This is a genomic window from Halogeometricum sp. S3BR5-2 (assembly GCF_031624635.1).
GTDB classification, from domain to species: domain Archaea; phylum Halobacteriota; class Halobacteria; order Halobacteriales; family Haloferacaceae; genus Halogeometricum; species Halogeometricum luteum.
Map to the genome: position 1 here is coordinate 719,456 of NZ_JAMQOQ010000001.1, position 220,930 is coordinate 940,385.

The following is a 220,930-nucleotide window of genomic DNA, read 5'->3' on the forward strand; positions in this document are numbered from 1 at the left end:
TCGACGACGTCGACGTCGAACGCACGGACGAGAACACGCGGGCGCACGACGAGGTACTCAGAGAGGTGATGATGGAGGGCGAGGGTCGGACCGTCGTCCCGATGCAGTTCGGGATGGCGTTCAAGAGTGCGCGGACGCTGAAGAGCGTCATGCGCGGGGGGCGACGCGCCTTCCGGAAGGCGCTGATGGACGTCGACGGGAAGGTGGAACTCGGCGTCAAAATCGTCGGCTCCGAGGACGGGGCGCTGACCCGCGAGGACGTGGCGGCCGACGTCTCCGAGCGACTCGTCGCCGTCAGCGACGAGGAGGCCGAGAACGACCTCTACTCCGAGCGCCTGCTGTTCAACCGGTCGTACCTCGTCGACCGCGACGCTCAGGAGGCCTTCGGCGAGGTCGTCTCCGAACTCGAAGACGACTACCCCGACGCGACCGTACAGTACACGGGGCCGTGGGCGCCCTACAACTTCGTCGACGTCGAAATCGAGGCGCAGTAACCGTGTTCCTCCTCGACGACATCCTCCTGTGGCCCATCACGAACGTGGTGGACGTGCTCCACTCGCTGGCGGTCCAGGAGATGTACGACACCGAGTCAATCCAGAGCGACCTCAAGGAGAACCAACTGCTCTACGAGATAGGCGAACGCGACGAAGCGGAGTACGAACGCGAGCGCGCCCGGTTGGAGTCCGAACTCGACGCCGCCGAACGCGCCCGCGAGCGACTCAGCGACAAGGTGGTGGTGCAGCGATGAGCGACGAAGAGCGTGCGGAGGGCGCGGAGCGCGACGCGGCGGTCGAAGGAGAGAGCGAGATGGACGTCTCCTCGCTCGTTATTCGGGCGTTGGAGCTGAGCGAGGCCGCGATGGACGCCGACGGCGAGGACGACTCCGAAGTGGCGGAGATTCTGCGCGACCTGCAGGTCGTCGTCGACGAGGCGGACGAACTGCTCGACGCCATCGACCTGACGGACCTCCCCGACGCCGTCGACGCCGAGGACGCCGACGAGGTGATACACGAGGAGAACCTCTCGGAGGCGATAACGAACGCCGACCCCGAGGAGGCGATTCGCCTCCGGAAACTGCTCGCCGTCATCGACATCGGCGAACTGTGGGACTCCGTCGACGTGCGCGACGTCTGGCGGAACAAACGCGAGTTCGAGGAGGCCCTCGAAGAACTCGACGAGACCGACGAGGACGATACCCTCCCGTTCGTCGACGACCTCACCGACGAGAGCGCGGACGAGGACGACGAACTGATCGACGTCGACGCCGGAGACGCCAAGGACGCGATAACGGGCGACGACGAGAAAGACGACGTCGAACTGCCCGACGAAGCGTACCAGACCGCGATACAGTCGAAGCTCTCCGACAGCGTCGACGAGTTCCGAGACGGCCTCGTCCGCACGCACGACCGCATCGAGCGACTGCGCGAGGAGAACCGCGAACGCGTCGAGCGAACCGGTCAACCCGACTCGCGGAACCCGACGGCGTACTCGACGCTCGCCGCCTCGCGCGGCGTCGCCGACGCCGACACGAAGTACTCGACCGTGCCGGCCGAGTCGAAGTACTCCAACGCGCCGAACCGAAAGCGGGTGTACGGGTCGCGGTTCGACCAGTTCGCCGAGGGGACGGAGGAGGAGGAGGACGATGCCTGATCCGGTCCGTCCGGGGCGCGACTCCGACAGCCTCGCGGACGTGGTCGAACTCCTCCTCGACAAGGGCGTCGTGCTCAACGCCGACATCGTCGTCTCCGTCGGCGAGACGGAACTGCTCGGCATCCGCCTCCGGGCGGCGCTGGCGTCGTTCGAGACGGCCTCGGAGTTCGGCCTGGAGTTCCCTTCGGGGACCGACATGGAGGCCGTCGAGGCGGCGAGCGAGCGCCGACGGCGGGCCAAGATGTCGCCGTCCGGTCGCCCCGGACTCGAAGGGGAGCGAGGCGACGACGAGGGTGAGACCGGCAGGAGCCGCGAGGACCGCTCCGTCGACGTGATGAACGCGAAGATAGGCGAGGAGGCGAGCGAGCGCTCCGTCGAGGCCGACGAGAACGGAGATGAGACGAGCGGCGGCGAGGACGAGTCGGACGACGAGAGCGAAGATGAGACCCGCGGCGGCGGCGGGAACGAGGAGGACGACGGGAACGGCGGAGACGATGGAGACGACGAGAACGACGAGAACGAGGAGGACGACGGAGAATGACGACGGTCGAAGTCGACGAGGACGGCGCGAACGGACTGACGGCCGTCGTCGTCGCCGTCGTGGAGATACTGGTCGACGCGCTCGAACGCGAGGCCATCCGCCGCATGGAGTCGGGGCGCCTCACCGACGAGGAGATAGAGCGCCTCGGGAGCCACCTCGCCCGGTTGGAAGAGGACCTCGAACGGTTGAAGGAGGACCAAGGGGTGGACCAGCAGGTCGACCAACTGCGCGGCGACCTGGACTCGCTCGTCGCCGACGCCGTCCACCAGGTCCGCACGGAAGAGCGTCGAAGAGGCGACAACGGCGGCGCGGCGCCGCCCGACGCGGGAGGGTCGCGTGAGCGACGCTGACGGGGCGCCCGACGGGGGCGATGGCTCCGAGGGCCGCTACCTCTACTGCGTCGTCCGCCGGGACGACGACGCCGCCGCGGGACTCGACGCCCGCGGCGTCGGCGGTGCGCCGCTCTCCGTGGTCTCGACCGAGCGACTCTCGGCGGTCGTCCACGAGCGCAGCGAACCGTACGAGTCGGACGCGCCCGACGAGGTGCGCGAGTGGTTGTACGACCACCAGGACGCCGTCGAGGACGTCGGCGAGGCGTTCGGGACGCCGGTGCCGTTCCGCTTCGACACCATCGTCCGCGGCGGCGACGGGACGATACGCGAGTGGTTACGGGCGAACGAGGAGACGCTCTCGGAGGCGCTGGACTCGCTGGCCGGCCGGTGGGAGTACCGCGTGGAGGTCGAGTGGGACCGCGAGGACCTCGCCGAACGGGTCGGCGGCGACGACGAGCGACTCGCGGAGCTATCGGAGAAGCTCTCGAACGCCTCCGAGGGGACGGCGTTTCTCGTACAGAAGCAGTACGACAAGCGGCTCTCAGAGCTCGTGAAACGCAGGCGGCGGGCGCGCGCGGACGAACTCGTCGCGGAACTGGAGTCGCGGACCGACGAGGTGCGCGAACTCGGCGACGCGCCGCAGACGCCGCTGACCGAGGCGCCGACGGGGCCGACGGCCCGATTCGCCGTCCTCGCCGACGAGGGGGAGTGCGACGCCGTCGGGGAGTACCTCGACACCGTCGCCGACGAGGACGGGGCGTCGGTTCGGTTCACCGGGCCGTGGCCGCCGTACACGTTCGCGCCGGACGCGCTCGAACCCGCGGAGGGAGGAACGAAAGAGGAGGAGACGAATGGAACCGGACCCGCCGAGTGACGACGACGCGGTGGTCGACCTCGTGGACGTGCTCCTGCGCGACGGCGCCGTCCTCGACGCCGACGTGGTCGTCACCGTCGCGGAGATTCCGCTCGTCGGTATCAAACTCCGGGCGGCCGTCGCGGGGATGACGAAGATGACGGAGTACGGACTGTTCGAGGAGTGGGACGAACGGATACGAGAAGAACAGCGTCGGCGCGAAGCGCGGTTCGAATCCGAGTCCGACCTCGACATCGACCCCGAACGCTGACGGGGGGGACCGAACGCCTGCCGGAAGCCGATTCCGGCGACACCCCACTCGGACGCGTCGGTCGCCCGCCGCCCGAACGCGCTCGGACCGTGGCACCGACCCGACGTCGACACCCCTCGAACCCCGTCGGCGAGAGTCGTGTGGATAACTCCCGGTCGGCGGCGCGTCGGCCGAACGGTTCCGCCGGCCGGTCCCACCCCGAGAGAGCGTCGCCGCCGTACCGTCGTTAGTGTATCCGACGGGCGCCGTGCAGGGGGTGCACGGCGTGCGGGGTCCGCACGGCCGCTCGACGGACCGGACCCAACGACCCGCTCAGCGGAGCGGTTCCGCGCCCGTCCGGTGGGCGTCGTACGTCTCCTCGGCCCACCGGCGAACGCGTTCGTCCGCCGTCTCGACCATCGCCCGCGGCACCCCGTCGCCGTCGCCGACGCCCAGTTGCACGTCGCCCTCGAACAGACCGACGTAGAGGGGGACGGCGCGATCGCTGACGTAGAACTCGATCCGTCCCCGTTCGCGGAGTTCGTCTATCGCGTCGAGGTACTTCCGCTCGTTCCGTATCGTCTCGGCGACCGACGGCGAGACGACGAGTTCGTGCTCGAAGCTCTCCAGTCTCCGACCGAGAGAGCGCATCGGACGCAGCCCCGTCGCCGGGAGGAGACCGCGGAACTCCGCCGCGACTTCGAGGCGTTCGACGTGTCTGTCTATCGGGGCGTACGGGTCCGCGGGCGTCGACGGGTAGACGTCCGCGTCCGCCAGCCACTCCGAGGGGAGGTCGAGGCCGTCGGCCGGGAACCACTCGAAGAACGGGGCGAGGCGGTCGACAGTCTCGACCGTCGAGAGAAACGACTCCAACCCGGCGGCGAGGAGTTCGCCGCCCGGCGCGGCGCGGTAGTCGCCGTCGGACTCCTCGACCCACCCCCGGTCGACCAGGGCGTCGAGGTTGCGGGAGACGGTCGTCCGCGAGGCGTCGACGCCCGCGCGCAGTTCGCATCTGTTCATCGGCCCCCCCTCGACGAGGAGCGACAGGAGGCGGACGCGCGCCGGCGACTGCGAGACGAACCGCACGTCGTCGAGCGCGTCGGGCGAAAACTCGGACACCATCGGGATGTACTGACAGTCCACATATATATTAACGTCCGCCCTCGACGCACCGCGGTGCGGGGAGGCGGAGACGAACGGCGCGACGACTCGCGCGTCGGGATGGGCGGCAAAAAAACGGCGGGGACGACTCCTCTCAGAAGTACGTGCTGACGGCGGCGTGACCCAGGTACATCCCGCAGAGAGTGAACGCGCCGGCGACGACGCCGAGCGACTCTTCGGGGGCCGGACTGGGCAGTTCCGCGACCGACAGTACGGCGCCGATGCACGATCCCGCGAGGAGAGCGACGACCGCGGCTTTGATCCACTCCACGGCGTCCGCCAGACACTCAGGAAATAAATGAATGACGACCGACTGGTCAGTGTTCGTGGTACATAGGGGAAAACGGACGGAGGCGCGGCCGGATCTGAGGCCGGGCCGGGACCGCAGTCGCTGCCGCGCCGCGCGGGTCACCCCTCGGCCGACGGCCCGATTCGACCGCCGAGCACCGCGTTGACGACGGCGCCGCCGAGGAGCAGGAGGCCGGCGAGGTAGAGCCACAACGCGAGCAGGAGGAATCCGCCAAAGACGCCGTAGGTTCGGTACTCGCCCGTGAGCGAGAGGTAGACGGTGAACAGGCGCTGGAGGGCGGCCCACCCGACGCCGGCGAGCACCGCGCCAGGGACGGCCTCGAACAGACCCATCTCCACGTCCGGAAAGAGCCGGTAGAGCGGAAAGAAGGCCACCGAGGCGCCGAGCGAGACGGAGAGCGCGCGGGCGTAGCCGACCAGCGGCGCGCCCCGGAACCCGTCGTACGCCACCTCCGCTCCGTAGAAGACGAGCACCGCGAACGCGACGGCGAGCAGCGCCGCCGCTCCGTCGCGTATCTGGTCGCCGACAGAGGTGTCGACGGTCGTCCCGTACACCGCGGAGAACGCCGCGTCGAGCTGTCTGAACACTTTGAGCGCGCTCCACGCCAGGACGCCGACGCTCAGGAGCGACGCTCGGACGCGGTTCTGGTCGTCGGTGACGACGTCCGCGACGAGGACGCTCTGGCCGGGCGTGAGGTAGCGTTCGGTGCTCTCGACGACGAAGACGGCCATCGGTTCGTCCAACAGCGCGCCGGTCACGACGAACAGCAAGAAGAGGAGCGGGAGGAGCGACACGAGCGCGTGGTAGGCGAAGCTCCCGGCGAGGAGCGCGACGTTCTGCCGTTTGACCTCCACGCGGACGGTCCGGAGCGCGACCACGACTCGGTTCTCCCGAACCGTTTGGAGGAGTCGGTCTTTCCCGCTCACGCCTCACGTCACGGGAGGCCCCGGCTTGAACGCCGCGGCCGCTCGGTCGGTCATTCGGTCGCTCGGCGGGCGAGTCCGGGACGCGCCTCCGAATCTCCGCTTACAGCTCCTGACTGGTGGGTCGGATCAGGAGTTCGTTCACGTCGACGTGGGTGGGCTGGCCGACGGCGAACGCGATGGAGCGGGCGATGTCCTCGGGTTGGAGCACGTCCATCTGCTCGTACATCTCCTTGGTCTGTTCCTGCTGTTCGTCGTCGGGGATGTGCTCTGCGAGTTCCGTCTCGACGAACCCGGGTTCGATGAGCGTCGTCCGGATGTCGTTCTCGCCGGTGACCTCCTGTCGCAGCGCCTCGGTGAAGCCGTTGACGCCGAACTTCGTCGCGTTGTAGCCGGCGCCGCCGGCCATCGCCTTCCGCCCCGCGACGGAGGAGATGTTCACGATGTGACCCTCGCCCTGCTTCTGCATGTAGGGCAGCACCTCGTGGGTGACGTCCATCAGGCCGAGCAGGTTCACCTCGACCATCTGCCGGAAGTTGTCGGTGTCGGCGTCCTCGACGTGCTCCAACAGCATCACGCCCGCGTTGTTGACGAGCACGTCGACGCTGCCGAACTCCTCGTGGGTCCGGTCGACCATCTCGGCGACCTCGTCCTCGTCGGTGACGTCCGTGGGGACGACGAGCGTCTCGCCGCCGTCGGACTCTATCTCGTCGGCGAGCTGCTGGAGTTCGTCCTCGCGTCGGGCGGCCAGCGCGACGCTCGCGCCCGACTCGGCCAGCGCTTTCGCCGTCTGCTCGCCGATACCGGAGGACGCGCCCGTGACCAGTGCGGCCTTCCCGTCGAGATTCTCGGTGATGGCTTCCATCGTATCTCAACTGTGGGTCGTGACGCGAAAGAGGGGTCCGCTCGAAGCCACACTGACCGGTACTGTCGGTGTCGGGGGGTTCCGCTGATACCGGTGGGTTTAGACGGGACGAGAGACGGTTCTTGTCGGCTCGGGCACGCTCTCGACGCGAGAACGACCGACTGGTCGACGTCGATTCCTCGAAGCGTCCGATGCGGCCGCTGTGGGTGGCGTTCTGGGTCCTAATAGTAGTAGTCGCGGCGGCGTTCTGGCTCGCCGTGTTCCTGTAAGGTCGATAGAATCCGAATCCGGAACCGCCGGATCGAGTTACCGCGCGACGATTCGGGCCAGCCACACGATGGGGATGACCGGTATCGCCAGTCCGGTGACGATGAGGATGATCGCGATGATGATTTTCTCCGCCGTGCTCGAATCGCCCCACACCGACCGCCACATGTCGTCGATAGCCTGTGCGGTTCGCTGTACGAGTCCAGCCATAGTCGGTGGGAGAGTGCGAAGGGACGTAGGCTTCGTGGCCGAGGAGGAACTGGCGCCGGTCAGAGCGGGCGCGTATGCCTCGCTATCGACATGTCGGGCGAGGTGGCCGGACAGAACTATCGAGTCACGGCCCCTCCGCTGGTTTCGAGCGCTCCGATTCACAGGATACGGAACCCGCTATGCGACGTTCGCCTCACTCCGTTCGGCAGAGAATGCGCCGGCCGGGATGGTGAACCACGGTCACTCGCTACGCTCGCTCCCTGATTCAAATCGCCGGCAGGGCGATTACGTCTCTCACGTTCGTTCGAGACAGTAATGCGCCGGCCGGGATTTGAACCCGGGCCATGAGCTTGGAAGGCTCAGGTCCTACCACTAGACCACCGGCGCTCACTCGCTTTGCTCGTTCGCGCCGTGCATCGACGGACTCCGTCCGTCTCAACACCGGCGCGCTCGGCTCACTCGCTCCGCTCGTTCGCGCCGAGCCGTCACCTCACTTCGTTCGGTGACGACACCGGCGCTCACCCGGCGCGGAGGCCGGGACGAACGAGGCTCACTCCCCTCTTTTCGACGCCGGGATAAGGATGTTACTCTTCGAATCCGTCGACGGGGGCCGACCTCACCCGCGACACTCGTGGCGCAGGAGTTCGACGCGGCGGGTCGGCTCCGGCCCGTCGAGTCGGGTCGGCTGTTCGACGTACGACACCGTGAGACGCTCCAAATCGTCCTCGTGCGTCCGGTTCCAGCGCGCACACAGGTACGACGCGAACGCACGCCGACGCGCCTCGTCGCCCGAGTAGCGCAGTTCGACGAGGTACTTTCGCCAGCGCACGCTCGGGTACATCGCCCGCGTCTCCGGTCGCTCGCCCGCGAGCGGCGCCGACCGGTAGAACGCGTCCACCCGCTCGCCGGATTCGAGTTCGCCGGGGGCGACGTACCAGCCGTCCACCGCGGCCGGCGTCGGCGCGAACATGCTCCACGGACTCCGCGTGAGGTCCAGCCCCCCGGGCTCCTCCTCCGGCGGCGGCACCGCGCCGAGGGCGACGGCGTTCCAGACGAGCGCGAGAGTCAGGAGCGTCGCGGCGACGACGGGGACGAGGCGTCGACCCGCGCGGCGGACCGCGGAGAGCGACCGGCGGACGGTCGGCGGCGGCCGACGAACTCCGGCGCCGACGGCCCGAAATCGGTCGCCGGCCCGGGCCGCCGCGCGCGTCAGCGACGCCGGAATCGCGGCTTCGACCCGGTCCCACGCCGGGGACGGGAGGAAGACGAGGAGCGCCGCCAGCGAGATGAGCGGGAACAGACCGAGGCGCAGCGTGGCGAGCATCCCGACGTGCGCCGCCGCGAACGCCAGCGTCAGCCCCGTCCGAAAACGGCCGCGCGAGAGCACCAACAGCGGGGCGAGCGAGACCAGAGCGAGCCAGACCCAATCGAACGCGCGGAGCAGCGCCGGGAACGCCGTCAGGGCGTCGCCGAGGCCGAGGGAGAACTGCTGGAGGCTGAACACGTAGCGGACCGCGTCGCCGCGGAGCCAGAGCTCTCCGCGGTGTTTGAGCGCGGCGTTGACGGCGTAGACGAGGACTACCTGCGTCAGCAGTCCGGCGGACGCGAGGCCGGCTACCCATCGTCGGGGCGCGCCCTCCCGACGGCGGGCGTCGAACGACCAGCGCTCGCCCAACGGGAGCAGCGTCCCCCACAGGAGCAGTCGCCGGAGGAGGGCGTCGCCGCCGTTCATCGCGGCGGGGTTGCGCAGGTGCAGCGAGACGAGGAGAATCAGCGAGAGCGCCGTCGCCGTTCGCGTTCGGTAGCCGACGAGGAGCGTTAGCGCGAGGAGGCCGGCGAGGAGGAACAGCAGCACCTGGAACCAGGCCGCCCCGGAGAGGGCGTGTATCGAGTAACGAATCGCCGGATACTGCCCCGCTAGCGCCGCGCGGGGGGCCAGCCCGGCGTCCGTGTAGAGCGCGCGGAGGTGGCGGGCGCGCAACAGCAGGTCCGCGAGCAGGAGGAGTCCGAGCGAGATTCGGAGCGCGGCCAGCGCCCGGGCGTCGACGCCGAAGCGAGCGCCGAGCGCGTCCGCCAACCGCGCGCGGCGGGGTCGTCCGGCCGAAGCGCGGTCCGTCTGACTCATCGGAGAGTACACGACGGCTCGCGCGCTTGAATCGTTCGGTCGTTCAGTCGTCGTCGGCCGCGGGTTCCGCTTCGGAGGATTCGGATTCGGACTCGATGGGCGGCGCGCGCGCCTCCTCGTACTCGTCGGCGGCGGCGTGGATTCTCTCCCCGAGTCCGGGCACCTCGTCGGGCGAGACGTCGCCGCCCTCGCGTATCTCGTCGAGGCTCCGGGGGAACTCGCGGAGTTCGTAGTGGATGGCGAGGCCGGCCTGCGCGCCCTTGCCCATCGCGACGGGAATCTGGTTGTGGCCGGGCGTGAGGTCGCCGACGGCGTAGACGCCCTCGGCGCTCGTCTCGCCGTCGTCGTCGACGGCGACGGTGCCGTCGTCGTTCACCTCGCAGCCGAGTTGCTCGGCGAGGTCCGTGTTGTACTTCGACCCGTACATCGGGAAGCCGCCGCGGTACTTTCTGACCTCCCCATCCTCGAACTCGAACGACTCCAGCCAGCCGTTCTCCGATTTCGTCATCGAGGCGATGTCCTCGTGGACGACGTCGACGGGGTGCGCGCGGAGTCGCTCGTCGGTCTCCTCGCTCCACTGCGGCTCCTCGCCGCGCAGCAGCAGGTCCACCTCGTCGGTGAAGTTGAGCATGATCATGGCGACGTGGGCCGCGGACTCGCCCGCGCCCATCACGAACACGGGTCGGTCGACGAACATGTAGGCGTCGCAGTGCAGACAGTAGTGCAGGCCCTTGCCCGTCCGCGGGAGCGGCGGGTCCGGTCGCTCGTCGTTGAACCCCATCCCGAGGACGACCCGGTCGGCGACGAACGTCCCCTCGTTGCCGTCGAGGCGGAACCGGCCGTCGTCCAGTCGCGTCGCCTCGGTGACGAGGTCCTTGACGTAGTCCGCGCCGTACGATTGAATCTGCTCGCGCCCCGTCTGGAGGAACTCGTTGCCCGAGACGTCCTCCGTGACGCCGACGACGTTGTGCGTGTCGAGCATCATCGCGGCGCGGCCGCCGCCGCGGTCCACGACGACGGTGTCGTGGCCCAGTCGGGCCGTGTACAGCGCCGCCTGCAGGCCCGCCGGACCGCCGCCGACCACCGCGACTTCGTACTCCTCCGCGTCGTCGATATCGGTCATGTGTCCCCCGATTGCCGCCGAACCTCCTTAAACGCAAAGCACCCGTGCAACCGGGACGACCAGCCGCCGCGCGCTAGCTCGCCACACGCCGCACGTCCGCGCGACGGGAGGCGAACGGCCCTCACGGCGCGACGACTGCGTAGCAGTTGCCGCTGGAGACGAACCGGTCGACGACGGAGAGCGCCGACGCCTCCAAGTCCGCGGCGAACTCCTCGGCGTCGTAGACGTGGTAGTACCGCGGCACGCGTTCGCCGCCGGGGAGCGTCCAGTCCACCGTCGTGTCGAATCCCCTCTCCCGACTGAACCGGTCGTGTTCGACCGACCACGCGCTGACGAGCGCTCGCCCGCCCGGCGCGAGGACGCGCGCGAGTTCCGAGAGGCTGGCGACGCGCGCCTCGCGCGGCCGGAGGTGGTGCAGCGTCGCCACGTAGACGCCCACGGCGACGCAGTCGTCGGCGAGGGGGAGCGACGCGGCGTCACCCTGCACGAGGTCGGCCGCGAACCCCCGCTCGGCGGCCCGTCTTCCGGCCTCCGAGAGCAGGCCGCGGCTCGCGTCGAGGGCGACGACGCGGTCCACGAACGCGGCCATCCCCTCGGCGTGCCGGCCGTTGCCGCACCCGAGGTCGAGTCCCCGCGTCGGTCCGTCGCGCCCGCTCTCGGGGGTCTCGGCCGCGTCCGCCGCCTCGGCCGCGCGGTCGTCGAGGAACGCCTCCACTTCCGGCCACGGGTACTCGCGCGTCGACGAGAAGTGCTCCGCGATGCGGTCGTACGTCTCGTGCGGCGCCTCGGCGTCCGCGGGGCGTTCCTCGTCGCCGCCCGCGGGCGACCCGTCGTCTCCGCTCATGGTCGGAGGTGACGGGCGGGGTACAAAGCGGCCGCGACTCGAATTCGAGGGCGGCTCAGAGGAAGAGGAACAGCGCGTACGACAGCGAGAGGAGGACGAGGGCGTGTTTCAGCCCGTCGAACACGCGACCCTCGCCGAGTTGGCCGGCGATGAGTCCGGAACAGACGGCCTGAATCGACGCCGTGTGGAAGAACAGCAGTTCGTACGCGCCCGTGTTCACGCTGCTGAGCCCGGAGAAGACGCCGGTGGAGACGCCCTGCACCTCCCCGCTGCCGATGGCCGACGACTGGCTCGCCGCCTCGACGGCCGGGATGAACGCGAGCGTCAGGGCGACGACGATGCCGAGGAAGACGAAAAACGAGATGTAGATGACGACGAGGTAGGTCAGCATCTCCTGTCGGCGCTCGCGGCGGAGGCGACGGCTGTCCTGCGCCTCGTTGGCGGCGATGCGGAGCACCGGCGCTATCTCGCCGCTGGCGGCGACGGCGTTCGTGATGAGCGTCACCGCGCGAGACACCGTCGGGGCGCGCGTCCGCCGGTCGAACCCGTACAGCGCCTCCCGGACGGAGGCGCCCCACTGCACGTCGCGCCACGTGCGCCGGAGTTCCCCCGTGAGCGGGCCGAGGTCGCTGTTCGCCAGGCGTTCGAGGCTCTTCACGATGGTCACGCCCGCCTCGTTGACGCTGGCCATCCGGTCGAGGAAGTCGGGCATCTCCCGCTCTATCGCCGTCAGGCGGCGCTTGCGGACCTCGTAGGCGACTGTGACGCCCGCCATCGTGAGGATGGCGAGTTCGACTATCGGCCCGTCGACGACGGCGGTGAACGCCGACCACGCCCCTTCGGCGCCCGGCGCGACGGCCGCGCGGAGCGACGCGGCGGCGGCGCCCGCGTCCAGCGTGAGGGCGACCCAGAGCAGTCCGAGCGGGACGGTGACGAACAGCGTGTAGAGCGGTTCCGCGAGCATCGTCCGCGCCGGCCGCGCGAGCAGTCGCGTCACCGACGAGACGCGGTCGTACACCGCCAGTCGCTCGCGGTTGGCCCGCCACCGGTCGCCGGCGACGACGTCGGCGCCGCCGTCGGTGGCCGCCGGGAGGGTCGCTTCGTTCCCCTCGCGCCCGGGGATGGCGTCCGACCCGGCGGCCGGGTTCGCGGACTTACCGTCGCCGGGCGTTTCGCCGTCCACGTCGGCGGACCCGCCCGGTCCGCGGAGCGACTCGGTGACGCTGTCGACGTAGACGACGAAGCCGGCGCTCGCCAGCGGGATGCCGAGGTAGCCGACGACGCGGATGAGCGGGAGCGTGTCCTGCATGACGAGGCCGATGACGACGAGGATGGTGATGAAGAAGAGCGGTCCCGCCACGAGGACGGTGACGTACGCCTCGGCGAACGTGGCCAGGAGTTCGAGGTACTGTTCCTGTCGGGCCTCGGACTCCTCCTGAAACCGGTCGTACTGCTCGCGGAGGAACGCCGAGAGGCTCTGTCCGCTGGCGAGCACGCTCGTGAGGTTCTGCGAGAAGTCGTCGAGCCGCTGGCTCGGCGTCCGCTCGGCCATCCGCTGGAGCGCCGTCGGCAGGTCCGTCCCGAACGTCTGCGCGTCGCGGACGGCGACGCCGAACTCCCGGGCCGCCTCGCCGTACACCCGCTGATTCTCCGTCAGCGTCGCCAGCACCGTCTGGAACGGCATCCCCGACCGGGAGAGCGCGTAGACGAAGGCGATGGTCTGCGGGAGCGTCGCGTCTATCTCGATGCGCCGGGCGCGCGCACGCTGGGAGAGGTACTGCCAGCGTGCGAGGTACGTCGCGAGCGCCATCGCCGCTCCGACGGTGGCGCTGGAGACGAGGAGCAGGGCGAACAGGTGCGCCCACGAGAGGTCCGGGACGGACGCGAGCGACGCCAGGAACGACAGCGGGCCGGGGACCGCCGCGCGGAGCGACGCCTCGGAGACGGCGAACGCCTGGACGAGGAGCGCGGCGAGGTAGACGCCGAAGACGCTCCCGGCGACGCCCGCCACGCCGGCCATCAGGAGCGTCTTCGAGGCGTAGGCGCGGTGGCTCTCGCCGACGAACGCCGCGCGGAGCGTCTCCTCCTGCCGCCTGCGCCGCGGGCTCTCTCCGGTCACGTACCGCCCGAACAGGGGGAGCGAGACGCGGGTGAGAAGCAGGCCCGCGCGGGCGCTCACCGGCGAGAGCGCCACCGGGAGGCAGAGCAGGACGGCGAGAATCAGGGGAAGGTAGCCGAGGACCATGCTACTCGTCCTCGCCTCTCGCGGCGACCGGAGCGTCCGCGTCGACGGCGTCCGCGCGGCCGCCGGCCTCCGATTCGAGCCGCGACATCGCGCGCTCGGGGTCGGCGTAGTACTCGTTGACGAGGGCGGTGAACCGCCGGTAGTCGTCGGTGTCCGTCTCGACGAGGAGGCGGAGGAACCGCTCCCGGCGGGCCACCTCCCGGCGAAGGCGTGCGCGGTTCCAGCCGCGGTCGTTCTGAATCTCCGTGAGCAGCGCGGAGTTGCGCTGTGCGAACGTGTCCGTCTCCGCGTCCCACGAGAACGCCCGCGAGTAGTCGAGTTCGCCGGTCCGCTGGTCGATGCCGCCGATCTCCCCGATGGCGCGGGAGCGTCTGACCCGTTCGCCGTCCGACCGGGTGAGCGTCTGGACGCACAGCAGGTCGAGCGACTGGACCATCGCGCGCGGGACGTTGATGGGTTCGTTCTCCAGTCGGTTGATGACCGTCTCGATGCTATCGGCGTGCATCGTCGAGAACGTCGTGTGCCCGGTGTTCATCGCCTGGAACAGCGTCACGGCCTCCTCGCCGCGTACCTCGCCGACGATGATGAACTCGGGGCGGTGTCGGAGCGCCGACCGCAGCAGGTCGTACATGTCGATGTCGGAGCCCTCGTGCGCCCGACTGCGCGTCACCGAGGAGAGCCAGTTGTCGTGGTGGAGGGAGAGTTCGCGCGTGTCCTCGATGGTCAGCACCTTCGAGCGCGGCGGGATGAACATCGACACCGCGTTCATCGCCGTCGTCTTCCCGGAGGCCGTCCCGCCGGCGAAGATGAGGCTCTTGTTGTGCTCGATGCAGAGCCACAGGTACGCCATCTGCTCGACGGAGAACGTGCCGAACCGCACGAGGTCGACGGGCGTGAACGGGTCGTCGGCGTACATCCGGATGGTGAACGCCGACCCGTGCGGCGTCACCTCCTCGCCGAGGGCGAGTTCCGCGCGCGACCCGTCCGGCAGCGTCGTGCCGACGACCGGGTCGCCGACGCTGACGTGCCGGCCCGACCGCTGGGCGAGGCGGACGACGAACCCGTCGAGTTCGGCCTTCCCGAAGGAGACGTTCGTCTCGATGTCGGTGTACTCGTCGTGGTAGGCGAAGATGGGCAGGTCGTAGCCGTCGCAGGAGATGTCCTCGATGTGCGGGTCGGCCATCAGCGGGTCGATGCGGCCGTAGCCGCGGAAGTCCCGGAGCAGGTAGTACGACAGGGTGTGGAACGTCGCCATGTCGACGTCGAGGCCGTACTGTTCGAGGAGGGCGCGCAGTTCGCGGCGGACCGTCGCCCCGTCTGCGGCTGCCTCCGACCCGTACAGCAGGGGGTCGCGGATGTCCTCGCGGACGCGTTCGAGCAGTTCCCGCTGGAACCCGTCTAACTCCGGTTCGACCGCGTAGTAGCGGTGCTTGCTCGCCTCGTCGTCGTACGTGAGCACGACGTGGGCGTACGGCGCGTTCACCCAGTAGCGGTCGACGACGCTCTCGCCCGGCGGCACCTCGAAGGAGGTGAGTTCGCCGTCGGCCGGCCGGTACGGCCGCACGTCGATGTCCGAACCGCGGAGCACCTCGGCGACGCGCGCGAGTCGGCGCCGCACGTCCGCGAAGGCGGCCGCGAACCCGGACCGCTCCGGTGAGTTCGACTCCTCGGCCGCCGACTCAGCGCCGTCCGGCGGCGGCGAACCGGTCGGACCGGTCGAACCCGCTCGCTCCTCGAACGCCGTCGCGCCGGCGTCGCCGGCCGCACCGGCGTCCTCGCCGGACGCGGCGTCCGTCTGTTCCCCCGTCTCCCCCGAGTCCAGTTCCCTCTCTGACATGGCGTCCACGTTCCGATACGTCACCGACTCTTTCTCTCGAAGTGACTTAACGTAATGGGTGACTTTCTCGGCTACCGGTGTCGCTCGGAGGCGGTCAAGTGCGGTCGACGGTCAGCAGCACTCCGGCGAACGCGAGGTAGAAGACGACGCCGATAGGGAGGGGAACGCCGGGGAACCCGCGGGTGGCGAGGAGGTAGGTGGCGACGGCGAGGACGACGCCGCCGAGTCCGAGGAGGCCGCCGAGGAGGCGGACCGGGTCGACGGGGCCGGACTCGAACGCCTCCTCGCGGGCGTAGTAGGCGACGGCGACGACGACGGCGACGGCCAGCACCGCCGCGCCGACGGCCCACGCCTCGTAGGCGACCCGAATCGAGTTGCCCGACTGGAAGGCGACGGCCGAGAGGGGGTCGAACAGCCGCACCGCGTCGGCGAACGGGACGCCGAAGGCGTACCGGACCTGAAAGAAGGGAAACCGGACGAACAGCACCGACCCCCCGGAGATGGCCGGGGAGTACGTCACGTTCCACGGCAGCAGCGCCGACAGCCACGTCAGGACGACGGCGAGCGGTCCCGCGTACTCCGAGCGGACCCAGACCATGGCGGATGGGTGCGAGCGACGCGGTAAAAGCTACCGGCTCCGCTCTCCTCCCCTCGCCGTCGGCGGATTCCCGGCGGAGCGTCTCGGTCGCACGCAGTGTGGCAGGGCGTTACGTTCATACGCCGTGACGCCCAAAATCGAGACACGGAATGAGGCGCGACTACTTCGAGTTGGACGTCAAACAAATCGACTGGGTCGAGACCGGCGGCTCCCCCGAGAAACCGCTGGTCCGTATCGACTTTCACGGTCCCGAGGAAACGCTCTCGGACCGACTCACCGACCCCGACGGGGAACTCCTCGACGACGCCGAGACGGACGTGGCGTTCCGTCTGCAGGGCAGCGTCGACGACCCCGGCGCGTCGGGCGTGGTGAGCGTCACGAACCGCATCACCGGCGACTTCGTCCTCGAACTGAACGAGGACGCGGACGACGTGCTCCGATTCATCCGCGCGGCGCGGGAGTACGGCAAGTCCGCCGACGAGGAGGACGGGCAGTATCGGGTCGAGATACGCCGGGACGGCGGCGAGACGGTCGTCTACGAGAAACGGACGTTCCTCGTCTACGACGCCGAGGGCAACCTGCTTCGCGGACACAGTCTCATCCCCTCGGGCGTCGAACTCTGAGCCGAACCGCGCGACGCCGCGCGCGGCGAACGCGAAACCGCACCGAATATATCCCTCTCCTCGCTACGTAGCCCCGTGGAGAACGTAACCGACCGCACGAGCAACCCCTTCGGGATGAAACCCCCGTGCGAACGGTTCGTTCCGGGGTACGGCGACGCCAACGCGGACTTCCACGTCATCGGCGACTACCCCGGCGTGCACGGCGGGGAGTCGACGGGCGTGCCGTTCACCGGCGAACCGTCCGTTCGCCTGCAGGCGGCCCTCGCGGAGGGCGGCCTCCTGGAGGCGACCGGCGACCGACCGGCCGTCTCGAAGACGTTCCTCTCGTATCTACACATGTGCGTCTCCGAGGACGTGCCGTCGCAGAGCGAGTACGACGACATGGAGCGCTTTTTCGACGCCGAACTGCGCGCCATCGCCGCGCACGTCCTCCTGCCGGTGGGGGCGCGCGCGACGAGATACGTCTTGGAGAACTACACGGCGCAGGCCCACAAGGTGACCGTGGACATGGAGGAACTGCACGGCACCGAGATACGCGGAAGCGGCTTTCTCGTCCTCCCCATCGCCGACCCGAGCGACTGGGACGAAACCCACCACGACCGACTCGTCGAGGCCATCGACGACCTCACGTCGACGGACTTCAGACGGGAGACGGACCTCGGACGGTTCACCGCCGGCAGCGACCCCTATCTCGTTCGGTAACGCGGCTCACGTTCGCTATTCTCACGGTACGGCCTATCACGCTTGCGGATTCAGTCGATTAGCGTCCGAAACGACGTTCGATTACGTAACAAAGACCATTACAATTGAACGTGTTTTTGGTTTTGTGTTCAAATAAGGGACGAATACCCATCATATGAGCGGTACTCGGAGCGGAGTTAGAAGGAATTGGCACCAGCGTAGCCTTTTTCACGACAACCGTCAAAACAGGTAGTGACGCGCGTGGTACTGAACCACCGGGCGCGTCAGGTAAGGAACTGCGAGACTGGTGCTCTTCGCAGTGGCTTGGTCAGTCCGGGGTCCGCGCTCGCCGCGGTCCCTGCTTCCTTCTCGGAACGACGCTCTCAGTCGAGACGCCGCACGTCGATACCGCCGTTACCCGCCCGGAGCGTCAGCGACGGGCCGCCGCCGCCGAGCGTTCCGGCGACGCGCGTCGGCGAGACGGTGGCGTCGGTGAGTTCGAGGCCGGAGACGTCGACGCCGCCGTTGGTCACGCGCGCCTCGAACGCCGCGTCGAGGTCCGGCGCGACGGCCGCCTCGATACCCCCGTTCGACGCGCTGACCTCCGTGTCGCCGCGTATCGCCGGAATCTCCACGTCGATGCTGCCGTTGCCGGCGGTGACACCGTCGATGCCGCCGACGTCCGCCGCGCTGATGCCGCCGTTGCCCGCCCGGAGCGTCAGGAATCCCGGCATCTCCGCGGCGTCGACGCCGCCGTTGCTCGCGCGGAGCGTCGCGTCCCCGGAGACGCCCTCCGCGTCGACGCCGCCGTTGGCCGTCTCCGCGAGCGCCAGCGCCACCGACGACGGGAGTTCGACGGTGAGGTCCGTCGTGATTCGGTTCACGCCCGGCGGGTAGACGGCTTCGAGCGTCAGGACGCCGTCGGTGACCGAGGGCTCCACCGTCACCCGGTCGAGGACTCCCTCGTCGACGTTGAACCCCCGCTTCACCACCTCGACGCGGACCGCGTCGCCCGCGGCGGGCCGGACGGTCACGCCGCCGTTGCGGTTCGACACGCGCGCCGCCGCGGCGCCGGACGGCGTCACCTCGAAGGACTCCTCGGCCCGCGTCGACAGTCCGGGAGCGGCGCATCCTGCGAGGGCGCCGACGGCGCCCGCGCCCGCCGCGGCCAGCAGTCGGCGGCGGCTCAGGGGTTCGGCTGGTTCGGGTTCGACCATATCCGGAAGTCGTCAGCGAGAGGATACAAAGCTTGGCGTCAGAGCCGGTCGGCCGCGCGTCGCAGGGCGTCGTAGCCGCCCGTTCGGACGGGGTCGCCGTGGCCGACGCAGGCGGCCTCGAAGGGGTCGATTCGGTCGGCGAGGTCGGCGAGGCTCTTCTCGTTGCGGTCCGTATCGTAGCACATCAGCCACGGCATCGGGTCCAGTTCACCGTCCGACTCACGGACGACGTCGCCGAGGAACGCCGCCCCGTGGCCCGCGTGGTGGTAGGCGACGTGTCCGGGCGTGTGGCCGGGCGTCCGGTAGGCGACGAAGCCGCCCACCTCGTCGCCGTCGGTGACGCGGACCACCTCGTTCTCCGGCGTATCGATGAACAGGCGGAACGCGCGCTGCATCGCGCCCTTGTGGTTACCGGCGGGCGGGTCGGCGTCGTCGAGGAGGAAGGAGGCGTCGGGTTCGGCCGCGTGTATGGGTACGTTCGCGTCGAGTCCGAGTGTGGCGAGCGTCCCGACGTGGTCGAGGTCGAAATGCGTGAGAAGCACGCGGTCGATGTCGCCGGGGCCTACTCCCGACGATGAGAGCATCTCGCGCATCCGCGCCCCGTCCCACGGCGTCCCCGCGTCGACGAGCGTCAGCGTCCCGTCGTCGTCGACGAGGTAGGCGTTCACGCCGCGACAGCGGAACCGACGCACTGCTCCGGCTTCGAGAGTCATACGGGCCGTTCGTTCCGGAGCGACAAAAGTGGTCTTCCCCGGCCCGGCGCGAGCGGCCGTCGGTCTCGCGAGAAGATTTTTGACAGTCAGCGGGAAAGGTTTCGTCATGGTCGAGAAGGGAGTCGTTGACCTCGTCGAAGAGTGGCAGAGCGGTGCGTTCATCGTCTTCGGCTGTGTGGCCGTGGCCGTCGTCCTCGGCGTCTCCCTCGCGCGGGTCTTCGGGTCGACCGCCCTGGGCGTGGTCGGCTTCTTCGGTGGCGGCGTCCTCTCGTTCTTCCTGTTCTCGTATCTCTCGTACGGTCGGACCAGCGCTCGACGAGAGCGTTAGAATACGGCGTTGCAGCGAGGTTAGAGTCCGAACGACACAACAACCGTCAGTTCGACGCGACCAGCGTCCGCCCCACGTCGGCGAGGAACGCGGTCACCGTCAGAACCGGCGCGGCGACGACGAGGGCAAGCGTGAGGCCCGCCGCCGGCGCGGCGACGACGGGTCCGAGCGCGAGCGACGCCAGCGGCGCCAGCGCCCCCAGCGGGTAGAGGTACAGCGAGAGGCCGGCCGTCCCGTGGCGGAACCGGACGGCGAAGGCGACGAAGACGGCCGCGAGGAACGCCGAGCCGAGGGGGAATGCGAGCGCCGGCCCCGGCGCGGACCCGACGGCGCCGAGGGCGAACGCGCCGGGGGCGACGAGGCCGGCGTCCGCGAGGAGCGCCGAGGCGGGCGACGCCTCGGCCGCCGCGGCGAACGACGACAGCGCGGCGGCGTTCACCCGGAGGTAGACCGCCAGTCCGCCGAGGTAGGCGACGCCGGCGAAGAGCGAGGCGACCCACGCGTACCACAGCGACCGAGGAGCGGCGGACGCCGAGGCGGCCGACCGGGAGGCGGACGAGGAGGAGGTGACCGACTCGGCGCCGGGGCCGGCCGCGGACGCCGACCCCGCGCGGGTCGAGCGGTTCGCGGCGCGCGCGGCGCCCGTCCGCGCGGCGTCGGCGCTCGAACGCGACCGGCGGGTCGAGTCGGCCCGCGACCGGTCGGTGCCGCGGGTGCGGGTTCGACCGGTGGTTCGGGCGCCCGCGCTCGCTCCAGAAGACCGGGTGCGGTTCGACGCGCCGCCCGACGCGGAGGCCGATTCGGTCGACTGGGCCGACGCGGACCGCCCGCCGGAGTCGGCGCCGGCCGCGGCAGTTCGCCTGCTCCACCGTCCGCCGGCGTCGGCGCCGTCGTCCCGGCGCTCCATGCCGGCCGTCGGGAGGCCGTCGAGTCGCTCGGCCACGTACCGCTCGTGGCCCATCCGGTCGTACGCCGCGCGCTTCGTCTCGTCGGAGAGCACCTCGTAGGCCGCGCGGAGCGTCTTGAACTGCACGCCCGCCCGCGCGTCGTCGTTCACGTCCGGGTGGTACTCCCGGGCCTTCCCGCGCCACGCCCGCTTGACGTCGGCCGGGGCGGCGTCCTCGGAGACCCCCAGCAGGTCGTAGAAATCCTCCATCCAATCACAAGCTGATACGAAATTCACCGATTTCAATGTATCGGGGAAGACACAGTCAACTCACGGACATGAGCGCGTCCATACCGAACAGGAGGAGCGTGCCGACGGCGGCGACGTAGAGGGCGCCGAGGAGGGCGCGTCGGCGCCGTTCGGCCTCGCCGATGTTGCACTCGCCGGGCCGGTACTCGACCGTGAGGAGGCGTCGGTCGTCGACGGCCGAAACCCTACCGTCCGAGGCGCGCCCCGCCGGTTTCGGGTCGCCGCGGCGCCTCTCTCGCTCTCCGGGATGCCAACCCTCAACACCGTACGCGCCGTCGCGCGTGGTATGGACCTCCGTCGCATCCGACTCGGAAACACGGTGTTCGAGGGGCGGAACAACGCGTACCTCCTGCCCGGCGAGGAGACGACGCTCGTGGACGCGGGCGCGTCGCTCGACGAGATTCGGGCCGACCTGGACGCCGGACTCGCCGAGGCGGGTCTGGACGCGAGCGACATCGACCAGATACTGCTCACCCACTGGCACGCCGACCACTCGGGCCTCGCCGGCGAACTCCAGGCCGAGAGCGGCGCCGTCGTCCGCGCGCACGAGGCGGACGCCCCCCTCGTCGCGGGCGACGAATCCGCGGTCTCGGCCGAACGCGACCTGCGAGTGCGCCGCTTCGAGGAGTGGGGAATCCCCGAGCGCAAGCGCGCGGAGTTGGCCGACTACCTCGACACCCACGAGGACTTAGAAGGCGACCCGGCGGATGTGGTCCCGATGACCGACGGCGACCGGGTTCCCGCCGGCGACGGCGAACTCGAAGTCGTCCACCTGCCCGGTCACGCCGCGGGTCTGGTCGCGTTCGCCTTCGACGCGGACGGCGCGGGCGGGACGGACGGAGGGGGCGAGCAGGCGTTCGTCGGCGACGCCATCCTCCCGAAGTACACCCCGAACGTCGGCGGCGCGGACCTCCGCGTCGAGCGACCCCTCGAAACGTACGTCGACAGCCTCCTCGAACTCGTCGACCGCGACCTCTCGCGCGCCCTCCCCGGACACCGCGACCCTATCGACGACCCCTCGGACCGCGCGCTGACCATCCTCGACCACCACCGCGACCGAACGGGGCGAGTCGTCGACGTCCTGGACGAACACGGACCGCTCGACGCGTGGACGGTCAGCGCCCACCTGTTCGGCGAGTTGGAGGACATCCACATCCTGCACGGCCCCGGCGAGGCGTGGGCGCACCTCGACCACCTCGTCCGCGCGGGCGTCGTCGAACGGGACGGCCGCGCGTACCGACTGGTCGAGTCCGACCCAGACGTGTCGGCGCTGTTCCCCGAGTAGCGCCCGGTCGCGGGCGACGCGCCGTCCGGTCGGCCGGGAGGACTATGGAAACGGCCGCCGGCTAGTCGACCGTGTCACGACACAGCGAGTGGACGGAGCGGCAGGACTCGACGACCGTCGCCGTCGACGGACACGACCTCGACGTGGCCTTCTACGACGAGGGATCCGGCGACCCCGTCGTGCTCCTGCACGGGATTCCGACGTGGTCGTTCCTCTGGCGCGACGTCGTCCCCGGCCTCGAAGACGAGCGCAGGGTGATCGTTCCCGACATGGTCGGCTACGGCAACTCGTCGATGGCGGACGGGTTCGACCGGTCGATTCGGGCGCAGGAGGAGATGATCGACGGCCTGCTCGACGAACTCGGGGTCGAGACGGTCTCGTTCGTCGGGCACGACCTCGGTGGCGGCGTCGGCCTCCGCTACGCGTCGCACCGACCGGACGCCGTCGACGAACTCGTCCTCTCGAACGCCGTCGCGTACGACTCCTGGCCCATCGAGGCCGTCAACGACATCGGTCTCCCGTCGACGGTCGAGGAGAACGACGTCGACGACCTGCAGGAGATGCTCGACGGTCTGTACCGGAAGACGCTCTTCGACGACGACCCGAGCGATGAGTTCGTCGAGGGGATGAAATCCCAGTGGCGGTCCGAGCGGGGAGCGGTCTCCCTGAGCCGAAACGCCGTCGCGACGAACACGAACCACACGACAGAAATCGACTACGGTGACATCGCCGCCGAGACGCTCCTGCTCTGGGGCGCGGACGACGAGTTCCAACCCGTCTCGTACGCCGAACGGTTGCGGGACGACCTGGACGACGCCGAGGTGCGAGGACTCGACGACGCGAGACACTGGGTGATGCAGGACCGCCCGGACGCCTACCGCGAGGAGTTGCGGTCGTTCCTCCTCGGATAAGACGAAATACTGAAACGCCGCCACCGGGAAGGGGAGTGCATGGAACTGCGGGTCATCAACAAGACGGACGAGGAACTCCGCCTCGAAATCGCGGGCGAGGACCACACCTTCATGAACGTCATCAAGGGCGCCCTGCTGGAGACGCCGGGCGTCGCCGCGGCGACGTACGACATGAACCCCGAGCAGTCAGGCGGTCAGACCGACCCCATCCTCTCGGTGCGGACCGAACCGGGTACGGACCCCCTGGACGCCCTCGGCGACGCCTCCCGGCGCGTGCAGGACCTCTCGGCGAACTTCACGAACGAGTTCGAAGCCGCGCTGTAGTCGGACCTACGACGGGCGGTACGTCTTCTCGCCGGCGCGAATCGGCACGTCGAGCCAGTTCTCCATCGGGACGAGCGGACACTCGTAGCGCTCGCTGTAGGCGCAGAAGGGGTTGTACGCCGCGTTGAAATCGAGCACCCACGCCTCGCCCTCACGGTCGTCGGGGTCCTCCAAGTCGAGATAGCGGCCCGCGCCGTACGTCTCCTCGCCGCTGGTCTCGTCGCGGAACGGCACCCACAGGCGACGCTCGTCGGGATTCGAGCGGTAGGCGTCGAGCGTCACTTCGTTTCCCTCCATCTCGAACGCGAACGACCCCCAGACGAGGTAGTCGCGTTCGCCCTCGGTCGTCGTGTCGACGGTGATGGTCTCTTTCGTCTCGTACTCGTCGAGTTCGACGACGAAGCGGTACGATTCGTCCGGTTCGAAGTAGGAGAGGCCGTCGAACGTCTCGCGCTGGTCGGCCGGAACCGGCGAGTTCGGGTCGCGCGCGAAGTACTCGTCCTTGTGCTCTCGGGTCGTCAGCAGCGCATCGCGCCACGCGTCGGTGTCGAGCGAACTCATGGGTGGCGGTACGCGCTCCGAGAACTTGAACGCGGCCGCGGTCCCGCGCCGACGCCGCACGACCGGCCGGGAGCGGCCGTACAACCGACCGCCCCGACTCAGAGCCGAACGGGCACGTCGCGTTCGTCGAGGTACTCCTTCACGTCGCGGATGGTGTACTCGTCGAAGTGGAAGATGGATGCCGCGAGGCCGGCGTCGGCGTTCGCCTCGGTGAACACCTCGTACATGTCCTCCGGCCCGCCGCACCCAGAGGAGGCGATGACGGGCGTCGACACCTCGTCGCAGACGGCCTTCGTGAGGGGGATGTCGTAGCCGTCTTTCGTCCCGTCGGCGTCGATGGAGTTGACGAACAACTCGCCCGCGCCGCGGGACTCGGCCTCCGCGGCCCACTCGACCACGTCGGTGCCGGTGCCCTCGCGGCCGCCCTTGACGGTGCACTCGAACCAGCAGGACTCGCCGTCGACTTCGACGTAGTGCTCGCCACCCTCGTCGTAGCGCCGTCGGGCGTCCACCGAGATGACGATGCACTGCGACCCGAACGCCCGCGCCCCCTCGCCGATCAGGTCGGGGTTCCGGAGCGCCGCGGTGTTGATGGACACCTTGTCGGCCCCCGCACGGAGCGTCTCTTTGATGTCCTCGCGGGTGCGGATGCCGCCGCCGACGGTCAGCGGGATGAACACCTCGTCGGCGACGCGCGAGACGGTGTCGAGCATCGTCGCCCGCCCCTCCGCGGAGGCGGTGATGTCGAGGAAGACGAACTCGTCGGCGCCGGCCTCGTTGTACCGCTTGGCCATCTCCACCGGGTCGCCGGTGTGCTTCAGGTCCTCGAAGTTGACGCCGGTGTAGACGGCTGGTTCGCCGTCGTCGTCCAGGTCGACGTCGATACAGGGGATGATGCGCTTCGTGAGCATTCCTTGCTATCGAGTTCGCGTATGGGCCGTTTGACCGTTTCGACTGTCGCCGTTCTCGCGCCGAACGCGGCGCGGACGCCACGAACGTTCATACGGGATGGCGCGGCCAGCGTCGCCGTGCGCTGACCGACGACCCGGCGCGTCCGCGACTGTGCGACACGCCGCGCCGGGAGCGGAGCGGTCCCCGTGTCGCCTGTTCGCCTGCCCTGACCCGTTCACTCGCACCGGTAGACGCGGGCCTCCCACGGGCGGAGGCGGAACTCGCCGGCGAGGAGTTCCGAGACGGCCCGGCCGCCGCCGTCGTAGTTCGAGAGCGCCAGCGTCGCCTCGTCGGCGTCGACGGGAACCTCGACGGTCGTCTCCCCGCTCGCGAAGTTGAGCGCGACGAACAGTCGCTCCTCGCCCAGCGTCCGTTCGTACGCCCACACCCGCTCGTGGTCCTGCACGAACGGTTCGTAGTCGCCGTAGACGACCACGTCGTTCTCGCCGCGGAACTCGACGAGTCGCCGGTAGTACTCGTACACCGACGCGTCGTCGGCGCGTTCTGCCTCGGCGTTCACCTCGTCGTAGTTGGGGTTGACCGCTATCCACGGTTCCGCCTCCGAGAAGCCGGCGTGCTCGTCGTCGGACCACTGCATCGGCGTCCGCGCGTTGTCGCGGCTGTTGGCGCGGAGGCCGTCGCGGACCGCGTCGAACGACGCCACCTCGCCGGCGTCGAGGGCGCTCTGGACGGGGTTGAGCGTCTCCACGTCGCGGAAGTCCTCGAGGGAGTCGAAGGGGTAGTTGGTCATCCCCAACTCCTCGCCCTGATAGACGTACGGCGTCCCCCGGAGCGTGTGGAGCAGGGTGCCGAGCAGTTTCGCCGACTCCTTGCGGTACTCCCCGTCGTCGCCGAACCGCGAGACCATCCGCGGTTGGTCGTGGTTGTTCAGGTACAGCGAGTTCCACCCCTCCCCTTCGAGGCCGTCCTGCCAGCGGTCGAAGACGGCCTTCAGGTCGGTGAGGTCCCAGTCGCTCGTCTCCCAGATGCGGTCGCCCTGGTCGAGGAGGACGTGCTCGAAGTGAAACAGCATCGAGAGACCGTCGCCGTCCTCGTCCGGGGAGACGTAGCGACGCGCGTGGTCCAGCGGCAGGGGGTCGCCGATCATCTCGCCGACCGTGAGGAGTCCGCGGTCGAGGACGCGGTCGCGCATCTCGCCGAGGTACTCGTGGATTCGGGGGCCGTTGATGGGGAGTTCGTCGTTCGGGAGGCCCTCGGGCTTGGAGATGAGGTTGATGACGTCCATCCGGAAGCCGTCGATGTCCTTCTCTATCCACCAGTTCATCATCTCGAAGACGTCGTCGCGGACGGCCGGGTTCTCCCAGTTCAGGTCCGGTTGCTTGCGGTCGAACAGGTGGAGATACCACTCGCCGGTGCCCTCGTGGTACTCCCAGGCAGGTCCGCCGAAGAACGACTCCCAGTCGTTCGGCGGCGCCTCGTCCGCGGGGCCGAGTTCGTACTCGCGGTCCGCCTCCGCGGCGTCGCGCCCCTCGCGCCAGAAGTAGTAGTCGCGGTACTCGGCGTCCTTCGATTCCAGCGCGTTCCGGAACCACTCGTGCTCGTCGGACGTGTGGTTCACCACGAGGTCCATGATGAGGCGGATGTCGCGGTCGTGGAGGGCGTCCCGGAGGTCCTCCCAGTCGGCCATCGTCCCGTACTCGGAGTCGATGGCGCGGTAGTCGGCGATGTCGTAGCCGTTGTCGGCCTGCGGCGACTCGTACACCGGGTTGAGCCACACGACGTCCACGCCCAGGTCGTCGAGGTGGTCGACTCGTTCGGTGATGCCGGGGATGTCCCCGACCCCATCCCCGTCCGAGTCGTTGAAGCTCCGCGGATATATCTGGTAGACGACCGCCTCCTTCCACCACCGCCGCCGCTCGCCGTTGGGTAGGCGTTCGACCGCGCCGTCGTCTCCGCTCGCGTCGTCCATGGGGTGTCGTCGTCGGAGGCGCACTTAGCATCCCTGCCCGTCGCGCGATTCGGATGTTCTTTTAGGCGGGGACCCGAACGACCGCGTATGAGCGACGACACCCGCGAGAACCCCGACGACGACTACCGGAACCCGAGCGAGGAGTACGAGAGCGACCACGACCAGTACCCCGAGGCGCACCACTCCTCGGACCCCGGCCGCGTCACCGCCCCGATGCAGGAGTTCTCGACCGGGAAGGCGGCGATGGGGTTCGTCGTCCTCGTCGTCGGCCTCGCGGTCATCTTCGGCCTGCCGTTCCTCCTGTAGGTCCGCTTCCGGCTTCCGGTCTCTTTTGAGCCGAGCGACCGAAGGACCGGTGTGAAATCCATCGTCGTCACCGAGTTCGGTTCCAGCGACGTGCTCGAAACGCGAGAGACCGACGTCCCGGAACCCGGTCCGGGCGAGGTCAGAATGGACGTCGCCGCCGCGGGTCTCAACTTCGCGGACGTGATGCAGCGCCGGGGCCACTACCGCGGCGGTCCCGAACCGCCGTTCGTCCCCGGCATGGAGGCCGCCGGCACCGTCGACGCCGTCGGCGACGGGGTCGACCGCGAGGTCGGCGACCGGGTCGTCGCCCTCGCGTCGGAGGCGTACGCCGAGTACGTCGTCGCGCCCGCGGCGTCGCTGTTCGAGGTGCCCGAGTCGATGTCGTTCCCGGAGGCGGCCGGCTTCCCCGTCCAGTTCCTCACCGCGCACAACTGCCTGCACAACTGGGGCGACCTGACCGCTCACGACCGCGTCCTGATACACGCCGCGGCGGGCGGCGTCGGCACGGCCGCCGTCCAGTTGGCCGACCACGCCGGCGCCGAGTCGTTCGGCACCGCGAGCACCGCGGAGAAACTCGAACTGGCCGCCGACCTCGGCCTCGACCACGGAATGAACTACGAGGAGGAGGACTTCCGCGAGACGGTCGACGCCGAGACCGACGGGGAAGGCGTCGACCTCGTGTTGGACGGCGTCAACGGCGAGACGTTCGAGCGGAGCCTCGACGCTCTCGCCTCCTTCGGGCGCATCGTCGTCTACGGCGCCGCCTCCGGGGACGTGGCGACGCCGGACACCACCGACCTCCTGTTCGAGAACAAGTCGGTGCTCGGCTTCCACCTCGGCAACGCCATCGAGGAGGAACCCTCGCGCGTCCTCGGCGCGGTCAGCGACCTCCAGCGACTGCTCGCGCAGGGGGAACTCGACGTCGTCGTCGGCGAGACGTTCTCCCTCGAAGACGCCGCCGAGGCGCAGGAGTATCTGGAGAGCCGTCGGAGCGTCGGGAAGGTCGTCCTCGAACCGTAGCGCCGCAGCGCGGAAGCGACGCGACGGTCGGAGCTTCGGCTACCAAGCTTTTCATCGGCGGGTCCGAAGCCGGGATGTGCCCACCGCCAAGTTCGAAATCGCGGACTACGACGTCGCGGTCGAGCCGTGGAGCCCCATCAAACGACGCATCGTTCTCCGGTCGCCGGCCGACGGCAGCGCCGGCGACGCCCGAGACGGGAACGAGGTGTCACGCGACGAGGCGACGCTGTTGTTCACGCCCGACCGGACGGAGACCGGAGAGACGGGGGTCGCTTCCGGCGTCGGCACCGACGAGGGCGTCGGCGTCTGGGCGTACTTCGATATGGCCGAGTTCGACGACGTGCTCCGCCTCCTGGAGTCGAAGCCGGAATCGGAGTCGGCGGCGTACCTCCACTTCGGCCACGTCGGCGGCTCCGGCGACGCGCGGTCGCTGTACTTCGTCTCGGTCGAGACGTCGTCGTCCGTCCCCGGCGACGACGAGGAGGGCCTCGGCGCCTCGCTCCCGTTCGGCGCGCAGAACGGCGAGGAGTCGCTGGAGCTACCGGTCGAGGAGGAGGCCCTCGAACGCGTCGAGGGGCGGAGAGAGCGGAACTGAACTGAACTGAGCCGAATCGAAACCGAACCGAGTCGGTCAGTCGAGTTCTCTCGCGATGGCGTCTCTGAGCTCTGAGACGGCCGCCGCGTCGTACTCCAGCGTCTCGTCGGCGACGGACAGCGACAGCGTCCCGTCCGTCGTCGCCGACCCGAGCGTCGTCACGGGGGCGACGCCGTCGAAGGCGTCGCGGACCGCGTCGGGGTCCGTCGTCTCCACGACGGCGCGCCCCGGCGTCTCGTCGAACAGGGTGAGCGCGCTTCCGAGCGCCACGTCCGCGCCCGCGTCGGCGGTGACCATCTCCGCGAGCGAGACGGCGAGGCCGCCGTGGCTCACGTCGTGGACGGCGAGCGTCTCCTCCATGTCGGCCACGCCGGCCAGCGCCGTCAGCACCTCGCTCGCGTTCTCGGGGAGGTCGGGGAACGCGTCGGACCCGCCGGTCCGCGCCAGATACTCCGACCCCCCGAGGGCGCCGCCGGAGGCGCCGACGAGGAGGAGTTCGCCCTCGCCCGCGAACGCGGCCGGCGGGGCGTCGTAACCGGCCTTCGTCCCGACGACGGCCAGCGTCGGCGTCGGCGGAATCGGCCCCGAGACGGAGTCGTTGTACAGCGAGACGTTGCCGCCGACGACGGGCACGGAGAGGTCCCGGCACATGTCGGCGAGGCCGTCGACGATGCCGCGGAAGCCGCCGTACACCTCGGGTTTCTCCGGGTTGCCGCCGTTGAGGCAGTCGACGGCGGCCAGCGGCGTCGCCCCCTTCGCCGCGAGGTTCGTCGCGTTCTCCAGGGCGACGGCGCGCGCGCCGTCGTACGGGGCGCACGTCGTCCAGTTCGGGTTGGCGCCCGAGGAGATAGCCAACCCCGTACCCGCTTCTCTGATGGCCATCACGGCCGCGTCGTCGCCCGGTCGGACCGCCGTCCGGAGGCCGACCTCGTGGTCGTACTGGCGGTACACCCACCGCTTGGAGGCCGTGGAGGGCGACCCGACGACGGCCTCGAACGCGTCTTCGACGTCGGCCTTGGGGAGATTTCGCTCGGGTTGTTCGGGTTCGACCGAGTCGAGGTCGTTCATCGGCGCGCCCTCGGCGAGGAACTCGGGGGGCACGTCGACGACCGTCTCGCCGCCCTTGGTGCAGACGTAGTTGCCCTCCGCGACTTCGCCGATGACCGAACAGCCGAGGTCGTACTTCTCGGCTATCTCGGCGACTCGGTCGACGTTCTCCGCGCGCACCTCGTAGCACATGCGCTCCTGCGATTCGGCGAGGAGAATCTCCAAGGCGCTCATGTTCGGTTCGCGCTGGTGGACACGGTCGAGGTCGATTTCGGCGCCGAAGTCGCCCTTGGCGACGAGTTCCGAGGAGGCGCCGCCGAGGCCCGCGGCGCCGAGGTCCCGCGCGGACTCCACGAGGCTCTCGTCGACGAGTTCCTCGTTCGCTTCTATCAGCAGTTTCTCCGAGTAGGGGTCGCCGACCTGCACCGCCGGCCGGTCCTCCGTCTCGGCGTCCTCCGCGAGGTCCTCGCTCGCGAAGGAGGCGCCGCCGAGGCCGTCTCGACCCGTCGCGTTGCCGACGAGGACGAGTTTGTTGCCCGCGGACTGCGCCTCCGCCGTCACGAGACGCTCCTCGTTCAGGAGGCCGACGCAGGCGACGTTGACGAGGGGGTTGCCCTCGTAGCCGTCGTGGAACTCGACGCTGCCGGCGACGGTGGGGACGCCGATGGCGTTGCCGTAGTCGGCGATGCCCTCCACGACTCCCTCGAGGAGATAGCGGGAGTGCTCGCGGTCGAAGCCGCCGAAGTAGAGGCTGTCCGCGAGGGCGATGGGGTAGGCGCCCATCGACAGCGTGTCGCGGACGATGCCGCCGACGCCCGTCGCCGCGCCGTCGTAGGGGTCGACGTACGAGGGGTGGTTGTGGCTCTCGATGCCCAGCGTGACGTACGTCTCGCCGGCGCTGTCGGTCGAATCGACCTCGGCCCCGCTCTCATCGTACGTCGGCAGGCGGACGACGGCGGCGTCGTCGCCGGGGCCGACGACCACCTGCTCGCCCTCCGAGGAGAACGCCGAGAGGAGGGGACGCGAGGAGCGGTAGGCGCAGTGTTCGCTCCAGAGGTTCTCGAAGAGCACCGTCTCCGCAGGCGTGGGGTCGCGTCCGAGTTCGGCCACGACGAGTTCGCGGTCCGCGTCGGAAAGACTCATTCATTGGTGTGGTCAGAACGCAGGCTATAAGGCCTTTCTATGTCCACAAACGTGCGTATCGTACGCCCTCGTCGGCGCGGCGAATCCCCGTCGGACCGACCGTCGAACCGCGACCGACCCGACGGTCGGTCGGCGCGTCGGACCGCGTCGCTTTTCTAACCGGAGCGGTAAGCTTCACCCGTGTTATCGGTCGAGTTGCACGCGCATTCGTCGCTGTCGTACGACGGCAACGACCCGATAGAGCTCCTCCTGGAACAGGCGCAAGCGGTCGGGTTGGACGCCCTCGCCGTCACCGACCACGACGAGATAGAGGAGAGCCTGCGCGCCGCGGAGATAGCCGAGGAGTACGGCCTCGTCGGCATCCCCGGCATGGAGGTGACCTCCGCGGCGGGCCACGTGCTCGGACTCGGAATCGACGAACTCGTCCCCGCCGGCCTCTCGTTCGACGAGACGCTGACCGAGATACGCGACCAGGGCGGCATCGCCGTCGTCCCGCATCCGTTCCAGTCCTCCCGGCACGGCGTCGCCCCGCATATCACTCGGACGCAACTCGCCGGCGCCGACGCCATCGAGGTGTACAACTCGCGGCTGTTCACCGGCCGCTCGAACCGCAAGGCCGAGAAGTTCGCCACCGCCCGCGACCTCCCGCGGACCGCCGGCAGCGACGCCCACATCAGCGAGATGGTCGGACAGGCCGTCACGCAGGTCGGAACCGACGACCGCTCGGTCGACGGAATCCTCGACGGCGTCGTCCGCGGAGAGACGAGGGTCGTCGGCAAGCGGACGCCGTGGCGCATCTCGCTCCGGCAGTTCGGGGGCGGCGTCACCCGCCGCGTGAGACGCGGCGTCGCCGACTTCTTCTGATGCTCCGCGGCGCCGACCCGGAGACGGTTCGCGCCGCCGTCGAGTCGGGCGACCCGCTCCCCGACACCGCCGGCTTCGCGGGCGAACTCGACGGCGCCCTCGTCCGCGACGTCCTCGGCCGGCAACCGCTCTTCTCCGAACGCGGAGCCGCCGACCCGAGTGCGCCCGACGCCTGGTCGTTCGACCGGCGTGACCTCGACGACCCCGTCCGCCTCCCGGCCGGCGTCCGGCGGAGGGCCGACGGCGACGAGGCGGTCTGGACGCTGCCGACGCCACCCGCCGAGGCGAATCGAGAGAGAGCGCTGTCGGCCGTCGAGTCGGCCGTCGCCGAGTCGGTGCGCGGCGTCGACGACGATGGATTGGCGGTTGCGTTCTCCGGCGGCGTCGACTCCGCCGTCGTCGCCGCGGGCGTCCCCGACGCCCCCTGCTACGTCGCCGGGTTCGAGGGGAGCCACGACGTATCCGCCGCGCGCGACGCCGCCGACGCGATGGACCGGGAGGCGGACCTGCGCGTGGTCGAACTGACGCACGAGGGAATCAGGGAGGCCGTCCCCGAACTCGTCTCGACTCTCGGACGGACGAACCCGATGGACCTCCAGATAGCCCTCCCCCTGTACCTCGTCGGAAAGCGCGCGGCCGCCGACGGCTTCGACCGACTCGCCGTCGGGCAGGGCGCGGACGAACTGTTCGGCGGGTACGCCAAGGTGGCGAAGGCGCCGGAGGACCCCCGCGTCGAGGCCGATACCGTTCGCGGCGCGGCCGCCGAGATGGTCCGGACGCTTCCCGACCAACTGGAGCGAGACGTGCTCGCCCTCCGCGCGGCGGGCGTCGAACCCGTCGCGCCCCTGCTCCACGACCGGGTCGTGGCGGCGGCGCTTCCCCTCCCCGACGAACTGCTCGTCGCCGACGGCCGCCGGAAGGTGGCGCTCCGGGAGGCGGCGCGCGGACTCGTCCCCGAGTCGGTCGCGGCGGCGGAGAAGAAGGCCGTCCAGTACGGGACCTACGCGTCGCGGGAGTTGGACCGACTCGCCCGCCGGGCGGGCTACAAGCGGCGGATGGACGACCACGTCGAGAAGTACGTCCGGTCGCTGGTCGACTCGTAGCTCAGTCCGCCCGCTCGGCGGCGTCGATGGCCTCCAAGGCGAACTGCACCGTGTCGGGGTCCACGTCGCTCTCTCGTAAATCTGCCTCGTCGTACCACGCCCATACCTCCGCGTTCGCCTCGCCGTCGCCCGCGGGGGCCACCTCGCGGGCGTCGACCGTCGCGTAGTAGACGTGGTCGACGTGTTGGTGGACGACGCGGCCGTCCTCGCGGGCGTCGACGTCGTACAGCATCTGGTGGCGGGGGTCGGGGAGCACCTCCCCGGCGGGGGCGTCCACCGGGTCCGTCTCGTCGAGCAACTCGGGGTCGAGTCCCGTCTCCTCGCGGACTTCCCTCAGACCGGCCTCGTGGGGGAGTTCGTCCCGGTCGACGTGGCCCCCGGGCGGGACGCGGATTCCGAGTCGGTCGTGGCGGTGCAGGGCGACGGCGCCGTCGTTGACGATGTACACCGTCGCGGTGAAGTGTCGCGTCGTCTCCATGGGCGCCGGTTCGCGGGCACCGGATTGGACCTTACGCTCTCCGTCGAGCACGCCGAACGGAGGCGTCGCTCGCCCGGGAGCGAAGAGCGAAAAGCGGGAAACAGAGAGGAAGAAGTCGAGCCGAGCGGAGCGGAGGGTCGCGTTAGGCGACCAGGTGCTCTTCGGCTTCGAGCAGTTCGTGATAGCGGTTTCTGATGGTCACTTCCGAGATGTTGGCCACCTCGCTCACCTCGCTCTGCGTCACCTTCTCGTTGGCGAGCAGCGAGGCGGCGTAGATGGCGGCGGCGGCGAGGCCGACGGGCGATTTGCCCGAGTGGATGCCCTGCTCTTTCGCCGTCTTCAGGAGCTGTCGGGCGTGCCGCTCGGACTCGTCCGAGAGGTCGAGTTCGGAGGCGAACCGCGGGACGTACTGCTCGGGGTCGGCGGGTTCGATCTCCAGGGAGAGTTCGCGGACGACGTAGCGGTACGTCCGGGATATCTCGTCTTTGCCGACGCGGGAGACGTTGGTTATCTCGTCGAGCGAACGCGGGGTGCCGGCCATCCGGGCGGCCGCGTACAGCGCCGAGGTGGCGACGCCCTCGATGGAGCGGCCGGGCAGCAGGTCGTCGTCAAGCGCGCGGCGGTAGATGACCGACGCCGTCTCGCGGACGTTGTCGGGGAGGCCGAGCGCCGACGCCATGCGGTCGATTTCACCGAGCGCCTGTTTCAGGTTGCGCTCTTTCGAGTCGCGGGTGCGGAAGCGCTCGTTCCACGTCCGCAGGCGCTGCATCTTCTGGCGCTGGTTCGACGACAGGGAGTTGCCGTAGGCGTCCTTGTCCTGCCAGCCGATGTTGGTCGACAGCCCCTTGTCGTGCATCATGTTCGTCGTCGGCGCGCCGACGCGGGACTTCGAGTCTCGCTCCGAGGAGTCGAACGCCCGCCACTCGGGGCCGCGGTCGACGGCGTCCTCCTCGACGACCAACCCGCACTCCTCGCACACCGTCTCGCCGTGTTCGCTGTCGTTCACGAGGTTCGTCGAACCGCACTCCGGACAGCGAAGCGTCTCGTCGTCCTCCTCTCGGGTCTCTTCTTCCTCTCCTTCGTTCTCGCGCGCGCGTGCGCTACGCGTACGAAAACTTCGGGTGCTTTCGGTCATTTTGATTGGGTGCAGAGAATGGGTCGGAGGGTTCTCCGTAGCACACACTACGCGCGCGTTGGGCATATATCTGATGGCTAGCGGACGACGAAATCGGCTCGCGGGGTCGCCGCGGCGGCGTCTCGGGCGTCTCGGCGCCGACACCGAAACCCTTACTCTTGGCCCCCGGTTCGTGACGAACATGAGCGATACGCCCGTGGACGCCGATGAGGTGCGTCACGTCGCGGAGTTGGCGCGGGTGAACCTCGACGAGGAGGAAGTCGAGGCGTTCGCCGCCCAGTTCGCAGACATCCTCGACTACTTCGACGCTCTCGACGAGGTTCCGGAAGTCGAGGCGGAATCCGACCTCGTGAACGTCATGCGGACCGACGAGGTGCGCGACGGTCTGAGCCAGGAGGAGGCCCTGCAGAACGCCCCCGAGTCGGAGGACGGCTTCTTCAAGGGTCCGCGGGTGTCGTAGATGGGGGCGAACATCTTCATCACCGAGGAGACGGTCGACGGCGCCGACGACGGCCCCCTCGCGGGGACCACCGTCGCCGTCAAGGACAACCTCAGCACCGAGGGCGTCCGCACGACGTGCGGGTCCGCGATGCTCGAAGACTACGTCCCGCCGTACGACGCCACCGTCGTCGAACGCCTGAAGGACGCCGGCGCGACCATCGTCGGCAAGACCAACATGGACGAGTTCGGGATGGGCGGCACCACCGAGACGTCGGCGTTCGGTCCGACCGAGAACCCCGTCGACGCGGAACGCGTCCCCGGCGGGTCGTCGGGCGGGTCGGCCGCCGCCGTCGCCGCCGGCGAGGCGGACGTCGCCCTCGGCACCGACACCGGCGGGTCGGTTCGCAACCCGGCCGCCTTCTGCGGCGTCGTCGGCATCAAGCCCACCTACGGGCTGGTCTCGCGCTACGGCCTCGTCGCCTACGCGAACTCCCTCGAACAGGTCGGTCCCATCGGGTCGACCGTTGAGGACGCCGCCGCCCTGTTGGACGTGATTTCGGGCGCCGACGAACGCGACGCGACGACGCGGTTCGACGAGTCGATGGGTACCCACCCGGCCGCCGACTCGGAGTACGCCGCCGCCGCGGACGGCGACGTGGAGGGCCTCACCGTCGGCGTCGTCGCGGACCTCCTCGACGGCGCGGACGACCGCGTCGTGGAGACCTTCGAACAGTCCGTCTCGGACCTCGAATCGCGGGGCGCCGAGGTGGTCGAAGTGAGCCTCGAATCGGTCGAACACGCCGTGCAGGCGTACTACGTCATCGCCATGTCGGAGGCCTCCTCCAACCTCGCGCGCTACGACGGCGTGCGCTACGGTCTCTCGACGGGCAAGGACGGCAACTGGAACGAGACGTACGCCGAGACGCGCGAGGAGGGTCTGGGGGAGGAGGTCAAGCGGCGCATCCTCCTCGGCACGTATGCCCTCTCGGCCGGCTACCACGACAAGTACTACAAGAAGGCTCAGGACGCCCGCGCGTGGATCAAACAGGACTTCGACGCGGCGTTCGAGGAGGCGGACGTCCTCGCCACGCCGACGATGCCCGTCCTCCCGCCGAAACTCGGCGAGAGCCTCTCGGACCCCCTCCAACTCTACTTGATGGACGCCAACACCGTCCCGGTGAACCTCGCGAACCTGCCGGCGATTTCGGTGCCGGCGGGCGAGGCGGACGGCCTCCCTGTCGGACTCCAACTCATCGGCCCGAAGTTCGGCGAGGAGACGATGATTCGGGCGGCCTCCGCGGTGGAGAACTGAGTTCCGCGAGTCTCTCCTTAGTCGGCGGACGCTTCGCGTCCACCGAACTTCGCTTCGCTCAGCGAGACGGGTTTTGTGAGTGCGAGGAAGTCGGGAACTGAGCGGCCGCCGAGGCCGCACCGACGGCTCACGAACGGGCGACCGAAAGAATCGAATCGCGAATCGGACGTTACTTGTTGGTCAGCGCCCGCAGCGCCACGCCCGCGAGGATGGTCACGACGCCGATGATGGTGGCGATGGGCGGGATGGGGATGAACAGGAATACGACACCGACGAGTATCACGATGGTCGAGAGCTTCATGTCCCGTTCGACGCACATCAGAGTGAAAAGCGTGGTTGCCACACGTCCCGCTCCGAGACTGTATCCGAATCGGACCATTCAGGGTCGGCTCTGCGCTCGGGGCCGGTGCGTGGTTCGTCGGCACGCCCGAGTGGCCGGGCGCGGGCGCGCTCCTCGGCCCCGCCGCGCCCGGTCGTCTGCGGGTTCGCCCCTCGAACGGACGTGTCACCTCGGCCCCGAAAAACTGTTTACGGCGACACCGAGACCCGCCCGTATGGACGATTCCTTCGCCGAGACGGTCCCCAGGTGGGCGCTGCGCTTCGCGGCCGGGAGCGCGGCGCTCGCGGTGCTCTCCTTCCTCTTCGGGGGGCCCGGAACGGAACTGCTGACCGGCGCGCTCGTCGCGGCGTTCCTCGCCGTCTCCGGCTACATCCTCTATCGGTCGAGACGCGAGGAGGGGCCGCCCGGAGGCGGAGGCGGAAGCGGGGGACAGGAACCGACGCGCCGGTCGGAGACGACGGCCGAGACGGGCACGAACGGGTACGGTGGCGACGGCGACCTGTAACGCGCGCTCCCCCTTCTCGCCTCCCCGCCGGACGCGTCACCGACGCCAGTACTCCGGCGTCAGGAGCACGAGCACGGGGAGAATCTCCAGCCGTCCGATCCACATCAGCGCGACCATGAACAGCTTCGCCGCGTTCGAGAAGCCGAGGTAGCTTCCCATCGGGCCGGCGACTCCGAACCCCGGACCGACGTTGCCGAGCGTGGATGCCGCCGCCGCCATCGTCTCCAAGAGCGTGAGCGTCTGGCCGTGACGCACGCCGTCGAGGAACAGGAGGCCCGTGGCGACGAAGAAGATGACCAAGTAGAGGAGCGTGAACGCGTAGATGCCGCGGATGGCGCGTTCGTCGAGGGCGCGACCCGCCAGCCGAACGGGGCGGACCGCCTCGGGGTGGGCCGTTGTGTACAGTTCCCGACGGACGGACTTGACGATGACGTACCAGCGGACGACCTTCACCGAACCGCCGGTCGACCCGGCGGAGCCGCCGATGAACATCGCGAACAGGAGCACGTACTTCGCCGGGGTGCTCCACGCGTTGAAGTCGATGCTGGCGTACCCCGTCGTCGTCACGATGGCGACGACTTGGAACGCCGCGTGGCGGAGCGTGGGCTCGACCTGTCCGACGATTATCCCGCTGACCTCGCCGAGGTAGGCCGCGTCGAACGTTCCGTCGGCCGGCGCCGAGGCGGTGAAGCCCGCGCCGGTGAACAGGAGCACCGAGAGCAGCGCGGTCAGCGCCGCCATCACGCCGACGTAGGAGCGGAACTCCGTGTCCTCGAAGACGTGCCGGGGGTCGCCCGTCAGCGCGTGCCAGAACAGCGCGAAGTTGACGCCGGCGGCGACCATGAACGGGATGATGATCCACTGCGCCGCCGCGGAGAGCGCCTCGATGCTGCGCGCCTCCGGGGAGAACCCGCCAGTCGGCATCGTCGTCAGCGCGTGCGCGACGGCGTTGTAGAGGGTCAGGTTCGGGTCGATTCCGAGTAGGAAGAGACCGTACAGCAGCGCCGCTTCGAGGACGGTGAAGCCGATGTACGCGCCCCAGAGCGCGCGCGCCGTCTCGGCGATGCGGGGGGTGAGCTTCTCGATGCCGGGGCCGGGCGCCTCGGCGTCCATCAACTGCGCGCCGCCGACGGAGAGTTCCGGCAGGATGGCGACGGCGAGGACGACGATGCCCATCCCGCCGAGCCACTGGGTCAACTGCCGCCACATCATGATGCCGCGGGTGTGGGCGTCGAACGATATCTCCCCGAGCACCGTCGCGCCCGTCGTCGTGAACCCGCTCATGCTCTCGAAGAGGGCGTTGGCCGGGTTGCCGAGCGTCGAGGCGGGGCGGACCGGGGCGACGGCCGGCGGGATGCCGTGCGCCTCGATGAGGTACGGGACGGCGCCGACGACGGCGACGGAGAGCCACGTCAGCCCGACCATGAGAAAGCCCTCGCGGGCGCGGATGTCCGGGTCGGGGTCCAGTCGCTCCAGTCCCGCCCCGAGGACGACGGTCAGGGGAATCGTGACCGCGAACGGGACCACCGTCTCGCCGTAGTACAGCGCCACGAGGAGCGGAAAGCAGAGCGGGACCGCGAGGTACTTGAGGATGCTCCCGACGAGACTGAGGCTGGCCCGGTAGTCGACGCGTAGCTTCATCGGCGAACCGTCTCGACTCTCTCGGGCCGGCGTGTATTAGTTTGCGATACCGTCCGCGGGTTCGTCGTCGGGGCGAACGGTGGACGGCTCACAGTTCGGGAGTCACCTCGCTGACGACGGCGGCGTCGACGAACAGGACGACGTGGTCGCCCGCCTCGACGACGGTGTCCCCGCGCGGCGTGATGAACTCCCGGTCGCGCGTGATGGCGCCGACGACGACGCCCTCGGGGAGTTGTTGGATGGATTCGCGTATCTCGCGGCCGGCGAGGACGCTCGCGTCGTCGACCTCGATTTCGAGCACCTCGGCCTTGTCCGACTCGATGAGCGCGACGTTCTCCGCGCCGCCCTCGCGGGTGAACCGCGTTATCTCCTCGGCGACCACCTCGCGCGGGTTCACCCCCACGTCGACGCCGACGGCCTCGAACAGGTCGACGTACTCCGTCGTGTCGATGACCGCGACGGTGCGCTCGACGCCGATGCGGGCGGCCAGAAGCGAGACGAGGAGGTTCTTCTCGTCGGACTCCAGGGCGGCGACGACGAGGTCGGCGTCGCCGACGTGCTCGCGTTCGAGGAACTCCGTGTCGGTCGCGTCCGATTCCATGACGACGGTGTCCGGCAGTTTCTCGGCCAGATTCCGCGCCCGTTCGGGGTCGCGTTCGATGAGGCGCGGGCGGAAGCCGCGCTCTTCGAGCAGTCGGGCGACGTGGAATCCGATCTCCGACCCGCCGACGACGACCACCTCCTCGGCGGTTCCCGGCGACTCGTCGGGGGCGACCGTCCGCGCGAACTCCTGGACGCTCTTGGGCGTGCCGATGACGACGACGCGGTCGTTGGGTTGGATGACCGTCTCCCCGCGCGGTATCTCGACGGTGCCGTTGCGCAGGATGGCGGCGAACGTCAGCGCCTCGAAGCGGTCGGCCTCGCGGATGGTGACGTTCGAGACGGGGCTGTTCTCGGCCACCTCGAACTCCGCCATCTGCACCCGCCCGCCGGCGAAGGGGTCGACGTCGCGCGCCGCCGGCAGGCCGATGATGCGCACGATGGACTCGGCGGCCAGCAGGTTCGTACACACCATGAAGTCGATGCCGAACGCCTTCTTCGAGCGCTGCCACGTCCGCAGGTACTCGGTGTTCTTCACGCGGGCGATAGTGAACGCGTCGCTGATGGCCTTCACCGTCGAGCAGACGACGATGTTCGTCTCGTCGTCGTCCGTCGAGGCGATGACCATCCCGGCGTCGTCGACGCCCGCCTCTTCGAGCGTCGAGACGGCCGTGCCGTCGCCGGCGATGGCCAACACGTCGTGCGAGTAGTTCATGTCCTCGACGCGTTCGGCGTCCGAGTCGATGACGACGACCTCGTGCACGTCGGCGAGGTCGGCCGCGATGCTCGACCCGACCTGTCCGGCACCGACGATAACTACGCGCATCTGTCGCCCCCTCCGAGTACCATTTCTGTGAGGGATTTCGACCCGACCGGTATTCTTCTTTCGACATCCACGCGGAACCGCACCGGCGCGCGTGGAGGGGCGTTCGCTAGTCCTTCCGGCGGTCGACGGTCAACTCGACCGGGCGCCGGCGGCCTTCGAGGTCCTCGACGATGCGCTCGACCACCTTCTCCGCCTCCTTCTCCAGGGCGGGTTTCAGTTTGTCGATGACCCACCCGAACGAGACGAACCGCGGGAGGTTGAGCGTGCTCTCGTCGGCGGAGTCGGCGTCGTAGGACACCTCGAAGACGACGCGACAACCCGTCTCGGCGTCCTCGGGGGCGTCGTCGGGGAGTTCCGGCAACTCCTCGACGTGCCAGTGCCCGTGCGCGCGGAAGTCCTTGACGATCCGCCAGTCGATTCGGTCCGGCGGGTGGAGTTCCGTCACCTCCGAGACGGCCGTGTAGTTGAGTTTCCACCACGAGAAGCGCATCGCGTACCGCGTCCCCGCCCCGCCGTCACCCGCCCGACGCGTCACGTCGGTGAGGTGGTCGGAGTAGTGTACGTATCGAGGGAAGTCGGCGAGAAAGTCGTACACCTCCTCGGGGGGCAGGTAGACGACGGTGCTGACGACGATTTCGTCCACGACTTCGGGGTTCGGAGGCTGCGAACAAAGCCTTGTGGGAAACGAGCGCGGCGGAACCACAACGTTGATAGCTCTGACAGCGAACTGTCGGGTCGAGATGGTGGGTGGGACCCTCAGAGACATTCGAGCGCACGTGAGCGGACTGGCCGCGCCGACGGGGCCGTACGCCGTGGTGTGTGCGCGCACGGCGCGCGAACCCGTTCCGCTGGCCGGCGAGCGCTTCGACAGCCGCGAGGACGCCGAACGCGCCGCCGACGTGGCCGACGAGTATCACTCCGCGCTCCGGCGGTACGACCCGGAGGCGCCGCGGCATCACCTCGTCGTCCGCGACGCCGCCGGCCCGCCGGCGCCTCGGTCGAACGCCGACTCCGACGTCCGACTGCGCTACGTCGCCCTCTGTCACGACGTCTCCGGCGCGGTGTTCGAGGCGCTCTCGGAGACGGGCTTTCGGACCGCCGAGTCGGCCGCGATGGAGACGTACCTGACGCTGGCGGAGGTGGTCGAAGACCGCGACGACTTCTGTCTCACGATGCTGTGGAGCGCGATGAACGAACTCGACGTCCGACTCGACGCGGCCGACCAGCGGACCGTCGTCGACGCCGCGGCCGGCCTGCTCGGAGGGGCTACCCCCGAGGGACGGACTGAACCGACGGTCGGGTCGGCCCTGGAGCGAACGCTCGCGCGACTCGACGAGGCCTCGTTCGTCGACGGCTACGACGTGGCCGCCTGTCCCGGCGGCGACGCGTGGGAGGCGACGTTCGCCGACTACGCCCTCGCCGAACGGACCGGTCGGCTCCCGACGCTTCCCATCGCGGTGGACCTCGTGCGCCGACTGCCCGACCGCCCCGTCGCGTTCACCGAGGCGACCCCGCTGGCGGACCGCCGCTGGCGGCTCCGCGTCGAGACGGTCGACTCCGAAGAGTCGAGCGACCGCTGCGGCCTCGTCAGCCTCGACGCGACGGACGAGGGGCGCCTGAACGAGACGGACTACCGGCTCTGAGCGCCGCCGAAACCGACGGACTCATCCTCACAAGCGCGGTACCCCGTCCATGGAGCGAGACGATGGCGAACACGCGCACGGCCCGACGGACGTACTCGTGGTGGGCGGCGGCGTCGCCGGCCTCACCGCCGCGACGTTCACCGCCCGCGCCGGCCTCGACACCCTCGTCGTCAACGACGGCGAGAGCATCCTGAACCGCAACGCCCACGTGGAGAACTTCCCCGGCTTCCCGGCCGGCGTGAACTCGCGGCTGTTCGGCGACCTACTCGCAGAACAGGCCGACCGCAACGACGTCCGGCGGCGCGAGGGACGCGTCGCGGACGTCGAACGCGTCGAGGAGGACGGCGAGACGGGCGTGCGGTTCGTCGCCAGCGTCGAGGCCGACGGGACCGTCGAGACGGTTCGCACCCGGTTCGTCGTCGCCGCCTCGTGGTCGGACGCCGACTACCTCGACGGCCTGAACGCGACCACCCGCGACGCCGGGAGCAAGCGCTACGTCGACGTGGACGAACGGGGCCGCACCTCCGTCGAGGGCGTCTACGCCGCGGGCCGACTGACGGAGAAGTACCACCAAGCGGTCGTCTCGGCCGGGCACGGCGCCGAAGTCGGTCTGACCGTCGTCCACGACAGCGACGTCTCCTACTACCACGACTGGGTCGCCCCGGAGGGTTACTTCACCGACCGCGGGCGCGAGGTGCCGCCGGGATGCGAGGAGATAGACGCCGAAGAGCGGAAGCGCCGCGAGGCCGAATCCCGCGAGGTGATGACCGAGTTCTTCGCCGACCCCCACGAGGAACCCCAGCGGACGCATCCGAGTCTGGTCGAGGACGAACGCGGGCGACTGGACGAGTAGGGCCACGAGGACGGTGCAACCGCGGCGACTTCTCCCGGGTCCGGCCGCGCGATTGCCGCCGGTCGGCCGCCGCGGGCGGGACTGGAAGGGGCCGCCGTCCGAGTTGTTCACGACACTCTTCTCGACGGCGCGACCGATAACCGAGAAACATCCCACGCGGAACACCGGACCGCTTTACTCCGCCCGCCTCGAACCCCACGACGATGTTGGAAGGCGTGAACGTCGCCCTCGGCGTCTCGGGCAGCATCGCCGCGGTGAAGGTGGTCGAGTTGGCCCACGAACTCCGGCGGCGGGGGGCGTCGGTCCGCGGCGTGATGACCGAGAGCGCCCGGGGTATCGTCCACCCGTGGGCCGTCGAGTTCGCCACCGGCGAGGAGGTTGTGACCGAGATAACGGGCCGCGTCGAACACGTCGAACTCTGCGGCCGCGACGGGTGGGCGGACGTGCTCCTCCTTGCGCCCGCGACGGCGAACACCGTCGGGAAGATAGCCGGCGCCGTGGACGACACGCCGGTGACGACGTGTGCGACGACGGCCCTCGGCGCGGACGTCCCCGTCGTCGTCGCCCCCGCGATGCACGAACCGATGTACGACCACCCCGGCGTGTTAGACGCTATCGACCGCGTGGAGTCGTGGGGCGTCCGGTTCGTGGCCCCCCGAGTCGAAGAGGGGAAGGCGAAGATAGCGACGGAGGAGGCCATCGTCACCGACGTGGCCCGCGCGACGACCGAACGGAGCCTCGCCGGGAAACACGTCGTCGTCACCGCGGGCGCCACCTCAGAACCCGTCGACCCGGTGCGCGTGCTGACGAACCGCTCCTCCGGTAAGACCGGACGGGAAGTCGCCCGCGCCTGCTACGTCCGTGGCGCAGACGTGACGCTGGTACAGGACGGCGAGGACGTGCCGTACGCCGAGACGGTCCGGGTGGAAACGGGCGCGGAGATGCTGGCGGCCGTCCTCGACGCGGCGGGGGACGCCGACGCCCTCGTCTCCGCGGCCGCCATCTCGGATTACACCGTCGACGCCGCCGCGGAGAAACTCCGCTCGGGCGAACCGCGGACGCTCGAACTCGAACCGACGCCGAAACTCATCGACCGAGTGCGCGAAGCCCACCCCGACCTGACCGTCGTCGGGTTCAAAGCCGAGACGTCGGGCGACGACGACGAGATGACGGCCGCGGCGCGGCGGATTCTCGACCGCGCCGGACTGGCGTTCGTCGTCGCCAACGACGCCTCGGTGATGGGCGAAGAAGAGACGCGGGCGCTTCTCGTCCGCGCCGACGAGGTGACCGAGTTCTCGGGGTCGAAAGCCGACCTCGGCGCGCGCGTCGCGGCGGAGTTGGCCGCGGTGCTCGCGTAGGTCGACAGGGTTCCCGACGCGCGAGTCCACCGCCGAGGCGCGACTCGGGTCCGGCCCGGATCGACGCCGAACGCCGCTCCGAGAGCCTTATACGACTCGCTCGGGAGGTTCACATGGGAGATGAGTGACGACCGAGACTCCGTATTTGACGACGTCTATCCCGACGAATACCGCGGTCCGAGAGCTCGGATTCCCAACGTCGACGTGCCGAAAGTCGACATCCCGACGACGGACTCGGACGCGATGTCGGACTCGTCGATCACCACGCTGTTCGTCCTCCACGTCGTCATCTGGAACGCCGTCCTGCTGTGTTTCAGTCTCGGACTGATGCTTATCTACTTCCGGCAGAACGGAGCCCTCGGCGGCCAACTGCTCAGCGTCAGCCTCATACTCGCGCTCTACGGGGTGTACCGGTGGCCGAGAGGCGAAGACGGTGACGGCGATAGCGACGACGACGGCAACGACGACAACTGACCGGAAACTCGGAGTCGAAGCGAACGTTCGGGTGCGCTCCGGTGTTTCGCGAGACGGCGCACCCGGAAGCCGGCCGGTCGGGTCGGTCGGGTCGCGTTCAGACGAACATCGCGACGAGGACGCTCAGGATGACGAGCGTCACGAGCGCGACGCTCGTGCCGATGTCCGCCCGCATCGAGACGTCGTCGTCTCGGTCCGCAGAGCGCGCGACGACCGCACGCGGGTCTCTCACCGCGGCGCCGAGAGAGCGCGTGAGGCGCACCGCCGCCCGGTCGACCGCGGCGTACAGTTCTGTGACGCCGACGACGACGGCGCGCGTTCCGTACAGCGCCGCTGGGTTGTAGAGTCTGTCGACGTCGGGAACGCGACCCACCTTCGACAGCGGCTTCTTGATGAGGACGAACCCGACGAGACCGATGACCGCCAGCGCGACGCCCTCGATGACGTGGTCGACGGTGTAGGTGACGTACTCGTGGGAGACGACCGCCTCGGTGGTCACGTCGTAGGGGAGCAGGGCGAACAGCGCCGAGTCGACGACGCCGAAGAACACGCAGAGCGCGGCGACGGCGACCATCGCGACGGTTTGTCCGCGGTTGGCGTCGTCGACGCTGCCCTCGTACTCGCCGTGGAAGAAGGCGTAGTAGCCGAACTTGATGAACGAGAGGAACGTCCCGACGCCCCCGACGAGCAACAGGAGCTCTAAGGTGTGGAAGTCGCCGACCGCGAACGGTCCGGCCGGGAAGTCGTAGTGGCTGGCCGAGATGATGATACCCTTGCTGACGAAGCCGTTGAACAGCGGGAAGCCGGCGATGGAGAGGGCGGCGACGGTGAAGGCGACGGCGGTTATCGGCATCTCGCGGCCGAGACCGCCGAGTTTCTTCAGGCTCTCCCTGTCGGTCCGGTAGATGACGACGCCGGCGGTCATGAACAGGAGCCCCTTGTAGAGGATGTGGTTGAACACGTGGGCCATCGCGCCGGACTGCGCGAGCGTCGTCCCGATGCCGACGCCGGCGACCATGTAGCCGACCTGCGACTGGATGTGATAGGAGAGCAGCCGCCGCATGTCGTTCTGGAACAGCGCGTAGGTCGCCCCGAACACCGCCATGATGCCGCCCATGTAAGCGATGGCGACGTTCCCCTCCGGGAACGCCCGGTACATCCCGTAGACGCCGGTCTTGGTCGTGAACACGCAGAGGAAGACGCTCGCGGCCACGTGCGGCCGCGGGTAGGTGTCGGGCAGCCACGCGTGGAGGCCGACGAACCCGACGTTGACGCCGATGCCGAGGGCCGCGAGCAGAGGCGCGACGGGGCCCGCCATCCCGCCGGCCGTGGCGGTGAACAGAAAGGAACCGACCTCGACGTAGTGCCACGCGACCGCGCCCAACAGGAGCGTGCCGCCGACACCGTGCAGGAGGGCGTACCGGTAGCCGGCGCGCACCGCCCGGCCGCCGTGGTGCCAGACGAGGAGCGTGCTGGTGACGGCCATCAGCTCCCAGAAGAAGATGAGCGACAGCCAGTCGCCGCCGAAGACGGCGCCGAGGCTCGTCCCGACGTACGAGAGGGCGAACGCGGTCTGGAGCGCCGACGCCTCGGAGTACCACGAGTAGAGGACGCCGACTGCGCCGATGAAGCCGAATATCAGCCCCATGAGCGTCGAGAAGGGGTCGACGTTGTACAGCACCGCGTCGAAGCCGAACAGCTGTACCGGGAGGTGCTGGCCCTCGGGGGTCAGCCAGACGTACGGCACGACGACGGCCGTCGCGAGGATGCCGAGGACGTGACCCGCGCGCCGGCCGACGAGCGGAAGCAGCACCGCCGCCAGCAGCACGGGCACGAACGGCGGGACGAGGGGGAGGAGAGAGTCGACCATCAGACCGCCACCCCCGTCACGCCCTCGACGATCAGTCTCACGATTCGCAGGAAGACGGCGGCGTCGGGGACGATACCGAGGAGTATCGACCCCGTCATCGCGAACAGAATCGGACCCAGCATGAACCACGTGGACTCGTCGCCGTTCCAGCGGCGGTGCTCCCACGCGGGGCTGGCGTCGGGGCCGTGTTCGGTGCGGATGTGCGCGGCGGCCTCGGCTCGGTCCGTCATCCCCTGTCCCTCGTGGTCGGACGCGTAGCCGTGGTCGTCGCTCTCGCCGTCAGCGGCCGCGGAGGCGTCGCCGCCGTCGGTCGCCTCCTCGTCGTCAACGGGGGCGTTCCCGCCGTCGGTGGCCGCGTCGGGGTCCGAGCCGGATTTCGACGCGCCGAACCGGCCGCCGAGCACGTGCTCGATGACGGGTTTCTCGTCGCTGTCGGCCGGCGCCTCGAAGAAAGCGGCGTAGACCACCGGCCAGAAGTACGCGATGTTGAGCACGCCCGAGACGAGCAGCGCGGCCGTGAACACGATATCGCCCGCCTGAATCGTCCCGATGAGCAGGAAGTACTTGCTGACGAACCCCGCGACGAGGGGAATCCCGGCCATCCCGAGCGCCGCCACGCCGAAGGCGGTCATCGTCAGCGGCATCCGCTTTCCGATGCCGGCCATGTTGCTGATGTCGTCGGTGTGCGTCTCGACGTGAATCGCGCCCGCACAGAGGAACAGGGTGAGCTTCATGAACGCGTGCGCGGGGATGTGCAGGAGGCCGCCGACGAGCGACAGCGGGTTGAGGACGGCCAACCCGAGAACGATGTAGGATAGCTGACTCACCGTCGAGAACGCCAGCCGCCGCTTGAGGTTGTCCTGCCGGAGCGCGATGATGCTGGAGACGACCAGGGTTATCGCCGCCACGGAGGCCAACAGCACGCCGAGACCGAGGTCGGAGAGCAGTCCGGGACCGTACACGTCGAGCACGAGGCGGGCGATGCCGAACACGCCGGACTTGACGACGGCGACCGCGTGCAGGAGTCCCGAGACGGGCGTCGGCGCGACCATCGCGTCGGGGAGCCACGAGTGAAGCGGCATGAGCGCGGCCTTCACCCCGAAGCCGGCGGCCAACAGCGCGAACGCGGCCCGCGCGAACGTGGGGTCGGCGCCGCTCAACCCGGCGATACCGCCGGGGGTGAACGCCGTCGTCCCCGTCGTCCAGAACACGAGCACCGTCCCGGCGAGGACGGCGACCCCGCCGCCGAACGTGTACGCGAGGTACTTTCGCCCGGCGGCGCGGGCCTCCGCCGTCTCGTCGTGCGCGACGAGCGGGTAGGTCGCCACCGTGAGCAGTTCGTAGAAGACGAACAGCACGATGAGGTTCGCCGAGAAGGCGATTCCGATGGCCGCCGAGATGCTGCCCGCGAACGCCGCGAAGTAGCGGGTCTGGTTGTGCTCGGACAGCCCGCGCATGTAGCCGACGCTGTAGAAACTCGTCACGAGCCACAGCATACTCGCCAGGAGGCCGAACAGGATGCCGAGCGGGTCGGCTCTGAGCGCGAACTGCACCCCGGGCAGGAAGGTCCCGAGGTTCGTCACGTACACCGTCCCGGCGAGGATGCCCGGGACCATGCTCGCGACGACGCCGAGTTTCGTCACGGCGGCGAGGAAGGTCCAACCTTCCCGGAGGTTCGGTCGCCCCGCCGAGGCGAGAATCGGGACGATGGCGATGGCCGAGACGAGCACTGCGACGATCGGTCTGAGTGAGGCGACTTCTGTCATGCGAGGAGACGCGCGATGGTTGGTTCAAGGAGCTGTCCGTACTCGAACGCGGCGACGCCGAGGACGACGGCGAGGACGGCGGCAAGCACCACCGTTGCTCGCATTCCGGTCGAGACGGGGGGGCGTCCGGCGTCGTCCGCCTCTCTCTCCCCTTCGCCGTCGGTGAACAGCGTCTCGTCGGGCGCCGTCTCGGCGCCCGCGTCGACGTCGGGCGACTCGCGGAAGAATATCCGCTCTATCACGCGCGCGAAGTACGCCAGCGTCAGCAGCGTGCTCAGGAGGAGGACTACGACGAGCGGCCAGGCCTGCGCCTCGACGGCGCCCAGGGCGATGTACCACTTGCCGACGAACCCGACCGCCGGCGGCACGCCGACCATGGCGAGCGCGAGGACACCGAACGCGGTCGACCCGACCGGGAAGCGTTCGGCGAGCCCCCGGTAGTCGTCGACCGTCCGAGCGTCGGTTTCGTCGGCGATGAGTCCGCTCGTCAGGAACAGCCCGCCTTTCATCACCGCGTGGCCGACGAGGTGGATCATCGCTCCCGTCAGCGCGGTCCCGTTGGCCACCGCGACGGCGCCGACGATGAGCCCGAACTGCGAGACCGACGAGTAGGCGAGCATGCGCTTTATCTCCCGCTGCGTGACCGCGAGGACGCTCCCGGCGACGATGCTCACGACGGCGGCGGCGACGAGGACGGTCTGCGCGAACGGGTTCGCGGCCAGGAACTCCACGGTGAAGACCGTGAAGACGATTCGAATCAGCGCGTACGCCGCGATGGTCGAGACGAGCGCCGAGATGAGGGCGCTCACGGAGTCCGGCGCGCCGGCGTAGGCGGCCGGCTGCCAGGTGTGTATCGGGAACACCGCTATCTTGACGAACAGACCGACGACGAGGAGGCCGAAGGCCGCCCGGACCAGCGGCGACTCGTAGCCCACCGCCGCGAGTTGCGCCGAGAGGTCGGCCATGTTGAGCGTGCCCGTGGCGACGTACGCGAACCCGATTCCGAGCAGGAACAGCGACGCGCCGACCGTCCCGACGAGGAGGTACTTGAGCGCGGCGCGGGCCGAGCGCCCGCCCTCCCCGCTGGCGACCAGCGCGTACGCGGCCAGCCCCGTTATCTCCAAGAAGACGTACATGTTGAACACGTCGCCGGTGATGCTCATCCCCGACAGCCCGGCGACGAGCAGCAGGTACGTCGCGTAGAACGCGTTCGACCGCGGCCCCGCGACCCGCGCGTACCCGAGGACGCCGAGGGCGACGACGGCCACGAGCACGGCCATCGTCGCGGAGAGGCCGTCGATGACGAGTTCGATGCCGAACGGCGCGGAGAACCCGCCGACGACGTACCGAACCGGCTGCCCGCTGAACGCGCGGCTCGCGAGGACGGCGGCCATTCCGGTCTGGACGAGCGCCGTACAGACGGCGACGGGCCACCCGCTCCGGGAGCGGACGAGTCCCGCGAGCAGCGCCAGGACCGAGCCGAGGAGCGGGACGGCGACGAGGAACGGCGGGAGGTCATTCATCGGAGGTCACTCTCCGAATGGCGTCCTCGTTCAGGGTGCCGTACTCCTCGTAGATGCGGACGATGAGTCCGAGGGCGACGGCGGTGAGGCTGACGCCGACGACGATGGCGGTCAGTATGAGCACGTGCGGCAGCGGACTGACGTACGGCTCCGGGGCCGTCAGGAGCGGCGGACTCGCCCCGTCGACGAACGCGGTCACGATGAAGAACAGGAAGATGCCCGTCTGGAAGACGTTCATCCCGATCACCTTCTTCACCAGGTTCGCGTTTCCGATCATCATGTAGGCGCCGAAACCCAGCAGGAGGAACGACACGAGGTAGTAGATCCGAGAGACCAGAAAGTCGATCACTGTGTATCACTCCAGTTGTTCCGTAGTCCGGAGGCGATGACGAAAAAGAGGCCGGTTACGATCCCCGAGACGACGAGACCGATGGCCAACTCGACGAACTCGATACCGTACTTCGTGGCGTGGTAGAAGCCGTACGCGCTGTACTCGAGGAACCCGCCGCCGAGCAGTACCGAGCCCATCCCGGTCAGCAGGAACGCGAGGACGCCGAGACAGATCATCGCGATGGGAAGTTTCGGTCCGATCCAGTCGCGGGTCGCCTCGATGCCGAAGGCGATGCCGAGCATGAGGACGACGGTCCCCACGATGACGCCGCCTTGGAAACCGCCGCCGGAGGAGTCCGCCCCGTGGAACATCACGAACAGTCCGAGCGTGAAGACGAACGGCATGATCACACGGACGGTCGTCATGATGAGCGGGCTCTCGACGTACGGTGAGCGCCGCTCGGTCGATTCGGTCTCGGACGTCTCGGTGTCTGTGCTCATTCGAACACCTCCTTTTTCAGGACGACGAGGAGGCTGACCCCCGCCGCGTAGACGACGGCGGCCTCCCCCATCGTGTCGAAGCCTCGGTACGCCGCGAGCACGGCCGTCACGGCGTTCTGCACCTCGGTCACCTCGTACGCGTTCGCCAGGTAGTACCTCGTCACGTCGTCGGTCACGACCGCCGTGTCGGCGGCCCCCACCGGCGGGAGCGCGACCAGCGTCGTCGAGAGGACGGCGACGAGAGAGATTGCGACCGCGGCCGCGCGGTAGTCGATGCGCTCTATGGTTCGCTCGTCGGTCGGTCGGGTCGTCTTCGCGATGGTCAACAGGAACAGTATCGTCATCACGCCGGCGCCGACCGCCGCCTCCGTGAGTCCGACGTCGGGCGCGCGGAGGTACACCCAGACGATGGCGATGCCCAGGCTGTACGCGCCGAACGCGATGATCGCTCCGAGCACGTCCCGGAGGAACGCCGTCGCGAACGCGCAACTCACGACGAACACGAGCAGGGCGACCTCTATCGGTTCGATCACTGCTCACCCCCCTCCGCGTCCTCGGTCCACGGTTCGATACCCTGTTCGGCCGCCGCCCGGACGATGGCGTGCGCGGCGGTCGGATTCGTGATGAACATGAACAGTAACAGCAGCGCCGTCTTGACCGTCGACATGCCGCCGTCGAACGCTATCGTCACGGCCGCGAGCGTCAGGACGGCCCCGAGCGTCTCGCTCTTCGAGGTGCTGTGCGCGCGCGTGTACAGGTCGGGGAGACGGACGAGTCCGACGGCGGCGACGATGGCGAAGAAGACGCCGCCGCCGACCAGCGCGACGATGGCGATCTCTCGCGGCGTCATCAGAGCACCCCTCCCCGCTCGACGGTGAACTTCGAGATGGCGATGCTCAACAGGAAGTTCAACAGCGCGTACACGAGGGCGATGTCGAGCGCCCCCGGTTCGCCGATGGCGGCAGCCAGCAGGGCGATGACGATCACCACGTTCGACCCGATGACGTTGACCGCGATGACGCGGTCGGGCATGGTGGGTCCCCGGACGATCCGGAAGACGCCGACCAACGAGGTGAGGACGAACACGGCGGCGGCGGTCAACAGCACGTTCTCGACGAACGTCATCGCTCTTCGTCCTCCGCTTGTCGACGTTCGAGGGGCGTCTGGATGCGCGCGGCCGCCCGCCCGTAGAAGACGAATCGGACCGCCCGCTCGAGAGCGCCGGAGAACAGGTCGTCGCGCGAGTCGCCGGTGAGCGTGTGCACCGTGAAGTGCTGCCGCGAGACGTCGACCGTCAGCGTCCCGGGGGTGAGCGTGATGCTGTTGGCGAGCGTCGTGACCGGCAGTGCGGACCAGACGGCCGCGTCGAACTCGACCACCTCGGGGTCGATCGGCAGGTCGGGATGGAGCACGACGTACGCGATGGACACGTTCGCCTTCACGATCTCCCACAGCAGGTACGGCACGTAGAGGGCGAACCGGCCGATCTGTTTCGCCGTCCGGACCGGTTTCAGCGGCGTGGTGAGCGAGATACCCCACAGCGCCACGGAGACGATGGCCGCGCTGATCGCACCCGTGACGAGTTCGAACACGGCGAACGACCCGGCGAGCAGGAGGTAGAAGCCGTAGGAGACGGCGAACAGGCTGAGAAACTGCGCGAGCGTCGCGCGCTGTACCAAGAGCGGGTTGCGCCGCTCCCGTTGGACCGGCGCCTCCTCCACCTCGATTCCGCTCCGGCGGACCTCGTTCTCCATCGGCGGGAGCAGCGGCGCCGTCCCGAGGGGGTTGAACCCGGGGTCGAACACGACGGTGTCGAGGTCGTTGCGCCGGGCGTACTGCACGAGCACGTCCGCGTAGTCGCCGGGGCTGAACAGGTACTGGCGGGTGCCGATGGTCGCCGTCTCGAAGGTCACGGCCTCGTCGTTGTCGCCGCGGTCCTCCTCGGCCCAGACGCTCACCCGTTCGAGGAGCGACTGGCCGGTCTGCGTCTCCTCGGTCTCCGAGCCGACCGTGATCCGTTCGGAGAGCGGGTAGACGAAGTGGACCGACGACTGCGAACCGGTTTCTTCGGCGCGTTCGATCGCTCGCCGGACGGCGAACTCGACCGTACTCCGGAGCGTCCCCGACTCCGAGACCGGAACGAGTACTCGCGAGCTGGTCAACGAAACCACCTCATCGGCGAGAAGTTCTGGTTCGAACGGGAACGAGATCGATAGTCCTTGAAACCAACATCTACTCTGAGTTGTTCGACCGAGGCCGTTAAGGGTTTCTTTTCCCCGGGCCCCTTGTCGCGGGTTCGTCCGGAAGAGCGGCTGTGAGGACGGTTGCGAGGCTGCGTGTCGGACCGCGGTCGTCGTTCGATTCGCCGAGCGACGGCGAGTCGCGGAATCGGTGTCGCGAGCATGCTCAGAACGTGAGGCGTTCGAGGAGCCGGCGCGCGAACCGGGGCCGACCCGACCGGCGCGGATAGACGGTGATCGTGGTGCATCCGGGGGTCGGGATGACCGGACGCTCGTCGAGCAACGCGTTCCGGAGTCGCTCGTCGGTCCCCCGGCGCACCACCAAGTCCGGCGCCGACGGGCGGCCGCCGTCGGCCCGAATGGACTCCGTGCGGACCGGAGCCGAGAGCATCTGTGAGAGTTCGGATTGGTAGTCCTCGATGGTGCGTTCGTACTGGTGGGAGTCCTTCCGGTCGGCGGGATACCACAGCGAGACGCCGCTGCCGTTCGCCGCGGCGAGGGCCTCCGTGACGTTCACCGCCAGCGGGAGGTACGGCCCCCCGTCTCCGGAGAGGGCGATGCGCTCCGGCGCGTCGTACCCGAGGTTGTCCACTAGGAGCACGTCGCAGGGGGCGTGGCGGACGACCCAGTCGATGGGGTCGCCGAACAGCCGGGACCGGAGCCGGAGCGGTTCGTGCTCGGCTACGACCGTGTCCACTCCTCGGTTCTCCGCGAAGTTGACGACGGCGTGCTTCGTATCGTGGCTCACTATCTCGTCGGCCTCGACGTCGACGCCCAGTTCCGCCGAGAGCCCCTCCATCCGCGTCTCGAAGGAGATATCGTCGGACGACTGCACCGTCACGTCGTCGGTGAGCGGGGCCTGGTCGGGGACCTCCTCGAAGCGGACGACGACCACGCGGCCGTCGTCGGGTCGGACCAGGTCCGCGGCGATGGCGACCAGCGAGCGCTCGCGGCCCTCGTCGAGGTTCTTCGTGAGCGCGACGAGCACTTCACGGGAGGGGTCCTCGATGCCCGTCTCGGTCTCCGCGAGCACGTCTCTGCCGACGCGCCGGCGGACCGCGTCCGTCGCGGCTCCCTCGCGGCTCACCCGCGGCCGGACGTAGAAGAGGTACCAGCCGACGCTCCCGACCGTGATGACGGCCGCCCCGACGAGGGCGACCGTCCCCATCTGGGTCAAGAGGAGCGCCCCGGTGACGGCGCCGAACACCTGCATCCACGGGTACAGCGGCGACGTGAACTCGGGCTCGTACTCGGCGCTGCCCTCGCGGAAGGCGACGACGGCGAGGTTGATGAGCCCGAACACGAGTATCTGGAAGGCGCTGGCGAGTTTCGCGATGTCGAGGATGGGGACGAACGCGATGAGCACCAACAGCACCGCACCGGTGAGCGTGATGGAGGTCACGGGGGTTCCGAACCGGTCGCTCACCGTCGAGAGCGAGGGCGGGGCGAGTTTGTCCCGGCTCATGGCGAACGGGTACCGCGACGAGGAGAGGATGCCGGCGTTCGCCGTCGAGATGAGCGCGAGGATGGCGGCGAGGATGACCGCGACGACGCCGGCCTGACCGAGCGTCGCCTCCGCGGCGACCGCGACCGGCGTCAGCGACCCGGCGACGCTTCCCGGCGTCGTCACGCCGACGAGCACCGCAACGATGCCCACGTACAGGACCGTCGTGAACGCGAGCGACCCGAGTATCCCGATAGGGATGTTCCGACCCGGGTCCTCGACCTCCTCGGCGACGCTCGCGACCTTGGTGACGCCGGCGTACGAGACGAACACCAGACCGGTCGCGGCGAGGAGGCCGCCGACGCCGGCGCCGAAGAAGTTGGCGTAGTTGGCCGACTGGACGCCGGGGGCGCTCCCGGCGGCGAACCAGCCGAGGGCGGCGAGCATGACGACGACGATGGCGACCTGGAGCCGCCCGGTCTGCTTCGCGCCGACCACGTTGATGAGTATCAGCACCGCCGCCAGCCCCAGCGCGACCGGTTTCAGCGGCAGGTCGAACAGCAGGAGGAGGTACGGGACGCCGCCGACCAGCGCGAGGGCGCCCTTGAACGACAGGGAGAACCACGTTCCGACGCCGGCGATGGTGCCGAGCAGCGGACCCATCCCCCGCTCGATGTAGATGTACGTCCCGCCGGCCTCGGGCATCGCGGTCGCCATCTCGGACTTCGAGAGGGCGGCCGGCACGACGAGCAGGCCCGCGAGCGCGTACGCGAGTATCACCATCGGCCCCGCGATTTCGAGCGCGAGAGCCGGGAGGATGAAGATGCCGCTGCCGATCATCGCCCCGATGCTGATGGCGAGGACGGACGGAAGCCCGAGGTCGCGTTCCAGTTCCTTCACACTACCTCACCCACGGCGTCGGACAGCGTCGTCGTCACGCAGAACGACTCGTGTCCCGCGTCCGTGAAGAGCGAGCGCCGCTCGGGGTCGTGCACGAACACGATGACCCGCGGCCCGTCGAACCGGGCCCGGACGAGTTGTGCGATGAGCAGGTTCCGGCGGTCCGACCGCGTCGCGACGATGACCGTCGAGTCGCTCGTCACTCCGGACTCCGAGAGGACGTCGACAGCCGTCGGGTCTCCGGTCACGCCGGGGACGTCCTGAGACTCGTAGGACTCGTCGATGACGGCGACTCGGTGGCCGCGGTCCCGCAACCGCTCGGCGATGGCGGTGCCGACGTGGGCGCCGCCGAGAACGTAGTGTGTGGGCTGTGCGGTCTCTTCCGCGCCGTTGGACGGCTGGGTGGTGTCTGATCTGGTCATGAGGATCGGTTGTGCGTTCGTCGGAGCAATCTCGTTCGTCCATCGTCGACGGAGAGCAATAAATTAGCGGGTTATTTTGACGAGTCAACGATTAGTATGTCATAAATATCGGGACCCGTCATAATACGCCGGGAGAACGCTCGCGTTTCGCGGGCGGCCGACGGAACAAGATTATACCGTTCGAGCGCGCGAACATCCATCATCGATGAAAGACGGCGAACTGGACTCCGTCGACCGGCACATCTTGTACTACCTCCAACAGGACGCGAGGGCGACGTCGTCCACGGATATCGCGGAGAAACTCGGCCTGTCGTCGAGCACCGTCCGAACGCGGCTCAACAAACTGGAGGACAGCGGAATCATCCGCGGCTATCACGTCGACATCGACTACGACCTCGCCGGCTACCCGCTGTACACCAAAATCATCTGCACGGCGCCGGTTCCTGACCGGGACGCACTCGCGAACAGGGCGAGGGACATCCGCGGCGTGACGGCCGTCCGCGAAATCATGACCGGGGAACGCAACGTCTACGTGAACGCCATCGGACGGAACCACGACGACCTCAACCGCATCAGTAAGGAACTGGACTCGATGGGGCTCAAAATCGCCGACGAACAGCTGATCCGCGACGAGTTTATCTGTCCCTATCAGGGGTTCTTGGACGAGGACGAGGAGGCGGGGCTGTCCGGTGCGGACGGCGACGCCTAACTCGGGCAACTGTGCCGAAACCGACCGTCGTCACGTCCGACGGCGTCGAACCGACGTTACGCTCGGGAGCTGTTTCCCTCACAGATGTAATTCTCACAAAGATTTATATTCGAGGGAGAGTATCTAGAAATACATGAATGTTCCAGGCGTGGACTCGGGGGATGGGAGACTCCCGCGTCGGAACGGAGGAGAAGCGGTATGATACACAACCCAGCTCAGATGAAGAGTGCGAACTGGCCGGGTCCGAACCGCGACGTGGCGATGGGGACGCTGCGTGAGGCGGCCGACGAACCGCTGGACCTCGTCGCCGTCTACGGCGCGACGTCGTTCGACCTGTTCCACGTGAGCGACGCGCTCTCGGAGTCGTGTAACGACCGCGCGTCGCTCGTCGAGATCATCACCGAGTTGGCCGAGGAGATGCGCGAGGAGTTCGTCCGCCACGGACTGTTCTCGGGCCTGCGTCCGACGCAGAAACGCGTCGAGTACAAGTCGAGCATGCTCAACGGCCGGAAACTGCTACAGGTGTACTGCGGCGGTCGCGGGATGGTTCTTCTCGTTCATCCCGACCAACGGGAGGAGCCGTTGGTCCGCGCCGCGATGGAACTGCTCGGCGTCTGAACGACCGCGGGAGGCGGTGGCACGACCCGTGCGGACGGCCCGTACGCGGGGGGACGAACCGCCAGCTTTTATTTCCGAACCGATGAACCGGCGACATGGACCAGTTGCGGCGGTCGCTCCTCGAAGCGCCGATAATCGAGAAAGGGGACTACGAGTACTTCGTCCACCCCATCAGCGACGGGGTGCCGATGCTCGAACCCGGCCTCCTCCGCGAGATAGTCATCCGGATCATCCGGAAGGCCGACCTCGAAGACGTCGACAAGATAGTGACGCCGGCGGCGATGGGCATCCACATCTCGACCGCCGTCTCGCTGATGACCGACATCCCCCTCGTCGTCATCCGCAAGCGCCAGTACGGCCTCGACGGCGAGGTATCTCTGAGCCAGCAGACGGGGTACTCGGAGAACGACATGTACATCAACGACGTGTCGGCGGGCGACCGCGTCCTCGTTCTCGACGACGTGCTCTCGACGGGCGGAACGATGTGCGCCGTGCTCGACGCCCTGAAGTCGACGGGCGCGGACGTCGTCGACACCGTCGCCGTCATCAAGAAGGCCGGCCCGAACGAACTCGACGACACCGACCACCACGTCAAGACGCTCATCAACGTCACCGTCGAGGACGGCGAAGTGGTCATCGTCGACGAGGACGGCGACGACTGACCGTCGGAGTCGGCGCTCCCGTTCCGGTACGACGGTCGTGAATGTTAGATAGTTACATACTCGGGTTCCTGAACCTCTTCTTCACACACTCGATCCGAATATTATCGACCGGACGTTCGACAACTCCCGGAATCGCCGAACGAGTTTCCACCGTATCGCTCCGGAAGAGTGATAACGCGCTGTCCATTCCGTCACACTGTGTCACGGATGTACGACCGACGCGGCGACGACGAGCGAAGGGGGATGAACCGTCGGGCCTGGCTCAAAGCGCTGGGCGTGGCGGGCGTGACCGGACTCGCCGGCTGTAGCGGCGACGACGGGAACGCGAGCACGGGGACCGAGTCTGCGACCGCGACCGACGGCTCCGAACTGGGGACGTCGGAGGGGACGAGCACCGGGATGGACGAACTCCCGGAAGTCAGCGGCACGTATCGGACGGACATCTCGGGGTCGCTGGCGACGCTGAACCCGCTCTACAACAACGAGCAGGGCGCGGCGGACGTCATGTCCTACGCGCTCGATTTGGGTTACGGTTTCCGCCCCGGCACGGAGTACTTTCCCCAACTGTACGACCTGACCACAGACGGCGGCGACGTGTGGGTCGCCAGCCTCCGCGAGGGACTGCAGTTCGGCGGCGACTACGGCGAGGTGACCGCCGAGGACTTCGTCTATCAGATAACCGAACTCCACCAGAGCGACTGGGCCGCGACGGCGGACGCCCCCTCGTGGCCGAGCGAACTGAACGTCGAGCGGACGGGCACCTACGAGTTCCAGATCGAACTGCCGAACCCGAACCCGCTGTACCCCGAGACGTACGACCCGCTGCTCTACCCGATTCCCAAGGCCCTCCTCGAACCGTTCGTCGGCGAACAGGACGCCCAAGGACTGGAGAACAACGCGGAACTCACCGAACTCCAGTTCGTGGAGGGGGGGAACCTCGGCGCGTACTCGCTGGAGTCGTGGAACCGGTCGAGCAACATCACGTTCACCCGAAACGAGAACTACTACCTCAGGGAGGCCGAGGACGTGCCGGACCGCTTCGGCAACGCGCCCTACTTCGAGGAACTCGAAGTGCAGGTTACCCAGGAGCAGGCGGCCCGTCTGGGTGCGCTGGAAGCGGGACAGACCGACAGCGTCGCGGTGCCGCCGAACCGGGTCACCGAGTTCGACGGGATGGACGGCGTCGACGTCTATCAGATCCCGCAACCGTTCAACGAAGTCTGCGTCTACAACATGCGCGACAACGGCTGGACCGCGGGTCCCGGCAACCTCTTTCAGAAGAAGAAGTTCCGACAGGGACTCGGCTGTGCGGTCAACAAGCAGGCGCTCGTTCAGGGCGTGTTCCGCGACTACGCGCAGGTGCAGTACACCTGGCAGCCCCAGTGGTCGCAGTGGTACCCCGACGAGAGCGAAATCATGCAGTTCGGCACCGGGGACCTGTACGGCCCGGAGGCGACGCGGAGCCGGATTCGAGAGGCCATCTCCGACACCGACTACAGCTACGGTAACGACGGGCAACTGCTCACCCCGAGCGGCGACCAGGTCGAACTGAGCCTCTACCACAGCGCCGGGCAGAACACCGAGCGCAACATGGCCCAGTACATCGCACAGGAGTTCGGCGACAACGCCGGGATTCAGGTGAACGTGCAGGCCATCGACGGCACGCAGTTCACCAACAACTACTGGCAGCAGCAGGTGCCCGACGACCCGAGCCAGTACGAGTGGTCCAACGGGCCGTACAACGCCGGCCCCCGCGAAGTGACGAGCGCGAACCCGTGGGACATGAGCGTCGTGTTCGGCCTCAACACCTACCCGCTGAACCCGACGACGGCGAGCGTGTTCTTCTCGCGTGACTCCTCGTACAATCCGTACGGCTACTACCCCTCTTGGGACGCCGAGGAACTGTTCCAGCGGGCGAACAGCGCGGCCAGCGAGGAGGAACTCCAGCCCATCTTCACGGAGATATTCAAGAACGTCGCCGAGGACCAGCCGATGGGAATGCTCGCGTTCCCCGCCGACACCGTCGGCTACTCCGCCGGCATCGTCGGCCCCGCGGAGAACTTCTTCAGCGGCTGGAACTTCCCGACGTGGTACCGCAACGAGTGACTTCGCTCCGCGCTCGGTAGACGCATCGCAGACGACCGCCCTTTCGGACAACTTACAGAGACAACAACATGGGACTCGGATGGTACATCGCTCGTCGGGTCGCGTGGTCGTTCGTCGTCACGTTCATCATCGTCTCGGTGACGTGGGGACTGCTCACCGCCGCGCCGAACCCCGAGGTACAGCAGGCGGCCCAACAGGCCGCGCTCGCGGGCGACGACCCCGCAGAGGCACAGGACAGGGTACGACAACTCCGCGGACTGGACAGGCCGTTGCACGAACAGTACATCGGCTACATGACCAACATCTACACGCTGAATTGGGGGTGGTCCGACTCCCGGGCGCAACCGGTGACGGAGGCGGTGACCGAGGCGCTGTACTACACCGTCCAGTACTCCGTCCCGTGGACGCTGCTCGTCGTCACGCTGGGACCGCTGGTCGGACTGTACTCCTCGGCCAACCAGTACTCCTGGAAGGACCACCTCGCGACGGGGTTCGCCTTCTTCGGCTACGCGATACCGAACTTCTTCTTCGGTATCATCCTCCTCCTCATCTTCGGGGTGGAGTTGGGCTGGATTCCCATCACGTACAACACGGACGTCCCGGTGTTCAGCGTCGAGAACGCGATTCAGCTCGCGATACCGGTGTTCGTGTTGGTGACGGGGTCCATCGGGGGCATCATGCGCGTCTCGCGCAACGAGTCCTCGGAGTTCATGAACGCCGACTTCGTGAAGACGGCGCGCGCGAAGGGCGTCTCGACGTACCGCATCTACGCGCGACACGTCCTTCGACCGACGATGGTCCCCCTCTCGACGACGATGGTCGCGCAGTTGCTCGCGCTCTTCACGGGGTCGTCGATACTCGTGGAGGTGGTGTTTTCGATACCCGGCCTCGGTCGGTTGCTGTTCCGCGCCATCGTCGCGCAGGACACGAGCGTCGTGCTCGGCACGTCGCTGTTCTTCGTGTTCGTCGCGACCATCGGAAACCTCCTGCAGGACCTCGTGTACACCGTACTGGACCCGCGAATCAGCTTCGACGATAGATAATGGCCACGCAAGACTCACCGCGGTTCGACACGGTCGATTGGGACGAGATAGCGAGCGGCGGCGGCCGGGAGGTGACGAAGAGCCTCGCCGCCCTCGGCGCGATACTCGCGGGACTCGCCGCGTTGTTCCTCTACGACCTCCTCGCCGTCCCCGACCGCACGGCGACGTTCGCCGCCGTCGGGTGGGGCTACGACGTGACGCGACTCGACTGGCTGCTCGCGCTCTCGCTGCTGTTCGTCGGGTTCTACGGCGTCCTCCCCCTGTACCGGAACAGGCGGATGACGCGCTACTACTGGGCGGAGTTCAAGAAGAACCGCCCGGCGGTCGTCAGCCTCGCCTTCCTCGCCGTCGTCTTCGTCGGCGGCATCCTCGGACCGGTCGTCGTCAGCCCCCCCGAGTCGGAACTGCTCCGGCAGTTCCAGCCGCCCGTGTTCATGGAGATTCAGCGCAACTACGTCATCGAGTGCGTCGGCGAGGCCGCCGGCGGCGTCTGTCAGGGGACGTGGCAGCACCCGCTCGGAACCACGCCCGACGGGCGCGACATCTTCTCGATGATCGTGTACGGGATGCAGATATCGATGAAAGTCGGACTCATCGCGACGCTCATGGCCGTCGTCATCGGCGCGAGCGTCGGCACCGTCAGCGCGTACGCCGGCGGGATGGTCGACGAGGTGCTGATGCGCTACGTCGACATCCAGCAGTCGTTCCCGACGCTCGTGCTCTACTTGCTCATCATCTACACGTGGGACGCCGACCTGTTCACCATGGTCATCCTGTTCGGCCTGTTCTCCTGGGAGGGGACCGCCCGGTACGTGCGGAGCAACGCGCTCGCGAAGACCGAAGAGGAGTACATGAAGGCCAGTCGTCTCAGCGGCGCCGGGACGTACCACACCATCCGGCGACACCTCGTTCCGAACACCGCGAGCAGCATCATCACCGACGCGACGCTCCTGATTCCGGCGTTCCTCCTCGCCGAGGCGCAGTTGTCGTTCCTCGGACTGGGCGACACGAGCGTCGCCTCGTGGGGCCAACTCATCAGCATCGGACGGGACCACCTCTCGTACGCGCCGTGGATCACGCTGGCGCCGGGACTGGTCCTCTTCTTGACCATCCTCGCGTTCAACTTCCTCGGCGACGCGCTGTTGGACGCGCTGAATCCCGAGGCGCGGGCGGAGGCGGAGTCGTGAACATGAATCCGAACACGAACGCAAACGCGAACGCGAACACGAGCGTGACCGCGAACGCACGGACGGACAGACCGCTGCTGTCGGTCGAGGGCCTGCGGACGACGTTCGACACCGACGCCGGCCTCCTCACCGCCGTCGACGGCGTCGACTTCGACGTCCGCCGGGGTGAGACCGTCTGCATCGTCGGCGAGTCGGGGAGCGGGAAGACCGTCGCCAGCGAGTCGGTGACCCGGCTGATTCCCTCGCCGCCGGGAACGGTCGAGGGGTCGGTTCGGTTCGGCGAAGTGGAGACCGTCCGCGAGTTCGCCGAGCGGTTCCCGAAGCGGGTGGTCGACGCGGCCGGCGCGACCGGACGCGGCGGGGCCGGCCGGACCGACGACCCCGACGACGACAACGACGACCGGTTCGTCGTCGTCGAGGAGCGGACGAACGGAGAGATAACCCGCGGCTACGTGGACCTCGCGCGCGCGCCGGAGTCGGCGCTGCGGCGCGTCCGCGGGGCCAACATCAGCCACGTGTTCCAGAACCCGCAGGACGCCCTCAACCACTGCTACACGGTGGGCTGGCAGATCGTCGAGGCGATTCAGGTCCACGAGGACGTCGGGAAGACGGCGGCCAGAGAGCGGGCGGTCGACCTCTTAGAGCGGGTCGGCATCGCCAACGCCGCGGCGCGGTTCGACGACTACCCGCACGAGTTCTCCGGCGGGCAGAAACAGCGCGTGATGATCGCGATGGCGCTGGCCACGAACCCGGACCTGCTCGTCGCCGACGAACCGACGACGGCGCTGGACGTGACCGTCCAGAGCCAGATTCTGGACCTCGTCGCCGACCTCCAACGGGAGTACGGGATGGGCATCCTGTTCATCACGCACGACCTCGGCGTCGTCGCGGAGATAGCCGACCGCGTCGTCGTCATGTACGCCGGGAAGGTGATGGAGCGCGGCGACGTCTACGAGATATTCGAGACCCCCTCGCACCCGTACACGCGCGCGCTCATCGACTGTCTCCCCGGCGGCGACCGGGCCGCCGGCGGCATCGAGGGGACGCTCCCGAATCCGGTCGACCCGCCGGACGGCTGTCGGTTCGCCCCCCGCTGTCCGCACGCGGTCGAGGAGTGCACCGTCGGCGAGCAACCGCCCGAACACGTCCTCTCGGAGAGCCACCGCGTCTCCTGCGTGTACTACGGCGAGGGGTTCGACGAGTCGGTCATCGTCGGGTCGGCCGACGACGAATCGGCGGCCGGGGAGGCCGGAGGGACCGCCGATGACTGACGGACCGCTCCTCTCGGTCCGGAACTTGGAGAAGCACTACCCCATCACCGAGGGTATCCTCTCGCGGCAGGTCGGCGCGGCGCGGGCCGTCGACGGCATCAGCTTCGACATCGCGCGCGGGGAGACGCTCGGCCTCGTCGGCGAGTCCGGGTGCGGGAAGTCGACGGCGGCGTCGTCCATCGTCCGGTTGGAGGAGCCGACGGGGGGACAGGTGCTGTTCGACGACGGCCGCGAGGAGGGCCCGCGGGACGTCACGCGGTTCGACGAGGCGGAACTGAAGGCGTTCCGCCGGGACGCCCAGATGATATTCCAGGACCCCTCCTCCAGCCTCGACCCGCGGATGACGGTCGGAAGCTCCGTCGCCGAGTCGCTCGCGGTCCACGGGATGGCGGACAGAGAGCGACGCCGGACGATAGTCGAGAACCTCCTCGAAGACGTCGGCCTCTCGGCGTCCGACTACGACCGCTACCCCCACGAGTTCTCCGGCGGGCAGAAACAGCGCATCGGCCTCGCCCGAGCGCTCGTGCTCAACCCGGAACTCATCATCGCCGACGAACCCGTGAGCGCCCTCGACGTCTCCGTTCGCGCGGAGATACTCTCGCTCGTCGACCGGCTACAGGAGCGCTACGGGCTATCGATGCTGTTCATCAGCCACGACATGTCCGTCGTCAGAGACGTCTGCGACCGCGTCGCCGTCATGTACCTCGGGAAAATCGTCGAAATCGGGGAAACCGAGGAGGTGTTCTCGGACCCCCAGCACCCCTACACCGAGGCGCTGCTCTCGGCGATTCCGACGCCCGACCCGAGACAGCGACGGAAGGGTATCGACCTGACGGGGAAGGTGCCGAGTCCCGTCGACCCGCCGTCCGGGTGTCGGTTCCACACGCGCTGTCACCGCGTGATACAGTCCGACGAGTACGACCTCGAACAGGCCAACTGGCGCTCGCTCCTGAACCTCCGCGACGAGGTGGTCGCCGGCGCCGTCGACGTGGAGGCGGTCCGCGAGTCCGTCGGCGGCGAGGGGACCGACGCGGCGGGCGGCGTCGAGACGGCGTCGGATGACGCCGTCGAACGGGAGATTCGGGACGACTTCGGCCTCCCCGAGCGACTGTCCGACGAGGCGGCCGAGCGACGCCTCGGGGACGCGTTCGACCGACTGCTGGACGGGAACGAGACGGCGGCCGCGGAGGCCCTCGCCTCGGCGTTCGTCACCCCCTGCGAGGAGTCGACCCCCGAGTTCACCGACCACGGCGGCGGTCACCGCTCGGCCTGCTTTCTCACCGCCCGCGACGACCGCGCGCTGGAGCGACCCGCGAACGCAGAGCGGTAGGCCGGGCGGAGGCGCGAGGTCCGCACCGGGCTTCCGGTGCCGGGTCGCTTTTTCCTCGCGCGTCCCTAGGGAGAAACACCATGTCCGATACGACAGCGCTGTTCGTCGTCAGCGAGGCGGGGTATTGGGGCGAAGAGTGCACCGAACCGCTGACCACGCTCTCGGACGCCGGCGTCGACGTCACCGTGGCGACGCCGACGGGCGAGAAACCGGTCGTCGACGAGCGCTCCGTCGACCCCGACGAGGTCGGCGAGGAGACCTCCGAGGAGGTCTTGGAGGTCCACGAGAACGACGAGCGACTGGCGAACCCCGAGCCGATAGCGACGGTGGACGCCGCGGACTACGACGTCGTCGTGTTCCCCGGCGGGCACGGCACCGCGTGGGACATCAACCAGGACCGCCACGCCCGGCAGGCCCTCCTGAGCGCCGTCGGCGGCGACGACGGGAAGGCGCTGGTCGTCTGTCACGCCGTCGGACTGCTCGGTTTCACCCGCGAGGCCGACGGGAGTTTCCTCGTCGAGGACCGCGAGGTCACCGGCTTCCCCAACGAGTGGGAGGAGGGAATCGTCGACGAGAACGACCTGATGCCCGACGGCCGGAAACTCCCCTACTGGGTCGAGGACGAGGTGAAGGCCGCCGGCGGCGTCTGGGACGCCGAACTCGACGCGGACGAGAGCGTCACCGTCGACGGCGACCTGATCACCGCGCGCGGCCCCGGGTCCTCGCACGCCGCGGCCGAGACGCTGCTCGACGAACTCGGTATCGAGGCGTAGAGAAAGGGGAGAACGCCCCGGAACCGTTCCGGTCACCAACACTTTTTGCGGCGGGAGGCGACCGGGGGACGTGCGACTCGCGGACCTCGAACTCGAACCCGGCGCCGCCTACGACGCCTCGGACCTGCGCGAGGCGTTCGACCGCGGGATGACCGGCCGGGGCATCGAAATCTGTTACGACGCGGACGAGCAGCGCTACCTCCGACTGTTCTCCGCCGACACCGGCCCCTACGCCGACGAGGTGACCGGCGGCCAGTTCACCTACGTGGGCGAGGGGCAGACGGGCGACCAGACGCTCACGGCCGGCAACCGCTATCTGGCGAACGCCGCGGACGCGCCGCTCCCGATATTCTTCTTCCATCGGCGAAGCGACGGCGCCGCGTGGGAGTACCAGGGACAGGTGGACGTCGTGGATTGCGAGGCCGTCGAGGAGGACGGGCGCCGAGTCTATCGGTTCACCCTCCAGCGACGCGGCGAGGGGAGGGAGCGAATCGACCGCGCGGAGGCCGCCGCGGACCTCGACGCGCCGGAGCGAGTCGAGACGAGTCGGACCCGAGTCGTCCGAAACACGCCGCTGGCGACGGCGTTGAAGCGGCGGTACGACTTCGCGTGTCAGGTCTGCGGCGCGCGCCGGCGACGAGAAGCCGAGGAGGGGTACTCCGAGGCCCACCACGTCAGACCGCTCGGACGCCCGCACGACGGCCCCGACGCGGAGGCGAACCTCCTCGTCCTCTGTCCGAACCACCACGCCGACTTCGACTACGGCCTCGTCACCGTCGACCCGGATTCGCACCGCATCGCGCACGCCTACGACGCCGTCGTCGACGGCGGGACGCTGTTCGTCCGCGGGGACCACGCGCTCGACGCGCGGTTTCTGGAGTATCACAACCGCGAAATCGCGGAGTTTTAGCCTACTCTATCTTGAACACGGCCTCCTCGATGCGCTCGGAACGGCAGTCCGGGCACCGTGAGGGGTAGTTCACGGGGTCGTCGAACGCGGAGAAGCCGCACTCGCGGCACTCCGGCGGCGCGACGAGAAACCGCTCCTCGCCGCTCGAGTCGACCGACTGGGCGACGTGTCTCAGGTGGCGGTACGCCGACGACTGCGGGACGCCGACCGTCTCCGAGAGTTCGCTCGCCGTCCGCGGCGCCTCCCGCAGGGCGTCGGCGATGCGCTGGCGCGTCGTCGCGTCCGAATCCTGATCCCGATTCCGGTCTCGGTCCGGGTCCGACTCCGACATGCCCTCGCGTAGGCGCCGAGCGGTGGTTAGTCCTTCCGCCCGCCTCCCGGTTCGACCCGCCGCAGTGGTTCGAAGTTAGTATCACGAAACGGGCAAGATGGGAAAAGAACTTGACAGAGCGGTAAGTCCATTCGAGCATGAAGGCAGTCGTCCTTGCAGGAGGGTACGCGACGCGAATGTGGCCCATCACGAAACACCGCCCCAAGATGTTTCTCCCGGTGGGCGAGGAGACGGTGATAGACGTCATCTTCGAGGACTTAGAGGAGGACGACCGCGTCTCGGAGGTGTTCGTCAGCACGAACGAGCGCTTCGAGGAGGTGTTCGAGGAGTACCTCGCGGACTCGCCGTTCGAGAAGCCGACCCTCTCCGTCGAGGAGACGGTCGAGGAGGACGAGAAGTTCGGCGTCGTCGGCGCGCTCGAACAGCTCATCGACCGCGAGAACGTCGAGGAGGACCTCGTCGTCATCGCCGGCGACAACCTGCTGTCGTTCGACGTGAGCGAGTTCGTCGACTTCTTCGAGGAGAAGAACACCCCCTCTATCGCCGCCTACGACGTGGGTTCGAAGGAGCGGGCGAAGTCGTACGGCCTCGTCGAACTGGAGGGCGACAAGGTGGTCAACTTCCAGGAGAAGCCCGACGAGCCGAACAGCACGCTCGTCTCCATCGCCTGCTACGCGTTCCCGGCGGAGACGCTGCCGAAGTTCGACGAGTACCTGACGGGCGGCAACAACCCCGACGAACCCGGCTGGTTCATCCAGTGGCTCCAGGGCAAGGGCGACGTGCACGCGTTCACGTTCGACGGCGCCTGGTTCGACATCGGAACGCCCGAGAGCTACCTCGACGCGGTGTCGTGGTATCTCGGCGGCGAGAACTTCATCCACGAGACGGCGAGCGTCGAGAACAGCGACCTCGGCGAGAACGTCCACGTCATGGCCAACAGCGTCGTCGAGGACTCGACGCTGGAGAAGACGGTCATCTTCAAGGACTCGATCATCCGCAACGCCGACATCCGCAACACCATCGTCGACGAGGACACCCACATCGAGAACCTCGACCTCTCGAACGCCCTCATCGGCGCGCACTCGCACCTCGAATAGCGGTCGGCGCGGAGGCCTGACGGCCCCGATTACTCCGCTTTTTCCCGCTCGCCGAGGCGCGCGTCCGTCACGTCGATTCGACCGCGCGTCCCCTCCCACACCGTCTCGTACTCCAGTTCGATGGGTCGGGCCATGTGCGGGCCGTCGGTGACGAACGTCTCGAACTCGCCGCCCTCGCCGAGGGGGTGGACGCCGTACCGCTCCTGTAATTCTACCAGTTCCTCCAGCGCCTCCCGGTCGAGCGTCCGGCCGAGCCACGACTCGTCGAGGCCGTGCGCCGCCACCTGCACGATTGTTATCTCGAAGCCGGCGTCGAGCATGGCTTCGCCGAGTTCGCGGGGGTCCTCCCGCCAGAGCGGCGCGAACAGGTCGATGCCGAGGCGGTCGCACATCGCCTGGATGCGGTTCGTCTGGAACTCGCTCTCTATCGCGCCGGCGGTGACGCCCGCGAGGTCGAGGTCCGAAGCGAGGTCCCGGAGCGCCGCTTCGAGCGGTTCGAGTTCGGCGTCGCCCTGCGCGCCGGAGTCCGTCGCGTCCGCCGCCCCGAGGTCGTCGGGCGTCACCTCCACGAGGTCGATACCGACGCTCTCGGCCGCCAGCGACGCGAGGTGCGTCGCCGGAACGTGGTACATGTAGGAGTCGGAGCCCTCGCCGGGGTGGACGGTCAGCAGTCGGGTGACGTTCAGTCCCGCCTCGAGCGCGCGGTAGAGCGCCCACGAGGAGTCCTTGCCGCCGGAGAAGAGGCCGACCCAGTCGCCGGATTCGGTCATTGGAGGCGGTAGAGCGGAGCGTCGTATACCTCCTCCGGTTCCGCGGACCGCGGCCGAGAGAGCGCCGAACTACGCGTGGATTACATGTAGCCGAGGTCGCGCAGGCGGCCCATCAGGTCCTCTTTGTCCTGCGCGCGGCCCGCCCGCTCCTTGCTCGCGCCGAGGTCCTGCACCCACGCCGGGCGGTCGTCGGACTTCGCGGACCCCGACTCGGTGCCGAGCGAGCGGAACCCCTCGAAGTACTTCGGCGAGACGGGGATATCCGTCGCCTCGATTCCCTCCGGGAAGTCCTCGGAGTGTTCGGGAACGCGGCCCGTCGGGTAGCCGTCGGTCGCGTCGGGGACGATGTAGTCCCAGAACGCCGCCCAGATGTCGGCCTCCTCGAACTGGAGGATGGAGTGGACGCGGTCGTGCGGCGGGTACTTCTCGGAGTCGTGTCGCGGCGAGAAGAACGTCTCGCCGGCGCGGGACTCCTGTTCGTCCCAGCGGACGCCGGAGAAGATGCCGTCGAACTCGCGTTCGGTTATCACGTCGTTCAGCGCCACCGTCTTCAGCAGGTGGTTCCCCTCGAAGGAGTCGGCGTCGAGGGTGAGCGTCTCGCCCTCGTGCTCCAGTCGTTCGAGTTCGCGGCGGTTCCCCGCCGAGAGGTCCGAGAGGGGAATCTCGTCGCCGGGGGTGGCCCCGAGACGGACGAAGTCGTCGTTCTTCGCGACCACGAGGTCGAGGTCCCAGGCGTCGGTCCAGCGTTCGACGAACGCGACGGTCTCGGGGAAGTGCTCGAAGTGGTCGATGAACACGACGGGCGGGACGTCGACGCCCATCTCGGCGGCGACTTCGCGGACGACGTAGAGGACGACGGTGGAGTCCTTCCCGCCGGTCCACATGACCGCGGGTCGCTCGTACTGTTCGAGGGCCGCGCGCGTCACCTCGACGGCTTTGCCCATCTTGTCTTCGAGCGTCGGGTAGTCGGCGGCGCTCTCGCCGCGGCCGGCGTCGTAATCGAGCGTCACGTACGAGGGGAAGGAGGAAGTCATTCGATACGACCTATCGCGCGGCGAGGATATCACTGTTGCGTGGCTACTCGTTCGCACGGCGCGTACGCGTCGCTCAGGAGTCGAACGCTCGAAAGAATGGTCCGCGTGGTTCGCCGGACGGGCGCGCGCGTTCAGGTGCGTCCCGACTTCACATGTAGCCGAGGTCGCGCAGGCGCTCCATCAGGTCCTCTTTGTCCTGTGCGCGGCCCGCGCGCTCGGTCGTGTTCTCCATGTCCTGCAGCCACGCCGGTTCCTCGGTGGTCTTGTCGGTGGACACCTCGCTGCCCAGCGAGCGGAAGCCGGCGAAGTACTTCGGCGAGACGGGGATGTCGTCCTGCGTTAGACCGTTCGGCAGGTCGTCGGCCGACTGCGGGACGTAGCCGTCGTCGGGGTAGCCCTCGACCGTATCCGGAACGACGAAGTTCCAGAACGCGTCCCAGACGGACGCCTCGTCGAACTGGAGGATGGGTTGGATGCGGTCGTGCGGCGGGTAGATGTCGGGGTCGTGCCGCGGCGAGAAGAACGTCTCGTCGGCGCGGGCCTCCTGTTCGTCCCAGCGGACGCCGGAGATGACGCCGTCGACGTCGTACTCCTCGAGGGCGTCGTTCAGCGCCACCGTCTTCAGCAGGTGGTTGCCGACGTAGGTGTCGAGCAGGAACGGGAACGTGTCCTCCTCGTACTCCAGTAGGTTCCGGATGTGGTGCTGGTTGTGCTCCGACAGCGCGTCGACTTCGATGTCGTCGCCGGGTTCGAGGTCGTGTTCGTCGACGTACTGGCCGACGTCCTCGTTGCGGGCGTAGATGACTTCGAGGTCCCACTCGTCGGCCCACTTGTCGACGAAGTCGTGAATCTCGTCGAAGTGCTGGTAGTGGTCGATGAAGACGGCCGGCGGCACCTCGTAGCCGTGCTTCTCTGCCACCTCCTTGATGAAGTACAGACAGAGCGTGGAGTCCTTGCCGCCCGTCCACATCACGACGGGGTTCTCGTACTGTTCGAGGCCGTCCTTCGTGACTTCGATGGCCTTCTCTATCTTGTCCTGGATGGACGGATAGTCGTCGGGGGTCTCTCCTTCGCCGTCCGTGTAGTCGACGTCGAGGTAGTCGGGGAAGCCTTCCGGCATACAGTAATTACATCTAATTACAGCCCTAAAGCGTCTTTCATCCTGTTCAGGCCGTGGGAACGACTTCCGTGCGGCGATAGCGCTCTCGCGGCGCGCGTGCGACCCCCAGCGCGCGGGAGCGGCGTGCGCGTTCTCCCTCGGTCGCGACTCGCTCCGCCTACGGCCGACGCGAGGAGACGCGCGCCGCCGCGGACGCGGCGGCCCAGAGCGCGCCGACGGCACCCGCTCCGAGGGCGAGCGTCACGTCGAGGGCCGAGACCCACGACGGGAGGACGTACAGGAGGCCGTGGAGGACGCGGGGCGGGACCACGGAGACGAGCGAGTAGCGGACGTACTCGACCGCGGGTCCGACCGCTCCGAGCGCTCGGGCGGCGACGGAGTTCTCCGTCTCCGAGGCGGCGTCCGCCGGGGGCGTCGCGTCGAGCGACGGGCCCACCGCCGCGCCCCGCATCGAGGTGTTCCCGTCCCCGACGAGCGAACTCGGCCGCCGGGACCGGAGGTCGAGTTTCGCCGCGCTACTCCCGCCGGCGCTCTCGTCGCCCGTGCCGAGGAGTTCCACGTCGTAGCTGCCGGTCGGGAACCGCTTCGACCACGCGACGGCGCCGCTCTCCTCGACACTCAGTATTCGCTGGCCGTGCGAGTCCGCGACGAGCGTCCGGCCGGACGGGAGTCGGTCCGCGTCCCGGGGCCACTGCAGCGTCGTGTCCCGCCACGTCCAACTCCGCGTCCACGACCCGTTTGCTCGTTGAAACTCGACGAGGCGGTTGTTCTCCGAGTCGGCGACGACGACGGCCGGCCCGCCCCTCGATTCGGGGATGTAGTCGGGGTTGTGCGCCTCGAAGAGGACGCCGTGCGCGCCGTCGGCGCCGAGCGTCCAGTTCGACTGCACCCCTTCACCGGGTTCGACGAACACGACCTGGTCCTGATTGCGGAGGTTCACCATGACGCGGCCGTCGGAGAGCATCTCCACGTCGTTGACGTGCGTCCAATCGGAGGGGTAGCTCCCGCCGCTCTCCGGCGCGAACGCCTCCGCGGCGCGCCACTCCCAGACGGTTTCGCCCGTCGTCACGTTCACCATGTACACCCGGTCGGGGTAGCTGATGTCGGCGACGAGGAACGTCGACTCGTTCACCCGGTCGACGTCGTGTATCTGCGTCGACCCGTTGCGCCGGTGGACGCGCTCGTACACCCGAGTCACCTCCCCGGTGGAGAGGTTCACCCGCTCGATGACGTTCCGCAGGCAGGCGTCGCCCGCGCAGGCGCTCTCGTCGGCCGCGTCCGAGGCGACGTACGTCACGGTGCGGTCCCTTCCGGGCGTCGGGTCGACGTCGTGGTACAGCGTCAGCGAGTCGTTCCGGTAGACGACCCGTCCGTCGGCATCGTAGGCGACTAGCTGTCCCGGTCCCACGCCGTCGATAGTGGCGACGACGCGGGCGGGGCCGACGCCGCCGTCGACGTCGGCCGGTTCGCCCGCCGCCGCGTCCCCGACGGGGTCGACGGGGTCGTACGTCAGAAACGAGACGCCGGCGGAGAGAAGCGCGAGGGCGAGGAAGCCGACGAAGGCGAAGCGGAGTCCCCGGACCGCGGCGGTCCGACTCGGAAGGCGGGAGCGCCGCTCGCCGGTCATTCGGCCCCCGGGTCGACGCGGCGGCGCTTCCCCTCGCTCTCCCCCCGTCCGCGTTCCGCCCGCCGGCGGTCGGCGGAGCGGGAGACTATCGTCTCGCGGAAACTGTCGTCCACCATCCGGTCTGCGAGACAGGCCGACGGCGGAAACCTCTGTCGCTCGGCGTCGCCGTCGCTCCGTTCTCGAACGCGGACGCTGTCGGGGCGAGGAGAGGACGAGGACGAGAAACGCGCCGTGAGGAACAGCCGTCGGCGACCGGACAGAACGAGGGAGTTAGCTGATGAACTTGTTGTCGCGCCAGTTGACGCCGCCGCCGCCGGACCCGCTCTTCGAGGGGTTCTCGACGACTTCGATGGTCGCGGGGCGCTCTTCGCCCTCGACGATGCGCGTGGCGTCGAGTTCGCCGTCGGACTCGGTGATGGCGGTGAGCGTCCCCTTCTCGGCTATCAGCGCGAGTTCGCGGAGGACGAGGAACATCGGGAACTGGAGGGCGGTGTTCTGGAGAACCGTCTCCCGGTCGCCCTTGAAACACGCGAACTCGACGAGTTCGGAGGGAATCTCCTCCTCTTCCTCGCCCCATCGCGGGGCGCCCGCGCGCGGCGGTTCCTCCTCGTACACCCGGTTCTCGGTGACGCTCGCTTTGAGTTGCGCCGTCGGGGTGTACTTGCTGAGGCTGTCGTCGGCCGCGACGGCCTTGAGGATGAGCGTGTTGTTCCGGCGGGTGACTTCCACGTCCTCGACTTCCGGCGGGAGGTCGGGGTCGTTCTCGAAGAACTCCATGACGTCTTCGAGTGGCAGTTCGAGCGTTGAGTGAAGTCGGAATACGCGGCCTGACATTGTTGGAGCAGTATCGGTTGGTGCTGGCGCGCGGCGGCGCGACGTCGATACCTGTGTTGATGTACGGTCTGCGAACTTATTAGGCCTACTCTTTGATTCGTCCGTGCGAACTGAAATACAACTCTCGCGGGCGGTCAGGCCGACACCGTCTCGCCGAGTTCGCCGCGCTCGTCGAGTTCCGAGAGGATGTCGCTCCCCCCGACGAACTCGCCCTTCACGTACGCCTGCGGGATGGTCTCCCAGCCGCTGTGTTCGTTCAGGGCGGCGCGGTAGGCGTCGAGGGCGGGGAGGACGTCCACCGTCTCGAACTCCTCGCGGTGCTTGCCGAGGAGTTCGACGGCGCGGGCGGAGTAGCCGCACTGCGGCATCAGGCGGTTGCCCTTCATGAACAGCACCACCTCGTTCGACTCGATGAGGTCGTCGACGCGCTCTCGAATCTCCTCTTCGGACAGGTCGCTCCCGGGTTGAAACGTCATGCGCCGAGATAGGGGACGGCGCGTCAAATGGGTTGCGTCGTCGGCGTCCCGTGTTCGGTGTCCCGCGGCGGACGACGGACGGTGGCCGGCGGGCAGCGAACGGCGAACGGCGAACGGCGAGTGACGCGGGACGCGGGACGCCGAGAGGCGCCGTGCCTACTCCCGACCGACGCCGACCACGTCGATGAGCGAGTAGACCGGGACGTCGTCTATCTCTTCGAGGCCCTGCTTGTCGACGATGACGACGCAGGCGACGGGCCGGCCGCCCTCCTCGCGGATGGCGTCGATGGTCTCTCGCATCGTCGTCCCCGAGGTGACGGTGTCGTCGACGACGTAGCACTGCCGGTCGCGTATCTGCGAGAAGTTCCGCGAGAACGACCCGCCGAGTTCGTCGATGTCGCCCTCCTCCCACTGGTGCTTCGCGGGCGCGTACGTCCCGAGGTCCGTGTCGAGTTCCTGCGCGACGACGGTGGCCAACGGCGCCCCCGCCTTCTCGATGCCGATGGTGAGGTCGACGTCGTCGCCCTCCCCCTCCAGCAGGTCCGACATCGCGCGCGCGACGTACCCCATGCGCTTGGAGTCGCGGCCGATGGCGCTCCAGTCGACGTGAATGTCCTGCGGTCCGCTCGCCTCGGGGGCGGTGGCCGCCGTCCGCTCGGGGCTCGACGCGCCGCTTCGGTCGACGAGCCAACTGGCCGTCTCGCGGGAGACGTTCAGTTCGTCGGCGATTTCCCCCTTCGACAACCCGCGGTCCGCGAGTTCTGCCGCGCTCTCGATGAGATCATCGACGTTCTTCATACGTATCGAATTGAACGGCTGTTTTTATAGTGGTATCGTCGTCGTCGAACGCCGACGCGAAGTCGTCGAGGCCGTACACGTTCGTGACCAACGCGTCCGTGAACCACGGGGGGAGTTCGGCCAGCGTGTCGACGGCCGACTCGAAGTGGCTGACGTGGGAGTTGACGCTCCCGACGAGCGCCTTGTTCTGCATGACGAGTTCGTTGTGCAGCGACCCGCCGTCTATCTCGAACTCCCACGGGCCGGGGACGCCGAGCAGCGCCGCGACGCCGTTCGGCGCGAGGGCGTGGACGCTCTCGAAGGCGTGTTTCGCGTAGCCCGTCGCCTCGAAGACGAAGTCCATCGGCTCGAACGCCTCCGGCATCGCATCGGCGGGCGTCTTCCGGGAGTCGACGTACGTCGCTTCCAGTTCCTCGATGATGTCGATTGTCGCGTCGGGCCGGTCCCGGCGGCCGAGACAGTACAGACGTTCGTAGCCGAACTTGTCCCGCAGGAGCGCGAGCGTCAACAGTCCGAGGCTCCCGTTGCCGAGGACGGCCCCCGCTTCCGGTTCCCACGTGAAACTCGACCGGGAGGCGTACGCGAGTTCGACCGCCTTCTCGGCGATGGATATCGGTTCGACGAGGAAGCCGAGGTCCGCGAGCGACGCCGGAACCTCCACGAGGAACTCCTCGTCGCTGACGAAGTACTCCGCCATGAACCCGTGCGCGCCGAGGATGCCGCGCTCGTGGTACATCCCCTCGGGTGCCATGTCGGGTTCGCCGCGCTCGAAGTACTCGTTCTCGCCGTTCGGCGGCCGTCGGACCGTCGGGACGACCACGTCGCCCGCCTCGAACCGGGTGCCGTTCGGGTCCTCGACGACGCCGACCGCCTCGTGGCCGAGGACGAGGTGGTCCTCCCCGTCGGGGAACCCGCCGTGCCCGCCCGCGATGACCTCGTGGTCGGTACCGTCGACGCCGACGGAGAGGGTGCGAACGAGGGCCTCACCCGTCGACGGCGTCGGGCGCGGCTTGTCCACGAGGACCGGCCGGTTCTCGCCCTGTTTCACTGCGATTGCTCTCATGTCGCACGCTACGACCCCAGCCACCAAAAGATTTATTCTATGATGAGTAAAGGGAGGCGAGCGGTGAGGGCCGCGCCGCGCCGGCCCGTGGCGTCACAGGAATTCTAGCCCGAGTCGGCGCTCGCCGGACGTGTCGCATCTCCGCCCGCTCCCGTCTCCGCTGTTCGGGGCTCCGCGCGTTTCGAACTATCCTACAGTTCGTCCACGAGTTCCTCGCCGAGACCGACGTACGTCGCCGGCGACAGCGTCCGCAACTCCTCCCGCACCGACTCGTCGACGTCGAGTTCGTCGAACAGGTCGCGGAAGTCTCCGAGCGTCACCGCGCGCCCGCGCGTGAGTTCCTTCACCCGTTCGTACGCCTCGGTGTCGCCCTCGCGCCGGAGGATGGTCTGGACCGCCTCGCCGATGAGTTCGGGGTGCGCCTCCAGTTCCTCGCGCATGACGCGCTCGTTCGGGACGACCTTCTCCAGACCCGCCGCCGTCTTCCCGTAACCGATGAGGCAGTGCGCGAACGCCGACCCGACGTTCCGCTTGACCGTCGAGTCCGAGAGGTCACGCTGGAGGCGGGAGTTCGTCACGTAGTCCGCGAGGAAGGTGAGGTCGGAGTTGGCCTTCGAGAGGTTTCCTTCGCTGTTTTCGAAGTCGATGGGGTTCACCTTGTGCGGCATCGTCGAGGACCCCGTCTCGCCCTCGGTGGTCTCCTGTCCCAGATACTTCTGCGAGACGTACAGCCACACGTCGCGGTCCAAATCGAGGAGGACGTTGTCGACGCCGCGGAGGGCGTCGAACACGGTGGCGAGGTCGTCGCAGGGGTTCACCTGCGTCGTCAGCGCGGCGTGTTCGAGGCCGAGGCTCTCGACGAACTGCTTCGAGAACGCCCGCCAGTCCACCTCGGGGTAGGCGGCGACGTGCGCCGCGTACGTCCCCGACGCGCCCGCGAGTTTCCCCGAGAGCGCGTCCGTCGCCTCCTTCACCCGGCCGAGTTGCGTGCCGAGTCGGGCGGCGTAGACGGCCATCTCTTTCCCGAACGTCGTCGGCGTCGCGGGCTGACCGTGCGTCCGCGCGAGCATCGGCGTCGCGCGGTGCTCCCGCGCGAGGTCCGCGAGTTCGTCGCGCACCTCCTCCACCGCAGGGACGAGCACCTTCTCCACGGCCGGCTTGGCGAGCAGACGCTGCGCGAGGTTGTTCACGTCCTCCGAGGTGAGCCCGAAGTGAATCCACGGGTGGACCCGGTCGTCCGTCTCCGTCCGGACGAAGTACTCGACGGCTTTCACGTCGTGATTCGTGGCCGAGTACCCCGCCGCGCCCTCGGTTTCGAGGCGCTTGACGAGGCGGGCGTCCTCGCCGTCGAACTCCTCGTAGAGGCCGCGAACCGCCTCGCGCTCCGACTCGGAGAGCGACAGCGGCGTCGCGTCGAGGTCCGCGAGGGCGAGGAGGTACTCGGCCTCGACGCGGACGCGGGCGCGCATGAGGGCCGCCTCGCTGGCGTACGGGACGAGCGGTTCGGTTCGGCCGGCGTATCGACCGTCCAACGGCGACACGGCGGCGAGCGGGTCCGAGCGGGAGAGGTCGTCCATGCGCGAGGATGCCGCCGGACGCCGCAAAAGCGTGTCGATGGACTATCCCACTCCCGTGCATACATTTCGGGTGTCCGCGCGCTCACAGCGCCGTTTGTGTACTCGAACGTGTACACTTCGGCGCTGAAGACCGCAACTGTTTTTCTCCCGGCCCGAGGCACTCCAGACATGACCAAGATCGCCGGTCTGGCGAGCAATCGCGGGCGGAACCTCCTGCACATCGACGAGCGAGCGCCCGGCGGGGCGGAACTCGCCGTCGTCCTCGCGAACGAGGAGGGGGCGCCCGTCCTCGACGCCGCCTCCGAGCGGGGGGTTCCCACGGAGGTCGTCGAACGCGACGCCGAGGAGTCCCGCGAGGCCCACGAGCGCCGCGTTCTCGAACGCCTCTCGGGGTACGACTTCGACCTCGTCTGCCTCGACGGCTACATGCGCATCCTCACCGAGGCGTTCGTCGAGGAGGCGCCGACGACGCTCAACGTCCACCCCTCCCTGCTCCCCTCGTTCCCCGGCATGGACGCCCACGAACAGGTGCTCGACGCCGGCGTCCGCACCACCGGCTGTACGGTACACGTCGTCACCGAGGAGGTCGACGCCGGCCCCATCGTCACGCAGGAGGCCGTCCCCGTCTACGAGGACGACGACGAGGACTCCCTCAAGGCGCGCGTCCTCCGCGAGGGGGAGTTCACGGCGTACCCGCGCGCGGTCCGTTGGTTCGCCGAGGGCCGCGTCGACGTCGAGGACGGGACGGTGACCGTCGACGGCGACCGCGGCGGCGACTTCCCCGAGCGTCGCCTCGTCTCCGACGACAAGGCCGCCGAACTCCGCTACGGGGAGAACCCCCACCAGGACGCCGCCGTCTACGCCGACGACGCCTGCGAGGAGGCCTCCGTCGTCCGCGCCGCCCAACTGAACGAGGGCGCGAAGGCGCTGTCGTACAACAACTACAACGACGCCGACGGCGCCCTCAACCTCATCAAGGAGTTCGACGAACCCGCCGCGGCGGTCATCAAACACACCAACCCCGCCGGGTGCGCCACCGCGGACTCGCTGGCGGAAGCGTACGAGGACGCCCTCTCGACGGACGCGATGAGCGCCTTCGGCGGCATCGTCGCCCTCAACCGCGAGTGCGACGCCGAGACGGCCGAACTCGTCGTCGACTCGTTCAAGGAGGTCGTCGTCGCGCCGGGCTACACCGACGCCGCCCTCGACGTGCTGACCGGCAAGGAGAACCTCCGCGTCCTCGACGTGGGCGAACTCGGCGAACGGACGGATCGACTCACCGAGAAACCGCTCGTCGGCGGTCGACTCGTGCAGGAGCGAGACCTGTGGGCGCCGACCGTCGACGACTTGGAGGTCGTCACCGAGACCGAACCCACGGACGAGCAACTGGAGACGATGCTGTTCGCGTGGAAGGTGCTCAAACACGTGAAGTCCAACGGCATCCTGTTCGCCGACGGGACGGAAACCGTCGGTATCGGCATGGGACAGGTCTCTCGCGTCGACGCCGTCCGCCTCGCGGCGATGAAGGCCGAAGAGCACGCCGAGGGCAAGGGTCCCGAAGGGACCGTAATGGCCTCGGACGCGTTCTTCCCGTTCCCGGACGGCATCGAGGAGGCCGCCGACGCCGGCGTCGAGGCCGTCATCCAACCCGGCGGCTCCGTGAACGACGAGGACGTCATCGCCGCCGCGGACGAACGCGGCGTCGCGATGGCGTTCACAGGCCGGCGGTCGTTCAGACACGACTGAACGTGGTGATGGAGCGTCTGAGTCTCGAAAGACGAGGCCGGCGAGTCTTTCGGTCGTTCAGACACGACTGAGCGCAGGCGAGGGAACCCGAGTCACTCCTCGCCGATGCTCACCACGAGGATGGGCCGGTCGGTGTTCTCGACCACCCGCTCCGTGACGCTGCCGAGACTCGCCAGTTTGTCCCGACCCGTTCGGCCGTGCGTCCCCATCACCACGAGGTCCACGTCCGCCTCCTCGGCGTAGTCGAGGATGCATTTGTACGGGACGCCGTCGCGGACGGCGGTGACGCACTCCGCGTCCGCCCCTCGGACCGTCTCGGCCACGTCGTCGACGGCGGCCTCGGCGTCCTCGTGCAGCGACTCCCGCAGTTCGTCCTTCTGGTCGTCGCTCGCCGCCAGGTAGAGCCGTCGGTCCACGACCGAGAGCACGTGGACCGTCGCCCCCGAGAGGGAGGCGACTTCGAGAGCGTGTTCGAGCGCTTTCTCCGTCCCCTCGCTGCCGTCCGTCGGAACCAGAATCGAGTCGTACATCGAGGGGGACTTAGTCGCCCTCGATAATTAATATCCGTCCGGAGTTCCCCGCAGAAGTGGGCCGGTTCGACACTCCTAAGCGAGACGCTCGTGACGTGCGCGTATGCAGTACCACGAGGCGGTGGGCTTTCTCTTCGACCTCCGCCGGTTCCAGGTCAAACCGGGGACGGCGTCGGTTCGGGCGCTCCTCGCCGAGTTCGACGACCCGCAGGAGGACGTGGCGTTCGTGCAGGTGGCGGGGTCGAACGGCAAGGGGAGCACGGCCCGGATGACCGAGTCGGCCCTCCGGGAGGCCGGACTGAGCGCGGGTCTCTACACGTCGCCGCACTTCGAGACGCTGCGCGAGCGAATCCAGGTCGACGGGCGGAAGATACCCGAGGCGGCGGTCTGTGAGTTCGTCGAACGCGCGAAACCGTGGCTGGTCGGACGGGCCGCCGACGGCGACCCGCTCACGTTCTTCGAGGTGATGACGGCGCTGTCGGTCTGGTACTTCGCCGAGGCCGACGTTGACGTGGCCGTCCTCGAAGTCGGCATGGGCGGGAAGATGGACGCGACGAGCGTCGTCGACCCCGTCGCCGCCGCGGTGACGAACGTCTCGCTCGAACACACGGCCGTCCTCGGCGATACGGTGGAAGCGATAGCCGAGAAGAAGGCCGCCGTCGCCCCCGCGGGCCGACCGCTCGTGACCGGCGCGACGGGCGCCGCGCTCTCGACTATCCGCGAACGGGTCGGGAACGTCGTCACCGTCGGCGCGGAGGGGACGAGAGAGTCCTCCGGGGCCGACGCCGAGGCGCCGGACGTGACCGTGCGCTCGAAGGGACGCGTGAACCACCAGGAGTCCGCCGTCAGCGTCGCCGGCGGCGACTGGCGCGTCGAGGGACGGGTCCCGCTGCTCGGCGCCTATCAGGCGGAGAACGCCGGCATCGCCTGCGTGCTCGCTCGACAGGTGGCCGACGAACTCGGCGTCGGAGCCGAACTCGACGCCGGGACGCTCGAACGCGGCCTGCGGACCGCCCACTGGCCCGGTCGCTTCGAGGTGATGGAGACCGACCCCTACGTCGTCCTCGACGGCGCGCACAACCCCGGCGCCTGCGAGTCCCTCGCCACCGTCTTCGACGACTTCGACGCCGAAGACCTGCACCTCGTCTTCGGCGCGATGCACGACAAGGACCACCGCGAGATGGTCGAGGCCCTTCCCGACCCGGACTCCGTCGTCACCTGCCGGCCGAACAACCCCCGCTCGGAGGACCCCGAGGTGCTCGCCCGCGTGTTCGAGGACGCCGGCGTCGGGGAGGTGACCGTCGGGAACGACGTGGCCTCGGCGCTCGCGTCGGCCCGCGAACGCGCCGACGAGGGCGACTGCGTGCTCGCCCTCGGGTCGCTCTTCCTCGTCGCGGAGGCGCGCGCGACGTGGACGCGCGTCGTGACGCCGGTGGACGTCCGCGACCGCTCGGACGCCGACCGGGTGCTCGAACGCGCGCACGTCGAACGCGCGGAGGCCGCCGCGGCGGGCGAGGACGTCGTCCACCGCACCGTCACGCTCCCCCTCCAGCGCCGGCAGGCGCGCACCGCGGAGATGGCGATGCTGGAGGCCGGCGGCGACTGCGCCGTCTCGGCGGACGCCGGCGACGGCGAACTCGCTCGGGCGGTGTTGTCGGGAACGCGCTCGGAGTTCGAGGGGCTGACCGAGCGACTCGCCGACGCGCCGTACGGGTTGCCCGACGTCGCCGCGGACGTACGGGCGCGGGTCGGCCTCGACGCCGAAGAGGGAGGCAGCGCGACCGACTCGGAGTACCCGTGGAACGACGGCACGGCGGTGATGGGCATCCTGAACGTCACGCCGGACAGTTTCCACGACGGCGGCGAGTTCTACGACACGACCGCCGCCCTCGAACGCGCCGAGGCGATGGTGGAAGCGGGAGCGGATATCATCGACATCGGCGGGGAATCCACCCGACCCGGCGCGGAGGAGGTGCCCGTCGACGAGGAGATTCGCCGCATCGTCCCCGTCATCGAAGCCTTGGCCGACGTGGACGCGCTTCTCTCCGTGGACACCAGGAAGGCGACCGTCGGCGAGGCGGCCCTCGACGCGGGCGCCGACATCCTCAACGACGTGACCGGTCTCGAAGACCCGGAGATGCGCTTTCTCGCCGCCGAACGCGACGTGCCGGTCATCGTGATGCACAGCATCGACGCGCCCGTCGTGCCCGGCAAAGACGTCGACTACGACGACGTGGTCGACGACGTCATCGACGAACTCGGAGAGCGCATCCTCCTCGCGGAGAAGGCGGGCGTCCCGCGCGAGAACGTCATCGTCGACCCCGGCATCGGCTTCGGCAAGTCGAAGGCGGAGAACTTCAAGATACTCGACAGATTAGGGGAGTTCGACGCCCTCGGCTGTCCGCTGCTGTTCGGCCACTCGCACAAGTCGATGTTCGAACTCGTGGGAGCGGACGCGGGCGACAACCCCGTCGCCACCGCCGCGGCGTCGGCCCTCGCGGCGGACCGCGGCGCCGACATCGTCCGCGTCCACGACGTCCCCGAGAACGTCACCGCCGTGAACGTGGCGCTGGCGACGCGGGACTCCGGACAGTTCGAGGAGTAGTCCTACGACTTTCATAGGATTTAATTCAATCCCCAATCAGTCTGAATTCACTCACGGCAAATCCAAATGTTTGTGTCTTTGTTCAATAGACTCTCCCTGGTTAGTAAGCTCATTCAGCTCGGTCTGAAACCTATTTCTAATCTCAGTACTTAGCCAATCTAATAATTCCACGAGTAGCTCATGGTAATTTGCACAGCTATCGGAGATACTCATGTCACTCCTCTGGATGTTGTAGAGATAGTATTGAGACGGACTATCCCACCAATTCTGATTCTCTGGTTGTAACCTATCGCGTTTTATTATAACGTCTTTTTCTGGAGTATCTTCTGGGTGTAATTGGAATGTGTGTTTTGAACGGGGAGGAAGATAAGCCTCGTGTAAATAAATATCTCGTAAGTTGTTGAAGAATGATCTATAGTAGTGAAGTTCTAGATTTTCCTCTTTTGCCTCAAAGTCACTGATTATCCCACTACCAGATTCTAATTTCTCAAGTTGGCATAGTAGTGGCTCTTGATTCCTCATATTCATATTACCACCAACAAGATGTTCGGAAAGCGCTTTTGTTACAGCTACAAAATTAATCAGATATCTGACAACGTCCCACGCTAAACGCTTAGACTGATCACTAGTAATTGATTCGTTGCTATTTTTGAAATCACTAAGTGCCTCTTCTAGGTCTTCGTAATTGGCCGTAACCATGTACCGAAGCTTATCTAAATCACCAATAATTCTATCAACCTCCCATCCATCGGTATCTTTTAACTCTGAAATCTGCTCGATGAGAGAGTCAATATCCTCATCACTGGCATTGTTCTGCGGGTGATTTTTGGCTCTTTCAAGGTCGTCGATGTAGGGTATATTCGGAACCTTGCCCATACAGTGCCTTTTCGCAAAACTACTTCAGATTGCATGCAAGGCCGCCGAACCGTTTTCTCGCCGCCGCCCCTAGACGAGTCCCGTGTGCACTCTGACCATCGCGTGGCAGGCGTTCGACGCGGCGCCCGTCGTCGTCGCCGCCAACCGCGACGAGGCGCTGGACCGACCCTCGACGCCGCCGGGCGTCGTCGACGGCGACCCGGCGTTCGTCGCCCCCGGAGATAGCGAGGCGGGCGGGACGTGGGTCGGCTACAACGACCGCGGCGTCTTCGTCGGAATCACCAACCGGTGGGTCGACGTCGCGGGCGGCGGCGAGCGCTCTCGCGGTCAGTTGGTCGTCGACGCCCTCCGCGCCGAGAGCGCAGCGGCCGCCCGCGAGACGGTCGAATCCGCCGTCGAGGCGGACGTCTACGACGGCTTCAACCTCGTCGTCGCCGACGCCGCCGACGCGTTCGTCTTCGAGTGGGACGGGTCGCTCCGGACGACGCGACTCGACCCGGGCGTCCACGTCGTCGTCAACGTCGGCTACGACGGCGACTTCTTCGAACCCGCGGCGCGACCCGAAGCGGGGCGGAAGCAGGCCGACAACGCTCGGCGCGTGCGCGAGGCGTTGCTTCCGAAGGCGGAGTCCCCCGAGGCGTGGCGCGACCGGGCGGCGTCGGTGCTCGGCGACCACGAGTACGGCGTCTGCGTCCACGACCCGGAGGGCCGCTACGGCACTCGCTCGTCGTCGCTCATCACGCTGTGGGCCGACGGCGGCGCCGACTACGACTTCGCCCCCGGGCCGCCCTGCGAGACGCCCTACGAGCGGGTCGAAAGTCAGGTTTAAACGGGTCGCGGGCGACCCCTCGTACATGAGCGCAGGCGAGGCCGAGGCCAATCTCTCGGAGGACGAACGCGCGGGACTCGAACTCATCCGGGAGAGCGGCGGCATCCATCAGAGCGACTTCTGGAAGGAACTGGACATCACCTCCCGGAAGGGGAGCCGAATCGCCGAGCGTCTGTTCGAACTCGACCTCATCGAACGCGAGGACACGGTGTACAACGGACACAACACCTACTACCTCGAACCCACGGCCCGCGACCTCGACTTCGCGATGCTGATGGCCGGCGACATGCTGTCGCCGTTCATCGGCGAGGAGGAGGTCAACCCCAACAGCAACGCGTTCTCGCAGTGGCTGATGAACCTCGCGTACGAGGAGTACTGAGGCGACGCGCTCGGTCGTTTTCTCGCGGAGCGAAAGGAGACCGGAAGTCGCATCGCTCGCGGTCGGTCGGGTCCGGTGCGATGCGCGGACGGTACAGACGGCTCTGAGCGGTCTACGAAGTCCGAAAAGGGAGCCCGAAACCGCGGGACGCGGCGGGTGGTCGTCGCTCCGCGGCGCGTCGGCGGGGCGTTACTCCGCCGTCTCGTCGCCGTCGCCGTCCTCGCCGTCGTCTTCCGCGGGTTCGAGGTCGTTCTCGGCGATGTACTCCGAAATCTCGTCGTTCGTCAGTTCGACGAACTTCTCGGTTTCGCCGGAGACGGTGCCGACGTCGACGCCGCCGGCGTCGAGTTCGTCGTCGTTCGTCGAGGCGATGGCGCGGAGGGCGAGGCCGATGCCCTCGTCGAGGGTGAGGTCCTCGCGGTAGTTCTCCTCGAGGTAGTCCTGAAGGTCGCCGCGGTCGGCGCCGATGGAGACGGCCTTCCACTCGTACGGCGTCCCGGAGGGGTCCGTCTCGTACAGGCGCGGCGTGCCGTTCTCGATGCCGCCGATGAGGAGGGCGACTCCGAACGGGCGGGCGCCGCCGACCTGCGTGTACTGCTGGATGTGGTCGGTGACGTTCTTCGTCAGCGTCTCGATGCCGATGGGTTCGCCGTAGCGGAGGCGGTTGACCTGCGCCTGCCGCCGGGCGAAGTCGATGAGTTGGCGCGCGTCGGCGACGTGGCCGGCCGAGGCGATGCCGATGTGGTCGTCGGCCTTGTGGATCTTCTCGACGCTCGTCGGTTCCATGAGCGGCGAGCGCGACCGCTTGTCCGCGGCGAGAACGACGCCCTCGGAGGTGCGGACGCCGATGCTCGCCGTGCCTCGCTTGACTGCTTCACGCGCGTACTCTACTTGGTAGAGACGACCGTCGGGCGAGAAGATGGTGATCCCGCGGTCGTATGCCTGCTGTTGGGCTTGTCCCTGCATAAGTTATCACTCGAAATCGAGTTGCGTCGCGCCGACGAAGCCGCCCGTCCCGCGAACGTCGACCCGTGAACCACGGACGACGGCGGACCGCGACTCGTTCTCGAACGCGACGTCTCTCTGTTCCGAGTTTCCGGCCCGGCGTCCTAAATACCTTTCTTCACAGGCGCGCACCGTCCCGGAGACGCCGGCGACCCGGACGCCGACGGGCGACCCGTTCACCTCGGAGATGCAGGCCAAGGCCGCCCGCGCCCGGCCTTCCGTCCCGCGGTACGCCCGGACCACCGTCTCGCCGTCGCCGTCGGCGAACGAGAAGGAGAGCACCGTCAGGTCGGCCGCGGCGCTCCCCGCGTCGCCGTAGAGGTTCTGCGCGGCGTACCACAGTTCGCGCTGGAAGTCCCCCCTGTCGATGCGGGCGTCGGGCCACGACTCCACCTCGACGGCGAGGTAGCGCCACCGCGGTTGGAGGTGCTTTGGGAGGTGTTTCATCGTTCTCTCAGCTCACTCTTCGACGGAGATGCGGTCGCCCGCGTCGCCGAATCGCTCGGCCACGAGGACGCCGACCTGGTCGTGGACGCGTTCGACGGCGGTGAGCACGAACCCCTCGTCGGTGAGGGCGTCCGCGAGTTCCCCGACCGTCGCCGGGTCGTCCACCTCGGGGCTGTAGAACGGTTCTTCGGGGTCCGGTTCCCCGAAGAACATCACGTCGCCCAGGACGAACCGGTCGGGGTCGAGGTCCGCGATGACCGCGATGGCCTCGCGTTTCTCCTCGTCGGAGAGGTGGTGCATCGCGAAGTTCGAGACGACCACGTCCACTTCGCCGTCGTAGTTCGGGTCGCGGAAGCGGCCCTCGCCGAACTCGACGTTCGTGATACCCTCCGCCTCAGCCTTCTCCCGCGCCCGTTCGAGCATCCCCTCGCTGATGTCGCGGCCGACGACGCGCTTGGCCTTCGGCGCGAGGGCCAAGGCGATAGCCCCCGTCCCCGTCCCGAGGTCCAAGACGACGTCCTCGGCGGTCGGCGCGGCGTGTTCGACCACGAGGCTCGCGCAGGCGCGGTACTCCTCGGAGTCCTGCGACTCGTCGTAGTCGGCGGCGATGGACGAGAAGCGGTCGGCGTGTTCCTCAATCGTCTTCTTCATACCGACCACGTTCGACACCCGGGGCTATGAACGACTCGGACAGTCGCTCGCGGTTCCGGGCGGCGATTCGTTTCCACTCCGCGAGGCCCTCCCGGACCCACTCGGCGCCGAGTCCGATTTCCTCCCCCACCGCCGCGAGTTCTCGCGGGGCGCGGAGTTCGAGATGCGACCGGGCGTTCGCGCTGACGACGTACGGCGCGTCGTAGTGGTCGAGGATGCGCTTCAGTTTCCGCAGGTCGTCGAGGTGCCGGACGCGGTGTCCGCCGGTCGCCCGGAGGGCGGGGCCGAGGTCGAACTCGATGCGGACGCCGTTTCGTTTCGCGGCCTTCGCCAGCACGTGATTCACGTCGCCGTCACCGGACCGTGTCTGATGGCCCGACGGACCGCGTCCGTCGACGTCGCCCGCGAACGGTCGGGAGAGGACGTCTACGCGGTCCTGCTCGACGGCGAAGCGGTTCAGCCGGTCGGTCCCGCCGCGGACGAGCACGACGGTCCGGTCGGGTCGGAAGTTCCCCACCGCGCCGCTGGCCTGTTCGGGGCCGTCGGCGACGATTTCGACGCCGTCGACCACGTCGCAGTCGGCTCCGTCCAACTCCCCGTACTCCGGTCGGGCGTCGTCGGCGCGGACGACCACGCCGTCGTACCCCTGCCTCGCGGCCGTCGCGGCGAACCGCGCCGCGGTGCTGTCGCCGTCGGGGTGGGCGTGGACCGCCTCGTACATACCCGACCCGACTCCGCCGACGGGTATGGCAGTTACGCTTCGCGAGGAGAGACTACTCGACGCCGACGAGTTCGGCCGTCGCGTCGGTCACCGCCTCGGCGGCGCGCCGGACGTCCGCGACGCGCACGTACTCGCGGTCGGCGTGGGCCACCGCGCCCTCGCCGTCGGCGAGGACGCCCGGCCCGAAGACGACGACGGGCGCCGGCGCGAAGTACGACGCCTCCGTCGCCGCCGCGAACGGCCGGACGGTCCCGGACCCGCCCGCGCGTTCGGACGCCGCGGCGAGCGCCGAGACGAGTTCGTGGTCCTCGTCGGTGGCGAACGCCTCCAGGAACGGCGTCGCGCGGTCGGTGAGGGAGAAGTCGACGCCCACGTCGTCGGGGACGGCCGCCCGGACGGTCGATTCGAGCGACTCGCGGAACCCCTCGGCCGTCTCCGGCGGGACGCTCCGCCGGTCGAGGACGAGGCGGCACGCCGCGGGCACCTGATTCGTCGAGTCGCCGCCGTCGACCATCGTCGGCGTGAGCGTCGCGCCGCCCAACTGCGGGTGTTCCTCGCGACCGTCGTCGAAGGCCCGAATCGCCGCGAGAGCCTGCTCTAAGGCGAACACGGCGTTGACGCCGGAGTCGGGTTCGGCGGCGTGGGAGGCGACGCCCGAGAGCGTCAGTGTCCCCTGAAATCTCCCTTTGGCAGCGGTACAGACGTCGAGCCCCGTGGGTTCGCCGACGACGTACATGTCGGCGTCCAAATCGAGCGCCGCCGCGCCCGTCGACAGCACCTCCTCGTCGGGGGTGACGGCCAGCGTCACGCGAGCGTCCGGAGCGGGGTCGACGGCGAGGAACGCTGCGAGGAGGGCGGCGAGCGGTCCCTTCGCGTCGCAGGAACCGCGGCCCCGGATATGGTCACCGTCCCGTTCGAAGGGGACGTGCGGCGAGACGGTGTCGACGTGCGTGTTGAAGACGAGATGGGTCTCGGGGTCCGTGGCGCCCTTCGAGGCGAGGGTGTTGCCCGCGTCGTCCACCGTCGCCTCGACGCCGTTCGATTCGAGCGTCTCGACGAGGAACGCACGCATCTCTTCGACGCTCTCGTTCGAGGCGATGGGGACGGCGTCCTCCAGAAAGGCTATCGGGTCGAAGCCGCCGGTCGCGTCGGCCGTCGCTCCGTCGGCGGCCGAATCGAACCCGACCATCTACCGCGAGCGGACGGCCACGTCGAGTTCGGTCTCGAACTCGTAGGCGGCCGGCCCGGACAGCGTCGCCGACCCGACGTCCGGGACGGTGATTTCGAGGTCGCCGCCCGGCGGCGAGACGGTCACGGGGTCGTCGCCCTCGACGAGGCCGAGGCGCTTGGCCGCGGCGACGACGGCGACGGCGCCCGTGCCGCACGACCGCGTCTCCCCCTCGACGCCGCGTTCGAAGGTGCGCTGGCTGAACGACCCGTCGTCGTTCCGCGAGGCGAGGACGACGTTCGCCCCCTGCGGGAAGACGTCGGCGTGGCGAACGGGCGGTGCGACGGCCTCTAGGTCCGCCTCGTCCACGTCGTCGACGAACGCCACGGCGTGCGGGACGCCGGTGTTCACGGCGGTGACCGTCAGGCCCTCTACGTCCGCTTCGACCAGTTCCTCGTCGCCGGCCAGGGGGACGTCGCGGGGGTGGAAAGAGGGGGTGCCCATCTCGATGGTCACCCGGCCGCCGTCGACGGCGGCGCGGCGGGTGCCGGCGGGCGTGTCTATCATCAGTTCGTCGCTGCCGGTTCGCTCGGCGGCCCACGCGGCGGCGCAGCGCGCGCCGTTGCCGCACATCGCCGCGACGGAGCCGTCCGGTTGGACCAATGTCATTACGACGCGCGGCGGCGAGTAGCGGCCTTCGAGGGCGAGAAAGAGGACGCCGTCCGCGCCGCGTCGGGGCGGGCCGTCGGCACCGGCCTCGGTCCCGGTGTCGGCATCGCCCTCCGTGTCTTCGATGCCGGACTCCCGGTTACAGTGCGTCTTCGCGAACGCCGGTCGGTCGGGGACCGACTCCTCGGCGTCGACGACGATGAAGTCGTTTCCGGTTCCGTGGTACTTTGCGACTGGGATTCGCTCTTCGAGTACGCTCATTGTTCTAGCTCCGTGAGGTCAGTCAGGGTCTCGCGCCGTCGCACGAGGCGGGCCTTCCCGCCGTCGAGCGCGACTTCGGCCGGTCTCGGCCGCGAATTGTAGGTGCTCGCCATCTCGTATCCGTACGCCCCCGCGTTTCCGACGGCGAGATACGCTCCCCGTCGGGGATTCGCAAGGGACCTGTTCTCACACAGGACGTCGGCCGACTCACAGATAGGGCCCGCGACGGTGGCAGATATCGCCTCTTCAGTATTTTCTGCTGACAGGTTCCGGATCTCGTGGTACGCGTCGTACATCGCCGGGCGGAGTAAGGTGGTCATCCCGGCGTCGACGCCGACGACGGTGGCGTCGGCCGCTTCCTTCACGGTGTTGACCCGCGCGAGGAGGACGCCCGCGTCCGCGACGACGTACCGGCCGGGTTCGACCGCGAGCGTCCCCGACACGTCGCCGAGGGCCTCGCGCGTCGCGTCGGCCACGCTCTCCAAGTCGAGCGGCGGTTCGTCTTCTCGGTAGGGAACGCCGAACCCGCCGCCCACGTCGACGAACTCCAGGGGACCGACGCGCGACTCCACCTCGCGGGCGAGTTCGCCCATTCTTCTCACTAGTTCGCGGTGGTTCGAGAGGTCCTCGCCGGAGATGCCGCTCCCGGCGTGGGCGTGTAGGCCGACGAAGTCGAACTCGTCGGCGACGGACGCCGCGAGGTCGGCCACCTCGTCGTACGGGACGCCGAACTTCGCGTTCGCGCCCGTCCGGACCTTCTCGTGGTGGCCCGCGCCGACGCCCGGATTCGCGCGGATGCAGAGGCGACCGTCGAACCCGCGGTCGCGCAGGCGGCCGACGGTGTCGGCGGCGCCGACGGTGACCGTCAGTTCGGGATTCTCGCGCCAGCGGTCGACGACGTGGTCCAAATCGCGGCCGGGCGGGTTCACCGCGGTGTACTGCACTTCCGAACCGTCGTAGCCGGCGGCGAGGGCGCGTTCGACCTCGCCCGCGGAGGCGCACTCGGCGGCGAGGCCGGACTCCCGGACCGCTTCGAGCACCGCGCGGCCCGTGTGCGCCTTCACCGCGTAGCGGACCTCCGCGTCGGGGAACGCCCCGCGGAGGCGCGCGCAGTTCTCCCGGACGCGGTCGCGGTCCATCACGTACAGCGGCGTGCCGTACTCCCCGGCGAGGGCGACGAGTTCGTCGGCATCCCACCCGGAGAGGCGCCGAACCGGCGGGTTTTCGGTGTCGCCCCCGTGCGCCGTCATTCCCGAAGCGCCTCCTCGCGGCGCGTGCTGTCGAGGGTGTCCTCCTCGATGTCGAGGGCGACGACGGCGGGCTTGTACGCCCCGCCCTCGAAGAGGTCGTGGTCGCCGAGCGAGGACTCGACGTAGCGCGTGAACGCCCGACGGTCGGAGGGCAGGTGTCCGTACAGCACCTCCTCTTCCACCAAGTCGTACACGGGGATGCGCGGCGACAGCAGCGTGTTCTCGCCGACGACGGTGTTCTCCCCGACGTGGAAGCCGGAAGTGACCCGACACCCTGCGCCGAGGGAGACGCCGTCTTCGATTATCACGGGCGCGTCCTCGACGGGTTCGAGCACGCCCCCGATGAGGGTGTTCGCGCCGAGTTTGACGTTCTTGCCGAGTTGGGCGCAGGAGCCGACGGTGTCGCAGGAGTCGACGAGGGTGCCGTCGTCGACGTGCGCGCCGACGTTGACGAACGACGGCGACATCATGATGCAGTCGGAGCCGAGGTACGCCCCCCGGCGGATGGTCGTCCCGTCCGGCGTGTTCCGCGTCCCGCGCTGGCCGAGGTCGGTCGTCTGGCGCAGGGGGAGCACGTCGTAGTACCGCACGCCGCCGTACTCGCGTGCGGTCGTCTCGCGCAGGCCGAAGTTCAGCAGGATTCCCCGCTTGACCCACTCGTTGACCGTCCAGCCGTCCGGGCCGGACCCGCCTACGGGTTCGGCCGCCCGCTCCTCGCCCTGTTCGAGGGCGACGAGGAACGCGTCGAGCGTCGCCAGCGTCTCGGAGCCGGCGGTGTCCGCGGAAAGTTCGTCGTCTTCGTATCGCTGCCACAGGTCGTCTATCTCGGTCTGGATGCTCATGCGTCGAGTACCTCCTCGAAGTCGTAGCCGCCGGCGTCCCGCCCAGAGAGCCACACCGCGGCGTCGAGGGCGCCCGCGGCGAAGACGCCGCGCGAGCCGGCGCGGTGCGTCAGGCTCAGCGTCTGGTGGTCGTCGGCGAGGAGCACCTCGTGCTCCCCGGTCACGCCCCCGGCGCGGCGGGCGTGAACGCCGATTTCGCCCTCGGTTCGGGGCTGGTCGCCCTCGCGACCGTACACGCGCTCCGCGTCGCCGCGCGCGTCGTCGATATCGTCCAACAGGGTGTTCGCGGTGCCGGAGGGAGCGTCGCGCTTCCCGTTGTGATGCGTCTCGGTCACCTCGATATCGTAGTCGGGGAGAGCGGCGACCGCCTCGCCGACGGCCCGCCGCAGGGCGGCGATGCCGCGCGAGAAGTTCGTCGCGTGCAGGAGGGGAACCGATTCGGCGGCGGCGTCGAGGGCCGCGCGGCCGTCCTCGTCGAAGCCGGTGGTGCCGACGACGACGGCGACGCCCATCTCGGCGCAGGCGGCGACGTAGTCGACGCTCGACTCGGGGCCGGTGAAGTCGACCAGCACGTCCGGCTCCGTCTCGCCGAGGTGGCCGGACAGGTCGTCGGCCGAGCGCACGTCGACGCCCGCCACCGAGTCGACCGGAGTCCGGTTGACGGCGAGGACCACCTCGACGTCGTCGCGACCGGCGGCCACGTCGAGCAGTTCCCGTCCCATCCGACCCGCGGCGCCCGTGACGGCGACGCGGACCGGTTCGCTCTCACCCTCGCGCCCGCTTCCGCTCATCTACGTTCCCTCCGCGGCTTCGAGTCCCAGCGACTCCGCGCGGCTCTCTTCGAGGTCCTCGAGGATGGCCTCCAACTCCGCGCGCGGCTCCGCCGAGAGGTCCGTGAGCGGCGAGCGGAGCCGTCCCGGCCCGTAGCCGCGAATCTCCGAGGCGGCCTTCACCGGGATGGGGTTCGTCTCGGCGAACAGTTGGCGGTTGAGCGGGCCGAGTTCGTGGTGGAGTTCGCGGGCGCGGGCGTAGTCGTCCGCGGCGGCCGCCTCGACCATCGCGACGGTCCGCTCGGGTTCGACGTTCGCGGAGACGGAGATGGTGCCGTCGCCGCCGACGGACATGACGGGGAGGGTGAGCGCGTCGTCGCCCGACAGCACCGAGAACTCCTCGTCTCGCGTCCGCTCAACGACCTCGGAAATCTGCCCGAGGTCGCCGCTGGCGGCCTTGTAGCCCGCGATGTTCTCGTGGCCGGCGAGCAGTTCGACCGTCGCCGGTTCGATATTGCGTCCCGTGCGCGAGGGGACGTTGTACACTATCTGCGGCGCGTCGACGGCGTCGGCGATGGTGCGGTAGTGCTCGACGAAGCCCGCCTGCTCGGGCTTGTTGTAGTACGGCGAGATGTGGAGCAGGCCGTCGGCGCCGACGTCGACGGAGCGCCGCGAGAGTTCGAGCGCCTCGCGGGTGGAGTTCGAACCCGCACCCGCGATGACGGGCACGTCGACGGCGTCGACCACCGTCTCCACCACCTCGACGTGTTCGTCGTGGGTGAGCGTCGCGCTCTCCCCCGTGGAGCCGACGGGAACCAGTCCGTCGACGCCGGCGCGTTCGAGCCGTCTGGCGTCTTCGGCGAGCGTCTCGTGGTCGATGCGTTCGTCCGGGGCGAACGGCGTCGTCATCGCCGGGAACACCCCTGTCAGGTCGAAGTCTGTCATGTGCTGTGTGTCGTGTCTGTGGGTCGGTCGGTCACCTGCGCGCCGCGCCGGTCGGGGGTCGCCAGAGACGGGGTCGCCACTCCCGCCCAGAGCGTCAGGGCGCGCGTTTTTTCGGGTCCAAAAGAGCCCCACGCGTCGCTACCGACCGGCGAGCGGCGGACGGGGACGGCGTGGTGTGCGTCACGTTCGACGGACGGCGCCACGCGGTCATATAGCTTACGTCGCTCGCAAGAACCGCCGTCCGAGCGGGGTCCGGGCGGAGTTCCCGCGAGGGTGCTTCGGTGCCCCCGGGCGGCCGCGTCCGGGTGCGGCGTCAGACACCCCCATTGATAAGGAACCACCACCGGGATTGTACTATGACCGACATCCACCCGGGGCAGCGCGTCGCCGTGCTGGCGGACGCGCAGAACCTCTATCACTCCGCGCAGAGCCTCTACTCGCGGAACATCGACTACTCGTCGCTGCTGAAGAAGAGCGTCGCCGACCGGAGTCTGACGCGCGCCATCGCCTACGTCGTCCGGGCGGACTCCCCCGACGAGGAGACGTTCTTCGACGCCCTCGTCGACATCGGCTTCGAGACGAAGATACGCGACATCAAGACGTTCGGCGACGGGTCGAAGAAGGCCGACTGGGACGTGGGGATGAGTCTCGACGCGGTGACGCTGGCGAACCACGTCGACACCGTCGTCCTCTGCACCGGCGACGGCGACTTCTCCCGCCTCTGCTCGCACCTCCGCCACGAGGGCGTGCGCGTGGAAGTCATCGCGTTCGAGGAGTCGACGGCCGACGAACTCGTCGAGGCGGCGGACAACTTCATCAACATGTCCGACCGGCAGGACACGTTCCTGCTGTAGGCCGAGTTAGAACCGGTCGTCCGAGCGGTCGTCGGAACGGTCGTTCTCGAATCGGTCGTCCGAGCGGTCGAACGCGTCGTCGTTCGCGTCTCTCGTCCACCCGGCGTCGTCCGTCGCGTCCGGTCTCCCGGCCGCGCCCGTCGCGGACCCGGGGTCCTCGGGTCCGAGCGGCGGGACGTGGTCCCGATAGAACGCCGTCGCGTACGCCTGCCGGAAGGTGAACACGAGCATCATCGACGCCAGCGAGATGACCGCGAGGAGGAGAATCTCCGCCGTGGAGAACTGGAACATCTCCATCCCGGTCGGCATCCCGCCGGGGCCGACGGCGGGCGCGGCGCCGCCCTGCTGCATCTCTTGGAACCGACTCAGCGTCTGTATCTGCTGGTAGTAGATGGGACCGGCGGTGACGAGGGAGACGGCGGCGGTGACGAGGAACGTGAGGACGGTGTAACCGAGCGTGCTGAGCAGGTTCTCGCGGACGAGGCGGAGGCTCACGCGGAAGCTATCGATGGCGTCCGCGTCGTCGAGGGCGACGGCGACGGGGAAGAACTGGATGAAGAACTGGAGCACCAGCGCCCCGAGGAAGAACAGCAGGAGGGCGAGAGCGGCCAGGAGCGGCACGCCGACGACGAACCCGATGACGGCGACGATGAGAGCGACGATACCGGCGGCGATGGCGTAGGCGATGTAGACGCCTATCTGGACGAACTTGGCGATGAGTAGCGGGACGAACCGGTCCTTGCCGACGCGGGTGAGCGTCGACAGCGACGTGTCGCCGTCCGTCGCCTCCGCGGCCATGCCGATGATGCCGGCGATGAGGAACGGCGTGACGAAGAACGTCAGGAACTGGAGCGCCGACCCGGCGAGTGACGTCCCGGCCAGCGGCAACACCGACTGTGGGAGGACGACGACGGCGTACGCGAGGCCGGCGAGGAACAACACGGGGTTGCTCGCGAGCGACCCGAACGCGGTTCGAAGCGACTGGAGAGCTGACATACTCGGCGGTTCGGAATACACCTTGTTAAAATCACACGTCTCCGAATCGACTCCGTCGCTCGATTAGCCCGGCCGCGTTCGGAGAGTCGGCGCTCACCCGGTCCGCGCTCAGGCGGCCCGGCCGTCGGCGTCGCCGAGGAGCCGGACGACGGCGAGGCCGAACGCGCAGACGGCGATTCCGACGAGGAGCGCCGAGACGCGGCCGTCGATGCCCGTCTCCAAGAAGAGGGCGCTGCTGGCCAACAGCAGCGAGGTTCCGAGCGCGACTTGCCGCACGTTCGTCGACATAGTCGTCTCCGAGAACCGTCGGTTACTTATCGCTTTCTTCGTGAACCGAGCGTGGTAGCAGTTCGCAACCGGGCGCCGCGGACCGCGAGTGACTTCACGGACCGACCGAAAGGGGCGGGTATGAGCGACGACACCGACGGGAGCGGCGACGGCGGCGACGCGACGCTGTCGGACCTCCGGACCGTCGCCGACTACCAGTTCGGCGCGGGCGCGGGGCGGGCGCTGTTCCCCGACGACGACCTGACCGTCAAGCGGTCGACCAGCGGTCGGCCGCGGCAGGTGCTCGGCGACGAGAGCCGCGTCGTCTCCTACGGGACGGACGGCCGGTTCACCCTCGGCGTGGAGGGCGGGCGACGACTCGTCGAGCAGTTCCCGGCGCCGGCGAACCGTGTCGCCGTCGGCGCGGAGAGCGAACCGTTCGTCCGCGACGGCAAGAACGCCTTCGCGAAGTTCGTCACCGAGGTGGACCCGGCGGTTCGTCCCGGCGACGAGGTGGCCGTCGTCACGACCGACGACGACGTCCTCGGCGTCGGCCGCGCGGAACTCTCCGCCGACGCGATGGACGACTTCCAGTCGGGGATGGCCGTGTTCGTCCGGCACGGGGCGGGCGAGAGGTAGCGCCGTCCGCGGTCCCCGAGGGGACGGCAAAAATGATATCTGCGTGAGTATTCTCTGACGCCCATGGACGCGAAGTGGTACGCCGTCGGGGCGGTCTCGATGCTCCTGTTCACCGCGGCCTCTATCGTTCACTATCTGGAAGCGCCGAACGCGGCGGACCCGGCGGCTCTCAGCGTCGTCTCCGGAGTGGTCGGAACCGTCGGTTTCGCTCAGTTGTACCGACAGCACCGACGGGACCGACGTGACCGCTCCGCTCGGTCGCTCTGATAACACGGCTCGACGTCGTTCGCCGCACCGATTCCGAACCTCCCTTCTCCGGACCGAGCGATTCGCGACGCCGCGATACGAAGCGGCTACTTCGGGCGTCTTCTCGGCGAAGAGATGCGTCAGAGGCCGCGATCACAGCCCCAGCGCCGTCAGCAGCGGCACGCCTGAGAGCAACGCGCCGACCAGATAGCCGCCGATGGTGCCGCCGTTGAGCAGGGGGAGGCCCGCGTGGGCGCGCCCCTTCAGCACCAACCAGAGGAGGACGAACAGGCCGGCGAACGTCCCTATCATCGCCGTCAGCGCGGGCAGCGTCAGCGCCGGGAGGAACCCGACGCCGAGCGACGGGGCGAGCGACCGCGGTAAGAAGAACGCGCCGCTGGCGACCATCACGGTCGGCATCACGGCGTCGCCGAGGCCGATGAAGAACGCGTCGCGCACGTCGTCGTCGGTCAGGTCCTCCTCGATTTCCGTTCCGGCGTCGCGGCCGCCGTCCGCGTCCGCGCCGGCACCGCCCGCGTCGGCGCTCCCCTCGCTCCCGTCCTCGTGGACGTCGTTCGCGTCGGAGAAGTCGTCGCCGAGCAGCGAGTACGACAGCGTCGTCGGAATGACGAGTACGACCGGGATGCGCAGGTCCATCACGCCCTCCGCGAGGTCCAGCATGTGCTTCGTGCCGTAGACGCTGACGGCGTCGTAGATGGCGAGGGCGACGAGGAGGACCACCGCGGGTAAGAGACCGAAGCTGATTCCGAACAGGGCGGCCGCGCCGGCGCCCATGAGGACGCCCGCGGCGTCGATGACGTACCACTCGGGGTACGCGAGCAGGGCGGCCGAGACGCCTACCGCGGCCGCGACGGCGACCGTTCCGGGGAGGAACACCGAGAAGACGTACCACGAGAGCATCCCGCTGGTGACGACGACCAGCGCGCGGACCGCCCAGTCGAAGTCGTACTTGAACGCCGCGAGCATCACGCCGGTGGCGACGAGGATGGCGGCGAGGTAGGCGAGGCTGTTCGTCGGGTCCGTCGGGTCCTCGACGGTCTGGTAGCCCGCGTCGTAGAACGTGGGGACCAGCGCCAGCGCCCCCAACTGGACGAGGAGGAAGACGAGTGCCGCGAGACCGACCGCGAAGGCGACGCGTTTGCGCATGTCCGCCCGTTTCGCGTCGGGGGCTATGGGGATTGTGTTCTCGAATCAGCGCGCGTACAGTTTCGTCCCGACGAGCGTCGCGGGCGCGACACGGTCGCCGGTCGCCACGGCCACGTACGGCCGCTCAACCGGTCCGAACACGTCGACGACGCGGCCGACCGAGGAGAGCGACTCGTCGACGACTTCGCGGCCGATGTCGGGGTGTTCGGCGCCCTCGCAGCGCGCGATGGCGAGGTTCTGCGCCGTCCGGGAGACGGTGCCGACTCGTTGCATCGCTGTCAGTCCCGCAGGATGCCGACGTAGGCGGCGACGGCCTGCACGAGGTCGTTCTTCGTCGAGTCCTCGGCGCCCTTGACGACGACGCGGCCGCGCGTCTCCCACTCTCTGGGGTGTCGCACGTCGCGTTCGATGACGGCGTCGTAGCCGATCTGTTGGACCGCCTCGGCTATCTCGTCTATCGTCGGTTCCACGACGGCGTCCTCGAGCGGCACGCGCCGGCCCGCGGACCGCGACTTCTCGGCGTCGAGGTAGCGGGGCCAGATGACGTTCTCCACAGCCATGCTCGAACGACCGCGACGCGCCCGTAATACGGTTGTGGTCCGCGATTATCAGACGGTTCGGTCGCTTCCGTCTGAACCGCTCCTGTCGCTGGAACCGCCCCGAAAGGGGCCGCCCGCGGCAGTTGCTCGGTCCGTCGTCGAGACGGCGGGTCGGACAGCCGTAGCCACGTCCGAGACGGCCGGGCGAAGGGAAGACACCGACTACCGTCGCGCCGCCAACAGCGCCGCGCCGACGAGGGCGACGAGGCCGGCCAGAACACCGAATCCGGGCGAGTCGGCGCCCGTCTCGGTTCCGGTCTCGGGTTCGGTCCCCGCCTCCGTCTCGGACTCCGGCGGCGTGTCGTCGACGACCACGGTGGTCGTCGTCTCGGCGGCCGTCGCGTCACTCGCCTCCGACCCGGTCGCGGTGCCGTTCCCGGTCTGTATCTGCTGATACTCCTCGTACGCCTCGGGGTGGACGGCCCGCATGATGGTCTCGGCGGCGTCGACGGACCGCGGCGCGGGCTGTTGGAGGTAGTTCGTGTTCACGCGGACCACGTTGCCCTCCCGAATCGCCGTCGTGCTGTTCCACGCCTCGTTCGCCGGAACGGGCGACTCCTCGGGCGCGACGACGTACTCGGGGTTCATCTCGACGACCGTCTCGTCGTTTATCTGCGCGAAGCCGCTGACGTTCGCCTCCGCCGCGCCGTTGCGCAGGCCGGCGGTGGTCATCACGTCGCCGATGAACGTGTTCGACCCGGAGGTGTAGCCGTAGAAGTAGTTGAGGCCGACCGGTTTCTCCTCGTCTTCGAGGACGCTACGCATCTGACTGACGGAGTCGCGGACGTCGTTCGCCACCTCGGCCCCCGCCTCGCAGTTGCCGGTGAGGCGGCCGATTCGCTCGGTCTTGTTCGCGACGTACGCGAGGGAGGTCCCCTCACCGAACACGAACACTGGGACGCCCTGCGCGCGGAGTTGGTCGACGCGGTCCTTCGAGGCGCCGTAGGAGGAACTCGGAACGAGGACGAGGTCCGGGTTCGCCGCGAGCACTCTTTCGACGCTCGCGCCGTTCGGCCCCGAGACGTTCTGCTTCTCCGCGGCTCCGTCGAGGTAGGCGGCGTACTGGGAGACGCCGACGACTTCGTCGCGGGCGCCTATCTCCCACATCGTCTGCGCGGCGCTGGGGTTCAGCGTCACGATTCGGTCGGGGTCCGAGTCGAGCGTCACCTCCGTTCCCGTCGCGTCCGTCGCCGAGTACGGGAACGAACAGGCCTGGGCCTGCGTGGTCGTCGTCTGCTGTTCGAACCCGTTCGAACCGACCGCCGCGGCGCCGGAGACGGGCGCGACGGCGGCGACGAGAAGAAGCGTCACGAGCGAGAGTGTCCTGAGTCGCATGTACGCCGCGTGCGGACTATCGCAACAAGTATTTACCTAAACCAACTGCGATTGCATAACGAATGACCGTCCGAACGCGGGCCCTCGCGTGGTCCGGGGGGTTGTGCGTCCTCCTCGTCGCCGTCGTCCTCGCCAGCGCCGGCGTCGGACCCGTCTCCATCCCGCCCGTGACGGTTGCGAAGGCGGTGCTCGGGGCGCTGGTCCCGTCGCTCGGCTACGCCGTCGAGCGGACCGTCCGCGTCATCGTCGTCGACGTGCGCCTGCCGCGCATCCTGCTGGCGGCGCTGGTCGGGTTCGCCCTCGCCACCGCGGGCGTCGTGATGCAGGGGTTCTTCCGCAACCCGATGGCCGACCCCTCCATCATCGGCATCTCCTCGGGGGCGGCCGTCGGCGCCGTCGCCAGCATCGTCTTCCCGTTCGTCCTCCCGTTCGGCCTCCAACTGCAGGGCGCGGCGTTCGTCACCTCCGTTCTCACCGGGTTCGGCGTCTACCTCCTCGCCACGCGCGACGGGCACACGCCGACGGCGACGCTGCTGCTGGCGGGCGTCGCCGTCCAGACGTTTCTCGGCGCCGTCATCTCCTTCATGATGCTCGAGAGCGGGTGGAGCCTCCAGCGCGTCGTCTTCTGGCTGATGGGACACCTGAGCGGGACGACGTGGCGCGAGGTGAGCGTCGTCGCCGCCGTTCTCCCGCCTCTCTTCCTCCTGCTCCTGTTCTACGCCTCCGACATGAACGTCCTCCTCCTCGGGGAGGCCGACGCCCACAGCCTCGGTATCGAAGTCGAGCGGACGAAGCGAATCCTCCTCGCCGTCTCCAGCGTCGTCACCGCGGCGGCCGTCGCCGTCTCCGGCGTCATCGGCTTCGTCGGCCTCATCGTCCCGCACGCGATGCGCCTGCTCGTCGGCCCGGACCACCGCATCCTCCTGCCGACCAGCGCCCTCGCCGGCGCGTCGTTCCTCGTGGCCACGGACACCCTCGCCCGTTCGGGCGCCGCGGAGGTGCCCGTCGGCATCGTCACCGCCGCCATCGGAGCCCCGTTCTTCCTCTACCTGCTCCGCACGCGGGAGGTGCACCGACTGTGAGCCGAGAGGGGGAGTCGGAATCCCGGCCCCGGCCGGTGGTCCGAACGACGGACCTCTCCGTCGAACTCGGCGGGGAAACCATCCTCGACGACGTGGACTTGACCGTCGGTCGGGGGACGTTCGTCGGCCTCATCGGGCCGAACGGCGCCGGAAAGACGACCCTGCTCGAAACCATCAACGGGTCGCTCGCGCCCTCCGGCGGCCGCGTCGACGTCGACGGCGAGAACGTCCACGCGCTCTCCTCGAAGGCGGCGAGCCGCCTCGTCGCCACGGTTCCCCAAGACACCTCGCTCACCTTCGACTTCGACGTGCGAGAGACCGTTCGCATGGGGCGAACGCCCCACCGCTCCCGATTCGGCGGTTGGCGCGAGGACGACGAGTCGGCGGTCGAACGCGCCCTCGAACGGACGCGGACGACCGAGTTCGTCGACCGGACGGTGAGCGACCTCTCGGGCGGCGAGCGCCAACGGGTGCTCATCGCCCGCGCGTTGGCGCAGGAGACGCCGCTTCTCCTCCTCGACGAACCGACGGCCAGCCTCGACATCAACCACCAAGTGCGAACGCTCGAACTGGTGCGGGAGTTGGTCGGCGAGGGGAAGACGGCCGTCGCCGCCATCCACGACCTGAACCTCGCCGCGCACTACTGCGACGAACTCCTCCTGCTGTCGGGCGGCCGCGTCGTCGCCGCCGGTCCGCCGGAGTCGGTGCTCACGGAAGAGAACCTCGAGGACGCCTTCGGCGCGAACGCAGTCGTCGCACGCCACCCCGTCACGGGGTCGGTGTACGTCACCGCCCTCCCGGACCGACGGGTCGGCGCCGGGGACGGGGCGCGCGGCCGCGTCCACGTCGTCGGCGGGGGCGGCGCCGCCTCGCGGCACCTGTATCTCCTCTCTGCGGCGGGGTACGACGTCTCCGTCGGCGCACTGAACGAGGGCGACACGGACACCGAGACGGCGCGGAGTCTGGGGTTGGAGGCGGTGACCGTCGACCCGTTCTCCCCCGTCGACGAGGCGGCCGAGTCGAGCGTGGCCGACCGCGTCGCCGCCGCGGACTGCGTCGTCGTCGCGGACGTGGAGGTGGGGTCGGGCAACCTCGCCAACCTCCGCGCCGCCGCGGGCGCCGAGCGCCTCGTCCTCGTCGAGGAACGACCGTTCTCCGAACGTAACTACGCGGGGGTGGCGGGCGAGGAGGCGTACCGAAGGCTCCGCGAACGCGGCGTCGTCGTCTCCCCCGAGGAGGTGCTCGCGGCCGTCTCGGACCGACTCGACGGAGGTAGGGGCCAACGGGAGAACGACGGAGACGACGGCGAGAGGGGGGACGACCGCGGAGAGACCGACGCGTCGGTGGACGCGCGCTCGTCGACGTAAGGCGGGAGACGGGCGTTACGACCTTCCCTCTCTTCTTCTCCTCCCGTTCAGTCGCCCGAGACCCTTCGAAATATCATGTTCTTTCCGAAGAGATGATTATCGGGAATAATGTCCTGTCGCTGCCGACGCATTTTTGTGCGCGCGGCCGTTACGTAGGTACGAGCGAGGGTCGGGGCTCCCGTTCTCCCCGACCTGCGACCCCATAATGAGTGACTCCGTCACCGAACGCGCCCGTCAGCGCGTCCCGACCGACTCCCAGGAGCGTCGAACGGAGAACACACGCGACGAGACGGAGGACGAACGCGAGCGACAGGACGACGAGACGCTTCGCTGTCCGGAGTGCGGTTCGACCGACCTCGCCACCGACGAGGGACGCGGCGAGACGGTGTGTGAGGACTGCGGCCTCGTCGTCGACGAGGACGCCGTCGACCGCGGCCCCGAGTGGCGCGCGTTCGACTCGAAGGAGAAAGACGAGAAGTCCCGCGTCGGCGCGCCGACGACGAACATGATGCACGACAAGGGGCTGTCGACCAACATCGGCTGGCAGGACAAGGACGCCTACGGCAACTCCCTGTCGTCGAACCAGCGTCAGAAGATGCAGCGCCTGCGAACGTGGAACGAGCGCTTCCGAACACGCGACTCCAAGGAGCGCAACCTGAAACAGGCGCTCGGCGAAATCGACCGCATGGCCTCCGCGCTCGGCCTGCCCGACAACGTCCGCGAGACGTCGTCGGTCATCTACCGCCGCGCGCTCGAAGACAGCCTGCTACCCGGTCGGTCCATCGAGGGCATCGCGACGGCTTCCCTGCACGCGGCCGCCCGGATGGCGCAGGTGCCCCGGTCGCTCGACGAGGTGGCTCGCGTCTCCCGCGTCGACGAGGACGAGTTCGAGCGAGCGTACCGCTACATCGTCCGCGAACTCTCCCTCGAAATCAAGCCCGCGGACCCGACCGAGTACCTCCCGCGGTTCGCCTCGGACGTGGAGGTGCCCAAGGAGACGGAGCGCACCGCGCGCGAACTGCTGGAGAACGCGAAGCGCGAGAACGTCCACTCCGGCAAATCGCCCGTCGGCCTCGCGGCCGCCGCGCTCTACGCCGCCGCGCAGTTGACCAACGAGGACGTGACACAACACCAGGTCAGCGAGGTCACGGACATCTCGGAAGTGACCATCAGAAACCGCTATCAGGAACTGCTCGAAGCGTGGGACGCGACGCCGTTCGTCGGCGGCGGCGGGTCCGGCGCAGAGGCCTGATCCGCAGAGTCGGTCGGTCGATCGGTGACGAGCGGCTTTCTTCTCTCCGTCGGTTCGTCGGACTAGTTGAGCCGGACGCGACCGCTTTTTGGTGACCGCCCGTCGAGAGGGAGGTATGACCGACATCCGCGAGGGGGTGGTCCTCTGCGGGGGGTACTCCACCCGCTTCGGCGACGGCGACAAGGCGCTCGCCGACCTCGCGGGAACGCCCCTCGTCCGCCGCGTCGCGGACCGCCTCGCGTCCGTCTGCGACCGACTCGTGCTGAACTGCCGGGAGGAACAGGTCGAGGCGCTCCGCGCGGCCGTCGAGGGCTGCGGCGTCCCCGTCGCCGTCGCCGCGGACCCCGTCCCGGACCGCGGGCCGACGGCCGGCATCGCGACGGGTCTCTCGGCCGTCGACTCGACGTACGCCGCCGTCGTCGCCTGCGACATGCCGTTCGTCGACCCCGCGTTCGTCGAATATCTCTTCTCGCGCGCGGAGGGACGCGACGCCGCGGTGCCGCGGCCGGACGAGTGGTACCAGACGACGCAGGCGGTCTACCGGGCCGACGCGATGGCCGCGGCGTGCGAACGCGTCCTGAGTCGAGGAGAGGCGCGCGTCGTCGCCGCCCTCGACGAACTGGACGACTGGGCGACGGTGACCGAAGAAGAGGTGCGGGCGCACGCGACGCCGGAGACGTTCGAGAACCTGAACACCGAGTCGGAGGTGCGCGAGGCGGCGCGGCGGTTCGAGTCGTTCTGACGGGTTCTCCCGACTAATCGCGTTCGACCACGTCGACGACCGGGTCGTCGTGAATGAGTCGCGTCACGAGGACGCGCGGGACCGACGGCGCTCGCTCGAGCACCCGTTCCGCGACTTCTCTCGCCGTCTCGACCGTCTCCTCCGTGTCGGCCATGTTCACGACGGGGACGGCGTCGGCGTCCTCGGGGACGTTCTTCAGGCCGCCGTCGGGGTGGGCGAGGACGTCCGCGACGTGTTTCGGGCGGATTTCGTTCCCCGCGGCGAGGTCGGTGAGTTCGGCGACGCGCTTGGGCCGGTGGACCGCCTCCTCGGTGAGGGGTTGACCGACGACGCGGACGGAGGCGAGGGGGACGACGACCGTGGCGGCGCTCGGAACCGGCGGTTCGCCCTCCTTGGGCGCCTTGAGCAGTCGCGTCCGGGCGCCGTCGCCCTTCACCAGCAGCGGGGTCGCGCCCGCCTCGGCCAGGTCGTCGACGACGTCCGGGTCGTAGCCGAGGTACCGGTCGCTCCGGTCGCCGTCGCGGGCGAGGCCGAGCGGTCGTTCTTCGGCCTCCCGCGCGGCCGAGACGGGGTCGTCGGTGAGGACGGTGCGCTCGACCTTCCCGCCGAACTTCGGCATCTTGACAGTCGCGGTGACGACGGCGTCGGGGAGTTCGTCGGCGAGGGAGTAGAGGAGCGACTTCTTCCCGCCCGCGCCGACGGCGACGAGCACGGAGTCGTCGCCGACGCCGAGGGCGTCGGAGAGCGTTGGCATGGTCGGGGTGACGGGTGGCGTCGGTTTCAACGCCACGGCCCGCCCGTTCGTCTTCGGGGCGGGCGGGGCGGACGGTCGGAGCGAGCGACCGGGCCGTCCAGGGACGCCGAAGCGTCACGCTTACTCGCTCGCGCGGTCAGCATCGGACATGAACGTCCCCTGCGTCCGCGTCCCGACGAGCGAGGGGGAGGCGACGCGGCGCGTCCTCGCGGAACGCGACCTCGTGGACCGCTCCCACGAGATAACCGTCCGCGACGGGTCGCTGTACATCCCCGTGACCGACGCCGCAGCCGCCCGCGCGGAGTTCGACGTAGTCGAGTTCGACGCGGCGGCCCGCGAGACGCAGACGATGCCCGCCGACGTCCTCGGGTTCGACCCGACCTACGAGCGACTCGGCGACGTGGTCATCCTCGACGAGGACGACCCCGACCGCGCCCGGGAGATAGCCGACGCCATCGCCGATTCGGCCCTCCGCGCCCGGACGGTGGTCAACCGCGCCTCGAAGGTGAAAGGCGAACTCCGCGTGCGCGAGTGGGACGTGCTGGTCGGAGAGAGCACGGAGACGGTCCACCGCGAGTACGGCTGTGAGTTCCTGCTGGACATCGCACAGGTGTATTTCTCCCCCCGTCTGGCGACCGAACGGCATCGCGTGGTCGAGCAGGTCGGTGAGGGCGAACGCGCCTTCGACATGTTCGCCGGCGTCGGCCCGTTCGCCGTTCCCATGGCGAAGCGCGGCGCCGAGGTGGTCGGCTGCGACCTGAACGACGCCGCCGTCGACTACCTCCGCGAGAACGCCCGCCGCAACGGCGTCGAAGAGCGCCTGACCGCGGTTCAGGGCGACGTGCGCGAGGCGGCCGCCGACTACGAGGACTGGGCCGACCGACTCGTGATGAACCTCCCGCACAGCGCCGACGAGTTCCTCGACGCCGCCGTCCGACTGGCGGGCGAGGAGTGCGTCCTCCACTACTACGACATCCAGCACGAGGACGACCCGTTCGGTCCCGGCATCGACGCCATCAGAGCGGCCGCGGAACCGGCGTACGACGTGCGGGTGGACACCGAACGCGTCGTGCGGTCGTACGCGCCCCACGAGTACAACGTGTGCCTCGACGTGACGCTCTTCGCGCGCTGATTCGGAAGCCTTTTCTTCGTCATGCGAATACGGTAAGATGCGTTCGATAGCACTCCGCGCCGGTGTAGCTCAGCTGGCAGAGCGATTCCTTCGTAAGGAATAGGCCGAGGGTTCAAATCCCTCCACCGGCTCTTTCTGACGCGAACTACGACGAGGAGCGAAGCGACGAGTCCGTGAGCGTCGAAAGAGACGACGAGGGATTTGAACTAGGGAGCGAACGTCAGTGAGCGACCGTAGTTCACAATCTCCTCCATCGGCGCTTACTTCTCCCGCGAACCTATCTTCGTACACGTACGCGGTGTTCGTGGCTCGTCCCTCATTCGCCGCCACTCAATCCGTACGCGAACGACTCACGGCACGTCGTAGTCGTACTCGAATCGGACGCTCGACTCGTCCACTTCCACGTGCCCGCCCTCGTAGGGAAAGCGGACGTCGACGTCGGTCCGAGAGTTGGTGAACAACGCTTCGAGCGATTCGGGGTCGACCACCTCCGAGACGGGGCGAAGCGACAGGGGGTCGCAGCCTTTCACCTCGGCGACGAGCGTGATAATCTCGTAGAGGACGTTCTCGCGGGACGGTTCTCCGAGCGAGCGTTCCGGCGTACCGGCGCGTGAAGTCTTCCCGGGCATGTGTTCCCATCCATCGTCCGTCGGTCGCGGCGGCGACCGACCGACGACCGTGCGTGGTAGTATCTGTCTCAGGGAGGTAAACATTTCGGCGGATTGAGACGATGGCGGCGGGAGTCGGGCGGTCCGCGTCCCGCCGCGGCAGGACACGGCACTTATCGGGCGGGCCGGCCGAGAGGTGGTATGCTCACCTTCATCGGACTCGGTCTGTACGACGAGCGGTCGATAACGGTCGAGGGGCGCGACGCCCTCGCCGACGCGGACCGCGCGTTCGCGGAGTTCTACACCAGCCATCTCGTCGGCGCGACGGTCGAAGACCTCGAATCGTACCACGACATCGATATCGAGGTGCGGGACCGCGCGGGCGTCGAACAGCATCCCGGGGATATCCTCGACGCCGCCGAGGAGGAGAACGTCGCCTTCCTCACCGCCGGCGATACGATGATATCCACGACGCACGTGGACCTGCGCCTCCGCGCCGTCGAACGGGAAATCGAGACGCGACTGATCCACGGCGTGACCGCGCAGTCGGCCGCCAGCGGCCTGACGGGGCTTCAGAACTACCGGTTCGGGAAGGCGGTGACGCTGCCGTTTCCGTACGCTCACGGCGCCGACGGCGTGCCGAAGAGCGTCACTGACTCCGTCGAAGCGAACCGCGAACGCGGCCTGCACACGCTGGTCTACCTCGACATCAAAGCCGACCGCGAGGAGTACATGACCGGCGACTACGCCGCGGAGATGCTCGCGGAGGACTGGAAGGACGTGTTGGGCGTCGTCGTCGCGCGGGCGGGAAGCGAGGACCCCGTCGTCGCCGCGGACCGACTGTCGGCGCTCGCGGAACGGGAGTTCGGCGACCCCCTGCACATGCTCGTGATTCCGGGCGACGTTCATCACGTCGAGGCCGACGCGCTCCGAGCGCTCGGCGGCGCGCCGGACGACGTCGTGGAAGAAAACGAAGTGTGAACGTGGGAGAGGGGGACGCGAGCGAGGCGTCAGACGCTCCCGCTCCCGCCGCGGCCCGCCTCCTCTAAGTCCAAGGCCTCGCGGAGGTCGTACTCGTCGCCGGTGACCATGTAGAGGACGTCCTCGATTATCGTCAGTAGTTCCGGCACCTCGCGGACGACGAGGTAGGTGATGCCGACCAGCGCGACGACTGCGAGGAACTGGCTGATGATGCGGTCGGAGATGAAGAACGAGACCATGTACGGGTCGCTCGACCCGAACAGCATGAGAATCTCGTCGACGAAGAAGTGCATGTACTGCTCGCCGAACGCGATGGTGATGAACGTCGTGCGGGCGAGGTTCAGCGCGTAGATGATGGGGATGGCGATGGCGAGGGCGCGGGCCTTCCGCCGGAGGGGGGCGTCGACAGCGGCGATGAGGCCGCCGAAGATGGCCATGCTGCCGAGTCCGGTGCAGGCGAGGACGACCGAGACGGTGATGCGGTGGGTACCTTCCATGAACACGAACATGTTGTGGTAGCCGAGGTCGCCGGCGGTCATCTCGGGGTGGTAGCCGAGGGCGTTCACGAAGAACTGGGTCTGAGCCGCGACGGTCTCTATCAGGACGGCCTGCGGGGCCGGGACGGTCAGACCGAAGAGCGTGAGCGCGGGAATCGTCTCGAACGGGAGGTAGATGACGCCCATGGCGGCGACGGCCTTCGAGAGGACGAACAGGCTGTCGCGTCCCGCGTAGAGGAGATAGCCGGCGTAGAGACACGCTGGAACCGCGGCAAGGGAGAGGAACCCCTCGATGTAGCTCTTGTGCTCGAAGGCGAAGTGCGGGACCAACCGGAGCCAAAAGAGGGCGAAGAGGCCCCACGCGGCGGCGGAGACGTACCGCGCCGCGCGGTCGTTCCGGCGGTACAGGAGGGCGCCGGCGACGAAGGTGAGGATCGACGCCCACGCGAGGAAGTCAGACAGCAGTCCGGGCATAGAGGATAGATAGGGATACCGGACTAAATCCCTTGTCATTCCGCGCGTCGGTCAGGTCGGAACGTCCGGACCATCGGGCGCGGCCTTCCGCCCCGACGACCCGACTGACTCGACTGACTCGACCGGCCCGCTATCGGTCGCGGCGGGCCGTCAGCACGGCGAACATCGCGCCGAGGAACAGCGCCGCGGCGGCGGCACCGACGCCGAATCCGGGAACGCCGGTCCCGGTGGCCGTCTCAGATTCCGTTCCAGAGGCAACGACGGGCGCCGCCTCGGTGGTCGTCGGCGACGCGGCGGCGTCCGTGGTCGCTCCCTCGGTCACCCCGTTCACGGGCGACGCCGCATCGACCGCCGTCTCCCGCTCTTCCGCGTTCTCGCCGAACTCGACGCCCGCCGCGTCCCTCCCGTCCGACGGCCCGGCGACCGGACCCGCATCGGCGGTCGACCGCTCCGTCGACGTCGGCGACAACGTCGTCTCGGTCGGGGTCGGCGTCGGGTCGCGGTAGTCGCCGTACTCGGAGTCGTCGTCACCGCCGTCGTCGCTATCGTCGCTCGGCGGGTCCGAGACGACCACCGGTTCGGATCGTTTCTCCGCGCCGGACGGACCGTCGACCGCGAGGACGGCGTAGTCGCCCGCTCCGAGACCGGACGCGTCGAACGCGTAGTCGTACTCCCCGCGACCGTCGAGGACGGCGGCGTCGGCCGCCACCGCGTTCCCGTCGGCGTCCCGGAGTTCGACCGCGACGGACCGCCCGCCCGCGTCGGCCGAGACGGTCGCGGCGACGGTCGCGCCGTCGTCGTTCGTGACCGTCGCGTCGGCCACGCCGACCGTGAGGCCGAGGCTCTCGACGCGGAACGTGGCGTTCCGATTCGCGTCGCCGCCGTAGACGACGTCGTACGCGCCGCGGTCGAGCGTCCCGGTGTCGAGGAGGTACGCCTTGCTGTTCGCCCCGGTCGACTCGGACCGACTAACCGAACCGTCCGCGGCGTCGACGGCGACGCTCGTGTTCGTCCGGTCGGTCAGGACGGCGAGCGTCGACCCCTCGTAGACCGTGTCGTCGTCGCCGGCGCCGGTCGTCACGGCCGCGGACCGGACCGTCGCCGCCTGTTCAGTCGCGTACCGATTCCCCGCGTCGTCGGCGACGTCGTACGCGACCGTCAACTCGTCCGGGGCGGTGCCGTCTACCGTCGCCACGACGCGCCCCCGCGAGACGCTGACGGACTCCGTGAGGTTCGCGTCGCCGTCGACCGTCGACACGTTCAGCGCCCGAACAGCCGAGACGTTCTCGTCGAAGGCGAGTTCCACTTCGGCGTCGGTCCCGTTGTCGTAGCGCACCGCCGACCGGAGTTGGGGTGCGGCGCCCGAGACGACCGTTAGTTGGTCTTGGACGGTTGTATTTGCTTCAATTCCAACGTAGATCGACTCCGATTCAGCAGCTGAAACGTTGTATGTTCCAGCCGAAATATCCGAGATACTCATGTATGGAATGTGGACTTCACTCCCGATACCTCCAGTCTGGTTGCTGTTCGGCTCTGATTTTTCCCAAACACCATTTCCGTTTTTGTCAATCCATACAACGAACTCACCTCTTGTGCTGTCACTATCATATGTCGTGATATCTGTGACCTCAGCAAGAGGACCCGCTTCGATGGTCACCTGCGTCCCGTTGCCCGCCCCGAGGTCGATGTCCGACGCGTCCGCGGCGGCGGTCCCCGTGAACGCGACGGTGCCGGCGACAGTCGAGAAAGTCACTAATACGGCGAACGTGACGGCCCGGAGCCGTTCTGATCTATGTATCATCTGTGATTTTGCACTACCGGCTACGACCGAATCGACTCGCAGAGACGTCTCTAAACCCCCACATGAGGTGTTCTCGAACGACCCCGGCCGCATCGTAGTGTAGTTGCACCGAATATCGGTTCTAATAAAAACTCTTTCTTTCCTGAATTGGAGTGCGGACGAATGCCGCGGTAACGGTTCTGTCGCTCCATTGCAGTCGGTGGAGTCGGTGAGAAGCCGTGGCTATCACGTCCGATAACGTTCCTCGGAACGGGGTCGACGACTCGGCTCGAAGAAAAGCGGGGTCGGACGCGTCCTCAGTCGTCGGTGACGATTTCGATTTCGTGGCCGTCCTGGTCCTTCGTGAACGCGTAGCGGTTGTCGCAGGACTCGGGGTCGCGGTAGTCCTCCGCCTCGCGTTCCATCAGCGTCTCCCACTCCTCGTCGAGGTCGTCGGTTCGGACGGCGAGGTGGCCCCACGCGTCGCCCATGTCGTACGTCTGACCGCCGTAGTTGTAGGTGAGTTCGACGGTCATCGCGTCCTCGGAGGCGTCCTGCGGCGCCATGAAGTAGTTCGCGAAGGAGTCCGACTCCCAGCGACTCGTGTGCTCGTACTCGAACTTGCGGGTCCAGAAGCCGAGGGCGTCGTCGGCGTCCTCGACGCGGATCATCGTGTGGTCGAGGCTCCACTTCGCGCCGTGGTCGCGCTTGACGATCTCTATCTCGTGGCCGTCGGGGTCCTTGACGAACGCGTAGCGGTTGTCGTTCGATTCGGGGTCGCGGTAGTCCTCGACGCCCTCCTCCATCAGTTGGTCGTACGAGGACTGCAGTTCGTCCTCGGGGACGCGCACGGCGATGTGCCCCCACGCGTCGCCCATCTCGTAGGTGCGGTCGTCGTGGTTGTACGTCAGTTCGAGCAGCGCGTCGTCCTCGCCGGCGTCCTCGGGGCCGAGGAAGACGTTCGTGAAGGTGTCGGCCTCCCAGCGACCCTTCTCCTCGTAGTCGAGGTGCGTGGTGTACCACTCCAGCGATTCGTCGAGGTCTTCGACGCGCATCATCACGTGGTCGAGTACTCCGGACATGTGCGAGCGATGGGCCGGGGCGTCGAAAAGCGTACCGACCGCGGAAGGGGCGGGACGCCGCGAACGGAGGGACGGGCGCTACTTCGATACGCACAAGGCGGTCGACTCGGAAGGAGGTATATCGAATCGAAATAGGTGTCCTCGCCCCCGTGTCAAGAGTCCCCAACCCAGTCAGACGCTGCATCCTCTCGGTCGGTCTCCTCCTCGCCCACTTCGGTCTGGTCGACCGCGACAGAGCGGTCAGAACCGCCGAACTCGCGTGGCCCCGCGTCGTCACGGGCATCGCCCGCATGTCGAAGAACGCCGTCGACGTGGCGATGGTCGGCAGCGCCGTCGGCGTCGCCGCCATCAACGGCGTCGGGTTCGCCGGCCCCTACTGGGGTCTCGCGTTCGCCCTCGGCGGCGGCGTCGCCGCCGGGACGCTGGCGCTGGTCTCCCAGCGCTACGGCGCCGGTCGGTCCGACGGCCTCGGCGTCGCCGTGCGTTCGAGCGCCGTCCTGACCGTCCTCGCGACGCTGCCGGTCACGGCGGCCTTCTGGCTCTTCTCGGAGCCGCTCATCTCGGTGCTGACGAACGACCCCGAATCGATAGCCCTCGGCGCGCGCTACCTCCGAATCGTCGGCCTCGGCGTCCCGTTCGCCGGATTGAATCTCGTCGGAAGCCGCACGCTCGTCGGCGCCGACGACGCCTACATCGCCATGGTGCTCCGCGCCGGCGGCGCGGCCGTCAACGTCGTCGTCAACGCCGCGCTCATCTTCGGTCTCGGACTGGGCGTCGAGGGGGCGGCCGTCGGCACCGTGCTCTCGAACGTCGTCGTCACGGGCGCGTTCGCCCTCGGACTCGCGCGCGGCGGCCTCCCCGGCGTCGGCGCGTTTCCCGTACAGATCGACCCGTTCGGCCGCTACGCCGCCCTCGAACCGATGCGAGACATCTTCTCCATCGGCCTGCCCGTCTTCGGCCGGTCGCTCGTCTGGACCGTCGCCGAGTTCCCGATGCTCTTCTTCGTGAGCGCCCTCGGACCGAACGTGACGGCCGCGTTCGTCATCGCGCGGCGCATCTGGGGCATCATGAACACGCCCGGATGGGGCTTCGGACTCGCCTCCTCGAGCCTCGTCGGCCAGTCGCTCGGGCGGAACGACGAGGAGACGGCGGAGGCGTACGGCCGCGAGATCATCCTCCACGCGGTGGCGACGTACGTCGTCTCCGCCGCACTCATCGCCGCCTTCGCCGAACCCATCGTGCGCCAGTTCGCCGAGAGTCCGTCCTCGCCCGCGGTTCCCATCGCGGTGTCGCTCGTCTACGCCGCCTGCGCCGCGGTGCTCATGCAGGGCGTCTCCGGAGCGTCCGCCGGGCCGCTGGACGCCAGCGGCGACACGCGCGTCCCCTTCCTCAGCCAACTGCTCGGCATGTTCGGCTGTTCGATTCCCCTGGCCTATCTCGCCGCGCAGACGAACCAGATAGAACTGCTGTATCTCTCCTTCCTCGCGGAGACGACGATTCCGGGCATCATCAACTACTACCGGTTCTCGACGGGCAAGTGGAAGTCCGTGAGCCAGCAGTACCGCCCCGGCGCGGCGTCGGACGACTAGCGCTCGGCCCGCGCGCTATCGGACCCGCCGAGGTAGACGTACGCGGCGACGGCGAGGAGGAGCACCGTCCCGACGGGCCACGCCGTCCGGCCCGGTTGCACCGAGAACCCCCGCGCCAGGGTGAGTTGCGCCACGGCCGCGGCGCCCAGCAGACCGGCGACGACCCGCCCGTCCTCGACGTCGAGGGCCGGACCGGCGACGGCGAATGCGAACGCCGCGAGGTAGAGCAGCACCGAGAGCGGCCACGCGTAGATGTAGTCGGGCAGGCCGGCGGTGTAGACGAACAGAAAATCAGAGACGGTCGTCACGCCGAACGGTTCGAGGTTGAGCAGGCCCCACGGGAAGACGAGCGTCGGGGTCCGACCGACGAACGTCTGCACCGACCACGGGAGGGCGAGGAGGCAGAGGAGAAGGGGAACGGTGAGCGCGGGGACCGACCGAGCGGGTCCGTCGTGAGAGTGGGACACGACCGCGCTACTTCCGCGCGATGACCCGGAGCACGTCCTCGTCGGCGAGTTCGTGGTCGCGGCCGACCTGCTGCTCGTCGTGTTTGGCGCTCGGGCCGGTGACGCGGGCGAACCGGAACCGCTCGTCGAGGGTGCCGCCGAGTCTGTGCAGGGCGTCGTCGACGGTGTTCTCGCCCTCCTGGAGGACGAGCGGTTCCTCGTAGTCGACGCCGCGGCCGGGTTTGTCCATGTAGACGCGGATGAGGCCCAGCCGTTCCCACATCGTCTCTTTGAGCCCTTCGAGGCCCTTCTCCGTCTCGGCGCTGATGAAAATGGCCTCGTCGGGGTCGATGTCGAACTCGCGGAGGTTCTCCTTCACCGTCGGGAGGTAGTCCTTCTCGATGAGGTCGGCCTTGTTCACCGTGACCATCGACGGCAGGTACACCCGGTTGTCCATGATGCCGTCGATGAGTTCGTCGATGGTCAGGTCGCCGCGGATGGTCACGTCGGCGTTGACGTAGCCGTACTCGCGGAGCACCTCCTTGATGGTGTTCTCGTCGAGGGAGACGTCGTCCGTCGTCGTGACCTGAATGCCGCCTTTGTGTTTCTTCGAGATGGTGACGCTGGGCGGCGTCGTGTCGAGGCGTATCTTGTTCTCGTACAGTTCCTCGCGCAGGCGCTCGTAGCGCTCTATCTCGAACACCGAGAGCATGAACACCACGAGGTCGGCGGTGCGGACGACCGACAGCACCTCCTTGCCGCCGCCGCGTCCGCTCGCGGCCCCTTCGATGAGGCCCGGTACGTCCAGAATCTGGATGTTCGCTCCGTTGTAGTGGAGCATGCCGGGGTTGACGTTCAGCGTCGTGAACTCGTACTCGCCGACCTCGCTGTCGGCGTTCGTGAGGGCGTTGATGAGCGTCGACTTGCCGACGCTGGGGAACCCGACGAGGGCCACGGTCACGTCGCCCGTCTTCTCGACGGCGTAGCCGTGGCCGCCACCGCTGGAGGATTGGTTCTCCAGTTTCTCTTTCTTCTCCGAGAGCTTCGCCTTCAGCCGACCGATGTGCGACTCCGTGGCCTTGTTGTACGGCGTGTTGGCTATCTCCTCTCGGAGGTCGTCTATCTCCTCCTCCAGTCCCATCGCCTAAGCCTCGGCCACGTACGTCGAAAAAGTTGTTCCTTCCGCGCCGCCGGACCGCGACGTGTCCCGCGACAAGCACTTCGATACCGTTATCAATCGAACTCGTGAGGGAACGCAGTGAGGAGATGCCCGACCCGTCCAACCTCCGGGACAGCACCCAAATCGTCGTTCCGTGCGCGTCGCTGGAAGACGTCCGCGAGGAGTTGAAACGGGAGTTCACCATCACCGTGTTTCCGAGCGACGGTATCTGTAAGATAATCGGGAGCCCCGTCGAGATAAAAGCGGTCAGCGACTTTCTCACCCGACACGGCGTCACGGTTCCCTGACTGGTCCTCGGCGGCGAGGGACGCCCGAATCCTTCCGAAGCGCTTTGTACGACGGAACACCAACGGTTCGTATGGACGATACGCCGGGACTCTCCGACCAGTACCGGACGGCAAGCCCGTGGCCGATATTCGTCGCACTCGGCATCCCCATCTCAGAGATCGGAATCCTGTTCGACCTCTTTCCCGTCGCCGTCGGCGGCCTCCTCCTGTTCTCGGGAAGCGTCGCCGGGATGACCAGAGAGTCCGGCTACGCGAAGACGCCGTGGGGACCGCTGGCCGTCCTCGGCGTCATCTTCCTCGCCCTCGGCGCCGCGTTCGTGTTCACGGGGCTGAACCTCCAGACGCGAGGGTACGCCATCGTCGCCGCCGCCGTCATCCTCCTGTTGGCGAGCGTCGCCGGCCACCTGTTCGGGTCGGGCGAGGAACCGTCGCTCTGAGGCGCGCCGGACGGACGAACCAACAACCTATTTGATTCCGCCCCGAAACTGGCGACCATGGCGAACGAGATATTCGACAGGGAGACGCTCCTCGACCTCACTGTCAACATGATCCCGCTGTTCATCATCGCCTTCTTCATCGTCGCGTTCGCGGCGTTCCCCCTGTTCGGCCGGGGGGACCTCCTCGCGATGGCGGTGCAGTACGGACTGTTGCTCGTCCCGTTCGTGGCGCTCGCGGCCCTGACGTACGTGTCCGGGAAGGCGATCGCGGGCGACGAGAAGCGCTCGGCCGTGTTCCTACAGGGACAGGCGACCGTCGACGAACCGACCGAACTCCACGAGTACGAAGAGCAGGCGGAGCAAGCGGCGGTCGACGACGGCAACGACGACGACGGCCCCGCGGAGTTGGAGAGCGGCGACGACGAGTCGACTCGGACGGACGACGAGACGGCCCAGACCGACGACGAGACGACCCAGAACTGAGACAGCGCGTACGCCCGACGGCGTTCGATTTCCGCACCCCGCGGAGCGTTCCCGAACCTTTCATTACCCTCCGTTCCTGATTCACGCCCATGCAGGTTACTGGACAGCTAGCACTGACGGTTCTGATGGGGGTTTTCCTCGTCGCCGTCGCCGCGTGGCTCGCGCGGGTCGAAAACTGGCGCACCTACACCCCGCTCGCGGGGGGTGGCGGTGCGTACGGGCAGGAGGGGTACGCCTCCGAAGAGAAGCCATCCGGAGTCATCCGATGGCTGACCACCGTCGACCACAAAGACATCGGGATTCTGTACGGCACCTTCGGTCTCATCTCGTTCGCCGTCGGCGGACTGATGGTGGTGCTGATGCGGGTGGAACTGGCCGACCCGGGCATGACGCTCATCTCGAACACGTTCTACAACTCGCTTCTCACCAGCCACGGAATCACGATGCTGTTCCTGTTCGGGACGCCCATCATCGCGGCGTTCTCGAACTACCTCATCCCGCTTCTCATCGACGCCGACGACATGGCGTTCCCGCGCATCAACGCCATCGCCTTCTGGCTCCTGCCGCCCGCGGCGCTGCTCATCTGGGCGGGCTTCTTCCCGATTCCGGACCTCATCCCCGCACAGACCGCGTGGACGATGTACACGCCGCTGTCGGCGGGTATCGGCAACGGGAATCAGGCGAACGCCGGCGTCGACATGATGCTGCTCGGCCTCCACCTCTCGGGCGTCTCGGCCACGATGGGCGCCATCAACTTCATCGCGACCATCTTCACCGAACGCGCCGAGGAGGTCACCTGGGCGAACCTCGACATCTTCTCGTGGACCATCCTCACGCAGTCGGGGCTCATCCTGTTCGCGTTCCCGCTTCTCGGGAGCGCGCTCATCATGCTGCTTCTCGACCGCAACTTCGGGACGGCGTTCTTCGTTAACGGCGGCGACCCCATCCTCTGGCAGCACCTGTTCTGGTTCTTCGGTCACCCCGAAGTGTACATCCTCGTGTTGCCGCCGATGGGCATCGTCAGCTACGTCCTCCCGCGGTTCTCCGGACGGCGGCTGTTCGGCTTCAAGTTCGTCGTCTACTCGACGCTCGCCATCGGCGTGCTCTCGTTCGGCGTGTGGGCCCACCACATGTTCGCGACGGGCATCGACCCGCGGCTCCGCGCCTCGTTCATGGCCGTCTCGTTGGCAATCGCCATACCGAGTGCGGTCAAGACGTTCAACTGGATCACGACGATGTGGAACGGGAGAGTCCGGCTGACGACGCCGATGCTGTACTGCATCGGGTTCGTCTCGAACTTCATCATCGGCGGCGTCACGGGCGTGTTCCTCGCGTCCGTTCCCGTCGACCTGGTGCTGCACGACACCTACTACGTCGTGGGCCACTTCCACTACATCGTCATGGGCGCCATCGCCTTCGCCGGGTTCGCGGGCCTGTACTACTGGTTCCCGCTCTACACGGGCCGGATGTACCAGCGCACCCTCGGGAAGGCCCACTTCTGGCTCTCGATGGTCGGGACGAACGTCACGTTCTTCGCGATGATTCTGATGGGCTACGGCGGGATGCCCCGGCGGTACGCGACGTACCTGCCGCAGTTCGCCACGCTCCACCAAGTTGCGACGCTCGGCGCGCTCATCCTCCTGGTCGGCCAGATAATCTTCGTCTGGAACTTCGTCCAGTCGTGGCTCGAAGGCCCCACGGTCGAGAACGGCGACCCGTGGAACCTCAAGGAGGACAACCTCTACACGGCCGAGTGGAACTGGTACGACCGGAAGCTCAAGACCGCAGTCGCCGACGGGGGCGAGGAAGGGGAGGCCCGCACCGACGGCGGACAGGCGGCCGACGCGGACGAGACGGCCGACGACGCGAACTGACGCAGCGACTTCGCTTCTATCCTCGCCGCCTGCGGATTTTCTCCGACGCCCCGCCCGACGAGCGACGGTGACGGCGACAGCGATTCACGGTCGGCCGACGGGTTCGGGGCGGAGTCGCGCGAACGGAGGAGCGTAGCGTACGAACCACGAACCACGAACGCAGTCGCTCGGCGGAAGAGGAGAGCGTCTCGCGGGCGGCGTTCAGATGGCGAGGAGGACGCCCGTGAGCGACATCAGCACCGCCACGGCGGCGAGCAGGAGGCCGAGCAAATCTCTGTCGGACATAGTCGTCGGTTACGGTCGCACGCTCAAAGAGCCGTCGGTGCGCTCTCTCGGCGACCGTGTCCCGGACGCGAGGTGAAGAGCGGAACGGCTAACCGCCCGGCCGCCCGACTCCGAATGTGAGCGACCACGCGGACGAAGACGCCGACGCGAGCGCCGAACCGGGACTCCGCGGCCCGCGGATGGTCGGTATCCTCTACGCCGCTCTCGTCGCCGTCACCAGCGTCGCCGGCTTCCTCGTCGGCGTTTTCGTCGACGGCCTGCGCGCCCCTCGATTCCTGTTTCTCGTCCCGTTCCCGCCGACGCCGCTCGGATTCGCCGCTTACGGGGCGTTGACCATCGCGCTGGTGTTGGGCGTCCCGTTGGCGCTCGTCGTCTACGTCTCGCGGAACCTCGACGACGAGGCGGTGTAGCCGGGCGTCCCGCGAGGCCGACGAGCGCCGCCCGAACGGCGGGCCACCCGGACGACGAGAACCCCGCCGTACCGGGGTTCGAGCGTCGAACACCGCCGCCGTCCCCCAAAGGACTAAGCTTCGCGACGCGGCACTTGTTAGTATGTATCACGTGGTAGTCGGCGTCGACGAGGAGGAGGAACACGCCCGCCGGTGCGTCGAGGAGGTGGTGAACCTGCCGGGCGAGTCGAGCGAGAAGCGGGTGACGCTCATCCACAGTTTCGTCGACAACCCGAGCGGCGCGTCGGCGACGCAGGTCCACTCGGTCCGGGAGGCGAGCGAGACGCTCGAAGCGGCGGGCATCGAGTACGACGTCGAGGAGTCGAGCGGCGACCCCGCCGACGCCATCGTCTCGGTCGCGGACGACGTCGACGCCGACCTCGTCGTCGTGGGCGGGCGGAAGCGCTCGCCCGCCGGGAAGGCGCTGTTCGGCAGCGTCACGCAGTCGGTCATCCTCGGCGCGGACCGTCCGGTGATGGTCACCGGCGTCGTGAAGTGAACGTCGGAAAAACCGGTCGAGAGATCGGCTACGCCGACGCCTCGTAGCCGGTCCCGAACGGCGTCGCGAGTTCCGCCGGCGGCTTTCTTTCCCTCTTCAGCGTCTCCAGCGTTCCGTCGCGGAAACACCGCACCGCGGGCGCGGCGTCGACGCCGAACGCGCGGCGGAACGCGTCCGCCCCGGCGCCGCGCGCGCCGCACCCGCAGAGACGGACGGTACGACACCGTCTCGGCGGGTACCGGGTCGACCGAGAGGCGAAAACTGTCGTCGGAGCACGACTGTCATGCGTGGTAGCACGAGCCACGAACGTGAAGTGGGCCAACGGCGTAACGGGTGGCATGGATCTTCGAGACGCCACGACGGACGACGCAGCGCAGATCCGGTCGGTCGCCGAGCGGTCGATGACCGCCTCCTACGGGCACGCCATCGATGAATCGACGATGGCCGACGCCGTCGAAGAGTGGTACGACGGCGAGACGGTGAGCGACGCCGTCGAGGACGAGGAGGCGGTGTTCGTCGTCGCCGTCGACGACGGCGAGGTGGTCGGCTTCGTGCAGGCGTACGTGTCGACGGGACAGGTCGTCGTCGGCGAGATAGACTGGCTTCACGTCGTCCCGGAGCACCGCGGCGAGGGAATCGGCACGCAACTGCTCAAGCGCGTCGAACAGGTGCTCAGCGACCGCGGGGTCGACCTCATCGAGGGGCGCGTGCTGACGGACAACGAAGCGGGCGGGGAGTTCTACGCCGAACAGGGGTACGAAGAGGCGAGCGAACGGACCGTCGGAATCGGCGGCGAGGAGTTCGAGGAGGTGGAGTACGTCAAGCGCCTCGGCGACGAAGGGGAAGGGGCACTCACCGAGGAGCGAACGACCGAGGACGGAACGACGGTGTACGTGGCGTACGACGACGCCGTCCGCGGGTCGCGTGCGCCGTTCTACGCCGTCTACACGGACGAGGAGCGCACGGAGCGCTACGGGTGGATGTGCGGACAGGACGAGAGCTTCGACGTGGCGATGGACACGATGGAGCGCATCGAGTGCAACACCTGCCGGAACCGCCGGAAGGCGGCCCGGTGGGACGCCGCCTACCTGTAACTTGTAACTCAGCCCTGGCCGACCATCCGGTCCTCGTCGGCCCACTCCTCCTCGCGGAGTTCGTACTTCTGTATCTTCCCGGTGGCCGTCTTCGGCAACTCGGCGACGAACGCGATTTCCTTCGGCGCCTTGTACGTCGCGATGCGTTCGCGCGTGAAGTCGATGAGTTCCTCGGCGGTCACGCCGGGGTCGGATACGTCGCCGTTGGCCGGCACGACGAACGCCTTCGGCGACTCGCCCCACTCCTCTGAGGGCATCGGAATCACGGCCACGTCGCCGACCGCCTCGTGGTCGAACAGCGTGTCTTCCAACTCGATGCTGGAGATGTTCTCCCCGCCCGAGATGATGATGTCCTTCTTCCTGTCCTGGATGGTGACGAAGCCGTCCTCGTCGACGACGGCCAAGTCGCCCATGTGGTAGTACCCCTCCAGTCGGTCCGTGAACGCCTCCTCGGTCTCTTCGGGCTTGTTCCAGTAGCGGTCCATCACCTGGTTGCCGCGCACGACTATTTCGCCGACGGTCTGTCCGTCCGGCGCCACGTCCTCGCCGTCCTCGTCGACGACGCGCACGTCGGTGCCGAGGTAGCCGATGCCCTGCTGTTTCTTCACCGCGAAGCGGTCGTCGCTGTCGTCCTCGAAGAAGCGGCGCGCGTCGGAGGTGGTGATGAGCGGTCCGGTCTCGGTCGCCCCGTAGACGTGCATGAGATACCAGCCGAACTCGTCCTCGACGGTCCGGATGGTCGCCTCCGGCGGGGCCGCCCCCGCCGTGGCCGCGCGGACGGGCGCGTCGCCCGCCGTCTCGACGCCGCCCCGGTCGTCGTAGTGGTCCATCAGCATGTTCAGCACCGTCGGCGCGGCGCACAGGTAGGAGACGTCCTCCTCGCGCACGGTGTCGAATATCCACTCGGCGTCGACGCCGCGGGTGCAGACGTGTTTGGCGCCCGCGCCCGTGACCGCGTAGAGGTGCCCCCAGCCGTTGACGTGGAACATCGGGAGCGTCCACAGGTAGACGTCGTCGTCGGAGATGTTCTGATGGGAGGTGACGAGGTACGCGTGCAGCGTCTCCGTCCGGTGGGTCCGGCAGACGCCCTTCGGGTCGCCCGTCGTCCCCGAGGTGTAGTTGATGGTGATGAGGTCGTCCTCGGCCATCTCCGGGCGGTCGTAATCGGTCGACTCCGCGACGAGGTCGTCGAACGAGAGCCACTCTCCCTCGACCTTCTCGGGGTCGTTCGTGACGAACGTCTCCGTCGGCACGTCCTCGCGCACCGCTTCGATCTTCTCGGCGTACGCGTGGTCGGCGTACACCACCTTCACGCCGGCGTCGTTCAGGATGTACTCGTAGTCCGCCGGGACGAGTCGGTAGTTCAGCGGCGTGTGCACCGCCCCGAGTTGCATCGCGCCGTAGGCCGCTTCCAGGTGGTAGTGGGTGTTCGGGTCCAGAACGGCCACCCTGTCGCCCTTCACGACGCCGCGCGCGGCGAGGGCCGCCGAGTAGCCGTCGGCGCGTTCGCCGAGTTCCTCGTACGTGTACCGCTCACCGGTCGTCGCGACGACCGCCTCCTGACCGCCGTAGTGCCGCCGCGCTCGGTCCAGAAAGTCCGTGACGAGCAGTGGTTTCTCCATTGCGTCCGTAGGTCATCAACGTCGATGATAAAATACGCGGGTCGACGCGAATCTATCGAGCGGTACCGATAGGTACCGAACGGCCCCGAACGCTCGATTCAGGTCCGTTCTCGTGGGGACGCGTCCGAAGCAAGTAACTTCACGCGGCGCGCCGTACCGCGTCGCGATGGCGCTCTCAGAGTACGCCGGACGGTCGCCGCGGGGCGAGGAGGACGCGACGGTGGTCCGCGTCGTCCCGCACCGACTGTGGCGTCCGGGGCGGACGCGGACCGAACCGTGCGCGAACTGCGGCGAGGAGATGGTCCTCTCGGAGGAACACCTCCTCGTGGTCGTCGACGAGAGGGGAACGCGGACCCGCCGGTACTTCCGCGAGGAGTCGTGCATCCGCGAGTGGTTGGACGGGGAGTGAGAGAGATGAGACGCGGCGGAACGGAAACGGACGCCCGGGTTAATTCAGGTCAGTTCCCGCCGACCTTCGTCTGGATGTCCTTGACGATTTCGGGGTTGCGCAGGGTGGTGGTGTCGCCGAGTTCCTCCTCGTTGGCTATCTCCTCGAGGAGGCGGCGCATGATCTTACCCGACCGCGTCTTCGGCAGTTCGGGCGTGAAGACCACCTGCTCGGGTCGGGCGATTGGACCGATGGCGTCCTCGACGCCCTCGGTTATCCTCTCGCGCATCTCCTCGCTCTCCTCGTAGCCGTCTTCGAGGATGACGTAGGCGTAGACGGCCTCGCCTTTCACCTCGTGGTCGCCGCCGACGACGGCCGCCTCCGCGACGCCCTCGACGCCGACGATGGCCGACTCTATCTCCATCGTGCCGAGGCGGTGTCCGGAGACGTTCAGCACGTCGTCGACGCGCCCGAGGATGGTGATGTAGCCGTCCTCGTCTATCTTCGCGCCGTCCTCCGGGAAGTACACCCACTCGTCGGCGTCGGGGTTGGAGTACTCCTGCCAGTACTCGGAGACGAAGCGGTCGTCGTTGTCGTACAGCGTCCGGAGCATCCCGGGCCACGGCTTGTTCACCGTGAGGTAGCCCGCGCGCCCGGGTTCGACTTCCTCGCCCTCGGTGTCGACGATGCGGGCGTCGATGCCCGGAAGCGGCGGCCCGGCGGACCCGGGTTTCATCGTGCCGACGCCGGGGAGGGTGGTGACCATCATTCCGCCCGTCTCCGTCTGCCACCACGTGTCGACGATGGGACACTCCTCGTCCCCGATGTGCTGGTAGTACCACTTCCACGCGCGCGGGTTGATGGGTTCGCCGACGGTCCCGAGCAGTCGCAGCGACGACAGGTCGTGGTCGTCCGGGAACTGCGAACCCCACTTCATGAACGCGCGGATGGCCGTCGGCGCGGTGTAGAACACGTCGACGGAGTACTCCTCGACCATCTCCCACAGGCGGTCCCGTTCGGGGAAGTCGGGCGTCCCCTCGTACATCACCGTCGTCGTGCCCAGGGCGAGGGGGCCGTAGACGATGTAGGAGTGGCCCGTAATCCACCCGATGTCCGCCGAGCACCAGTAGGTGTCCTCGGGTTTCAGGTCGAGGACCGAGTGCGACGTCCACGACGTGTACGCGAGGTAGCCGGCGGTGGTGTGTTTGACCCCCTTCGGTTCGCCCGTCGTCCCCGAGGTGTACATGAGGAACAGCATGTCCTCGGCGTCGCGTTCGACGGGGTCGACCTCCTCGCCCTCGTGTTCGTCCGTCAGTTCGTCCCAGTCGTGCTGGTTGCCCTTCAGGTCGTGCCCGAAGCCGTCCTCGCCGAGTCTGTCGACGACGACGGTGGCGTCGACGCCGTGGTCGACGCCGCCGAGGCCCTCGTTGGCCTTCTCCATGTGGTCGAGGGCGTCGCCGCGGCGGTAGTAGCCGTCGCAGGTAACGAGGAATCGGGAATCCGCGGAGTTCATCCGCGTGGCGAGGGCGTCCGCCGAGAACCCGGCGAACACCACGGAGTGGGGCGCGCCGATGCGGGCGCAGGCGAGCATGGCGATGGGGAGTTCCGGCACCATCGGCATGTAGAGCGTCACCACGTCGTCCTCCTCGACGCCGAGGTCGCGGAGCGCCGCCGCGAACTCGTTCACCTCGCGCTGGAGGTCCTCGTAGGTGTACGTGCGCGTCTCGCCGTGTTCGCCCTCCCAGTTGATGGCGGTGCGGTCGCCGTTGCCCTCCTCGACGTGTCGGTCGACGCAGTTGTACGACGCGTTCAGCGTCCCGCCCTGGAACCACTCGTAGAACGGGCCGTCGGAGTCGTCCAGCACCGTGTCGTAGTCGTCGTACCAGTCCAACATATCGGCCGCGCGCTCCCAGCACTGCGGCCAGTTCTCCTCGAACTCCTCGTAGATGTCCGGGTCGGAGACGTTCGCCTGCTCGACGAACTCGTCGGACGGTTCGAACTCCTCTTGCTCAACTAACCGAGCCTCTAGTTCTCCGTCTCCGTCTGACATAGGTCGTGCTATGCTACCGAATCCTCCATGATAAATCTATGCGAACGCACAATCGGGCTAATCGGGCGACCGCGACGGGATAACTAAGCTGTTGTGGCCGTCTCGGACCGCGCGAGCGACCGCGTAACGTTCGGCACTCAGCGAGAAGGGTCGCCGGGAACTCGGACGACGGGCGACCCGTCGAACCGCGCTCCGTTCAGTCGCTCGTCGACGCGTTCGAGGAGGACGACTCGCCGAACGGCGTCCCGCCGAGGGGCACCTTCGAGTCGGCGAACGTCCAGTTCGTCACCTCGGCGAAACTCGTGTACGCCGCCGCCAGCGACGTCACCATCGCGAGGTAGCCGCCGACGACGTTGCCCCACGAGAGGCCGAGCCACGTGCCGAACCCGACGAAGTAGAACGTCAGGGCCAGCGTCAGGAACACGAACCAGAGGGCCCAGTTCAGGTTGAACGTGCTGAACCAGAGGTAGGTGGTGATGACGCCGAACCCGACCAGCACGACGCCGTTAGCGGTGGCGCTCGGGTCGAGGACGCCGTTGGCCGCGAACAGTTCGGTGAGACCCCACCACCACCAGTACGCGCCGTACGTACAGAATCCGGTCGTCTCGAAGGTGTTGCCCGTCCGGAACGCGAGCAGTCCGGCGAACAGTTGGATGGTCCCCCCGTACGCCATCGCGAGGGGGATGAGCGTGTGGATGGCGCTCTCGGAGGTCAGCCACCCGGACTCGATGAGTCCGATGACGAACGTCGTGAGCGCGAAGCCGATGAGGCCGAGGGGCGCCGGGTTCGCGAGTTTCGTGTCCCGCGGCATCTCAGCGAACCTCCGCGCGCGCCGACGGCCGCCGTCGAGTCGGTTCCGACGCTCTCACGGTGTCCGAATCGACTGTCGTTGCAGACATAACACCGCGACTAGGGGCGAGCTCTCATTATCGACGATGGCTGTAAAAGCAAGGAACTTATCGGCGGTAAATAAGCTTCCAGCAAGCGGGCGCTCAGAGCGAGTCGACGACGGCGACGGCGACGAGACCGTGCGCCAGCGAGACGCCGCCCATGACCGCGAGCGAGAGGTGGTGTTCGCCTTCGGCGGAGGGGAGGGCGAGGCCGGCGTGCGGGAGGGTCCACCACAGGCCCGCGCCGACGAGGAGGAGGCCGACGGTCCGCATCGCCCACCGCCGGGTCGACGGCGGGCGCAACTCCGCGGGGAGCGTCTCGGAGGGGTCGGTGCGCATCTCGTGGGAGAGTATCCGTCCTCCTACTTACGTGTGCGGGGCCGGTTCTCACGCCCGAGAACCGCCGCGAGTCGGGTCAGACCACGCCGACCGTCTCCCGGTAGCTCCCGTGTTCCGCCTCGAAGACGTCCATTATCTCGCCCATCGTCGCGTACGCCTTCACCGCCGCGACGAGCGACGGCATGACGTTCTCGCCCGCCTCGACGGCCGCGCGCACGTCGTCCAGCGCCGCCGCGACGGCGTCGTCGTCTCGCTCCGCTTTCACCTCGGCGAGGCGCGCCAACTGCCGCTCTTGGGTGTCCTCGTCGACGGTGAGGATGTCCGGCCGGGAGTCCTCCTCGGAGGCGTACTTGTTGACGCCGACGACGACTTCCTCGCCGTCCTCGACGCGCTCTTGGTACTCGTAGGACGCCTCCTGAATCTCGCGGTGGAAGTAACCCTGCTCGATGCCCGCGAGGACGCCGTCGCGGACCGAACCCTCACCCATCTCGCGTATCTCCTCGACGTACGCCATCGCCTCCTCTTCCACCTCGTCGGTGAGCGACTCCACGAAGAAGCTTCCGCCGAGGGGGTCGATGACGTCCGCCGCGCCGGACTCCTCGGCGATTATCTGCTGGGTGCGGAGGGCCACTCTGACGGCCTCCTCGCCGGGCAGGGCGAGCGCCTCGTCGAAGCTGTTCGTGTGGAGGCTCTGGGTTCCCCCGAGCACGCCCGCCAGCGCCTGAATCGTCACGCGGACGACGTTGTTCAGCGGCTGCTGGGCCGTGAGCGACTGCCCCGCCGTCTGCGTGTGGAACTTCAGCCGCTTGGACTCCTCCGCCTCGGCGTCGTACCACTCCTCCATCACGCGCGCGTACATCCGCCTCGCGGCGCGGAACTTCGCCACCTCCTCGAAGATGGAGTTGTGCGAGTTGAAGAAAAAGGAGAGGAGCGGCGCCACCTCGTCGACGTCCATCCCGCGTTCGAGGGCGTCCTCGACGTAGGCGAACCCGTCCGTGAGGGTGAACGCGAGTTCCTGGACGGCTGTCGACCCGGCCTCCCGGATGTGGTAGCCCGACACCGAGATGGGGTGGAACTTCGGCGTCTCCGCGGCGGCGAACTCGACGGTGTCGGTCACGAGTCCGAGCGAGGGGCCGGGCGGGATGACCCACTCCTTCTGCGCGATGAACTCCTTGAGCATGTCGTTCTGGAGGGTGCCGCGCAACTCCTCGCGCGGGACGCCCTGCTGGTCGGCGAGGGCGACGTACATCGCGTATATCACGGGCGCGGAGGGGTTGATGGTGAAGGAGGTTGACACCTCGCCGACGTCGATTCCGTCGAACAGTATCTCCATGTCGCGGAGGGTGTCGACGGCGACGCCCTCCTTTCCCACCTCGCCGTCCGAGAGGGGGTCGTCGGAGTCTTTCCCCATCAGCGACGGCATGTCGAACGCCGTCGAGAGGCCGGTCTGGCCGTTCTCGACGAGGAAGTGGAAGCGCTCGTTCGTCTCTTCGGCGGTTCCGAAGCCGGCGAACTGCCGCATCGTCCACGTCCGCCCGCGGTACATCGTCGGGTACGGGCCGCGGGTGTAGGGGAACTCGCCGGGGAATCCGAGGTCCGAGTCGAAGTCGATGTCGGCGACGTCCGCCGGCGTGTAGAGGTCCTCGACGCCGAGGTTCGAGACGGTGGCGAACCGGTCTTTCCGTTCCCCGGACCGCTCTCGCGCCGGGTCGCGGGTCTCCGACTCCCACTCCTCGCGGGCCTCGCGTATCGCCGCGAGTTCGTCCTCGTCGTACATGTCGCGGATTTTGCCGGGCAAATGATTAAGGATTCGGGTGCCGGACGCGACGGGCGGGGCGGACCGCGACGGAGGCGGCGCGCGACGACGGCATCCGCGACGCCGGCTCAGCCGAAGTTCTCGACGCTCGCCGCGTCGGGGTCGCCGCCGGTCGCCACGATGGCCGACTCCGCCGCCTCGACGAAGTCCGCGAAGCCGTAGACGAAGACGTGTTCGTCCTCGGCGTTGGTCATCGCCTCGGCGACGGCCGGTCCGATGTCCCCGCCGGTGACGGTCACGGACGCGCCGGCCTCGCGGAGGGCGTCCAGTCGGTCCTCGTGGGCGGGCGCGTCCATCTGGTAGACGATGGCGACCTCGTTGCCGTCCGCGACGGCCGCCTCGCCGATGCCGACGGCGGGGCCGACGCCGGGGCCGCCGGCGAGGACGACGACGCGGGGCTCTCCGGCGTAGTAGCTCCGGCCGAAGGGACCGGAGACGCCGAGTTCGTCGCCCGCTTCGAGGTCCATGAGATGCAGAGAGAACGGGCCGGCCTCCTCGGGGTCGACGCCGACGGTGACCTCGAACGTGTCTTTCACGCCCGGCGACGATAGCGTGTAGAAGCGGTCGTACTCCTCGCCGTCGACGGTCCCGGAGAGCTTCACGAACTGGCCGGGGTCGGCCTCGAACCCGTCCGGGGTCTCGAACTCGATGGCGACGGTGTTCGGTCCGACCTCGCGGACCTCGGTGACGGCGACTGTGGCGTCCATATCTCCGGGTTCGTCGGCGCCGCCGAAGGGTCTTGCCATCCCGGCGGCGGGCGGGGACGACCGGCGTCCGGACGCCGACCCGCGACCCGGACGAAGGGCGGGGGAGGTCGGTCGCGCCGGAGTTGACGAACCGGAAGTGATAGCCGAGCGACGTGCGGAAACCGCCCTCGAGGCGAGCGAGAAATGGTTGCACGATTGAGTACAGACCGTGTTCCCGGGAATCAAGTTTTTCACTGTTTTCAGTGCCTTTCAGAAGGCTTTTCATCGGGCCATGGGTACCCCTCACCCACATGCCTGCGGACTTCAACTGGGCCATCGGCGGGGAAGCCGGCGATGGCATCGATTCGACGGGGAAGATCTTTGCCCAGGCACTCTCTCGGGCTGGACGACACGTCTTCACCTCGAAGGACTTCGCGTCTCGTATCCGCGGCGGGTACACGGCGTACAAAGTCCGGACGGCGGTGGACCCGGTGCAGAGCGTCGTCGACAGACTCGACGTGCTCATCGCGCTGACCCCCCGCACCATCGAGGAGAACCTCGACGAACTCCACGAGGGTTCCGTCATCATCTACGACGGTGAGCGGACCACGATGGAGGACGTCGAGATTCCCGAGGGGATGATTGGGCTGGAGGTCCCCCTCAAGCGACTCGCCGAGGAGGCCGGTGGGGCGATTATGCGCAACGTCGTCGCGCTCGGCGCGGCGTGCGAAGTCGCCGACTTCCCCATCGAGAACCTCGACAGCGCACTGGAGAAACGCTTCGGGTCGAAAGGACAGCAACTCGTCGACAACAACAAGGAGGCCGCCCGAAAGGGTCAGGACTACGTCGACGAGGAGTACGACCACGAGTTCGACTACGACCTCGAGACGACAGACGAGGACTACGTCCTCCTGAACGGCGACGAGGCCATCGGGATGGGCGCCATCGCCGCCGGCTGTAAGTTCTACGCCGGCTACCCCATCACGCCCGCGACGGACGTGATGGAGTACCTCACGGGCCGCATCGAGAACTTCGGCGGCCACGTCGTCCAAGCGGAGGACGAACTGTCGGCCATCAACCTCGCCCTCGGCGCCGCGCGCGCCGGCGCGCGGTCGATGACGGCCACCTCCGGGCCGGGCATCGACCTGATGACCGAGACGTTCGGGCTGGTCGCCACCTCGGAGACTCCCCTCGTCATCTGCGACGTGATGCGCTCGGGCCCCTCCACCGGGATGCCGACGAAGCAGGAGCAGGGCGACCTGAACATGCTGCTCTACGGCGGTCACGGCGAGGTGCCGCGGTTCGTCCTCGCGCCGACCACCATCTCCGAGTGCTTCTGGAAGACCGTCGAGGCGTTCAACCTCGCCGAGAAGTACCAGACGCCCGTCTACCTCACCGCCGACCTCTCGCTGGCGGTCACGGAGCAGACGTTCTCCCCCGAGGAGTTCGACATGGACGAGGTCGAAATCGACCGCGGGAAGGTCGTCGACGACGACACCATCGAGGAGTGGCAGAACGAGAAGGGGCAGTTCCAACCCCACGCCATCACCGACGACGGCGTCTCCCCGCGCGCGTTCCCCGGCACCGGCGAGGGTGCGCACATGACCACCGGTCTCGAACACGACGAACTCGGACGCCGGACCGAGGACACGGACCTGCGCATCGAACAGGTCGACAAGCGTAACCGCAAGGTCGAGACCGCAAAGGAGCAGGAGGACTGGAGTCCGCGCGAGTTCGGCGACGCCGACTCCGACAACCTCGTCGTCTCGTGGGGTTCGAACGAGGGCGCGATGGTCGAAGCCATCGCCCTCCTCGAGGAGGAAGACGTCGACGTGCGCTTCCTCTCCATCCCGTACATGTTCCCGCGCTTCGACCTGACCGAGGCGTTCGAGGACGCCGAGGAAGTCGTCGTCGTCGAGTGTAACGCCACGGGACAGTTCGCCGACGTCATCGAGCACGACACACTTACACGCGTCAAGCGTGTGAACAAATACAACGGTGTCCGGTTCAAGGCGGACGAACTCGCCGAGGACATCAAACAGACGCTGGAGGCCTGAACTATGAGCTCCGAAATTCGATTCACGGACTTCAAGTCCGACAAGCAACCGACGTGGTGTCCGGGATGCGGCGACTTCGGCACCATGAACGGCATGATGAAAGCCCTCGCGAACACCGGCAACGACCCCGACAACACGTTCGTCGTCGCCGGTATCGGCTGTTCCGGTAAGATCGGGACGTACATGCACTCGTACGCCCTCCACGGCGTCCACGGGCGCGCCCTGCCCGTCGGCGCGGGCGTCAAACTCGCCAACCCCGACCTCGAGGTGATGGTCGCGGGCGGCGACGGCGACGGCTACTCCATCGGCGCGGGCCACTTCGTCCACGCCGTCCGGCGGAACGTCGACATGACGTACGTCGTGATGGACAACCGCATCTACGGGCTGACGAAGGGGCAGGCCTCGCCCACCTCGCGCGAGGACTTCGAGACGTCCACGACGCCCGAGGGGCCGCAGCAACCCCCCGTCAACCCGATGGCCCTCGCTCTCGCGTCGGGTGCGACGTTCATCGCCCAGTCGTTCTCCACGGACGCGCAGCGACACGCCGAAATCGTCCAGAAGGCCATCGAGCACGACGGCTTCGGCTTCGTGAACGTGTTCAGCCCGTGCGTGACGTTCAACGACGTGGACACGTACGACTACTTCCGCGACTCGCTCGTGGACCTCGCCGAGGAGGACCACGACCCGACCGACTACGACGCCGCCAAGGACGCCATCCTCGACGCCGACAAGGAGTTCCAGGGCGTCGTCTGGCAGAACGAGGAGTCGGTGCCGTACGGCGAGAAGCACGGCGTCACCGAGGATATGTCGCAGGTCGACGAGGGCGCGCCGGAGGGCGCGATGGACCTCGTCCGCGAGTTCTACTGAACGCACGCCGCGGTGCGGACGCGGCGTTCGCGTCCGCTTCGCGTTCTCCGATTTCGGTTTTTTCGGTCGGTCGGTGTCCCGGAAGCGGCGGGACCGCGTCGCGTTAGTCGCTCGCCAACGCGTCGGCGCACTCTGCGGCGAGCGTCTCGGACATTCCGGAGAGTCGTGCGACCGCCGCCTCGTCCACGTCGACGACGGTCCGTTCGGCCGCGTCGTACGCGAGGACGCCGGCGGCGTCGAGTTTCGGGAGGTGCGTGTGGTGCAGGTGAAGTTCGAGGTTCGGCGTCGCCCGCGGAGCGTCGGGTGTCGCCGGTTCGGGGATCGACGCGAGGGCGTCCGTCACCGCGTCGGCCATTCGCGACAGGGAAATCGGCGCGCGGAGGGCGTCGGCGGCGACGAGAGCGCGTCTGAACGGGTGTCCCAAGAGCCCGTACATCACGTCTCGTTCCATAGACTGAGAAGTCACAATTTATCGCACGCGCTTCAGATATAAATAACGAATGTGTCCGCCAGTGACATGGTCGGAGCGCTCCCCGTCTCGGCGGGGCCGGGTGGAGGACTACCGCGTCGCCCGGTGTTCGGCCGCGGCGAGCATCCGTCCGACGGCGGCGCGTTCGTCCATCGACGCCGGGTGAACGGAGAGGGCCAGGACCACGTCCTCCTCGTACTCGACGACGGCGACGTGAACGCGGACGTCCGCCGAACCCGCCTCGGTGTCGACGACGCCGGCGTACGTCGTCAGCGCCGTCGCCTCGCCGAGCAGTTCGACCTCCTCGGAACCGAGTTCGCGGAGGTCGGTGACGTTCTCGACGTTTCCCGCCGTCCGAGCCCTGCCGACGAACTCCAACCCGGTGCGGACGAGCGTCGGGTCCGTCGCGCCGCGGAGGGGGTTGACCGAGACGCCGCCGACGCGAGCGTTCGGCGTCGTGAGCAGGAGGAGCGCCGCCGTCTCGTTCTCTTCGGCCGTCCGGGAGTACCCGGCGACGTGGCTCGTCACGGCCACCTCGCCGCCGACGCCCGCGACGCCGAGGGGAAAGCGGAGGGGGACGCTCGTCTCGTTGCCCGCGACGTAACCCTCGCGTTCGTACGCGGCCGTCGGAACCGACGCCGCGCCGGCGTCGGCGCTGGCGAGCGTTCCGAGACACCCCGCGAGGGCGACGACGAGGACGACGGCGAGAAGCGGTACCGTTCGACGAGACATACGGCCGTCACGCGGGGGACGGGCATGACCGTTTCCCCGCTCGAGACGGCCGAATCCCTTCGACCCTCAGCCGTCGACCCGTTCGACGTGGAGGCGGTACCGGGCGCCGCAGTCCAGACAGCGGGCGTCCTCGGACTCGATGAGGTCCGTCACTAACACCTCGCCGAACTCGCAGTCCGGGCAGTCGTAGACGAGCGAGTCGCCGGCGATTCGGTGCGCGAACGCGTTGGTGTTCCCGGCGGTCAGTCGTGACATATCTTGCCACCTCGGTGGACGTGTCACCGGGTGACGTGGTAAAGCTAGCGGCGGATTCGCGTCCCCTGAAAAGGGGCAAGATGGGCGTGCGAGCGGGTGATACGGTTTATTTTTATGACGGGCCGGGGAAAGATGGAACAACATGCCAGCGGAAGCCTACGACATGGTCGTCGTCGGGGGAGGGACGGCGGGTGCCTTCGCCGCGGCCACGGCGGCGTCGGAGGGACTCGACGTCGTCCTCCTCGAACGGAAGTCCGAGGAGGAGGCGGGCCACATCGCCTGTGGTGACGCCATCAAGGGCACGAGCACCTTTCCCGACGTCATCGACCTCGACTACCTGAAAGAGGAGTCGTTCACGAACCAGAACCTCACCCGCGCGGTGTTCGAGAACCCGGGCGGCGACGACCTGGACGTCCCGTTCCGCGCCCCCGGCGCCGTCCTCGACCGGAAGCGCTACGGCGAGATAATCCTCGAAGAGGCCGAACGCCTCGGCACCGAGATGCACTACGACACCGTGGTGCAGGACGTGACGCAGAACGACGACGGCCGGGTGACGGGCGTCCGCGCCAAGCGGAAGGGCGACGTCGTCGAGTACGAGGCCGAGGTGACCATCGACGGTGCGGGCGCGCTCTCCATCCTGCAGGACAAAGCCGACTTCTCCCAGAGCCGATTCGACACGAACGTCTCCTACTCGCAGTTCTGCTCTGCCTACCGCGAGGTCATCGACGTCCCCGACCCGGTCGACTACGACGACGCCATCGTGTTCAAACCGACCGAGGAACTCGGCTACCTCTGGTACTTCCCCCGGACCGCCACGGAGATAAACGTCGGTCTCGGCTTCCAGATGACCGAGGACCCGATGACGCTCGTCGACACGCTCAAGCGCGACATCCGGTCTCGACCCGAGTTGAAACGCGGGACCGTCGTCGACAAACTCGGCGCGGCCCTGCCGACGCGCCGCCCCTACGACTCCGCCGTCGCCGACGGCTTCATCGCCGCCGGCGACTCGGCGGGCCACGTCAACCCCACCACCGGCGGCGGCATCCCCGGCGCCGCGAAGTCGGCCCACTGGGCGGCCAAACACGCCGTGCGCGCCATCTCCGAGGGCGACGTGAGCGAGTCGAACCTCTGGGAGTACAACCGCGACGTGATGACCGACTTCGGCAAGCGCTTCGCCGCCGTCGACCTCTACAACATCTGGGGGACGTCCCACGACGTGGACGAACTGGTGGAGATGGTGTCGTCGGTTCCCGGCCAGCAGTTGATGGACTCGCTCAGCAGCGGTTCCTCGGACATGAGTCTCGGACTCAAACTGGAGACGCTGGTGAAGACGTTCGGCCACTGGGACTCGCTGTACGAACTGTACCGCGTCAGAAAGCGCGCCGCCGAGATAACGCGTCAGTACAACGCCTACCCCTCCTCCCCGCGCGGGTTCGACGCGTGGCAGGAGGCGCGCGACAGGGTGATGGACGACCTCTACGACCTCATCGACGCCGACCCGAAGTACTGACTCGGGCTAGTCCGACTCGACCGCCGCCGCGTTTGCGACACGCTGACGCGTCTGTCACAACGGCTTTTGGGCTGACAGCCCTCCGATAAATTGCTATGTCTGAGCAGTCTCTCACCGAAACGGACGTGCCACGAGCGAACGGAATGCCGATGCTCGGCCTCGGCACGTGGCAGAACGACGACCCGGAAGACTGCGCGAAGGCGGTCGAGACGGCCCTAAACATGGGGTACCGTCACATCGACACCGCCCAAGCCTACGACAACGAAGAACACGTCGGTGAGGGCATCGAGAACGCCGACGTGCCGCGAGAGGACGTCTTCCTCGCCACGAAGGTGTGGAAAGCGAACCTCGGGTACGACGACCTGCTCTCCTCGACGGAAGAGAGCCTCGACAAACTCGGCGTCGACTCCGTGGACCTGCTGTACATCCACTGGCCGGCCGGCGAGTACGACCCCGAGGAGACGTTCCGCGCGCTGAACGAACTGTACGACGACGGGAAGATAGACCGCATCGGAATCAGCAACTTCGAACCGGAGCACATCGAAGAGGCCGTCGAGCACTCCGCCGCCCCCATCTTCGCGAACCAGGTCGAACTGCACCCCCTCTTCCAGCAGGAGGAGATTCGGTCGGCCTGCGAGGAACACGACATCGAAGTCGTCGCGTACTCCCCGCTGGCCCGCGGGAACGTGTTCGACGACGACGTGCTCTCCGAGATAGCCGACGACCACGGCGTCAGCGCGGCGCAGGTGTCGCTGGCGTGGCTCCGCGAGAAGGGCGTCACCGCCATCCCGAAGGCCACCGGCGAGGACCACATCCAGGACAACTGGGAGTCGCTTCGCGTCGAACTCGACGACGAGGAGATAGAGCGCATCGACGAGATGGACCGGAACGACCGGCAGGTCGACCCCGACTTCGCCCCCTGGTAGACGGACGGGGACGACACGGCTATCGACGCTCGAACCGAGGAAACCGATTAGGGGACGGCGACCCTACGAGCGGCCATGGAGTTCAACGCAGCGGTGACGTACGGTGCGCTGGTCGGTCTCGTCGTCCTCGGAACGGTCGGACTGATCGCGATGGGCGCGATGGGAACCGGCACGATACTGATGATGGTGGCGCCGTCGATGCTCGTCTTCGGCGCCGTCTGTCTCGCCCTCGGTATCAAACACGGCGAGTACCGCGCGTGCGGCGCCCGCTAGCCGCGTACTCTTTTCGCGTCACTGTTCGACCGCCTCTTCGGGCGCCTCGCTCTCGCTCATCGTCGCCGCGGCCCGGACGCCGACGATGCTGACGACGATGCCGCCGACGATGAACAGCGCGAGTCGCTGCCGCGCCGACAGCGACCACCCCAGGAGGAGGGCGTCCTCGAGGATTCCCTCGCGCTGGAGGAACCACCCGGCGAAGCCGCGGACGACGAGTCCGAGGGCGACGACGCCGAACGGGAGGTTCATGTACTGCCGGCGCGCCCCGCCCGCGCCGATGAGTTCGTCGATGAGGCGCCCGGCGCTGGCGGTGAGCGCCGCGAGCGCCAGCCACGGGACGGCGTAGTAGACGAACAGCATCGAGGAGACGAGCGTCACGCCGGCGTCGCCGCCGGCGTGCTGGGTCGCCGAGAGCGCGCCGAGAAACGAGCCGACGAGGGTGAGACCGGCGCCGACGACGTAGGTGACGACGGACACCTGCCCGGAGTACAGCGCGTCGCGGACGCGGTCCGGCGACTCCGCGAGGAACTTGTCGACGGCCAACCCCTTGTAGAGGAGCGCCGCGCCCAAAACCGACGCGAGGCCGGCCAGCGCGACGGCCGGGGAGAAGCGCGTGAGGAGAAGCGGCATCAACAGGAGGGTGACGCCGAGGGGGACCAAAACCGTCGAGCGGAGTTCCTCGTCGGCGAGGAACTGTTTGAGGAGGTAGTAGGTCGACTCGATGTCGTGGGCCTGCCGGACGACCACCCGGTCGACCGAGTCCACCCGGAGCCGGCTCTCGATGACCGGAACGACCCGTTCGTCGCCGGCGCTGTCGACGACGACGATGGTCGAGTCGGGGTCGTACTCCGCGACGAGTTCGTCCACCTGCGCGGCCAGCGAGCGGTCCGCGCCCACCAAGGTCTCGCTGGCGCCGGAGACGACGGCCACGACCGACTCCTCGTGTTCGTCCCGCAGGTCGCGCGCCACGCGGAGGGCTTCGAGCAGGCAGTTCACGTTCGAGTCCTCCGGGTCGGCGAGGCCCACCTCGGTGACGAGCGACCGGACGGCCTCCCAGCCGACGACCGGCGTGGGCAGGCCCGCCTTCCGTCCGATGTCGTTCGAACGGTCCACACAGAGGACGAGCGTGGTCACACCCGTGCGAACGCCTCTCGGGGTTAAAGTATGCTCGGTAGACGGAGCCGATAACCGTCCGACGACGCCGCGTCGACGGCGGCTCGGAGGCCCGTTCGGAGGCCGCTCAGAGGTTCAGCTCTTCTTCCTGCTCCGGCGTCGTGAACGGGGTGATGGCGATGGTGCGCTGAGAGACCACGGCGAGCCTGATGGCGTAGGAGAACAGCACGGCCAGCGGCAGGAGGCCGACGGCGGCGACGAGGGGCGCCACCACCGGCGGGAGCACTTGAGGAAGGTTCGGTCCGCTGGCGGTCAGCGCCAGCAGCGTCGACACCAACACCAGTTCGGCGATGACGCCGGCGTAGAGCAGCACGCGCGAGATGTACGCCAGTTCGGTCTGGATGTACAGCGTCTTGAAGTACTGCCGCGCCACGTCCAACTGCTGCAGCGTCGAGACGATGTCGTCGACGTACTCCTCCGTCTCCTCGGAGAGCGACTCCTGATGTTTCGATTTCAGCCGCCGTATCTGGTAGATTCGGTCGGCGTAGTTCGTCGTCAACAGCGCCGACAGCGTGTCGAACGTCCCCGACCCGGACCCCTCGATGAGTCGGATGACCCGGTCGACGTGGTCGGTGATTCCGGACACGAGTTCGTCGGTGTCCTCGCGGAGTTCGTCGTCGTCCGCCCGCGCGGTGAGTCCGCCGAGTCGCTGCAGGTCGCGGCGGATGCTCTCGAGGAGCAGTTTCAGGAAATCGGAGGGCGTCACCGGCACCACGTCCACCTGCTCGGGGTCGAACACGCGCTCTCGGAACTCGTTGACGTTCTCGATGTCCTCGCGGAGTTCGCCCGGCGAGTTCAGCTGTCGGGAGATGATGACTTGGTTGATGGAGATGACGAGCGTCACGAGCGTGAGGTTCCCGCTGATGAGGCTGCTCAGGATGTACTGCATCGCCGTCTTGTTCTGCAGCGTCACGTAGCCGAAGACCCAGAGGGCGTAGAAGACGACCAAGAAGACGACGAACAGTCCGACGCCGACGACGGGTCTACTCCCGACGAGGAACACCCACCGGGCGGGGCTCTCGCGGACGTCTGAAAACTCTTCGCGGGCGATCGTGAGGGTCGAGGAGGTTTCGGAACTCATGGGGGACGGGGGCGGGCGAGGGACGCTCCGCCCTCTGCCCGGCCGTACACTCGTCCCGAACTTACACCTGATGGCTCGATGAAATTATGTCGCCGTCGGACCGCGGAACGCCGTCGCTCGCGGGCGGCGAAAAACGGAACAGAAGAGAGAGAACGGCCGGCGCTTAGAGGAGTCCGGTCTTCTGGAGCTTCATCAGGTCCTCGGTGTCGAGGGTCTCGCCCTCCTTGAACTTCTGGTAAATCTCCTCGGCCTCTTCCTTGGCGGCTTCGCGCTTCTCGGCGCGCTCGGCGTCGCGCTCCTGCTCTTCTTCCTTGTCGAGTTCGCGGAGACGCTTCTGGACGCGGACGAAGTCCTCGTGGTGACGGTCGGCGGACTCCTGGGCCTCGACGAACAGCTCGTGCATCGCGTCGGCCTTGTCTCGGATGTCGTCGGCCTCTCGGTAGGCCTCGATCATCTGGTTGTGGTGCTCCTGGGCCTTGTCGGCCAGCTCGGTCACCTTCTGGTGGTGCTGGGACGCCTCCGAGCGGACCTCCTCTGCCTCCTCGATGAGCTCTTCGAGTTCGCCGCTGTCATCGACTTTGTCCTTCTTCTGACGGAGCTCCTCGCGTTTGTTCTCGATCTTCTCGATGAGCTCTCGCTCGTCTTCCGTCGAGAGAACCTCCGTCTGCTGGCGGAACTCGAGCTGCTCGATCTCCTCTTTGAGCTCCTCGATGTCCTTGCCGTCGTCGAGCTCGAGGTCCTCTTTCATCTGCTCGACCTCGTCGAACAGCTCGTTGGCCTCGGCGTTGAGCTCGTTACGCTTGTTCTTGTGCTCTTGGACCTGCTCGTTGAGCTCGTCGCGCTGCTCGCGGTGCTCTTGGGCCTCGTCGACCTTCTCGCGAGTCTTCGCGTTCAGGTCGTCGCGCTTGGAGGCGCGCTCGGAGGCCATCTGGTTCAGGTCGTTTCGTCGGTCTCGGAGCTGACCGGCGAGCTTGATGAGCTGCCCTTTCGAGTCGTCTTCGAGCTGCTCGTCGCTTAGGTCGACGTTTGCCGATTCGTCGAGCTCTTGTACATCGTACTCCGTGAGAACGTCTTGCTGTGTCACCATTCGTAATCAAACCTCGATACCATTACCACTCCGTGCGTGGCGGCTGCTCGTGAGGGTGCGACCGGCCGTGGATAAGAATTCCCGATCATTCTGCGTGCGGTGCCGCCGGAACGCCGGAGGCGTTCTGGTAATAGCACATTGCGCGTGGTTGGTTATAAAGCCTTCGGTGGTCACGGCCTGTGAAAACGGCTACCACGGGCCGTGTAGCGGCGCAATATGCGTCCTGCGCATCCGTCTCGTCCCTTATAAATTGACTCGTGGTAACGTGGGGCATGAACCGGAGGGTTCGGCGCGGTCGTCTGACGCTCGTCTGCCAGTTTCGCCCGCCTCGGACCGAACCGTCGGGGACTTACCGTCGGACCGGCACCGAGGAGTATGCACGAAGAAGTCGTCCGCGCGCGCGGGCACGAAAACGTCTCAGCCGAGCACGCGAGCACGTTCGAGGTCACCTCGGACGACTGGCTCACGCCGGCCGGCGACTGCATCCTCGCCGTCGAGGCGGACCGGGTCCCGGCGGACTTCTCGACGGCGTTCGTCGACGCCTGTCGGGACGCCGAAGCGGCCATCACGGTCACCGTCGAGGTGGAGACGGCCGACGGGGAGACGCTCGGTGAGCGAGTCGAGGGACGCGGGCACCCGGACCTGACGTTCGAGGGCGACCGGAGCCACGTCGGCCGGACGAGCGACTACGTGGACGACCGCACGGTCCTCGTCGGCGCCGACGCCGCGGCCGCGGACTTCGACCGCGACTTCGTGGCGGCCCTCGCCGACGGCGGCGACGTGACGGTCACGTTCCGCGTGGAGTAGTCGGCGCCGGCGCCCGGCCGACCGCCGCTTCCCGACCGTTTTTCGAGGCGGCGTCCCTTCTCCTCACTATGCCCGAAGAGCCGACGGAGAACATCAGCGGCGGCGACGAGGGCGGCGGCGCCGCCGCGGAGTTCGACCCCGCGGACGCGGACACGCGCGCCGAGGCCGTCGTGGACGAACTGGGTCGGATGTACTGGCAGAAGGCCTACGGCGGGCAGGACGCCTTCGAGTGTCTGGTCCGCACCATCCTCAGTCAGAACACCAGCGACGTGGCGAGCCAACCTGCGCACGACTCGCTCATGGAGCGATACGACGAGGACGGGCGCGACTTGGCCGAGACGCTCGCGGACGCCGAGCAGTCCGAACTCGCCGAGACCATCTCCTCTGCCGGCCTGTACAATCAGAAGTCCGAGATGATCATCGGCGCGGCGGAGCGCATCCGCGAGGAGTTCGGCGGCGCCGACGGCTTCGACGCCTTCGTGACGGACGAGGACCCCGGCGAGGTCAGGGAGCGACTGCTCGACATCCACGGCGTCGGCCCGAAGACGGCCGACTGCGTCCTCCTGTTCTCCGGGGGAAGGGGCGGCGTCTTCCCCGTCGACACGCACGTCCACCGCATCGCGCGGCGGATGGGACTCGCGCCCGCCGACGCCGACCACGAGGCGGTCAGAGCGCACCTCGAACGCGACGTGCCCGCCGAGAAGTGCGGCTTCGGCCACACGGCGATGATACAGTTCGGTCGAGAGTACTGCAAGGCGAGGAAGCCGGCCTGTCTCGACGGTCCGGAGGCGTGCCCGCTGTACGACCTCTGCGACCGGGTCGGCGTCGACGAGGTGGCGGAGTCGGTGGTCGACCCGGCGGACGCCGACTGACCGCGCGGGCCTACCTCGTCGCCCCGAGGAGGAGGGCGCCGAACGCGAACGCGCCGACGCCGCCGAACAGGAAGAGCGGGCGGTAGCCGGTCCGTAGGCCGATTCCGGCGAAGAGGAGCGGACCGAGGGCGCGCCCGAGGAACGTCGCGCTCCCCCGGAAACTCAGCGCCCCCGCCCGGAACTGCGCCGGGACGAGGTCGCTGACCCCGGCGTCGATGGACGGGAGCGTCAGCCCCCACCCTCCGCCGAAGCCGACCATCGCGGCGGTGAGGAAGAGAGGCGTCGGAGCGACCCACGCGCCGACGAGTCCGGCGGCGGCGACGACGAACCCGGCGGCGATGATCCGCTCGTCGGAGAATCGCGCGGCGAGGCGCCCGTTCTGCGTCGCCGTCACCATCGACGCCACCTCGCTGACGGTCACGACGAGGCCGATGCGGAGCGGCGAGAGGCCGTACGTACCCGCGAGGAGGAACGGGAGTCCGGTGAACATCGCGCCGAACAGCAGGAGTTCGATGACGAGCGCCGACCCGTACAGCACCGCCGCGTCCTTCGCCGAGAGCGCGGTGACGACGCGGCGGAGGTAGGCGAGGCTTCGCGTCCGGCGTTCCGGCGGCGGGTCGTCGAGGACGCGCGCCGCGAAGAGCGCCACCGGGAGACCGAGGAGGTACAGCGCGAACGGGGCGTTCCACGCGACGACCACCAGCGCACCGCCCACGAGCGGGTACACGGCGGAGCCCGCGGAGAGGACGGCCGCGTTGACGCCGAGGACCGCGTTTCGCCGGACGCCCTCGAAGGAGTCGCCGATGAGCGAGATGGTCGTGACGATGATTCCGGCCAGCGCGGCCCCCTGAGCGAGTCTGAGCGCGACGACGGACCAGAAGGAGGGGCGGAGCGTGACGGCCGCCCCCGCGACGCTCCAGGCGAGGAGGCTGGCGACGAGCACCCGCCGCCGGCCGAGGCGGTCCGCGAGGAGGCCCGCGACGGGCGAGAGGACCACTCCCGGAATCAGCACCGCCGAGAGCAGGAGGCTCGCCTCCGCGTCGGTGACGTCGAACGCTCGCCGGTAGACCGGCAACCCGGGGCTGATGAGCGTGACGCTGAACGGCGCCAGCAGCGTGCTGGACAGGACGGCCTGAACGGTGCGGGAACGCCACGGAACGGACAGTTCGTCGGGGATCAGGTCTGTAGTCACTAGAGTACCTCGGGGACGAAGCGGACGTCCCCGGGTTTGGAACATCGGTACAAAAAGGGTTCCGCCCGTCGAGTCGGCCGGCCGCGCGGACGACCGAACGTCGGCCTCTCGGCGGCGCTACGCCCCGCACCCGCGCGACTCGACGCCCTTCACCGGCGATTCGTCGGACTCGTAGCTCGGACTGTCGACCATCCCGACGAACATCGGGAGTTCGAACGAGTAGTCGAACAGAATCGCGAAGCGCGAGAACGGGTCCGAGAGGAAGTCGCCGAGGGGGCCGACGCCGTCGAAGGCGACGCCCGTCCGGAGTTCGACTATCGTCTCGTTCAGCGCGGACCCGCGCGCCTCGACGCCGAGTGCGCCCTCGTCGCCGAGGTTCGTGAACAGCGAGGTGTGGACGGTCACCGCGATACCCGGACCTTCGGTTCCGATGTCCAACTCGTGACCGCCGGGCGGGAAACACCGCCGCTCGTCCGAGTCGTCCGCGCCCGTCGGACCGGCCGCGGAACCGGCCTGCGCCGCCGCCGGCGCCGCGACGACGGCCGCGAGGACGGCGACGGCGAGGACGACGGACAGCGCGCGCGATAGTTGTCGCATATCGTAACTGTCCGCCCAATCGGGCTTGAACGTTTGGCTCGATTATCAGCCGAGAGAGCCGGGCTACTCCCGATGGTCGTACTCGCCTTCCAACTGGTCCATGAGTTCGTCGAGGACGGCGTCCGCGCTGGCGAGGTTGGTGGCGAGGGGGACGTCGTGGACGTCGCAGATGCGGAGCAGCGCGGTGATGTCGGGTTCGTGCGGTTGGGCGGTGAGTGGGTCGCGCAGGAAGACGACGCCGTGGCAGTCCTCGCTGGCTATCTCGGCGCCGATCTGCATGTCGCCGCCGAGCGGTCCCGACTGCTTGCGCTCGATGTCGAGACCCGTGGCCTCGATGAGGCGCTTGCCGGTCGTCCCCGTCGCCATGAGTTCGAAGTGCTCCAAGTCGTCGCTGCGGTTCTGCGCGAAGTCGATGAGGTCCGGTTTCTTCTCGTCGTGTGCGATGAGCGCGAGACGCATGCCTTAGTGGTGCGCGCGCGGCGGTAAGAAGGTGGCAGTCTCCGACGGCGGGCGGTCCGCCGACCGCGGCGTGACGGACGCGGGCGGGCTACTTGAACCGGAACGTCTCGAGGTTCTTCGGGGCGAACGTCCGCATGTTGTAGTTGTGGTACAGCGCCGAGGAGAGGTCCTGCACGGAGCGCTCGTCGCCGTGGACGCACAGCACTTTCTCGGGGCGCGGGTTCATCGTCTTCACGAAGTTCTCCAGGCCCGCGCGGTCGGCGTGCCCGGAGAAGCCGTCGACCGTCTCGACGTCCATCTTCAGCGTGAGCGTGTTCGAGCGGCCCATGTTGTCCCGGTCGTTGACCGGAATCTCGTCCCAACCGTTCTGGATGCGGCGCCCGAGGGTCCCCTGCGCCTGGTAACCGACGAAGACGAGGCGGGAGTCCGGGTCGGGGCCGACGTGGCGGAGCCACGACATGATGGGGCCGCCGGTGACCATCCCGGAGGTGGAGAGCACGATGGCGGGGTCGCCGTCGGCCACGTCCTGTCGCTCCTCCTCGCCGCCGTCGATGTGGTTGAACTCCTCGGCGAGGAACGGGTTCTCGTCCTCGTGGAAGATTCTATCCCGCAGGTCGTCGCGGAGGTACTCGGGGTAGGTGGTGTGGATGGCCGTCGCCTCCCAGATCATCCCGTCGAGGTGGACGGGCATCTCCGGAATCTTCCCCGAGCGCATCGCCTCCTCGAGGACGAGCATGATCTCCTGGGAGCGCCCGACGGCGAACGCCGGGATGAGCACCTTCCCGCCCCGGTCGTGGGTCTCGTTGATGACGTCGATGAGTTTCTGCTCGGAGTCCCCTTGGTCGGTCTGGTAGTCGTTGCGACCGCCGTAGGTGGATTCGAGGACGAGCGTCTCCACGCGCGGGAAGTCGTTGACCGCGCCGTTGAACAGGCGGGTGTCCTCGTAGTGGATGTCGCCGGAGAACGCCACGTTGTAGAGGCCGTCGCCGATGTGGAAGTGCGACACCGCGGAGCCGAGGATGTGCCCCGCGTTGTGGAACGTGAGCTTCACGTCGGGGGCGATGTCGGTCACGTCGCCGTATTCGAGAGGGATGCAGTGCTTGAGCGCCTCGCGGACCATCTCGGACTCGTACGGCGGCGTACGACCCTCCTTGGCGGCCACGTCGAGGTAGTCGAGCGTGAGCAGGCCCATCAGGTCCCGCGTCGGTTCGGTCGTGTAGATGGGACCGTCGTAGCCGTACTTGAAGAGGAGGGGGACGAGCGCCGAGTGGTCGAGGTGGGCGTGCGTGAGGACGACGGCGTCCAGCGAGTTGGCGCCGGAGCCGAGCGCCTCGGGCACTTGGAGGTACGGCACGTCGTCCGACCCCGGCTTGTCGCCGCAGTCGATGAGGATGCGCGTCTCGGGCGTCGAGAGGATGAAGGAGGCGCGTCCGACCTCCCGACAGCAGCCGAGCGTGGAGATGCGGACCCACTCGTCGTCGGAGAGCTGTTGGCGGTGGATCTGTCGGCCGACGCGTTCGAGTATCTGCCGTCGCTCGTCGCGCTCCTGCTTCAGGAAGTTACGGACGTTCGAGACGGTCGACGACTGGATGGGCGGGGTGCGGACCACCTCGGGCGTCCACCCCACCTGCTGGGTTATCTTCCGGAGCGTCGACCCGTGGCGGCCGATGACCATCCCCGGCTTCGACGCCTCGATGACGACTTCGCCGGTGTCCTCGTGGAAGTCGAGGTCGGTGACGCCGGCGTCCTCCGGGATGACCTCGAGCACCTGCTCCTCCGCGTCGCGGGGGGGCGAGAGCACTTCGGGGGCCGGGCGCACGGTGATGCGCTTTCGGAGTTTGCTGGCGAGCTTTCGGATGAGGTCGCCGTTCTGTGCGAACTCTTTCGGGTCGCGCGTGTAGACGACGAGTTCCGGGCCTTCGTACTTGACGTCGGAGACGGAGATGTCCGAAGGGAGTTCGTTCGTTATCTCTGCTTTCAGTTCCTCGAGCTGCTTATCTACTGAACTCATAAGTGAGTACCACTCGTCCGTGTCGTGACGGACGGCATCAGGGTCGGGTCACTGCCTCGGGGTGTCTCGAACGACGAGGCGGCGACTACGGCCGCGCGGTCGCAAGGGATGTAATCGTGAGAGAGCATAGGCAACGTCTGCGTTCGGATCGCTATCTTCTGCTATCCTGTCTGCGGGAAGAGGCAGGGAAAACCCGCTTACTCGGACGTATTCTCTCCTCCGTATAAAACTCTTCGCAAAGTCGAAGCGTCTCGGGTCCCTCCGCCGGGTATGGAACTCACCCCCGAGACCGTCGCCGAGGAGGCGCGCTGGGTCCGAGACCGCTCGTCGACCGTCGTTCCGCTGTTGAACGAGACGCGCGCGGAGTTGGGCGCCCTGTTCGACACGGAGGTGGCGACGGTGTCCGAGGAGCGCTATCGGGAGGAGGTCGAGACCGTGTTCGCTGACGGCGAGGTGGCCGTCAACGTCGCCGGCTACGTGGGACTGCTGCGCGGGTTGGACGTCGAGGGCGACTACCCCGGCTTCGTCGTCGACGAGGTGCTCGGGCGGGAACTGGCCGCGGCCGTCGCGGGCGGGCAGCCGCTGTCGCTGCTCGCGCAGGCGACGTTTCACTTCGCGGATACGCGGACGCACACGGAGGGCGCCGCCGGCGCCGACGACTTGGACGCCGCCCTCGCCGCCGGCTTCCAGACCCGGCTACCGGGGTGGGGATGGCGCGACCGGCCGAGTCCGTTCGCCGTCTCGTTCGACTAAGGTCGGAGCCGTTCGCGGTCGCGTGGGCGCTGGCGGTCTCGGTCTCGGGTCCGACGGTTCCGGTCCCGGTCCCGACTCCGCCGTCGGTCGGCGGACGTCGCCGCCGACGGCGACTCGGGGACCGACTCCGGTCGCTCGCGCTCCGCCAGCGTCTCCAGTCGCTCGGTGAGACAGGCGGTGCGCTCGTCGGCGAACGTCACGTTCCGCACCACTCCGTTCTCGAACTCGACGAGGGCGGCGCGCGGGACGCGGTGCAGTTCGACGGCGGGTCCGAGTCGCCCGCGGCCGGCGGGTGCGGACCCGTCCGAGGCCTCCTCGCGGCGCCGCCACGTCCACTCGCGGAGGCGGGCGAGGCGGTCCCTCGTCTCCCTCGCGGTTTCGTCCCGGACGAACCCGCCCGAGACGTCCACGTAGCGGTCCCACGTCTCGACGGCCGCGGCGTCGATGTCGCCGCGGTCGGCGAGTCGTCGGAGGCGCTTCGCGACCCGGTCGAACTCGCCGTCGCCCCCGGTCCGCGTCGCCTCGCACCACAACTCGACGCGAGTGCCTTCCCGGTCGGTGTCCGCCGACTCGTTCGCTCCGGCGCCCGCCCCTTCGCTCCGCACCGGTTCGTTCGTGCTGTATGTTAACATAGTATCGACCCATACTGTTCTACGCCGGCCGACGATTTGTAGCTACCTCTTCGTTCCGCCGAACGGGACTCTCAACGGCGGCGACCACTTGAGAGCGTCGGAGTTCGGCGGCGGGCCTCCGGCGCTTCAGGACATTTAAGACCGCAGTCGGGTGAAATAGCGGTAATGAGCGACGAGCAGGAACTCGGTATCACCGAGTCCAAGCAGTACAACACGGGCGAGTGGTACGCGGAGGTCGTCCAGAAGGCCGAGTTGGCCAACTACGGACCCGAGGGGATGAGCGGCTTCATCGTGACGCGTCCGCGCGCCTATGCCCTCTGGGAACGCGTGCAGAACTTCCTCGACTCGAAGTTCAAGCAGACGGGGGTGCAGAACGCCTACTTCCCCGTGTTCATCCCCGAGCAGTACCTCGAACGCGAGAAGGACGTCGTCGAGGGGTTCGACCCCGAGGTGGCGTGGGTCACGCACGCCGGCCGCGAGGAACTGGAGGAACGACTCGCCGTGCGCCCCACCTCCGAGTCCATCATCGCGCCGTACATGGCCCAGTGGATCCGGAGCCACCGCGACCTGCCCCTGCGCGTGAACCAGTGGACGTCCGTCGTCCGCTGGGAGGCCACGGAGACGAAGCCGTTCTTCCGGACGAAGGAGTTCCTCTGGCAGGAGGGCCACACCGCGCACGCGACCCACGAGGACGCGTGGGAGGAGACGATGACCCGCCTCGACCAGTACGCGTCGATGTACGAGGACCTGCTGGCGATGCCCGTCCTCCGCGGCGCGAAACCGGAGCACGACAAGTTCCCCGGCGCGGACACGACGACGACCGTCGAGGCCCTGATGCCGGACGGTAAGTCGGTGCAGGCGGGCACCTCCCACCACCTCGGCACGTCGTTCGCCGAGGCGTTCGACATCACCTACACCGACGAGGACGAGGGGAGTCAGGTAGCCCACACTACCTCGTGGGGGCTCTCGTGGCGCGCCCTCGGCGCGCTCATCATGACGCACTCGGACGACCAGGGCCTCGTCCTGCCGCCGACCGTCGCGCCCGAACAGGTCGTCGTCGTGCCCATCTGGCAGGCCGACACGCGGGAGAAGGTGCTCGACTACGCCGAGTCCGTCGTCGACGAGTTGGAGGCCGACGGCGTCCGCGTCGAACTCGACGACCGCGACGAGCGCAACCCCGGCTTCAAGTTCAACGAGTGGGAACTGAAAGGGGTCCCGGTCCGCTTCGAAATCGGTCCGAACGAGGTGGACGACGAGGTGGTGACGGTGGTCCACCGACCCGACGGCGAGTCCAAGGAGGTCGCCCGCGAGGACATCGCCGAGACCGTCCGCGAGGAGTTCGACGAGGTGTACGCGAAACTGTACGCCGCCGCCGAGGAGAACTTGGAGGGGAACGTCCGCGAGGCGGACTCGCGCGCCGACATCCTCGGCACCATCGGCCAGCACGGCGGGTACGTGAAGGCCCCGTGGTGCGGCGACGAGGACTGCGAGGCGGAGATCAAAGACCAGATAGCCGCCGAGATAGTGATGGTCCCCCTCAACGACGAAGCGGCGGAGATACACGACGGCGAGGAGTGCGCCGTCTGCGGCGAGGACGCGGCGGAGACGGCGTACTTCGCCAAATCCTACTGAGCCGACGAGGATTCTCTCGAACTCGCCGCCCGCCTCGGCCGCGACGCCGGGAACGTATCACCCGTCTCGACGGTCAGTTCAGGGTCGGTTTCGACCGTCCGCGAATTACTCGATCGGGTGAAATAAGCGGTTCGCGGCCAATAATTCCTTACGAACTCCGCGAAAAAATTAGGTCGCAATGGCACGAACTAACTTCACGGACGACGACCGGAACAAGGACGTCGTAACGGCGGACGGGACGCGCATCGGAACGGTTCACGACGTGAACGACGGGCGTGCGACCGTCGACCGCGACAACGACAGCGACGGTCTCACGGACAAACTGAAGGGCATGCTCGGTTGGGACGACGACGACTCCAACGAGATCCGCGACGAACACGTCGACTCCTACGACGACGACCGGATCCGACTCCGACGCCGCGTCTGAGAGCGCCGTCCGACTCCGCTCTTTTTCCGAGTCCCCCTCACCGCCCCAGCGTCGCGAACGCAATAGTACCATATTCGGCCCGCCACCCTTATACAAAGACCATTACAATAATATGTCCTAATATGTGATAAACATACCCTTATGCTTTCAGGAAAACTCGTTTAAACGGAGGATGGAAAGTGGGACGCATGACCAAGCCACATAGAGACACCCCTGCGAAATCGGCCGGGTTGGCGGACCCGACCGACGAGCGTTCGAACTGTGGGGTCGGAGCCGTAATCGACCTCGACGGCGGAGCCAGCCACGAGACCGTCGCCGACGGACTCGAACTCCTGATCAATCTCGAACACCGGGGCACCACCGGTGCCGAGGAGGACACGGGCGACGGCGCGGGCATCATGATACAGCGCCCCGACGAGTTCTTCGACGCCGTCGTCGACGCCGAGTTGCCCGAGGAGTACGCCGTCGGCTCCGTCTTCATGCCGACGGAGGACGCCGAACGGGAGACGCTGACCGAAGTGTTCGAACGGGAACTGGGCGCACACGGACTGGACGTGCTTCACTGGCGCGACGTCCCGACGGACAACTCCGACCTCGGGAAAACGGCCGTCGACTCCGAACCCGACGTCTGGCAGGCGTTCGTCGCCCCAACGAGCGAGATGGACGCCGACGCGTTCGACCGCGCCCTGTACGTCGGGCGCCGAGCCGTCGAGAACGCCGTCGACGACCTCGACTCGGCGGGTGCGGGCCGCTTCTACGTCTGCTCGCTGTCTCGGAAGACGCTCGTCTACAAGGGCCTGCTCAAGGGCGACCAACTCGCCGGCTACTACCCGGACCTGACCGACGAGCGCATGAAGACGACGCTGACGCTCGTCCACGAGCGGTTCTCGACGAACACCTTGGGCGCGTGGCACCTCGCACACCCGTACCGCAACGTCGTCCACAACGGCGAGATAAACACCATCCGCGGCAACGTCAACTGGATGCGCGCGCGGGAGACGGACATCGAGCACCCCGCCTTCGGCGACGACTTGGAGGAGGTCACGCCGGTGACGAGAGCGGACCAGTCCGACACCGCCTCCGTCGACAACGTCGTCGAACTGCTCCTCCGCGGCGGCCGCGAACTCCCGCACGTCCTGCGGATGCTCATCCCCGAGGCGTACCACGGCGACGACGCGATGGCCCCCGAACGCCGGGAGTGGTACGACTACCACGCCTCCCTGGTCGAACCGTGGGACGGTCCCGCCCTCGTGGCGGCCACCGACGGCGACCGGGTGGCCGCGGTCCTCGACCGCAACGGCCTCCGGCCGTGCCGCTACGACGTCACCACCGACAACCGACTCATCATGGCCTCCGAAGCCGGAGCGCTCGACACCGACCCCTCGGACATCCGCGAGCGCGGCCGGCTTCAGCCCGGACAGCTGTTCGTCGCCGACCCCGAGGAGGGGCGCGTCATCCCCGACGAGGAGGTGTTCGACTCGCTGACCGACGAGAAGTACGGCGAGTGGGTCGAGTCCGAGCAGCGCCGGATGGGCGAACTGGCCGACGCGGACGACTACGCGCCGCAGGGCCGCGTCGAGGACCTGCGCGCCCGACAGGCCGCCTTCGGCTACACGACCGACCAGCTCAACCACCTCATCGAACCGATGGCGCGCGACGGGAAGGACCCCGTCGGGTCGATGGGCGACGACACCCCCCTGTCGGTCCTCTCGGACTTCGACCGACCGCTGTTCACCTACTTCAAACAGCTGTTCGCGCAGGTGACGAACCCGCCGCTGGACTACATCCGCGAGGAACTCGTCACCTCCCTGGAGTCGCGCCTCGGCGGCCAGCGCAACCTGCTCGACGAGACGCCCGAGCACGCCCGCCAACTCGTGCTCGACTCGCCCATCATCTCGGACGCGGAGACGGCGGCCATCAAGGACCTCGACGGAGAGATGTCATCGACTGTCGTCGACATCACCTTCGAGACCGAAACGTCGCTACGCGAGGCGGTCGAACGCGTCCGCGACGACGCGAAGGAGGCCATCGCCGACGGCGCCGACGTCGTCGTGCTCTCGGACCGGAACCTCGGTCCGGACCGCGCCGCCGTCCCGAGTCTGCTGGCGACGGGCGCGGTCCACCACAGCCTCGTCCGAAACGGCATGCGGAACCACGCGGGCCTCGTCGTCGAGTCGGGCGAACCAAGCGAGGTCCACCACATGGCCACGCTCATCGGCTACGGCGCGGGCGCGGTGAACCCCTACCTCGCCTACCAGACCATCGGCGACATCGTCGCCGGCCCCGACGGCGCCGACGAAGAGGCGTCCATCGCCGCCTACACGAAGGCGCTCGAAGACGGCGTGCTGAAGACGATGGCGAAGATGGGCATCTCCACCGTCGCCTCCTACCAGGGCGCACAGATTTTCGAGGCGGTCGGCCTCGACTCCGACTTCGTCGCGGAGTACTTCGAGGGGACGGAGATTCGGACGGAGGGAATCGGCATCGACGTCGTCGAACAGGACCTCATGACCCGTCACGCCGTCGCCTACGGCGCGGACCCGGACCTCCAGCACCAGGGCGAGTTCGAGCACCGCTCGAACGGCATCCACCACCAGTGGAACCCGAAGACGGTCGGGACGCTCCAGCAGGCGGTCCGGTCGGGCAACTACGAGAAGTACCAGGAGTTCGCCGACCTCATCAACGACCAGTCGAAGGAGCTTCAGACGCTCCGCGGCCTCCTGGAGTTCGACCCGGACCCCGACCGCGAGTCGGTACCCATCGAGGAGGTCGAACCCGTCGAGGACATCGTCGAGCGCTTCTCGACGGCGGCGATGTCGCTCGGCAGCCTCTCGCCGGAGGCCCACGAGAACAACTCCATCGCCATGAACCGCATCGGCGGCAAGTCCAACTCCGGCGAGGGCGGCGAACCGCCCGAGCGGTTCGGCACGGAGAAGGAGTGCAACGTGAAGCAGGTGGCGTCGGGCCGCTTCGGCGTCACGAGCCAGTACCTCTCCTCGGCCGACGAGATTCAGATCAAGATGGCGCAGGGCTCGAAGCCCGGCGAGGGCGGTCACCTGCCCGGCAAGAAGGTCAACGAGATGATAGCGCACGTCCGCTTCGCCACGCCGGGCGTCGGCCTCATCTCGCCGCCGCCGCTGCACGACATCTACTCCATCGAGGACCTGAAACAGCTCATCCACGACCTGAAGGCGGCCAACCCGGACGCCGACATCAACGTCAAACTCGTCTCGGAGGCCGGCATCGGCACCATCGCCGCGGGCGTGGCGAAGGCGAACGCCGACGTGGTCCACATCTCGGGGCACGACGGCGGCACCGGCGCCTCGCCGAAGACCTCGATTAAAAACGCCGGCCTGCCGTGGGAACTCGGCCTCGCGGAGGCCAACCAGATGCTGCGGGCGACGAACCTGCGCTCGCGCATCCGCGTCACCGCCGACGGCGGGATGAAGACGGGGCGAGACATCGCCGTCGCCGCCCTCCTCGGCGCCGAGGAGTACGTGTTCGGCACGGCGTCGCTCGTCACCTCGGGATGCGTGATGGCCCGACAGTGCCACGAGAACACCTGTCCGGTCGGCGTCGCCACCCAGCGGGAGGACCTGCGCAAGCGCTTCCCCGGTCAGCCCGACCACGTCATCAACTACATGACGTTCATGGCCCAGGAGTTCCGCGAGATAATGGCCGAACTCGGCTTCACCTCGGTCGACGAGATGATCGGTCGCCCCTCGCTGCTCCGCCAGCGAGAGACCGACCACGAGAAGGCCAAGCATCTCGACCTCTCCTCCGTCCTCGCCGAACCCGCCTCGGGCGCGCGCTACAAGACGGAGTCGCAGGCGCACTCGGACGTAGCCGACCAGATAGACCACGAACTCATCAAACAGGCCGAACCCGCGCTCGAAGACGGCAAACCGGTCCAGATTCACCGCGAACTGTCGAACGTGGACCGCGCCGTCGGCGCGATGCTGTCGAACGAGATATCCGACCGCTACGGCGGCGAGGGACTCGCGGACGACACCATCCGATGTGAGTTCTCCGGCGTCGCCGGCCAGTCGTTCGGCGCGTTCCTCGCCAGCGGCGTGACGATGCGCCTCTCGGGCGCCTCGAACGACTACGTCGGCAAGGGGCTCTCCGGCGGGAAGATCGTCGTCTCGACGCCCGAGACGGCCGCCTACGAGGCCGACGAGAACGTCCTCATCGGCAACGTCGCCTTCTACGGGGCGACGCAGGGCGAGGCCTACATCAACGGCGTCGCGGGCGAGCGGTTCTGCGTCCGCAACTCGGGCGTGAAGGCCGTCGTCGAGGGCGTCGGCGACCACGGCTGTGAGTACATGACCGGCGGCGTCGTCGCCGTCCTCGGCGACACGGGCCGGAACTTCGCCGCGGGGATGTCCGGCGGCGTCGCGTACGTGTACGACCCCGACGAGGAGTTCGAGGCGAAGGCGAACACCGGCATGGTCTCGCTCTCCGAGGACCTCGACGACTCCGACGAGGCGATGCTGCGCCGCCTCGTCGAGAACCACGCCGAGTACACCGACTCCGAGCGCGCGGCCGGCATGCTCGAGGAGTGGGGAAGCGTCGTCGAGGACTTCGTGAAGGTGATGCCCGACGCCTACGCGGGCATCATCGACGAACGCGAGGACGCCGACGTGCGCCGGGAACTGCCCGAGTCGGCCTCGGCCGCCTCGGCGTCCGGCGACTCCGGCACCGTGGCGCAGACCAGCGACGACTGAGCCGACCGGCCCCCTTTTTCCGCGCGTCGTTCGTCTCCGCGTCCGTGACCCGCGAGTACGACAAACTCGTCCGCGACCGCATCCCGGACGTGATTCGCGCGGACGGCGAGCGACCCGTGACGCACGCCGCGACCGGCGAGGAGTACCGCCGCCGTCTCCGCGAGAAACTGGTCGAGGAAGCGACGGAGTTCGCGGAAGACGGGGAACTGGCCGAACTCGCGGACGTGCTGGCCGTGTTCGACGCGATGTGCGACGCCGTCGGAACGACGCCCGAGGAGGTCCGCCGACTCGGGGCGGAGAAGGCGGCCGAACGCGGCGGCTTCTCCGACGGAGTCGTCCTCGAACGCGTCGAGACCGACCCGACGGACGGGTTCGAGAACGCCGACTCCCGGTAGCCGACACCGGCTTCTCACACACTTTTGACGGCGGCCCGCCGAGTCGGGAGCATGACCGACACCGACATCGACACCGCACTCGTCGTCGGCGGGACGCGCTTCATCGGCCGCCACGCCGTCGAGGACCTCTTGGACCACGGCTACGAGGTGGCCATCTTCAACCGCGGGAACCACGAGAACCCATTCGAGGACGACGACCGGGTGACGCGCGTGGAGGGCGACCGGACGGACGACACGGACCTGAAGGCCGCGAAACTCTCCGTCGAACCCGACGTCGTCATCGACTGCGTGGCGTACTACCCGGCGGACGTGGAGGCCGCCGTGGAGATATTCTCCGACGTCGACGCCTACGTCTTCGTTTCGAGCGGGTCGGCGTACGGGCGCGAGGAGATACCCAAGCGCGAGGGCGAGACGCCGCTGTGCGAGTGTACGCCCGAACAGGCCGAGGACGACTCCGACGAGACGTACGGGCCGCGCAAGGCCGAGGGCGACAGAGTCGTCTTCGAGGCCGCGATGGACGGCGTGAACGCGATGTCCGTCCGTCCCTGCATCGTCTACGGCCCGCACGACTACACCGAGCGGTTGGACTACTGGATCAGTCGGGTCGAGGAGTACGACCGAATCGTCGTCCCCGGCGACGGGACGAACCTCTGGCACCGCGCGTACGTCGAAGACGTGGCGAGTGCGCTCCGCGTCGTCGCCGAACGCGGCACGCCGGGGGAGGCGTACAACGTCGGCGACCGCCGACTCGCCACTCTGGAGGAGACGGTGGAACTGATAGCCGACGCCGCCGGCGAGTCCGTCGACGTCGTCCACGCCGGCGAACGGGAACTCGCCGCCGCCGGCCTCTCACCCGACGATTTCGTCCTCTACCGGGAGTACCCGCACGTCATGGACACGAACAAGCTCTCGGACCTCGGCTGGGAATCGACGCCGCTGGACGAGGCGATGGCCGTCACGGTGGACGAACACCGCGATTCGGACCGCGACGGGGAGGAGTGGGACCCCGGCCGCGACGCCGAGGAGTCGGTGCTGGAGATTCTGGATACGCTGTAGGGACGCGTCGCTCCCGCCGCGGCGCGCCGGCGGAGAAGGCGGGCGAGAGGCCGGCCGCCTCAGGCCTCGCCGAACTCGTCGTGGTCCATGCCGGGCACCTCGTCTTCGAGCCACTCGCGGAACCACTTCACGCGCTTGAGACGCTGGTAGGCGATGCTCTCGGCGGCGTCGCTCTCGACCCGTTCGGTCGCCGCGCGCCCGCGTTCGAGGACGCGTTCGACCATCTCGGAGGCGTCCATGTGCGTCCGGGCCTCGTAACCCATCCGCAGGAGCATCAGCACGGTGCCGTTAGCACCGACCTTGTCGAGGATGTCCGCCTCGATGAGACACCGCGTCTCCAGCGTCACGTCCGCGAGCGACCCCTGATAGGAGTGGTCCTCGACGACCTGACACACCTGCTCGATGAACGACTGAGGGAACTCCCCGTGCGTCCCGAGGTACTCGCGGGCGACGCGGGCGCCCTCCTCGGCGTGCGCCTCCTGTTCGGCCTCCAGTTTCGCGATGTCGTGGAACAGGGCGGCGACGCGGACGACGTCCTCGTCGGCGCCCTCGCGTTCGGCTATCTTCGAGGCCAACTCGACGACGTTGAGGATGTGGTTGAAGCGGTACTCGGCGCTGTGCCACGGATACCACCGCATCCGGCCGCCGTCCTCCTCGTTCTCGACGCTGGCTGAGAGGTAGTCGCTGACGAACCGCTTCATCGTCTCGAACTCGGCGTCGGAGACGGGCGATTCCTTTATCTCAACGCCCACGACGCCACCCCCGTTGGAGCGACGAGCGGGGCGTTCGAACGTTCGCGTTCGTATTCATTACCCGAATCAATGGTTGTTCGGCTCTTAGGCGTTACGACGGGCGAGAATCAGCGTCCCCCGGGGAGGGAGTCGCCGGCGCGGCCGACGCGCGACCGAAGCGTTCCTTACCGTCCGCGGCCGTACGTCGCGGTATCAGATGTCGAGCGAACCGCTCTACTTGGAGGACACCGCGCGCCGGACGTTCGAGGCGACAGTCGAATCCGTCGCCGGCGATAGGGTCGTCCTCGACCGGACCTGCTTTTACCCCACCGGCGGAGGACAACCGCACGACACCGGCCGTCTCCGAGACGGAACGGGCCGCGAGTGGCGCGTCGCTGACGTGACGAAGAAGGGCGACATCCTCCACACGCTGGACGGAGACCCGCCAGACCCGGGTACCGCCGTCACCGGCGAGATAGACTGGGAGCGCCGGTACGCTCACATGCGCTACCACACGGCACAGCACCTCCTCTCGGCGGTCCTTCTCGAACGCTACGACGCGGAGACGACGGGCAACCAACTGTACGACGACCACGCGCACCTCGACTGCGCCTACGAGCGGTTCGAGCGCTCGGACCTCGACCGCATCGAGGCGCGCGTGAACGAACTCGTCGCGGAGGCCCGAGCGGTGCGGTGGTACTCGCTCGACCGCGAGGCGGCCGAGGCGTCGCTGGACCCCGCGCGGACGCGCATCCACCTGCTCCCCGACTCCATCACGGAGGTTCGCATCGTGGAGATAGGAGGTGCGGACGACGACCACCCGTTCGACCGGACCGCCTGCGCCGGGACGCACGTCGCCGACACCGGGGCGGTCGGAACGATGGAGGTGACGGGCCGCCGGACGCAGGGGTCGGCCGAGGAGCGAATCGAGTTCGTCCTGCGCTGAGCGGTCGGTGGCCGGGGCCGCGGACGAGGCGTCAGGAGTAGAACGGCGAGGCGTCGTAATCCGGGCCGACGCAGACGCGGAGCGACCGCGGGCGGGTGTGGAGCACCAGTTCGCTGTCGGAGTGGGGTTCGCCGTCGAGGCTGAAGTCGATGGTCTCCCCGTCGGCGGCGTCGATTTCGAGTTGGCTCGCCCGCACGTGGAAGACGTTCTCCGTCTCCTCGCCCAAGACACGCTGTGTGAGCGCCTCGGCGACCATCTCCGTCGTCGGCATCTGCTCGATGATGACGACTTCGAGGTGGCCGTCCTCGACGTTCGCCTGCCCGCCCTCCTTGGCGAACCGGCGGATGTTCCCGACGAGGACGCAGACCGCCTCGCCGGACCACCGCGTCTCCTCGCCCTGCGAGACGGCCGTCAGGTCGACGTGCAGACCGTCGAACGACGCCATCTCCTGCAGGCCGGCGACGACGAACGCCATCGAGCCGAACCGCTCTTTCAGTTCGTCGGAGGTGGCGATGCTCGCGTCCGCGAGGAGGCCGGCGATACACGACATCGCGAACAGTTCGTCGTCGGCGACGCCGAGGTCGATGCGCCGTCGCGCCCCCGTCTCGACCACGTCGAACCCCTGCTCGACGCTCCGGATGCCGAGGTTGCTCGCCACGATGTTCTCGGTTCCGACCGGGAGGGGAACGACGGTCACCCCGTCGAGAGCGCCCTCCTCGTCGAGGCCGTTGACGACTTCGTGGAGGGTGCCGTCGCCGCCGGCGACGGCGACCAGCGTGACCTCCCCCGTCGCCGCCCGCCGCGCGAGTTCGGCGGCGTGCCCCTCGCGGTCGGTCTCCTCGACCCGGTAGCCGCGTTCGGCGGCGAGTTCCCGAACCCGTTCTGCGTGGTCGGCCGTCCCGCTGACCGGGTTGAGGATGACCCACCGCTCCCGGTCCGTCTGCGGCATCGCGCCGGCGACGGGTTCGTCGACGGCTGTCTCCGTCGTGTGCTTCATGCATAGCCGTTCGTCGTTCGGGCGTAACAAACTGTTCGCTCGAACCGAGCGACTGCGGCCGCTATCCGGTATCGGCAGGAGTCGCTTTATCTCACTTTCGATTCAAGGAGATACGCCTTAATTCCAACTTCGGCTAAAAGACTGAAAACCCTGCAACTGCAATCGAGGGTACATGTCTACAGAGAATCAGACGGGCGACCCCGCCGAGAACCAAGGGGGGGACCTCGGTCTCACGGGGGCCGTATCGATGGCCCTCGGCGGGATGATCGGCGGCGGCATCTACGCCGTCCTCGGGGTCGTCGTGAACATCTCCGGGCAACTCGCGTGGCTCTCGTTCGTGTTGGCCGGTCTCGTCGCACTGTGCGCGGGGTACTCGTACATCAAACTGAACCAACTGAGCAAGCCCGAGGGGGCGTCGCCGACGTACCTCGAGTGGTTCGCCGACAGTTCCACGCTCGCCGGGATGGCGGGATGGACGCTCCTGTTCGGGTACGTCGGGTCGATGGCGATGTACGCCTACGCCTTCGGGAGCTACTTCGTCGACATCATCAGCGTCGACCAACTGCTCGGGCTACCGCTTCGACCCCTCCTCTCCTTGGCCATCATCGGCATCTTCGTCGCGCTCAACCTCGTCGGCGTCGAGGAGTCCGGTTGGGTCGAAATCGTTCTGGTCGTCGTCAAGATAGCCGTCCTCGTCGGCTTCGTCGGCTTCGGCCTCTGGTTCGGCTCCGGGAACGGCGGCATACAGACCGGCCTCGGGTCCATCGGAGGGCTCACCTTCGAGCCCATCATGGCCGCCGCGATGTCGTTCGTCGCGTTCCAGGGCTGGCAGCTCTTGATGTACTCGCAGTCGACCATCAAAGACCACAGCGACACCAACCCCACCGCCATCTACATCTCGATTCCGACGGCGGTGCTCATCTACATCGGCGTCGCCATCGTCACCACGAGTATCGTCGGCGTCTCCTTGGTCTCTCAGCGCCCCGAAGTCGCGCTGGCGACGGCCGCCTCCCAGTTCGGCGGGAGTTGGGGTCACCTCATCATCGCGCTGTCGGCGCTGTTCTCCACGGCCAGCGCCATCAACGCGACGCTTTTCACCAGCGCGCAGTTCTCCGACCGACTCATCGAGAACGACCTGCTGCCCACCCGTCTCGACAGCAACACGCCCGACGAGTTCGAGGAGGGAGCCCTGCCGAAGCGCATCATCATCCTGCTCGGCGTGCTGACCGCCGCGTTCACCGTCGTCGGGAGCCTCGAAGGCATCACCTCGTTCGCGTCGCTGACGTTCATCGTCGTCTTCGGCGGGATGAGCTACCTCGCGCTCACCCAACGCGACCACGAGGACGTCTCCGCGATTCCGCCCGCAATCGGACTCGTCGGGACTGTCGTCTTCCTGCCGCTGATGATGATCAACCTGTTCAACACTCAGCGTACGGTGTTCTACACCGTCGTGGGTATCAGCGTCGTCGTCACCCTCGTCGAACTCGCCTACTTCCGAACGGACATCCTCGAGGAGAAGACGGAGCGGGACGTGTCGGGAAGCGACTGAGCTGAGCGGCTTTTTTCGATTCACCTCACCATCGCTCGGCGGGACGGCCCCGCTTCGAGACACGGGTTCGGAACGCGAAAACCCGAATCCGCTCGCTCTCCAGGAGCGAATCGGCGTGGTAACTACGGACGTTCGTCCCGTTTCTCGTAGAAAGTAGTCCCGGGCGGATTCGAACCGCCGTCAATGGCTCCAAAGGCCATTATGATTGGCCACTACACCACGGGACTTCACTCCGTTCGCCCCGTGTACCTCGCAGTTCCGTCGGAACTGCTCACCACCACGGGACTCCTCGCTTCGCTCGTCGCCCGATATCCCGAGACGACAGTCGCTACTCCTCGTGCGAGCTTTGAAAAGCCATCGGGTTCGGCCCGCCGTCGTCGTCCGGGTCAGTCCGCGCCGACGCCGATTCGAGCGTCGGTGTCCGGGAGGCGTTCGACGGAGAAGCCGCCGCACTCCGGACAGACGTGGTACTGGACGTCGTAGGCGGTCCCGCATCCGCGACAGACGTACGGGAACTCCGGATTCCCCATCGACTCCGTCCGACCGCCGGGTCCCACGCCCGCGAGTCGGAGGAGACGTCCGATAGCCTTCGTTCCTACCATGCCCGCGTTTCTCGGGGGAACCGTCTTAACGCTTCGTCATCGTTCCCGCGTTAAGCCGGGCGTATTCGGCCGATTTACCCGATAGGCTTTAGTCGGCCGGGCGCTCTTCGGCCTCGGCCACTTCGAGGTAACAGCAGGCGTCGGTCTCGGGGTCGAAGCAGTCGGGACACTCGTCGTTGCGGTCGATGATGGTGTCGAGTCGCTCGGCGACGATGTCGTCGATGACGGGTTCGAGTTCGCGCGCCTCCCCCCGGAACTCCTCGACGTCGAGGACGTTCGCGAGGAACCGCTCGATGATGCAGTAGGTCTTGAGCGCGTCGCGCGCGCGCACGATACCTTCCTCCGTGAGGCGGACGCCCTTGTACTTCTCGTGCTCGGCGAGGCCGCGGTCCTCGAGTTTGCCGATCATCTCGTTCGCGCTCGCGGGACTCACGTCGAGCATGTCCGCGAGTGCGCCGGTCGCTGCCGGGCCGTCTTCCATCTCCTGTAGGAGGTAAATTGCCTTTACGTACTGGTCTGCGGTGTTCATCGATGTCCTCCGCGTCGCTGCGTTCGGCTCATTCGCGCGTCTCCATGATTCGGGTCACTGATTCGACGCCCTCGGCCTCCTCCTCTCGAATCTCGGTGAGCAGGCGGACGAGGTGCTCTCTGTCGACGCTGAACTGCGCCTCGCTGGCCTCGATGGCGTCGATGAGGTCGTCGTAGAACTTGTAGGCCGTCTCCTCGTTGCACAGTTGGTCGTAGAGGACGCCGTCGAAGTCCTCCGGTTTGGTGTTGCCGTACTGCGCCTCCACGAGCGTCTCGATGTCCTCGAACGGGATGCTCTCGGCGTCGAGGTCCGCGATGATATCCTCCAAGCGGTCGCGGTGCTCCGCGGACTCCTCCGCGGCGTGTTCGAGCAGTTCCTCTATCTCCTCGTCGAGTTCGCGTTCGTCGTCCGCGAGCGACTGGTAGTGGTGGTGCGCCCGCGCCTCGACCACTTCCTCGAGGACGATGCCGATCTGGAGGAGACGGGCGAGTTGGTGGTCTGAGGTGACGCGGCGACCGACGCTCATACCGTCACCTCGGGCGCGTGCGATACCCTGACGTTCATACGCCATCGAGGATTGTGACCGACTTAAGCGGTTCCCTCCGGTCGTCGCGTCCCGGACGGGCGGTCTTTCGGACTCCCGGCGCGGCACCGCGACCCCGACCGCGTTGCTCGGGCGACGACCGAACCCACGGTAAAAGTGACGTACCCGCCGTCGGAACGGGACGGTATGGCGAATCCCGACTGGTATCGCGACGCGATAATCTACTCCATCGACGTGAAGACGTTCAACGACTCCGACGGCGACGGCTGGGGGGACCTGCGGGGCCTCATCGACCGCCTCGGCTACATCGAGCAGTTGGGCGTGGACTGCCTGTGGCTTCGGCCGTTCTACCCGAGTCCCATTCAGGACAACGGCTACGACGTCTCCGACTACTACGCCGTCGACTCGAAACTCGGGTCGCTCGGCGACTTCGCGGACCTCCTCGAACGCGCGCACGAACGCGGCATTCGGGTTCTCATCGACATGGTGTTCAATCACACCTCCGACCAGCACCCGTGGTTCAAGCGCGCCCGGCGGGACCCCTACTCGAAGTACCACGACTACTACCTATGGACCAGCGACGTCGACAACGCTCAGAAGCGCGGGAACATCTTCCCCGACTACGAGGACGGCGTCTGGACGTACGACGGCGTGGCCGAGAAACACTACTTTCACCAGTTCTATCACTTCCAACCCGACCTCAACGTGGCGAACCCCGCCGTCCAAGAGGAGATCTGCGAGGTGTTGGAGTTCTGGCTCGACCTCGGCGTCGACGGCTTCCGCATCGACGCCGCGCACCCGATGACGATGCCGAAGGGGCACGACGGCACGGAACTGGACGACCCGATGGACCTGTTCAAGCGGATGCGCTCGCGGGTGCACGAGAAGAACGAGGAGGCCGTCCTCCTCGCGGAGGCCGACGACCAACCGGACGAACTGGCGTACTACTTCGGCGGCGGCGACTCCTTCGATATGATGTTCAACTTCGTCCTCAACGCCCACCTCGTCTACGGCGTCGGCGTGAAGGACACGTGGCCGCTCCACCGCGCCCTCGAGGTCCTCCCCGACATCTCCCACGTGGGCCACTGGGCGAACTTCCTGCGCAACCACGACGAGTGGAACCTCCTGAAACTGCCGTGGGAGGCGATGGACCACGGTCGGCAGTTCTTCGGCGACGAGGAGGGCAGTTCGTGGATATTCGGTCGCGGCCACCGCCTCCGACTCGCGGACCTCTACGACGGCGACCACGACCGCATCGCCCTCGCCAACAGCCTCATGTTCTCGATGCCCGGCACGCCCGTCCTCCTCGCGGGCGACGAGATAGGGATGGGCGCGAACCTCTCGTTGCCCGAGCGCGAGGCCGTCAGGACGCCGATGCAGTGGTCCGACAACGCCAACGGCGGCTTCTCGACGGCCGACCCCTCGGAACTCGTCAACCCCGCGACCGACGAGGGGAAGTTCGGCTACGAGGAGGTCAACGTCGCGGACCAAGTCGTCGACCCCGACTCCCTGCTCCGACGCATCGAGCGCATCGTCGACGCCCGGCGCCTCTGTTCGGAGATCGGGACCGGCGACCTCACGGTGCTCGACGTCCCGCCGAAGGAGGTGTGGGTCCACCGCCTCGCGAAGGGCAGCACCGTCCTCCTCACCGCGCACAACACCGCCGACGAGCACCGGGAAGTCACCGTCGAGTTCGAACCGCCCGCAGAGGCCAGCACCCGCATCGTCGGCCCCGGCGAGTACCACGCCGAGGACGGGCAGTGCACCTTCTCGCTGGACGCCTGCGACTACGCGTGGGTGCGCGGCGACCGGAAGGGCGAACGGGTGCCGCTGGGGCGACCGTGAGAGGCGACGCGACGGGAGTCGCTCGCCCCCGACTCACTCGTTGCGCTCGCCCGCCGCCGTCGCGTCCGTCTTCCGGGTCGTCGTCCGCCGCGTCGCCCCCGGCGCCGTCTGACGGCCCATCCAGTGGTACGTTCCGAGGGCGGCGTACCCCTCCCGGTCGATGACGTCCTCGATGACGGGCCGGTCGTCCTCGTCGACGGCGACGAGGTGGGCGACGATCTGACCGGGCACCGTTATCGGGTTCGCCGCCATGCCGACGACGAGTCCCGTGAACGGGGCTTCGACGACGTGCTCTTCGCGCTTGAAGTGATCCGATATCGTGCAGACGGCGTCGCCCTCGTCGATGATGGGGTAGGGACCCCACTCCATGTCGACCCATCCGCCGGCGTTCGACCGAATCCACGTCTTCTCCTTCGGGCCGACGACGCGTTGCCACGGCGGTTCGGACTCGAACTCGTCGTCGACCATCCCGAACGAGGCGAAGAGGTTGTGCAGGTGTTCGAGCGCCCGTTCGACCATGAGCGGTTGGTACCGCTTGGCCTCGCCCATCTCGACGGTGATGGTGGGTATCCCGTCCTCGGAGGCGACCCGGCGGAGCATCCCCTTCGAGCCGACGCCGTCCAGAACGACGGCCGAGAGAAAGCCGTTCGCCACCTCGGCCACGGCGGGGTCGCTCATGTCCGCGCGCGTGTGGAAGATGGTCACCTTGTTCCGCGTCGAGGTGTGGAAGTCGACGCCGAACTCGCAGTTCGAGACGAAGCGGTCGTAGATGACCTTCGCGATTCGCTGCGCCTCGTTCCCCCGGTCGGACCCGGGGAACGACCGGTTCAGGTCGCGGTCGTAGATGGGAAGATAGCGCATGTGCGCGCGGTAGCCCGGCACGTTGACGACGTGGAGGCAGACGATGGTGCCCGCCAAGTCCTGCGGGTCGTATCTGTCGGCCACCTCTTGGACGACCTTCACGCCGTTGACCTCGTCGCCGTGCATCGCCGCGCTAACGAACGCGCGCGGACCGGCCCGCGACCCGTTGATGACGGTCACCGGGAGTTCTATCGCGTCGCCGAGGTAGGACTCGCCCACCTCGTACAGCACGTGTCGCTTCTCGCCGGGGCGGACCTCGGCGTCGTATCGGAACGGTTCGGGGGGTCGGTCTGACGACATCGTGACTCACCGAGCGGAGAGTACGACGGGCGCGGAGAAAACAGTTGACAGCGTGATAGTTCCGTGACTGACCGACGAATCGGAGTGTCACGGTCGGACGCGACGTGCACCGCTCGGACGGTGGCGGGAACCGATGCGCGAAGAACCGAAGAGAGAGGAGCGCGGAGACGAGAGAGCGAAGGCCTACCGCAGACGGGCGGAGATGAGTTCTTCGAGGTCCTCTCGGAACTCGTCGACCGCGATTTCGTCGAGGACGGGCACGAAGAAGCCCTCCACGAGCATGTTGCGCGCGGTTCGCTCCGGCACCGACCGCGAGGTCATGTAGAACAGGTCCTCCTTGTCGACCTGTCCGACCGTCGCGGAGTGGGAGGCCTCGGTGTCGTGGTTGTGGATGATGAGCTTCGGCGACGCGTCCGCCTCGGACTCGTCGGAGAGCATCAGCGTGTTCTCCCGCTGGTACGAGGAGGTGTTCCACGCGTCGCGGCCGACGTCCTGAACTCCCTCGTACACCGAGCGCGCCTCGTCGTCGAGGACGCCGCGGGTCACGAGGTCGGCGGTCGTGTTCTCCGCCTGGTGCCAGACGCGGGCGTTGAGGTCGAGGTGCTGGTCCTCGTGGCCGAAGAACGCGCCGACGATCTGCGTCTCCGAGGAGTCGCCGTTGAGTTCGGTCTCGACGTCAGAGCGCGTGAGCCGAGAACCCATGTTGCCCTCGATCCAGTTGATGGTACCGTACACGTCGGCGTCGCCGCGCTTGAGCGTGTAGTGGTACGTGTCGTCGTCGAGGTTCTGCAGCGAGCCGTACTGGACGTAGGAGTTCTCGCCCGTCGCTATCTCGACGAGGTTCGAGAAGTACCGGTCGCCCTCGGTACTCCCACCGCTCTCGATTCGCTCCAGAATCGTCACGGAGGAGGAGTCCTCGGTGACGACCAGGGTGTGGCTGAACAGCGACTTCGAGTTCATCTCCGCGCGGACCTTCACGTCCTTGGCGTCGACGCCCTCGGGGACGTAGATGAACGTGCCGGTCGTGAACAGCGCCGTCGACAGCGCCGTCAGGTAGTTCGACTCGGGGGCGACCGTCTGCCCGAAGTTCTCCTCCAGGACGTCGCCGAACTCGTCGAACGCCTCGGTGAACGGGAGGACGTGGACGCCCTCGTCGGTGACGCGTTCGGTCTCGTCGGACTGGTTCAGCGGGTCGACGAGGTCCTCGAAGTCGAGCGCTTCGAGGTTCGTCCAGCGGCGACCGGGCGTCTGGATGACGTCCGGCAGGTCGACCGTCTCGAGCGCCTCCAGGGCGTTCAGACGGGTCTCGAGGAGCCACTCGGGTTCGTCTCGCCCCTCGGATATCTCTCTGACCGTCTCCTCGGAGAGGCTGGCTGGTAGCTGCGCGCTCATGTTATCCGAGGCTACCCTCCATCTCCAGTTCGACGAGGCGGTTGAGTTCGACCGCGTACTCGATGGGCAGTTCCTCCGTGATGGGCTCGATGAAGCCCGAGACGATCATCTGCTTGGCGTCGTCGTCGTCCAGTCCGCGCGACTGGAGGTAGAAGATGTCCTCGTCGCCGATTTTACCGACGGTCGCCTCGTGGGCCACGTCGACGGTGGACTCGTTGATCTCCATGTACGGCATCGTGTCCGAGGTGGACTCGTTGTCGAACATCAGCGCGTCGCACTCCACGGCCGTCGAGGAGTTCTCGGCGCCCTCGGAGATGTGGACGAGGCCGCGGTAGTTCGTGCGGCCGCCGTCCTTCGAGATGGACTTGGACTCGATGGTCGACTTCGTGTCCGGCGCGTTGTGGTACACCTTCGCGCCGGTGTCGATGTTCTGTCCCTCGCCCGCGAAGGCGATGGTGATGTGGTTGTCGGAGGCGCCGCGACCCTTCAGGATGGTCGCGGGGTACAGCATCGTTGCCTTCGAGCCCATGGAGCCCGAAATCCACTCCATGCGGCCGTTCTTCTCGACGATGGCGCGCTTGGTGTTGAGGTTGTACGTGTTCTTCGACCAGTTCTGCACGGTCGAGTACTGGACGTGGGCGTCCTCGCCGACGAACACCTCGACGCCGCCGGAGTGGAGGTTGAACGCCGAGTACTTCGGCGCCGAGCAGCCCTCGATGTAGTGGACTTCGGAGCCCTCCTCGGCGACGATGAGCGTGTGCTCGAACTGGCCCATTCCTTCCGAGTTCATGCGGAAGTACGCCTGCACGGGCATGTCGACCGTCGTGTCCTCGGGGACGTAGACGAACGACCCGCCCGACCAGATGGCGCCGTGGAGCGCGGCGAACTTGTTGTCGCTCGGGGGAACGCACTTCGTCATGAAGTACTCCTTGACGATGTCTTCGTGCTCCTGGACCGCCTGGTCCATGTTCATGAAGACGACGCCCTTCTCCTGCCAGCGCTCCTGCATGTTCTGGTAGACGACCTCGGACTCGTACTGGGCGCCGACGCCCGAGAGCGCGTTCTTCTCGGCCTCGGGGATGCCCAGTTTGTCGAAGGTGTCCTTGATGTCGTCCGGCAGGTCCGTCCAGTCGTCGACGCTCCCGCGCGTCTCCACGTCGGGGCGGATGTACGGGACGATTTCGTTGACGTCGACCTCCGAGAGGTCGGGCTGGCCGGGCCAGTCGGTCGGCATCGGCATCTCTTGGAACTGCTTCAGCGCGCGGAGGCGCCGCTGCAGCATCCACTCGGGCTCGTCTTTGTCCTCGGAGATGACGCGGACCGTCTCCTCGGTCAGGCCCTTCTCCGTCTGGAACGACGAGTTCTGCTCCTTCTTGAACTCGAAGCGAGCTTCCGTGTCGGTTTCTTTGAGGTGGTCTTGATCTGAACTCATGTTAGTGTCTAGTTTGTGTTGCGGGCTCGATGCGTATTAGGCTGTCCCGTACACGTCCTCGCGAACCCAGTCGTATCCTTCGTCCTCTAGCTGCTCTGCGAGCGATGCGTCGCCGCTCTTGGCGATTTCGCCGTCGAGCATGATGTGGACGTGGTCGGGTTCGACGTATTCGAGGATACGCTGGTAGTGGGTGATCTGGAGGATACCCGTGCCCTGCTCGTCGCGGAGGGCGTTGATACCGTTCGAGACGTCCTGCAGGCGGTCGATGTCCAGCCCGGAGTCGATCTCGTCGAGCACCGCGATGGACGGTTCGAGGATGGCGGCCTGCAGCACCTCGTTCTGCTTTTTCTCCCCGCCGGAGAAGCCGGCGTTGAGGTAGCGCTGGGCGAACTTCTCGTCCATGTCCAGAAGCTCCATCTTCTCCTTCAGGAGCTGCTGGAACTCCGCGACGCCGATCTCGCCCTCGTCGGCGGGCCCCTCCATGGGGGAGGTCTCGTAGCCGGACTCCTCGTCGTCGGCCTCGGCTTCCTCGTCCTCGTCGCCCTCGAACAGCTCCTCGCGCTCTTCGAGCTTGGCGTTCAGCGCCGTGCGGAGGAAGTTCGTCATCGTGACGCCCTCGATTTCCGCGGGGTACTGGAAGCCGAGGAAGATGCCGAGCGCCGCGCGCTCGTTCGGCTCCAGGTCGAGGAGGTTCCACGTGCGCTTGTCCTCGGGAATCTCGAGTTCGTCGCCGAACTCGTCCTCCTCCAGGTGGAGGAGGATCTCACCGTCGGTCACCTCGTACGCCGGGTGTCCCGCGATGACCTTCGAGGTGGTCGACTTCCCGGAGCCGTTCGGGCCCATCAGCGCGTGGATCTCGCCCGATTTGACTTCCAAGTCGACGCCACGAAGAATCTTTTCACCGCCCTCCTCCGCGACCTGCGCGTGGAGGTTCTTGATTTCGAGTGTAGCCATTGTTGTCTCGTCGCCTCGTACCAGAACGGAGGGTAGTGCGACGCATAATGGTTACGCATTCGCCACCGCTCGCTTAACGCGAGAGAAAATTTATTTGTTTTTCAGAAAGGGTGTGTTTGGACTGCGCCGCGAGTCCGACGGCGGGTCGAGACGGGATTTCCCGCCGTCTCGCCGCGTCTACGTCGCGTGCGCCGCGTTCACATGAAGCTGCCGAGCCCGGTCTGCTGCTGGCCGGACTTCACCTCGTCCCACGACATGCCGAGGGCCTCGATGATGCGGGCGATGGGTCCTTCCAAGGTCTTCTCCAGCATCGTCTCCCAGTCCACCTCGAACGCCTCGGGCACCTGGTCGTCGTACTCGAAGCAGATGACGTCCGGGTCGCGTTTGAACTGCCCGTACAGGTCGTCTCGCTGCGGGTCGAACCCCTCTTCGTCTTCCATCCGGCGGAACCACGAGGGGTGGACCTTCTTCAGATAGAGCCGTTTCGGCTTCGACCCGCGCCCGAAGTTCGTCCCGAGGAAGGCGTTGGCGTACAACGACCCGCGGACCTGCGCGGTCCGCGTGTCGTAGGCGTCGAGGCGCTTGCCGATACCGCCCGGTATCCCCACCTCGTCGAGGGGGAGGTTCCCCTCCTGGAAGTCGGCGATGACCTCGTGGACGTACTCCTTGATGTCCTCGTTGGCCTCCCCGTAGACGATCATCTCGATGACCTCTCGCTGGACTTCCTTCGTAACCTGCGCGATGTCCGAGCGCTTGTACTCGAAGCCGGTGATGTCGATGTCGTCGACGTCCTTTCCCTCCTTCCAGACGATGTGGCCGGCGTAGCGCTTCTTCTTGCCCGCCTGGAAGAACCTGCGATACAGCTTCTCGAACTCTATCTGGAAGCGGTGCTCCTCGCCGCCCTCCAGGTCGACGCCGAGTTCGTCGCGGGCGAACTCGTCGTAGGCGTCGTTGATTCGTTCTTCGACGTCGAACGACCGCTCGATGGCCTCCTCCTTCGACACGTCGGGGCCGAGTTCGAGCATGACGGAATCCGTGTCTCCATATGCGACAGAATGCCCGAGTTCGTTGGCGGTCCGCTGGGTGAACTCGATGACTTCCCGTCCGGTGGCGGTCACGGCGGCGCCCATCTCCTTGTCGTACAGGCGGAAGCGGTCCCACCCCAGCACGCCGTACAGCGAGTTCATGATGACCTTCACCGCGCCCTGTTGTCGGTCGAGTTGCTCGTAGGCCGCGCTGCCGGGGTCGTTCTCGTTCCGGAGTCGCTTCTTCTCCTCTCGCTCTTCGAGGAGTTCGTCCACCATCTCCCGGATGATGCCGTCCGGTTCCTTCCGGAAGTGCGTCCCGTTGGGCGCGCGGAACGTTTCTCCCTCGTACGTCTCGGGGTCGACCTTCGTCTCCGGCGACGCGTTGGTGGTCACCATGCACATCGGGTACAGCGACTTCAGGTCGAGGACGGTGACGTTCTCCTTGACGCCCGTGATGGGGTCGAAGACGGCGCCGCCCTCGTACTCTTCTGCGTCCTGTCGCCCCTTCGACGGCAGGGCGAACTCGCCGTGGACCTTGTGCAGCACGTAGATGTCGACGGTGTCGCCGGGCGTCGTCGCGTCCTCTAACTTACAGCCGACGAACGTCCGCACCTCGTCCCAGAAGGCGACGACGTCCTGCTTTCTGTCTATCTCGACGCAGAGTTCCACGTCGCGGACGTTGTACTCAAGCAGTCGCTTCGGGTCCTCTTCCCACAGGTCGCCGATGTTCCCGGAGTAGCGCTCCTTTCCCACGTCGAGTTCGAGTTCGCCGACGGCGTCCAAGCGATAGGACTCCAACTCGGAGAACTGCGTGCGCTTGTAGGCGTACAGCAGGTCGAACACGACGCGGCCCTTCACGTCGGGGCCGCCCCATCCGCTCCGCCACACCTCGCCGACGCGGGAGAGGCGGTCCGGGTCGAGGTCGTAGTCGGAGGTGGGATTCACCACGTCCAGTCGGTCGAGGAAGTACGGCATGTCGAAGTCGTCGAAGTTCCAGCCGGTGAGCACGTCGGGGTCCGTCTCCTCGATGTACCGGACGAACGCGTCGAGCATCTCCCCCTCGCGGTCGAACGCGCGAATCTCCACCTCGGTGGCGTCGTCCAGCGGTTGGTAGTCGCCGAGGTCGGTCGGCGACTCGACGCCGTCGCCGGCCTCGGGTGCGTTGTAGAGCCACGCGATATATTCGTCGCGGTAGGAGTCGTGGGAGGTGAGACAGATGATGGGCTCTTCGCCCTCCTCGGGGAACCCCGAGCGGTCGTCCACCTCGATGTCGAAGGTGTTCACGCGCAGGTCGGCGTCGACGTCGATGGGGACGACTTCGTCGTGCGGCACCTGGACGGTGCCGTCGTCGAGGCGGCGCGCGGGGACGCAGACGCCGCTCTGGATGTCCTTGTCGATGAGGAGGCGGTTCGGAAAGAGGATGTCCGCCTCGTAGTGGTCGAACTCGTCGCGGATCTGTCCCACGTCCCGCGGCGTGCGCGTGCAGATTTTCGTCAGTTCCTCGCCGCGGATGCTCTCGTACCCCGACTCGGTCCGCGTGATGACCGATTTGTCGAGGAGGTCGTCGTCCAGCGTGTCGGTCGGCGCGTAGAAGTAGGGCTCGAACCCGAGGACGCGGACGTGCTCGGTCTCGTTCTCGCGCGTGCGGCCAAAGACGTGGACGACCGGGTACTCGTTGTTGCCGTTCCCCTCGATGGTGTAATCCACCTGCGTGACGGCGAGTTCGACGGTGCCGTCGGCGTCGGGAAAGCGTATCTCCTCGGAGTCGACGACGTCCGAGACGTGCTGGCTCCCGTCGCCCGCGACGTGTTCGGCCTCGGCCGCCGGCCGCGCGCCGTCCGCGTCGCCGTCGCCGCCACCGCCCCAATCGCCGTCCGTGAGCCCTGCCTGCTTCATGCCGACCCGTTCGGCACTCCCGGCTAAAAACCTCGGCTTTTCGCCGCTGAACCCGCTCGCACCGACTATCGTTAGCGGCAAAATTGCTGTCAGAAAAAGAAGGTGCGCATACGCAACACATTTAGTGTGCCACCTCGTACCACGCTGTACCACCATGACCGACCACGCGAACTCGAAGCGGTCGGACCGGTCGCCTGCCGCGCAGTCGTCGGCGGGCGAAGCGAACGGGCTCGACGACGTCGAGTCCTACGACATCGACGGTGGAGTCGTCTTCTACGACCCGCAGAACCCGCTCGCGTGGGTCGAGACGACTCGGACGATCACGCTGAAGGAGTTCGTGTAGGCGGGCGGGCGCCGAACGCCCAACGTCCGTCGCGGCCGACGCGGCGGGCGGAGCCCCGCTCGACTCCCCGAACGCAACCCCTATTCGTCTCAGCGCCCTCCGCTTGCCCATGCAGACGGTCCGCGACGGCGACGGCAAGCGCTACCTGCTCGTCAAACGCTCCGGCGACTCCAGTCGCGTCCGCGACCCGGAGACGGGCGAAGAGCGGTACGTCGAGAACGACGACGTGACGTTCGAGGGCGACTCCGCGCTCGAAACCGCGGCGTCGGCCGTCTCCGACCCCGTCAGGCGACTGATGACGGCCGTTCACGGCGAGCGCTCGCTCGGCCTCCTGGTCGAACTGGCCGACCGCGAGGCCGTCTCGGTCGTCGAACTGCTGGACGCCTACGACCTCTGCGAGTCCGACCTCCACGGCCTCCTCGGGGAGTTCCGCGCGGCGGGGCTCCTCGAAGAGGCGACCGTGTACGGCGAACGCGGGTACGCCGCGACGGAGACGACGAAGGCGGCGGTGGCGGAGCTTCGCGAGAGGAACGGGGGAGCGGAAGGGTAGTCAGTCGTCCGCGAGCGACTCGGCGGCCGCCAGCGCCGCCGCGTCCTCCTGTCGCACCGACGAGCGGTTGCTCGTCGGGTCCTTCTCCACCGTCACGAGTTCGTCCGCCGCGTCCACCAGTTCCTCGTCGTGGCTGACGATGATTATCTGTCGCACGCCCAACTCGCGCATCTCGTCGACGAGGTCCACGAGGCGCGAGACGTGCCCGGAGTCGAGGAAGACGGTCGGTTCGTCGAGGATGAGGGGCGGCATCGGCGCCGCGCCCTCGATGCCCTCCGCGAGCAGGCGGTAGATGGCGCAGCGTAAGGAGAGGTTGAACAGCGCCCGCTCGCCGCCCGAGAGCTGTTCGGGGTCCAGGGCGGTGCCGTCCTTCTGGAACACCGTCAGCGCGTACTCGCCGTCGAGGCGGATGCGCGAGTAGGCGTCGTTGCCGTAGACGAGGTCGAACGTCTCGTTCAGCATCCGTTCGAGGCTCTCGACGTTGCGCTGGCGCAGGTCCGCGCGCAGGTCGCCGTACATCGCCTCCAACTCCTCTATCTCGGCGTGGAGCGATTCGAGCGCGTCGACGCGCGCGGCGAGTTCCTCGCGGTCCTCGCGGAGCTCCTCCAACTGCGCGAGTTCGCCCTTCACGCCGCCGATGTCGCTCTGGAGTTCGTCGCGTTCTTCCCTTAGACTCGACAGCTCCTCGTCCACCTGCTCGACGTACTCCGCCGCGTTCTCCCGGCGCTCTCTCGCCTCCTCGACCGTCGACTCGTCCACCTCCTCGGCCAGCGACGAGCGGCGCTCCCGCTTCTCGGCCAGCCGCTCCCGCCGCTCGTCGTTCAGGTCGGCGAGGTTCTCGCGCCGCTCTTCGAGGCGGTCTATCTCCGATTCGGTCTCTTCGAGCGCGGAGCGCCGGTCGGAGAGCGCGTCGAGGCGCTCCTCGGCGTCCGCGACCGCCTCTACCTCGGCTTCGAGGTCCGAGACGGTCTCCGCGGCCTCCTCGGCGGCCTCGGCCTGCGTCGACGCCGCCGAACGCTTCTCCTCGGCCTCCGCGTCGAGTTCCTCGGCCGCCTCGCGCAGTGACTCCGCCTCGGTCCGGCGCTCTTCGAGGGCCTCCGCGGCGTCGTCGATGCGCTCTTCGAACAGGTCCCGGCTGTTCCGGAGTTCGCCGACCCGGTTCTCCGCCTCGACCAGTTCCTCCGCCCGCTCGGCCTTCGATTCGAGCGCCTCGCGCCGCTCGCGGAGGTCCGAGAGCGTCGCCTCCAACTCCTCCATGCGCGCCTCGTACTCGCCGATGGCGTCGACGTGGGGGGAGTCCTCGACGGGCTGGCCGCACTCGGGACACTTGCCCGCCGCGCGGAGGTCTTTCGCCTCCGAGAGCCTGTCGCGGACGTTCTCCAGTTCGGCGTTCGCCTCGGTGAGTCGCTCGCGCACGCCGGCCAGCGTCTCTCGGATCTGCTCGCGGTGCGCCGACGCCTCGCCGAGTTCGGCGGGCGCGTCCGCGAACTCGCCTTCGAGGGCGTCGAGTTCGTCCTCCAGTTCGTCGAGGCGGGCCCTGCGCGATTCGAGTTCGTCTTCGGCCTCCTCGGCGGCGTCGTCCAGTTCGCCCGCGCGGGAGCGCTTCTCGGCCGCCCGCGATTCGAACTCCTCGGCGCGTTCGCGGAGCTTCTCGGCCTGATTCGACAGCATCGTCCGGCGCTGGCGCGCGTCGGTCAGTTGCTCGCGCACCTCCGCCTCGCGGGCGTCGAGTTCCTCGCGCCGGTCGGCCACGGCGTCCGCCGTCGCCTCGTCGAGGTCCGCCTCCGAGCGCAGGTCGTCGACGCGGGCGCGGAGTTCTTCGACCCTGTCGCGCGCCTCGCCGACCTCGCTCCGGAGCGACTCCCGCGTCTGCTCGTCCGCCTCGACGGTCTCGCGCAGGTCGGCGATGTCCCCGTCGAGGTCGTCCAGTTCCGCGCGCTTCTCGCGGTAGGATTCGAGGACGTCCTCGGCGTCTTCGCGCGTCGACACCGCCTTCTCGCGCTGTTCCTCGTAGTTCCCTATCTTCGCGTCGACCTCGCCGAGTTCGGTCTCCAGGGCGTTCAGCCGCGCGTGGAGGTCGGCGTCCTCCTTGGCTTCTATCTGCGAGTCGACCTTCGAGAGGCCGCCGCGCCGTTCGGTCAGGACGTCCTCGACGCCGAGGCGGGCGTTGCCCGCGCGGACGCGGTACTCCTCCAGTTTGCCGAGTTGGAGGAGTTCGTCTATCGTGTCCTGCCGCTGGGCGGGCGTCGCGTTGATGAGTTTGTTCACCTCGCCCTGCCGGACGTACGCGCAGTTGACGAACGCCTCGGCGTCCATCCGCAGGAGGTCGGTGACGAACCCGCGCACGTCGCGGGAGCCGTCGACCGTCGTCTCCGGACCTTCGAGGACGCACTTCGCCGTCTGGACCCGGTCGCCCGACTTCCGGAGGCGGCGCTCGACGTGGTAGGAGCCGCCGTCGTGGGTGAACCACAACTCGATTTCGGCCTCCTCGGTGCCGGTCGTCATCACGTCCTCCAGCGTCTCGTCCAGCGCGTGCGCGCCGTACAGCGCGAAGAAGCACGCCTCCAAGAGCGAGGACTTCCCGCTGCCGTTCAGCCCGTGGATGACGGTGACGCCGTCGGTCAGGTCGAGGTCGGTTTCCGCGTACGGCTTGAAGTTCTGTAGTCGAATCCGGTCGAAGCGCATCTAGAAGTCCTCCATGGTGAACTGGCCGTTCGACGAGTCGTCCGCCGCCTCCTCCGCGCCGGCGTCGGACGCGTCGTCTTCGCTCCCGAGTTCCGCGTTGCTCGGGTCGTCCGGTTCGTCCGGTTCGTCCGACTCCGCGTCATCGGAGTTCTCGTCCGCTTCTTCGACGGCGACTTCCCCGCCGTCCGTCTCGCCCGGCCCCGCCTCGACGGCACCTGCGTCCGGCGCGTTCTCGGGGGGTCGCTCCTCGTCCGCTGCGGTCTCGGAGTCGGGTTCGGCGGCGTCTGCGCCCGCACCGTCGTCCGCTCCGCTTTCGGCGTCGGCGTCAGACTCGCCACCGTCACCGCTCTCGGCCGGCGAGAACGCGGCGAGGTCACCGTCCTCGACCAGCGAGTCGACGCGGGTCTTCACCTCCTCGCGGACCTTCGAGTCGGCCGTCTTGCTCGCGCGGACCGTCTCCTCGACGTCGCGGGCGGCCGTCGACAGGCCGAGGTCGGTTACTCGCTCCCGAACCGCGTCGTCGGGGTCCGCGAACGAGACGCTCAGTTCCGACTCGGTCTCGACCTGTCGGCGGTCGGTCACGCGGGCGACGAGCGCCCCTCGTTCGCTCAGGAACTCCTCGACGGAGGCGGGCGTCACGGGTTCGCCCGCGCCGGTTATCTCCACGATGGCGACGGCGTCGGTCACGTCGTGCTGGCGGATCTGCTCGCGGACGCGTTCGGCGCCCTCGCCCTCCGCGAGGTCCACCGAGACGAACGCGAACGGTCGCGTGTCGAGCGAGCGTCGGCGGATGTCCACCTCCTCGCCGAACGCGACGAGGTTGTAGCCGCGGGCCGCCTCCTCGGCGGCGCTGGCGCGTTCGGTCGACCCGCAGTAGGTCACCCACGTCCCCAGCACCTCCTCGGTACCCGGCGCGTGGTTGTCGCCGACGAGGAAGGCGTCGAAGTCGACGTTCGATTCGCCCAACACGGTCTCGGTGTCCCAGTCGGCGTGCGCGAACGGCGTGAACAGGCCGTGGCCGACGAGGGCGGCGTGGGCGGCGTCGTGCGGTTCGAAGTCGTAGGTCAGTTCGTCGCGCCGGGATTTCGGGACGTGGTCGAGGCCGTAGAACGCCGTGTCGCCGACGAGTCGAGGGGCGGCGCCGAGGCGTTCGGCGAGGCCGAGGCTCTCGAAGAGGTCCAGCCACTGCCCGCCGCGGGTCGACTCGTGGTTGCCGACGACGGCGAGGAAGGGAATGCCCGCGTCGTCGAGGTCCCTGAGGACGTCGATGGTTCCCAACAGGTCGCGGAGTTCCGGTCGCCGGTCGTGGAACAGGTCGCCCGCGTGGACGACGGCGTCCACCCCTTCTTCGACCGCGTCGTCGACCACCTGCTCGAAGGCGTCGAGGAAGTCCCGTCGCCGTTCGGGCGAGTGGTACTGCTGGTACCCCACGTGGGTGTCCCCGGTGTGTATCACCCGTGTCATCTGTCCGCGGATTGGTCGGTCCGGGGTAAAACGATGTCGCGACCGGAGCGGAAGTGGTCGCCGTCGTCTCCTCGCGGCCCGCGGACCCCGACCGATTCGCCGTCCGGTGCCGTCTCCTTTCCGTTCTCGTCGGCGTCCTCGTTCCCGTCCTCGCCCTCGGGACCGAACGCTCGTCCGATAGCCGAATCGAGTCGCCGGTGGGTCGAAAGCGCCCGTCGTCCCCGCTCGGCGGTCGCTGCCGCGTCCCCGTCCGGCGGCGCTCCGCGCCCCGAACCCGCGGCCGCCTCGCTCTCGGCGTCGGCCACGGCCCGGGCGAGTTCGGGGAGTCGACCCGCGCGGAGGAACGCCGCGGCGTCGACTGCGGACGCCGTCGCCGCCTCGGCCTCGGCGACCGTCTCGCGATACCTCGGCGGCGGCGACGACGGAGCGCCGGTCGCCAGCGCTCTGAGCGCGGTGTGCACGGCATCGGGAGACGGCGCGGGCGTCTCCGGTCTCGAATCGGCGTCGTCCGGCGGGGTCGAAGCGGTCCGGGGGCCGGACGGGCGTGCGGCGGTCGGACGGGGCGACGGGGCGGGAGTCACAGGGGGACTGGTCCCGCGTTCCGGGTTAAATGTTCAGCGTGTAGAGGCGCTTGCGGGCGTCGGAGAAGGAGAACCGCGAGTCGACGACGCCCGCGTCCTCCAGACGCGAGAGGGCGTAGCGGACCGTCCGCGGCGGCAGCAGCGTCTCCTCGGCGAGTTGGCTCTGCGTCAGCGTGTCGTCGTAGTCCAGCACTTTCGCCACGAGTTTCGCGCTCGGCGGCATCTCCCGAATCGGTTCCCAGCGGTCGCTCGACCCCTCGTCCGCTCCGACTACCTCGGTGGTGCTCATTCGTGTCGTCATCTGGTGGATGTAGCTTAATAATATTTGCTGTATCGTATTATTACCTCTACGAATTATGACTCTCCGGATTCGGCGGGGCGCGGCCGGACCATCGGGCGGCGACAGGAAACGATATCGGCCGCGAGATGGTCAGAAAGGCCGGCTACCCGAAGCCTCTTATGAAACGCTACCCTACAGCAGACGATGACCGACACTGTGGACGACGTCGACCTTCCCTACGAAGAGGATGCGGCGTCGCAGCAGGAGAAAATTCAGGCGCTCCAAGAGCGCCTCGACGTTCTCGAATCTCAGAACGAAGAGATGCGAGACAAGTTGCTGGACGCGAACGCTGAGAACAACAAGTACCAGCAGAAGTTGGAGCGACTCACACACGAGAACAAGAAGCTCAAGCAGTCGCCCCTGTTCGTCGCCACCGTCCAAGAGGTAACGGACGAGGGCGTCATCATCAAGCAGCACGGCAACAACCAAGAGGCTCTCACGGAGGTCACCGACGAACTGCGCGAGGAGTTGGAGCCCGACTCCCGCGTGGCCGTCAACAACTCCCTCTCTATCGTCAAGCGACTCGACAACGAAACCGACGTGCGCGCTCGGGTCATGCAGGTCGAGCACAGCCCCGACGTCACGTACGCCGACATCGGCGGCCTCGAAGAGCAGATGAACGAGGTCCGAGAGACCGTCGAGATGCCGCTGAAATCCCCCGAGATGTTCGAGAAAGTCGGCATCCAGCCCCCGTCGGGCGTTCTCCTCTACGGCCCGCCGGGCACCGGGAAGACGATGCTGGCGAAGGCCGTCGCCAATCAGACCGACGCGACGTTCATCAAGATGGCCGGCTCCGAACTCGTCCACAAGTTCATCGGCGAGGGGGCGAAACTCGTCCGCGACCTCTTCGAGGTGGCCCGCGAGAACGAACCCGCCGTCCTCTTCATCGACGAGATAGACGCCATCGCCTCGAAGCGTACGGACTCGAAGACGTCCGGCGACGCGGAGGTCCAGCGGACGATGATGCAACTGCTCTCCGAGATGGACGGCTTCGACGAACGCGGCGACGTCCGCATCATCGCGGCGACGAACCGCTTCGACATGCTCGACCCCGCCATCCTCCGGCCGGGTCGCTTCGACCGCCTCATCGAGGTGCCCAAGCCCAACATGGAGGGCCGCGAGATAATCTTCCAGATCCACACGCGGAACATGAACGTCGCCGACGACGTGGACTTCGCGCGACTCGCCGAGATGGCCGACGAGGCCTCCGGCGCCGACGTGAAGGCCATCTGCACCGAGGCGGGGATGTTCGCCATCCGCGACGACCGCACGGAGATATACATGAACGACTTCGTCTCCGCCTGGGAGAAGATTCAGGCCGAGGCCGACGACGACGCCGACGCCTCCCGCGCGTTCGCGTAGTCGGGCCAAGAGCACTCGCTCGAACCCTATTTTCGCGCGGACCTGATTCTGATTTCGGTTTCGCTTCTGCTACCCTCTCCCCCCGCGGCGTTCACAGAACGCTGACGACGGCGTACGGCACGAGAAACAGGACGACGAACATCAGCAAGAGAATCCCGCCGTAGCCGGCGAACGTCCCGAGTGCGGCCCGCCACGGGGGCGCGTCGGTGTCTACCATACCGACCGGTTCCGCGGGCGGGGACTTAACTGCCCGCCCCGGAGGCGGACTCGGACTCCGACCCGGATTCGGACTCGGCGTCGGCGTCGGATTCGGACTCGGTGTCGGCGTCGGATTCGGCGTCGGCGTCCTCGGGGTCCTCGCTCGCCCGCGGGAGCACCACGCGGAACGCCGCCCCGCCCTCGGGTCGGTTCGTCACGGAGACGTCGCCGCCGTACGCCTCGACTATCTCCCGGACGAGGTGGAGTCCGAACCCGGTTCCGGGGCTCTCGAACCCCTTCGCGCCCTTCTCGAAGATGCGCGATTCGAGGTCGGGGTCGACGCCGGGACCGTTGTCCGCCACCACGAGCGTCACCGTCTCCTCGCCGACTTCGGCGTCGGCGGTCACTCGCGGCGTCGGTTTGTCGTTGTGCTGGACGGCGTTGACGAGGAGGTTCTCTATCACCTCGTCCAGCAGTTCGTTCGCGCAGACGGCGACGTCGGACGGCCCCTCGTAGACGAGTTCCGCTTCGGGGAACAGTTCCCGCGTGGCCGTTATCGTCGATCTGATCGCCTCGTCGAGGGAGATGGGTTCGAGGGCGACCTCGTCGGACTCGACGATGGCGTTCATCAGAGAACGGATGGTCTGGACGAGTTCGATCATCGAGTCGGTCCGCTTGCGCGCCGTCGCCAGGTGCTCCGCGACGCTGTCGTCGACCTTCTCCTCGACGAACTCCAGACGCGCGTCGACGACGTTGAGGCTGTTGAGGAGGTTGTGCCGGATGAGTCGGTTCATCAGTTCCAACCGCTCGCGCTCGTGCTCTAACTCCTCCTCGCGGCGGACGCGTTCGGTGATGTCCTGCGAGAGCGACATCGCGGCGCGGACCTCCCCGTCGTCGTCGTAGACGGGCACCGTCCGGTACTCTATCGTCCGCCCCTCGAACTCCACCCGAATGGTCGTCGTCTCGCCCGCCAGCGCCGTTCGCAAGGCGTCGTTCACCCGGTCGCGCACCGCCACCGGGGCGAACGAGATATCCTCGACGTGTCGGCCCTCGATGTCCGACGGGTCGACGTCGACCCGGTCGAAGTTCGACCCCGCGGCGAGGAGGTAGGTGAGGTCGGTGTCGACGAGAGCGACGGCGCCGTTCGGGACGTTCTCCGCGAGCGTCCGGTAGCGTTTCTCGCTCTCGCGGAGCTGTCGGTCCCGCTCGACCGACCGGAGCGCGTGGCCCACGATGGTGCCGAGGCGCGAGAGCGCCGTCCGCTCCTCGGCGCCGAACGCGCCGGGGCGCTCGGAGTAGACGTTCAGGACGCCGTACCGGTCGTCCCCGAACGCGATGGGGATGGCCGCCGACGACCGGTAGCCGTACGTCCGCGCGTGGTCGCGCCAGGAGGCGTAGTTCGCGCTCTCGTCGACGTCTTGGACGACTTGCGTCTCCCCGGTGAGAAGCGCCTGCGCCGTCGGTCCGTCCCGACCGGGGCCGTCGAGCGACAGCGCGATATTCGAGAGGTAGTTCTCGACGCCCGATTCGCACCGACAGCGGATCTCGCCGGTCGACTCGTCGGCCTCGCCGATCCACGCGAACACGTAGGAGTCGGAGGCGGCCAGCGTCTCGCAGAGGAGCCGTTCTATCTCCTCGCGGCTCGACTGCCTCACCGCCGACTCGGATATCTGCTGGACGAGCGAGTTCAGATCGTTCAGCGCCGCCAACTGCTCGCGCTGGGCCCGGCGCTCGCGCTCGGAGTCGCGGTGGTCGATGGCCGTCGCGAGGATGTTGGCGACGCTCTGGACGAAGTCCACGTCGTACTCCGTGAACGACCGTTCCTCGGTGTCGTGGGTGCCGAGGATACCCCACGGGTCGTCGACGGGACCGATTATCGTGCTGATGCCGCTCACGACGCCGTGGTCGACGAGGAGGTCCGGTCCGGAGAAGCGCGTCTCCGCGCTCAGGTCGTCGACGACGACGGGGTCCGCCGAGAGCAGGGTGTAGCCGGCCTGCGTGCTCTCGTCGTTGGCGACGGACGCCTCGCCGACGTGCCCCAGCTTCCAGCCGACGCCGGAGCGGAGGAACAGTTCTCGACCGTCGTCGGTGAGATCCAACACCTTGCAGTAGTCGTTGTCGAGCGTCTCCGCGACGGCCTCGGTCGCTCGGTCGAACAGGTCGTCCAGGGGCGGGTGCTCCAGCGCCAACCGCCCGAGTTCGGCGACGACCTCCTGTTGGTGCGAGCGGGCCTCCAGTTCCCGCTGTTTCTCGAACCGCCCGGTGACGTCCTGGGAGATGGCGAGACCGGCGAGCACGTCGTCGTCCCCCCGAACCGGGGCCGTCCGTACGCGGTGCATCCGGTCGCCGATGGGGAGCAGGAACGTCCGCGTCTCCCCGTCGAGGGTGGCGCGGTAGTGCGGTTCTATCTCCTCGAACGCCTCCGGTTGGACGATATCGGAGAGCCGCTCTCCGGCCAGTTCGTCCCGCTCGAAGGCCGACAGACGCTCGGGCCGGACGCCGTCCAGTTTCTCGGCGTCCCCGCCGGTGACGAGAAGCCGCAGGTCGTGATCGAAGAGGGCGACCGACCCGTTGGGGAAGTTGTCGACGAGCGTCCGGTAGCGCCGACGCGTCTCCGCCAACCGCCGCTCGCGCTCCTTCTCGGCGGTGACGTCGCGGAAGTAGACGGACAGCCCCGTCTCGGAGGGGTGCGCGTTCACCTCGAACCAGCCGCCCAGCGACTCGTAGTAGAGCTCGAAGCTGGTCGGGTCCTGCGTCTCCATCGCCTCGTGATACTCCGTCCAGAGGGCCGTCTCGGTCGCCTCCGGAAACGCCTCCCAGACCGAGCGGCCGAGCAGTTCGTCCTCGGAGCGGTCGAGCAGCTCCGTGGCCCGCTCGTTGACGTACCTGAACCGCCACTCGGCGTCGAGGGCGTAGAACGCGTCGGAGACGCGTTCGAGAATCTCCGCCGGTTCGGAGATGACCCGCTCGGCCGAGGTGTCTTCCCCTCCGGGAGGCCCCGTGTGCATGGTCCGTTCTAAGGGCCTGAAGCTATAAGGAATCCCGGTCCGGGGGTTACCGCTACGCTATTGAACGTACCGGCCGTCTCTCCGCCCAATGGGTGACGATTCGGAGCCGGAAGGCCGCACCGTCCTCGTCGTCGAGGACGACGCGGACCTACTGGGGACGTACGAGGTGTGGCTGGCCGGCTGCGAGGGTGTTACCGTCCGCACCGCGCTCGACGGGAAGGCGGCGCTGGCCGCCGCGGACGACGCGGACGCCCTCGTCCTCGACCGGCAGTTGCCGGCGCTCTCGGGGCCCGAGGTGTTGGAACGCCTCGACGGCGACCGGCCGGTCGTCGTCGTCAGCGCCTACCGGCCCGACGCCCACGTCGGCGAGGACGACGTCGCCGCGTACCTGGTCAAACCGGTCACGCGGGACCGATTTCTCGATGCGGTGCGGCGCGCGCTGTCGTGAGCGACGGGGGCCGGACGCGGACCCGAACCACTCAACACCGGGGGCCGCCATCGCCGGATATGGGAACACCGCTTGACGCGCGCGACGCGCAGGTACGAGAGATACTCGACCGACTCTACGAGGAGTACCCCGACACGACCATCTCCCTGAACTTCTCGAACCGTCTCGAACTGCTGGTCGCCGTCGTGCTGTCGGCGCAGTGCACCGACGAGCGGGTGAACTCGGTGACGGCCGACCTCTTCGAGAAGTACCCCTCCGCCGAGGCGTTCGCGGCGGCCGACCAGGAGGAACTCGCCGAGGACCTCAGTTCGATCACCTACTACAACAACAAGGCGAAGTACATCCGCTCGGCGGCCGCCGACATCGTGGAGAAACACGACGGGGAGGTGCCGGACACGATGAGCGAACTGACCGACCTCGCGGGCGTCGGCCGGAAGACGGCGAACGTCGTCCTCCAGCACGGTCACGACGTGGTGGAGGGCATTGTCGTCGACACGCACGTCCAGCGACTCTCGCGACGCCTCGGAATCACCGAGGAGGAGCGCCCCGAGCGAATCGAGGAGGACCTCATGCCCGTCGTTCCCGAGAAGGACTGGCAACAGCTCACGCACCTGTTCATCAGCCACGGCCGGGCCGTCTGCACCGCTCGCAACCCCGACTGCGGCGACTGCGTCCTCGAAGACGTCTGTCCGTCGTCGAAAGTCGACCGCGAGGTCGACCTGGCGAGCGGCGAGGCGTGGTAGGCGACGAGCGGTGAGCGGCGGGGTCGGACCCGGGCCTCAGAACACGTACGAGGCGAGGTACTGGTAGGCGCCGAGGAACCACGCCAGAATCCAGAACAGCACGTAGCCGACGACGCCGATACGAAGGCGGCCGCGCCAGGCGCCCATGTTCTCGTGGAGGTCGTCCAAATCTATCTCCTGGTCGGGGTTGTGGTAGAGGTCGGCGTTGCGCTTCGCTTGGAAGATTCGGACGATGCCGGTCAGCGCGAAGGTGAGCATCGCGTACGCCTGCAGGCCGAGCACCGCGTGGAGCGCCGAGAGGCCGCCGAGTTGCACGAAGAGGCGCGGAATCATCCAGAAGACGACGGGTATCGTGTTGAGGAGGAGGCCGGGAACGATGAACGAGAGGTGGCGGACGAGCACGTCCCACGTCACCGTCTCGGCCTCGATGATGATCCACGCCCCGTAGAGGTAGAACGGAAAGCTGGCCGTGACCATCAGCGCGGCGACCGTCGCGATGGCCGACTCGGATACCATCGCCGTGGCTTAGGGGTCGAGCGGCCTAAGTGGCCCGACTCCGGGGTGGCGTACGGCGCTCGCACCCGAGTATCTCTCCCGAACGCCGGGAACCGACCGTCACCCTAACGGTGGTTCACGCCCAATCACCGGCGATGAGCGAATCGCCGGACGAACCGGCCGACGCGGAGCGGCCGCCCTCGGACCCGGAGGACGCCGAACTGGCGGCCCTGCGCCGTGAGGTCGAGGAGAAGTACGACTTCGACGACTTCGGCCCGGAGGACATGGCGGAGATGAGCGCCGAGGAGTGGGAGGCGGCGTTCGACCCCGACTCGTGGATCGTCGGCGAGGAACTGCTCGTCCGACTGGAGAAGGAACTGAAGAGTCGGGTCGCCCGACGGGAGATATTCGGCGTCGTCGAACGCGTCGCCGTCGACGGCGAACCGCACGTGTTGGTCTACTCGGACGAGGGGTACGCGCTGGTCGGCCCCGACGGCTCCTTGGAGGGGGAGGGCACCGTCTACCGCGACGTGCAGCCCTCGCTCGTCCTCTGTTCGATGGAGGACTTCGAGGTGCAGGAACCGCCGGAGAACCACGGGCTGCCGGACCCCGACGCCGTCGTCGAACACTCGAGCGAACTCGGCAACACCATCCTCCAGATAATCGCCGGCGGGCAGATTCTCGGCGGCCTCGTCCTCGTCGGACTGTGGCTGTTCACCGACCTCATCCCGTTCTCCTCGGGGAGGCAGATAAACATCGTTCCGCCCGTCGTCGCCGGGTTCTTCCTGCTCGTCGGGTTCTTCCTGTTCCTCGTCGTGGCGAACGCCCGCCTCTCGGACCGCTTCCGGTCCGAGGAGTACCGCAACCGACTCCGGGCCGTCCGCGACCACGGCCGACCCGACTTCGTGCCCGTCGACGACGCGAGTGGTGCGGCGCTCGAATCCGACGAGGCGGCCGACGACTCCGGCGCCGACGGCCGCCCTGGCGGGACCTGAGACGCTCGCGCCGCGCGGGACTAAGACGCCGACAGCGGGCCGATGGCAGGGGGAGTCGGTGGGTTTAAGCGCGTTCCATCCTGAGAATTTTCTGTATGAAAAGGCGGGACTTTCTGAGAGCGGCAAGCGTCCCTGCCGCGACCGCGACGGCCTCTGCCGCCGCCGGAGTCGGGGCCGCCCAAGAGGGCACTTCGACGTCGGGTGGCGGCGGCACCGCCACAGGGGCAGGAACAGGAACCGGGTCCGGAGGTACCGGCACCGGGGCAGGTACCGGCACCGGCGGCGGCGGTGGCGGCGGTGGCGGCGCGTCGGAGACGGTCGAAGTCGGCCCCGGCGGCTCCCTCGTCTTCACGCCCGGCACCGAGGAGGCCCTCCAAATCGCGCCGGGCACGACCGTGGAGTTCGTCTGGATGTCGGACAACCACAACGTCGTCCCCGACAGCACGCCGGAGGGTTCGAGCTGGTCCGGTCACGAGCCAATCGAGAACGAGGGCTTCACCTACACGCACACGTTCAGCACGCTCGGCACCTACGAGTACCACTGCGCCCCTCACGAGACGGCGGGGATGGTCGGCACCGTCGAAGTCGTCGAGAACCCGAGCAGCGGCGAGGGCGGCGGCGAGAAGGAACTCGAGGAACTGGGCGTCCCGATTCAGGCCCACTGGGTCGGCGCTGCGACCATTCTCGGGATCATCGTGACGGCCATCTTCACGTTCTACATCCTGAAATACGGCGAGTCCGCGCACACGGGCACGGGGAGGAACGGATAGATGTCCTCCAGCGGCAGCACCTACGGGGACATCCACCGCTACGAACCGGCCCGCGAGAGCACCGCCGCGGCCATCGCTATCGTCCTCCTGGCCATCATCGAGGTCATCTTCGTGTTCATGTTCACCTTCGGCCTCGTCTCCGGATGGGGGCTGTCCGACACGGGGAACATGTTCCTCGGCGGCGTCCTCGCCGTCATCTTCATCGACCTCGCGTTCATCCTCGCGCTGTACCGCAAGGAGTTCCTCCCGGACGTCGTGATAGTCAAGAAGCGGCGTCGGAAGTGGGAAGACGTCTACATCCGTGAGGACCAGATGGAAGGCACCGACTTCGGCGCCGGAGCGTGGGACCAGGTCAAGCGCGCCGTCTACCCGTACTACAAGAGGTAACAATGAGCTTAGAACGAAAAGACGACTACGACCACAAGGGCTGGATGAAGGAGAAGGACCTCACTCCCGTGGAGTCCACGTTCCTCACGACACTCATCTGGCTCGACAAGCGGTTCCGAATCGTGGACTACCTGGAGCTGATGGAGACCCTCTACTACCGGGTCAACCTCCAGATGCCGAAGAGCCACACCGAACAGTACAACCTCGACAACAAGTTCTGGTACTGGTACCCCCTGTACACGCTCGGCTTGTTCTCGACGCTCGCCTACGTCATCGCCGCAATCAGCGGCGCGTTGCTCGGCTTCTACTACTCGCCGTCGGCCGCGGCGGGCACGGAGGCCGCCGGGAGCGTCGCCTACGAGAGCATCGCGTTCATCATGCGCGACCTGCAGTTCGGCTTCATGCTGCGCTCCATCCACCGGTGGTCCGCGCAGGTGATGGTCGCCGCCGTGTTCCTCCACATGCTCCGCGTGTACTTCACCGGCGCCTACAAGGAACCGCGCGAACTCAACTGGCTGCTCGGCATCATCCTCATCAGTCTGACGATGGTGTTCGGGTACACGGGCTACCTGCTCCCGTGGGACCAGCTGGCATACTGGGCGGGGCAGATCGGCGTCGAGATGTCGCTGTCGGTCCCGCTCATCGGCGAGTGGGTCGCGCAGCTACTGTTCGGCGGGTTCTCCTTGAGCCAGTCGACGCTGCAACGGATGTACCTCATACACGTCTTCCTGTTGCCGTTCGTCGTGACCACGCTCATCGCCATCCACATCGGCATCGTGTGGGTGCAGGGCATCGCGGAGCCGCACTGATCGAACCATGACAGAAAACAACGACGCAGACGACGACATCCAAGCGGACGGAAGTGGCATCGTCGCGCCGGACGACGAGACGCCGACGTGGCGCGAGCGCAAGGAGCGGACGGTGGGCCTCTCGCGACTCACCTACGAGTACTTCGAGCGCTCCCGGCGCGAAGACCAGGACATGCGGCAGGCCTCCGACTACGTCGAACGCGACGTGCTCGCGTTCCCGACGTGGCCCCACGAGGTCATCCGGAACCTCGCCATCGCGAGCTTCTTCACCGGGATGGTGCTGTTCCTCTCGGCGACGCTGCCGATGCACATCGGCGCGCCGGCGAACCCGAGTTCCACCCCCGCCATCATCCTGCCCGACTGGTATCTCTACTGGTCGTTCGGCCTGTTGAAGCTCGGTCCGCTCAACCCTGAACTGGCAATCCTCGGCGGGACGAAGCTGACGGCCGACGGGACGTACGGCGTGCTCGCCAACGGCGTCGTCGTCGGGTTCATCGCGATGGTGCCGTTCCTCAACAAGGGGAGCGCGCGTCGACCCGTCGAGCAGCCGTTCTGGGCCGCCGTCGGCGTCGCCGGCGTCGTCTTCGCGTTCACCATCAGCATCCTGGCCATCAAGAACCTCTTCCCGGGGAACGTCCACCTGCTGTTCGACCTGACGTTCCTCGCGCCCATCGTCTTCGGCTTCATCACGTACGCCGTCCTGAAGACGATGCGCGAGGGGTACATGTACGACCTCAACAAACGCTACTACCGGCTCCGACCGCCGAAGTAGCCTCGAACGACCGCGCGGTCCCGCCGCGTCGCGAAAGGCCCTTTTTCTCTCCGTCCCAACGTTCGTCGATGACCGACGGAGACGGGACGAGCGTCGACTCCGCACCGACCCCGAGCGGCGACGGGAACGAGCGCGGGGACGGGAGCGGGAACCGGAACCGCGGCGGCCGCCGGGACGTGGTCGTCCCGATGCGACTCTACAAGACGGTGACCGTCTTCTCGACGCTCATCGCCGTCGGCAGCGTCGTCGTCGGCTTCATGTTCCTCGACGCGGCGACGCTGAACGTGAGCTTCCTCGGCGCGATCGTGACGGGAGCGCTGTCGCTCGTCGGCGTCTCGGTGGCCGACGGCGTGATGAGCACGGCGCTGGCCGTCGTCGGACTCGCCGGCATCGCCTTCGGCGCCGGGGTGTACACCCTCGGGACGCGCTTTCGCGCTCGGGGAATGGGAAAGTCTCAAGAGGACTCCGACGAAGCATCAGACAACAATGGCTGACGAGTTCATCAAGGGACTCGGTATCTTCACCGCCTCGGGTCTCGGTTGGATGGTGCTGGCCGGGTGGTACCGAACGAGCAGTTTCGAGAGCACCAAACAACTCATCGAGTCCGCCGAGAGCAGCGGAACGCTGTTCGACGCGATGGGCATCGCGCTGATGGACGCGTTCCTTTACTTCGCGCTCCTCGGTGCGCTGACGTTCTGGCTGCTCATCCCCGCCGGACGGCAGGCGCGTTCGGCCATCCGGGACCGACGCTCGCAGTAACGCCGCCTCTCCTCTCATCGCTCGTCGGCGAGCGTCCGCGAACGCCGCGAGCGACGCCCCGCGGGCGCGTCAGATTGGAAAAACTCTAATGAGTCGTACACGGAGAGTGGGGTATGCAACCGCTACAGTTCCTCGTCCCACTCGATGGCATCGACGCCATCGAACCGGCGCTCAAGTACGCCATCGTGGTGCTGGTCCTCGTCAACATGGTGACGCGGATACTCGCGCACCGCTCGCACGTCAAGCAGGCCGACGAGGACGACGGAGAGGGAGCGCTCTCGCGGTACCTCCCGCACACCGTGACGACGCTTCTCCTCGTGTTCGCGTCGTTCCTGTTCCTCTTCATCGACCCGCATCCGGGCGCGGTGCTGTCGGTGCTCGTGCTCGGTCTGTTCCTGACGGACTTCTTCGAGTTCGAATCGCGCCGCGTCGAGGCGCGCTCGAAGGCGCTCGAACTGGAGCGGCCGAAGGCGGCGCTCGGAGCGTCCGTTCTCGTGCTCCTGTACGCGGCGTACCAGAGCTTCTTCTTCGTCATCGCCCCCGTCTGGAACGCCCTCATCTGAACCCGGGGCGCGCCGACGGCGGTCCGCTCTCTGGTCCGTTCTCCTCGCGTCGACACCGCGAGCCACCCGCACGAGGGCGCCGCGCTACGAGTCGTCCCCGAGACGGAGGAAGGGAAGGTGACCGTCCACGGAGAGTTCGACGGGGGCGTGCGGCGGGACCGGTCGGCGCTCCTCGGCGTCGACGATGAGCGAGACGGACGCCTCGTCGCGTTCGACCGAGAGGACGACCGGGAGGCGGAACACCCACGAGTCCGGCAGCGTCGTGTACGGAGCGATGGGGACGGCGACGACGCCCGTATCGGGAGCGAGCGTCGGGCCGCCGGCCGCGCGGGCGTAGCCGGTGCTGCCGAGGGGCGTAGCGACCACCACGCCGTCCGCGCGGAACGAGTCGACCCGCTCTTCGGGCGTCGAGATGGCGTACTCGGAGATGCGCGCCGGCGCGTCGGTCATCAGCGTCACGTCGGCGAGCGCGGTGCCCGCCCTCTCCCCGTCGACGGCGACGGAGAGGGCGGGGTGAGAGACCACCCGCCCCTCGCCCGCCCGGAGCCGTCGAACCGCCTCGCCGACGCGTTCGGGGGGGACGGACTGGCGGCCGACGGCGCAGTCGACCGGGAGAATCGGCGTCGACACGTCCGCGGCGGCGAGGGAGAGGAGGGCGTCCTCGCCGACGGCGAAGAGGGCGTCCGCGTCGGGGCGCGCGCCCGCGCCGGTCCGTTCGGTCGGACTCCCGGCGCCCGCGGGTCGGTCGTGCGGGTCCCGTCCCGTCCCGTTCCCCGCGTCGCGACGAACGACGCCGCCCGCGGCCGCCACGGCGTCCGCGACGGCGTCGGCGGCGTCCGCGTCCCCGTCACCGCGGACGACGACGACGGGCGCGTCGCGAGTCACGCTCCGACCTCCGGCGCGCCTCTTCGAGACATCGTGTCGGGATACAGTCGGCGCGGTAAAAGACCCGGCGGTTCGACGCTCTCCGCGGCCGTCGGCGGCGGCGTCTCAGTACGGCCAGTCGCCCGTGATTCGCATCCCCGCCGCGAGGTCCTCGTCTTCGAGTCGGTCGGCCATCTCCGACTCCTCCTTGTGCGGTATCTCGGTCCCCTCGTCGGAGAGGTCGACGACGAGGTCGGCCAGCAGAATCGCCTGCTCGCGGAGGTTGCGCACCTCCAGTTTGTCGAGGGTGTCCGCGAACGTGTGCCCCCACCCGCGGCCGCGCCCCTCCGTCTCGCAGGAGACCATGTAGCCCGGCACGCCCCACCGGGTGAACGGCCAGTGGTCGCTGTGCGGGACGAGTTCGGGGTTCGTCGACACCGGGTGGTCGAACCGGTCGCCGACCGCCTCGGCGGCCGCTTCGAGTTCCTCGAAGCCGTGGTAGTCGAACTTCAGCGTCCGGCCGAAGACGACGCCGTCGTGGTTGACGACGGCCCGCACGTTCGCCCTGTCCGCGCCCAACCGCTCGGACTCGTGGGTGGAGCCGACGAGTCCGACCTCCTCGGCGCCGAAGACGACGAAGCGGACGCGCGTGTCGAGTTCGTCCTCCCGGTCGGCGAGGATTCGCGCGAGTTCGGCCGCCATCACGGTGCCGGACCCGTTGTCCCACGCCCCCTCCGCGATGTCGTGGGCGTCGAGGTGGCCGGTGACGAGCACCTCCTCCTCGGTGTCGGGGCCGAGTTCGGCGTGGACGTTGCCGCTCTCGGCGTCCGGCGTCTCGCAGTCCACTTCCACCGTCAACTCCGCGCCTTCGAAGCGCCGGACGAGGCGGGCGCCCACCTCCTTGCTGACGCCGACGGCGGGTATCTCGCCGACGGGCGCCTCCTCGGTGCCGACGCTGCCCGTCGGGGGGAGACAGCCCTCGACGTGGTTGGCGAAGACGAACGCCGCGGCGCCCGCCTCGACGGCGTGGTAGTACTTCTCGCGGCGGTGGATGAACCGCTCGTAGTGGTCCGGGACGGTCGAGGAGACCATCACGACCTTCCCCGAGAGGTCGTCCTCGAAGTCCTCCGGCAGGCCGTAACCCAGGTCGACGAACTCGCCCGTCGCCGTCTCCGAGGGACTGCGCGGCAGGGCGATGCAGTCCTGCGTCGTCCCGTCGACGCGGACGGCGCTGTCGCCGCGCTCCCACCCCTGAATGTCGAAGGTGTCGATGCGCGCGTCGCGCGCGCCGGCCGCCTCGAAGGCCTCGCGCGTCAGTTCCATCGCCTCGCGTTCGCCGGGCGACCCGGCCATCCGGTCGCCGACGTCGACGAGCGATTCGAGGAGGTCCCACCCGAAGTCGCTGGTGAACGTCTCTCCGATCCAGTCTGTCATGTGCGCACGTCCACCGAGGGGACACTAACCGTTTGGGTGTCCCGCGTCGCCGGCCGGTTTTCGCGGGGAGGACGATGCGAGTCGTGCGCGCGCCCGAGGCGGCCCGACGGGTCGCCGCGTCCGGCAGGTTCATAGGTCGTTTATCACCTACGTTCGTGCATGAACGACGTTCGAATCGCCGGAGTCGGTCTCACGCCGTTCGGGCGGCAACCGGAGCGGACGGGACGGGACCTGTTCGCGGAGGCCGCGTTGGCGGCCCGCGAGGACGCCGGCGTCGCCCGCGAGGCGTTCGAGGGGCTTCACTACGGGAACTTCATGGGCGCCCTCGCCGAGCGACAGGGCCACCAGGGTCCGTTGATGGCCGAGGCCGCCGGCCTCGACTGCCCCGCGACGCGCCACGAGTCGGCGTGCGCCTCGGCCGGGATGGCCGTCAGGCACGCCGTGCAGGCCATCCGCGCGGGCGAACACGACGTGCTTCTCGCGGGCGGAATGGAGCGCATGACGAACCTCCCGACGACGGAGGTGACAGAGTCGCTGGCTATCGCCGCGGACGAACTGTTCGAGGTGCGCGCCGGGATGACGTTCCCCGGCGCGTACGCCCTGATGGCCCGCGCGTACTTCGAGGAGTACGGCGGGTCGCGCGAGGACTTGGCGCACATCGCGGTGAAGAACCACGCCAACGCCGTCCCGAACGAGTTCGCGCAGTACCGCCGCGAGGTGACCGTCGAGGAGGCGATGGACAGTCCGCCCGTGGCGACGCCGCTCCACCTGTTCGACGCCTGCCCCATCACCGACGGCGCGAGCGCTCTCGTCCTCGTCAGCGACGACTACGCCGAGGCGCACGGACTCGACGCGCCCGTCCGCGTCGCCGGGAGCGGCCAGGGCGGCGACAAGATGGCGCTGCAGGACCGCGAGGCGTTCTCGCGGACGCCCGCGGCGACGGCGGCGGCCGAAGCGGCCTACGACGACGCGGGAATCGGCCCCGGCGACGTCGACGTCGCGGAGGTACACGACTGCTTCACCATCGCCGAGGTGCTGGCGCTGGAATCGCTCGGCCTGTTCGACCACGGCGAGGGCATCTCGGCCGCGCGCGAGGGGCGGACGACCCGCGACGGCGATTTGCCAGTGAATCTCTCGGGCGGTCTGAAGGCGAAGGGCCACCCCGTCGGCGCCACCGGCGGGGCGCAGATAGTCGAGATGGCGAAACTGCTCCGCGGCGACCACGTCAACAGCGACGCCCTCTCGGACCCGCGAATCGGCGTCACGCACAACGCGGGCGGCACCGTCGCCAGCGCCGTCGTCCACGTGCTGGAGGTGGCCGAATGACCGACCAGAGCTACGACGAGTGGGTCGCGGCACTGGGAACCGACGACGCGTTCTATCTCGAATGCCCCGAGGGCCACGGGTCGCTCCCGCCGCGGCGGACCTGCCCGCACTGCGGCGCGACGGAGTTGTCTGAGACGCCGCTACCGGAGGCGGGGACCGTCGAAACCTACACCGAGGTCCACGTCGCCGGCCCCGACTTCGCCGGGCAGACGCCGTACCTCACCGCGATAGCGTCGTTCGGCGCCGTGCGACTGACGGGCGTCCTGCGCGACGCGTCGGAGGGCGATGTCGAAACGGGTCTCTCCGTGAGCGCCGGGACGGCGGAGAACCCCGACACCGGCGACGCAGTGGTCGTGTTCCGGCCGCGGTAGCGGCCATCGACAGGGACGCGCGCGCCGCACTCGGTCGCACAGGTCCGAGAGACTCCTTCGAGCGGCCGTCTCGGAGTGCGGTCGTCCGAACAGCTTTGCCCTCAAGAGCCGTCGAGTCGGCGTGAGCTCTCCACTTCGGGCCGGCGCGGGCCGCGTCGTCGACGCCGTTGCAGTCAGCGAGCGCCGTCGCGTGTTGGTCGCACTCGGCCTGCCGTTCGTCTTCTGGCTGGCGGTCCACCTGTCGGCGAACCTCGGGATTCTCTCGCTCGCCCTCGCCGGCGCGTTGGCCGCGTACCTCTACACGCGGCGGACGGCCCGAGCGACGCTGACGGCCGGGTTCGCGGGCGCGGGGCTTCTCCTGATCGCGCTGTTTCTGTTGCAACTCTATCTGCTCGACGCGGGCGGGAGCACGGAATCGCTGAGCGGCGCCGCCGAGCGACTCGCCGGGTGGGTCCTGTCCGGCGCCGTTCTGCTCGCACTCGGAGCGTCGCTGTCGGGCATCGGGCGCCGAGAAGAATAGCGGAAGGGACCGCGGACGCGCGGCGAGGAGCGGAGGAGGTCCTGAGGCCGGCCGGTCGGCCGGTCGGGCTACGCGGATACGCCCATCTCTTCCCGAACGGTCGAGAGGAACTGCTCGGGGAACTCCACGTGCGGCAGGAGTTTCGCGTCGTCGAAGACGACGAGTTTGCAGTCGGCCGCCTCCGCGAGTTCGCGGCCGTCCTTCAGGGGGACGAGGTCGGACTCCCGACCCCAGACGAGCGTCACGGGCACGTCCGTCTCCGTCAGCGCGGACTCGAAGTCCACCTCGGAGTTGAGGTAGCCGCTGATGAACGACGCCGGCGCGAACCGCGCGTTCGGCTGGTGGGCGGTGCGCCACTCGTAGTCCATCCACTCCTCGGAGACGCGTGAGGGGTCGGCGTAGCCGTGGTCGGCGTTGAAGTAGCGGATGGACGGCTTCGAGCCGAGGAGGTTGAAGACGGCCTCGCCGACGAGCGGTGCCCGAATCAGTTCGCGGAGCCACTGCATCGGGTCGGGGCCGCCGCGTTCGGTCGGACAGACGAGAATCATCCGCGAGACGTCCGGGTCGGCGCCGACGAGGTAGGCGGCGGTGAGCGAGGAGGCGACGACGGCGGGCTCTTCGTATTCGGAGACGAACTCGCCGACGAAGTCCTCGTAGAGCGCCGCCGAGTAGCGCAGTTGCGGTCGGTCGGAGGTGCCGAACCCGGGCAGGTCGGGGGCGACGACGTGGTAGTCCTCGGCCAGTTCGTCGAACACCTCGCGGAACTCGCCGTTCGAGGCGGCGGCGTTGACGCCGTGCAGGAGCACCAGCGTCGGGGCGTCCTCGTCGCCCGCCTCGGCGTAGCGGACGTCGATGCCGCGCCAGCGGTAGGTGTGCTGTTCGCCCGACAGGGCCGGTTCGAGGGGCGGCGCGCGACGCGAGAGGACGGCGTTCGCGGCGGCGACGGCGCCGACGCCGGCGACGACTCCGCCGACTACGGTCTTGAGCTTCATACCTGGAACAGGGGTGGGAGATATTATAGCCTATTGGGGGGATTCACTCCCCCTCTCGCTTCGACTCGACGCAGTCGCGGAGGGGTTCGAACACCTCGTCGGCGACGGCGTACGGGTCCGTCTCGCGGGCGGCGACGGCCTCGGCCAGCGACTCCGCGCCGCCGCGTCGGTCGAGTTCCTCCTTCAACAGCGCGTTCGCGTCGTTGCGGAGCAGTTGTCGAATCTCCTCGGCGTACCGGGAGCGGGCCTTCTCCTCGCGCATCCCCGACTCGGCGAGGTAGTCGGCGTGGGCGGCCAGCGTCTCCACGAGTTCGTCGACGCCGTCGCCGCTGGTCGCCACCGTCTCCACGACGGCCGGTTCCCACTCGGCGCTGTCGGCGCCGTCCGACTCCCCGTCTCCGTCCGCGCCGTCGCCGTGTCCGCGTTCGCCGTTCGCGCTCCCGTCCGCCCCGCCGTGCCCGGAGACGTCGTCCGGGAGGCCCGCGTCGACGCCGTGGTGACCCGCGCCACGATGGCCCGAATCGAGCGTCGCACCGGGGTTGTCGCGCAGGTGTATCATCTCCTCTAACTCGGCCACCGTTCGGTTCACGCCGTCCATGTCGGCCTTGTTGACGACGAACACGTCGCCGATTTCGAGGATTCCGGCCTTCAGCATCTGCACGTCGTCGCCGCTGCCCGGTTGGACGAGAACGGTGACGGTGTCGGCGGTGCGGACGACGTCCACCTCGTTCTGGCCGGCGCCCACCGTCTCGACGAGTATCTTGTCCTTGCCGAACGCGTCCAGCGCCTTCACCGCGTCCGAGGTGGCCGTCGAGAGGCCGCCGAGTTGGCCGCGGGCGCTCATCGACCGGAAGAACACGTCCATGTCGCCCACGTTCGAGGCCATGCGGATGCGGTCGCCGAGGACGGCCCCGCCGGTGTACGGCGAGGAGGGGTCGACGGCGATGACGCCGACGGTGAGACCCTCCTCCCGGTAGGCCTTCGCCAGTTTGTCCACCAGGGTGGATTTGCCCGCGCCGGGACTGCCCGTGATTCCGATGACGTCCGCGTCGCCGGTGTGCGCGTGGAGGCGGGAGACCAACTCCCGGTAGCCCGGACTCCGGTTCTCTATCTTCGTGATGGCCCGCGCGAGGGCGCGGTGCTTGCCGTCGAGGAGGTCCGAGACGAGTTCGTCCGTGCGCGTCTCGCCTCGGTCTTCGGCGTGGCTCATCAGTCGCGGCGGGGCGCGTTGTTCCGGACGAACTCGATGGTCTCTTTCATCGGCGTGCCGGGGCCGAACACCTCGGAGACGCCCATCTCCTTCAGTTTCGGGCGGTCCTCGTCCGGGACGATGCCGCCGACGAGGATGAGGGTGTCCTCGAACGCGTCGTACTCCTTCAGACCGTCGATAATCTTGGGTACGAGGGTGTTGTGCGCCCCCGAGAGGATGGAGATACCCAACACGTCGACGTCCTCCTGCACGGCGGCCTGCACAATCTCCTCGGGCGCCCGGTGGAGACCGGAGTAGACGACCTCGAACCCGGCGTCGCGGAAGGCGCGCGCGATGACGTGCGCCCCCCTGTCGTGGCCGTCCAGTCCGACCTTGGCGATGAGACAACGGACGGTTCGCTGTTGTTGACCGCGTTCGGCGTCGGCGCTCATGGGCCTCAGTTCGGCGGCGCGCCGTTTGACTCTAACGGACGTTTAGGACAGTTCGGACCGGGCCGACAGCCGCGGGCTGTCGCGGTTGTAGACGCCGTACGCCGACCCGACGGGCCCCGAACTCGGAACGGGAACGATGGTGAGTTCGAGCGTCTTGCAGTCGCCCTCGACCGTCTCGCGGTCGACCTCCGCCGCGACGGCGTCGCCCGACCAGAGGTGGTCGGCGAACAGTCGGCGCTCGGTCTCGTTCGGGAACGCCGCCTCGACGGAGGGGTTCGAGCGGTTCGGCCCCCGCTGGAACGTCTCCTCGTAGGCGCGGTTCACCTCGCAGCGGACGCGGCCGTCCGGCGTCTCCTCCTCGACGTAGACGGCGGGCACGGGGAGGTTGTCGAAGAAGGCGTGAAGCCGGTCGCGCTCCGCCCGGAGCGCCGTCTCGCGGTCGAGGCGCGCCAGCGCCTCGGTCGTGTAGCCGGCGAGGATTTCGAGGAACTCGGCGTCGTGTTCGTCGAAGGCGCAGTGCGAGTCGGAGACGACTTGGACGACGCCGTACGGCCCCAGCGGGACGCTCACCGTCGACCGCCGGGTCGGCGAGAAGAGGGCGTCCGCGTCGGCAGTGATGTCGCCGACGATCTGCGTCTCGCGCGTCCGGTAGGTCCGCCCGGCGATACCCTCGCTGACGCGGCAGCTATTCTCGTCTTCGGGTGGAAGCGTCGACGCGCGCGGGACGATGCGGTCGTCCTCGACCAGCGCGACCGTACAGAACGTGAACGCGAGCGCTTCGATGGCGGCGTCGAGCGTCTCTTCGCACACCTCCGAGACCGACTCGCAGCCGGTGATGGCGCTGGCGTGGACGCTCAGCGCGGTCAGTTTCTTGTTCGCGTCGACGAGTTCGCTCTCGCGGAGGTCCTCCTCGACGACGGCGGCGACGCGCCGCGTGAACGACTCGATGCCGTTCGTCGGGCAGACGACCTCGTCGACGCCCGGCACCCGCGTCTCGCCGTACACGACGATCGGAACGCCGTTGGCGGCGTCCACCAGCGACTCGACCAGGTCGTCGTCGTCACAGAGCGAGACGGCGCAGTCGATGGTCGGCCCCAGTTCGTACACGTACTCGGTCGCCGTCCGCCCCTGTCGAACGATGATCTGCGCTCCGAGCGCCGCCCGAAACGACTCGACGAGTGCGGAGTACTCGCTCTCGTCCGGCGAATCGGGCAACACCACTAACACACGCCCCCCGCGTTCCCGCCGCGACATCTTGTGATGGATTACCCACGTCTATACTAATAGGTTTCTCTACTTGTAACGGGAGTACAACGAGCGGAAAGGCGAATATCCTGGAATCAGACGTGTTCGTCCAGGAATCCGACGATGGCCTCGTAGGCTTCGATGCGGTTCTCGCGTTTGGTAAACCCGTGGCCCTCGTCGGCGAAGATGAGTTCGCGGACGGGGACGTGTTCGCCCGCCTTCTCGACGATTTGGTGGGCCTCGCCGACGGGGACGCGGGGGTCGTTCTCGCCGTGCAGGACGAACAGCGGTGCGCGTATCTTCTCGACGTTGTTGATGGGCGAGATGGATTCGAGGAACTCCCGGTCGTCCTCCAAGGACCCGTACTCGGCCTCGCGGAGTTCGCGCCGCCAGTCGCCGGTGTTCTCGAGGAAGGTGACGAAGTTGGCGATGCCGACGATGTCGACGCCGGCGGCCCACAGGTCGGGGTACTCCGTCATCGCCGCGAGCACCATGAACCCGCCGTAGGACCCTCCCATGGCGACGATTCGGTCGGGGTCGACCGCCGGGTGGTCGTGAAGCCACTCCACGCCCGCCTCGATATCGGCGACCGAATCCATCCGGTTCTCCACGTCGTCGAGGTGGCCGTACGCCTTGCCGTAGCCGGCGGACCCGCGGACGTTCGGTTCGAAGACGGCGTAGCCGTTGGCGAGGAAATACTGCTTGACGGCGTTGAACGACGGGCGGCGCTGGGACTCGGGGCCGCCGTGGATGTCGACGATGACCGGCGTCTCGCCGTCGCCGTGGTCGGTGCTCGGAAGCGAGAAGAACGCGGGTATCTCTCGGCCGTCGAACGTCGGGAAGCGGACGAGTTCGGGGTCGACGAACGTGTCGCGGGGGATGCCCGCGGTGGCCGCGCGCGTCCACTGCTCGGCCCCGCCCGTCTTCGCGTCCACGACGTAGACGTTCGTCGTGTCGGAACTCCTCGTCAGGGTGACGGCGAAGCGGTCGCCGTCGGGCGAGAAGGAGACGCCGCCGGCGACGCCGCGCGGCAGGTCCGGGACGGCGTACGCGTCGATTCGGTCCTTTCCGGTGAGTTCGCCGACGGCGAGTTCGGTGTAGCCGTCGACGTTCGTGGAGTAGACGACCCGCCGGGACTCCTGGTCGACGGCGACGCCCTCTATCTCCCACTCGTCGTCCTCTGCGACCAGGGAGAACTCGCCGGAGTCGACGTTCACTCGCCAGAGGTCGAGCGTGTCGCTCTCGCGGTCGGAGACGAGATACAGGTTCTCCCCGTCCGGTCCCCACGAGGCGCTCTGGAAGCGGACCGTCCCCTCGTGCGGCGTGAGGTGCGTCGTCTCGCCCGTCGTCACGTCGAGGACGGAGACGTCCTGGTCGAAGTTCGAGTACGCCTCCGAGACGATGAGCTTCGAGTCGTCCGGCGACCACCCGCCGACCGTCAGCCACCCGTCGCCCTCGCGGACGAGTTCGGCCGCCTCGCCCGTCTCCCCGCGGCCCTGCACGTAGACGTCGAACACGGACTCGTCCCGTCGATTCGAGGTGAACGCGAAGCGCTCGCCGTCGTGGCTCCATCCGCCCCAGCGGTGCTTCGCGTCGGGCATCCCCGTGAGGTCGGCTATCTCCCCCGTCACGGGGTCGTAGCGGTGGAGTTGCTGGCGCTCGTTGCCCCCCTCGTCCATCCCGAAGACGAGTTCGGGATTTTCCGGCGACCACGAGGCGAACGTCACCCGTTCGTCGTAGAACGTCCGCTGTTCGGGCCACGCGCCGGGGCCGTCGACAGTCCACACCTGCGGGACGCCCGTGGTGTCCATGAGGAAGGAGAGCCGTTCGCCGTCGGGGCCGAAGGAGACGCCGTAGGCGCTCCGAACGTTCAGGTACCGCTCGATGTCGTGGGTCGGCATGGGACGGGATACCGCCGGAGGCACCGTAATGGTTCGTGTGACGGAAGGAGCGGGCGGGACGGACGCTCCGCTCGACGGGCCGAGCATCCGTGGCGTCAACGGGCGAAGAAGTCGCGTCGAGCAGTCGTACCGCGAGCGAGGCCGGAGGCCGAGTCTCGCGGCACGTTTTTGGTCCAGCTTTTTGCGATGAGGGTTCCCGCAGGGCCGCGAAGCGGCCCGAGGAAACCCGAATCTGCAAAAAGGTGGGGGTCCTAGATCATCCCTTCCGCCTTCAGCCCCTCTATCACGTCGTCGACGAGGCTCTCGGCGTCGTCGTACGGGAAGTTCTGGTGGGAGCCGAGTTTGGCGGCCATCTCCATGGCGGTGAAGCTCACTTCGCCGTCGCCCGCCTCGAAGCGCGTGCCCGGCCCGTTCGGGAGGGCGGGGACGAGGTCCATCTGGTTCTTGACGGGGTAGTCTGCGTCGCTGAACGCTGCCGTGAGTTCCTCGCGGAGTTCCGCCTCTACGTCTGCCATGCCCTCAATGCACGCATGCGGCGGAAAAACGTTCCGGAACCACGGCAAACGCGTTGTCAGTTCTCACACGTCTCGTTCGCCGGGACGTTCCGGGAGGCGAGCGCTTTTGTCTCGACTCCGGGAAGGTGGGCGCATGGCCGACGACGACGACGACTACGAGTACGAGTTCGACTTCGAGTTGCTGAAGGAGTTGACCGAGACGAGCGGCGTCCCGGGCTACGAGGACCGCGTCCGCGACGTAGTCCGGCGAGAACTGGAGGCGCACGTCGACGAGATGCGGACGGACGCGATGGGCAACGTCGTCGGGACCGTGGAGGGCGACTCGGACTACTCCGTCGCCGTCGCCGCGCACATGGACGAAATCGGCTTCATGGTGCGACACGTCACCGACGAGGGGTTCGTCCAGTTGGACGCCCTCGGCGGGTGGGACCCGCGCGTGCTGAAGGCCCAACGGGTGCGGATACACGCCGAGGACGGCGACGTGACCGGCGTCATCGGGTCGCCGCCGCCGCACACGCTCTCGGAGGAGCAGAAGGAGAAGAAAGAGGAGGTGAAGGACGTGTACGTCGACATCGGCCTCGGCGGCGAGGCGGCGAAGGAGACGGTCGACGTGGGCGACTTGGTGACCATGGAGCAGACGACCGTCGAGATGGGCCAGCACGTCACCGGCAAGGCCCTCGACGACCGCGTCTGTCTGTTCGCGATGCTGGCGGCCGCCGAGCGAATCGAGGACCCCGACGTGACGATTCACTTCGCCGCGACGGTGCAGGAGGAGGTCGGTCTGCGCGGGGCGACGGCGCTCGGCGTCGACGTCGACCCGGACCTCGCCGTCGCCCTGGACGTGACCGTCGCCAACGACGTGCCGGGGTTCGAGGCGGGCGACCACGTGACGGCCCTCGGCGACGGCACCGCGATAAAGCTGAAGGACGGCAGCGCCATCACGAGCCCGAAGGTGCACCGTCGCCTCCGCGACGTGGCCGAGAGCGAGGATATCGACTACCAGCACGAGATTCTCCCCGCCGGCGGGACGGACACCGCGGGCTTCCAGAACACCCACGGCGCCAAGCCCGTCGGCGCCATCTCCGTGCCGACGCGGTACCTCCACACGGTGACCGAGAGCGCGCACGTCGCCGACGTGGACGCGACCATCGACCTCCTGGCGGCGTTTCTCGACTCCGAGACGGGCGAGCACGACTACACGCTCTGAACCGGGGGCGTCTCGGGCCGCGCGGGGCCGTGCGGGGGCGTTCTCGAACCCGAACTCGAACCACAAACCAAAGTATTCACTACAGCGGACTCCCAAGCGCCGACCATGACTGACGGCAACGCGGAGATGTCCCGCCGGGCCTTCCTCGCGACCGCGGCCGGGACCACGGCGGCCGCGGGTGCGGCGGGAACCGCCGCGGCGCAGGAGACGGGTACGAGCACCGGCACCGGGTCCGGTTCCGGCGGCGGCGGGTCCGGCACCGGCACGGCCGGCGGTGGCGGCGGCACCGGGACCGGGTCGGGCGGCGGCGGAGGTGGCGGTGGCGGCGGCGGCACCGAAACCGTCGCCGTCGGCCCCGGCGGCGACTTCGTCTTCACGCCGGGCACCAGCGAGGCGCTTCAGATCCTCCCCGGCACGACGGTGGAGTTCGTCTGGGAGTCCGACAACCACAACATCGCCGTCGACAGCACGCCCGAGGGGGCGAGTTGGTCGGGTCACGAACCAATCGAGAACTCCGGGTTCACCTACTCGCACACGTTCAGCACGCTCGGCACCTACGAATACCACTGCACTCCCCACCAGTCCGCCGGCATGGTCGGCAGCATCGAAGTCGTCGAGTCCATCTCGACGCCGGCGCCGTCGAACGTCCCCTCCGTGCCGGACTCCGCGAAGACGCTCGGCATCGCCACGACGTTCGCCATGGTGGCGACGATGGGGCTGGCGTTCTTCTTCCTCAAGTACGGCGGCGACTACGAACTCGAAGAGGAGTAGACCGGCACACCCCCTCTCACGCCGCAGACGGTCGAGAACGTCCGGAAACCCGCAACTAGAGCTTTGGCTTCGGACGCCCTCGGAACTGTGAGAATTTATGGCAGTGGGGCGACGGTCGGAAGAGACGTGTCGGCGCTGTGGCGCGCCGACCGCGGTCGACGGCGCACTGATGCAGCACCTCGACTCGGACCCGCTTCAGGTGTTCGAGTGCGTCCGCTGCGGAGCGATTCTGGATATCGGCGGGCACCGGTGGTAGGACGCCGGGATACGGAGCGGTCGGGCGGTCGTATCGCGACGAGCGTCAGCGAGCGAGTCGCGGCGGTTCCTCGTCGTCAGCGCGCGGGGGTCCCGGCTGAGCAATCAGTAATCGAAGCGTTCCGACGATGCTATCGGGCGGCTGTACCGTCCGACTGCTATCCGAAGAGAACGGCGGTTAGAACCAGCCGTAGCCGCCTATCGCGTCCTCGTACACCGCTTCGTAGCGGCAGGTCACGTCCTCGTGGTCGTAGGCGGCGAACGCCTCGTTGGTCGACTCACGGGAGTGACCGGCGGCGGCCGCTATCTCGTCGGCCAACTCCTGCGGACTCGTGACGCGGACGCCGCGGTCGCAGTCGACGACGAGTTCGTGGGCGCCGGAGCGGGCCTGATACTCGACGACGCCGACGCACCCGCATGCGAGCGCCCACAGGAGGTTTGTCGCGAACGGTTCGACGGCCGCCGTCTGCGCGAAGACGTGCGCCCCCTTCATCACCGGGACGAACTCCTCCGGGGGCAGGTCGCCGAGGAACTCCACGCGGTCGGCGATGCGGAGTTCCGCGGCCGTCCGTTCGGCGGCGTCGCGTTCGGGGCCGTCGCCGACGACGGCCGCGCGCCACTCCCTGTCGCGGAGTTCCGCGAGGGCGAGAAAGAACGACTCCACGTTCGCGTGTTCGTCGAGGCGCCGCGCGTAGAGCAGGTCCGCCCGGTCGTCCGTCCCCGCGCTCCGAATCAGGTCGAAGTCGACGGACTCGGGGACGACGCGAACGGCGTCCTCGGCGGCGCCGTACTCGCGCACGTCGGTCTTGACCATCTGCGAGGGCGCCGTGACCCGGTCTGCGCTCCGGGCCGCGCGCCCGTAGCCGCCGGAGGGGTCGCCCTCGCGTTCGGCCCACCAGTCGACGACGACGGGGACGCGGAGGAGTCGCGCCCCCGTCTTCGCGCCCGACACCTGCGCCGGCGGACTGTTCGCGGCGTGCACCACGTCGGGCTTGACCCGGCGGAGGGCGAAGGGGAGTTTCGAGGCGAACGTCGTCGCCGACGGCGCCTCCGTGACGGCGACGTACTCCACGTCGTTCTGCTCGAAGGCCGACACCTCCCCCTCCCACCACTTCGCGCAGAGCACCGACACCTCGTGGTCGCGCGCGGCGAGGTGTTCGGCCACCCGTCGCAGTCGCCTCGTCGCGCCGTCCGCTCGGAGTTGGGCGGTGTACATCGAGACGAACGCGACTCGCATACCCATCGGCTTGCGACCGGACGATAAAAATCCTCGACATCCGTCCGACGCCGGGGTCCGACGAGCGACCGGAAGGACGATATGTAGATACTTTGAACAGAAGCGTATGCTGGAGACGCTCCGCGAGCACATCTTCCCCGTCACGTTCGTGCTCTACGGGGCGATAGCGGTACTGAACTATCTCGACGGAGACATCTTCATGACCGTCGGGTGGGGCGTCGCGGCGGCGATAGCGGCGTCGCTGGTGTGGTACACGTATCTCTACGACGAACCGGGTGAGGAGCGCGCCGAAGAGACCGAATCGGAGGAAGGAGCGGGCTCGAATTAAAGCGGTACCGCGACCAGCGCCGCCGTCGCGGACTCGACGTACCGCCAGCCGTACACCTGATTCAGGAGGAGGTAGGTGACGACACCGAGGGTGAGCGACAGCAGCCACGACCCGGCGGCGATGCGGCCCACGCGGCGGTGCGGCGTCTGCGTTCGAAGTTCGGCGGGCGTGTGCGTCAGGCCGAGGACGAGGGCGTACAGGACGACGGGCACCGCGACGATGGAGAGGACGATGTGTATCGCCAGCATGGCGAGGTAGGGGTAGTAGACGAACGCCGGGCCGACGAACTCCTTGGTGCCGCCGCCGCCGATTTTGCTCAGGTACATCACGAGGAAGACGAGGATGAGGGCGAAGGAGGTGACCATCGCGGCGGCGTGCTTGCGCACTTCGCCCGCGCGAATCCAGCGCCACCCGGCGGCGATGACGAGGACGTTGAGGGCGTTGACGGCGGCGATGGCGTCCGACAGCGTGTTCACCTGCGCCAAGGAGAGGTCCGGGAACACCTGGCCGGGCACCCACCCGAGGAACGTCCCGACGACGAGGGCGTAGCCGACGACGGAGAGGACGGCCGTGACGGCCAGCGGATGCTCCTTCACCGCGTTGTCGGCGCTCGCAGTAGCCATATCGGGGGTTGGGAAGCGTCGCTATTCCGTCTTCGGATTCGGGGCGAGGTTTCGACCGGCGGTGCGGGCCGGGCGGAACGGTGCGGAGGCTGTGCGGTCCGGGGCGGCGCGGAGGTGGTTCGGAGCGGTAATCACTCGGTCGCTGTACCGCGAGCGAGGCCGAAGGCCGAGCCTCGCGGAACGTTTTTGGTCCAGCTTTTTGCAACGAGCGGGTCGCGGAGCGACCCCGAGTCAGCAAAAAGCTGGGGTTAGATGACTCCGGTGAACGTCGCCGCCTCCCGGGCCGCCTCCTCGCTCACGCCGTCGCCGAGGATGGTGTAGCGGTCGCGGATGGTGTGCGCCGTCGTCAGCGCCTCGATGACCGTCGCGTCGTCGATGTCGAGGCCGTCCGCCGTCGTCGGCGCGCCCACCTCGTCGAGGGCGTCGCGGATGTCGCGCCACTCGCCGTTCTCGCCGCTGTGGAGGTACTCGGTGAGGACGGACCCGACGCCGACTTGGTGGCCGTGGAGGGCGCGGCCGGGGACGAGGCGGTCGAGTTGGTGGCTGAACAGGTGCTCGGCGCCGGAGGCGGGGCGGGAGGTGCCCGCGATGGACATCGCCACCCCCGAGGAGAGCAGCGCCTTCACGACCACCCACGCGGACTCCTCGAGGCCGGGTTTGATGGACTCGGCGCTGCCGACGAGCATCTCGGCGGTCATCTGCGAGAGCGCGCCGCCGTACTCGGAGTACTCGACGTTCTTCAGGCGGTGGGCGAGTTGCCAGTCCTTCACCGCCGTGTAGTTCGAGATGATGTCGGCGCACCCGGCGGTGGTGAGTTCCCACGGCGCCTCCGCGAGGATGGCCGTGTCGGCGACGACGGCCAGGGGCGGGTCGGCGGCGACGGAGTGGCGCGTGTCTCCCTCGGGGATGGACGAGCGCCCGGAGACGATGCCGTCGTGGCTGGCGGCGGTCGGAACGGAGACGAACCCGCAGCCGAGTCGCTCGGAGGCCATCTTCGCGGTGTCGATGACCTTCCCGCCGCCGAGGGCGAGGAGGTAGCCCGCGTCGGCCGCCTCAGCGGCGTCGACGACGCGTTCGACCGTCTCGAAACTCGCCGTCTCGATGGTGACGGAGTCGGGGTCGTCGAACTGCCCGCGGACCGCGCCGCCGGCGACCCGGTCGGGGGCCGGACTCGTCACGAGGAACGGCCGCCCCGTGAGGTAGAGTTCGTCCACCGCGTCCGCGAGGTCGTCGACGACGCCGTGGCCCATGAGGACGTTCCGCGGGAGCTTGATCCACGTCGACTTCTCGAACATGGTCGACCCTCCCGCGGGACGGATGAAAGTGTTAGCGTTTCACGCTAGGCCGCTCACCCGAGGAACGCGCCGGCCGCCTGCGAGAGGAAGAGGACGCCGAACCCCGCGAGGACGAGGGCGCTCGCGCCGGCGACGACGGGGGCGAGCGACTCCACCCGTCGCTCGGCGCCGACGAGGGCGGCCGGAAAGCCCGTCACCCAGACGAGGATGCCGCCGAAGAAGCCGACGACGAGGGCGGGCGACCCCGTCTCGACGACGAGCAGGCCGGCCAGCGACCCGCCGACGTACGGCGTCTCCGCCAGCACGTCCAGCGTTCCGGGGTCCAACAGGCCGACGCCGATGGTGAGCCAGAACAGTATCTGGTAGGGGTTCGTCAGCGCGAGGACGAACGCCTTGGTGAACCCGGTGGCAGCCGTGCGGTCGGAGCCGGCCGAAACTGCGGCGTCGCCCCCCTCCTCGACGCCGGCGTCCGCGGGCCGGAACGACGACCGGACGTCCTGTGCGGCCCCGTAGGCGAAGTACAGCATCAGGACGCCGCCGACGCCGACCATCGCCGCGCGGAGCGTCGGGAACGCCTCGACGAAGGCGACGACGCCGAGGGCGGCGAGGACGAAGAAGATGGCGTCGGCGGTCATCGCCCCGAGTCCGGCCTTGAACCCCGAGAGCCAGCCGTGGACGACGCTCTCCTCGGCGATGATGGCGTTCATCGGTCCCGGCGGGGCGGCCAGGGCGAGTCCGAAGACGACGCCCGCGAGGAGCGTCGCGACGACGTTCGTCACGTCAGTCTCCGGAACCGAGAGGCGCATAAATCAACCGAAACGGCGCACTGCGCGGCGGTCCGGAGTCGGTTCGCCGCACTCTCACGCGATACCGAGAGCGCTCGTCGCGGCGCCGACGAACGCCTCCCAGACGGAGAAGCCCGTCACCATCGACAGCACCGTGTCCAGCCCGAAGAAGAGGAACAGGGCGGCGGAGGCGAAGTGCGCCTTCCGCACGTCGAAGCGGTGCGAGAACCTGTGGAAGAAGTAGGCGTTCGCGAGGCTCACCGGGATGATAGCGAGCATCTCGCCGGCCCAGATGGCGGAGGTGGCGCCGTACTCGACGGCCAGTCCGATGGTGACCAGTTGGGTCTTGTCGCCGAACTCGCCGGCGGCCATCATGGCGAAGATGGGGACGAACCCGCCGAACGACCCGGAGATGCGCTCGACGGGCGCCGGCAAGTCCACGCGCTCGGAGAGGTCCGCGAACCCGCCGTCCGTCTCCGCGGCGAGTTCCTCCTGCGTCTGCCCCTCGGCGGGCGCGGAGCGGTAGAGCAGCACCGCGAACGTCAGGAACAGCGCCGCGGTGATCCCGTCGAGGACGAGGGGTGAGAGCGCGGCCCGGAGCGCCTGTCCGAACAGAATCTCCAGGGCCGTCCACCCGGCGAATGCCGTGCCCGCCGCGGAGACGACGACGAGGGGATGATACCGGGTTGCGAGGGCGGCGATGATGAACTGCACCTTCTCGCCGGGCAGCACCGCTAGCTGGGTGACGAAGGCGATGACGAGGATTTCGAGGTAGCCGCTCACGTCGTCGGCACCTCGCCGTTGGACCCGTCCGCGTCGTCGCCCGTCCCGTCCGGTTCGCCCTCGGCCGGGTCGGCCTCGAACGGGCGCACCCGGATGGACGCGGCGACGGAGTCGGGGAGGCTCTGCTCGTCGCCGCCCTCCGTTCGGACGGTCACCATCCCGAAGGGGGCCACGTCGACGACTTCGAGGCGCGTCCCCGGGAGCACGCCCGCCTCCTCCAGGTACTCGAGTTCCTCCTCGTCGCGGTCGCTGACGCGGGTGACGACCACCCTGTCGCCGACGACGTGGTCGCGCAGGGTGTCCACGTCCTCGCGTTCGATGGGCGCGAGGTCGGCCGTCGGGATGGGGTCGCCGTGGGGGTCGACCGTCGGGTTCCCGAGCACCTCCGCGACGCGGCGCTCGAACTCCTCGGAGATGTGGTGTTCGAGGGCGTCGGCCTCGTCGTGCACCTCGCTCCACGAGTAGTCGAGGTGCTCGGCGAGGTAGGCTTCGAGCAGGCGGTGGTGTCGGAGCACTTCCAGCGCCACCGTCTCGCCCTCCTCGGTCAACTCGACGCCCTTGTACTTCTCCCGGTCGAGGAGCCCCCGCTCTTCGAGTTTCCCGAGCATGCTCGTCACCGTGGGCGGCGTCTTCCCGAGGTACTCCGCGACGGCGGAGGTGGCGACGGGCGCGCCCGACGTCGACTGAATCTGGTAGATGGCCTTCAGATAATCCTCCATCACGTCGCTCAACATGGGCGAAATTAGACGAATCTAAAGGAAAAGTCTGTCGGGTGAAATATCGCTCCGGCGCTCGGTCGTCCGGTCGCAGTCCCCCGCTCAGATGCCCTGTCCCATCAGGTGACTGCGCAGGACGTCGGCCGTCTTCGTCCCCGACTCGGTGTTGACGACGACGACGTCGTCGCTCCCCCCGAAGACGCCGTCCTCGGCGAGTCGCCACGCGGCGGCCATCGCCGCCCCGCCCGCGGTGCCGACTTCGACGCCCGCCGTCTGCGCGGCGACGACGGCCGACTCGAGGATATCGTCGTCGTCGAGAGCGAGTACGTCGCCGCCGGCGGCCTCGACGGCGTCTATCGCCGCCTCGCCGCCCTTCGGGTCCGGAATCTCCAGTTCGCCGACGATGGTGTCCGGTTGCTCCCACTCGTCCACATCGTCGCCGCGCTCGCGGGCGGCGTGGATGGGCGCGCACCCGGACGCCTGCGCGGCGTAGAGCGGCGGCACCTCGTCCAGCAGGCCGAGTTCGCGGAGTTCCCGGAAGCCCTCGAAGACGCCGGCGACGACTTCGCCGGTGCTGGCGGGGACGACGACGGCGTCCGGCGCCTCCCATCCGCGCGACTCGGCCACCTCGAACGCGAGCGTCTTGACCCCGTCGTGGCGGTAGGGATTGTCGAACTCCTGGAGCGTGAACCACTCGGATTTCAACTGCTCGTGCAGGCCGTCCTCGGCGTCGGGGTAGCGGCCGCCGACCACGCGCATCTCGCCGCCGTGGACGTTCACCATCGCCTTGTTCGAGAACGGCGCGCGCGAGGGGACGAACGAGTACGACCGGATGTCGGCCATGCTCGCGTACGACGCCGCCGACTGCCCGGCGTTGCCCGCCGAGGCGAGGGCGACCAACTCGGCGCCCGCCTCTCGCGCCGCGGTGACGGCGGGCGAGAGACCCCTGTCCAGAATCGTCCCCGTGGGATTGCGCCCCTCGTCCTTGATTCCGAGCGACCCGACGCCGAGTTCCTCGGCGAGTTCTTCGGAGTCAACCAGCGGCGTTCCGCCCTCCTTGGCCGTCAGCGGCGACTCGAAGGGGAGCAGGTCGGCGTAGCGCCACATCGTGTCCGTCGGCCGGTCCGAGAGGCCCCCGTCCGACCAGTCGACGGCGTCGTAGTCGTACGTCGGCACGAGGTGCGCGCCGGCGTCGCTCGCGCCCGTCGCGTCCGCGTCGTACCGCTCGCCCGTCTCGGCGCACTCCAGTCCGAGGAACGCATCGCTCGTGTCCATGTCGGTGGGTGGGAGGCGACGGACTAACCTCTGGTCATTCCCCTCCACCTTTTTGCTAACTCGGGTCGCGCTTCGCGCGACCGCTCGTTGCAAAAAGCTGGACCAAAAAGAGTCCGCGACTCGCTCCGCTCGTCGCGGTACAATTACTCGCAGGTTAGATCGAGTGACAGCATTTGGATAACTACACCGAGAAGTGCTCAGAACAAGGGAGCTACGAATCGTTGGAGGAAATGATACTTGGTTGCACAAAACATCGTACACTGCAGGATATGGTCTCCGAGAAGACGAAACTAATCGCCCTTGCACTTCTAACTGGATACCTATTCAGAGCAGCTGACCCCCAAGAGCCGTTTTCACCCATCTGGTTGGGGCTTCTCTTCGGCTGTTTGCTCAGTGGTGTGTTTCTTATCCGAGTTCTTCGGCAGTACCAGCCTACGTGAATGACATCTCCACATGCGCTACTGAGCAGACGAGTCACAATCGACCACGGTGTAAACAAACCGTGCGTCAGTCGAGAGAGAAATCGGTGCAGTCCGGCACGGTAATCGACCGCCCGTCCCCCTCCCGAACCCCGCGCCTCTTTGTGCCCGCCGTTCCACCGACTCCGTATGGACGGAGAAACCGTCGTCGTCGCCGGCGCGGGCCTCGCGGGCCTCGTCGCGGCGCGACACCTCGCCGAGGCCGGAGCGGACGTGACCGTGTTCGAGCGACGACCCGAGGTCGGCGGCCGAGTCCGGTCGCGGGAGCGCGACGGCTTCACCTTCGACCGCGGGTTCCAGGTGCTGTTCACGGGCTACCCCGCCGTGCGGCGCGAACTCGACCTCGACGCGTTGGACATGCGCTACTTCTCGCCCGGGGCGGTCATCGCCCGGCCGGGGAAGCGTTCGACCCTCTCGGACCCCGTCCGCGACCCGCGGGCGACGCTGTCGACGCTCCTGAACGACGAGGTGACCGTCACCGACAAACTCCGGACGCTCCTGCTCCGCCAGCACGTCGCCTCCCAGTCCGAAGACGGGATTTTCGCCGCCGAGGACGACTCGATTCGGGCGTACCTCGACGAGTGGGGCTTTTCGGAGGGCTACATCGAGAACTTCGTCGCGCCGTTCTACGGCGGAATCACGCTGGACCGGTCGCTGTCGACCTCCAAGCGCGTCTTCGAGTACACGTTCAAGGCGATGAGCGAGGGCGAAATCGGCCTCCCGGCCGACGGCATGGGCGCGGTCACCGACCAGTTGGCCGCGAAGGCGCGCGCCGCCGGCGCGGAGATAGTCACCGACGCCGGAGTCGAGTCCATCGACGACGAGACGCGCGACGACGAGGAACCGGTCGACTACGGCTACGCCCACCCCGTGACCGTCACCGCCGGCGGGGAGGACGTTGAGGCCGACCGGGTGGTCGTCGCCACCGACCCGAAGGAGGCGCGGCGACTGACCGACGTGGAACTGATTCCGACCGAGGCGCGGAGTTCCGTCACGCAGTACTACCGTCTGCCGAAGCGTGAGAAACTGGGCACGCGGAAGAAGATACTGCTCAACGCCGGGGACGATTCGCCGAACATCGTCGTGCCCGTGAGCGACGTGGCGCCCGAGTACGCCCCCGACGGCGACGACGAGTTGCTGTGCGCGACGTTCCTCGGGTCGGCGGCGCTGGACCGCGACGCCTCCGACCTGCTCGAAGCGACGCGGGACGCCCTCGAATCGTGGTACGAGAGCGATTTCCCGGCCCTGGAGTCGCTGCACACCGAGCGCGTCGAGTTCGCCCAGTTCGCCCAACCACCCGGAATCCACGACGCCCTGCCGGACCACATCGCCCCCCGCGGCCGGACGTACCTCGCGGGCGAGTACACCGCGTGGTCGTCGATTCAGGGGGCGATGCGGAGCGGACGCGAGGCCGCCGAGAAGGTCCGCGCCGACGCCGAGCGGTAGTCGCACGCCGGACCGGCGACCAGCCGGACCGTCCGCCGCCCTCACAGCATCCGTCGGAACTCCCCCAGCGGCGGGAACGGCAGCGCCTCGCCGGCGTCCTCGTCGCAGACGACGGGGCGGAACGCGTCGAGGTCGGTCGCGAGGGGGGACCCCGAGTCCCCGCCGGAGAGACCGTTCACGGGGACGCCCGCGGCCAACCGAGTGAACGCCGGGAGCACCAGCACGTCCGCGCCGCGGTGGACGCCCTCGCCGTAGAGATAGCACGGTCGGCGCACGGACTCGACGGTGATAGCCGGGTGGACGTGACCGACGACGTACAGCGAGGCGTCCGTCTCCGGCGCGGCGTGGCCGTGACAGACGACCGTCTTCGGGTTCTCGGCGGCGACGTACTCGTTGTGAACGTCGCCGTCCCACGCCGTCCGCAGGGCGGTGTCGTGGTTGCCGCGGACCATCACGGGCCGGGCGCCCCCCTCGCGGCAGACGGCGACGAGGTCCGACACGCCCTCGGCCGCGCGGACCGTCGCGCCGTCGAAGCGGTGGAGCACGTCGCCGGCGAACACCACCGCCGCGGGGTCGAACGCGTCGACGAGGGCGGCGAGTCGCGCTTCGAGGCTGGCCTCCTCGCCGAGCGGAAAATCGACGTTCGACGCCTCCGCGCGGCCGACGTGGAGGTCCGCGACGACGAGGGCGTCCGCGAACGGGAGGTACGCCGCCCGGTCGCGGTAGGTCACGTCGTGCACGCGAGCACCGACGGCGCGGGCGGGCAAAGCGGTGGCGCTCCGAGCGAGAGGGGTGCCGGTGCCCGCGCGGGCGACGCCCCCGACCGACGCCGGGGGGATTTTTCATCGCTCGTCGCCTCCGAGCGGGTATGAGCGGTGCCCTCGAAGACAAACGGACGGCGACGCGCCTCCGCATCCTCGTCGAAATCGCCGACCGACAGCCGGCGGTGAGTCAGGGCGAGGTGGCCGAGGCGGTGGGCGTGACGAGTCAGGCGGTCAGCGAGTACACCCGGCAACTCGTCGAGGACGGCTACGTGGAGAAGGAGGGGCGTTCGCGCTACCGCGTGACGAAGGAGGGCGTCGACTGGCTGTTTCAGGAGGCCAAGGACCTGCGGCGGTTCGCCGACCACGTCACCGACGACGTCCTGGAGAGCGTTCAGGAGGACGCCGCGCTGGCGACGGAGGCCGTCAAGGCGGGCGAGACGGTGACGCTGTCGCTCCGTGGGGGGCACCTCCGCGCGACGCCCGGCGACGCCGGGCCGGCGACGGGCGTGACGACGACGGCCGCCGAGGCGGGCGAGGACGTGAGCATCACGGGATTCGAGGGCGTCATCGAGATGGACCCGGGGAGCGTCACCGTCGTGCAGGTGCCGCCCGCGCGGTCGGGGGGGAGCCGCGCCGTCGAACTGGACCGCCTCGCCGAGGCGTGCGCCGACGCCGACGTGGTCGTCGCGGCGGGCGTCGAGGCGGTGGTGTCGCTGCGGAAGGCCGAGGTGGAGGTGGAGACGTCGCTGGCCGCGGGCGAGGTGGCGGCGGCGGGCGCGGCGCGCGGCCTCGCGGCCGTGGTGGTGGCGACGACGGACCTCGTGGGGCGCGTGACGGACGCCCTCCGCGACGGCGACGTGCTGTACGAGGTGACGGAGGCGGCCCGGGTCGCAGAATAGGGGCTCAGACGCGCGCGGGCGGACCGCTCTCGGCGTGTTCTCTGGCCGTCGCGTACGCCTCTTGGAGCCGCTGGAACTCCGGTTGCGACCCGCCGTGGTCGGGGTGCGCGGTCTTCACCTTCTCCCGGTAGGCGCCTTTCACCTCGGAGGGGTCGGCCCCCCGCGGCAGGTCGAGGTGGTCGAACGCCGCCGCGACGGGGTCGGCGGCGTTCGGGACGACGGGGTCGAGTTCCGGCACGTCGAACGGGAGTCGCCGGCCGAGGCCGCGGGCCGGCATCTCGTGTTCGCACAGCACCGTGTACGTCCCGGCGCGTTCGAGTCGGAAGTACGCCATCGCGTCGAACGTCACGGCCACGTCGCGGCCGGGGAGGTAGAACTCCACCGTCTCGCCGCGGACCGGGTGGTCCTCGGCGAACGGTTCGCCTATCTCGCGCAGGTAGTCGCGTATTTCCGCCCGTCGGCGGCCCGCGCCGTCGACGACGGCGCCTCGCGTCGGTTCGTCGGGGAAGAGCCGTCTCCCCACGACGAACGCGCCCGCGATGAACACCGACGCGAGGAGGCCGCCGGCGACGCCGAGGAGGAGCCACGGCGGGAACGCCGACACCAAGTCGGACTGCACAGGGAATCGGTGGGGTTCCGACGTAAAGAACCTCTCGCCGCCCGCGCGTCTCGACGCCGGGAGAGGTTTACCGCCGGGGAGCCATCCTCTCCCATGCGACCGATCCGATTCGAGGAGGCGGACGGTCCGGAGCGGACGCAGATAGGAGAGGGGCTGGTCCGCGTCGCCGTCGCCGCGGACCGCCTGGAGACGGGCCGCGCGGAGGGGAAGTACTTCCTGCGCCACGGCGACGGTTGCGCCGTCTGCGGGGCGGCCGTAAGCGCGGGCAAACCGTTTTATCTCGACCCTGATAGCGGCGGCATTCTCTGCGAAACCCACGGTCGGGAGCGCCGCGGAGAGAGATGACGATTACGGCGAGAATTACGTACTCGGTGCCGAGTACGGTATAATTCACGTTGCCGTTGGTCGGAAAGTACTTATGAGACATCGTAATCATTGACGAACGCTAATGGCTGTAGTTTGGCTGGACGACGTGCGCGCCGACGACCTCGACACAGTCGGCGGTAAAGGCGCCTCACTGGGCGAACTGACCTCGGCGGGTCTCCCCGTGCCGCCGGGGTTCGTCGTCACCGCCGGGACGTACCGTTCGTTCATCGAGGAAGCGGGTATCGACGAGGAACTCTTCGACGCCGTCGACGTCGACCACGAGGATTCGGGAGCGCTGAAGACGGCGCACGAACGGGCGCACGAACTCATCATGGAGACGCCGGTGCCGGAGGAGGTGGGCGAGGAGATTCTCGCCGCCTACGACGACATCGGCGAGGGCGAGGCGTTCGTCGCGGTTCGCTCCTCGGCGACGGCCGAGGACCTCCCCGACGCGTCGTTCGCCGGCCAGCAGGAGACGTACCTGAACGTTCAGAAGGACGACCTCATCCAGCGAGTGAAGGAGTGCTGGGCGTCGCTGTTCTCCCAGCGCGCCATCTACTACCGCAACCGGAAGGGGTTCCCGCACCGCGACGTCGACATCGCCGTCGTCGTCCAGGAGATGGTCGACGCCGAGAAGTCCGGCGTGATGTTCACCTCCCACCCCTCGACGGGCGACCCCCGAATCATCATCGAGGCGGCGTGGGGCCTCGGCGAGGCCGTCGTCTCCGGGTCCGTCTCGCCCGACAACTACGTCGTCGACCGCGAGTCCGGGGAGGTGGAGACGGCCACCATCGCGGACAAGAAGATGAAGATGGTCAAAGACGAGGAGACGGGCGAGACGGTCGAACTCGACGTCGAAGAGGAGATGCGGGACGCGCGCGTCCTCGACGAGACCGAGATAGCGCGCCTCGTCGAACTCGGCGAACGCGTCGAGGACCACTACGGCGAACCGCAGGACGTCGAGTGGGCCGTCTACGACGGCGAGGTGTACATGCTCCAGTCCCGTCCCATCACCACTATCTCCGACGGCGAGGAGGAGGCGGCGGCCAGAGAGTCCGCCGCGGGCGACGGCGGGTCCGAGAACGGGCAGGCTGGGGAGGCCGCGCAGGCCTCGGGGTCCGGCGACATGATACTGCGCGGCCTCGGCGCGAGTCCCGGCATCGCGGCCGGTAACGCCCGCATCATCACGAAACTCGACCACCTCGACCAGGTGGCCGAGGGCGACATCATCGTCACCGAGATGACGATGCCGGACATGGTGCCCGCGATGAAGCGCGCGGCGGGCATCGTCACCGACGAGGGGGGGATGACCTCCCACGCGGCCATCGTCTCGCGCGAACTCGGCGTCCCCGCCGTCGTCGGCACGGGGTCGGGCACCCGGGAGATACCCGACGGTCAGACCATCACCATCGACGGCGACAAGGGGACGGTCCGCGAGGGCGCCGAAGAGACGGAGGACCAGCGCGAGCCCATCGAGGAGGCGCGGCCGAAGACGCCCGTCAAGCCGATGACGGCCACGGAGGTGAAGGTGAACGTCTCCATCCCCGAGGCCGCCGAACGCGCCGCCGCGACGGGCGCCGACGGCGTCGGCCTCCTGCGCATCGAGCACATGGTGCTCTCCCTGGGCAAGACGCCGACGAAGTACATCGAGGACAACGGCGAGAGGGCGTATATCGAGGAACTGGTCGACGGCATCCGCGGCGTCGCCGAGGAGTTCTACCCGAGACCGGTCCGCGTCCGCAGCCTCGACGCCCCCACCGACGAGTTCCGGCAGTTGGAGGGCGGCGAGGACGAACCGCGCGAGCACAACCCGATGCTCGGCTACCGGGGCATCCGGCGGAGTCTCGACAAGCCCGACCTGTTCAAACACGAGTTGGAGGCGTTCCGACGGCTGTTCGAGATGGGCTACGACAACGTCGAGGTGATGTTCCCCCTCGTCAACGACGCCGAGGACGTGATTCAGGCGAAGGAACTCATGCGCGAGGCAGGCATCGACCCCGACAAGCGCGACTGGGGCGTGATGATAGAGACCCCCGCCTCGGCGCTCGGCGTCGAGGAGATGGCCGAGGCGGGACTGGACTTCGTCTCGTTCGGGACGAACGACCTGACGCAGTACACCCTCGCCGTCGACCGGAACAACGAGAACGTCGCCGGCCGGTTCGACGAACTCCACCCGGCCGTGCTGAAACTCATCGGCGACACCATCGAGACCTGTCGCGAACTGGACGTGAAGACGAGCATCTGCGGGCAGGCGGCGTCGAAGCCGCAGATGGTCCAGTTCCTCGTCAACGAGGGCGTCTCCTCCATCTCGGCGAACATCGACGCCGTCCGCGACGTGCAACACGAAGTCAAGCGGGAGGAGCAGCGACTCGTCCTCGATTCGGTTCGCTGACCTCCGAGAACGGCCCTCAGGGGTCCTCCCACTTTCCGACCTCCGTGTCGTGGAAGTCCTTTCTCGCCTCCCGCCGCGTCGGCCAGTAGGCGACGGCCGCCGCCCCGACGTAGAACAGGGCCACCGCGGCGACGACGGCCTCGCCGGGAACCGAGGAGATGGCGGCCGCGTCCACCCACCGCGTCTGCGGGGTGAACATCGTGATGCGCAGCAGCCACGCGAGGCCGAGAACGGTCATCAGCGGGCCGTAGACGCGACGGAGGCGCCGCGAGAGCGCCTCGCGGAACGACATCTTCAGCGTCGGTGCCCGAAGGTCGGCGGCGAGGTGCTCGCGCCACTCGGCCCCGGAGTCGGTCGGGGGTGCGAACACGTCGGCGAAGAAGTTCTGCTCCAACAGCCGCACCCGCGAGCGACTGGCGTCGTACGTTCGGTACCGGCGGACCTCGAACAGGAGGAAGCCGCACATCGAGAGGATACCGATGAGCAGGATGTACGCCGCGAGGTTCGGTTGGGAGAAGACGACGGTGAGGAAGGCGGCCATGACGGTCACCGCCCAGTTCGTCGTCTGGTCGATTCGGGTCTGGCCGCTCGCCATCTGTCTGGACTCGACCCGGTAGAACTCGGAGATGACGACCGCGGCTCGGGAGTCCTCGGGCGCCGCCCGTTCGCCGATGGCGCTCGCGTCGGGGCGCTCCGAGGCGTCGTCCAGTCCGGCGGATTCGGATTCGGATTCGGATTCTGTCACGGTGGTGGGATGCTCGAAGAGCGGAAGCGGGGAAAGAGATAGCGGCAGGACGCGCCTCTCCCCGTCGCAGTACAACGGAATTGATAAACGCCGCGGCCCCCACCCGGAGACTATGCAGCGGTCCGCGCCGCAGACGTTCGACCGCGTCCTCTCGTCGATGTGCACCGAACCGCACCCCGCGGCGCGCGCCGCCGCGGAGCGCTTTCTCGCCACCAACCCCGGCGACCCCGCCACGTACGAGGAGGTGGCCGCGTTGGAGTCCGCCGCCGTCGACGTGCTCGGGGAGATAGCCGGCCTCTCGGACCCGCACGGCTACGTCACCAGCGGCGGCACCGAGGCCAACATCCAGGCCGTCCGCGCGGCGCGCAACCGGAGTCGCGGGAGAACGTCGGACCCCAACGTCGTCGCCCCCGAGAGCGCGCACTTCTCGTTCAACAAAGCCGCCGACGTGCTCGGCGTCGAACTCCGCCTCGTCCCCACCGACGCCGACCGCCGCGCCGACGTGGAGGCCGTGCGCGCCGCCGTCGACGACGACACCGTGCTGGTCGTCGGCGTCGCCGGCAGCACGGAGTTCGGACGCGTCGACCCGATTCCCGAGTTGGTCGACATCGCCCACGGCGCCGGCGCGTTCTGCCACGTCGACGCCGCCTGGGGCGGCTTCCTCCTCCCGTTCACCGAGAAGGCGTGGAGTTTCGCGCACGCGCCCGTCGACTCGCTCACCGTCGACCCGCACAAGTGCGGGCGGGCGTGCATCCCGGCCGGCGGCCTCCTGTTCCGCGAGCGCGAGGGACTGGACGCCTTGGCCGTCGAGACGCCGTACCTCGAATCCACCTCGCAGGCGACGCTCACGGGTACCAGAAGCGGCGCGGGCGTCGCCTCGGCCGCCGCCGCGATGGACGCCCTCTGGCCCGACGGCTACCGCCGCGAGTACGAACGCGCCGCGGACCTCGCCGCGTGGTTCGCCGAGGAACTCCGAACGAGGGGCATCGACGTGGTGGACCCCGAACTCCCCCTCGTCGCCGCCGACGTGTCCGACTCCGTCTTCGAGGCCCTCCGCGAACGAGGGTGGCGCGTCTCGCGCACCGGGTCGGACCTCCTCCGCGTCGTCTGCATGCCGCACGTCACGCGCGAGTCGCTCTCGGCGTTTCTCGCAGACATCGATGCGGTCCGCTGATCTCGACTCCTCGGAGCGCGCCGAGCGGACCCCGAATCTCAAGACTTACGTCGCCTCGTCCGGGAGACACCGGTAGCCGTGTCCCTCGCCGCCGCCCTCGACGCGCTGTCGTCGATACCGAGTTCGCCGTCGCTCGCCGGCGCGGTCGCAGACCTCGCGGCGGGCGGCGTCGGAAACCTGTTCCCGAACCTCGGTCTGCGGTCCGTCGTCGAGACGGCGACCGGGTGGGTCGGACTGCTCATCATCTTCGTCTACTCGTTTCTCATCGCCTTCGCGCTGCCCGGCGTGAGCGAAGTCGTCCTCCTGGCGCCTCTGGATTTGGGGCTCTCGCAGAACGCGCGGTACGCGGTCATCATCCTCGTGAGCGGCGTCGGCAAGGCGGCGGGGAGCGTCTTCGCGTTCCACATCGGACAGGAGGCGAAGAACTCCGGGTTCATCGAGCGAAAGCTCCGGGAGTCCCGGTTCGGGATCATGGAGTGGACCGAGGAGAAGACGCTGGAGATAGCGCAGACGTGGGGGTACGCCGGCCTCGCCGCGGCGCTCTGCGTCCCGACGTTCCCCGACACGCTCTCTATCTACGCCTTCTCGGTCCTCGAAGAGGACTACGTGAAGTTCGCCGCGGCCACGTTCGTCGGGAGCGTCGGCCGACTGCTGGTGACGCTCGCCGGCGTCGAGGCGCTGTCGACGCTGTTCTGAACGGCCGCGCTGCGACCACGCGGGATAACTCGTCTCAATCGGTCTTCATCTCCTCGCGCGACGAATACGGTGCGAACCCACTCGGTTCGCTCGCGCGGCGTGGCCGCGCAGGAACAACGCTATGAACTACGACTCTCTCACCTCGTTCGACCGACGCTCCAGAGCCCGCGTCCGCACTCTCGACGGAACGCGACTCGGCGGCGTCGCGGTCACGGCCGGACGCGTGCTGCTCGCACTCGCCGCGATCCTCCTCGCCGTCGCCGCCTTCGGCGCCGCCTCCGTCGCGGCGATACGGCTCCTCGGGGCCGACGTGGCGACGTCGGTTCCGGTCGCGTTCGTCGCCGGTCTCGTCGGGACGCTCGGCGTCCTCGGCGCCTACGCGGCGTACGTGCGCGTCGTCGAGGCCCGCCCCGTGACCGAACTCGGTCGCCGCGGCGCGGTCCGCGAGTTCCTCTCCGGGACCGTCCTCGGCGCCGGCCTGTTCACCGCAGCGGTCGGCGTCGTCTGGGTCGCCGGCGGCTACGAGGTGACCGGGACGAACCCGTGGCTCCTCGCGGTGCCGTTCGTCACGGGCGCGCTGTTCTGGGCGGCGCTCGAAGAACTCGTCTACCGCGCCGTGCTGCTTCGCATCGTCGAGCGCCGCTTCGGCACCTGGGTCGCGCTCGTCGGCTCCTCGCTCGCGTTCGCGGCCTTCCACGTCGTCGCGACGCCGAACGTCACCGTCTGGACGGGACTGACGGTGTTCCTCGCCGGCCTCTGGCTGGGCGGAGCGTACCTCTACACCCGCCGACTCTGGCTCCCCGTCGCGCTCCACGCCGCGTGGAACTTCGCACAGGGCGCCGTGTTCGGCATCGCCGTCTCCGGCGACGAGGGCGGTCAGGGACTGCTCGTCGGAGTCACGTCGGGTCCAACGTGGTTGACCGGCGGCGCCTACGGTCTCGAAGGCTCGGCCGTCGTCGTCGTGGTCGTCCTCCTCGCGGCGGCGGTCGTCCTCCGCGCGGCCCGCCGAGACGGGCGGTTCGTCCCCTCTCGGCGGTCGTGAGCGGCTTTTCATACCGACCGTACCGACCGAAATGCGACCGAACGCGGACCGAGGCGCGGCGCGCGGTCGGTCACTCGGTGTACGGCTTCTCGATGTCCGACTCGCCGCCGAGCCACGCCGTCAGCCGCCGAGTCAGCGCGTCGAACAGCGAGACCAGCGGCGAGATGGCGCGTTCGACGAAGGAGACGGGGCCCGCCACGACGAGCGACCAGCGCTGCGCGTTGCCGAGGCCGTAGGACTTCGGCACGATTTCGCCGAAGACGAGGACGGTGGCGCCGACGAGGAGCGTCGCGGCGGAGACGGCGACGCCCGCGGAGAACTGTTCGACGAGCAGCACCGTCACGATGCTCGAAATCGCCACGTTCACGAGGTTGTTGCCGACGAGGATGGTGACGAGCAGTCGGTGCGGGTCCTCGCGCAGGCGTTTCAGCGTCGTCGCGCGGCGGTCGCCCGTCGCGGCGCGTTCGTTCACCCACGCGGCCGGCAGCGAGAAGATGGCCGTCTCGGAACTGGAGAAGAAGGCGCTGCACAGCAGTAGGACGACCACGGCACCGAACCCGAGGGCGGCGGACGCGAGTTCCATGCCCGGCGGTTCGGGACCGCCGGCCAAAACCGCGGTGGTGTCGGCCGCCCGCGCCGTCTCTTCGGTGTCGGGGAGTGGGGAAGCGAACGAACCCGACGAAATTTAGGCCTCGCCCCTCCGACTCACCAGACACGACTATGAGCCACGAACCATTCCCCACGGAGCACCCGGCGGTGGTGACCTGCGGGTTGCCGTACGCGAACGGCGACCTGCACATCGGCCACCTCCGGACGTACGTCGGCGGCGACGTCTACAGTCGCGCGCTGAAACGACTCGGACAGGAGACGGCGTTCGTCAGCGGGTCCGACATGCACGGCACGCCCGTCGCCGTCAACGCCGAGAAGGAGGGCGTCACGCCCGAGGAGTTCGCGCTCCGCCACCACGAGCAGTACGAGGAGACGTTCCCGAAGTTCGACATCGAGTTCGACAACTACGGGCACACCCACGACGAGACGAACACGGAGTTGACGACGGACCTCGTCCGCACCTTAGAGGAGGAGGGCTACCTCTACGAGAAGGAGATACCCATCGCCTACGACCCCGAGGCCGACCAGTGGCTTCCGGACCGGTACGTCGAGGGCACCTGCCCCTACTGCGGCGCGCACGCCCGCGGCGACGAGTGCGACGAGGGGTGCGGCCGTCACCTCGAACCCGGCGAGATAGAGGACCCCGAGTCGACGCTGACGGGCAACCCCGCCGAGTACCGCGAGCGGAGTCACCGCTTCTTCCGCGTCTCGGAGCTACAGGACTATCTCGTGGAGTTCATCGATAGACTGGAAGGGACCTCGAACGCGCAGAACCAGCCGCGCGAGTGGATCGAGGGCGAACTGCAGGACTGGTGTATCACCCGCGACATGGACTGGGGCATCGACTACCCCGGCGACACCGAAGACGACCTGGTCCTCTACGTCTGGGTGGACGCCCCCATCGAGTACATCGCCTCCACGAAGCAGTACTCAGAGCGGGTCGGACCCGAGACGTTCGACTGGGAGAAGGCGTGGCGCGAGGAGGGCGACATCGTCCACATCATCGGCCGCGACATCATCCAGCACCACACCGTCTTCTGGCCGGCGATGCTGCGCGCGACGGGGTACGTCGAACCCCGCGCCGTGATGGCCTCGGGGTTCATCACGCTGAACGGCAAGGGGTTCTCCACCTCGCGCAACCGCGCCGTCTGGGCCGACGAGTACCTGGACGAGGGCTTCGCCCCGGCGCTCATCCGCTACTACCTCGCCACGAACGGCGGGTTCCAACAGGACGTGGACTTCTCGTGGGAGAAGTTCCGCGACCGGGTGAACAACGAACTCGTCGGCACCGTCGGCAACTTCCTCTACCGGTCGCTGCTGTTCGCGCACCGCGAGTACGAGGGAACGCCCGACGCGGACCTCTCCGAGGAGGTGCGCGACCGCATCGAGGAGGCCATCGACGAGTTCCGCGCGGGCGTGAACGGCTACTCCGTCCGCGAGGTGGGCAACGCCGCCGTCCGACTCGCGCAGTTCGGCAACGAGTACATCCAGCGGAACGAGCCGTGGAAGCTCGACGACGGCGAGGAGAAAGAGCGGGTCATCCGCGACTGCGTGCAGGTGGCGAAGGCCGTCGGCGTCCTCTTCGAACCCATCGCACCGACGAAGGCCGAACGCCTCTGGGCGGACCTGAACGAGAACGGCGACGTGCACGAGGTTGGCGTCGGCGCCGCCCTCGACGCTCCGGCGGCGTCGTTCGGCGAGCCCTCTGAACTGTTCGAGAAGATCGAGGAGGACCGAGTCGAGGAACTCAACGAGAAACTCGAAGCGCGCGTCGCGGAGACGGAAGCGGACGAGGAGGAGGGCGACGCCGACGACTCCGACGACGGCGAGAGCGGGGACGAGTCCGAGGATGGCGAGAGCGGCGACTTCGAACCCCTCGTCGAAGACCGCATCGGCTTCGAGGAGTTCCAGGACCTCGACCTCCGGGTCGCCGAGATACTCGACGCCGAGGGCATCGACGGCGCGGACAAACTGGCGAAACTGACCGTCGACATCGGCGTCGAGGAGCGTCAGATCGTCGCGGGGCTGAAACAGCTTCACGACCTCTCGGAACTGCCCGGCAAGAAGGTGGTCGTCGTGGCCAACCTGGAGAAGGCCGAACTGTTCGGCGTCGAGTCGAACGGGATGGTGCTGGCCGCGGGCGAGGAGGCGGACCTCCTGACCACCCACGGCGACGCGGAACCCGGGACGCGCGTTCGGTAGTCGTCTCCGTCGACCGAGTCGTTAGGGCCGAACCGTCAGGGGGACGACACGCGCACTTCGTCGTCCGTCACCTCGACCACCTGGTCGGCGCTGACCGAGAGCGTCTCGTCGTCCTCTCCGCTGAGGGCGTCCTGCATCTCCGCGGAGACGCCCGTCTCGCCCTTCAGCATCGCCTTGCCGTCCTCTACGCCCGTCACCTTGCCGATGCGCTCGCCGTCGGGGCCGACGACGTGCTTACCGACGATGTCGTCCGTGATGTGCTGCACACGTCCGCCGTCGCCCGCGCGGCGCTAAAGCGTGACGGCGGGCGCCGCGCGGGTCGTTCCCGTCCGCCGGAACCGGGGCGTCACCGCGGCGGCCGGAGCCGGTAGTAGCGCCTGTTGAGGTCGTACATGTACCCCTGCCGCATCGTCCGCAGGACGGCGTACGTGATGAAGCCGAAGACGACGGGCGCGAGGAACGTCAGGTCGAACAGCAGGTCGACGTTGCCGGGGTAGAGATTCTGGACGGCGAGGACGCTGATGGTGAACGCGAAGACGACGCCGGCGACGCCGACGGCGGCCCAGAACGGCTGCTCGACGGGCCGGCGCGCGCTCCCCTTGTTGAGGAACGGCACGATGGCGATGAAGCCGACGATGACGACGTTGGCGAGCACGCCGTACGTCCGGTCCGCCATCAGTTTCTGGCCGTCCAGAACCGCCAGTTCGGGGTTGAGCGGGCCGAGCTTTAGCAGGCCGAACGACCAGTAGAGATACCAGTCGGGCAGGATGATTACGGGGGTCGTACTCGGGTTCGCCGGTGCGCCGATGTGCGGCGGCAGCGTCGCCGAGAGGAACAGCACCATCCCGGTGAAGAAACTCACGATGGAGAGGTTCCGGACGGTTTCGTGCGGCCACGTCGGGAACGCGAGCACGTCGCGTTCCACGTAGTCCGACTCCCCCCTGAGCGTCTGGTCCTCGTACCGCGAGCGCTCGAAGTACTCGTAGGTGAGTCGCGAGAGGCCCACGGTGCGCGCCTTGCGCTCGCGCCACGTCGGCGTCTCGTCGTCCGGTGCGACGATGCCGCCGCCGTCGCCGCGGAGCGCCGCGGAATCGGCCCGCCGCCCGTCTCCGCTCGTCGTCTCGTCACCTCCACCGGCGTCCGAGCGTCGCGTCGAGACCATGGTCGTGGGAACGGTCCGCACGGATATAACCGCCACAGTCGCCCCCCGTGACAGTCACCGCGGCGGAGGAGCCGTATCGATGACTGTTTTTACCACAGAAGTAGTGGCATCGTCGGGCTTTTTTATGCGGTGACCTGTAGTCGCCTCCATGAGAAACGCGAAAATCGTCTGCACGCTCGGGCCGGCCTCCGACGACCGGGCGACGATTCGGGCGCTGTCCGACGCCGGGATGAGCGTCGCACGCCTGAACGCCAGCCACGGCACGCCGGAGCACCGAGAGGAAGTGATAGACCGCATCCGCACCGTCGACGAGGCCACCCCGGAACCGCTGGCCGCGATGGTCGACCTGCAGGGGCCGGAGGTCCGGACCGCGCCCATCGACGGCTCCATCCGCCTCGACACCGGGAGCGAGGTGCGCTTCGTCGAGGGCGAGGACGCGACGCCGGAGGAGGTGGGCCTCTCGTACTCTATCTCGGCCGCCGAGAGCGGCGACACCGTCCTCCTCGACGACGGTCGCATCGAGGCGACGGTCGAACGCGTCGAAGGCGA

The 220,930-nt window shown here is 68.1% G+C and carries 229 protein-coding genes and 3 tRNA genes (2 of these 232 cut by a window edge); 105 read left to right on the forward strand and 127 right to left on the reverse strand.

The genetic code is table 11. The features are described from left to right. The 7 genes in view from NDI79_RS03710 to gvpM are tightly spaced (at most 2 nt apart) and all read left to right on the forward strand, a layout consistent with a single transcriptional unit that may run on beyond the window. Positions 1-494 carry the 3' portion of a GvpL/GvpF family gas vesicle protein gene (locus tag NDI79_RS03710; RefSeq protein ID WP_310927096.1) on the forward strand. It extends 130 nt beyond the left edge of the window, so the window shows 494 of its 624 coding nt (coding positions 131-624); the start codon falls outside the window, past its left edge; the stop codon is at positions 492-494. Between the two features lie 2 nt (positions 495-496). After that, positions 497-748 carry a gas vesicle protein GvpG gene (gvpG, locus tag NDI79_RS03715; RefSeq protein ID WP_310927097.1) on the forward strand — a complete coding sequence of 84 codons (252 nt, stop codon included), beginning with the start codon at positions 497-499 and terminating at the stop codon, positions 746-748. Beyond that, complete coding sequence (locus tag NDI79_RS03720; protein WP_310927098.1) at positions 745-1,650, forward strand: hypothetical protein; 906 nt, start codon at positions 745-747, stop codon at positions 1,648-1,650. Before gvpG ends, NDI79_RS03720 begins: the two co-directional genes overlap by 4 nt. Beyond that, complete coding sequence (gene gvpJ, locus NDI79_RS23565) at positions 1,643-2,191, forward strand: gas vesicle protein GvpJ (protein ID WP_425499563.1); 549 nt, start codon at positions 1,643-1,645, stop codon at positions 2,189-2,191. Before NDI79_RS03720 ends, gvpJ begins: the two co-directional genes overlap by 8 nt. Beyond that, entirely contained in the window at positions 2,188-2,541 is a 354-nt protein-coding gene (gene gvpK / locus NDI79_RS03730; protein ID WP_310927099.1) for a gas vesicle protein GvpK, read from the forward strand. The genes gvpJ and gvpK overlap by 4 nt, the downstream gene beginning before the upstream one ends. Continuing rightward, positions 2,528-3,397, forward strand: coding sequence for a gas vesicle protein GvpL (gene gvpL / locus NDI79_RS03735; RefSeq protein WP_310927100.1), 870 nt, complete (start codon positions 2,528-2,530; stop codon positions 3,395-3,397). The genes gvpK and gvpL overlap by 14 nt, the downstream gene beginning before the upstream one ends. Continuing rightward, on the forward strand, positions 3,375-3,647 hold the full coding sequence (gene gvpM / locus NDI79_RS03740) for a gas vesicle protein GvpM (RefSeq protein ID WP_310927101.1): 273 nt from the start codon (positions 3,375-3,377) through the stop codon (positions 3,645-3,647). The genes gvpL and gvpM overlap by 23 nt, the downstream gene beginning before the upstream one ends. 312 nt (positions 3,648-3,959) lie before the next feature. Here gvpM and NDI79_RS03745 read toward each other — a convergent pair whose 3' ends face one another. From NDI79_RS03745 to NDI79_RS03800, 12 genes are all read right to left on the reverse strand, one after another. Next, on the reverse strand, positions 3,960-4,745 hold the full coding sequence (locus NDI79_RS03745; RefSeq protein ID WP_310927102.1) for a helix-turn-helix transcriptional regulator: 786 nt from the start codon (positions 4,743-4,745) through the stop codon (positions 3,960-3,962). A 136-nt stretch (positions 4,746-4,881) separates the two neighbouring features. After that, positions 4,882-5,058, reverse strand: coding sequence for a XapX domain-containing protein (locus NDI79_RS03750; protein ID WP_310927103.1), 177 nt, complete (start codon positions 5,056-5,058; stop codon positions 4,882-4,884). A gap of 137 nt (positions 5,059-5,195) precedes the next feature. Then, the gene (locus tag NDI79_RS03755; protein WP_310927104.1) at positions 5,196-6,023 is read right to left on the reverse strand and encodes a YhjD/YihY/BrkB family envelope integrity protein; all 828 of its coding nucleotides are present in this window, start codon (positions 6,021-6,023) and stop codon (positions 5,196-5,198) included. A 100-nt stretch (positions 6,024-6,123) separates the two neighbouring features. After that, positions 6,124-6,885, reverse strand: a complete 762-nt coding sequence (locus NDI79_RS03760; protein ID WP_310927105.1) for an SDR family oxidoreductase — start codon at positions 6,883-6,885, stop codon at positions 6,124-6,126. A 306-nt stretch (positions 6,886-7,191) separates the two neighbouring features. Then, positions 7,192-7,362, reverse strand: coding sequence for a hypothetical protein (locus NDI79_RS03765; protein ID WP_310927106.1), 171 nt, complete (start codon positions 7,360-7,362; stop codon positions 7,192-7,194). 316 nt (positions 7,363-7,678) lie between these two features. Then, positions 7,679-7,749: transfer RNA gene (locus NDI79_RS03770), tRNA-Gly, on the reverse strand. A 229-nt stretch (positions 7,750-7,978) separates the two neighbouring features. Further along, a complete protein-coding gene (locus NDI79_RS03775) occupies positions 7,979-9,487 on the reverse strand; it encodes an HTTM domain-containing protein (RefSeq protein WP_310927107.1) in 1,509 nt (502 codons plus the stop codon). Positions 9,488-9,530: 43 nt separating this feature from the next. Next, on the reverse strand, positions 9,531-10,610 hold the full coding sequence (locus tag NDI79_RS03780; protein WP_310927108.1) for an NAD(P)/FAD-dependent oxidoreductase: 1,080 nt from the start codon (positions 10,608-10,610) through the stop codon (positions 9,531-9,533). Between the two features lie 121 nt (positions 10,611-10,731). After that, on the reverse strand, positions 10,732-11,454 hold the full coding sequence (locus NDI79_RS03785; protein WP_310927109.1) for a class I SAM-dependent methyltransferase: 723 nt from the start codon (positions 11,452-11,454) through the stop codon (positions 10,732-10,734). A 55-nt stretch (positions 11,455-11,509) separates the two neighbouring features. Then, the gene (locus NDI79_RS03790; RefSeq protein ID WP_310927110.1) at positions 11,510-13,699 is read right to left on the reverse strand and encodes a type II secretion system F family protein; all 2,190 of its coding nucleotides are present in this window, start codon (positions 13,697-13,699) and stop codon (positions 11,510-11,512) included. Between the two features lies 1 nt (position 13,700). Then, the gene (locus NDI79_RS03795; protein WP_310927111.1) at positions 13,701-15,536 is read right to left on the reverse strand and encodes a type II/IV secretion system ATPase subunit; all 1,836 of its coding nucleotides are present in this window, start codon (positions 15,534-15,536) and stop codon (positions 13,701-13,703) included. A gap of 94 nt (positions 15,537-15,630) precedes the next feature. Further along, complete coding sequence (locus NDI79_RS03800) at positions 15,631-16,134, reverse strand: DUF7549 family protein (RefSeq protein WP_310927112.1); 504 nt, start codon at positions 16,132-16,134, stop codon at positions 15,631-15,633. A gap of 149 nt (positions 16,135-16,283) precedes the next feature. On the opposite strand from NDI79_RS03800, the gene NDI79_RS03805 reads away from it, so the two are divergent. Both NDI79_RS03805 and NDI79_RS03810 read left to right on the forward strand, forming a co-directional pair. Then, positions 16,284-16,757 carry a DUF5793 family protein gene (locus tag NDI79_RS03805; RefSeq protein ID WP_310927113.1) on the forward strand — a complete coding sequence of 158 codons (474 nt, stop codon included), beginning with the start codon at positions 16,284-16,286 and terminating at the stop codon, positions 16,755-16,757. A 75-nt stretch (positions 16,758-16,832) separates the two neighbouring features. Continuing rightward, positions 16,833-17,459: a uracil-DNA glycosylase family protein gene (locus NDI79_RS03810; RefSeq protein ID WP_310927114.1), complete on the forward strand. Its 627-nt coding sequence runs from the start codon at positions 16,833-16,835 to the stop codon at positions 17,457-17,459. Between the two features lie 362 nt (positions 17,460-17,821). Here the strand turns inward: NDI79_RS03810 and NDI79_RS03815 are convergent, their stop codons facing one another. Together NDI79_RS03815 and NDI79_RS03820 are read right to left on the reverse strand one after the other, a co-directional pair. Further along, positions 17,822-18,655 carry a DUF4097 family beta strand repeat-containing protein gene (locus tag NDI79_RS03815; protein WP_310927115.1) on the reverse strand — a complete coding sequence of 278 codons (834 nt, stop codon included), beginning with the start codon at positions 18,653-18,655 and terminating at the stop codon, positions 17,822-17,824. Positions 18,656-18,693: 38 nt separating this feature from the next. Beyond that, positions 18,694-19,368, reverse strand: coding sequence for an MBL fold metallo-hydrolase (locus NDI79_RS03820; RefSeq protein ID WP_310927116.1), 675 nt, complete (start codon positions 19,366-19,368; stop codon positions 18,694-18,696). Positions 19,369-19,474: 106 nt separating this feature from the next. Between NDI79_RS03820 and NDI79_RS03825 the strand changes: the two genes are divergently transcribed. Further along, positions 19,475-19,696: a DUF8144 family membrane protein gene (locus tag NDI79_RS03825; protein WP_310927117.1), complete on the forward strand. Its 222-nt coding sequence runs from the start codon at positions 19,475-19,477 to the stop codon at positions 19,694-19,696. Positions 19,697-19,742: 46 nt separating this feature from the next. Here the strand turns inward: NDI79_RS03825 and NDI79_RS03830 are convergent, their stop codons facing one another. Beyond that, entirely contained in the window at positions 19,743-20,852 is a 1,110-nt protein-coding gene (locus tag NDI79_RS03830) for a DnaJ domain-containing protein (RefSeq protein WP_310927118.1), read from the reverse strand. Positions 20,853-21,177: 325 nt separating this feature from the next. Here NDI79_RS03830 and NDI79_RS03835 point away from each other — a divergent pair, with 325 nt between their 5' ends. From NDI79_RS03835 to NDI79_RS03845, 3 genes are all read left to right on the forward strand, one after another. Continuing rightward, positions 21,178-22,176: an MBL fold metallo-hydrolase gene (locus NDI79_RS03835; protein WP_310927119.1), complete on the forward strand. Its 999-nt coding sequence runs from the start codon at positions 21,178-21,180 to the stop codon at positions 22,174-22,176. A 71-nt stretch (positions 22,177-22,247) separates the two neighbouring features. Continuing rightward, on the forward strand, positions 22,248-23,087 hold the full coding sequence (locus NDI79_RS03840; RefSeq protein ID WP_310927120.1) for an alpha/beta fold hydrolase: 840 nt from the start codon (positions 22,248-22,250) through the stop codon (positions 23,085-23,087). A gap of 39 nt (positions 23,088-23,126) precedes the next feature. Further along, positions 23,127-23,411 (forward strand): DNA-directed RNA polymerase subunit L, encoded by a 285-nt coding sequence (locus tag NDI79_RS03845; protein ID WP_310927121.1) that lies wholly within the window; start codon positions 23,127-23,129, stop codon positions 23,409-23,411. Between the two features lie 6 nt (positions 23,412-23,417). On the opposite strand, the gene NDI79_RS03850 is transcribed toward NDI79_RS03845, so the two are convergent. The 3 genes from NDI79_RS03850 to NDI79_RS03860 all read right to left on the reverse strand — a co-directional run bounded on the left by NDI79_RS03850 (position 23,418) and on the right by NDI79_RS03860 (position 26,853). Continuing rightward, complete coding sequence (locus tag NDI79_RS03850; RefSeq protein WP_310927122.1) at positions 23,418-23,972, reverse strand: DUF1684 domain-containing protein; 555 nt, start codon at positions 23,970-23,972, stop codon at positions 23,418-23,420. Between the two features lie 98 nt (positions 23,973-24,070). Further along, positions 24,071-24,883 (reverse strand): imidazole glycerol phosphate synthase subunit HisF, encoded by an 813-nt coding sequence (gene hisF / locus NDI79_RS03855; protein WP_310927123.1) that lies wholly within the window; start codon positions 24,881-24,883, stop codon positions 24,071-24,073. Between the two features lie 215 nt (positions 24,884-25,098). After that, positions 25,099-26,853, reverse strand: a complete 1,755-nt coding sequence (locus NDI79_RS03860) for a glycoside hydrolase family 13 protein (protein ID WP_310927124.1) — start codon at positions 26,851-26,853, stop codon at positions 25,099-25,101. A gap of 87 nt (positions 26,854-26,940) precedes the next feature. On the opposite strand from NDI79_RS03860, the gene NDI79_RS03865 reads away from it, so the two are divergent. The 3 genes from NDI79_RS03865 to NDI79_RS03875 all read left to right on the forward strand — a co-directional run bounded on the left by NDI79_RS03865 (position 26,941) and on the right by NDI79_RS03875 (position 28,774). After that, positions 26,941-27,159: a DUF7550 family protein gene (locus tag NDI79_RS03865; RefSeq protein ID WP_310927125.1), complete on the forward strand. Its 219-nt coding sequence runs from the start codon at positions 26,941-26,943 to the stop codon at positions 27,157-27,159. 51 nt (positions 27,160-27,210) lie between these two features. Further along, positions 27,211-28,179, forward strand: coding sequence for a quinone oxidoreductase family protein (locus tag NDI79_RS03870; protein ID WP_310927126.1), 969 nt, complete (start codon positions 27,211-27,213; stop codon positions 28,177-28,179). A 76-nt stretch (positions 28,180-28,255) separates the two neighbouring features. Next, the gene (locus NDI79_RS03875) at positions 28,256-28,774 is read left to right on the forward strand and encodes a hypothetical protein (RefSeq protein WP_310927127.1); all 519 of its coding nucleotides are present in this window, start codon (positions 28,256-28,258) and stop codon (positions 28,772-28,774) included. 36 nt (positions 28,775-28,810) lie between these two features. Here the strand turns inward: NDI79_RS03875 and purL are convergent, their stop codons facing one another. Further along, a complete protein-coding gene (purL, locus tag NDI79_RS03880) occupies positions 28,811-30,964 on the reverse strand; it encodes a phosphoribosylformylglycinamidine synthase subunit PurL (RefSeq protein ID WP_310927128.1) in 2,154 nt (717 codons plus the stop codon). 180 nt (positions 30,965-31,144) lie between these two features. Between purL and NDI79_RS03885 the strand changes: the two genes are divergently transcribed. Together NDI79_RS03885 and NDI79_RS03890 are read left to right on the forward strand one after the other, a co-directional pair. Further along, complete coding sequence (locus tag NDI79_RS03885) at positions 31,145-31,828, forward strand: PHP domain-containing protein (RefSeq protein ID WP_310927129.1); 684 nt, start codon at positions 31,145-31,147, stop codon at positions 31,826-31,828. Beyond that, positions 31,828-32,931 (forward strand): asparagine synthase C-terminal domain-containing protein, encoded by a 1,104-nt coding sequence (locus NDI79_RS03890; protein WP_310927130.1) that lies wholly within the window; start codon positions 31,828-31,830, stop codon positions 32,929-32,931. The genes NDI79_RS03885 and NDI79_RS03890 overlap by 1 nt, the downstream gene beginning before the upstream one ends. A 1-nt stretch (position 32,932) precedes the next feature. On the opposite strand, the gene NDI79_RS03895 is transcribed toward NDI79_RS03890, so the two are convergent. Together NDI79_RS03895 and NDI79_RS03900 are read right to left on the reverse strand one after the other, a co-directional pair. Further along, the gene (locus NDI79_RS03895) at positions 32,933-33,409 is read right to left on the reverse strand and encodes an NUDIX hydrolase (RefSeq protein WP_310927131.1); all 477 of its coding nucleotides are present in this window, start codon (positions 33,407-33,409) and stop codon (positions 32,933-32,935) included. A 142-nt stretch (positions 33,410-33,551) separates the two neighbouring features. Next, on the reverse strand, positions 33,552-34,544 hold the full coding sequence (locus NDI79_RS03900; protein WP_310927132.1) for a transcription initiation factor IIB: 993 nt from the start codon (positions 34,542-34,544) through the stop codon (positions 33,552-33,554). A 181-nt stretch (positions 34,545-34,725) separates the two neighbouring features. Here NDI79_RS03900 and gatC point away from each other — a divergent pair, with 181 nt between their 5' ends. Together gatC and gatA are read left to right on the forward strand one after the other, a co-directional pair. Beyond that, positions 34,726-35,004, forward strand: a complete 279-nt coding sequence (gene gatC / locus NDI79_RS03905; RefSeq protein ID WP_310927133.1) for an Asp-tRNA(Asn)/Glu-tRNA(Gln) amidotransferase subunit GatC — start codon at positions 34,726-34,728, stop codon at positions 35,002-35,004. Next, the gene (gene gatA, locus NDI79_RS03910; RefSeq protein WP_310927134.1) at positions 35,005-36,297 is read left to right on the forward strand and encodes an Asp-tRNA(Asn)/Glu-tRNA(Gln) amidotransferase subunit GatA; all 1,293 of its coding nucleotides are present in this window, start codon (positions 35,005-35,007) and stop codon (positions 36,295-36,297) included. Positions 36,298-36,466: 169 nt separating this feature from the next. On the opposite strand, the gene NDI79_RS03915 is transcribed toward gatA, so the two are convergent. Next, positions 36,467-36,598, reverse strand: coding sequence for a transporter (locus tag NDI79_RS03915; RefSeq protein WP_310923125.1), 132 nt, complete (start codon positions 36,596-36,598; stop codon positions 36,467-36,469). Positions 36,599-36,851: 253 nt separating this feature from the next. Between NDI79_RS03915 and NDI79_RS03920 the strand changes: the two genes are divergently transcribed. Further along, positions 36,852-37,142: a hypothetical protein gene (locus tag NDI79_RS03920; RefSeq protein ID WP_310927135.1), complete on the forward strand. Its 291-nt coding sequence runs from the start codon at positions 36,852-36,854 to the stop codon at positions 37,140-37,142. A gap of 36 nt (positions 37,143-37,178) precedes the next feature. Here the strand turns inward: NDI79_RS03920 and NDI79_RS03925 are convergent, their stop codons facing one another. From NDI79_RS03925 to NDI79_RS03935, 3 genes are all read right to left on the reverse strand, one after another. Beyond that, positions 37,179-38,783: a TrkH family potassium uptake protein gene (locus NDI79_RS03925; RefSeq protein ID WP_310927136.1), complete on the reverse strand. Its 1,605-nt coding sequence runs from the start codon at positions 38,781-38,783 to the stop codon at positions 37,179-37,181. Positions 38,784-38,871: 88 nt separating this feature from the next. Then, positions 38,872-40,209, reverse strand: coding sequence for a Trk system potassium transporter TrkA (gene trkA / locus NDI79_RS03930; protein WP_310927137.1), 1,338 nt, complete (start codon positions 40,207-40,209; stop codon positions 38,872-38,874). Between the two features lie 106 nt (positions 40,210-40,315). Further along, positions 40,316-40,852 (reverse strand): type II toxin-antitoxin system RatA family toxin, encoded by a 537-nt coding sequence (locus NDI79_RS03935; RefSeq protein WP_310927138.1) that lies wholly within the window; start codon positions 40,850-40,852, stop codon positions 40,316-40,318. Positions 40,853-40,949: 97 nt separating this feature from the next. On the opposite strand from NDI79_RS03935, the gene NDI79_RS03940 reads away from it, so the two are divergent. From NDI79_RS03940 to NDI79_RS03955, 4 genes are all read left to right on the forward strand, one after another. Further along, positions 40,950-41,852, forward strand: a complete 903-nt coding sequence (locus tag NDI79_RS03940; protein WP_310927139.1) for a DUF7551 domain-containing protein — start codon at positions 40,950-40,952, stop codon at positions 41,850-41,852. Positions 41,853-41,901: 49 nt separating this feature from the next. Next, positions 41,902-42,705 (forward strand): FAD-binding protein, encoded by an 804-nt coding sequence (locus NDI79_RS03945; protein ID WP_310927140.1) that lies wholly within the window; start codon positions 41,902-41,904, stop codon positions 42,703-42,705. Between the two features lie 203 nt (positions 42,706-42,908). Next, positions 42,909-44,063: a bifunctional phosphopantothenoylcysteine decarboxylase/phosphopantothenate--cysteine ligase CoaBC gene (gene coaBC / locus NDI79_RS03950; RefSeq protein WP_310927141.1), complete on the forward strand. Its 1,155-nt coding sequence runs from the start codon at positions 42,909-42,911 to the stop codon at positions 44,061-44,063. Positions 44,064-44,183: 120 nt separating this feature from the next. Further along, entirely contained in the window at positions 44,184-44,537 is a 354-nt protein-coding gene (locus NDI79_RS03955) for a DUF7322 domain-containing protein (RefSeq protein WP_310927142.1), read from the forward strand. 97 nt (positions 44,538-44,634) lie between these two features. On the opposite strand, the gene NDI79_RS03960 is transcribed toward NDI79_RS03955, so the two are convergent. The 11 genes from NDI79_RS03960 to NDI79_RS04010 all read right to left on the reverse strand — a co-directional run bounded on the left by NDI79_RS03960 (position 44,635) and on the right by NDI79_RS04010 (position 55,533). After that, a complete protein-coding gene (locus tag NDI79_RS03960; RefSeq protein ID WP_310927143.1) occupies positions 44,635-46,407 on the reverse strand; it encodes a Na(+)/H(+) antiporter subunit D in 1,773 nt (590 codons plus the stop codon). Beyond that, positions 46,407-48,173 (reverse strand): cation:proton antiporter, encoded by a 1,767-nt coding sequence (locus NDI79_RS03965; protein ID WP_310927144.1) that lies wholly within the window; start codon positions 48,171-48,173, stop codon positions 46,407-46,409. The genes NDI79_RS03960 and NDI79_RS03965 overlap by 1 nt, the downstream gene beginning before the upstream one ends. Then, entirely contained in the window at positions 48,170-49,696 is a 1,527-nt protein-coding gene (locus tag NDI79_RS03970) for a monovalent cation/H+ antiporter subunit D family protein (protein WP_310927145.1), read from the reverse strand. The genes NDI79_RS03965 and NDI79_RS03970 overlap by 4 nt, the downstream gene beginning before the upstream one ends. Beyond that, complete coding sequence (locus tag NDI79_RS03975; RefSeq protein WP_310927146.1) at positions 49,689-50,045, reverse strand: cation:proton antiporter subunit C; 357 nt, start codon at positions 50,043-50,045, stop codon at positions 49,689-49,691. Before NDI79_RS03975 ends, NDI79_RS03970 begins: the two co-directional genes overlap by 8 nt. Continuing rightward, entirely contained in the window at positions 50,042-50,527 is a 486-nt protein-coding gene (locus tag NDI79_RS03980; protein WP_310927147.1) for an MnhB domain-containing protein, read from the reverse strand. The genes NDI79_RS03975 and NDI79_RS03980 overlap by 4 nt, the downstream gene beginning before the upstream one ends. Further along, complete coding sequence (locus NDI79_RS03985; RefSeq protein ID WP_310927148.1) at positions 50,524-51,060, reverse strand: DUF4040 domain-containing protein; 537 nt, start codon at positions 51,058-51,060, stop codon at positions 50,524-50,526. The genes NDI79_RS03980 and NDI79_RS03985 overlap by 4 nt, the downstream gene beginning before the upstream one ends. Beyond that, complete coding sequence (gene mnhG / locus NDI79_RS03990; protein ID WP_310927149.1) at positions 51,057-51,377, reverse strand: monovalent cation/H(+) antiporter subunit G; 321 nt, start codon at positions 51,375-51,377, stop codon at positions 51,057-51,059. The genes NDI79_RS03985 and mnhG overlap by 4 nt, the downstream gene beginning before the upstream one ends. Next, positions 51,377-51,652, reverse strand: a complete 276-nt coding sequence (locus tag NDI79_RS03995) for a cation:proton antiporter (RefSeq protein WP_310927150.1) — start codon at positions 51,650-51,652, stop codon at positions 51,377-51,379. Before NDI79_RS03995 ends, mnhG begins: the two co-directional genes overlap by 1 nt. Next, complete coding sequence (locus NDI79_RS04000; protein WP_425499564.1) at positions 51,649-52,689, reverse strand: monovalent cation/H+ antiporter subunit E; 1,041 nt, start codon at positions 52,687-52,689, stop codon at positions 51,649-51,651. Before NDI79_RS04000 ends, NDI79_RS03995 begins: the two co-directional genes overlap by 4 nt. 244 nt (positions 52,690-52,933) lie before the next feature. After that, positions 52,934-55,111, reverse strand: coding sequence for an amino acid permease (locus NDI79_RS04005; protein WP_310927152.1), 2,178 nt, complete (start codon positions 55,109-55,111; stop codon positions 52,934-52,936). Beyond that, the gene (locus NDI79_RS04010; RefSeq protein ID WP_310927153.1) at positions 55,108-55,533 is read right to left on the reverse strand and encodes an NAD(P)-binding protein; all 426 of its coding nucleotides are present in this window, start codon (positions 55,531-55,533) and stop codon (positions 55,108-55,110) included. Before NDI79_RS04010 ends, NDI79_RS04005 begins: the two co-directional genes overlap by 4 nt. 205 nt (positions 55,534-55,738) lie before the next feature. Between NDI79_RS04010 and NDI79_RS04015 the strand changes: the two genes are divergently transcribed. From NDI79_RS04015 to NDI79_RS04060, 10 genes are all read left to right on the forward strand, one after another. After that, positions 55,739-56,242, forward strand: a complete 504-nt coding sequence (locus tag NDI79_RS04015) for an Lrp/AsnC family transcriptional regulator (RefSeq protein ID WP_310927154.1) — start codon at positions 55,739-55,741, stop codon at positions 56,240-56,242. 219 nt (positions 56,243-56,461) lie between these two features. Next, positions 56,462-56,860 (forward strand): hypothetical protein, encoded by a 399-nt coding sequence (locus tag NDI79_RS04020; RefSeq protein ID WP_310927625.1) that lies wholly within the window; start codon positions 56,462-56,464, stop codon positions 56,858-56,860. Between the two features lie 95 nt (positions 56,861-56,955). After that, entirely contained in the window at positions 56,956-57,522 is a 567-nt protein-coding gene (gene hpt, locus NDI79_RS04025; RefSeq protein WP_310927155.1) for a hypoxanthine/guanine phosphoribosyltransferase, read from the forward strand. A gap of 207 nt (positions 57,523-57,729) precedes the next feature. Beyond that, positions 57,730-59,628, forward strand: a complete 1,899-nt coding sequence (locus NDI79_RS04030; RefSeq protein ID WP_310927626.1) for an ABC transporter substrate-binding protein — start codon at positions 57,730-57,732, stop codon at positions 59,626-59,628. Between the two features lie 68 nt (positions 59,629-59,696). After that, complete coding sequence (locus NDI79_RS04035; protein WP_310927156.1) at positions 59,697-60,671, forward strand: ABC transporter permease; 975 nt, start codon at positions 59,697-59,699, stop codon at positions 60,669-60,671. After that, entirely contained in the window at positions 60,671-61,858 is a 1,188-nt protein-coding gene (locus tag NDI79_RS04040) for an ABC transporter permease (protein WP_310927157.1), read from the forward strand. The genes NDI79_RS04035 and NDI79_RS04040 overlap by 1 nt, the downstream gene beginning before the upstream one ends. A 2-nt stretch (positions 61,859-61,860) precedes the next feature. Further along, entirely contained in the window at positions 61,861-63,129 is a 1,269-nt protein-coding gene (locus NDI79_RS04045; protein WP_310927158.1) for an ABC transporter ATP-binding protein, read from the forward strand. Beyond that, positions 63,122-64,459 carry an ABC transporter ATP-binding protein gene (locus NDI79_RS04050; protein WP_310927159.1) on the forward strand — a complete coding sequence of 446 codons (1,338 nt, stop codon included), beginning with the start codon at positions 63,122-63,124 and terminating at the stop codon, positions 64,457-64,459. Before NDI79_RS04045 ends, NDI79_RS04050 begins: the two co-directional genes overlap by 8 nt. An 80-nt stretch (positions 64,460-64,539) precedes the next feature. Then, positions 64,540-65,232 carry a type 1 glutamine amidotransferase domain-containing protein gene (locus tag NDI79_RS04055; protein ID WP_310927160.1) on the forward strand — a complete coding sequence of 231 codons (693 nt, stop codon included), beginning with the start codon at positions 64,540-64,542 and terminating at the stop codon, positions 65,230-65,232. 70 nt (positions 65,233-65,302) lie between these two features. Then, positions 65,303-66,142: an SRA domain-containing endonuclease gene (locus NDI79_RS04060; protein ID WP_425499565.1), complete on the forward strand. Its 840-nt coding sequence runs from the start codon at positions 65,303-65,305 to the stop codon at positions 66,140-66,142. Between the two features lies 1 nt (position 66,143). On the opposite strand, the gene NDI79_RS04065 is transcribed toward NDI79_RS04060, so the two are convergent. Next, a complete protein-coding gene (locus NDI79_RS04065) occupies positions 66,144-66,473 on the reverse strand; it encodes a transcriptional regulator (RefSeq protein ID WP_310927161.1) in 330 nt (109 codons plus the stop codon). A gap of 137 nt (positions 66,474-66,610) precedes the next feature. On the opposite strand from NDI79_RS04065, the gene NDI79_RS04070 reads away from it, so the two are divergent. Beyond that, positions 66,611-67,570 (forward strand): nucleotidyltransferase family protein, encoded by a 960-nt coding sequence (locus NDI79_RS04070; protein WP_310927163.1) that lies wholly within the window; start codon positions 66,611-66,613, stop codon positions 67,568-67,570. Positions 67,571-67,599: 29 nt separating this feature from the next. Here NDI79_RS04070 and NDI79_RS04075 read toward each other — a convergent pair whose 3' ends face one another. The 9 genes from NDI79_RS04075 to purB form a co-directional block, all read right to left on the reverse strand. Next, positions 67,600-68,340 (reverse strand): diphthine--ammonia ligase, encoded by a 741-nt coding sequence (locus NDI79_RS04075; protein WP_310927164.1) that lies wholly within the window; start codon positions 68,338-68,340, stop codon positions 67,600-67,602. 80 nt (positions 68,341-68,420) lie between these two features. Then, on the reverse strand, positions 68,421-69,374 hold the full coding sequence (locus tag NDI79_RS04080; protein WP_310927165.1) for a phosphoadenosine phosphosulfate reductase family protein: 954 nt from the start codon (positions 69,372-69,374) through the stop codon (positions 68,421-68,423). A gap of 148 nt (positions 69,375-69,522) precedes the next feature. Next, a complete protein-coding gene (locus tag NDI79_RS04085) occupies positions 69,523-70,494 on the reverse strand; it encodes a phosphoadenosine phosphosulfate reductase family protein (RefSeq protein WP_310927166.1) in 972 nt (323 codons plus the stop codon). Between the two features lie 157 nt (positions 70,495-70,651). Beyond that, on the reverse strand, positions 70,652-72,121 hold the full coding sequence (locus tag NDI79_RS04090) for an aryl-sulfate sulfotransferase (RefSeq protein WP_310927167.1): 1,470 nt from the start codon (positions 72,119-72,121) through the stop codon (positions 70,652-70,654). 270 nt (positions 72,122-72,391) lie between these two features. After that, positions 72,392-72,955, reverse strand: coding sequence for a DUF7110 family protein (locus NDI79_RS04095; RefSeq protein WP_310927168.1), 564 nt, complete (start codon positions 72,953-72,955; stop codon positions 72,392-72,394). A gap of 134 nt (positions 72,956-73,089) precedes the next feature. After that, the gene (locus NDI79_RS04100) at positions 73,090-73,431 is read right to left on the reverse strand and encodes a glutaredoxin family protein (protein ID WP_310927169.1); all 342 of its coding nucleotides are present in this window, start codon (positions 73,429-73,431) and stop codon (positions 73,090-73,092) included. Positions 73,432-73,587: 156 nt separating this feature from the next. Further along, positions 73,588-74,229 (reverse strand): transcriptional regulator GfcR, encoded by a 642-nt coding sequence (gene gfcR, locus NDI79_RS04105; protein ID WP_310927170.1) that lies wholly within the window; start codon positions 74,227-74,229, stop codon positions 73,588-73,590. After that, on the reverse strand, positions 74,213-75,292 hold the full coding sequence (locus NDI79_RS04110) for a glucose 1-dehydrogenase (RefSeq protein ID WP_310927171.1): 1,080 nt from the start codon (positions 75,290-75,292) through the stop codon (positions 74,213-74,215). Before NDI79_RS04110 ends, gfcR begins: the two co-directional genes overlap by 17 nt. Before the next feature lie 191 nt (positions 75,293-75,483). Beyond that, entirely contained in the window at positions 75,484-76,869 is a 1,386-nt protein-coding gene (purB, locus tag NDI79_RS04115) for an adenylosuccinate lyase (protein ID WP_310927172.1), read from the reverse strand. A 168-nt stretch (positions 76,870-77,037) separates the two neighbouring features. On the opposite strand from purB, the gene purH reads away from it, so the two are divergent. After that, positions 77,038-78,615 (forward strand): bifunctional phosphoribosylaminoimidazolecarboxamide formyltransferase/IMP cyclohydrolase, encoded by a 1,578-nt coding sequence (gene purH, locus NDI79_RS04120; protein ID WP_310927173.1) that lies wholly within the window; start codon positions 77,038-77,040, stop codon positions 78,613-78,615. Between the two features lie 92 nt (positions 78,616-78,707). Here the strand turns inward: purH and NDI79_RS04125 are convergent, their stop codons facing one another. Continuing rightward, complete coding sequence (locus NDI79_RS04125) at positions 78,708-79,145, reverse strand: universal stress protein (protein WP_310927174.1); 438 nt, start codon at positions 79,143-79,145, stop codon at positions 78,708-78,710. 103 nt (positions 79,146-79,248) lie between these two features. Between NDI79_RS04125 and folP the strand changes: the two genes are divergently transcribed. Beyond that, a complete protein-coding gene (gene folP, locus NDI79_RS04130) occupies positions 79,249-81,750 on the forward strand; it encodes a dihydropteroate synthase (protein WP_310927175.1) in 2,502 nt (833 codons plus the stop codon). A 51-nt stretch (positions 81,751-81,801) separates the two neighbouring features. On the opposite strand, the gene NDI79_RS04135 is transcribed toward folP, so the two are convergent. Next, positions 81,802-82,626: a hypothetical protein gene (locus NDI79_RS04135; protein ID WP_310927176.1), complete on the reverse strand. Its 825-nt coding sequence runs from the start codon at positions 82,624-82,626 to the stop codon at positions 81,802-81,804. Between the two features lie 82 nt (positions 82,627-82,708). Between NDI79_RS04135 and NDI79_RS04140 the strand changes: the two genes are divergently transcribed. Together NDI79_RS04140 and NDI79_RS04145 are read left to right on the forward strand one after the other, a co-directional pair. After that, positions 82,709-83,455, forward strand: coding sequence for an NRDE family protein (locus tag NDI79_RS04140; protein ID WP_310927177.1), 747 nt, complete (start codon positions 82,709-82,711; stop codon positions 83,453-83,455). A gap of 25 nt (positions 83,456-83,480) precedes the next feature. After that, on the forward strand, positions 83,481-83,834 hold the full coding sequence (locus NDI79_RS04145; RefSeq protein WP_310927178.1) for a helix-turn-helix transcriptional regulator: 354 nt from the start codon (positions 83,481-83,483) through the stop codon (positions 83,832-83,834). Between the two features lie 189 nt (positions 83,835-84,023). On the opposite strand, the gene psmA is transcribed toward NDI79_RS04145, so the two are convergent. The 10 genes from psmA to dapA are packed head-to-tail and all read right to left on the reverse strand — an operon-like array spanning position 84,024 to position 92,563. Continuing rightward, positions 84,024-84,800 carry an archaeal proteasome endopeptidase complex subunit alpha gene (psmA, locus tag NDI79_RS04150; RefSeq protein ID WP_310927179.1) on the reverse strand — a complete coding sequence of 259 codons (777 nt, stop codon included), beginning with the start codon at positions 84,798-84,800 and terminating at the stop codon, positions 84,024-84,026. Positions 84,801-84,806: 6 nt separating this feature from the next. Further along, positions 84,807-85,286, reverse strand: a complete 480-nt coding sequence (locus tag NDI79_RS04155) for an Rpp14/Pop5 family protein (protein ID WP_310927180.1) — start codon at positions 85,284-85,286, stop codon at positions 84,807-84,809. A 12-nt stretch (positions 85,287-85,298) separates the two neighbouring features. Further along, entirely contained in the window at positions 85,299-85,937 is a 639-nt protein-coding gene (locus NDI79_RS04160) for a class I SAM-dependent methyltransferase (RefSeq protein ID WP_310927181.1), read from the reverse strand. Next, positions 85,921-86,658, reverse strand: coding sequence for an RNase P subunit p30 family protein (locus tag NDI79_RS04165; protein WP_310927182.1), 738 nt, complete (start codon positions 86,656-86,658; stop codon positions 85,921-85,923). The genes NDI79_RS04160 and NDI79_RS04165 overlap by 17 nt, the downstream gene beginning before the upstream one ends. A gap of 52 nt (positions 86,659-86,710) precedes the next feature. Continuing rightward, positions 86,711-87,847, reverse strand: coding sequence for a M20 family metallopeptidase (locus NDI79_RS04170; RefSeq protein WP_310927183.1), 1,137 nt, complete (start codon positions 87,845-87,847; stop codon positions 86,711-86,713). After that, on the reverse strand, positions 87,848-88,756 hold the full coding sequence (gene dapF / locus NDI79_RS04175) for a diaminopimelate epimerase (RefSeq protein WP_310927184.1): 909 nt from the start codon (positions 88,754-88,756) through the stop codon (positions 87,848-87,850). It abuts the gene before it with no gap. Next, positions 88,753-90,006, reverse strand: coding sequence for a diaminopimelate decarboxylase (lysA, locus tag NDI79_RS04180; RefSeq protein ID WP_310927185.1), 1,254 nt, complete (start codon positions 90,004-90,006; stop codon positions 88,753-88,755). Before lysA ends, dapF begins: the two co-directional genes overlap by 4 nt. Further along, entirely contained in the window at positions 90,003-90,848 is an 846-nt protein-coding gene (locus NDI79_RS04185; RefSeq protein WP_310927186.1) for a 2,3,4,5-tetrahydropyridine-2,6-dicarboxylate N-succinyltransferase, read from the reverse strand. Before NDI79_RS04185 ends, lysA begins: the two co-directional genes overlap by 4 nt. After that, complete coding sequence (gene dapB / locus NDI79_RS04190; RefSeq protein WP_310927187.1) at positions 90,845-91,639, reverse strand: 4-hydroxy-tetrahydrodipicolinate reductase; 795 nt, start codon at positions 91,637-91,639, stop codon at positions 90,845-90,847. Before dapB ends, NDI79_RS04185 begins: the two co-directional genes overlap by 4 nt. Continuing rightward, positions 91,640-92,563, reverse strand: coding sequence for a 4-hydroxy-tetrahydrodipicolinate synthase (dapA, locus tag NDI79_RS04195; RefSeq protein ID WP_310927188.1), 924 nt, complete (start codon positions 92,561-92,563; stop codon positions 91,640-91,642). Between the two features lie 356 nt (positions 92,564-92,919). On the opposite strand from dapA, the gene NDI79_RS04200 reads away from it, so the two are divergent. Next, a complete protein-coding gene (locus NDI79_RS04200; RefSeq protein WP_310927189.1) occupies positions 92,920-93,417 on the forward strand; it encodes a LabA-like NYN domain-containing protein in 498 nt (165 codons plus the stop codon). Positions 93,418-93,423: 6 nt separating this feature from the next. Here NDI79_RS04200 and NDI79_RS04205 read toward each other — a convergent pair whose 3' ends face one another. Together NDI79_RS04205 and NDI79_RS04210 are read right to left on the reverse strand one after the other, a co-directional pair. After that, complete coding sequence (locus NDI79_RS04205; protein WP_310927190.1) at positions 93,424-94,413, reverse strand: DUF7847 domain-containing protein; 990 nt, start codon at positions 94,411-94,413, stop codon at positions 93,424-93,426. A gap of 108 nt (positions 94,414-94,521) precedes the next feature. Continuing rightward, positions 94,522-94,701: a hypothetical protein gene (locus NDI79_RS04210; protein ID WP_310927191.1), complete on the reverse strand. Its 180-nt coding sequence runs from the start codon at positions 94,699-94,701 to the stop codon at positions 94,522-94,524. A gap of 120 nt (positions 94,702-94,821) precedes the next feature. Between NDI79_RS04210 and NDI79_RS04215 the strand changes: the two genes are divergently transcribed. Together NDI79_RS04215 and NDI79_RS04220 are read left to right on the forward strand one after the other, a co-directional pair. Next, on the forward strand, positions 94,822-95,319 hold the full coding sequence (locus NDI79_RS04215) for a PUA domain-containing protein (RefSeq protein WP_310927192.1): 498 nt from the start codon (positions 94,822-94,824) through the stop codon (positions 95,317-95,319). Between the two features lie 63 nt (positions 95,320-95,382). Further along, a complete protein-coding gene (locus NDI79_RS04220; protein WP_310927193.1) occupies positions 95,383-95,586 on the forward strand; it encodes a hypothetical protein in 204 nt (67 codons plus the stop codon). Between the two features lie 132 nt (positions 95,587-95,718). On the opposite strand, the gene NDI79_RS04225 is transcribed toward NDI79_RS04220, so the two are convergent. The 4 genes from NDI79_RS04225 to NDI79_RS04240 all read right to left on the reverse strand — a co-directional run bounded on the left by NDI79_RS04225 (position 95,719) and on the right by NDI79_RS04240 (position 98,666). Further along, complete coding sequence (locus NDI79_RS04225) at positions 95,719-96,732, reverse strand: presenilin family intramembrane aspartyl protease PSH (RefSeq protein WP_310927194.1); 1,014 nt, start codon at positions 96,730-96,732, stop codon at positions 95,719-95,721. Between the two features lie 45 nt (positions 96,733-96,777). Next, positions 96,778-97,005 carry an H/ACA ribonucleoprotein complex subunit GAR1 gene (locus NDI79_RS04230; RefSeq protein WP_310927195.1) on the reverse strand — a complete coding sequence of 76 codons (228 nt, stop codon included), beginning with the start codon at positions 97,003-97,005 and terminating at the stop codon, positions 96,778-96,780. Positions 97,006-97,010: 5 nt separating this feature from the next. Beyond that, positions 97,011-97,292, reverse strand: coding sequence for a signal recognition particle subunit SRP19 (gene srp19 / locus NDI79_RS04235; protein WP_310923062.1), 282 nt, complete (start codon positions 97,290-97,292; stop codon positions 97,011-97,013). A gap of 201 nt (positions 97,293-97,493) precedes the next feature. Then, on the reverse strand, positions 97,494-98,666 hold the full coding sequence (locus NDI79_RS04240) for a PGF-CTERM-anchored ABC transporter substrate-binding protein (RefSeq protein WP_310927196.1): 1,173 nt from the start codon (positions 98,664-98,666) through the stop codon (positions 97,494-97,496). Positions 98,667-98,728: 62 nt separating this feature from the next. Here NDI79_RS04240 and btuC point away from each other — a divergent pair, with 62 nt between their 5' ends. The 4 genes from btuC to mobA all read left to right on the forward strand — a co-directional run bounded on the left by btuC (position 98,729) and on the right by mobA (position 103,109). Next, a complete protein-coding gene (gene btuC / locus NDI79_RS04245) occupies positions 98,729-99,748 on the forward strand; it encodes a vitamin B12 ABC transporter permease BtuC (RefSeq protein WP_310927197.1) in 1,020 nt (339 codons plus the stop codon). After that, positions 99,745-101,115 carry a heme ABC transporter ATP-binding protein gene (locus tag NDI79_RS04250; RefSeq protein ID WP_310927198.1) on the forward strand — a complete coding sequence of 457 codons (1,371 nt, stop codon included), beginning with the start codon at positions 99,745-99,747 and terminating at the stop codon, positions 101,113-101,115. The genes btuC and NDI79_RS04250 overlap by 4 nt, the downstream gene beginning before the upstream one ends. 205 nt (positions 101,116-101,320) lie before the next feature. Beyond that, a complete protein-coding gene (locus NDI79_RS04255) occupies positions 101,321-102,367 on the forward strand; it encodes a transcription initiation factor IIB (protein WP_310927199.1) in 1,047 nt (348 codons plus the stop codon). 124 nt (positions 102,368-102,491) lie between these two features. Further along, the gene (gene mobA, locus NDI79_RS04260; RefSeq protein WP_425499579.1) at positions 102,492-103,109 is read left to right on the forward strand and encodes a molybdenum cofactor guanylyltransferase; all 618 of its coding nucleotides are present in this window, start codon (positions 102,492-102,494) and stop codon (positions 103,107-103,109) included. A 13-nt stretch (positions 103,110-103,122) separates the two neighbouring features. On the opposite strand, the gene yqeC is transcribed toward mobA, so the two are convergent. Further along, entirely contained in the window at positions 103,123-103,863 is a 741-nt protein-coding gene (gene yqeC / locus NDI79_RS04265) for a selenium cofactor biosynthesis protein YqeC (RefSeq protein ID WP_310927201.1), read from the reverse strand. A gap of 148 nt (positions 103,864-104,011) precedes the next feature. Between yqeC and NDI79_RS04270 the strand changes: the two genes are divergently transcribed. Continuing rightward, on the forward strand, positions 104,012-104,995 hold the full coding sequence (locus NDI79_RS04270) for a class I SAM-dependent methyltransferase (RefSeq protein ID WP_310927628.1): 984 nt from the start codon (positions 104,012-104,014) through the stop codon (positions 104,993-104,995). 58 nt (positions 104,996-105,053) lie between these two features. Beyond that, positions 105,054-105,126: transfer RNA gene (locus tag NDI79_RS04275), tRNA-Thr, on the forward strand. Between the two features lie 219 nt (positions 105,127-105,345). Here the strand turns inward: NDI79_RS04275 and NDI79_RS04280 are convergent. After that, the gene (locus tag NDI79_RS04280; protein ID WP_310927202.1) at positions 105,346-105,624 is read right to left on the reverse strand and encodes a HalOD1 output domain-containing protein; all 279 of its coding nucleotides are present in this window, start codon (positions 105,622-105,624) and stop codon (positions 105,346-105,348) included. A 180-nt stretch (positions 105,625-105,804) separates the two neighbouring features. Here NDI79_RS04280 and dph5 point away from each other — a divergent pair, with 180 nt between their 5' ends. Further along, positions 105,805-106,584, forward strand: coding sequence for a diphthine synthase (dph5, locus tag NDI79_RS04285; RefSeq protein ID WP_310927203.1), 780 nt, complete (start codon positions 105,805-105,807; stop codon positions 106,582-106,584). A gap of 29 nt (positions 106,585-106,613) precedes the next feature. On the opposite strand, the gene artA is transcribed toward dph5, so the two are convergent. The 3 genes from artA to NDI79_RS04300 all read right to left on the reverse strand — a co-directional run bounded on the left by artA (position 106,614) and on the right by NDI79_RS04300 (position 110,417). Then, positions 106,614-107,555, reverse strand: coding sequence for an archaeosortase A (gene artA / locus NDI79_RS04290; protein ID WP_310927204.1), 942 nt, complete (start codon positions 107,553-107,555; stop codon positions 106,614-106,616). 130 nt (positions 107,556-107,685) lie between these two features. After that, the gene (locus NDI79_RS04295) at positions 107,686-108,891 is read right to left on the reverse strand and encodes a hypothetical protein (RefSeq protein WP_310927205.1); all 1,206 of its coding nucleotides are present in this window, start codon (positions 108,889-108,891) and stop codon (positions 107,686-107,688) included. Positions 108,892-109,652: 761 nt separating this feature from the next. Further along, the gene (locus NDI79_RS04300; protein WP_310927206.1) at positions 109,653-110,417 is read right to left on the reverse strand and encodes a VOC family protein; all 765 of its coding nucleotides are present in this window, start codon (positions 110,415-110,417) and stop codon (positions 109,653-109,655) included. 149 nt (positions 110,418-110,566) lie between these two features. On the opposite strand from NDI79_RS04300, the gene NDI79_RS04305 reads away from it, so the two are divergent. Further along, positions 110,567-112,006 (forward strand): MATE family efflux transporter, encoded by a 1,440-nt coding sequence (locus NDI79_RS04305; RefSeq protein ID WP_310927207.1) that lies wholly within the window; start codon positions 110,567-110,569, stop codon positions 112,004-112,006. Here the strand turns inward: NDI79_RS04305 and NDI79_RS04310 are convergent. Both NDI79_RS04310 and NDI79_RS04315 read right to left on the reverse strand, forming a co-directional pair. Continuing rightward, the gene (locus NDI79_RS04310; RefSeq protein ID WP_310927208.1) at positions 112,003-112,473 is read right to left on the reverse strand and encodes a TIGR04206 family protein; all 471 of its coding nucleotides are present in this window, start codon (positions 112,471-112,473) and stop codon (positions 112,003-112,005) included. The genes NDI79_RS04305 and NDI79_RS04310 overlap by 4 nt on opposite strands. Before the next feature lie 7 nt (positions 112,474-112,480). Next, on the reverse strand, positions 112,481-113,593 hold the full coding sequence (locus NDI79_RS04315) for an OBG GTPase family GTP-binding protein (protein ID WP_310927209.1): 1,113 nt from the start codon (positions 113,591-113,593) through the stop codon (positions 112,481-112,483). Positions 113,594-113,718: 125 nt separating this feature from the next. Here NDI79_RS04315 and NDI79_RS04320 point away from each other — a divergent pair, with 125 nt between their 5' ends. The 8 genes from NDI79_RS04320 (at position 113,719) to NDI79_RS04355 (ending at position 119,040) form a co-directional block, all read left to right on the forward strand. After that, positions 113,719-113,919: a VNG_1110C family protein gene (locus tag NDI79_RS04320; RefSeq protein WP_310927210.1), complete on the forward strand. Its 201-nt coding sequence runs from the start codon at positions 113,719-113,721 to the stop codon at positions 113,917-113,919. A 71-nt stretch (positions 113,920-113,990) separates the two neighbouring features. After that, positions 113,991-114,356 (forward strand): DUF7541 family protein, encoded by a 366-nt coding sequence (locus NDI79_RS04325; RefSeq protein WP_310927211.1) that lies wholly within the window; start codon positions 113,991-113,993, stop codon positions 114,354-114,356. Positions 114,357-114,413: 57 nt separating this feature from the next. After that, complete coding sequence (locus NDI79_RS04330) at positions 114,414-114,839, forward strand: DUF6684 family protein (protein WP_310927212.1); 426 nt, start codon at positions 114,414-114,416, stop codon at positions 114,837-114,839. A gap of 125 nt (positions 114,840-114,964) precedes the next feature. Further along, a complete protein-coding gene (ctaD, locus tag NDI79_RS04335) occupies positions 114,965-116,713 on the forward strand; it encodes a cytochrome c oxidase subunit I (protein ID WP_310927629.1) in 1,749 nt (582 codons plus the stop codon). 223 nt (positions 116,714-116,936) lie between these two features. Continuing rightward, positions 116,937-117,074, forward strand: coding sequence for a hypothetical protein (locus NDI79_RS04340; RefSeq protein WP_310927213.1), 138 nt, complete (start codon positions 116,937-116,939; stop codon positions 117,072-117,074). Positions 117,075-117,114: 40 nt separating this feature from the next. Beyond that, positions 117,115-117,408, forward strand: coding sequence for a DUF7520 family protein (locus tag NDI79_RS04345; protein ID WP_425499566.1), 294 nt, complete (start codon positions 117,115-117,117; stop codon positions 117,406-117,408). Positions 117,409-117,550: 142 nt separating this feature from the next. Further along, a complete protein-coding gene (locus NDI79_RS04350) occupies positions 117,551-117,946 on the forward strand; it encodes a universal stress protein (protein ID WP_310927214.1) in 396 nt (131 codons plus the stop codon). A gap of 338 nt (positions 117,947-118,284) precedes the next feature. Next, positions 118,285-119,040, forward strand: coding sequence for a GNAT family N-acetyltransferase (locus NDI79_RS04355; RefSeq protein WP_310927215.1), 756 nt, complete (start codon positions 118,285-118,287; stop codon positions 119,038-119,040). Between the two features lie 8 nt (positions 119,041-119,048). On the opposite strand, the gene NDI79_RS04360 is transcribed toward NDI79_RS04355, so the two are convergent. After that, positions 119,049-120,662, reverse strand: a complete 1,614-nt coding sequence (locus NDI79_RS04360; RefSeq protein ID WP_310927216.1) for a long-chain-fatty-acid--CoA ligase — start codon at positions 120,660-120,662, stop codon at positions 119,049-119,051. A 166-nt stretch (positions 120,663-120,828) separates the two neighbouring features. Between NDI79_RS04360 and NDI79_RS04365 the strand changes: the two genes are divergently transcribed. Then, positions 120,829-121,071 (forward strand): DUF7576 family protein, encoded by a 243-nt coding sequence (locus tag NDI79_RS04365; protein WP_310927217.1) that lies wholly within the window; start codon positions 120,829-120,831, stop codon positions 121,069-121,071. A gap of 49 nt (positions 121,072-121,120) precedes the next feature. Here the strand turns inward: NDI79_RS04365 and acs are convergent, their stop codons facing one another. The 5 genes from acs to NDI79_RS04390 form a co-directional block, all read right to left on the reverse strand. Then, positions 121,121-123,100 (reverse strand): acetate--CoA ligase, encoded by a 1,980-nt coding sequence (gene acs / locus NDI79_RS04370; RefSeq protein WP_310927218.1) that lies wholly within the window; start codon positions 123,098-123,100, stop codon positions 121,121-121,123. Between the two features lie 196 nt (positions 123,101-123,296). Further along, positions 123,297-123,911: an acetate uptake transporter gene (locus NDI79_RS04375; RefSeq protein WP_310927219.1), complete on the reverse strand. Its 615-nt coding sequence runs from the start codon at positions 123,909-123,911 to the stop codon at positions 123,297-123,299. Positions 123,912-124,092: 181 nt separating this feature from the next. Beyond that, the gene (locus NDI79_RS04380; protein WP_310927220.1) at positions 124,093-124,329 is read right to left on the reverse strand and encodes a hypothetical protein; all 237 of its coding nucleotides are present in this window, start codon (positions 124,327-124,329) and stop codon (positions 124,093-124,095) included. A 76-nt stretch (positions 124,330-124,405) separates the two neighbouring features. After that, positions 124,406-126,106 carry a methylmalonyl-CoA mutase family protein gene (locus tag NDI79_RS04385; protein WP_310927221.1) on the reverse strand — a complete coding sequence of 567 codons (1,701 nt, stop codon included), beginning with the start codon at positions 126,104-126,106 and terminating at the stop codon, positions 124,406-124,408. 107 nt (positions 126,107-126,213) lie between these two features. After that, a complete protein-coding gene (locus tag NDI79_RS04390; protein ID WP_310927222.1) occupies positions 126,214-126,852 on the reverse strand; it encodes an FAD-dependent oxidoreductase in 639 nt (212 codons plus the stop codon). A gap of 290 nt (positions 126,853-127,142) precedes the next feature. Between NDI79_RS04390 and NDI79_RS04395 the strand changes: the two genes are divergently transcribed. Together NDI79_RS04395 and NDI79_RS04400 are read left to right on the forward strand one after the other, a co-directional pair. After that, positions 127,143-128,888, forward strand: coding sequence for a 2-oxoacid:acceptor oxidoreductase subunit alpha (locus NDI79_RS04395; RefSeq protein ID WP_310927223.1), 1,746 nt, complete (start codon positions 127,143-127,145; stop codon positions 128,886-128,888). Between the two features lie 3 nt (positions 128,889-128,891). Next, a complete protein-coding gene (locus NDI79_RS04400; RefSeq protein ID WP_310927224.1) occupies positions 128,892-129,755 on the forward strand; it encodes a 2-oxoacid:ferredoxin oxidoreductase subunit beta in 864 nt (287 codons plus the stop codon). Between the two features lie 103 nt (positions 129,756-129,858). On the opposite strand, the gene NDI79_RS04405 is transcribed toward NDI79_RS04400, so the two are convergent. From NDI79_RS04405 to NDI79_RS04415, 3 genes are all read right to left on the reverse strand, one after another. Beyond that, positions 129,859-130,206 (reverse strand): DUF7344 domain-containing protein, encoded by a 348-nt coding sequence (locus NDI79_RS04405; RefSeq protein ID WP_310927225.1) that lies wholly within the window; start codon positions 130,204-130,206, stop codon positions 129,859-129,861. Between the two features lie 108 nt (positions 130,207-130,314). Next, positions 130,315-130,956, reverse strand: coding sequence for a DUF6517 family protein (locus NDI79_RS04410; RefSeq protein WP_310927226.1), 642 nt, complete (start codon positions 130,954-130,956; stop codon positions 130,315-130,317). A 66-nt stretch (positions 130,957-131,022) separates the two neighbouring features. Then, a complete protein-coding gene (locus tag NDI79_RS04415) occupies positions 131,023-131,211 on the reverse strand; it encodes a hypothetical protein (protein WP_310927227.1) in 189 nt (62 codons plus the stop codon). 142 nt (positions 131,212-131,353) lie between these two features. Here NDI79_RS04415 and NDI79_RS04420 point away from each other — a divergent pair, with 142 nt between their 5' ends. The 3 genes from NDI79_RS04420 to NDI79_RS04430 all read left to right on the forward strand — a co-directional run bounded on the left by NDI79_RS04420 (position 131,354) and on the right by NDI79_RS04430 (position 133,920). Continuing rightward, complete coding sequence (locus NDI79_RS04420; protein WP_310927228.1) at positions 131,354-132,721, forward strand: geranylgeranyl reductase family protein; 1,368 nt, start codon at positions 131,354-131,356, stop codon at positions 132,719-132,721. A gap of 95 nt (positions 132,722-132,816) precedes the next feature. After that, on the forward strand, positions 132,817-133,647 hold the full coding sequence (locus NDI79_RS04425; RefSeq protein ID WP_425499567.1) for an aldo/keto reductase: 831 nt from the start codon (positions 132,817-132,819) through the stop codon (positions 133,645-133,647). Between the two features lie 75 nt (positions 133,648-133,722). After that, on the forward strand, positions 133,723-133,920 hold the full coding sequence (locus tag NDI79_RS04430; protein ID WP_310927229.1) for a DUF7333 family protein: 198 nt from the start codon (positions 133,723-133,725) through the stop codon (positions 133,918-133,920). A gap of 18 nt (positions 133,921-133,938) precedes the next feature. Here NDI79_RS04430 and NDI79_RS04435 read toward each other — a convergent pair whose 3' ends face one another. The 3 genes from NDI79_RS04435 to NDI79_RS04445 form a co-directional block, all read right to left on the reverse strand. Continuing rightward, positions 133,939-135,057: a DUF373 family protein gene (locus NDI79_RS04435; protein WP_310927230.1), complete on the reverse strand. Its 1,119-nt coding sequence runs from the start codon at positions 135,055-135,057 to the stop codon at positions 133,939-133,941. Positions 135,058-135,163: 106 nt separating this feature from the next. Continuing rightward, positions 135,164-136,177, reverse strand: a complete 1,014-nt coding sequence (locus tag NDI79_RS04440) for a DUF7972 family membrane protein (RefSeq protein ID WP_310927231.1) — start codon at positions 136,175-136,177, stop codon at positions 135,164-135,166. A gap of 163 nt (positions 136,178-136,340) precedes the next feature. Then, complete coding sequence (locus NDI79_RS04445) at positions 136,341-137,264, reverse strand: coiled-coil protein (RefSeq protein ID WP_310927232.1); 924 nt, start codon at positions 137,262-137,264, stop codon at positions 136,341-136,343. Positions 137,265-137,639: 375 nt separating this feature from the next. On the opposite strand from NDI79_RS04445, the gene NDI79_RS04450 reads away from it, so the two are divergent. Together NDI79_RS04450 and NDI79_RS04455 are read left to right on the forward strand one after the other, a co-directional pair. Beyond that, a complete protein-coding gene (locus NDI79_RS04450; protein WP_310927233.1) occupies positions 137,640-138,071 on the forward strand; it encodes a DUF371 domain-containing protein in 432 nt (143 codons plus the stop codon). A gap of 68 nt (positions 138,072-138,139) precedes the next feature. Further along, the gene (locus NDI79_RS04455; RefSeq protein WP_310927234.1) at positions 138,140-138,943 is read left to right on the forward strand and encodes an endonuclease III domain-containing protein; all 804 of its coding nucleotides are present in this window, start codon (positions 138,140-138,142) and stop codon (positions 138,941-138,943) included. Positions 138,944-138,953: 10 nt separating this feature from the next. Here NDI79_RS04455 and NDI79_RS04460 read toward each other — a convergent pair whose 3' ends face one another. The 4 genes from NDI79_RS04460 to NDI79_RS04475 form a co-directional block, all read right to left on the reverse strand. Beyond that, the gene (locus NDI79_RS04460) at positions 138,954-140,135 is read right to left on the reverse strand and encodes an MFS transporter (protein WP_310927235.1); all 1,182 of its coding nucleotides are present in this window, start codon (positions 140,133-140,135) and stop codon (positions 138,954-138,956) included. 117 nt (positions 140,136-140,252) lie between these two features. After that, positions 140,253-140,732: a DUF7332 family protein gene (locus tag NDI79_RS04465; protein WP_310927236.1), complete on the reverse strand. Its 480-nt coding sequence runs from the start codon at positions 140,730-140,732 to the stop codon at positions 140,253-140,255. 63 nt (positions 140,733-140,795) lie between these two features. After that, on the reverse strand, positions 140,796-141,191 hold the full coding sequence (locus NDI79_RS04470) for a methylglyoxal synthase (RefSeq protein ID WP_310927237.1): 396 nt from the start codon (positions 141,189-141,191) through the stop codon (positions 140,796-140,798). Between the two features lie 88 nt (positions 141,192-141,279). After that, complete coding sequence (locus tag NDI79_RS04475) at positions 141,280-143,202, reverse strand: beta-CASP ribonuclease aCPSF1 (RefSeq protein ID WP_310927238.1); 1,923 nt, start codon at positions 143,200-143,202, stop codon at positions 141,280-141,282. Positions 143,203-143,472: 270 nt separating this feature from the next. On the opposite strand from NDI79_RS04475, the gene NDI79_RS04480 reads away from it, so the two are divergent. Continuing rightward, positions 143,473-143,955 (forward strand): DUF7984 family protein, encoded by a 483-nt coding sequence (locus NDI79_RS04480; protein WP_310927239.1) that lies wholly within the window; start codon positions 143,473-143,475, stop codon positions 143,953-143,955. Here the strand turns inward: NDI79_RS04480 and NDI79_RS04485 are convergent. Then, positions 143,952-144,587 carry an HTH domain-containing protein gene (locus NDI79_RS04485; protein WP_310927240.1) on the reverse strand — a complete coding sequence of 212 codons (636 nt, stop codon included), beginning with the start codon at positions 144,585-144,587 and terminating at the stop codon, positions 143,952-143,954. The genes NDI79_RS04480 and NDI79_RS04485 overlap by 4 nt on opposite strands. 165 nt (positions 144,588-144,752) lie before the next feature. Here NDI79_RS04485 and proS point away from each other — a divergent pair, with 165 nt between their 5' ends. The 5 genes from proS to NDI79_RS04510 all read left to right on the forward strand — a co-directional run bounded on the left by proS (position 144,753) and on the right by NDI79_RS04510 (position 152,824). Next, on the forward strand, positions 144,753-146,219 hold the full coding sequence (proS, locus tag NDI79_RS04490; RefSeq protein WP_310927241.1) for a proline--tRNA ligase: 1,467 nt from the start codon (positions 144,753-144,755) through the stop codon (positions 146,217-146,219). A 178-nt stretch (positions 146,220-146,397) separates the two neighbouring features. Further along, the gene (locus NDI79_RS04495) at positions 146,398-146,646 is read left to right on the forward strand and encodes a hypothetical protein (protein ID WP_310927242.1); all 249 of its coding nucleotides are present in this window, start codon (positions 146,398-146,400) and stop codon (positions 146,644-146,646) included. A 188-nt stretch (positions 146,647-146,834) separates the two neighbouring features. Then, complete coding sequence (gltB, locus tag NDI79_RS04500) at positions 146,835-151,373, forward strand: glutamate synthase large subunit (protein WP_310927243.1); 4,539 nt, start codon at positions 146,835-146,837, stop codon at positions 151,371-151,373. A 44-nt stretch (positions 151,374-151,417) separates the two neighbouring features. Then, entirely contained in the window at positions 151,418-151,768 is a 351-nt protein-coding gene (locus tag NDI79_RS04505; RefSeq protein WP_310927244.1) for a nucleoside triphosphate pyrophosphohydrolase, read from the forward strand. Between the two features lie 51 nt (positions 151,769-151,819). Beyond that, positions 151,820-152,824 carry an NAD-dependent epimerase/dehydratase family protein gene (locus tag NDI79_RS04510; RefSeq protein ID WP_310927245.1) on the forward strand — a complete coding sequence of 335 codons (1,005 nt, stop codon included), beginning with the start codon at positions 151,820-151,822 and terminating at the stop codon, positions 152,822-152,824. Between the two features lie 59 nt (positions 152,825-152,883). Here the strand turns inward: NDI79_RS04510 and NDI79_RS04515 are convergent, their stop codons facing one another. After that, complete coding sequence (locus NDI79_RS04515; protein WP_310927246.1) at positions 152,884-153,576, reverse strand: HD domain-containing protein; 693 nt, start codon at positions 153,574-153,576, stop codon at positions 152,884-152,886. Positions 153,577-153,772: 196 nt separating this feature from the next. On the opposite strand from NDI79_RS04515, the gene NDI79_RS04520 reads away from it, so the two are divergent. Then, a complete protein-coding gene (locus NDI79_RS04520; RefSeq protein WP_310927247.1) occupies positions 153,773-154,501 on the forward strand; it encodes an alanine--tRNA ligase-related protein in 729 nt (242 codons plus the stop codon). A gap of 31 nt (positions 154,502-154,532) precedes the next feature. Here NDI79_RS04520 and NDI79_RS04525 read toward each other — a convergent pair whose 3' ends face one another. Next, entirely contained in the window at positions 154,533-155,498 is a 966-nt protein-coding gene (locus NDI79_RS04525; RefSeq protein ID WP_310927248.1) for a diacylglycerol/lipid kinase family protein, read from the reverse strand. A 172-nt stretch (positions 155,499-155,670) separates the two neighbouring features. Here NDI79_RS04525 and NDI79_RS04530 point away from each other — a divergent pair, with 172 nt between their 5' ends. After that, entirely contained in the window at positions 155,671-157,047 is a 1,377-nt protein-coding gene (locus tag NDI79_RS04530) for an APC family permease (protein ID WP_310927249.1), read from the forward strand. Between the two features lie 154 nt (positions 157,048-157,201). Here the strand turns inward: NDI79_RS04530 and NDI79_RS04535 are convergent. The 4 genes from NDI79_RS04535 to NDI79_RS04550 all read right to left on the reverse strand — a co-directional run bounded on the left by NDI79_RS04535 (position 157,202) and on the right by NDI79_RS04550 (position 158,704). Continuing rightward, positions 157,202-157,274, reverse strand: a tRNA-Gln gene (locus tag NDI79_RS04535). 159 nt (positions 157,275-157,433) lie between these two features. Further along, positions 157,434-157,649: a hypothetical protein gene (locus NDI79_RS04540; protein ID WP_310927250.1), complete on the reverse strand. Its 216-nt coding sequence runs from the start codon at positions 157,647-157,649 to the stop codon at positions 157,434-157,436. 88 nt (positions 157,650-157,737) lie between these two features. Continuing rightward, positions 157,738-158,178 (reverse strand): metal-dependent transcriptional regulator, encoded by a 441-nt coding sequence (locus NDI79_RS04545; protein WP_310927251.1) that lies wholly within the window; start codon positions 158,176-158,178, stop codon positions 157,738-157,740. A 28-nt stretch (positions 158,179-158,206) separates the two neighbouring features. Beyond that, positions 158,207-158,704 carry a ferritin family protein gene (locus NDI79_RS04550; protein WP_310927252.1) on the reverse strand — a complete coding sequence of 166 codons (498 nt, stop codon included), beginning with the start codon at positions 158,702-158,704 and terminating at the stop codon, positions 158,207-158,209. Positions 158,705-158,908: 204 nt separating this feature from the next. Between NDI79_RS04550 and NDI79_RS04555 the strand changes: the two genes are divergently transcribed. Then, a complete protein-coding gene (locus tag NDI79_RS04555; protein WP_310927253.1) occupies positions 158,909-160,567 on the forward strand; it encodes an alpha-amylase family protein in 1,659 nt (552 codons plus the stop codon). A 33-nt stretch (positions 160,568-160,600) separates the two neighbouring features. Here the strand turns inward: NDI79_RS04555 and NDI79_RS04560 are convergent, their stop codons facing one another. The 5 genes from NDI79_RS04560 to NDI79_RS04580 all read right to left on the reverse strand — a co-directional run bounded on the left by NDI79_RS04560 (position 160,601) and on the right by NDI79_RS04580 (position 168,430). Further along, positions 160,601-161,728: a succinylglutamate desuccinylase/aspartoacylase family protein gene (locus NDI79_RS04560; protein ID WP_310927254.1), complete on the reverse strand. Its 1,128-nt coding sequence runs from the start codon at positions 161,726-161,728 to the stop codon at positions 160,601-160,603. Positions 161,729-161,911: 183 nt separating this feature from the next. Next, entirely contained in the window at positions 161,912-163,120 is a 1,209-nt protein-coding gene (gene sufD / locus NDI79_RS04565; RefSeq protein WP_310927255.1) for a Fe-S cluster assembly protein SufD, read from the reverse strand. A gap of 1 nt (position 163,121) precedes the next feature. Further along, positions 163,122-164,552: a Fe-S cluster assembly protein SufB gene (gene sufB, locus NDI79_RS04570; protein WP_310927256.1), complete on the reverse strand. Its 1,431-nt coding sequence runs from the start codon at positions 164,550-164,552 to the stop codon at positions 163,122-163,124. Positions 164,553-164,588: 36 nt separating this feature from the next. Continuing rightward, positions 164,589-165,506, reverse strand: a complete 918-nt coding sequence (locus NDI79_RS04575; protein ID WP_310927257.1) for an ABC transporter ATP-binding protein — start codon at positions 165,504-165,506, stop codon at positions 164,589-164,591. Between the two features lie 197 nt (positions 165,507-165,703). Continuing rightward, positions 165,704-168,430: a DNA-directed DNA polymerase gene (locus NDI79_RS04580; protein ID WP_310927258.1), complete on the reverse strand. Its 2,727-nt coding sequence runs from the start codon at positions 168,428-168,430 to the stop codon at positions 165,704-165,706. Positions 168,431-168,584: 154 nt separating this feature from the next. Between NDI79_RS04580 and NDI79_RS04585 the strand changes: the two genes are divergently transcribed. Together NDI79_RS04585 and NDI79_RS04590 are read left to right on the forward strand one after the other, a co-directional pair. Further along, entirely contained in the window at positions 168,585-168,773 is a 189-nt protein-coding gene (locus NDI79_RS04585) for a DUF7331 family protein (RefSeq protein WP_310927259.1), read from the forward strand. Positions 168,774-168,882: 109 nt separating this feature from the next. Next, the gene (locus NDI79_RS04590) at positions 168,883-169,323 is read left to right on the forward strand and encodes a DUF7346 family protein (RefSeq protein WP_310927260.1); all 441 of its coding nucleotides are present in this window, start codon (positions 168,883-168,885) and stop codon (positions 169,321-169,323) included. On the opposite strand, the gene rad50 is transcribed toward NDI79_RS04590, so the two are convergent. The 4 genes from rad50 to NDI79_RS04610 are packed head-to-tail and all read right to left on the reverse strand — an operon-like array spanning position 169,324 to position 174,342. Beyond that, entirely contained in the window at positions 169,324-172,008 is a 2,685-nt protein-coding gene (gene rad50 / locus NDI79_RS04595; protein ID WP_310927261.1) for a DNA double-strand break repair ATPase Rad50, read from the reverse strand. It lies immediately after the preceding gene. Continuing rightward, positions 172,009-173,472, reverse strand: coding sequence for a DNA double-strand break repair protein Mre11 (gene mre11, locus NDI79_RS04600; RefSeq protein ID WP_310927262.1), 1,464 nt, complete (start codon positions 173,470-173,472; stop codon positions 172,009-172,011). It abuts the gene before it with no gap. After that, complete coding sequence (locus NDI79_RS04605) at positions 173,469-174,053, reverse strand: DUF7966 family protein (protein ID WP_310927263.1); 585 nt, start codon at positions 174,051-174,053, stop codon at positions 173,469-173,471. Before NDI79_RS04605 ends, mre11 begins: the two co-directional genes overlap by 4 nt. Before the next feature lie 25 nt (positions 174,054-174,078). Then, positions 174,079-174,342: a winged helix-turn-helix domain-containing protein gene (locus NDI79_RS04610; protein ID WP_310927264.1), complete on the reverse strand. Its 264-nt coding sequence runs from the start codon at positions 174,340-174,342 to the stop codon at positions 174,079-174,081. Positions 174,343-174,537: 195 nt separating this feature from the next. Between NDI79_RS04610 and pan1 the strand changes: the two genes are divergently transcribed. Then, positions 174,538-175,755, forward strand: coding sequence for a proteasome-activating nucleotidase Pan1 (gene pan1, locus NDI79_RS04615; RefSeq protein ID WP_310927265.1), 1,218 nt, complete (start codon positions 174,538-174,540; stop codon positions 175,753-175,755). A 91-nt stretch (positions 175,756-175,846) separates the two neighbouring features. Here the strand turns inward: pan1 and NDI79_RS04620 are convergent, their stop codons facing one another. Continuing rightward, complete coding sequence (locus NDI79_RS04620; RefSeq protein WP_310927266.1) at positions 175,847-175,972, reverse strand: hypothetical protein; 126 nt, start codon at positions 175,970-175,972, stop codon at positions 175,847-175,849. A gap of 25 nt (positions 175,973-175,997) precedes the next feature. Further along, positions 175,998-178,961, reverse strand: a complete 2,964-nt coding sequence (locus NDI79_RS04625) for a PAS domain-containing protein (RefSeq protein WP_310927267.1) — start codon at positions 178,959-178,961, stop codon at positions 175,998-176,000. A gap of 88 nt (positions 178,962-179,049) precedes the next feature. On the opposite strand from NDI79_RS04625, the gene NDI79_RS04630 reads away from it, so the two are divergent. Both NDI79_RS04630 and nth read left to right on the forward strand, forming a co-directional pair. Next, the gene (locus NDI79_RS04630) at positions 179,050-179,409 is read left to right on the forward strand and encodes a response regulator (RefSeq protein ID WP_310927268.1); all 360 of its coding nucleotides are present in this window, start codon (positions 179,050-179,052) and stop codon (positions 179,407-179,409) included. 59 nt (positions 179,410-179,468) lie between these two features. Then, positions 179,469-180,152 carry an endonuclease III gene (gene nth, locus NDI79_RS04635; protein ID WP_310927269.1) on the forward strand — a complete coding sequence of 228 codons (684 nt, stop codon included), beginning with the start codon at positions 179,469-179,471 and terminating at the stop codon, positions 180,150-180,152. Positions 180,153-180,188: 36 nt separating this feature from the next. Here the strand turns inward: nth and NDI79_RS04640 are convergent, their stop codons facing one another. Further along, entirely contained in the window at positions 180,189-180,668 is a 480-nt protein-coding gene (locus NDI79_RS04640; RefSeq protein WP_310927270.1) for a DUF7321 family protein, read from the reverse strand. A 134-nt stretch (positions 180,669-180,802) separates the two neighbouring features. Here NDI79_RS04640 and NDI79_RS04645 point away from each other — a divergent pair, with 134 nt between their 5' ends. The 8 genes from NDI79_RS04645 (at position 180,803) to NDI79_RS04680 (ending at position 185,702) form a co-directional block, all read left to right on the forward strand. Continuing rightward, positions 180,803-181,642, forward strand: coding sequence for a DUF7319 domain-containing protein (locus tag NDI79_RS04645; protein WP_310927271.1), 840 nt, complete (start codon positions 180,803-180,805; stop codon positions 181,640-181,642). 95 nt (positions 181,643-181,737) lie between these two features. Next, positions 181,738-182,412 carry a plastocyanin/azurin family copper-binding protein gene (locus NDI79_RS04650; protein WP_310927272.1) on the forward strand — a complete coding sequence of 225 codons (675 nt, stop codon included), beginning with the start codon at positions 181,738-181,740 and terminating at the stop codon, positions 182,410-182,412. Further along, positions 182,413-182,799 carry a DUF7318 family protein gene (locus NDI79_RS04655; protein ID WP_310927273.1) on the forward strand — a complete coding sequence of 129 codons (387 nt, stop codon included), beginning with the start codon at positions 182,413-182,415 and terminating at the stop codon, positions 182,797-182,799. Positions 182,800-182,801: 2 nt separating this feature from the next. Then, the gene (locus tag NDI79_RS04660) at positions 182,802-183,608 is read left to right on the forward strand and encodes a cytochrome b (protein ID WP_310927274.1); all 807 of its coding nucleotides are present in this window, start codon (positions 182,802-182,804) and stop codon (positions 183,606-183,608) included. Positions 183,609-183,615: 7 nt separating this feature from the next. Continuing rightward, positions 183,616-184,380, forward strand: a complete 765-nt coding sequence (locus NDI79_RS04665; RefSeq protein WP_310927275.1) for a cytochrome b family protein — start codon at positions 183,616-183,618, stop codon at positions 184,378-184,380. A 68-nt stretch (positions 184,381-184,448) separates the two neighbouring features. Continuing rightward, positions 184,449-184,874 carry a DUF7315 family membrane protein gene (locus tag NDI79_RS04670; protein WP_425499568.1) on the forward strand — a complete coding sequence of 142 codons (426 nt, stop codon included), beginning with the start codon at positions 184,449-184,451 and terminating at the stop codon, positions 184,872-184,874. Then, complete coding sequence (locus NDI79_RS04675; protein WP_310927276.1) at positions 184,867-185,139, forward strand: DUF7314 family protein; 273 nt, start codon at positions 184,867-184,869, stop codon at positions 185,137-185,139. Before NDI79_RS04670 ends, NDI79_RS04675 begins: the two co-directional genes overlap by 8 nt. Before the next feature lie 113 nt (positions 185,140-185,252). After that, on the forward strand, positions 185,253-185,702 hold the full coding sequence (locus NDI79_RS04680; protein WP_310927277.1) for a DUF7313 family protein: 450 nt from the start codon (positions 185,253-185,255) through the stop codon (positions 185,700-185,702). Positions 185,703-185,786: 84 nt separating this feature from the next. Here NDI79_RS04680 and NDI79_RS04685 read toward each other — a convergent pair whose 3' ends face one another. Together NDI79_RS04685 and NDI79_RS04690 are read right to left on the reverse strand one after the other, a co-directional pair. After that, positions 185,787-186,587, reverse strand: a complete 801-nt coding sequence (locus NDI79_RS04685) for an NAD(+)/NADH kinase (protein WP_310927278.1) — start codon at positions 186,585-186,587, stop codon at positions 185,787-185,789. Between the two features lie 105 nt (positions 186,588-186,692). Then, positions 186,693-188,000 (reverse strand): M28 family peptidase, encoded by a 1,308-nt coding sequence (locus tag NDI79_RS04690; RefSeq protein WP_310927279.1) that lies wholly within the window; start codon positions 187,998-188,000, stop codon positions 186,693-186,695. Positions 188,001-188,159: 159 nt separating this feature from the next. Here NDI79_RS04690 and NDI79_RS04695 point away from each other — a divergent pair, with 159 nt between their 5' ends. The 3 genes from NDI79_RS04695 to NDI79_RS04705 all read left to right on the forward strand — a co-directional run bounded on the left by NDI79_RS04695 (position 188,160) and on the right by NDI79_RS04705 (position 190,217). Beyond that, positions 188,160-189,326 (forward strand): thiolase domain-containing protein, encoded by a 1,167-nt coding sequence (locus tag NDI79_RS04695; protein WP_310927280.1) that lies wholly within the window; start codon positions 188,160-188,162, stop codon positions 189,324-189,326. Continuing rightward, positions 189,323-189,697, forward strand: a complete 375-nt coding sequence (locus NDI79_RS04700; protein ID WP_310927281.1) for a Zn-ribbon domain-containing OB-fold protein — start codon at positions 189,323-189,325, stop codon at positions 189,695-189,697. Before NDI79_RS04695 ends, NDI79_RS04700 begins: the two co-directional genes overlap by 4 nt. A 121-nt stretch (positions 189,698-189,818) precedes the next feature. Continuing rightward, positions 189,819-190,217, forward strand: a complete 399-nt coding sequence (locus tag NDI79_RS04705) for a hypothetical protein (protein WP_310927282.1) — start codon at positions 189,819-189,821, stop codon at positions 190,215-190,217. 68 nt (positions 190,218-190,285) lie between these two features. Here the strand turns inward: NDI79_RS04705 and NDI79_RS04710 are convergent, their stop codons facing one another. From NDI79_RS04710 to NDI79_RS04735, 6 genes are all read right to left on the reverse strand, one after another. After that, positions 190,286-191,209: an alpha/beta fold hydrolase gene (locus NDI79_RS04710; protein WP_310927283.1), complete on the reverse strand. Its 924-nt coding sequence runs from the start codon at positions 191,207-191,209 to the stop codon at positions 190,286-190,288. A 43-nt stretch (positions 191,210-191,252) separates the two neighbouring features. Then, positions 191,253-192,419: a methylmalonyl Co-A mutase-associated GTPase MeaB gene (meaB, locus tag NDI79_RS04715; protein ID WP_310927284.1), complete on the reverse strand. Its 1,167-nt coding sequence runs from the start codon at positions 192,417-192,419 to the stop codon at positions 191,253-191,255. Then, entirely contained in the window at positions 192,419-192,850 is a 432-nt protein-coding gene (locus NDI79_RS04720; RefSeq protein WP_008389282.1) for a cobalamin B12-binding domain-containing protein, read from the reverse strand. The genes meaB and NDI79_RS04720 overlap by 1 nt, the downstream gene beginning before the upstream one ends. Before the next feature lie 42 nt (positions 192,851-192,892). Then, positions 192,893-194,071 (reverse strand): GAF domain-containing protein, encoded by a 1,179-nt coding sequence (locus NDI79_RS04725; RefSeq protein ID WP_310927286.1) that lies wholly within the window; start codon positions 194,069-194,071, stop codon positions 192,893-192,895. Positions 194,072-194,190: 119 nt separating this feature from the next. Beyond that, positions 194,191-195,996 carry a S9 family peptidase gene (locus NDI79_RS04730; RefSeq protein ID WP_310927287.1) on the reverse strand — a complete coding sequence of 602 codons (1,806 nt, stop codon included), beginning with the start codon at positions 195,994-195,996 and terminating at the stop codon, positions 194,191-194,193. 251 nt (positions 195,997-196,247) lie between these two features. Next, positions 196,248-196,511: an MTH865 family protein gene (locus tag NDI79_RS04735; RefSeq protein ID WP_310927288.1), complete on the reverse strand. Its 264-nt coding sequence runs from the start codon at positions 196,509-196,511 to the stop codon at positions 196,248-196,250. A 133-nt stretch (positions 196,512-196,644) separates the two neighbouring features. Between NDI79_RS04735 and NDI79_RS04740 the strand changes: the two genes are divergently transcribed. The 3 genes from NDI79_RS04740 to NDI79_RS04750 all read left to right on the forward strand — a co-directional run bounded on the left by NDI79_RS04740 (position 196,645) and on the right by NDI79_RS04750 (position 198,745). After that, complete coding sequence (locus NDI79_RS04740; protein WP_310927289.1) at positions 196,645-197,718, forward strand: M42 family metallopeptidase; 1,074 nt, start codon at positions 196,645-196,647, stop codon at positions 197,716-197,718. 105 nt (positions 197,719-197,823) lie between these two features. After that, on the forward strand, positions 197,824-198,489 hold the full coding sequence (locus NDI79_RS04745) for a plastocyanin/azurin family copper-binding protein (protein WP_310927290.1): 666 nt from the start codon (positions 197,824-197,826) through the stop codon (positions 198,487-198,489). 97 nt (positions 198,490-198,586) lie between these two features. Then, a complete protein-coding gene (locus NDI79_RS04750; RefSeq protein WP_310927291.1) occupies positions 198,587-198,745 on the forward strand; it encodes a hypothetical protein in 159 nt (52 codons plus the stop codon). A gap of 177 nt (positions 198,746-198,922) precedes the next feature. Here the strand turns inward: NDI79_RS04750 and NDI79_RS04755 are convergent, their stop codons facing one another. Next, complete coding sequence (locus NDI79_RS04755; RefSeq protein ID WP_310927292.1) at positions 198,923-199,981, reverse strand: glycosyltransferase family 4 protein; 1,059 nt, start codon at positions 199,979-199,981, stop codon at positions 198,923-198,925. Positions 199,982-200,087: 106 nt separating this feature from the next. On the opposite strand from NDI79_RS04755, the gene NDI79_RS04760 reads away from it, so the two are divergent. Next, positions 200,088-200,309 carry a hypothetical protein gene (locus tag NDI79_RS04760; protein WP_310927293.1) on the forward strand — a complete coding sequence of 74 codons (222 nt, stop codon included), beginning with the start codon at positions 200,088-200,090 and terminating at the stop codon, positions 200,307-200,309. Here the strand turns inward: NDI79_RS04760 and NDI79_RS04765 are convergent. The 6 genes from NDI79_RS04765 to NDI79_RS04790 all read right to left on the reverse strand — a co-directional run bounded on the left by NDI79_RS04765 (position 200,306) and on the right by NDI79_RS04790 (position 205,786). Next, positions 200,306-200,932, reverse strand: coding sequence for a DUF420 domain-containing protein (locus NDI79_RS04765; RefSeq protein WP_310927294.1), 627 nt, complete (start codon positions 200,930-200,932; stop codon positions 200,306-200,308). The two genes, NDI79_RS04760 and NDI79_RS04765, sit on opposite strands and share 4 nt — an antisense overlap. Before the next feature lie 248 nt (positions 200,933-201,180). Beyond that, complete coding sequence (locus tag NDI79_RS04770; protein ID WP_310927295.1) at positions 201,181-202,227, reverse strand: NAD(P)-dependent glycerol-1-phosphate dehydrogenase; 1,047 nt, start codon at positions 202,225-202,227, stop codon at positions 201,181-201,183. 53 nt (positions 202,228-202,280) lie between these two features. Then, positions 202,281-202,934 carry a LysE family translocator gene (locus NDI79_RS04775; RefSeq protein WP_425499580.1) on the reverse strand — a complete coding sequence of 218 codons (654 nt, stop codon included), beginning with the start codon at positions 202,932-202,934 and terminating at the stop codon, positions 202,281-202,283. Between the two features lie 153 nt (positions 202,935-203,087). Further along, the gene (locus NDI79_RS04780) at positions 203,088-203,795 is read right to left on the reverse strand and encodes a TMEM165/GDT1 family protein (RefSeq protein ID WP_310927297.1); all 708 of its coding nucleotides are present in this window, start codon (positions 203,793-203,795) and stop codon (positions 203,088-203,090) included. Continuing rightward, the gene (locus NDI79_RS04785) at positions 203,792-204,529 is read right to left on the reverse strand and encodes a metal-dependent transcriptional regulator (RefSeq protein WP_310927298.1); all 738 of its coding nucleotides are present in this window, start codon (positions 204,527-204,529) and stop codon (positions 203,792-203,794) included. The genes NDI79_RS04780 and NDI79_RS04785 overlap by 4 nt, the downstream gene beginning before the upstream one ends. An 84-nt stretch (positions 204,530-204,613) precedes the next feature. Beyond that, positions 204,614-205,786: a threonine synthase gene (locus NDI79_RS04790; protein ID WP_310927299.1), complete on the reverse strand. Its 1,173-nt coding sequence runs from the start codon at positions 205,784-205,786 to the stop codon at positions 204,614-204,616. A gap of 608 nt (positions 205,787-206,394) precedes the next feature. Between NDI79_RS04790 and NDI79_RS04795 the strand changes: the two genes are divergently transcribed. After that, positions 206,395-207,711, forward strand: a complete 1,317-nt coding sequence (locus NDI79_RS04795) for an NAD(P)/FAD-dependent oxidoreductase (RefSeq protein ID WP_310927300.1) — start codon at positions 206,395-206,397, stop codon at positions 207,709-207,711. A gap of 41 nt (positions 207,712-207,752) precedes the next feature. Here the strand turns inward: NDI79_RS04795 and NDI79_RS04800 are convergent, their stop codons facing one another. Next, the gene (locus NDI79_RS04800; RefSeq protein WP_310927301.1) at positions 207,753-208,451 is read right to left on the reverse strand and encodes a metallophosphoesterase; all 699 of its coding nucleotides are present in this window, start codon (positions 208,449-208,451) and stop codon (positions 207,753-207,755) included. Between the two features lie 128 nt (positions 208,452-208,579). Between NDI79_RS04800 and NDI79_RS04805 the strand changes: the two genes are divergently transcribed. Then, complete coding sequence (locus NDI79_RS04805; RefSeq protein ID WP_310927302.1) at positions 208,580-209,374, forward strand: DUF7839 domain-containing protein; 795 nt, start codon at positions 208,580-208,582, stop codon at positions 209,372-209,374. Between the two features lie 4 nt (positions 209,375-209,378). Here NDI79_RS04805 and NDI79_RS04810 read toward each other — a convergent pair whose 3' ends face one another. Then, positions 209,379-209,993 (reverse strand): J domain-containing protein, encoded by a 615-nt coding sequence (locus NDI79_RS04810; protein WP_310927303.1) that lies wholly within the window; start codon positions 209,991-209,993, stop codon positions 209,379-209,381. 93 nt (positions 209,994-210,086) lie between these two features. On the opposite strand from NDI79_RS04810, the gene NDI79_RS04815 reads away from it, so the two are divergent. Both NDI79_RS04815 and ppsA read left to right on the forward strand, forming a co-directional pair. Continuing rightward, the gene (locus NDI79_RS04815) at positions 210,087-210,338 is read left to right on the forward strand and encodes a DUF8075 family protein (protein WP_310927304.1); all 252 of its coding nucleotides are present in this window, start codon (positions 210,087-210,089) and stop codon (positions 210,336-210,338) included. Positions 210,339-210,441: 103 nt separating this feature from the next. Next, entirely contained in the window at positions 210,442-212,751 is a 2,310-nt protein-coding gene (gene ppsA / locus NDI79_RS04820; protein ID WP_310927305.1) for a phosphoenolpyruvate synthase, read from the forward strand. Positions 212,752-212,767: 16 nt separating this feature from the next. Here the strand turns inward: ppsA and NDI79_RS04825 are convergent, their stop codons facing one another. Beyond that, positions 212,768-213,496: a DUF2270 domain-containing protein gene (locus NDI79_RS04825; RefSeq protein WP_310927306.1), complete on the reverse strand. Its 729-nt coding sequence runs from the start codon at positions 213,494-213,496 to the stop codon at positions 212,768-212,770. A gap of 112 nt (positions 213,497-213,608) precedes the next feature. On the opposite strand from NDI79_RS04825, the gene mfnA reads away from it, so the two are divergent. The 3 genes from mfnA to NDI79_RS04840 all read left to right on the forward strand — a co-directional run bounded on the left by mfnA (position 213,609) and on the right by NDI79_RS04840 (position 216,408). After that, a complete protein-coding gene (gene mfnA / locus NDI79_RS04830) occupies positions 213,609-214,670 on the forward strand; it encodes a tyrosine decarboxylase MfnA (RefSeq protein WP_310927307.1) in 1,062 nt (353 codons plus the stop codon). Positions 214,671-214,847: 177 nt separating this feature from the next. Further along, the gene (locus NDI79_RS04835; protein ID WP_310927633.1) at positions 214,848-215,366 is read left to right on the forward strand and encodes a YqaA family protein; all 519 of its coding nucleotides are present in this window, start codon (positions 214,848-214,850) and stop codon (positions 215,364-215,366) included. Positions 215,367-215,487: 121 nt separating this feature from the next. Next, a complete protein-coding gene (locus NDI79_RS04840) occupies positions 215,488-216,408 on the forward strand; it encodes a CPBP family intramembrane glutamic endopeptidase (protein WP_310927308.1) in 921 nt (306 codons plus the stop codon). 70 nt (positions 216,409-216,478) lie between these two features. On the opposite strand, the gene NDI79_RS04845 is transcribed toward NDI79_RS04840, so the two are convergent. Then, entirely contained in the window at positions 216,479-216,991 is a 513-nt protein-coding gene (locus NDI79_RS04845; RefSeq protein ID WP_310927309.1) for a DUF21 domain-containing protein, read from the reverse strand. A gap of 137 nt (positions 216,992-217,128) precedes the next feature. On the opposite strand from NDI79_RS04845, the gene metG reads away from it, so the two are divergent. Next, entirely contained in the window at positions 217,129-219,219 is a 2,091-nt protein-coding gene (gene metG / locus NDI79_RS04850) for a methionine--tRNA ligase (protein WP_310927310.1), read from the forward strand. Positions 219,220-219,254: 35 nt separating this feature from the next. On the opposite strand, the gene NDI79_RS04855 is transcribed toward metG, so the two are convergent. After that, positions 219,255-219,485 (reverse strand): hypothetical protein, encoded by a 231-nt coding sequence (locus NDI79_RS04855; RefSeq protein WP_310927311.1) that lies wholly within the window; start codon positions 219,483-219,485, stop codon positions 219,255-219,257. An 80-nt stretch (positions 219,486-219,565) separates the two neighbouring features. Beyond that, on the reverse strand, positions 219,566-220,381 hold the full coding sequence (locus tag NDI79_RS04860) for a cytochrome b family protein (RefSeq protein WP_310927312.1): 816 nt from the start codon (positions 220,379-220,381) through the stop codon (positions 219,566-219,568). Positions 220,382-220,529: 148 nt separating this feature from the next. On the opposite strand from NDI79_RS04860, the gene pyk reads away from it, so the two are divergent. Beyond that, on the forward strand, positions 220,530-220,930 hold the 5' portion of the coding sequence (pyk, locus tag NDI79_RS04865) for a pyruvate kinase (protein WP_310927313.1). Its footprint extends 1,369 nt past the window's final position; 401 of the gene's 1,770 nt are visible here — the first part of the coding sequence; its start codon is at positions 220,530-220,532; its stop codon lies beyond the right edge, outside the window.

What these genes read in the sequence shown, in the direction of transcription:
- psmA (WP_310927179.1), bottom strand. Translation starts at nt 84,800, where the DNA reads ATGCAGGGACAAGCCCAACAGCAGGCATACGACCGCGGGATCACCATC.
- NDI79_RS04730 (WP_310927287.1), bottom strand. Translation starts at nt 195,996, where the DNA reads ATGCCGACCCACGACATCGAGCGGTACCTGAACGTTCGGAGCGCCTAC.
- NDI79_RS04660 (WP_310927274.1), top strand. Translation starts at nt 182,802, where the DNA reads ATGAGCTTAGAACGAAAAGACGACTACGACCACAAGGGCTGGATGAAG.
- NDI79_RS04645 (WP_310927271.1), top strand. Translation starts at nt 180,803, where the DNA reads ATGAGCGAATCGCCGGACGAACCGGCCGACGCGGAGCGGCCGCCCTCG.
- gatC (WP_310927133.1), top strand. Translation starts at nt 34,726, where the DNA reads ATGAGCGATACGCCCGTGGACGCCGATGAGGTGCGTCACGTCGCGGAG.
- NDI79_RS03775 (WP_310927107.1), bottom strand. Translation starts at nt 9,487, where the DNA reads ATGAGTCAGACGGACCGCGCTTCGGCCGGACGACCCCGCCGCGCGCGG.
- NDI79_RS04170 (WP_310927183.1), bottom strand. Translation starts at nt 87,847, where the DNA reads ATGGTCGGGTTCGATTCGGCCGCCGACGGAGCGACGGCCGACGCGACC.
- NDI79_RS04495 (WP_310927242.1), top strand. Translation starts at nt 146,398, where the DNA reads ATGGCACGAACTAACTTCACGGACGACGACCGGAACAAGGACGTCGTA.
- NDI79_RS04385 (WP_310927221.1), bottom strand. Translation starts at nt 126,106, where the DNA reads ATGTACGACGAGGACGAACTCGCGGCGATACGCGAGGCCCGCGAGGAG.
- mnhG (WP_310927149.1), bottom strand. Translation starts at nt 51,377, where the DNA reads ATGACGCCGCGAGAGATCGCCATCGTCGCGCTGGTCGGCGGCGGCGTC.
- ctaD (WP_310927629.1), top strand. Translation starts at nt 114,965, where the DNA reads ATGGGGGTTTTCCTCGTCGCCGTCGCCGCGTGGCTCGCGCGGGTCGAA.
- NDI79_RS04585 (WP_310927259.1), top strand. Translation starts at nt 168,585, where the DNA reads ATGACCGACCACGCGAACTCGAAGCGGTCGGACCGGTCGCCTGCCGCG.
- NDI79_RS04420 (WP_310927228.1), top strand. Translation starts at nt 131,354, where the DNA reads ATGCCAGCGGAAGCCTACGACATGGTCGTCGTCGGGGGAGGGACGGCG.
- NDI79_RS04095 (WP_310927168.1), bottom strand. Translation starts at nt 72,955, where the DNA reads ATGTCAGGCCGCGTATTCCGACTTCACTCAACGCTCGAACTGCCACTC.
- gvpJ (WP_425499563.1), top strand. Translation starts at nt 1,643, where the DNA reads ATGCCTGATCCGGTCCGTCCGGGGCGCGACTCCGACAGCCTCGCGGAC.
- NDI79_RS04630 (WP_310927268.1), top strand. Translation starts at nt 179,050, where the DNA reads ATGGGTGACGATTCGGAGCCGGAAGGCCGCACCGTCCTCGTCGTCGAG.
- NDI79_RS04750 (WP_310927291.1), top strand. Translation starts at nt 198,587, where the DNA reads ATGGCAGTGGGGCGACGGTCGGAAGAGACGTGTCGGCGCTGTGGCGCG.
- NDI79_RS03890 (WP_310927130.1), top strand. Translation starts at nt 31,828, where the DNA reads ATGCTCCGCGGCGCCGACCCGGAGACGGTTCGCGCCGCCGTCGAGTCG.
- trkA (WP_310927137.1), bottom strand. Translation starts at nt 40,209, where the DNA reads ATGCGCGTAGTTATCGTCGGTGCCGGACAGGTCGGGTCGAGCATCGCG.
- NDI79_RS04365 (WP_310927217.1), top strand. Translation starts at nt 120,829, where the DNA reads ATGGCGCTCTCAGAGTACGCCGGACGGTCGCCGCGGGGCGAGGAGGAC.
- NDI79_RS04795 (WP_310927300.1), top strand. Translation starts at nt 206,395, where the DNA reads ATGGACGGAGAAACCGTCGTCGTCGCCGGCGCGGGCCTCGCGGGCCTC.
- NDI79_RS04640 (WP_310927270.1), bottom strand. Translation starts at nt 180,668, where the DNA reads ATGGTATCCGAGTCGGCCATCGCGACGGTCGCCGCGCTGATGGTCACG.
- NDI79_RS03955 (WP_310927142.1), top strand. Translation starts at nt 44,184, where the DNA reads ATGAGTGACGACCGAGACTCCGTATTTGACGACGTCTATCCCGACGAA.
- NDI79_RS04710 (WP_310927283.1), bottom strand. Translation starts at nt 191,209, where the DNA reads ATGAAGCTCAAGACCGTAGTCGGCGGAGTCGTCGCCGGCGTCGGCGCC.
- NDI79_RS04650 (WP_310927272.1), top strand. Translation starts at nt 181,738, where the DNA reads ATGAAAAGGCGGGACTTTCTGAGAGCGGCAAGCGTCCCTGCCGCGACC.
- proS (WP_310927241.1), top strand. Translation starts at nt 144,753, where the DNA reads ATGAGCGACGAGCAGGAACTCGGTATCACCGAGTCCAAGCAGTACAAC.
- NDI79_RS03850 (WP_310927122.1), bottom strand. Translation starts at nt 23,972, where the DNA reads ATGAGTTCGCTCGACACCGACGCGTGGCGCGATGCGCTGCTGACGACC.
- dph5 (WP_310927203.1), top strand. Translation starts at nt 105,805, where the DNA reads ATGCTCACCTTCATCGGACTCGGTCTGTACGACGAGCGGTCGATAACG.
- NDI79_RS04325 (WP_310927211.1), top strand. Translation starts at nt 113,991, where the DNA reads ATGGACGATACGCCGGGACTCTCCGACCAGTACCGGACGGCAAGCCCG.
- coaBC (WP_310927141.1), top strand. Translation starts at nt 42,909, where the DNA reads ATGTTGGAAGGCGTGAACGTCGCCCTCGGCGTCTCGGGCAGCATCGCC.
- NDI79_RS03720 (WP_310927098.1), top strand. Translation starts at nt 745, where the DNA reads ATGAGCGACGAAGAGCGTGCGGAGGGCGCGGAGCGCGACGCGGCGGTC.
- NDI79_RS04405 (WP_310927225.1), bottom strand. Translation starts at nt 130,206, where the DNA reads ATGGAACGAGACGTGATGTACGGGCTCTTGGGACACCCGTTCAGACGC.
- NDI79_RS04135 (WP_310927176.1), bottom strand. Translation starts at nt 82,626, where the DNA reads ATGGGCAAGGTTCCGAATATACCCTACATCGACGACCTTGAAAGAGCC.
- NDI79_RS04100 (WP_310927169.1), bottom strand. Translation starts at nt 73,431, where the DNA reads ATGACGTTTCAACCCGGGAGCGACCTGTCCGAAGAGGAGATTCGAGAG.
- NDI79_RS04520 (WP_310927247.1), top strand. Translation starts at nt 153,773, where the DNA reads ATGTCGAGCGAACCGCTCTACTTGGAGGACACCGCGCGCCGGACGTTC.
- NDI79_RS04455 (WP_310927234.1), top strand. Translation starts at nt 138,140, where the DNA reads ATGCCCGAAGAGCCGACGGAGAACATCAGCGGCGGCGACGAGGGCGGC.
- NDI79_RS04280 (WP_310927202.1), bottom strand. Translation starts at nt 105,624, where the DNA reads ATGCCCGGGAAGACTTCACGCGCCGGTACGCCGGAACGCTCGCTCGGA.
- NDI79_RS03785 (WP_310927109.1), bottom strand. Translation starts at nt 11,454, where the DNA reads ATGAGCGGAGACGACGGGTCGCCCGCGGGCGGCGACGAGGAACGCCCC.
- NDI79_RS03825 (WP_310927117.1), top strand. Translation starts at nt 19,475, where the DNA reads ATGGTCGAGAAGGGAGTCGTTGACCTCGTCGAAGAGTGGCAGAGCGGT.
- NDI79_RS04775 (WP_425499580.1), bottom strand. Translation starts at nt 202,934, where the DNA reads ATGAACGCCATCATCGCCGAGGAGAGCGTCGTCCACGGCTGGCTCTCG.
- NDI79_RS04465 (WP_310927236.1), bottom strand. Translation starts at nt 140,732, where the DNA reads ATGCGACAACTATCGCGCGCGCTGTCCGTCGTCCTCGCCGTCGCCGTC.
- NDI79_RS04550 (WP_310927252.1), bottom strand. Translation starts at nt 158,704, where the DNA reads ATGAGCGTCGGTCGCCGCGTCACCTCAGACCACCAACTCGCCCGTCTC.
- NDI79_RS04590 (WP_310927260.1), top strand. Translation starts at nt 168,883, where the DNA reads ATGCAGACGGTCCGCGACGGCGACGGCAAGCGCTACCTGCTCGTCAAA.
- NDI79_RS04700 (WP_310927281.1), top strand. Translation starts at nt 189,323, where the DNA reads ATGACCGACCAGAGCTACGACGAGTGGGTCGCGGCACTGGGAACCGAC.
- yqeC (WP_310927201.1), bottom strand. Translation starts at nt 103,863, where the DNA reads ATGCCAACGCTCTCCGACGCCCTCGGCGTCGGCGACGACTCCGTGCTC.
- NDI79_RS04015 (WP_310927154.1), top strand. Translation starts at nt 55,739, where the DNA reads ATGAAAGACGGCGAACTGGACTCCGTCGACCGGCACATCTTGTACTAC.
- NDI79_RS04390 (WP_310927222.1), bottom strand. Translation starts at nt 126,852, where the DNA reads ATGGACGCCACAGTCGCCGTCACCGAGGTCCGCGAGGTCGGACCGAAC.
- NDI79_RS04440 (WP_310927231.1), bottom strand. Translation starts at nt 136,177, where the DNA reads ATGAGTTCCGAAACCTCCTCGACCCTCACGATCGCCCGCGAAGAGTTT.
- NDI79_RS04210 (WP_310927191.1), bottom strand. Translation starts at nt 94,701, where the DNA reads ATGTCGACGAACGTGCGGCAAGTCGCGCTCGGAACCTCGCTGCTGTTG.
- NDI79_RS04225 (WP_310927194.1), bottom strand. Translation starts at nt 96,732, where the DNA reads ATGCGCAAACGCGTCGCCTTCGCGGTCGGTCTCGCGGCACTCGTCTTC.
- NDI79_RS03970 (WP_310927145.1), bottom strand. Translation starts at nt 49,696, where the DNA reads ATGAATGACCTCCCGCCGTTCCTCGTCGCCGTCCCGCTCCTCGGCTCG.
- pan1 (WP_310927265.1), top strand. Translation starts at nt 174,538, where the DNA reads ATGACCGACACTGTGGACGACGTCGACCTTCCCTACGAAGAGGATGCG.
- NDI79_RS04200 (WP_310927189.1), top strand. Translation starts at nt 92,920, where the DNA reads ATGACCGACATCCACCCGGGGCAGCGCGTCGCCGTGCTGGCGGACGCG.
- NDI79_RS04255 (WP_310927199.1), top strand. Translation starts at nt 101,321, where the DNA reads ATGAGTGACTCCGTCACCGAACGCGCCCGTCAGCGCGTCCCGACCGAC.
- NDI79_RS04270 (WP_310927628.1), top strand. Translation starts at nt 104,012, where the DNA reads ATGAACGTCCCCTGCGTCCGCGTCCCGACGAGCGAGGGGGAGGCGACG.
- NDI79_RS03940 (WP_310927139.1), top strand. Translation starts at nt 40,950, where the DNA reads ATGGTGGGTGGGACCCTCAGAGACATTCGAGCGCACGTGAGCGGACTG.
- NDI79_RS03790 (WP_310927110.1), bottom strand. Translation starts at nt 13,699, where the DNA reads ATGGTCCTCGGCTACCTTCCCCTGATTCTCGCCGTCCTGCTCTGCCTC.
- NDI79_RS04790 (WP_310927299.1), bottom strand. Translation starts at nt 205,786, where the DNA reads ATGGACACGAGCGATGCGTTCCTCGGACTGGAGTGCGCCGAGACGGGC.
- rad50 (WP_310927261.1), bottom strand. Translation starts at nt 172,008, where the DNA reads ATGCGCTTCGACCGGATTCGACTACAGAACTTCAAGCCGTACGCGGAA.
- NDI79_RS04680 (WP_310927277.1), top strand. Translation starts at nt 185,253, where the DNA reads ATGCAACCGCTACAGTTCCTCGTCCCACTCGATGGCATCGACGCCATC.
- NDI79_RS03865 (WP_310927125.1), top strand. Translation starts at nt 26,941, where the DNA reads ATGAGCGACGACACCCGCGAGAACCCCGACGACGACTACCGGAACCCG.
- sufB (WP_310927256.1), bottom strand. Translation starts at nt 164,552, where the DNA reads ATGAGTTCAGATCAAGACCACCTCAAAGAAACCGACACGGAAGCTCGC.
- NDI79_RS04510 (WP_310927245.1), top strand. Translation starts at nt 151,820, where the DNA reads ATGACCGACACCGACATCGACACCGCACTCGTCGTCGGCGGGACGCGC.
- meaB (WP_310927284.1), bottom strand. Translation starts at nt 192,419, where the DNA reads ATGAGCCACGCCGAAGACCGAGGCGAGACGCGCACGGACGAACTCGTC.
- NDI79_RS04110 (WP_310927171.1), bottom strand. Translation starts at nt 75,292, where the DNA reads ATGAGAGCAATCGCAGTGAAACAGGGCGAGAACCGGCCGGTCCTCGTG.
- NDI79_RS03780 (WP_310927108.1), bottom strand. Translation starts at nt 10,610, where the DNA reads ATGACCGATATCGACGACGCGGAGGAGTACGAAGTCGCGGTGGTCGGC.
- NDI79_RS04030 (WP_310927626.1), top strand. Translation starts at nt 57,730, where the DNA reads ATGTACGACCGACGCGGCGACGACGAGCGAAGGGGGATGAACCGTCGG.
- metG (WP_310927310.1), top strand. Translation starts at nt 217,129, where the DNA reads ATGAGCCACGAACCATTCCCCACGGAGCACCCGGCGGTGGTGACCTGC.
- NDI79_RS04300 (WP_310927206.1), bottom strand. Translation starts at nt 110,417, where the DNA reads ATGTCCGGAGTACTCGACCACGTGATGATGCGCGTCGAAGACCTCGAC.
- purB (WP_310927172.1), bottom strand. Translation starts at nt 76,869, where the DNA reads ATGGACGACCTCTCCCGCTCGGACCCGCTCGCCGCCGTGTCGCCGTTG.
- NDI79_RS04065 (WP_310927161.1), bottom strand. Translation starts at nt 66,473, where the DNA reads ATGTCGGAGTCGGACCCGGACCGAGACCGGAATCGGGATCAGGATTCG.
- NDI79_RS04040 (WP_310927157.1), top strand. Translation starts at nt 60,671, where the DNA reads ATGGCCACGCAAGACTCACCGCGGTTCGACACGGTCGATTGGGACGAG.
- nth (WP_310927269.1), top strand. Translation starts at nt 179,469, where the DNA reads ATGGGAACACCGCTTGACGCGCGCGACGCGCAGGTACGAGAGATACTC.
- NDI79_RS03995 (WP_310927150.1), bottom strand. Translation starts at nt 51,652, where the DNA reads ATGACGTTCGTCGAGAACGTGCTGTTGACCGCCGCCGCCGTGTTCGTC.
- lysA (WP_310927185.1), bottom strand. Translation starts at nt 90,006, where the DNA reads ATGACGGCGCACGGGGGCGACACCGAAAACCCGCCGGTTCGGCGCCTC.
- NDI79_RS03915 (WP_310923125.1), bottom strand. Translation starts at nt 36,598, where the DNA reads ATGAAGCTCTCGACCATCGTGATACTCGTCGGTGTCGTATTCCTGTTC.
- NDI79_RS04580 (WP_310927258.1), bottom strand. Translation starts at nt 168,430, where the DNA reads ATGAAGCAGGCAGGGCTCACGGACGGCGATTGGGGCGGTGGCGGCGAC.
- NDI79_RS03945 (WP_310927140.1), top strand. Translation starts at nt 41,902, where the DNA reads ATGGAGCGAGACGATGGCGAACACGCGCACGGCCCGACGGACGTACTC.
- NDI79_RS04695 (WP_310927280.1), top strand. Translation starts at nt 188,160, where the DNA reads ATGAACGACGTTCGAATCGCCGGAGTCGGTCTCACGCCGTTCGGGCGG.
- NDI79_RS04450 (WP_310927233.1), top strand. Translation starts at nt 137,640, where the DNA reads ATGCACGAAGAAGTCGTCCGCGCGCGCGGGCACGAAAACGTCTCAGCC.
- NDI79_RS03805 (WP_310927113.1), top strand. Translation starts at nt 16,284, where the DNA reads ATGAGGCGCGACTACTTCGAGTTGGACGTCAAACAAATCGACTGGGTC.
- NDI79_RS03835 (WP_310927119.1), top strand. Translation starts at nt 21,178, where the DNA reads ATGGACCTCCGTCGCATCCGACTCGGAAACACGGTGTTCGAGGGGCGG.
- sufD (WP_310927255.1), bottom strand. Translation starts at nt 163,120, where the DNA reads ATGAGCGCGCAGCTACCAGCCAGCCTCTCCGAGGAGACGGTCAGAGAG.
- NDI79_RS03860 (WP_310927124.1), bottom strand. Translation starts at nt 26,853, where the DNA reads ATGGACGACGCGAGCGGAGACGACGGCGCGGTCGAACGCCTACCCAAC.
- NDI79_RS04320 (WP_310927210.1), top strand. Translation starts at nt 113,719, where the DNA reads ATGCCCGACCCGTCCAACCTCCGGGACAGCACCCAAATCGTCGTTCCG.
- NDI79_RS04475 (WP_310927238.1), bottom strand. Translation starts at nt 143,202, where the DNA reads ATGAGTTCAGTAGATAAGCAGCTCGAGGAACTGAAAGCAGAGATAACG.
- NDI79_RS04145 (WP_310927178.1), top strand. Translation starts at nt 83,481, where the DNA reads ATGAGCGCAGGCGAGGCCGAGGCCAATCTCTCGGAGGACGAACGCGCG.
- NDI79_RS04755 (WP_310927292.1), bottom strand. Translation starts at nt 199,981, where the DNA reads ATGCGAGTCGCGTTCGTCTCGATGTACACCGCCCAACTCCGAGCGGAC.
- NDI79_RS04655 (WP_310927273.1), top strand. Translation starts at nt 182,413, where the DNA reads ATGTCCTCCAGCGGCAGCACCTACGGGGACATCCACCGCTACGAACCG.
- NDI79_RS04610 (WP_310927264.1), bottom strand. Translation starts at nt 174,342, where the DNA reads ATGAGCACCACCGAGGTAGTCGGAGCGGACGAGGGGTCGAGCGACCGC.
- NDI79_RS04205 (WP_310927190.1), bottom strand. Translation starts at nt 94,413, where the DNA reads ATGTCAGCTCTCCAGTCGCTTCGAACCGCGTTCGGGTCGCTCGCGAGC.
- NDI79_RS04330 (WP_310927212.1), top strand. Translation starts at nt 114,414, where the DNA reads ATGGCGAACGAGATATTCGACAGGGAGACGCTCCTCGACCTCACTGTC.
- NDI79_RS04380 (WP_310927220.1), bottom strand. Translation starts at nt 124,329, where the DNA reads ATGCGCACCGACCCCTCCGAGACGCTCCCCGCGGAGTTGCGCCCGCCG.
- ppsA (WP_310927305.1), top strand. Translation starts at nt 210,442, where the DNA reads ATGGCTGTAGTTTGGCTGGACGACGTGCGCGCCGACGACCTCGACACA.
- NDI79_RS04530 (WP_310927249.1), top strand. Translation starts at nt 155,671, where the DNA reads ATGTCTACAGAGAATCAGACGGGCGACCCCGCCGAGAACCAAGGGGGG.
- NDI79_RS04480 (WP_310927239.1), top strand. Translation starts at nt 143,473, where the DNA reads ATGGAACTCACCCCCGAGACCGTCGCCGAGGAGGCGCGCTGGGTCCGA.
- NDI79_RS04670 (WP_425499568.1), top strand. Translation starts at nt 184,449, where the DNA reads ATGACCGACGGAGACGGGACGAGCGTCGACTCCGCACCGACCCCGAGC.
- NDI79_RS04620 (WP_310927266.1), bottom strand. Translation starts at nt 175,972, where the DNA reads ATGGTAGACACCGACGCGCCCCCGTGGCGGGCCGCACTCGGGACGTTC.
- NDI79_RS04735 (WP_310927288.1), bottom strand. Translation starts at nt 196,511, where the DNA reads ATGGCAGACGTAGAGGCGGAACTCCGCGAGGAACTCACGGCAGCGTTC.
- NDI79_RS04215 (WP_310927192.1), top strand. Translation starts at nt 94,822, where the DNA reads ATGAGCGACGACACCGACGGGAGCGGCGACGGCGGCGACGCGACGCTG.
- NDI79_RS04165 (WP_310927182.1), bottom strand. Translation starts at nt 86,658, where the DNA reads ATGTACGAGGCGGTCCACGCCCACCCCGACGGCGACAGCACCGCGGCG.
- NDI79_RS03920 (WP_310927135.1), top strand. Translation starts at nt 36,852, where the DNA reads ATGGACGATTCCTTCGCCGAGACGGTCCCCAGGTGGGCGCTGCGCTTC.
- purL (WP_310927128.1), bottom strand. Translation starts at nt 30,964, where the DNA reads ATGAGTCTTTCCGACGCGGACCGCGAACTCGTCGTGGCCGAACTCGGA.
- NDI79_RS04860 (WP_310927312.1), bottom strand. Translation starts at nt 220,381, where the DNA reads ATGGTCTCGACGCGACGCTCGGACGCCGGTGGAGGTGACGAGACGACG.
- NDI79_RS04815 (WP_310927304.1), top strand. Translation starts at nt 210,087, where the DNA reads ATGCGACCGATCCGATTCGAGGAGGCGGACGGTCCGGAGCGGACGCAG.
- NDI79_RS04625 (WP_310927267.1), bottom strand. Translation starts at nt 178,961, where the DNA reads ATGCACACGGGGCCTCCCGGAGGGGAAGACACCTCGGCCGAGCGGGTC.
- NDI79_RS04125 (WP_310927174.1), bottom strand. Translation starts at nt 79,145, where the DNA reads ATGTACGACTCGATTCTGGTTCCGACGGACGGCAGCGAGGGGACGGAG.
- NDI79_RS04395 (WP_310927223.1), top strand. Translation starts at nt 127,143, where the DNA reads ATGCCTGCGGACTTCAACTGGGCCATCGGCGGGGAAGCCGGCGATGGC.
- NDI79_RS04745 (WP_310927290.1), top strand. Translation starts at nt 197,824, where the DNA reads ATGACTGACGGCAACGCGGAGATGTCCCGCCGGGCCTTCCTCGCGACC.
- dapB (WP_310927187.1), bottom strand. Translation starts at nt 91,639, where the DNA reads ATGAGCGGAAGCGGGCGCGAGGGTGAGAGCGAACCGGTCCGCGTCGCC.
- dapA (WP_310927188.1), bottom strand. Translation starts at nt 92,563, where the DNA reads ATGACAGACTTCGACCTGACAGGGGTGTTCCCGGCGATGACGACGCCG.
- NDI79_RS03795 (WP_310927111.1), bottom strand. Translation starts at nt 15,536, where the DNA reads ATGTCAGAGAGGGAACTGGACTCGGGGGAGACGGGGGAACAGACGGAC.
- NDI79_RS04845 (WP_310927309.1), bottom strand. Translation starts at nt 216,991, where the DNA reads ATGGAACTCGCGTCCGCCGCCCTCGGGTTCGGTGCCGTGGTCGTCCTA.
- NDI79_RS04080 (WP_310927165.1), bottom strand. Translation starts at nt 69,374, where the DNA reads ATGACTTCCTCCTTCCCCTCGTACGTGACGCTCGATTACGACGCCGGC.
- NDI79_RS03960 (WP_310927143.1), bottom strand. Translation starts at nt 46,407, where the DNA reads ATGGTCGACTCTCTCCTCCCCCTCGTCCCGCCGTTCGTGCCCGTGCTG.
- NDI79_RS04070 (WP_310927163.1), top strand. Translation starts at nt 66,611, where the DNA reads ATGAAGGCAGTCGTCCTTGCAGGAGGGTACGCGACGCGAATGTGGCCC.
- NDI79_RS04160 (WP_310927181.1), bottom strand. Translation starts at nt 85,937, where the DNA reads ATGAAGAAGACGATTGAGGAACACGCCGACCGCTTCTCGTCCATCGCC.
- srp19 (WP_310923062.1), bottom strand. Translation starts at nt 97,292, where the DNA reads ATGGCTGTGGAGAACGTCATCTGGCCCCGCTACCTCGACGCCGAGAAG.
- NDI79_RS03760 (WP_310927105.1), bottom strand. Translation starts at nt 6,885, where the DNA reads ATGGAAGCCATCACCGAGAATCTCGACGGGAAGGCCGCACTGGTCACG.
- folP (WP_310927175.1), top strand. Translation starts at nt 79,249, where the DNA reads ATGCAGTACCACGAGGCGGTGGGCTTTCTCTTCGACCTCCGCCGGTTC.
- NDI79_RS03845 (WP_310927121.1), top strand. Translation starts at nt 23,127, where the DNA reads ATGGAACTGCGGGTCATCAACAAGACGGACGAGGAACTCCGCCTCGAA.
- NDI79_RS03765 (WP_310927106.1), bottom strand. Translation starts at nt 7,362, where the DNA reads ATGGCTGGACTCGTACAGCGAACCGCACAGGCTATCGACGACATGTGG.
- NDI79_RS04470 (WP_310927237.1), bottom strand. Translation starts at nt 141,191, where the DNA reads ATGCGTCTCGCGCTCATCGCACACGACGAGAAGAAACCGGACCTCATC.
- NDI79_RS03820 (WP_310927116.1), bottom strand. Translation starts at nt 19,368, where the DNA reads ATGACTCTCGAAGCCGGAGCAGTGCGTCGGTTCCGCTGTCGCGGCGTG.
- NDI79_RS04555 (WP_310927253.1), top strand. Translation starts at nt 158,909, where the DNA reads ATGGCGAATCCCGACTGGTATCGCGACGCGATAATCTACTCCATCGAC.
- dapF (WP_310927184.1), bottom strand. Translation starts at nt 88,756, where the DNA reads ATGAGCGTACTCGAAGAGCGAATCCCAGTCGCAAAGTACCACGGAACC.
- NDI79_RS04720 (WP_008389282.1), bottom strand. Translation starts at nt 192,850, where the DNA reads ATGAGCGCCGACGCCGAACGCGGTCAACAACAGCGAACCGTCCGTTGT.
- mre11 (WP_310927262.1), bottom strand. Translation starts at nt 173,472, where the DNA reads ATGACACGGGTGATACACACCGGGGACACCCACGTGGGGTACCAGCAG.
- mfnA (WP_310927307.1), top strand. Translation starts at nt 213,609, where the DNA reads ATGCAGCGGTCCGCGCCGCAGACGTTCGACCGCGTCCTCTCGTCGATG.
- NDI79_RS04350 (WP_310927214.1), top strand. Translation starts at nt 117,551, where the DNA reads ATGTATCACGTGGTAGTCGGCGTCGACGAGGAGGAGGAACACGCCCGC.
- gvpK (WP_310927099.1), top strand. Translation starts at nt 2,188, where the DNA reads ATGACGACGGTCGAAGTCGACGAGGACGGCGCGAACGGACTGACGGCC.
- NDI79_RS03900 (WP_310927132.1), bottom strand. Translation starts at nt 34,544, where the DNA reads ATGACCGAAAGCACCCGAAGTTTTCGTACGCGTAGCGCACGCGCGCGC.
- NDI79_RS03800 (WP_310927112.1), bottom strand. Translation starts at nt 16,134, where the DNA reads ATGGTCTGGGTCCGCTCGGAGTACGCGGGACCGCTCGCCGTCGTCCTG.
- NDI79_RS04090 (WP_310927167.1), bottom strand. Translation starts at nt 72,121, where the DNA reads ATGACCGGCGAGCGGCGCTCCCGCCTTCCGAGTCGGACCGCCGCGGTC.
- NDI79_RS04315 (WP_310927209.1), bottom strand. Translation starts at nt 113,593, where the DNA reads ATGGGACTGGAGGAGGAGATAGACGACCTCCGAGAGGAGATAGCCAAC.
- NDI79_RS04690 (WP_310927279.1), bottom strand. Translation starts at nt 188,000, where the DNA reads ATGACAGACTGGATCGGAGAGACGTTCACCAGCGACTTCGGGTGGGAC.
- purH (WP_310927173.1), top strand. Translation starts at nt 77,038, where the DNA reads ATGACCAAGATCGCCGGTCTGGCGAGCAATCGCGGGCGGAACCTCCTG.
- NDI79_RS04770 (WP_310927295.1), bottom strand. Translation starts at nt 202,227, where the DNA reads ATGTTCGAGAAGTCGACGTGGATCAAGCTCCCGCGGAACGTCCTCATG.
- NDI79_RS04675 (WP_310927276.1), top strand. Translation starts at nt 184,867, where the DNA reads ATGGCTGACGAGTTCATCAAGGGACTCGGTATCTTCACCGCCTCGGGT.
- NDI79_RS04415 (WP_310927227.1), bottom strand. Translation starts at nt 131,211, where the DNA reads ATGTCACGACTGACCGCCGGGAACACCAACGCGTTCGCGCACCGAATC.
- gatA (WP_310927134.1), top strand. Translation starts at nt 35,005, where the DNA reads ATGGGGGCGAACATCTTCATCACCGAGGAGACGGTCGACGGCGCCGAC.
- NDI79_RS04765 (WP_310927294.1), bottom strand. Translation starts at nt 200,932, where the DNA reads ATGGCTACTGCGAGCGCCGACAACGCGGTGAAGGAGCATCCGCTGGCC.
- gvpM (WP_310927101.1), top strand. Translation starts at nt 3,375, where the DNA reads ATGGAACCGGACCCGCCGAGTGACGACGACGCGGTGGTCGACCTCGTG.
- NDI79_RS04805 (WP_310927302.1), top strand. Translation starts at nt 208,580, where the DNA reads ATGAGCGGTGCCCTCGAAGACAAACGGACGGCGACGCGCCTCCGCATC.
- NDI79_RS04220 (WP_310927193.1), top strand. Translation starts at nt 95,383, where the DNA reads ATGGACGCGAAGTGGTACGCCGTCGGGGCGGTCTCGATGCTCCTGTTC.
- NDI79_RS04840 (WP_310927308.1), top strand. Translation starts at nt 215,488, where the DNA reads ATGAACTACGACTCTCTCACCTCGTTCGACCGACGCTCCAGAGCCCGC.
- NDI79_RS04230 (WP_310927195.1), bottom strand. Translation starts at nt 97,005, where the DNA reads ATGCAACGAGTCGGCACCGTCTCCCGGACGGCGCAGAACCTCGCCATC.
- NDI79_RS04035 (WP_310927156.1), top strand. Translation starts at nt 59,697, where the DNA reads ATGGGACTCGGATGGTACATCGCTCGTCGGGTCGCGTGGTCGTTCGTC.
- NDI79_RS04540 (WP_310927250.1), bottom strand. Translation starts at nt 157,649, where the DNA reads ATGGTAGGAACGAAGGCTATCGGACGTCTCCTCCGACTCGCGGGCGTG.
- NDI79_RS04155 (WP_310927180.1), bottom strand. Translation starts at nt 85,286, where the DNA reads ATGAAACACCTCCCAAAGCACCTCCAACCGCGGTGGCGCTACCTCGCC.
- hpt (WP_310927155.1), top strand. Translation starts at nt 56,956, where the DNA reads ATGGACCAGTTGCGGCGGTCGCTCCTCGAAGCGCCGATAATCGAGAAA.
- NDI79_RS04075 (WP_310927164.1), bottom strand. Translation starts at nt 68,340, where the DNA reads ATGACCGAATCCGGCGACTGGGTCGGCCTCTTCTCCGGCGGCAAGGAC.
- NDI79_RS04545 (WP_310927251.1), bottom strand. Translation starts at nt 158,178, where the DNA reads ATGAACACCGCAGACCAGTACGTAAAGGCAATTTACCTCCTACAGGAG.
- NDI79_RS04785 (WP_310927298.1), bottom strand. Translation starts at nt 204,529, where the DNA reads ATGTTGAGCGACGTGATGGAGGATTATCTGAAGGCCATCTACCAGATT.
- acs (WP_310927218.1), bottom strand. Translation starts at nt 123,100, where the DNA reads ATGTCAGACGGAGACGGAGAACTAGAGGCTCGGTTAGTTGAGCAAGAG.
- NDI79_RS04185 (WP_310927186.1), bottom strand. Translation starts at nt 90,848, where the DNA reads ATGAGCATCCAGACCGAGATAGACGACCTGTGGCAGCGATACGAAGAC.
- NDI79_RS04760 (WP_310927293.1), top strand. Translation starts at nt 200,088, where the DNA reads ATGCTGGAGACGCTCCGCGAGCACATCTTCCCCGTCACGTTCGTGCTC.
- gltB (WP_310927243.1), top strand. Translation starts at nt 146,835, where the DNA reads ATGACCAAGCCACATAGAGACACCCCTGCGAAATCGGCCGGGTTGGCG.
- artA (WP_310927204.1), bottom strand. Translation starts at nt 107,555, where the DNA reads ATGCCCGGACTGCTGTCTGACTTCCTCGCGTGGGCGTCGATCCTCACC.
- NDI79_RS03895 (WP_310927131.1), bottom strand. Translation starts at nt 33,409, where the DNA reads ATGGAGACGACGCGACACTTCACCGCGACGGTGTACATCGTCAACGAC.
- NDI79_RS04425 (WP_425499567.1), top strand. Translation starts at nt 132,817, where the DNA reads ATGTCTGAGCAGTCTCTCACCGAAACGGACGTGCCACGAGCGAACGGA.
- NDI79_RS04410 (WP_310927226.1), bottom strand. Translation starts at nt 130,956, where the DNA reads ATGTCTCGTCGAACGGTACCGCTTCTCGCCGTCGTCCTCGTCGTCGCC.
- NDI79_RS04355 (WP_310927215.1), top strand. Translation starts at nt 118,285, where the DNA reads ATGGATCTTCGAGACGCCACGACGGACGACGCAGCGCAGATCCGGTCG.
- NDI79_RS04430 (WP_310927229.1), top strand. Translation starts at nt 133,723, where the DNA reads ATGGAGTTCAACGCAGCGGTGACGTACGGTGCGCTGGTCGGTCTCGTC.
- NDI79_RS04085 (WP_310927166.1), bottom strand. Translation starts at nt 70,494, where the DNA reads ATGCCGGAAGGCTTCCCCGACTACCTCGACGTCGACTACACGGACGGC.
- NDI79_RS04445 (WP_310927232.1), bottom strand. Translation starts at nt 137,264, where the DNA reads ATGGTGACACAGCAAGACGTTCTCACGGAGTACGATGTACAAGAGCTC.
- NDI79_RS04375 (WP_310927219.1), bottom strand. Translation starts at nt 123,911, where the DNA reads ATGCCGCGGGACACGAAACTCGCGAACCCGGCGCCCCTCGGCCTCATC.
- NDI79_RS04010 (WP_310927153.1), bottom strand. Translation starts at nt 55,533, where the DNA reads ATGACCAGATCAGACACCACCCAGCCGTCCAACGGCGCGGAAGAGACC.
- NDI79_RS03815 (WP_310927115.1), bottom strand. Translation starts at nt 18,655, where the DNA reads ATGGTCGAACCCGAACCAGCCGAACCCCTGAGCCGCCGCCGACTGCTG.
- NDI79_RS04740 (WP_310927289.1), top strand. Translation starts at nt 196,645, where the DNA reads ATGGCCGACGACGACGACGACTACGAGTACGAGTTCGACTTCGAGTTG.
- NDI79_RS04055 (WP_310927160.1), top strand. Translation starts at nt 64,540, where the DNA reads ATGTCCGATACGACAGCGCTGTTCGTCGTCAGCGAGGCGGGGTATTGG.
- NDI79_RS04400 (WP_310927224.1), top strand. Translation starts at nt 128,892, where the DNA reads ATGAGCTCCGAAATTCGATTCACGGACTTCAAGTCCGACAAGCAACCG.
- NDI79_RS04485 (WP_310927240.1), bottom strand. Translation starts at nt 144,587, where the DNA reads ATGTTAACATACAGCACGAACGAACCGGTGCGGAGCGAAGGGGCGGGC.
- NDI79_RS04045 (WP_310927158.1), top strand. Translation starts at nt 61,861, where the DNA reads ATGAATCCGAACACGAACGCAAACGCGAACGCGAACACGAGCGTGACC.
- NDI79_RS04360 (WP_310927216.1), bottom strand. Translation starts at nt 120,662, where the DNA reads ATGGAGAAACCACTGCTCGTCACGGACTTTCTGGACCGAGCGCGGCGG.
- NDI79_RS03980 (WP_310927147.1), bottom strand. Translation starts at nt 50,527, where the DNA reads ATGAGCACAGACACCGAGACGTCCGAGACCGAATCGACCGAGCGGCGC.
- gfcR (WP_310927170.1), bottom strand. Translation starts at nt 74,229, where the DNA reads ATGAAGAACGTCGATGATCTCATCGAGAGCGCGGCAGAACTCGCGGAC.
- NDI79_RS04240 (WP_310927196.1), bottom strand. Translation starts at nt 98,666, where the DNA reads ATGCGACTCAGGACACTCTCGCTCGTGACGCTTCTTCTCGTCGCCGCC.
- NDI79_RS04575 (WP_310927257.1), bottom strand. Translation starts at nt 165,506, where the DNA reads ATGGCTACACTCGAAATCAAGAACCTCCACGCGCAGGTCGCGGAGGAG.
- NDI79_RS04020 (WP_310927625.1), top strand. Translation starts at nt 56,462, where the DNA reads ATGAAGAGTGCGAACTGGCCGGGTCCGAACCGCGACGTGGCGATGGGG.
- NDI79_RS04560 (WP_310927254.1), bottom strand. Translation starts at nt 161,728, where the DNA reads ATGTCGTCAGACCGACCCCCCGAACCGTTCCGATACGACGCCGAGGTC.
- NDI79_RS03830 (WP_310927118.1), bottom strand. Translation starts at nt 20,852, where the DNA reads ATGGAGGATTTCTACGACCTGCTGGGGGTCTCCGAGGACGCCGCCCCG.
- NDI79_RS03925 (WP_310927136.1), bottom strand. Translation starts at nt 38,783, where the DNA reads ATGAAGCTACGCGTCGACTACCGGGCCAGCCTCAGTCTCGTCGGGAGC.
- NDI79_RS04050 (WP_310927159.1), top strand. Translation starts at nt 63,122, where the DNA reads ATGACTGACGGACCGCTCCTCTCGGTCCGGAACTTGGAGAAGCACTAC.
- hisF (WP_310927123.1), bottom strand. Translation starts at nt 24,883, where the DNA reads ATGCTCACGAAGCGCATCATCCCCTGTATCGACGTCGACCTGGACGAC.
- NDI79_RS04665 (WP_310927275.1), top strand. Translation starts at nt 183,616, where the DNA reads ATGACAGAAAACAACGACGCAGACGACGACATCCAAGCGGACGGAAGT.
- NDI79_RS04525 (WP_310927248.1), bottom strand. Translation starts at nt 155,498, where the DNA reads ATGAAGCACACGACGGAGACAGCCGTCGACGAACCCGTCGCCGGCGCG.
- NDI79_RS03965 (WP_310927144.1), bottom strand. Translation starts at nt 48,173, where the DNA reads ATGACAGAAGTCGCCTCACTCAGACCGATCGTCGCAGTGCTCGTCTCG.
- btuC (WP_310927197.1), top strand. Translation starts at nt 98,729, where the DNA reads ATGACCGTCCGAACGCGGGCCCTCGCGTGGTCCGGGGGGTTGTGCGTC.